General features: G+C 68.1%; 220 protein-coding genes, 5 tRNA genes, 1 other RNA gene and 1 pseudogene (2 of these 227 running past the window's edge). 116 read left to right on the top strand and 111 right to left on the bottom strand.

The window, feature by feature from the left end:
• From OYT95_RS17230 to OYT95_RS17185, 10 genes are all read left to right on the top strand, one after another.
• Positions 1-684, top strand: partial view of a 3-oxoacyl-ACP reductase family protein gene (locus tag OYT95_RS17230; RefSeq protein ID WP_268792023.1) — the 3' portion only. It extends 66 nt beyond the left edge of the window; 684 of the gene's 750 nt are visible here — the last part of the coding sequence; the start codon falls outside the window, past its left edge; it ends in the stop codon at positions 682-684.
• Between the two features lie 16 nt (positions 685-700).
• The gene (locus OYT95_RS17225; protein WP_268792022.1) at positions 701-1,483 is read left to right on the top strand and encodes an SDR family oxidoreductase; all 783 of its coding nucleotides are present in this window, start codon (positions 701-703) and stop codon (positions 1,481-1,483) included.
• Positions 1,476-3,125, top strand: coding sequence for a thiamine pyrophosphate-binding protein (locus OYT95_RS17220; protein ID WP_268792021.1), 1,650 nt, complete (start codon positions 1,476-1,478; stop codon positions 3,123-3,125). The genes OYT95_RS17225 and OYT95_RS17220 overlap by 8 nt, the downstream gene beginning before the upstream one ends.
• Positions 3,122-4,252: an FAD-dependent monooxygenase gene (locus tag OYT95_RS17215; protein WP_268792020.1), complete on the top strand. Its 1,131-nt coding sequence runs from the start codon at positions 3,122-3,124 to the stop codon at positions 4,250-4,252. The genes OYT95_RS17220 and OYT95_RS17215 overlap by 4 nt, the downstream gene beginning before the upstream one ends.
• Entirely contained in the window at positions 4,253-5,401 is a 1,149-nt protein-coding gene (locus OYT95_RS17210; RefSeq protein WP_268792019.1) for an MBL fold metallo-hydrolase, read from the top strand.
• A 79-nt stretch (positions 5,402-5,480) separates the two neighbouring features.
• Entirely contained in the window at positions 5,481-6,215 is a 735-nt protein-coding gene (locus OYT95_RS17205) for an MBL fold metallo-hydrolase (RefSeq protein WP_037228332.1), read from the top strand.
• A 110-nt stretch (positions 6,216-6,325) separates the two neighbouring features.
• The gene (locus OYT95_RS17200) at positions 6,326-7,285 is read left to right on the top strand and encodes a PDR/VanB family oxidoreductase (RefSeq protein WP_052032926.1); all 960 of its coding nucleotides are present in this window, start codon (positions 6,326-6,328) and stop codon (positions 7,283-7,285) included.
• A 12-nt stretch (positions 7,286-7,297) separates the two neighbouring features.
• The gene (locus OYT95_RS17195) at positions 7,298-7,510 is read left to right on the top strand and encodes a recombinase-like helix-turn-helix domain-containing protein (protein WP_005248918.1); all 213 of its coding nucleotides are present in this window, start codon (positions 7,298-7,300) and stop codon (positions 7,508-7,510) included.
• Between the two features lies 1 nt (position 7,511).
• Positions 7,512-8,543: an aromatic ring-hydroxylating oxygenase subunit alpha gene (locus tag OYT95_RS17190; RefSeq protein WP_037228329.1), complete on the top strand. Its 1,032-nt coding sequence runs from the start codon at positions 7,512-7,514 to the stop codon at positions 8,541-8,543.
• 20 nt (positions 8,544-8,563) lie between these two features.
• Positions 8,564-9,253, top strand: coding sequence for a TetR/AcrR family transcriptional regulator (locus tag OYT95_RS17185; protein WP_037228327.1), 690 nt, complete (start codon positions 8,564-8,566; stop codon positions 9,251-9,253).
• Positions 9,254-9,262: 9 nt separating this feature from the next.
• Here OYT95_RS17185 and OYT95_RS17180 read toward each other — a convergent pair whose 3' ends face one another.
• Both OYT95_RS17180 and OYT95_RS17175 read right to left on the bottom strand, forming a co-directional pair.
• A complete protein-coding gene (locus tag OYT95_RS17180; RefSeq protein WP_174233872.1) occupies positions 9,263-9,823 on the bottom strand; it encodes a MarR family winged helix-turn-helix transcriptional regulator in 561 nt (186 codons plus the stop codon).
• A gap of 108 nt (positions 9,824-9,931) precedes the next feature.
• Entirely contained in the window at positions 9,932-10,297 is a 366-nt protein-coding gene (locus OYT95_RS17175) for a RidA family protein (RefSeq protein WP_009477076.1), read from the bottom strand.
• A 236-nt stretch (positions 10,298-10,533) separates the two neighbouring features.
• On the opposite strand from OYT95_RS17175, the gene OYT95_RS17170 reads away from it, so the two are divergent.
• On the top strand, positions 10,534-11,463 hold the full coding sequence (locus tag OYT95_RS17170) for an NADP-dependent oxidoreductase (protein ID WP_037228323.1): 930 nt from the start codon (positions 10,534-10,536) through the stop codon (positions 11,461-11,463).
• Positions 11,464-11,511: 48 nt separating this feature from the next.
• On the opposite strand, the gene OYT95_RS17165 is transcribed toward OYT95_RS17170, so the two are convergent.
• The 6 genes from OYT95_RS17165 to OYT95_RS17140 form a co-directional block, all read right to left on the bottom strand.
• Positions 11,512-12,320 (bottom strand): IS5 family transposase gene (locus tag OYT95_RS17165; RefSeq protein ID WP_268792018.1). Its coding sequence is split into 2 segments (ribosomal slippage): positions 11,512-11,978 and positions 11,978-12,320, totalling 810 coding nucleotides; the frame shifts between segments, so codons are not numbered across the junction.
• Between the two features lie 62 nt (positions 12,321-12,382).
• Positions 12,383-13,321, bottom strand: a complete 939-nt coding sequence (locus OYT95_RS17160; protein ID WP_268792017.1) for a CopD family protein — start codon at positions 13,319-13,321, stop codon at positions 12,383-12,385.
• Between the two features lie 5 nt (positions 13,322-13,326).
• Positions 13,327-13,860, bottom strand: a complete 534-nt coding sequence (locus OYT95_RS17155; protein WP_112301550.1) for a copper resistance CopC family protein — start codon at positions 13,858-13,860, stop codon at positions 13,327-13,329.
• Positions 13,857-14,525 (bottom strand): YcnI family copper-binding membrane protein, encoded by a 669-nt coding sequence (locus tag OYT95_RS17150; protein WP_112301551.1) that lies wholly within the window; start codon positions 14,523-14,525, stop codon positions 13,857-13,859. The genes OYT95_RS17155 and OYT95_RS17150 overlap by 4 nt, the downstream gene beginning before the upstream one ends.
• 41 nt (positions 14,526-14,566) lie before the next feature.
• A complete protein-coding gene (locus OYT95_RS17145; protein WP_037228316.1) occupies positions 14,567-15,085 on the bottom strand; it encodes a hypothetical protein in 519 nt (172 codons plus the stop codon).
• Between the two features lie 17 nt (positions 15,086-15,102).
• The gene (locus OYT95_RS17140) at positions 15,103-15,756 is read right to left on the bottom strand and encodes a DUF6474 family protein (RefSeq protein WP_037228313.1); all 654 of its coding nucleotides are present in this window, start codon (positions 15,754-15,756) and stop codon (positions 15,103-15,105) included.
• A gap of 162 nt (positions 15,757-15,918) precedes the next feature.
• On the opposite strand from OYT95_RS17140, the gene OYT95_RS17135 reads away from it, so the two are divergent.
• The gene (locus OYT95_RS17135; protein WP_128640341.1) at positions 15,919-17,475 is read left to right on the top strand and encodes a TM0106 family RecB-like putative nuclease; all 1,557 of its coding nucleotides are present in this window, start codon (positions 15,919-15,921) and stop codon (positions 17,473-17,475) included.
• Between the two features lie 37 nt (positions 17,476-17,512).
• A complete protein-coding gene (locus tag OYT95_RS17130) occupies positions 17,513-18,187 on the top strand; it encodes a YoaK family protein (RefSeq protein WP_128640340.1) in 675 nt (224 codons plus the stop codon).
• A gap of 24 nt (positions 18,188-18,211) precedes the next feature.
• Here the strand turns inward: OYT95_RS17130 and OYT95_RS17125 are convergent, their stop codons facing one another.
• Positions 18,212-18,841, bottom strand: coding sequence for a class I SAM-dependent methyltransferase (locus OYT95_RS17125; RefSeq protein WP_268792016.1), 630 nt, complete (start codon positions 18,839-18,841; stop codon positions 18,212-18,214).
• A gap of 31 nt (positions 18,842-18,872) precedes the next feature.
• Complete coding sequence (locus OYT95_RS17120) at positions 18,873-19,640, bottom strand: SDR family NAD(P)-dependent oxidoreductase (protein WP_005562584.1); 768 nt, start codon at positions 19,638-19,640, stop codon at positions 18,873-18,875.
• A gap of 172 nt (positions 19,641-19,812) precedes the next feature.
• On the opposite strand from OYT95_RS17120, the gene OYT95_RS17115 reads away from it, so the two are divergent.
• Positions 19,813-20,178, top strand: coding sequence for a hypothetical protein (locus OYT95_RS17115; RefSeq protein ID WP_268792015.1), 366 nt, complete (start codon positions 19,813-19,815; stop codon positions 20,176-20,178).
• On the opposite strand, the gene OYT95_RS17110 is transcribed toward OYT95_RS17115, so the two are convergent.
• The 5 genes from OYT95_RS17110 to OYT95_RS17090 form a co-directional block, all read right to left on the bottom strand.
• Positions 20,172-20,519 (bottom strand): UBP-type zinc finger domain-containing protein, encoded by a 348-nt coding sequence (locus tag OYT95_RS17110; RefSeq protein WP_112301556.1) that lies wholly within the window; start codon positions 20,517-20,519, stop codon positions 20,172-20,174. The two genes, OYT95_RS17115 and OYT95_RS17110, sit on opposite strands and share 7 nt — an antisense overlap.
• Positions 20,512-21,960 (bottom strand): ATP-binding protein, encoded by a 1,449-nt coding sequence (locus tag OYT95_RS17105; RefSeq protein WP_268792014.1) that lies wholly within the window; start codon positions 21,958-21,960, stop codon positions 20,512-20,514. Before OYT95_RS17105 ends, OYT95_RS17110 begins: the two co-directional genes overlap by 8 nt.
• A gap of 13 nt (positions 21,961-21,973) precedes the next feature.
• Positions 21,974-23,650, bottom strand: a complete 1,677-nt coding sequence (locus OYT95_RS17100) for an FAD-dependent oxidoreductase (RefSeq protein ID WP_112301557.1) — start codon at positions 23,648-23,650, stop codon at positions 21,974-21,976.
• 82 nt (positions 23,651-23,732) lie between these two features.
• Positions 23,733-24,443, bottom strand: coding sequence for a TMEM165/GDT1 family protein (locus OYT95_RS17095; protein ID WP_081792233.1), 711 nt, complete (start codon positions 24,441-24,443; stop codon positions 23,733-23,735).
• A gap of 275 nt (positions 24,444-24,718) precedes the next feature.
• Complete coding sequence (locus OYT95_RS17090; RefSeq protein ID WP_005248897.1) at positions 24,719-25,246, bottom strand: hypothetical protein; 528 nt, start codon at positions 25,244-25,246, stop codon at positions 24,719-24,721.
• Between the two features lie 199 nt (positions 25,247-25,445).
• Here OYT95_RS17090 and OYT95_RS17085 point away from each other — a divergent pair, with 199 nt between their 5' ends.
• Complete coding sequence (locus OYT95_RS17085) at positions 25,446-26,795, top strand: hypothetical protein (protein ID WP_112301559.1); 1,350 nt, start codon at positions 25,446-25,448, stop codon at positions 26,793-26,795.
• A 3-nt stretch (positions 26,796-26,798) separates the two neighbouring features.
• Here OYT95_RS17085 and OYT95_RS17080 read toward each other — a convergent pair whose 3' ends face one another.
• Positions 26,799-28,238 (bottom strand): amidase, encoded by a 1,440-nt coding sequence (locus tag OYT95_RS17080; protein WP_037228296.1) that lies wholly within the window; start codon positions 28,236-28,238, stop codon positions 26,799-26,801.
• A 114-nt stretch (positions 28,239-28,352) separates the two neighbouring features.
• Positions 28,353-28,976: a superoxide dismutase gene (locus OYT95_RS17075; RefSeq protein ID WP_005248891.1), complete on the bottom strand. Its 624-nt coding sequence runs from the start codon at positions 28,974-28,976 to the stop codon at positions 28,353-28,355.
• Positions 28,977-29,233: 257 nt separating this feature from the next.
• On the opposite strand from OYT95_RS17075, the gene OYT95_RS17070 reads away from it, so the two are divergent.
• Together OYT95_RS17070 and msrA are read left to right on the top strand one after the other, a co-directional pair.
• The gene (locus OYT95_RS17070) at positions 29,234-30,427 is read left to right on the top strand and encodes an acyltransferase family protein (protein WP_268792013.1); all 1,194 of its coding nucleotides are present in this window, start codon (positions 29,234-29,236) and stop codon (positions 30,425-30,427) included.
• On the top strand, positions 30,387-31,097 hold the full coding sequence (msrA, locus tag OYT95_RS17065; protein WP_268792012.1) for a peptide-methionine (S)-S-oxide reductase MsrA: 711 nt from the start codon (positions 30,387-30,389) through the stop codon (positions 31,095-31,097). The genes OYT95_RS17070 and msrA overlap by 41 nt, the downstream gene beginning before the upstream one ends.
• 9 nt (positions 31,098-31,106) lie before the next feature.
• On the opposite strand, the gene OYT95_RS17060 is transcribed toward msrA, so the two are convergent.
• Both OYT95_RS17060 and OYT95_RS17055 read right to left on the bottom strand, forming a co-directional pair.
• Positions 31,107-31,574 (bottom strand): anthrone oxygenase family protein, encoded by a 468-nt coding sequence (locus OYT95_RS17060; RefSeq protein ID WP_037228292.1) that lies wholly within the window; start codon positions 31,572-31,574, stop codon positions 31,107-31,109.
• Between the two features lie 2 nt (positions 31,575-31,576).
• Positions 31,577-32,407 carry an NmrA family transcriptional regulator gene (locus OYT95_RS17055; RefSeq protein ID WP_128640333.1) on the bottom strand — a complete coding sequence of 277 codons (831 nt, stop codon included), beginning with the start codon at positions 32,405-32,407 and terminating at the stop codon, positions 31,577-31,579.
• Positions 32,408-32,488: 81 nt separating this feature from the next.
• Here OYT95_RS17055 and OYT95_RS17050 point away from each other — a divergent pair, with 81 nt between their 5' ends.
• Both OYT95_RS17050 and OYT95_RS17045 read left to right on the top strand, forming a co-directional pair.
• The gene (locus tag OYT95_RS17050; RefSeq protein ID WP_268792011.1) at positions 32,489-33,430 is read left to right on the top strand and encodes an AraC family transcriptional regulator; all 942 of its coding nucleotides are present in this window, start codon (positions 32,489-32,491) and stop codon (positions 33,428-33,430) included.
• 108 nt (positions 33,431-33,538) lie between these two features.
• On the top strand, positions 33,539-34,132 hold the full coding sequence (locus OYT95_RS17045; RefSeq protein WP_268792010.1) for an Rv1733c family protein: 594 nt from the start codon (positions 33,539-33,541) through the stop codon (positions 34,130-34,132).
• A gap of 6 nt (positions 34,133-34,138) precedes the next feature.
• Here the strand turns inward: OYT95_RS17045 and OYT95_RS17040 are convergent, their stop codons facing one another.
• Positions 34,139-34,450 (bottom strand): DUF3303 domain-containing protein, encoded by a 312-nt coding sequence (locus OYT95_RS17040; RefSeq protein ID WP_005248883.1) that lies wholly within the window; start codon positions 34,448-34,450, stop codon positions 34,139-34,141.
• A 26-nt stretch (positions 34,451-34,476) separates the two neighbouring features.
• Positions 34,477-34,890 (bottom strand): ester cyclase, encoded by a 414-nt coding sequence (locus OYT95_RS17035; RefSeq protein WP_268792009.1) that lies wholly within the window; start codon positions 34,888-34,890, stop codon positions 34,477-34,479.
• Positions 34,891-35,017: 127 nt separating this feature from the next.
• Between OYT95_RS17035 and OYT95_RS17030 the strand changes: the two genes are divergently transcribed.
• Positions 35,018-35,497, top strand: a complete 480-nt coding sequence (locus tag OYT95_RS17030; RefSeq protein WP_268792008.1) for a RidA family protein — start codon at positions 35,018-35,020, stop codon at positions 35,495-35,497.
• Here OYT95_RS17030 and OYT95_RS17025 read toward each other — a convergent pair.
• Positions 35,494-36,423, bottom strand: a complete 930-nt coding sequence (locus OYT95_RS17025; protein WP_268792007.1) for an LLM class F420-dependent oxidoreductase — start codon at positions 36,421-36,423, stop codon at positions 35,494-35,496. The genes OYT95_RS17030 and OYT95_RS17025 overlap by 4 nt on opposite strands.
• 41 nt (positions 36,424-36,464) lie before the next feature.
• Here OYT95_RS17025 and OYT95_RS17020 point away from each other — a divergent pair, with 41 nt between their 5' ends.
• Positions 36,465-37,331, top strand: coding sequence for a S49 family peptidase (locus OYT95_RS17020; protein WP_268792006.1), 867 nt, complete (start codon positions 36,465-36,467; stop codon positions 37,329-37,331).
• Here OYT95_RS17020 and OYT95_RS17015 read toward each other — a convergent pair whose 3' ends face one another.
• A complete protein-coding gene (locus OYT95_RS17015) occupies positions 37,332-39,113 on the bottom strand; it encodes a hypothetical protein (protein WP_268792005.1) in 1,782 nt (593 codons plus the stop codon). It abuts the gene before it with no gap.
• Positions 39,114-39,569: 456 nt separating this feature from the next.
• On the opposite strand from OYT95_RS17015, the gene OYT95_RS17010 reads away from it, so the two are divergent.
• The 4 genes from OYT95_RS17010 to OYT95_RS16995 all read left to right on the top strand — a co-directional run bounded on the left by OYT95_RS17010 (position 39,570) and on the right by OYT95_RS16995 (position 43,542).
• The gene (locus OYT95_RS17010; RefSeq protein WP_268792004.1) at positions 39,570-40,553 is read left to right on the top strand and encodes a DUF4328 domain-containing protein; all 984 of its coding nucleotides are present in this window, start codon (positions 39,570-39,572) and stop codon (positions 40,551-40,553) included.
• Positions 40,554-40,606: 53 nt separating this feature from the next.
• A complete protein-coding gene (locus tag OYT95_RS17005; RefSeq protein ID WP_268792249.1) occupies positions 40,607-41,314 on the top strand; it encodes a glycerophosphodiester phosphodiesterase family protein in 708 nt (235 codons plus the stop codon).
• A gap of 33 nt (positions 41,315-41,347) precedes the next feature.
• Positions 41,348-42,262 (top strand): DUF5926 family protein, encoded by a 915-nt coding sequence (locus OYT95_RS17000; RefSeq protein WP_005248874.1) that lies wholly within the window; start codon positions 41,348-41,350, stop codon positions 42,260-42,262.
• A gap of 143 nt (positions 42,263-42,405) precedes the next feature.
• Positions 42,406-43,542 (top strand): IS481 family transposase, encoded by a 1,137-nt coding sequence (locus OYT95_RS16995; protein WP_037246031.1) that lies wholly within the window; start codon positions 42,406-42,408, stop codon positions 43,540-43,542.
• A gap of 77 nt (positions 43,543-43,619) precedes the next feature.
• Here OYT95_RS16995 and OYT95_RS16990 read toward each other — a convergent pair whose 3' ends face one another.
• A complete protein-coding gene (locus tag OYT95_RS16990; RefSeq protein ID WP_037228262.1) occupies positions 43,620-44,165 on the bottom strand; it encodes a ferritin in 546 nt (181 codons plus the stop codon).
• Positions 44,166-44,393: 228 nt separating this feature from the next.
• Here OYT95_RS16990 and OYT95_RS16985 point away from each other — a divergent pair, with 228 nt between their 5' ends.
• Positions 44,394-45,584, top strand: a complete 1,191-nt coding sequence (locus OYT95_RS16985) for a lipase family protein (RefSeq protein ID WP_037228261.1) — start codon at positions 44,394-44,396, stop codon at positions 45,582-45,584.
• 10 nt (positions 45,585-45,594) lie between these two features.
• Here the strand turns inward: OYT95_RS16985 and OYT95_RS16980 are convergent, their stop codons facing one another.
• The 4 genes from OYT95_RS16980 to OYT95_RS16965 form a co-directional block, all read right to left on the bottom strand.
• Complete coding sequence (locus tag OYT95_RS16980) at positions 45,595-46,146, bottom strand: ferritin (RefSeq protein ID WP_037228259.1); 552 nt, start codon at positions 46,144-46,146, stop codon at positions 45,595-45,597.
• A gap of 23 nt (positions 46,147-46,169) precedes the next feature.
• Positions 46,170-47,381, bottom strand: coding sequence for an LCP family protein (locus tag OYT95_RS16975; RefSeq protein WP_268792003.1), 1,212 nt, complete (start codon positions 47,379-47,381; stop codon positions 46,170-46,172).
• 264 nt (positions 47,382-47,645) lie between these two features.
• Positions 47,646-48,464, bottom strand: a complete 819-nt coding sequence (locus OYT95_RS16970; RefSeq protein WP_037228257.1) for a CPBP family intramembrane glutamic endopeptidase — start codon at positions 48,462-48,464, stop codon at positions 47,646-47,648.
• Positions 48,465-48,501: 37 nt separating this feature from the next.
• The gene (locus tag OYT95_RS16965; RefSeq protein ID WP_007298301.1) at positions 48,502-49,266 is read right to left on the bottom strand and encodes a DUF2470 domain-containing protein; all 765 of its coding nucleotides are present in this window, start codon (positions 49,264-49,266) and stop codon (positions 48,502-48,504) included.
• Positions 49,267-49,382: 116 nt separating this feature from the next.
• Between OYT95_RS16965 and OYT95_RS16960 the strand changes: the two genes are divergently transcribed.
• The 4 genes from OYT95_RS16960 to OYT95_RS16945 are packed head-to-tail and all read left to right on the top strand — an operon-like array spanning position 49,383 to position 53,174.
• The gene (locus OYT95_RS16960; RefSeq protein WP_128640326.1) at positions 49,383-50,075 is read left to right on the top strand and encodes a hypothetical protein; all 693 of its coding nucleotides are present in this window, start codon (positions 49,383-49,385) and stop codon (positions 50,073-50,075) included.
• Positions 50,076-50,129: 54 nt separating this feature from the next.
• Entirely contained in the window at positions 50,130-51,047 is a 918-nt protein-coding gene (pheA, locus tag OYT95_RS16955) for a prephenate dehydratase (protein WP_128640325.1), read from the top strand.
• Positions 51,044-51,715, top strand: a complete 672-nt coding sequence (locus OYT95_RS16950; protein ID WP_112301575.1) for a histidine phosphatase family protein — start codon at positions 51,044-51,046, stop codon at positions 51,713-51,715. Before pheA ends, OYT95_RS16950 begins: the two co-directional genes overlap by 4 nt.
• 55 nt (positions 51,716-51,770) lie before the next feature.
• Positions 51,771-53,174 (top strand): lipase maturation factor family protein, encoded by a 1,404-nt coding sequence (locus OYT95_RS16945; protein WP_128640324.1) that lies wholly within the window; start codon positions 51,771-51,773, stop codon positions 53,172-53,174.
• Between the two features lies 1 nt (position 53,175).
• Here OYT95_RS16945 and OYT95_RS16940 read toward each other — a convergent pair whose 3' ends face one another.
• From OYT95_RS16940 to OYT95_RS16920, 5 genes are all read right to left on the bottom strand, one after another.
• Positions 53,176-53,970: an ESX secretion-associated protein EspG gene (locus OYT95_RS16940; protein WP_128640323.1), complete on the bottom strand. Its 795-nt coding sequence runs from the start codon at positions 53,968-53,970 to the stop codon at positions 53,176-53,178.
• Complete coding sequence (locus OYT95_RS16935) at positions 53,967-55,169, bottom strand: PPE family protein (protein WP_268792002.1); 1,203 nt, start codon at positions 55,167-55,169, stop codon at positions 53,967-53,969. The genes OYT95_RS16940 and OYT95_RS16935 overlap by 4 nt, the downstream gene beginning before the upstream one ends.
• 34 nt (positions 55,170-55,203) lie before the next feature.
• A complete protein-coding gene (locus OYT95_RS16930; protein WP_037228237.1) occupies positions 55,204-55,509 on the bottom strand; it encodes a PE family protein in 306 nt (101 codons plus the stop codon).
• A 149-nt stretch (positions 55,510-55,658) separates the two neighbouring features.
• Positions 55,659-56,009 (bottom strand): metallopeptidase family protein, encoded by a 351-nt coding sequence (locus OYT95_RS16925; protein WP_009477115.1) that lies wholly within the window; start codon positions 56,007-56,009, stop codon positions 55,659-55,661.
• 1 nt (position 56,010) lies between these two features.
• Positions 56,011-57,117, bottom strand: a complete 1,107-nt coding sequence (locus OYT95_RS16920) for a septum formation family protein (RefSeq protein ID WP_037228235.1) — start codon at positions 57,115-57,117, stop codon at positions 56,011-56,013.
• 81 nt (positions 57,118-57,198) lie between these two features.
• Between OYT95_RS16920 and OYT95_RS16915 the strand changes: the two genes are divergently transcribed.
• From OYT95_RS16915 to OYT95_RS16895, 5 genes are all read left to right on the top strand, one after another.
• Positions 57,199-57,618: an ankyrin repeat domain-containing protein gene (locus OYT95_RS16915; RefSeq protein ID WP_005248859.1), complete on the top strand. Its 420-nt coding sequence runs from the start codon at positions 57,199-57,201 to the stop codon at positions 57,616-57,618.
• Positions 57,619-57,651: 33 nt separating this feature from the next.
• On the top strand, positions 57,652-58,908 hold the full coding sequence (serS, locus tag OYT95_RS16910) for a serine--tRNA ligase (protein WP_268792001.1): 1,257 nt from the start codon (positions 57,652-57,654) through the stop codon (positions 58,906-58,908).
• Positions 58,909-59,001: 93 nt separating this feature from the next.
• Positions 59,002-59,178 (top strand): (2Fe-2S)-binding protein, encoded by a 177-nt coding sequence (locus tag OYT95_RS16905; RefSeq protein ID WP_037228231.1) that lies wholly within the window; start codon positions 59,002-59,004, stop codon positions 59,176-59,178.
• A gap of 90 nt (positions 59,179-59,268) precedes the next feature.
• A complete protein-coding gene (gene bfr / locus OYT95_RS16900; protein WP_005260453.1) occupies positions 59,269-59,754 on the top strand; it encodes a bacterioferritin in 486 nt (161 codons plus the stop codon).
• Positions 59,755-59,857: 103 nt separating this feature from the next.
• Entirely contained in the window at positions 59,858-61,045 is a 1,188-nt protein-coding gene (locus tag OYT95_RS16895) for an MFS transporter (RefSeq protein WP_268792000.1), read from the top strand.
• 52 nt (positions 61,046-61,097) lie between these two features.
• Here OYT95_RS16895 and OYT95_RS16890 read toward each other — a convergent pair whose 3' ends face one another.
• Both OYT95_RS16890 and OYT95_RS16885 read right to left on the bottom strand, forming a co-directional pair.
• On the bottom strand, positions 61,098-62,645 hold the full coding sequence (locus OYT95_RS16890) for a Rieske 2Fe-2S domain-containing protein (RefSeq protein WP_268791999.1): 1,548 nt from the start codon (positions 62,643-62,645) through the stop codon (positions 61,098-61,100).
• Positions 62,646-62,743: 98 nt separating this feature from the next.
• Positions 62,744-63,574 (bottom strand): hypothetical protein, encoded by an 831-nt coding sequence (locus OYT95_RS16885; RefSeq protein ID WP_268791998.1) that lies wholly within the window; start codon positions 63,572-63,574, stop codon positions 62,744-62,746.
• Positions 63,575-63,663: 89 nt separating this feature from the next.
• Between OYT95_RS16885 and OYT95_RS16880 the strand changes: the two genes are divergently transcribed.
• The 3 genes from OYT95_RS16880 to OYT95_RS16870 are packed head-to-tail and all read left to right on the top strand — an operon-like array spanning position 63,664 to position 66,026.
• Positions 63,664-64,419: a lysophospholipid acyltransferase family protein gene (locus tag OYT95_RS16880; RefSeq protein WP_037228224.1), complete on the top strand. Its 756-nt coding sequence runs from the start codon at positions 63,664-63,666 to the stop codon at positions 64,417-64,419.
• 9 nt (positions 64,420-64,428) lie between these two features.
• The gene (locus tag OYT95_RS16875) at positions 64,429-65,160 is read left to right on the top strand and encodes a lysophospholipid acyltransferase family protein (protein ID WP_112301582.1); all 732 of its coding nucleotides are present in this window, start codon (positions 64,429-64,431) and stop codon (positions 65,158-65,160) included.
• A gap of 44 nt (positions 65,161-65,204) precedes the next feature.
• Positions 65,205-66,026, top strand: coding sequence for a Cof-type HAD-IIB family hydrolase (locus OYT95_RS16870; RefSeq protein ID WP_037228221.1), 822 nt, complete (start codon positions 65,205-65,207; stop codon positions 66,024-66,026).
• Positions 66,027-66,057: 31 nt separating this feature from the next.
• On the opposite strand, the gene OYT95_RS16865 is transcribed toward OYT95_RS16870, so the two are convergent.
• Positions 66,058-68,202 (bottom strand): N-acetylmuramoyl-L-alanine amidase, encoded by a 2,145-nt coding sequence (locus OYT95_RS16865; RefSeq protein ID WP_268791997.1) that lies wholly within the window; start codon positions 68,200-68,202, stop codon positions 66,058-66,060.
• Positions 68,203-68,438: 236 nt separating this feature from the next.
• On the opposite strand from OYT95_RS16865, the gene OYT95_RS16860 reads away from it, so the two are divergent.
• On the top strand, positions 68,439-70,013 hold the full coding sequence (locus OYT95_RS16860) for a SpoIID/LytB domain-containing protein (RefSeq protein ID WP_268791996.1): 1,575 nt from the start codon (positions 68,439-68,441) through the stop codon (positions 70,011-70,013).
• On the opposite strand, the gene OYT95_RS16855 is transcribed toward OYT95_RS16860, so the two are convergent.
• Positions 70,010-71,134 carry a glycosyltransferase gene (locus OYT95_RS16855; protein WP_112301585.1) on the bottom strand — a complete coding sequence of 375 codons (1,125 nt, stop codon included), beginning with the start codon at positions 71,132-71,134 and terminating at the stop codon, positions 70,010-70,012. The genes OYT95_RS16860 and OYT95_RS16855 overlap by 4 nt on opposite strands.
• Positions 71,135-71,281: 147 nt before the next feature.
• Between OYT95_RS16855 and glf the strand changes: the two genes are divergently transcribed.
• The 14 genes from glf (at position 71,282) to OYT95_RS16785 (ending at position 93,918) form a co-directional block, all read left to right on the top strand.
• Positions 71,282-72,499 (top strand): UDP-galactopyranose mutase, encoded by a 1,218-nt coding sequence (gene glf / locus OYT95_RS16850; RefSeq protein ID WP_005248845.1) that lies wholly within the window; start codon positions 71,282-71,284, stop codon positions 72,497-72,499.
• Positions 72,496-74,412: a glycosyltransferase gene (locus OYT95_RS16845; RefSeq protein ID WP_011596559.1), complete on the top strand. Its 1,917-nt coding sequence runs from the start codon at positions 72,496-72,498 to the stop codon at positions 74,410-74,412. Before glf ends, OYT95_RS16845 begins: the two co-directional genes overlap by 4 nt.
• Positions 74,393-74,911 carry a phosphatase PAP2 family protein gene (locus OYT95_RS16840; protein WP_009477133.1) on the top strand — a complete coding sequence of 173 codons (519 nt, stop codon included), beginning with the start codon at positions 74,393-74,395 and terminating at the stop codon, positions 74,909-74,911. Before OYT95_RS16845 ends, OYT95_RS16840 begins: the two co-directional genes overlap by 20 nt.
• Positions 74,908-75,813, top strand: coding sequence for a decaprenyl-phosphate phosphoribosyltransferase (locus tag OYT95_RS16835; protein WP_005248842.1), 906 nt, complete (start codon positions 74,908-74,910; stop codon positions 75,811-75,813). Before OYT95_RS16840 ends, OYT95_RS16835 begins: the two co-directional genes overlap by 4 nt.
• A 1-nt stretch (position 75,814) precedes the next feature.
• Complete coding sequence (gene zomB / locus OYT95_RS16830) at positions 75,815-77,734, top strand: flagellar motor control protein ZomB (protein ID WP_112301587.1); 1,920 nt, start codon at positions 75,815-75,817, stop codon at positions 77,732-77,734.
• A gap of 338 nt (positions 77,735-78,072) precedes the next feature.
• Positions 78,073-79,083: an alpha/beta hydrolase gene (locus OYT95_RS16825; RefSeq protein WP_009477136.1), complete on the top strand. Its 1,011-nt coding sequence runs from the start codon at positions 78,073-78,075 to the stop codon at positions 79,081-79,083.
• Between the two features lie 283 nt (positions 79,084-79,366).
• Complete coding sequence (locus OYT95_RS16820) at positions 79,367-80,362, top strand: alpha/beta hydrolase (protein WP_081792230.1); 996 nt, start codon at positions 79,367-79,369, stop codon at positions 80,360-80,362.
• A 131-nt stretch (positions 80,363-80,493) separates the two neighbouring features.
• Positions 80,494-82,398 (top strand): alpha/beta hydrolase-fold protein, encoded by a 1,905-nt coding sequence (locus OYT95_RS16815; protein ID WP_037228432.1) that lies wholly within the window; start codon positions 80,494-80,496, stop codon positions 82,396-82,398.
• Between the two features lie 126 nt (positions 82,399-82,524).
• A complete protein-coding gene (locus OYT95_RS16810) occupies positions 82,525-83,100 on the top strand; it encodes a DUF732 domain-containing protein (protein WP_268791995.1) in 576 nt (191 codons plus the stop codon).
• A 6-nt stretch (positions 83,101-83,106) separates the two neighbouring features.
• Entirely contained in the window at positions 83,107-84,087 is a 981-nt protein-coding gene (locus OYT95_RS16805) for a cutinase family protein (protein ID WP_037228205.1), read from the top strand.
• Positions 84,088-84,281: 194 nt separating this feature from the next.
• Positions 84,282-85,271 (top strand): LLM class F420-dependent oxidoreductase, encoded by a 990-nt coding sequence (locus OYT95_RS16800; RefSeq protein WP_009477140.1) that lies wholly within the window; start codon positions 84,282-84,284, stop codon positions 85,269-85,271.
• Between the two features lie 187 nt (positions 85,272-85,458).
• Positions 85,459-87,354, top strand: a complete 1,896-nt coding sequence (gene fadD32, locus OYT95_RS16795) for a long-chain-fatty-acid--AMP ligase FadD32 (protein ID WP_029539691.1) — start codon at positions 85,459-85,461, stop codon at positions 87,352-87,354.
• A gap of 73 nt (positions 87,355-87,427) precedes the next feature.
• Positions 87,428-92,377, top strand: coding sequence for a polyketide synthase Pks13 (gene pks13 / locus OYT95_RS16790; RefSeq protein ID WP_328286561.1), 4,950 nt, complete (start codon positions 87,428-87,430; stop codon positions 92,375-92,377).
• Positions 92,374-93,918: an acyl-CoA carboxylase subunit beta gene (locus OYT95_RS16785; RefSeq protein WP_005248832.1), complete on the top strand. Its 1,545-nt coding sequence runs from the start codon at positions 92,374-92,376 to the stop codon at positions 93,916-93,918. The genes pks13 and OYT95_RS16785 overlap by 4 nt, the downstream gene beginning before the upstream one ends.
• Before the next feature lie 77 nt (positions 93,919-93,995).
• Here OYT95_RS16785 and OYT95_RS16780 read toward each other — a convergent pair whose 3' ends face one another.
• The 4 genes from OYT95_RS16780 to OYT95_RS16765 form a co-directional block, all read right to left on the bottom strand.
• Positions 93,996-94,970 carry a hypothetical protein gene (locus tag OYT95_RS16780; protein WP_268791993.1) on the bottom strand — a complete coding sequence of 325 codons (975 nt, stop codon included), beginning with the start codon at positions 94,968-94,970 and terminating at the stop codon, positions 93,996-93,998.
• 239 nt (positions 94,971-95,209) lie between these two features.
• Entirely contained in the window at positions 95,210-98,533 is a 3,324-nt protein-coding gene (locus tag OYT95_RS16775) for an arabinosyltransferase domain-containing protein (RefSeq protein ID WP_268791992.1), read from the bottom strand.
• A 66-nt stretch (positions 98,534-98,599) separates the two neighbouring features.
• Positions 98,600-101,836 carry an arabinosyltransferase domain-containing protein gene (locus OYT95_RS16770; protein ID WP_268791991.1) on the bottom strand — a complete coding sequence of 1,079 codons (3,237 nt, stop codon included), beginning with the start codon at positions 101,834-101,836 and terminating at the stop codon, positions 98,600-98,602.
• 59 nt (positions 101,837-101,895) lie between these two features.
• Positions 101,896-102,156, bottom strand: a complete 261-nt coding sequence (locus OYT95_RS16765) for a helix-turn-helix domain-containing protein (protein WP_005572349.1) — start codon at positions 102,154-102,156, stop codon at positions 101,896-101,898.
• 53 nt (positions 102,157-102,209) lie between these two features.
• On the opposite strand from OYT95_RS16765, the gene map reads away from it, so the two are divergent.
• Positions 102,210-102,974 (top strand): type I methionyl aminopeptidase, encoded by a 765-nt coding sequence (map, locus tag OYT95_RS16760; RefSeq protein ID WP_268791990.1) that lies wholly within the window; start codon positions 102,210-102,212, stop codon positions 102,972-102,974.
• 7 nt (positions 102,975-102,981) lie between these two features.
• On the opposite strand, the gene OYT95_RS16755 is transcribed toward map, so the two are convergent.
• Positions 102,982-104,772: a glycosyl transferase gene (locus tag OYT95_RS16755; protein WP_268791989.1), complete on the bottom strand. Its 1,791-nt coding sequence runs from the start codon at positions 104,770-104,772 to the stop codon at positions 102,982-102,984.
• Between the two features lie 214 nt (positions 104,773-104,986).
• Here OYT95_RS16755 and OYT95_RS16750 point away from each other — a divergent pair, with 214 nt between their 5' ends.
• Positions 104,987-105,688 carry an MspA family porin gene (locus OYT95_RS16750; protein WP_112301595.1) on the top strand — a complete coding sequence of 234 codons (702 nt, stop codon included), beginning with the start codon at positions 104,987-104,989 and terminating at the stop codon, positions 105,686-105,688.
• Here the strand turns inward: OYT95_RS16750 and OYT95_RS16745 are convergent.
• The 4 genes from OYT95_RS16745 to OYT95_RS16730 form a co-directional block, all read right to left on the bottom strand.
• Positions 105,685-105,960 carry a hypothetical protein gene (locus OYT95_RS16745; protein WP_037228185.1) on the bottom strand — a complete coding sequence of 92 codons (276 nt, stop codon included), beginning with the start codon at positions 105,958-105,960 and terminating at the stop codon, positions 105,685-105,687. The genes OYT95_RS16750 and OYT95_RS16745 overlap by 4 nt on opposite strands.
• Positions 105,961-106,072: 112 nt before the next feature.
• A complete protein-coding gene (locus OYT95_RS16740) occupies positions 106,073-107,965 on the bottom strand; it encodes a galactan 5-O-arabinofuranosyltransferase (protein ID WP_174233874.1) in 1,893 nt (630 codons plus the stop codon).
• 11 nt (positions 107,966-107,976) lie between these two features.
• Positions 107,977-108,738, bottom strand: a complete 762-nt coding sequence (locus OYT95_RS16735; protein WP_037228180.1) for a decaprenylphospho-beta-D-erythro-pentofuranosid-2-ulose 2-reductase — start codon at positions 108,736-108,738, stop codon at positions 107,977-107,979.
• On the bottom strand, positions 108,738-110,171 hold the full coding sequence (locus OYT95_RS16730; protein ID WP_005248821.1) for an FAD-binding oxidoreductase: 1,434 nt from the start codon (positions 110,169-110,171) through the stop codon (positions 108,738-108,740). The genes OYT95_RS16735 and OYT95_RS16730 overlap by 1 nt, the downstream gene beginning before the upstream one ends.
• 98 nt (positions 110,172-110,269) lie before the next feature.
• Here OYT95_RS16730 and OYT95_RS16725 point away from each other — a divergent pair, with 98 nt between their 5' ends.
• The 3 genes from OYT95_RS16725 (at position 110,270) to OYT95_RS16715 (ending at position 112,981) form a co-directional block, all read left to right on the top strand.
• Complete coding sequence (locus OYT95_RS16725; RefSeq protein ID WP_112301596.1) at positions 110,270-110,746, top strand: GtrA family protein; 477 nt, start codon at positions 110,270-110,272, stop codon at positions 110,744-110,746.
• 124 nt (positions 110,747-110,870) lie between these two features.
• Complete coding sequence (locus tag OYT95_RS16720; protein WP_037228178.1) at positions 110,871-111,773, top strand: PIN domain-containing protein; 903 nt, start codon at positions 110,871-110,873, stop codon at positions 111,771-111,773.
• A 170-nt stretch (positions 111,774-111,943) separates the two neighbouring features.
• A complete protein-coding gene (locus tag OYT95_RS16715) occupies positions 111,944-112,981 on the top strand; it encodes an alpha/beta hydrolase (protein WP_268791988.1) in 1,038 nt (345 codons plus the stop codon).
• Here the strand turns inward: OYT95_RS16715 and OYT95_RS16710 are convergent, their stop codons facing one another.
• Genes OYT95_RS16710 through OYT95_RS16700 form a run of 3 tightly spaced genes read right to left on the bottom strand, consistent with a single transcriptional unit; the run spans position 112,982 to position 115,574 of the window.
• A complete protein-coding gene (locus OYT95_RS16710; RefSeq protein WP_268791987.1) occupies positions 112,982-114,058 on the bottom strand; it encodes a S1C family serine protease in 1,077 nt (358 codons plus the stop codon).
• Positions 114,059-114,086: 28 nt separating this feature from the next.
• A complete protein-coding gene (locus tag OYT95_RS16705; RefSeq protein ID WP_037228172.1) occupies positions 114,087-114,494 on the bottom strand; it encodes a TIGR03618 family F420-dependent PPOX class oxidoreductase in 408 nt (135 codons plus the stop codon).
• A gap of 60 nt (positions 114,495-114,554) precedes the next feature.
• A complete protein-coding gene (locus OYT95_RS16700; protein ID WP_037228169.1) occupies positions 114,555-115,574 on the bottom strand; it encodes a LacI family DNA-binding transcriptional regulator in 1,020 nt (339 codons plus the stop codon).
• 292 nt (positions 115,575-115,866) lie between these two features.
• Here OYT95_RS16700 and OYT95_RS16695 point away from each other — a divergent pair, with 292 nt between their 5' ends.
• From OYT95_RS16695 to OYT95_RS16650, 10 genes are all read left to right on the top strand, one after another.
• Entirely contained in the window at positions 115,867-117,378 is a 1,512-nt protein-coding gene (locus tag OYT95_RS16695; protein ID WP_037228166.1) for a sugar ABC transporter ATP-binding protein, read from the top strand.
• Entirely contained in the window at positions 117,375-118,430 is a 1,056-nt protein-coding gene (locus tag OYT95_RS16690; RefSeq protein WP_112301601.1) for an ABC transporter permease, read from the top strand. Before OYT95_RS16695 ends, OYT95_RS16690 begins: the two co-directional genes overlap by 4 nt.
• Positions 118,420-118,710, top strand: a complete 291-nt coding sequence (locus OYT95_RS16685; protein WP_268791986.1) for a hypothetical protein — start codon at positions 118,420-118,422, stop codon at positions 118,708-118,710. Before OYT95_RS16690 ends, OYT95_RS16685 begins: the two co-directional genes overlap by 11 nt.
• Positions 118,689-119,468, top strand: a complete 780-nt coding sequence (locus OYT95_RS16680; RefSeq protein ID WP_268791985.1) for an ABC transporter permease — start codon at positions 118,689-118,691, stop codon at positions 119,466-119,468. Before OYT95_RS16685 ends, OYT95_RS16680 begins: the two co-directional genes overlap by 22 nt.
• Before the next feature lie 70 nt (positions 119,469-119,538).
• Entirely contained in the window at positions 119,539-120,615 is a 1,077-nt protein-coding gene (gene rhaS / locus OYT95_RS16675) for a rhamnose ABC transporter substrate-binding protein (protein ID WP_037228161.1), read from the top strand.
• Between the two features lie 8 nt (positions 120,616-120,623).
• Entirely contained in the window at positions 120,624-120,986 is a 363-nt protein-coding gene (locus OYT95_RS16670) for an L-rhamnose mutarotase (RefSeq protein ID WP_037228159.1), read from the top strand.
• 6 nt (positions 120,987-120,992) lie between these two features.
• On the top strand, positions 120,993-122,174 hold the full coding sequence (gene rhaI / locus OYT95_RS16665) for an L-rhamnose isomerase (protein ID WP_112301602.1): 1,182 nt from the start codon (positions 120,993-120,995) through the stop codon (positions 122,172-122,174).
• A complete protein-coding gene (locus OYT95_RS16660) occupies positions 122,171-123,619 on the top strand; it encodes an L-fucose/L-arabinose isomerase family protein (protein ID WP_268791984.1) in 1,449 nt (482 codons plus the stop codon). Before rhaI ends, OYT95_RS16660 begins: the two co-directional genes overlap by 4 nt.
• A 29-nt stretch (positions 123,620-123,648) precedes the next feature.
• The gene (locus OYT95_RS16655; RefSeq protein ID WP_268791983.1) at positions 123,649-125,688 is read left to right on the top strand and encodes a bifunctional aldolase/short-chain dehydrogenase; all 2,040 of its coding nucleotides are present in this window, start codon (positions 123,649-123,651) and stop codon (positions 125,686-125,688) included.
• Positions 125,688-127,145, top strand: coding sequence for a rhamnulokinase (locus OYT95_RS16650; protein ID WP_268791982.1), 1,458 nt, complete (start codon positions 125,688-125,690; stop codon positions 127,143-127,145). The genes OYT95_RS16655 and OYT95_RS16650 overlap by 1 nt, the downstream gene beginning before the upstream one ends.
• 6 nt (positions 127,146-127,151) lie before the next feature.
• On the opposite strand, the gene OYT95_RS16645 is transcribed toward OYT95_RS16650, so the two are convergent.
• Genes OYT95_RS16645 through rfbA form a run of 4 tightly spaced genes read right to left on the bottom strand, consistent with a single transcriptional unit; the run spans position 127,152 to position 130,012 of the window.
• The gene (locus OYT95_RS16645; protein ID WP_268791981.1) at positions 127,152-127,961 is read right to left on the bottom strand and encodes an enoyl-CoA hydratase; all 810 of its coding nucleotides are present in this window, start codon (positions 127,959-127,961) and stop codon (positions 127,152-127,154) included.
• A 22-nt stretch (positions 127,962-127,983) separates the two neighbouring features.
• Positions 127,984-128,490, bottom strand: a complete 507-nt coding sequence (locus OYT95_RS16640; protein ID WP_081792237.1) for a polyketide cyclase — start codon at positions 128,488-128,490, stop codon at positions 127,984-127,986.
• Between the two features lie 57 nt (positions 128,491-128,547).
• A complete protein-coding gene (locus tag OYT95_RS16635; RefSeq protein ID WP_268791980.1) occupies positions 128,548-129,135 on the bottom strand; it encodes a dTDP-4-dehydrorhamnose 3,5-epimerase family protein in 588 nt (195 codons plus the stop codon).
• Between the two features lies 1 nt (position 129,136).
• Positions 129,137-130,012 (bottom strand): glucose-1-phosphate thymidylyltransferase RfbA, encoded by an 876-nt coding sequence (gene rfbA / locus OYT95_RS16630; protein ID WP_268791979.1) that lies wholly within the window; start codon positions 130,010-130,012, stop codon positions 129,137-129,139.
• Positions 130,013-130,075: 63 nt separating this feature from the next.
• Here rfbA and rfbB point away from each other — a divergent pair, with 63 nt between their 5' ends.
• Positions 130,076-131,080 carry a dTDP-glucose 4,6-dehydratase gene (gene rfbB / locus OYT95_RS16625; protein WP_268791978.1) on the top strand — a complete coding sequence of 335 codons (1,005 nt, stop codon included), beginning with the start codon at positions 130,076-130,078 and terminating at the stop codon, positions 131,078-131,080.
• Here the strand turns inward: rfbB and OYT95_RS16620 are convergent.
• From OYT95_RS16620 to OYT95_RS16610, 3 genes are all read right to left on the bottom strand, one after another.
• The gene (locus OYT95_RS16620) at positions 131,070-131,861 is read right to left on the bottom strand and encodes a class I SAM-dependent methyltransferase (RefSeq protein ID WP_268791977.1); all 792 of its coding nucleotides are present in this window, start codon (positions 131,859-131,861) and stop codon (positions 131,070-131,072) included. The genes rfbB and OYT95_RS16620 overlap by 11 nt on opposite strands.
• 10 nt (positions 131,862-131,871) lie before the next feature.
• On the bottom strand, positions 131,872-132,864 hold the full coding sequence (locus OYT95_RS16615) for a lysylphosphatidylglycerol synthase transmembrane domain-containing protein (protein WP_037228140.1): 993 nt from the start codon (positions 132,862-132,864) through the stop codon (positions 131,872-131,874).
• A 69-nt stretch (positions 132,865-132,933) separates the two neighbouring features.
• Positions 132,934-133,653 (bottom strand): DapH/DapD/GlmU-related protein, encoded by a 720-nt coding sequence (locus tag OYT95_RS16610; protein ID WP_128640290.1) that lies wholly within the window; start codon positions 133,651-133,653, stop codon positions 132,934-132,936.
• A 104-nt stretch (positions 133,654-133,757) separates the two neighbouring features.
• Here OYT95_RS16610 and OYT95_RS16605 point away from each other — a divergent pair, with 104 nt between their 5' ends.
• Positions 133,758-134,858, top strand: a complete 1,101-nt coding sequence (locus OYT95_RS16605; protein ID WP_112301610.1) for a DegT/DnrJ/EryC1/StrS family aminotransferase — start codon at positions 133,758-133,760, stop codon at positions 134,856-134,858.
• The gene (locus OYT95_RS16600) at positions 134,858-135,823 is read left to right on the top strand and encodes a Gfo/Idh/MocA family protein (RefSeq protein WP_037228131.1); all 966 of its coding nucleotides are present in this window, start codon (positions 134,858-134,860) and stop codon (positions 135,821-135,823) included. The genes OYT95_RS16605 and OYT95_RS16600 overlap by 1 nt, the downstream gene beginning before the upstream one ends.
• Here OYT95_RS16600 and OYT95_RS16595 read toward each other — a convergent pair.
• Positions 135,813-136,769, bottom strand: a complete 957-nt coding sequence (locus OYT95_RS16595) for an NAD(P)/FAD-dependent oxidoreductase (RefSeq protein WP_128640289.1) — start codon at positions 136,767-136,769, stop codon at positions 135,813-135,815. The two genes, OYT95_RS16600 and OYT95_RS16595, sit on opposite strands and share 11 nt — an antisense overlap.
• A 94-nt stretch (positions 136,770-136,863) precedes the next feature.
• Between OYT95_RS16595 and OYT95_RS16590 the strand changes: the two genes are divergently transcribed.
• Both OYT95_RS16590 and OYT95_RS16585 read left to right on the top strand, forming a co-directional pair.
• The gene (locus OYT95_RS16590; protein ID WP_037228127.1) at positions 136,864-137,478 is read left to right on the top strand and encodes a helix-turn-helix domain-containing protein; all 615 of its coding nucleotides are present in this window, start codon (positions 136,864-136,866) and stop codon (positions 137,476-137,478) included.
• A 61-nt stretch (positions 137,479-137,539) separates the two neighbouring features.
• Positions 137,540-138,391 (top strand): SGNH/GDSL hydrolase family protein, encoded by an 852-nt coding sequence (locus OYT95_RS16585; RefSeq protein ID WP_112301612.1) that lies wholly within the window; start codon positions 137,540-137,542, stop codon positions 138,389-138,391.
• On the opposite strand, the gene OYT95_RS16580 is transcribed toward OYT95_RS16585, so the two are convergent.
• Positions 138,363-140,579 (bottom strand): hypothetical protein, encoded by a 2,217-nt coding sequence (locus OYT95_RS16580; protein WP_268791976.1) that lies wholly within the window; start codon positions 140,577-140,579, stop codon positions 138,363-138,365. The genes OYT95_RS16585 and OYT95_RS16580 overlap by 29 nt on opposite strands.
• A gap of 49 nt (positions 140,580-140,628) precedes the next feature.
• On the opposite strand from OYT95_RS16580, the gene OYT95_RS16575 reads away from it, so the two are divergent.
• The 3 genes from OYT95_RS16575 (at position 140,629) to OYT95_RS16565 (ending at position 144,923) form a co-directional block, all read left to right on the top strand.
• Complete coding sequence (locus OYT95_RS16575) at positions 140,629-141,432, top strand: glycosyltransferase (protein ID WP_268791975.1); 804 nt, start codon at positions 140,629-140,631, stop codon at positions 141,430-141,432.
• An 81-nt stretch (positions 141,433-141,513) separates the two neighbouring features.
• The gene (locus OYT95_RS16570) at positions 141,514-143,403 is read left to right on the top strand and encodes a glycosyltransferase (protein ID WP_268791974.1); all 1,890 of its coding nucleotides are present in this window, start codon (positions 141,514-141,516) and stop codon (positions 143,401-143,403) included.
• The gene (locus OYT95_RS16565) at positions 143,400-144,923 is read left to right on the top strand and encodes a glycosyltransferase family 39 protein (RefSeq protein WP_268791973.1); all 1,524 of its coding nucleotides are present in this window, start codon (positions 143,400-143,402) and stop codon (positions 144,921-144,923) included. The genes OYT95_RS16570 and OYT95_RS16565 overlap by 4 nt, the downstream gene beginning before the upstream one ends.
• Here OYT95_RS16565 and OYT95_RS16560 read toward each other — a convergent pair.
• The 6 genes from OYT95_RS16560 to OYT95_RS16535 all read right to left on the bottom strand — a co-directional run bounded on the left by OYT95_RS16560 (position 144,895) and on the right by OYT95_RS16535 (position 150,399).
• Positions 144,895-145,770, bottom strand: a complete 876-nt coding sequence (locus tag OYT95_RS16560) for a class I SAM-dependent methyltransferase (protein WP_128640286.1) — start codon at positions 145,768-145,770, stop codon at positions 144,895-144,897. The genes OYT95_RS16565 and OYT95_RS16560 overlap by 29 nt on opposite strands.
• Before the next feature lie 66 nt (positions 145,771-145,836).
• Positions 145,837-146,919 carry a ribosome small subunit-dependent GTPase A gene (gene rsgA, locus OYT95_RS16555; RefSeq protein WP_268791972.1) on the bottom strand — a complete coding sequence of 361 codons (1,083 nt, stop codon included), beginning with the start codon at positions 146,917-146,919 and terminating at the stop codon, positions 145,837-145,839.
• A 157-nt stretch (positions 146,920-147,076) separates the two neighbouring features.
• Positions 147,077-147,988, bottom strand: coding sequence for a galactofuranosyltransferase GlfT1 (glfT1, locus tag OYT95_RS16550; protein WP_268791971.1), 912 nt, complete (start codon positions 147,986-147,988; stop codon positions 147,077-147,079).
• Entirely contained in the window at positions 147,985-148,881 is an 897-nt protein-coding gene (gene wzt, locus OYT95_RS16545; RefSeq protein WP_268791970.1) for a galactan export ABC transporter ATP-binding subunit Wzt/RfbE, read from the bottom strand. The genes glfT1 and wzt overlap by 4 nt, the downstream gene beginning before the upstream one ends.
• A 12-nt stretch (positions 148,882-148,893) precedes the next feature.
• Positions 148,894-149,766, bottom strand: coding sequence for a galactan export ABC transporter permease subunit Wzm/RfbD (gene wzm / locus OYT95_RS16540; RefSeq protein ID WP_012691162.1), 873 nt, complete (start codon positions 149,764-149,766; stop codon positions 148,894-148,896).
• A 48-nt stretch (positions 149,767-149,814) separates the two neighbouring features.
• Positions 149,815-150,399 (bottom strand): bacterial proteasome activator family protein, encoded by a 585-nt coding sequence (locus OYT95_RS16535; RefSeq protein ID WP_037228106.1) that lies wholly within the window; start codon positions 150,397-150,399, stop codon positions 149,815-149,817.
• A 133-nt stretch (positions 150,400-150,532) separates the two neighbouring features.
• On the opposite strand from OYT95_RS16535, the gene OYT95_RS16530 reads away from it, so the two are divergent.
• On the top strand, positions 150,533-151,735 hold the full coding sequence (locus OYT95_RS16530; protein WP_025431672.1) for a cysteine desulfurase-like protein: 1,203 nt from the start codon (positions 150,533-150,535) through the stop codon (positions 151,733-151,735).
• A 113-nt stretch (positions 151,736-151,848) separates the two neighbouring features.
• On the opposite strand, the gene OYT95_RS16525 is transcribed toward OYT95_RS16530, so the two are convergent.
• Positions 151,849-152,844 carry an NAD(P)H-quinone oxidoreductase gene (locus tag OYT95_RS16525; RefSeq protein ID WP_095868386.1) on the bottom strand — a complete coding sequence of 332 codons (996 nt, stop codon included), beginning with the start codon at positions 152,842-152,844 and terminating at the stop codon, positions 151,849-151,851.
• 122 nt (positions 152,845-152,966) lie between these two features.
• Between OYT95_RS16525 and OYT95_RS16520 the strand changes: the two genes are divergently transcribed.
• Entirely contained in the window at positions 152,967-153,449 is a 483-nt protein-coding gene (locus OYT95_RS16520) for a MarR family winged helix-turn-helix transcriptional regulator (protein ID WP_005248780.1), read from the top strand.
• A gap of 42 nt (positions 153,450-153,491) precedes the next feature.
• A tRNA-Ser gene (locus tag OYT95_RS16515) sits at positions 153,492-153,579 on the top strand.
• A gap of 54 nt (positions 153,580-153,633) precedes the next feature.
• On the opposite strand, the gene OYT95_RS16510 is transcribed toward OYT95_RS16515, so the two are convergent.
• From OYT95_RS16510 to OYT95_RS16495, 4 genes are read right to left on the bottom strand one after another with little or no spacing between them, the layout of a single operon-like run.
• Positions 153,634-153,996, bottom strand: coding sequence for a TfoX/Sxy family protein (locus OYT95_RS16510; protein WP_037228104.1), 363 nt, complete (start codon positions 153,994-153,996; stop codon positions 153,634-153,636).
• Between the two features lie 3 nt (positions 153,997-153,999).
• Positions 154,000-154,791 (bottom strand): VOC family protein, encoded by a 792-nt coding sequence (locus OYT95_RS16505; protein ID WP_037228102.1) that lies wholly within the window; start codon positions 154,789-154,791, stop codon positions 154,000-154,002.
• Positions 154,792-154,815: 24 nt separating this feature from the next.
• Positions 154,816-155,799: a TIGR03086 family metal-binding protein gene (locus OYT95_RS16500; protein WP_268791969.1), complete on the bottom strand. Its 984-nt coding sequence runs from the start codon at positions 155,797-155,799 to the stop codon at positions 154,816-154,818.
• Positions 155,799-156,065, bottom strand: a complete 267-nt coding sequence (locus OYT95_RS16495) for an ArsR/SmtB family transcription factor (RefSeq protein ID WP_245973379.1) — start codon at positions 156,063-156,065, stop codon at positions 155,799-155,801. The genes OYT95_RS16500 and OYT95_RS16495 overlap by 1 nt, the downstream gene beginning before the upstream one ends.
• Before the next feature lie 142 nt (positions 156,066-156,207).
• Between OYT95_RS16495 and OYT95_RS16490 the strand changes: the two genes are divergently transcribed.
• Both OYT95_RS16490 and OYT95_RS16485 read left to right on the top strand, forming a co-directional pair.
• Positions 156,208-156,840, top strand: a complete 633-nt coding sequence (locus tag OYT95_RS16490) for a maleylpyruvate isomerase family mycothiol-dependent enzyme (RefSeq protein ID WP_037228094.1) — start codon at positions 156,208-156,210, stop codon at positions 156,838-156,840.
• 250 nt (positions 156,841-157,090) lie between these two features.
• Positions 157,091-158,092 (top strand): alpha/beta hydrolase, encoded by a 1,002-nt coding sequence (locus tag OYT95_RS16485; protein ID WP_037228092.1) that lies wholly within the window; start codon positions 157,091-157,093, stop codon positions 158,090-158,092.
• A gap of 8 nt (positions 158,093-158,100) precedes the next feature.
• On the opposite strand, the gene OYT95_RS16480 is transcribed toward OYT95_RS16485, so the two are convergent.
• Both OYT95_RS16480 and hisC read right to left on the bottom strand, forming a co-directional pair.
• Positions 158,101-159,801 carry a bifunctional metallophosphatase/5'-nucleotidase gene (locus tag OYT95_RS16480; protein WP_268791968.1) on the bottom strand — a complete coding sequence of 567 codons (1,701 nt, stop codon included), beginning with the start codon at positions 159,799-159,801 and terminating at the stop codon, positions 158,101-158,103.
• 89 nt (positions 159,802-159,890) lie between these two features.
• Entirely contained in the window at positions 159,891-160,967 is a 1,077-nt protein-coding gene (hisC, locus tag OYT95_RS16475) for a histidinol-phosphate transaminase (RefSeq protein WP_037228421.1), read from the bottom strand.
• A 61-nt stretch (positions 160,968-161,028) separates the two neighbouring features.
• Here hisC and OYT95_RS16470 point away from each other — a divergent pair, with 61 nt between their 5' ends.
• From OYT95_RS16470 to OYT95_RS16460, 3 genes are all read left to right on the top strand, one after another.
• On the top strand, positions 161,029-161,754 hold the full coding sequence (locus OYT95_RS16470) for a dienelactone hydrolase family protein (RefSeq protein WP_128640280.1): 726 nt from the start codon (positions 161,029-161,031) through the stop codon (positions 161,752-161,754).
• 99 nt (positions 161,755-161,853) lie between these two features.
• Positions 161,854-161,945, top strand: a tRNA-Ser gene (locus OYT95_RS16465).
• Positions 161,946-161,990: 45 nt separating this feature from the next.
• Positions 161,991-162,063, top strand: a tRNA-Arg gene (locus OYT95_RS16460).
• A 59-nt stretch (positions 162,064-162,122) separates the two neighbouring features.
• Here OYT95_RS16460 and OYT95_RS16455 read toward each other — a convergent pair.
• Positions 162,123-162,581 carry an ArsI/CadI family heavy metal resistance metalloenzyme gene (locus OYT95_RS16455; protein WP_268791967.1) on the bottom strand — a complete coding sequence of 153 codons (459 nt, stop codon included), beginning with the start codon at positions 162,579-162,581 and terminating at the stop codon, positions 162,123-162,125.
• Between the two features lie 93 nt (positions 162,582-162,674).
• Here OYT95_RS16455 and OYT95_RS16450 point away from each other — a divergent pair, with 93 nt between their 5' ends.
• Positions 162,675-163,034, top strand: coding sequence for an Rv2640c family ArsR-like transcriptional regulator (locus tag OYT95_RS16450; RefSeq protein ID WP_268791966.1), 360 nt, complete (start codon positions 162,675-162,677; stop codon positions 163,032-163,034).
• 16 nt (positions 163,035-163,050) lie between these two features.
• Here OYT95_RS16450 and OYT95_RS16445 read toward each other — a convergent pair whose 3' ends face one another.
• Complete coding sequence (locus OYT95_RS16445) at positions 163,051-163,524, bottom strand: hypothetical protein (protein ID WP_052032922.1); 474 nt, start codon at positions 163,522-163,524, stop codon at positions 163,051-163,053.
• Positions 163,525-163,610: 86 nt separating this feature from the next.
• Positions 163,611-163,976: a YybH family protein gene (locus tag OYT95_RS16440; protein WP_268791965.1), complete on the bottom strand. Its 366-nt coding sequence runs from the start codon at positions 163,974-163,976 to the stop codon at positions 163,611-163,613.
• A gap of 100 nt (positions 163,977-164,076) precedes the next feature.
• Between OYT95_RS16440 and OYT95_RS16435 the strand changes: the two genes are divergently transcribed.
• Positions 164,077-164,985: a LysR family transcriptional regulator gene (locus OYT95_RS16435; RefSeq protein ID WP_128640278.1), complete on the top strand. Its 909-nt coding sequence runs from the start codon at positions 164,077-164,079 to the stop codon at positions 164,983-164,985.
• A gap of 4 nt (positions 164,986-164,989) precedes the next feature.
• On the opposite strand, the pseudogene OYT95_RS16430 reads toward OYT95_RS16435, so the two are convergent.
• From OYT95_RS16430 to OYT95_RS16420, 3 genes and pseudogenes are all read right to left on the bottom strand, one after another.
• A pseudogene (locus OYT95_RS16430) lies at positions 164,990-165,758 on the bottom strand (SDR family oxidoreductase).
• A complete protein-coding gene (locus tag OYT95_RS16425; protein WP_128640277.1) occupies positions 165,755-166,495 on the bottom strand; it encodes a fumarylacetoacetate hydrolase family protein in 741 nt (246 codons plus the stop codon). The pseudogene OYT95_RS16430 and the gene OYT95_RS16425 overlap by 4 nt, the downstream one beginning before the upstream one ends.
• Positions 166,492-167,940, bottom strand: a complete 1,449-nt coding sequence (locus OYT95_RS16420) for an MFS transporter (protein WP_128640276.1) — start codon at positions 167,938-167,940, stop codon at positions 166,492-166,494. The genes OYT95_RS16425 and OYT95_RS16420 overlap by 4 nt, the downstream gene beginning before the upstream one ends.
• 207 nt (positions 167,941-168,147) lie before the next feature.
• On the opposite strand from OYT95_RS16420, the gene OYT95_RS16415 reads away from it, so the two are divergent.
• A complete protein-coding gene (locus OYT95_RS16415; RefSeq protein WP_268791964.1) occupies positions 168,148-169,221 on the top strand; it encodes a D-2-hydroxyacid dehydrogenase in 1,074 nt (357 codons plus the stop codon).
• Positions 169,222-169,241: 20 nt separating this feature from the next.
• On the opposite strand, the gene OYT95_RS16410 is transcribed toward OYT95_RS16415, so the two are convergent.
• Both OYT95_RS16410 and OYT95_RS16405 read right to left on the bottom strand, forming a co-directional pair.
• Positions 169,242-169,577, bottom strand: coding sequence for an SHOCT domain-containing protein (locus tag OYT95_RS16410; RefSeq protein WP_268791963.1), 336 nt, complete (start codon positions 169,575-169,577; stop codon positions 169,242-169,244).
• Between the two features lie 28 nt (positions 169,578-169,605).
• On the bottom strand, positions 169,606-170,034 hold the full coding sequence (locus OYT95_RS16405) for a DUF6325 family protein (RefSeq protein ID WP_112301723.1): 429 nt from the start codon (positions 170,032-170,034) through the stop codon (positions 169,606-169,608).
• Positions 170,035-170,182: 148 nt separating this feature from the next.
• Here OYT95_RS16405 and OYT95_RS16400 point away from each other — a divergent pair, with 148 nt between their 5' ends.
• From OYT95_RS16400 to OYT95_RS16385, 4 genes are all read left to right on the top strand, one after another.
• Complete coding sequence (locus OYT95_RS16400; RefSeq protein WP_037228059.1) at positions 170,183-171,421, top strand: cation:proton antiporter; 1,239 nt, start codon at positions 170,183-170,185, stop codon at positions 171,419-171,421.
• Positions 171,418-172,986: an MFS transporter gene (locus OYT95_RS16395; protein ID WP_268791962.1), complete on the top strand. Its 1,569-nt coding sequence runs from the start codon at positions 171,418-171,420 to the stop codon at positions 172,984-172,986. The genes OYT95_RS16400 and OYT95_RS16395 overlap by 4 nt, the downstream gene beginning before the upstream one ends.
• Before the next feature lie 113 nt (positions 172,987-173,099).
• Entirely contained in the window at positions 173,100-174,413 is a 1,314-nt protein-coding gene (locus OYT95_RS16390) for a serine hydrolase domain-containing protein (RefSeq protein WP_268791961.1), read from the top strand.
• Positions 174,414-174,501: 88 nt separating this feature from the next.
• Positions 174,502-175,305, top strand: a complete 804-nt coding sequence (locus tag OYT95_RS16385) for an NAD(P)H-binding protein (protein ID WP_037228054.1) — start codon at positions 174,502-174,504, stop codon at positions 175,303-175,305.
• A 25-nt stretch (positions 175,306-175,330) separates the two neighbouring features.
• On the opposite strand, the gene OYT95_RS16380 is transcribed toward OYT95_RS16385, so the two are convergent.
• From OYT95_RS16380 to OYT95_RS16360, 5 genes are all read right to left on the bottom strand, one after another.
• On the bottom strand, positions 175,331-175,762 hold the full coding sequence (locus OYT95_RS16380; protein ID WP_037228416.1) for a nitroreductase family deazaflavin-dependent oxidoreductase: 432 nt from the start codon (positions 175,760-175,762) through the stop codon (positions 175,331-175,333).
• 53 nt (positions 175,763-175,815) lie between these two features.
• Complete coding sequence (locus OYT95_RS16375; RefSeq protein ID WP_268791960.1) at positions 175,816-176,472, bottom strand: class I SAM-dependent methyltransferase; 657 nt, start codon at positions 176,470-176,472, stop codon at positions 175,816-175,818.
• Between the two features lie 61 nt (positions 176,473-176,533).
• Positions 176,534-176,803, bottom strand: a complete 270-nt coding sequence (locus OYT95_RS16370; RefSeq protein ID WP_037228052.1) for a hypothetical protein — start codon at positions 176,801-176,803, stop codon at positions 176,534-176,536.
• A 102-nt stretch (positions 176,804-176,905) separates the two neighbouring features.
• Positions 176,906-177,307, bottom strand: coding sequence for a very short patch repair endonuclease (locus tag OYT95_RS16365; protein WP_268791959.1), 402 nt, complete (start codon positions 177,305-177,307; stop codon positions 176,906-176,908).
• A 15-nt stretch (positions 177,308-177,322) separates the two neighbouring features.
• Entirely contained in the window at positions 177,323-178,468 is a 1,146-nt protein-coding gene (locus tag OYT95_RS16360) for a DNA cytosine methyltransferase (RefSeq protein WP_268792248.1), read from the bottom strand.
• A gap of 210 nt (positions 178,469-178,678) precedes the next feature.
• Here OYT95_RS16360 and OYT95_RS16355 point away from each other — a divergent pair, with 210 nt between their 5' ends.
• Genes OYT95_RS16355 through OYT95_RS16345 form a run of 3 tightly spaced genes read left to right on the top strand, consistent with a single transcriptional unit; the run spans position 178,679 to position 181,982 of the window.
• Complete coding sequence (locus OYT95_RS16355; RefSeq protein WP_037228043.1) at positions 178,679-180,259, top strand: cation:proton antiporter; 1,581 nt, start codon at positions 178,679-178,681, stop codon at positions 180,257-180,259.
• A gap of 41 nt (positions 180,260-180,300) precedes the next feature.
• Positions 180,301-181,398 (top strand): hypothetical protein, encoded by a 1,098-nt coding sequence (locus tag OYT95_RS16350; protein ID WP_037228041.1) that lies wholly within the window; start codon positions 180,301-180,303, stop codon positions 181,396-181,398.
• Complete coding sequence (locus tag OYT95_RS16345; RefSeq protein WP_005248751.1) at positions 181,395-181,982, top strand: putative glycolipid-binding domain-containing protein; 588 nt, start codon at positions 181,395-181,397, stop codon at positions 181,980-181,982. The genes OYT95_RS16350 and OYT95_RS16345 overlap by 4 nt, the downstream gene beginning before the upstream one ends.
• Before the next feature lie 51 nt (positions 181,983-182,033).
• Here OYT95_RS16345 and OYT95_RS16340 read toward each other — a convergent pair whose 3' ends face one another.
• A complete protein-coding gene (locus tag OYT95_RS16340; RefSeq protein WP_128640268.1) occupies positions 182,034-183,002 on the bottom strand; it encodes a prephenate dehydrogenase in 969 nt (322 codons plus the stop codon).
• Between the two features lie 49 nt (positions 183,003-183,051).
• On the opposite strand from OYT95_RS16340, the gene OYT95_RS16335 reads away from it, so the two are divergent.
• The 6 genes from OYT95_RS16335 (at position 183,052) to OYT95_RS16310 (ending at position 186,178) form a co-directional block, all read left to right on the top strand.
• Entirely contained in the window at positions 183,052-183,591 is a 540-nt protein-coding gene (locus OYT95_RS16335; protein WP_037228037.1) for a tRNA adenosine deaminase-associated protein, read from the top strand.
• Positions 183,592-183,602: 11 nt separating this feature from the next.
• On the top strand, positions 183,603-184,061 hold the full coding sequence (locus tag OYT95_RS16330; protein WP_005561213.1) for a nucleoside deaminase: 459 nt from the start codon (positions 183,603-183,605) through the stop codon (positions 184,059-184,061).
• A 138-nt stretch (positions 184,062-184,199) separates the two neighbouring features.
• Complete coding sequence (locus OYT95_RS16325) at positions 184,200-184,391, top strand: CsbD family protein (RefSeq protein WP_009477222.1); 192 nt, start codon at positions 184,200-184,202, stop codon at positions 184,389-184,391.
• Positions 184,392-184,446: 55 nt separating this feature from the next.
• Positions 184,447-184,537 (top strand) — tRNA-Ser (locus OYT95_RS16320).
• Between the two features lie 93 nt (positions 184,538-184,630).
• Positions 184,631-185,425 (top strand): SDR family NAD(P)-dependent oxidoreductase, encoded by a 795-nt coding sequence (locus OYT95_RS16315; RefSeq protein ID WP_128640267.1) that lies wholly within the window; start codon positions 184,631-184,633, stop codon positions 185,423-185,425.
• Positions 185,426-185,494: 69 nt separating this feature from the next.
• Positions 185,495-186,178, top strand: coding sequence for a YceI family protein (locus OYT95_RS16310; RefSeq protein ID WP_037228032.1), 684 nt, complete (start codon positions 185,495-185,497; stop codon positions 186,176-186,178).
• Here the strand turns inward: OYT95_RS16310 and OYT95_RS16305 are convergent.
• Positions 186,110-187,078 carry a sterol desaturase family protein gene (locus OYT95_RS16305; protein WP_037228031.1) on the bottom strand — a complete coding sequence of 323 codons (969 nt, stop codon included), beginning with the start codon at positions 187,076-187,078 and terminating at the stop codon, positions 186,110-186,112. The genes OYT95_RS16310 and OYT95_RS16305 overlap by 69 nt on opposite strands.
• 163 nt (positions 187,079-187,241) lie before the next feature.
• Between OYT95_RS16305 and OYT95_RS16300 the strand changes: the two genes are divergently transcribed.
• Entirely contained in the window at positions 187,242-187,658 is a 417-nt protein-coding gene (locus tag OYT95_RS16300) for a VOC family protein (RefSeq protein WP_268791958.1), read from the top strand.
• Between the two features lie 37 nt (positions 187,659-187,695).
• Positions 187,696-188,193: an RrF2 family transcriptional regulator gene (locus tag OYT95_RS16295; RefSeq protein WP_037228026.1), complete on the top strand. Its 498-nt coding sequence runs from the start codon at positions 187,696-187,698 to the stop codon at positions 188,191-188,193.
• On the opposite strand, the gene OYT95_RS16290 is transcribed toward OYT95_RS16295, so the two are convergent.
• The 5 genes from OYT95_RS16290 to OYT95_RS16270 form a co-directional block, all read right to left on the bottom strand.
• Positions 188,159-188,911, bottom strand: coding sequence for an IclR family transcriptional regulator (locus tag OYT95_RS16290; protein ID WP_037228023.1), 753 nt, complete (start codon positions 188,909-188,911; stop codon positions 188,159-188,161). The genes OYT95_RS16295 and OYT95_RS16290 overlap by 35 nt on opposite strands.
• Positions 188,912-188,926: 15 nt before the next feature.
• Positions 188,927-189,886 (bottom strand): PDR/VanB family oxidoreductase, encoded by a 960-nt coding sequence (locus tag OYT95_RS16285; RefSeq protein WP_037228021.1) that lies wholly within the window; start codon positions 189,884-189,886, stop codon positions 188,927-188,929.
• A 16-nt stretch (positions 189,887-189,902) separates the two neighbouring features.
• The gene (locus OYT95_RS16280; RefSeq protein WP_112301662.1) at positions 189,903-190,118 is read right to left on the bottom strand and encodes a hypothetical protein; all 216 of its coding nucleotides are present in this window, start codon (positions 190,116-190,118) and stop codon (positions 189,903-189,905) included.
• An 18-nt stretch (positions 190,119-190,136) separates the two neighbouring features.
• Positions 190,137-191,210, bottom strand: coding sequence for an aromatic ring-hydroxylating dioxygenase subunit alpha (locus OYT95_RS16275; protein WP_037228017.1), 1,074 nt, complete (start codon positions 191,208-191,210; stop codon positions 190,137-190,139).
• A gap of 136 nt (positions 191,211-191,346) precedes the next feature.
• Positions 191,347-192,162 (bottom strand): class I SAM-dependent methyltransferase, encoded by an 816-nt coding sequence (locus OYT95_RS16270; protein ID WP_037228012.1) that lies wholly within the window; start codon positions 192,160-192,162, stop codon positions 191,347-191,349.
• Between the two features lie 121 nt (positions 192,163-192,283).
• On the opposite strand from OYT95_RS16270, the gene OYT95_RS16265 reads away from it, so the two are divergent.
• The 4 genes from OYT95_RS16265 (at position 192,284) to OYT95_RS16250 (ending at position 199,101) form a co-directional block, all read left to right on the top strand.
• Complete coding sequence (locus OYT95_RS16265) at positions 192,284-192,886, top strand: TetR/AcrR family transcriptional regulator (protein ID WP_005253325.1); 603 nt, start codon at positions 192,284-192,286, stop codon at positions 192,884-192,886.
• A 49-nt stretch (positions 192,887-192,935) separates the two neighbouring features.
• Positions 192,936-195,290 carry an MMPL family transporter gene (locus OYT95_RS16260; RefSeq protein WP_268791957.1) on the top strand — a complete coding sequence of 785 codons (2,355 nt, stop codon included), beginning with the start codon at positions 192,936-192,938 and terminating at the stop codon, positions 195,288-195,290.
• Between the two features lie 125 nt (positions 195,291-195,415).
• Positions 195,416-197,149 (top strand): ABC transporter ATP-binding protein, encoded by a 1,734-nt coding sequence (locus OYT95_RS16255; RefSeq protein WP_268791956.1) that lies wholly within the window; start codon positions 195,416-195,418, stop codon positions 197,147-197,149.
• The gene (locus OYT95_RS16250) at positions 197,146-199,101 is read left to right on the top strand and encodes an ABC transporter ATP-binding protein (RefSeq protein WP_268791955.1); all 1,956 of its coding nucleotides are present in this window, start codon (positions 197,146-197,148) and stop codon (positions 199,099-199,101) included. Before OYT95_RS16255 ends, OYT95_RS16250 begins: the two co-directional genes overlap by 4 nt.
• Positions 199,102-199,143: 42 nt before the next feature.
• Here OYT95_RS16250 and OYT95_RS16245 read toward each other — a convergent pair whose 3' ends face one another.
• Both OYT95_RS16245 and OYT95_RS16240 read right to left on the bottom strand, forming a co-directional pair.
• Positions 199,144-200,385 (bottom strand): hypothetical protein, encoded by a 1,242-nt coding sequence (locus OYT95_RS16245; protein WP_037239535.1) that lies wholly within the window; start codon positions 200,383-200,385, stop codon positions 199,144-199,146.
• Positions 200,386-200,390: 5 nt separating this feature from the next.
• Positions 200,391-202,274 carry a sulfatase-like hydrolase/transferase gene (locus OYT95_RS16240; RefSeq protein ID WP_268791954.1) on the bottom strand — a complete coding sequence of 628 codons (1,884 nt, stop codon included), beginning with the start codon at positions 202,272-202,274 and terminating at the stop codon, positions 200,391-200,393.
• Positions 202,275-202,380: 106 nt separating this feature from the next.
• Between OYT95_RS16240 and tgt the strand changes: the two genes are divergently transcribed.
• Positions 202,381-203,625: a tRNA guanosine(34) transglycosylase Tgt gene (gene tgt / locus OYT95_RS16235; protein ID WP_065488723.1), complete on the top strand. Its 1,245-nt coding sequence runs from the start codon at positions 202,381-202,383 to the stop codon at positions 203,623-203,625.
• A gap of 45 nt (positions 203,626-203,670) precedes the next feature.
• On the opposite strand, the gene OYT95_RS16230 is transcribed toward tgt, so the two are convergent.
• The 3 genes from OYT95_RS16230 to OYT95_RS16220 form a co-directional block, all read right to left on the bottom strand.
• Complete coding sequence (locus OYT95_RS16230) at positions 203,671-204,399, bottom strand: queuosine precursor transporter (protein ID WP_112301667.1); 729 nt, start codon at positions 204,397-204,399, stop codon at positions 203,671-203,673.
• Between the two features lie 118 nt (positions 204,400-204,517).
• Complete coding sequence (locus tag OYT95_RS16225; protein ID WP_128640258.1) at positions 204,518-205,141, bottom strand: RDD family protein; 624 nt, start codon at positions 205,139-205,141, stop codon at positions 204,518-204,520.
• 158 nt (positions 205,142-205,299) lie between these two features.
• Positions 205,300-205,968 (bottom strand): hypothetical protein, encoded by a 669-nt coding sequence (locus tag OYT95_RS16220; protein WP_112301669.1) that lies wholly within the window; start codon positions 205,966-205,968, stop codon positions 205,300-205,302.
• 531 nt (positions 205,969-206,499) lie between these two features.
• On the opposite strand from OYT95_RS16220, the gene OYT95_RS16215 reads away from it, so the two are divergent.
• On the top strand, positions 206,500-207,069 hold the full coding sequence (locus OYT95_RS16215; RefSeq protein ID WP_037239546.1) for a DUF4190 domain-containing protein: 570 nt from the start codon (positions 206,500-206,502) through the stop codon (positions 207,067-207,069).
• Here the strand turns inward: OYT95_RS16215 and gluQRS are convergent.
• The 3 genes from gluQRS to OYT95_RS16200 form a co-directional block, all read right to left on the bottom strand.
• The gene (gene gluQRS, locus OYT95_RS16210) at positions 207,038-207,994 is read right to left on the bottom strand and encodes a tRNA glutamyl-Q(34) synthetase GluQRS (protein WP_037239554.1); all 957 of its coding nucleotides are present in this window, start codon (positions 207,992-207,994) and stop codon (positions 207,038-207,040) included. The two genes, OYT95_RS16215 and gluQRS, sit on opposite strands and share 32 nt — an antisense overlap.
• 11 nt (positions 207,995-208,005) lie before the next feature.
• Positions 208,006-208,614, bottom strand: coding sequence for a TetR/AcrR family transcriptional regulator (locus OYT95_RS16205; protein ID WP_037239557.1), 609 nt, complete (start codon positions 208,612-208,614; stop codon positions 208,006-208,008).
• Positions 208,615-208,693: 79 nt separating this feature from the next.
• A complete protein-coding gene (locus tag OYT95_RS16200; protein WP_268791953.1) occupies positions 208,694-209,272 on the bottom strand; it encodes a dihydrofolate reductase family protein in 579 nt (192 codons plus the stop codon).
• An 83-nt stretch (positions 209,273-209,355) separates the two neighbouring features.
• On the opposite strand from OYT95_RS16200, the gene OYT95_RS16195 reads away from it, so the two are divergent.
• A complete protein-coding gene (locus OYT95_RS16195; protein ID WP_268791952.1) occupies positions 209,356-209,937 on the top strand; it encodes a TetR/AcrR family transcriptional regulator in 582 nt (193 codons plus the stop codon).
• Here OYT95_RS16195 and OYT95_RS16190 read toward each other — a convergent pair.
• Entirely contained in the window at positions 209,921-210,589 is a 669-nt protein-coding gene (locus OYT95_RS16190; RefSeq protein WP_128640254.1) for a lysophospholipid acyltransferase family protein, read from the bottom strand. The genes OYT95_RS16195 and OYT95_RS16190 overlap by 17 nt on opposite strands.
• 54 nt (positions 210,590-210,643) lie before the next feature.
• On the opposite strand from OYT95_RS16190, the gene OYT95_RS16185 reads away from it, so the two are divergent.
• Entirely contained in the window at positions 210,644-211,231 is a 588-nt protein-coding gene (locus OYT95_RS16185; RefSeq protein ID WP_112301672.1) for a TetR/AcrR family transcriptional regulator, read from the top strand.
• Here OYT95_RS16185 and OYT95_RS16180 read toward each other — a convergent pair.
• From OYT95_RS16180 to OYT95_RS16170, 3 genes are read right to left on the bottom strand one after another with little or no spacing between them, the layout of a single operon-like run.
• A complete protein-coding gene (locus OYT95_RS16180; protein WP_268791951.1) occupies positions 211,215-212,753 on the bottom strand; it encodes a metallophosphoesterase in 1,539 nt (512 codons plus the stop codon). The genes OYT95_RS16185 and OYT95_RS16180 overlap by 17 nt on opposite strands.
• 38 nt (positions 212,754-212,791) lie before the next feature.
• Positions 212,792-213,352 (bottom strand): TIGR03086 family metal-binding protein, encoded by a 561-nt coding sequence (locus OYT95_RS16175; protein WP_268791950.1) that lies wholly within the window; start codon positions 213,350-213,352, stop codon positions 212,792-212,794.
• A complete protein-coding gene (locus OYT95_RS16170) occupies positions 213,349-214,158 on the bottom strand; it encodes a helix-turn-helix domain-containing protein (protein WP_268791949.1) in 810 nt (269 codons plus the stop codon). Before OYT95_RS16170 ends, OYT95_RS16175 begins: the two co-directional genes overlap by 4 nt.
• A 155-nt stretch (positions 214,159-214,313) precedes the next feature.
• Here OYT95_RS16170 and OYT95_RS16165 point away from each other — a divergent pair, with 155 nt between their 5' ends.
• Positions 214,314-214,829, top strand: coding sequence for a COG4315 family predicted lipoprotein (locus OYT95_RS16165; protein WP_037239586.1), 516 nt, complete (start codon positions 214,314-214,316; stop codon positions 214,827-214,829).
• Here the strand turns inward: OYT95_RS16165 and OYT95_RS16160 are convergent.
• The 4 genes from OYT95_RS16160 to OYT95_RS16145 all read right to left on the bottom strand — a co-directional run bounded on the left by OYT95_RS16160 (position 214,804) and on the right by OYT95_RS16145 (position 217,331).
• The gene (locus OYT95_RS16160) at positions 214,804-215,487 is read right to left on the bottom strand and encodes a YoaK family protein (RefSeq protein ID WP_112301675.1); all 684 of its coding nucleotides are present in this window, start codon (positions 215,485-215,487) and stop codon (positions 214,804-214,806) included. The genes OYT95_RS16165 and OYT95_RS16160 overlap by 26 nt on opposite strands.
• A 65-nt stretch (positions 215,488-215,552) precedes the next feature.
• Positions 215,553-216,512: an alpha/beta hydrolase gene (locus OYT95_RS16155; protein ID WP_037239592.1), complete on the bottom strand. Its 960-nt coding sequence runs from the start codon at positions 216,510-216,512 to the stop codon at positions 215,553-215,555.
• A 177-nt stretch (positions 216,513-216,689) separates the two neighbouring features.
• A tRNA-Ser gene (locus OYT95_RS16150) sits at positions 216,690-216,777 on the bottom strand.
• A 59-nt stretch (positions 216,778-216,836) separates the two neighbouring features.
• Positions 216,837-217,331 (bottom strand): hypothetical protein, encoded by a 495-nt coding sequence (locus OYT95_RS16145; protein ID WP_037239595.1) that lies wholly within the window; start codon positions 217,329-217,331, stop codon positions 216,837-216,839.
• Between the two features lie 125 nt (positions 217,332-217,456).
• Between OYT95_RS16145 and ffs the strand changes: the two genes are divergently transcribed.
• Together ffs and OYT95_RS16135 are read left to right on the top strand one after the other, a co-directional pair.
• Positions 217,457-217,551, top strand: an RNA gene (ffs, locus tag OYT95_RS16140) — signal recognition particle sRNA small type.
• A 43-nt stretch (positions 217,552-217,594) separates the two neighbouring features.
• Positions 217,595-218,893 carry an aminotransferase class I/II-fold pyridoxal phosphate-dependent enzyme gene (locus OYT95_RS16135; protein ID WP_268791948.1) on the top strand — a complete coding sequence of 433 codons (1,299 nt, stop codon included), beginning with the start codon at positions 217,595-217,597 and terminating at the stop codon, positions 218,891-218,893.
• A 53-nt stretch (positions 218,894-218,946) separates the two neighbouring features.
• Here the strand turns inward: OYT95_RS16135 and OYT95_RS16130 are convergent, their stop codons facing one another.
• Together OYT95_RS16130 and fepB are read right to left on the bottom strand one after the other, a co-directional pair.
• A complete protein-coding gene (locus OYT95_RS16130) occupies positions 218,947-219,783 on the bottom strand; it encodes a DUF1206 domain-containing protein (RefSeq protein ID WP_037239601.1) in 837 nt (278 codons plus the stop codon).
• 87 nt (positions 219,784-219,870) lie between these two features.
• Positions 219,871-220,881, bottom strand: coding sequence for a Fe2+-enterobactin ABC transporter substrate-binding protein (gene fepB / locus OYT95_RS16125; RefSeq protein ID WP_268791947.1), 1,011 nt, complete (start codon positions 220,879-220,881; stop codon positions 219,871-219,873).
• A gap of 73 nt (positions 220,882-220,954) precedes the next feature.
• Here fepB and fes point away from each other — a divergent pair, with 73 nt between their 5' ends.
• The gene (gene fes, locus OYT95_RS16120; protein WP_268791946.1) at positions 220,955-222,178 is read left to right on the top strand and encodes an enterochelin esterase; all 1,224 of its coding nucleotides are present in this window, start codon (positions 220,955-220,957) and stop codon (positions 222,176-222,178) included.
• A gap of 30 nt (positions 222,179-222,208) precedes the next feature.
• On the opposite strand, the gene OYT95_RS16115 is transcribed toward fes, so the two are convergent.
• Both OYT95_RS16115 and OYT95_RS16110 read right to left on the bottom strand, forming a co-directional pair.
• A complete protein-coding gene (locus tag OYT95_RS16115; RefSeq protein WP_128640248.1) occupies positions 222,209-223,543 on the bottom strand; it encodes an MFS transporter in 1,335 nt (444 codons plus the stop codon).
• Between the two features lie 55 nt (positions 223,544-223,598).
• The gene (locus tag OYT95_RS16110; RefSeq protein ID WP_128640247.1) at positions 223,599-224,777 is read right to left on the bottom strand and encodes a CaiB/BaiF CoA transferase family protein; all 1,179 of its coding nucleotides are present in this window, start codon (positions 224,775-224,777) and stop codon (positions 223,599-223,601) included.
• A 150-nt stretch (positions 224,778-224,927) separates the two neighbouring features.
• Here OYT95_RS16110 and OYT95_RS16105 point away from each other — a divergent pair, with 150 nt between their 5' ends.
• Entirely contained in the window at positions 224,928-226,130 is a 1,203-nt protein-coding gene (locus OYT95_RS16105) for a PucR family transcriptional regulator (protein WP_255221703.1), read from the top strand.
• Positions 226,131-226,289: 159 nt separating this feature from the next.
• Positions 226,290-226,413, top strand: the start of a protein-coding gene (locus OYT95_RS16100) for an alkyl sulfatase dimerization domain-containing protein (protein WP_037239614.1). It continues 1,196 nt past the right edge of the window; the window shows 124 of its 1,320 coding nt (coding positions 1-124); it begins with the start codon at positions 226,290-226,292; its stop codon lies off the right edge, out of view.

The raw sequence follows: 226,413 nt of genomic DNA, 5'->3' as shown, positions 1-226,413 counted from the left end.
CGCCGGCTCGGCGAGGACGGCGCCTCCCTGTGGCTCGCCGACATCCGCGAGGACTGGGGCGAGGACGCGGCGGAGAGCCTGCGCGCCGACGGCGTCAAGGCACAGTTCGTCCGGGTCGATCTCCGCGACGCGGAGTCCGTCGACGCGATGGCGGCCACCGTCACCTCCGGCGGCCCGCTGTACGGCCTCGTCAACAACGCGGCCCTCGCGGACGGCGTGGGCGGCAAACCGATTCACGAACTCGGCATCGACGAGTGGGACCGTGTGCTGGGCGTCAACCTGCGCGGCACGTTCCTCGTGAGCAGGGCGATCGTTCCCTCCATCATCGGGAACGGAGGCGGACGAGTCGTCACCATCGGCTCGGACGCCGCCCTGTACGGTTCGCCACGCCTCGCGCACTACATCGCTTCCAAGGGTGGGGTGGCCGCGCTGACCCGCGCCATGTCCCGCGACCTCGGCCCGCACGGCATCACCGTCAACACCGTCTCGCCCGGTCTGACCGAAAGCGAATCGGCGCAGCAGGTTCCGGAGCACCGGCACGAGCTGTACCGCCTCAACCGGGCGCTCGAACGGCCGCAGCAACCGTCGGATCTCGTCGGCGCGGTCGCGTTCCTGATGGGACCCGAGGCGTCGTACATCACCGGTCAGCAACTCGTCGTCAACGGCGGATTCGTCCTGAACTAGAGAAGGGGACCACGTCGTGGACCTGCAACTGAAAGACCGCACCCACCTGGTGACCGGCGGAAGCTCGGGGGTCGGGCTCGCCACTGTCGCGATGCTGCTCGAGGAGGGTGCCAACGTCGTCACCTGCGCGCGCGACCGCGACCGGCTCGACTCCGTGATCGCGCCGCTGCCCGGCAGCGACCGCGTCCTCACCGCGTCCTGCGACGTCCGGGACCCGGCCGCGGTCGCTGCGCTGGTCGACGCCGGTGTCGCCCGATTCGGCGGCCTCGACGGTCTGGTCAACAACGCAGGCAAGTCCCGCATGGTCCCGCGCGGCGAGGCGACCCTCGACGACTGGCGCGACGAACTCGACCTCAAGTTCTCCAGCGTCCTCAACACGGTCGAGGCCGCCCTGCCGGCGCTGCGCAAGTCCGACGCCGCGGCCATCGTCAACATCTCGGCGGTGCTCGCACGTCAGCCCGAGCCGCGGCTGGTCACCACCAGCGCCGCCCGGGCCGGGCTGCTGAACCTCAGCAAGTCGCTGTCACTCGAACTCGCCGCCGACGGCATCCGCGTCAACTCGGTGTCGCTCGGACTGGTCGACACCGGCCAGTGGCGGCGCCGCTACGAGGAATCCGGCACCGACGCCTCATTCGCCGAATGGGAGGCGGAGATCGCCCAGGACCGCGGCATCGGCCTCGGCCGGTTCGGCCGCGCCGACGAGGTGGCCGCCATGATCGTGACCCTGCTGTCCCCCCGCTCGTCCTATGTGACGGGCACCAGCCTCGACGTCTGCGGAGGCGTCGCGCGCTATGTCTGAGAGGAACACCATGTCTGTGGGTAATGGGGGCGACCTGCTCGTCCAGGTGCTGCGCGAGGCCGGGGTCGACACCGTCTTCGGCATCGTGAGCGTCCACAACCAGCCCCTGGTGCAGGCGGTCAGCAAGCACCTGCGGTTCGTGCCGGTCCGGCACGAGGCCACCGCCGTCAGCGCGGCCGACGGGTACGCCCGGGCCACCGGCGGACTCGGCTGCGCTCTCACGAGCACCGGAACCGGTGCCGGCAACGCCGCCGGGTCGCTGATCGAATCGCTCAGCGCGGGAACGTCGGTGCTGCACGTGACGGGCAACGTCGAGAGCCGGTACCTCGGCTCGGGTCGCGGATTCATTCACGAGACCAAGGATCAGCTGGGGATGCTGACGGCGACGTCGAAGCATGCCGCCACCATCCTCGACACCGACAGCGCCGGAAAGGTGTTGCGGGAAGGCGTCGCTGCCGCCCTCGCCGCGCCCGGCGGGCCGTCGAGCATCGAATGGCCGATCGACCTCCAGTACGCGGAGCACGTCATCGACGTGGTCGAGCCGGTGTCGGAGTCGCCGCGCACGCCGGACGCCGACGAGCTGGCCGTCGCCTTCGCCCTGCTGCGGTCGGCGGAACGCCCGGTGATCTGGGCGGGCGGCGGTGTCGCGACAGCCGGTGCCGAGCTGACCGAACTGGTGGAGCAGTGGGGAGTCCCGTTGCTCACCAGCAACTCCGGCCGCGGCGCCGTGCCCGAGGACCATCCGCTGTGCATCGGCAACTACGGCAACACCCCGGTCGGGCGTGAGCTCCTCCAGGATGCCGACGTGCTGCTGTCGCTGGGCACCCACTTCCGGTCCAACGAGACCGGCGACTACTCCATGCCCGTCCCCGCCGTGCACGTGCAGGTCGATATCGATGCGGCCGCGGTCGGACGCGTCTACCCGGCGCAGGCCGGGATCACCGCCGACATCACCACGTTCCTCCGTCAACTGTCGGGCCTGGCGCCCGTCGACGCCGCCTGGACCGAACGTGCCCGCACCACCCGTGAACTCGTCCGCAGCAAGCAGCGCGCCGGACTCGGCGACCACGCGGTGCTGTGCGACGCCGTGCGTGCCGCGTTCCCGCAGGATTCCGTGATCGCCCGCGACGTCACCATCGCGTCGAGTTCCTGGGGCAACCGACTGCTGCCGATGTTCGACCCCAAGTCCAACGTCTTCCCCCGCGGCGGCGGCATCGGACAGGGCCTCGGCATGGCCATCGGTTCCGCACTGGCCGACGAGACCCGGCCCACCCTCGCGCTCGTCGGCGACGGCGGCCTGGCCGTCCACTTCGGCGAGATCCTGACCATGGCGCAGGAGAAGCCGTGGCTGGTGCTGCTCGTGTTCAACGACGGCGGCTACGGCGTGCTGCGCAACATGCAGAAGGGCGGCGGCGAAGACACCTACGCCGTCGACCTCGTCACCCCCGACTTCCCGTTGCTGGCGCAGTCCATCGGCGTGCCGTACCTGCGGATCGGTGGCGCCGCCGAGGCCCACGAGGTGTTCGCCGACGCCGTGTCGCGGCAGGCGCCGGTGATCGTCGAGGTCGATCTCGCCGCCTACGGCGACATGCCGGCACCGTTCACCCCGCCCGTCACGGTGCCCGGAAAGGGTGCGCAGTGACCACGGTCGCCGTCTGCGGCGGCGGCATCGGCGGACTCGCCACGGCGATCGCCCTCCGCAAGTTCGGTCTCGACGTCACGGTCTACGAGCAGACGAGGCAGTTCGCCCGCGTCGGCGCCGACATCAACCTCACCCCCAACGCGGTCCGGGCTCTCGACGGACTCGGCATCGGGCCGGCGATCCGCGAATCCGCGGCCCGGCCGCAGTTCCGGATCAGCCGCACGTGGGACACGGGTGCCGAAACGTCCCGGCTGCCGATGGGGGACAGCGCGGAACAGCAGTACGGTGCACCGCAGTTGACCATGCACCGGGGCGACCTCATGACCGCGCTCGAGAACCGGTTGCCGTCGGGTGTCGTCGAAATGGGTCGCCGGGTCAGCGACGCTGCGGACGGCCGCATCGAGTTCACCGACGGCAGTGCGGCTTCCGCCGACGTGATCGTCGGTGCCGACGGGATCCACTCCGCGGTCCGGACCTCGCTGCTCGGGCGCGAACAGCCGACGTTCACAGGGGTCGTGGCGTTCCGCGCTGTCGTCCCCACCGAACGCGTCGGCGAGTTGCCGAACCTGGACTGCTTCACCAAGTGGTGGGGGCCGAATCCGTCGACGCAGATCGTGACGTTCCCCCTCAACCAGGGCAAGGACATCTTCGTCTTCGCCACCTGCGCGCAGCAGGAATGGACCGAGGAATCGTGGACCACACCCGGTTCCGTCACCGAACTGCGTGAGCTGTACCGCGACTTCCACCCCGAGGCACGAGCCTTGCTCGACGCGTGCGACGACGTCCTGAAATCGGCTCTCTACGTTCGAGACCCGCTGGCATCGTGGACCGACGGGCGCGCCGTGCTCCTCGGCGACGCGGCACATCCGATGATGCCGTTCATGGCGCAGGGCGCCGGCATGGCCATCGAAGACGCCGTCGTCCTGTCCCGCTGCCTGAGCCTGTTCGACGACCCCGCAGTCGCGCTGCAGACCTACCAGGACACGCGACTGCAGCGGACCTCGCGCATCCAGCGCGGCTCACGGTCCAACGAATGGCTGAAGGTCGCAGGCAACGGCGACTGGGTCTACGAATACGACGCCTGGCACGTGCCGTTGGAGTTGGCCGCGGCCCGAGCGGGCGCATAGATGGAACCTGTCGGACGACAAGGGCTGTCGAGGCGAAGGGCGCTGGCGCTGCTGGGGTCTGCGGCCACCGCCGTCGCCGCGACGAGCTGCGCGTCGCACACCTCGGACGCGCAGCCGAGCGGCGCCACGCCACCGGACGCCTACGAGTTGTCCGGTGACGTCGAAGGCTACGCGACGACGCTGATTCTGCTCGGCACGGCGGCCGGACCCATCGCCGTGCCGGGGCGGAGCGGCACGTCCAGTGTGCTCGTCGTCGGCGACAGACCGTACCTGATCGACGCGGGTCCGTGGTCGAGCCGCAAGCTGATCCAGGCCGGTATCGCCGCGGATTCGCTCGGTGGCGTCTTCGTCACGCACATGCACAGCGATCACATCGCCGACCTGTTCAACGTCTTCTGGCTGCCGGGCGGGACCCCGTCCTACACGTTCCGCGACGTGGTGCCCGTGTACGGCCCCGGCTCGGCGGGCCGACTGTCGGCACCGCGCGGCGGACAGAGTATTCCGATCCAGAGTCCGGCATCGCCGACACCCGGACTCACCGATCTGTTCGCGGGCGTCCTCGACGCATTCGCCTACGACATCAACATTCGCAACGTCGAAAAGGGCGCCCAGTCCGACTACGGACAGCGGTTGTCGCTGCACGACGTACTGCCGCCGGAGTCGGCGGGCGCGTCCGCCGACAACACCGCCCCGGAGATGGAACCCTTCCCGGTCTTCGAAGACGACCGCGTCCGGGTCACCGCGACGCTCGTTCCACACGGCCCGGTCTACCCGTCGCTGGCGTACCGGTTCGACACGGAGGACGGTGCCGTCACGTTCTCCGGCGACACCGCGAAATCGCCGAACGTGGTTCGGCTCGCTCAGGGATCGGACATCCTCGTCCACGAGGTCATCGACGTCGACTTCTACGCCGCGACTTCAGGTCCCGCACTGGTCGAGCACATGATTCAGGCGCACACCACCGCGCAGGACGTCGGGTGCGTCGCCACGGACGCCGGTGTCCGCCAGGTGGTTCTCTCCGACATCGGACCGGGCGACCCTCGGCAGGTCACCGACGACCAGTGGGAACGCGGTGTGAAGTCCACGTTCGCCGGCACCGTGACCGTCGGGCACGACCTGGTCCGGATCGGCGTCGGGCAACGACGGTAGCGCCATCGCGGATCTTGCGCGCCGCCGCTGTCCCGAGAAGGCTGGATCTCACGACACCGTGACGTGATCGGAGCCAGGGATGGACACCACGATTACCGAGATCGCTCCCGACATCTACCGGCTGTCCACGTATCTGGACGAGCCGAACCTGATCATGAACCAGTTCCTCGTCGACGGTGAGGAACCGCTGCTGTTCCACACCGGTCAGCGTGCGCTGTTCCCGTCCGTGTCCGAGGCGGTCGGCCGGCTGATTCCTCTCGACAGGCTGCGGTGGATCACGTTCGGGCACGTCGAGGCCGACGAGTGCGGCGCGATGAACTCGTGGCTGGCGGCCGCGCCGAACGCCGAGGTCGCGCACGGGGCGTTGGGGTGCTTCGTACAGGTCAACGACCTCGCCGATCGGATGCCGCGTCCCCTGCAGTACGGCGACGTGATGGAGACGGGCACCAGACGGGTCCGTCACCTCGACACTCCGCACGTTCCGCACGGGTGGGACGCCGGGCTGGTTTTCGAGGAGACGACGCAGACACTGTTCTGTGGCGACCTGTTCACCGCGTTCGGTCATCACCCGCCTGCCACGGAGGAGGAGATCGTCGGCCCGGCGATCGCGGCCGAGGACATGGGGAACGCGACGTGCCTGACGCCGGCGCTCGGGCCCACGATCCGGGGACTCGCCGATCTCGAGCCCCTGCTGCTGGCGCCGATGCACGCGCCGGTGTTCACCGGTGACTGCGTGCAGGCTCTGCACGACCTCGCGCAGGCGTACGAGGAGCGGCTCGCGGCCGAGACCGTGCGGTACCGCGAAGCGGAGTAGCCCGGCCTGTACTCGACGAATTTCCCCTCAACTGTGGCGCACGATACATCTTAGTGCTAAATTATTGAGCACTAAGGAACTACGCCTTCGGTTGAGCCTGGGAGTGAGCGATGACAACAGACGCAGACACCGTCCCCATGATGGTGCGTCAGATGCGGGTCGAGTCCTCGGGTGTGGTCTCGCTCCGCCTCGAACGACAAGACGGCGGCGCGGTCGACCGGTGGACGCCGGGCGCCCACCTGGACCTGCACCTGAACCGCGGGACCATCCGCCAGTACTCCCTCTGCGGAGACCCTGACGACAAGACCGGGTACCGCGTCGCGATCCTCCACGAGGTGACCGGCCGAGGCGGCTCCCGGCACGTCCACGAGACGCTGCGGCCGGGCGACAGCCTGTCGGTGAGCGCGCCCCGCAACAACTTCGAACTCCTGCCCTCGCCGCGCTACGTGTTCATCGCCGGCGGCATCGGCATCACGCCGATCCTCGCGATGATCGGGGAAGCCGAACGCATGGGTGCCGAATGGGAACTGCACTACGGCGGCCGTGCCCGCGCGTCGATGGCGTTCCTCGACGAACTGTCCGCATACGGCGACCGCGTGCACGTCGTCACCGAGGAGGCCGACGGCATCCTCGATCTGGCCGCCATCCTCGGCGCCGCCCGCGCGGAGACACTCGTCTACGCCTGCGGCCCCGAGGGCCTGCTCGGCGCGGTCGAGGGATACACCGGCTCCTGGCCGGACGGCGCGATCCGGCTCGAGCGGTTCAAGGCGAAGGAGATCCCCGCCGACACCCTCGCCGGCGACCGTCCCGTCCGCGTGATCTGCGAACGATCCGGCATCTCGGCCACCGTCGCCCCCGACCGGACCATCCTCGACACCCTCGAGGAATCCGGCGTCGACGTCCCCAACTCCTGCCGCGAAGGCATCTGCGGAACGTGCGAAACCCGCGTCCTCGCCGGCACCCCCGACCACCGCGACTCCCTGCTCTCCAGCTCCGAGCAGGAGTCCGGCACCACCATCATGATCTGCGTTTCCCGCGCCCGCTCCGACGAGCTCGTGCTGGATCTCTAGAAGGGAAGAACCATGAGCCTGTATCTGCAACCACGCCAGTCCGGCACGGCACCCACCCCGTACGAACGGAAGCTGGCCGGTGCGATCGAAGAGGTCTTCGGCACCGGTGTGCACCACCTCGAAGGCCTGGTGAAGGGTTTGAACGCCCTCGGCATCCACAGTCCCGGCGGCGACGCCTGGACCACCGACACTTTCACGGACGAGATCCGACGGATGGGGGCCTGACATGGTGAACCGACTGCGCAAGGCGGCACTGACCGGCGACGAGATCTTCGCGACCGGGATGCGCGACCAGTGGCACGCGGTGTGCCCATCCGACTTCGTCGCGCGCGGCGACATGAAGAAGGTGCGGCGCCTCGGCGAGGACTGGCTGCTGTTCCGTCAGTCCGACGGCACCCTCCGCATGCTCGCCGACCGCTGCCCGCACCGCGGCGCCCCGCTGTCGCAGGGCCAGCACCTCGGTGATCGGGTCGCCTGCCAGTACCACGGCGTGCAGGTGGACGGCGGCGGCACCGTCGTCTCCGTCCCCGGAATGCCCGGCTGCAACCTCGAGGGCAAACGGCTGGTGACCAGCCTCCCCGTGCAGGAAGTGGCCGGCGCCGTGCTCGCCTGGTTCGGCACCGACCCCGACGCCGAACCCGCGCCCCTGGAACTGCCCGAGCGCCTCACGGACGACGGCATCTCACACTTCCTCTGCTACGCGGAGTGGAAGGCGCCGTGGCGGTTCACGCTGGAGAACCTGCTCGACCCGATGCACGGAGCGTTCCTGCACCGCGAATCGCACTCGATGTTCGGCGGCGAGACGTCCGCGAAGTTCCGGATCCGCGAAACCGATCGCGGGTTCTTCTTCGAGAAGACCGACCAGCGGGGTGTGAACTTCGACTGGGTCGAGTTCTGCCGTACCGGCATCGACTGGGTGGATCTCGAGATCCCGTACCCGCCGACCGCCGGCCCGGGTGGCTCGTTCGGCATCGTCGGCATGGGAACGCCGATCGACGCCGAGACCACCGCGGTGTTCTTCTGGCGCTACCGCCGCGTCGAGGGCTGGGAACGCGACGTCTGGCGGTTCCTGTACCGCACCAAGCTCGAGGAGCGGCACTGGGTGGTGCTCGAGCAGGACCGCACCATGCTCGAGGCGATGGCATCCGACGCGGACCAGGCGGAGAACCTGTACCAGCACGACCTCGGCGTCATCCGGCTCCGCCGGCTCTACCGGGCGCAGGCCGAGGCCCAGGCGAAGGCACTTCAGGAGGCGTAGGGTCGCGCGGGTTGACGTGAATGAAATGTCAACTAAGAATGTGTGACGGCCGACACGTCGGGCGCCGGCCGGGGTACGAGGAGGCGCGAGCGGTGCTTACGAACGGTGACGATCGAGGTCGGCTCGCGTTGGTCGAGGCGGCGGGGCGGTGCTTCGCCGAGCTGGGATACGAGCGCACCTCCGAGGCGGTCATCGCCGCTGCCGCCGGGGTGTCGCAGGCCGAATTCTCCGCCCGGTTCGCATCCCGGGACGACGCCTTCCGTGCCGTCGCCGCCGCGGTGTTCGACACGTTCGTCGAGGCTCAGCGCATCCCGGTCCCGCCGGACGCGGACCCGCGCAGCGTCCTGCGGGCGGCCACCGCGGCGTTCATCGAGACCGTCTACAGCAGCGGACGCCTGTTCACGATGATCGAGGACCGCGCCGCCGTCGACCCCGTGATCGGGGAACAGCTCGAGGCGGCACACAACCGGATCCTCGGCCGGTACATCCGATTCATCGAACGGCTCAACCAGGCCGGGATCGCGACGCCGTGCGCCGAACCCGCCCAGCTCGCCCGCAAACTGTCCGAGGCGCAGTGGACGGGTGCGGCGCGCCTGATCGGTGCGTCGCAGGACGAGCAGCGACGGTTCATCGTGGAGATGACGGCGGCGTCCGAACGGTTCATCGGATTCGGTGAGGTCGCCGACCTGACCGTCCGCGCGGCCAGCTGACTTTTCCGGTCAGGCGGTGGGGGCCTGGTTCTCGACGATCGAGTGCTCGAGCTTGCGGAGCAGTTCGGCCAGCGCCGCCTGATCGTCCGTCGACATCCCGCTGAGGATCTGCGACTCGTTGGCGAAGTGGGCCTCCGCGACCTTCTCGATCACCCGCAGGCCCTCGTCGGTGAGTTGGGCGTGCACGATCCGCCGGTCCTCGGCGTCGCGCTCCCGCTGCACGAGTCCCGCCTTCTCCAGGCGGTCGACGCGCAGCGTGACTCCACCGGTGGTGACGAGGGCGGATTCCGCCAACTGTCCGGACGTCATCCGGTACGGCGGACCCGAACGTCGGAGGGCGGCCAGAACGTCGAACGACGCCATGTTGATGCCGTGCTCCTCGAACACGGCGGCGAGGGACGTCTGGTAGCGCAGATACGAACGGTGCAGGCGGCCCAGCACTTTCAGCGGGCTCACATCCAGTTCGGGCCACTGGTGGGCCCACTGGTCGACGATGTCGTCGACGGCATCGCGATCTGGAACGGGGCGTTGCGTCACCGGGCGCACCTCCTGGATCCTCGAGGGTCTCATCTGTTTAGTACCAAGATATCTAACGAAGCATAAGTGACGGCGACGCGCCGCGGGTCCCCGCCGATTCCTCGGAACGGGGACCCGCGGCGCTGCCGGGCAGGTGCGGTGTCAGCGTCCCTCGACCGCCGCGACGGCGTCGATCTCGGCGATGGCGCCGTAGGGGAGGCTGCTGACCTCGAGGAACGTGCGCGCGGGACGCGGCTCGTCGAAGATGCGCTCGAACTGGCGGTTCGCCTCCTCGCGCAGCGACAGGTCGGTGACGTAGTAGGTGAGCTTGACGACGTCCTTCAGCTGTCCGCCGACGGTGGCGAGGCGATCGACCATGCGGTCGACGGCGGCGTCGAGTGCCTCGGTGCGGCCCGGGACGGCGGTGCCCTCGGCATCGACGGACAGTGCGCCGGAGACGAACGCGAGTCCGCCCGCGACCACGGCCGGGCTGTAGGGGTGGTGGGCGGTGACTTCGGTGAGGGACATGGAGGCTCGCTTTCTCGGTGGGCTTCTCCGGTGATTATATCTTAGCGCTAAACTAATTGACAGGGAGAAGCCGAATCGCACCGAGAGCGTCGCATGCAGGCCGTGGCTGATCGCCGAACTGGCGGCCCTGCAGCCCGACGTCGATCCGGACGTCTTCGCGATGATCCACCCGTCCGCCGCACGATCCACCAGCCGAATCTCTGGCGCGACGGACCGCCGAGGACGAGATTGTTGGCATGACGAATTCCAACCCGAAGCAGACCATGAAGGCAGTCTCCTACTCGTCCTACGGTGGTCCCGAGGTGCTCGAGACCCACGACGTGCCGGTGCCCGAGCCCACCGGCAACCAGGTACGCCTCGTCATCCGGGCCGCCGGGGTGAACCCGATCGACTGGAAGCTGCGGTCGGGGTCGATGGCCGAGGTGATGTCGGTGCAGTTCCCGAAGGTCCCGGGCAGCGAAGTGGCCGGCGTGGTCGACGCGGTCGGTCCGGACGCGACCGGTGTGGTGGTCGGCGACGAGGTGTTCGGCTGGTCCGACACCGGTGGCTACGCCGAGTACGCGCTCGCGTCGATCGTCGTGCCGAAGCCGAAAGGGTTGAGCTGGACGGACGCCGCCACCATCCCCGTCGCAGGCGAGGCCGCCACTCGTGGACTGCGGCTCCTGAAGCTGACGTCCGGTGAGACGTTGCTGGTGAACGGCGCGTCCGGGGCGGTGGGAACCATTGCGGCGCAACTGGCGCTGGATTCGGGTGTCACCGTGATCGGCACCGCGAGCGAGAAACACCACGACGCGTTGCGGGAGCTGGGCGTGACCCCCACGACGTACGGCGAGGGACTGGCGGCCCGGGTCCGCGAACTCGCCCCGAACGGTGTGGACGCCGTCCTCGACGCCGGCTTCGGCGGACTCGAGGCGGCGATGGAACTGCGTGGAGGCACCGACCGGATCGTGACGCTGTCGGACGGTGCCGCGTTCGGGCTGGGAATCACGTTCTCGTCCGGCAACGCCGGCGATCGGAACGCGGAGACACTGCGCCGGCTGGGCGCCCTCGCCGCGGCCGGGAAGCTGGCCCTCCCGCCGGCCCGCACATTCCCGCTGACCGATGCGGCCGACGCGCAGCGCGCCGGCGAGAAGGGCGGCAGCCGCGGGAAGATCCTCTTGCGCTGACGCACCCGTGAGTACTTATTAACCGCCGGACGTTAATAAGAGCGTGTCTCATGTGGGGAGCTTCTTGAAGCAGGTGAGTGCGGCGGCGAGGTGAAGGAAGCCGGCGAAGTGTTCGCCGTGGCGCTCGTAGCGGATGGTCATGCGCCGGTAGCCGGTGAGCCAGGCGATGGTGCGTTCGATCTTCCATCGGTACCGGCCGAGGCGATCGTTTCGCTCGATGCCGCGGCGGGCGATCCGCGGGACGATGCCTCGTTCGCGCAGCCACCGTCGGTGAATGTCGTAGTCGTAGCCCTTGTCGGCGCGAAGCTTTCCCGGCTTGCGTCGGCGCGGTCCGCGCCGAGACTTCACGCCCGGAATCGCTGCCACCAATGGTTGCAGCATCGTGCTGTCATGGGTGTTCGCCCCGGTCACGCCCACGACCAGTGGAATTCCATTCGTTTCGGACAGGACGTGGATCTTCGATCCCTTCTTACCGCGGTCGACCGGGCTGGGACCCGTCAGTGAGCCCCCCTTTTCGCCCGCACGCTTGCCGCGTCCAGGATCGCTGCCGTCCAGTCGAGTTCGCCCGCGCTACCGAGTCGATCGAGAACCTCGCGATGGAGTTTCTCGAACACCCCATCCCGCACCCAGGCACTGAACCGTCGATGCGCGGTCGGCACGGTCACCCCGAACGAGGGCGGCAGGTGCCGCCACGCACATCCGCTGGTGAGCACGTACACGATCGCGGTGAACACCGCCCGGTCATCGGCCGGCGCACTGCCACCTCCCTGCGGCCGGGGGACAAAAGGAGGAATCAACGGTTCGACTATCTCCCACAACGCATCCGGAACCAACCTCAGTGACAACTCATCTACCACGCGTCACATTATGTCCCACAGGTCACTTCATCCACATGAGACACCCTCTAAGTGCTCACGGGTCAGGCGGTGGTGGCCAGGGCGGCGGCGAGACCGAACGGAACGGCCATCACCACCACCTCCACGATCGCGCGCCGCAGGGACCCTTCGGCGCTGATCCGGTGCGCGGCCGCCTGCCCGACCCACGTACGCCGCCACCACCAGCCGAGCCCGAGGAGCGCCGCCAACGCCACCGCCTTGGCGAGGACGATGCGGCCGTAACCGGTGTCGAACAGCGGCGTCACCCCACCCAGCCGGACCGCGGCGTCGACGACACCGGTCGCGGTCAGCAACCACACGCACCGCCACGCGACGACGGAATACCGCGGCAACCACGACGACCAGTCCCCGCGCGACCGGAGCATCAGACCGAGAGCGGCGAGGAGCCCGAACCACACGGCGGCGGCCAGGGCATGGACGACGTCGAGAACCGAGCCGAGAACCTGCTGCGACATGTGGCCGGTGATCGGCCGGGCCACCAGGGCGAGCGCCGCGAGCACCAGCACCGGGACGGGGAGCCGGGCGTCGCTGCGGCGGAACGCGACCGCCGACCACGCGGTGGCCGCGGCCGTGCACACGAGAACGGCGAGGTCGACGCGTCCCGCGCTGATCTCGGTCACGTACGTCCCGAACCGTCCGACCGACAGTTCCGACAACGCCAGGGCGTCGGCCTCCGCCGCCGTCATCGACAGCAGCACGGCCTCGGCGAGCATCCACGCACCGGCGACCGCGGTCGACAACCGCCACAGCCGTTCGTCCCGCACGAGGGGACGGCTGTCCGCGCGACTCCACCAGCCCAGCGCTGCGAGTCCGAGCACCGCCGAACCGAGCACCAGGCACAGCGCGCGGACGGCGCTCGACGGTGAGGGGTCTTCCGGTTGCGCGAGCGCCCAACCACAGGCGACTCCGACGAGCGATGTGGGTACGGCGAACAGCAGCCAGGACTGTCGCGCCGTACCCACCGTGCTCAGTTCTCGCCGCGCGGCTTGCGGAGCGCGAACCACAGCCCGCCGCCGAACACGAGCACACCGGCAACGATGAACGGCCACAACGGAACACCGCCGCTGCCGGATTCACCAGAGCTGTCCGCTGCGGCGCCGGGCGTGCCCGACCCCTCCTCGGTGAGGGTGAACGTGCGGGTTCCGCTCACCGGATGCCCGTCGGCGGACGTGACGCGGAACGCGACGGTGTACACGCCGGCCGGTCCCAGCTCGCCGAGTTCGGCACTGACCGTGGGTCCCTCGACGGCCGGGTCGCCCTTGGTCCACAGGTTGCCGTCCGGCCCCACCACGGTGAGGGACGCGAACGATTCCTGCAGCGCCTCGTTGAACGTGACGCTCACCCGTTCCGGGCCGGCCGCGATCTCCGCGCCGTTCTCGGGGGTCGAGCTGATCACGACGGAATGGGCGACCGCGGTGCCGGCCCCGAGCATGCTCGCGAGCATGGTCAGCAGCCCGACCGCGATCACCTTCACCGACGTGAAGGTGGTGCGTCTTCTCATGAGCGACGGCTCCGGACCATGGCGCCGAGGCCGAGGGCCGCACCGAGCGCGCCGAGGACCAGGCCGATGCCGCCCAGCCAGCGGGCGGTGTCGTCGGTGCCGGACGCCGTCGTCTCGGTCTCCTCGGACGTCGTGGCGCCGCCCGCGTCGTGGCTGTGGTCTTCACCGCTCGCCGCGGCCAGCGTGAGGGTGGGTGCCGGCTTGTCGGGCTCCGCGCCGTCGGCGCCGACCGCCTGATCCCAGTTGACGACCTCGCCGTCGCTGTACGTCTGGGCGGCCGGGAACGACACCTCGTCCTGCTCCGGCAACGGTCCGGCGGACAGTTCGAACTGCTGGAACTGGCCGGGTGCGACACCGACACCGGGGTCGGCGGTCCAGGTCACGGACTTCGCCAGCTTGGACGTCGGGTCCTTCTCGACGACGGACGTCCACCCCGGCAGCGGGGTGGTGCGGGCCGACTTCAGGTCGGGGAGCGTGACGGTCAGCTTGGTGGTGGATGCCGTCTCGGACTCGGTGGGAACACGGAACGTCAGTACGGAGTAGCCGCCCTGTTCGGCGCCCGGGGCGACAACCGTCACGTGGGCGGCGGCGACACCGGCCGCGAGCAGCATGGCGCCGCCGGCCGCACCGGCCGTGAAAAGGGCACGGGAAACGAGGGAATTCATGGAAGGTCCTTTGAGGGTCTGAAGGGAGAAAGAGGTGAGAGTCAGACCAGGACCGGGGGACCGCGACGCGAAATGCTCGCGCGCAGCAGGGCGTCCACGGGGTTCGCGGGACGCGCCGGGACGTGCGTCGTCGTCACCACCGAAATGCGCTGCGGTGCGCCGCGGAGCACCACCCGCCAGACGTGGACGAGGGGGCCGTACAGCCGCTCGGCGTTCGCGATCAGCAGCGCGCAGATCACGGTGGCGGCGGCGTGCGCGGCCAGCATCGGCACGGCGGGGACCGCCGAGTGCACGTGCGAGGTGAGCGTGAGCGCGAAGTGTCCGGCCACCTGGCCGACACCGAGGACACCGGCGAGCGCGAGCGGTCCGTGGACACGGGCGGGCAGCTGCGCGGTGACCGCGCCGACACCGCTGCACGTGACGAACAGCAGGGTCAGGGCCGCGGATTCGGGGAGGCCGCCCCCACCGATGCCGTGCGCGGCGACCGCGAGAGCGGCCACGAGCGCGCCGACCGCCGAGCCCCGAAGGGTGGCGGTCGCGGCGGGGCGGGCGGGGGACATTGCGGTGGGTCGGTCGTTCAGCGCACGCCGAGGCGGGCGAGGAGATCGGCTTCGACTCCGTCGAGTTCGGACGAGATGGCGTGATGGGCGGCCTTGCGGCGGGCCTGCGGCATCTGCTCGGCCGCGCGGACGGCGGTGCTGAGATCACCGAGGCGGTCGCGGATGGCGGCGGCGAACTTCTGCGTCTCCGCGTCGTCCGGCTTCTGCCCGAGGATCTCCGTGGTGGAGCTTTCGGCGCCGGCGATGCGGGCGCTGAGCTTGGCGCCGTGCCCGGTGAAGTTGGCGAGCTGGTCGATGTCGACGCCCATCCGGTCGGCACGGCGGGCATCGATCTGCCCGCGCACGACCGTGGCGGCGCGGTAGGCGATCGGCAGCAGCACCGGCGTCAGCAGGCGTGCGACACCGAGGTACTTGCGGACGGCGGCGACCGTGAAACCCTTCTGGGCTGCGGCCTTCTCCTCGGCCTTCAACGCAGCGATCTGAGCCTTCTCGACCTTCTTCAGCGACTTCAGCTCGGCAGCCTCGAGCTTGCGGCCGGCCTTGGCGGCCTGCTTGTCGCGCTTCCGTTCGTTTCGCGCGCTCAGCTTCGCCTCCACTCCGGCCTTGTGCCTGAGTGCCTTGGCTTCCGCCTTGCGGGTGGCTCGGGACTTACGTTTCTTCAACAACCCCATCGAAAAGACCCCTTTTCCTGGTGTTTCAGCGCAGCCCACGCTACCAACTGCATCCGGTGCTTCGGGATCAGCCTAGGGGAGCACATAATCTTCGTCATCGTGTGTTCCCATATCGGTCAGCAATCAGAACCCGACGCCTCTCCCGGAAAGGCGTCGGGGACGGTGATCGATGCCAGCGCACTGACGCGGTGCCGCCACCGGGTGCACCTCGATGCGGCGTTCCCCGAACAACTCGCGGCCGCACCCGAGGACCCGGGGGTCCGCCAGCGTCAGGATGCCGCCGCCGCCAAGCGCGAAGACGTCCGCCGGATCCTCACCGATCATGCGCCGGAACGGTGGGTGCAGATCGACACCGAGCAGAGCCTGCGCCTGCGGGCCGAGGACACCCTGGCCGCGTGCGAGGCGGGCGCGGACCGGATCTGGGGAGCCGTGCTCCCACTCGACCGGGTCGCCGGCCGGCGGGCGCGCTGCGAGATCCTCATCCGTGACGAGGACCACGGCGGGTACATCCCGGTGATCGTCGTCAACCACAAGGTCACCGACCCCGGCCGCGGCGCGGTGACATCGGACATGTTCGAGTGGAAGCCGCGGGAGGACGCGGCGCGGAAGCCGCGCAGCCAGGTCCGCGACCAGATGCGCGTCGCGCAGGTGTACCGGATGCTCGAGCGGCACGGGTACGCGAGTCCGGCCCTCGTGGCAGGCGCGATCGGCTACGGCTCCGACGTCATTTTCGTGCACGACCTCACCACCATCCTCGACGACTACGACGAACGCTTCGCCGACCGGCTCGCCGTCGCCCGCGGGGAATCGGCGACCGTGCCGTCGAGGATCGGCGAATGCCGTTCCTGCCCGTGGTGGCCCGGCTGCGAGGAGCAGCTGACCCAGACACACGACGTGAGCCTGGTGGCCACCGGTTCGCGCGCCGACATGCTGCGCGACGCGGGCTGCCACACCATCGACGACCTCGCGGCGTGGGACCGCGAACCGCTCGAGGACTGGCCGCACGGCGCGTTCGAGGACGCCGTCGTCACCGCGAAGGCGTGGCTCGCCGGAGCGCCGCTGGTGCGGCGGTTCCCGGAGATCCGGGTGACCCGTGCCGACGTCGAGGTCGACGTCGACATGGAGAGCTACCAGGAACACGGCGCCTACCTGTGGGGCACGCTCCTCAACGTGGACGGGGTGTCGGCGTACCGGCCGTTCGTCAGCTGGGATCCGGTGCCGACGCAGGACGAGGCACGGTCGTTCGCGGAATTCTGGACGTGGCTGATGGCCGAGCGGGAAGCGGCGGCGCTGAGCGGCAGGACCTTCGCCGCGTACTGCTATTCGCGGTCCGCGGAGGACAAGTGGCTGCTGGACTCCGCCCGCCGGTTCGCCGGGGCGCCCGGCATCCCCACCGAGGCCGAGATCCGCGAATTCATCGACAGCCCACAATGGGTCGACATCTACCAGGCCGTCAGCGACCAGTTCATCTGCCCGGGCGGCAAGGGTCTCAAGAAGATCGCCCCGGTCGCCGGATTCCGGTGGCGCGATGCCGACGCCGGCGGTGAAGCGTCGATGAGCTGGTACCGCGAAGCCGTCGGCTACGACGGCGAACCCGACCTCACCCAGCGCGAACGACTGCTGCAATACAACGAGGACGACGTCATCGCCACGAAAGTACTGCGCGAATGGATGTCGGATCGGGCCGAGAAGGAGATCCCGCTCGCATCCGACCTCTAGGCTGCAAGACAGGGCCCGATTCGGTAGGGGTGGTCAGGTGGAGGTGCCGAAGACATCCACGACGCTGCGGTTCGCTCTGCTCCTCACCGCCGCGGGCGGCTTCCTCGACGCCTACACCTACATCAGCCGCGGCGGGGTCTTCGCGAACGCCCAGACCGGCAACGTCATCCTCATGGCCATCGACCTGTCGGAGCGGCACTTCCACGCCGCCCGGGCACACCTGTGGCCGATCCTCGCGTTCATCGTCGGTGTCGCGTTCGCGCACCTGCTCAAGGGCGAACTCGCCCACAGCGTCTTCGACCACCCGATCCGGATCGCCATGGGCGCGCAGGTCGTCGTCCTCGTCGCGGTCGCGTTCGTTCCCCCGGACGTCCCCAACGCGCTGGTCACCGTTCCCATCGCTTTCGTCGCCGCCATGCAGTTCGGCCTGTTCCGCACCATCGGGTCGCTGTCGTACATCGCCGTCGCCACCACCGGCAACCTCATGCGCTTCACCGAGTCGGCGTACGCCGCATTCATCGAGAAGGTCCCCGAATCGCGTCAGCACACCCGGGTGTACGCCGCCATCGTCAGCAGCTTCGCCGGTGGGGCCGTCGTCGGAGCGTTCGCCACCCGCTACTTCGGCGGATCCGCCGCCTGGATCCCCGCCGCCCTCCTGTGCGGAGCCCTCGTGCTGTTCTACATCGACGACAGGCGGCGCCGCCGCCTGTGAGCGGTTGACGAGTCCCTGGACTCTTCAGGCACGCACGGGCGGCGAAGCCGCAACTCCGAGGGAATAGGCGCCGACGATCTTCGGCGTAGATGTCTCGTAGAACCGGTCGAGGTCTGTCACCTCGAATCCGGCGTTAGTCACCAGGGTGGGAATGTCGCGGGTGAGGTGGCACCCACCGGCCACCGTCTTCTGGATCGGTTCGAGCCGGCGCTGCCACCGCTGGACGTTCTCGTCCGGGGCGAGACCGTGCTCGACGAAATGCAGTGTGCCGCCCGGTTTCAGGACACGCCGGACCTCCCGGAGCGCGGCGTCGACGTCCGGGATGGTGCACATCGTCCACGTCGACAGTGCGGTGTCGAAACTGTTGTCCGGGAAGGGGAGCGACTGGCCGTCCAGGCCGGACCGTTCGACCGTGGTCGTCGACGCGTCCAGGCGCTTGCCCGCCAGCTTCCAGCCGAGGTCGGCGGGTTCGACGGCGCTCACCGAATCGACGGCGGCCGGGTAGAACGGGACGTTGAGGCCCGACCCGAATCCGATCTCCACCACGCGCCCGTGCAGACCGGCGCAGACGCGTCGCCGCGTCGGCTCCGTGAACTTCATCCCGCAACTGATGTCGACGAGTCGCGGAACGATCCGGTCCGAGTAGAAACCCATGCTCACCTCCCAGCGAAGGGCGCGGATCCGCCTACCGCGGCGCCATGCGCAGAGCGCCGTCCATACGAATGGTCTCACCGTTGAGGTAATCGTGTTCGACGATCATCTGGGCGAGCTGTGCGTATTCGGCGGGCTGACCGAGGCGGGAGGGGAACGGGACACCGGCTTCGAGGCCCTTGCGGTATTCGTCGGTGACACCGGCGAGCATCGGGGTGTCGATGATGCCGGGGGCGATGGTGTTGACGCGGATGCCGAACTGCGCGAGGTCGCGGGCGGCGGGGACGGTCATGCCGTGCACGCCGCCCTTGGATGCGGAGTAGGCGATCTGGCCGATCTGGCCCTCGAACGCGGCGACGGACGCGGTGTTGATGATGACGCCGCGCTGCCCGGACTCGTCGACGGTGTCGGTCTTGGCGATGGCGTCGGCGGCGAGGCGCATCACGTTGAACGTGCCGAGGAGGTTGACGGTGATGACGGTGCGGAACAGTTCGAGGTCGTGCGGGCCCTTCTTCGACAGGATGCGGCCGGCCCAGCCGACGCCGGCGCAGTTGACGACGATGCGCAGCGGCAGACCCGATTCGACGATCTTCTCGATCGCGGCCTGGACCTCGTCGCCGCTGGTGACATCGGTGGCGAGGAGGGTCACGCCGTCGGGGACGTTGTCGCCGGCGCGCTCGATGGACTGCTGCAGGTCGAGTCCGAACACGGTGGCTCCTGCGTCGGCGAGACGCTTGGCGGTGGCGGCGCCGAGGCCCGAGGCCGCTCCGGTGACCAGTGCGGCGGTTCCCTGAATTTCCACAGTTCGCATCCTTACGTTCCCGGCGACCTCCGTTGGCCGACCCTGGTGACCTGCACCATAACGCCCGCTCGGTGTGACGGCAGAGGCGAGGGAAACCTCGTGGGCGCGGGGAGCGGGTATTTTGTCTTCTCGCGCGGATCAGGGGACGCGCACGACGACCGTAGGGGGACGGATGACCGAGGATCGGCTCGAAGTGGACCGCGATGCGTTGGTGCGGTGCATCGCCGCGTGCGACGTGTTGGCGGCCGACATGCAGGATCTCCGAGAGCGCGCGCACCGCGAACTCGCGCCCGAGAGCTTCGGTCTCGGCGAAACCCATCTGCGGTCGGCGGCGGAACTGGCTGCGCGGTTCCGGGCGACGGCGATCGGCGGCCCGGGCGTCGCCGTCGAGAACTCGGCGGCCGGGACGTTCGCGGCGCACGAGCGTTACGCGCTGGACCTGAAGGCGACGTTCGAAGCGGCGCTGGCCCGGTACGACGAACAGGACGCGGCGACGGCACACCGCCTCGCGCAACTCCGACCACACGCGAGTCAGTGAATGAAGGCCTGCCAGTTCGGCGGAACCCGGGAGCCGGGACCGGGGATGGTCTGGTCGATCGGATGATGTTGCGGCGGGGCGAGTTCGGGGCCCTCGAAGGCCGTCTCGGTGGCGTAGTTCCAAAACCAGTTCTCGCCCGGTTCGAAGCTGCGCACGACGGGGTGGCCGGTGTCGGCGGCGTGCTTGGTGGCGTGCTGTTCCGGTGAGGAGTCACAGCACCCGATGTGGCCGCACTGCGCACAGCGGCGCAGATGCACCCACCACCCGCCGTCGCTGTCGCATTCGGCGCATCCGTCTCCGCTCGGCGGCACGCTCGGGTCGATTCCCTCCAGCTCACCCATCTGAGGCTCCTTCTGCTTCTGCGACTTCGGGTTCGATCGGAATGCGGACCTGGAACCGGGTGTCGCCTGGTTCGGACTCGACGCGCAGGTCACCGCGATGCTTTTTCACGACGATGCGCCAGGAGATGTCGAGGCCGAGCCCGGTTCCCTCGCCCACGGGTTTCGTGGTGAAGAACGGCTCGAAGATGCGTGACCGGATCTCTTCGGGCACACCCGGTCCGGTGTCGCCGATCTCGATGAGCGCCATCTCGCCGTCGCGGCGGGTGCGGACGGTGAGGGTGCCGTGGCCGTCCATGGCGGCGACGGCGTTGTCGATGAGGTTCGTCCACACCTGGTTGAGTTCCGCGGCGTACGCGGGGATCTGCGGCAGTGTCGGGTCGTACTCCTTCACTACCGTGACGGAGTCGCCGATCTTGCGGCCGAGCATCACCAGCGAACTGTCGAGCAGTTCCCGCAGATCGACGCGCTGGTACGGGGCACGGTCCATCTGCGAATACTGCTTCGCGGCGTTCACGAGCGTGGAGACCCTGGCTGTCGAGTCGGCGATCTCGTTCATCAGCAGTTCGGTCTCGATGGTGTAGTTGAGCCAGCGGATCGCGCTCTCGACCATCGATTCGTCGTCGACGCTGGCGACGATCCGCTCGAGCCACGGCACGTCGAGACCCGCCTGCACGAACGTGGGCGCCAGGTCCCAGCCCCCGGAGACACCGTGGTCGTCGAACCAGTCGCCGAGTTCGTCCTCGCGGTCGGAGGCTTCGAGCGGGGTCAGCGTCGGCGCCTTCGCCACCAGTTCGGCGGCCTCCTCCTGCAACCGGATCAACGTGGCCAGCGCCTGACTGTCGTATACGCCCGAGGCGATCACGCTCAGCTTCTGCCGCATGTGCGACACCCGGTCGCGGAGCGACGCCGTCGCCCGGACCGCGGCCGCCGCCGGGTTGTTGAGCTCGTGCGTGAGCCCCGCCGACAGCGACCCCAGCGCGAGGAGGCGTTCCCGCTGATCGACGACCTGCTTCGCGCTCTGTTTACCGAAGAACAGCCCCTCCAGCAGGTGCACGGCCATCGGGAACCACTCGCGCATCAGCTGCCCGAAACGGTCGGCGTCGAGGACGAAGAACCTCGACGGGGCGGTGACGCGCATCGACGCGGTGTACGTCTGGGGTGCGCGGTCACCGAGGTACGACTGCCAGGCCCCGGCGTACACGCCGCGCTGCGATGTCCGGTTGAACTCGATCTCCTCGCCACCCGACAGCTTGCTCAGCACGAGCTCGCCTTCGATCAGCACGTAGAAGCACGTCGCGACCTCACCCTCCGCGTACACCGGGCCGGGTTCGATCAGCTCGACGTGCCCTTTCTCGCACAGCTGCTCGAGCTGGTGGTTGGTGAGCTTCTCGAAGAGGAACAACGTCCTCAGCTCGGGGGGATTGCACGAAAGTTGGGTCATGGTCTGCCCCCGGTCACGGTTGGCCGATGTAGCGGTGGACGAGCATCACGGCCATGGCGCCTTCCCCGACCGCCGACGCCACCCGCTTCGCCGATTCGGAGCGCACGTCACCGGCCGCGAAGATCCCCGGGACGCTCGTCTCGAGGTGATGCGGAAGACGGTCGAGGGGCCAGCCGCTCGGTGGTTTCCCGTCGACGACGAGGTCTGGTCCGGACACGACGAACCCGTTCTCGTCCCGCGCGACGACGCCCTCGAGCCATTCGGTCCGCGGGGCGGCGCCGATGAACAGGAACAGGAACCCGGCGTCGACGGTCTCCTCGTCGCCGGTCGCGTTGTTGCGCAGCCGGATCTTCTCGAGGTGCCCCTCGCCCTCGACGCCGATCACCTCGGTGCACGGCCGGACGCGGATGCGCGGGTTCCGGTCGATCTGCTGGACGAGGTAGTACGACATCGACTCCTCGAGCGACTGCGCCCGCACGACGATGGTGACCGAGCGGGCGCCCCGCGACAGGTAGACCGCCGCCTGTCCGGCGGAGTTGGCCCCGCCGACGATGTAGACGTCCTGGTCGGTGCAGCGGGCGGCCTCGGTGACGGCGGAGCCGTAGTAGACGCCGCGGCCGGTGAGGTCGTCGACTCCGGGCGCGGGATGACGTCGGTAGGAGACGCCGGTCGCCAGGATCACCGTGTGCGCGTCGAGGGTGTCGCCGTCCGCGAACCGGACGGTCCGTGCCGATCCGTTGACCTCGAGCGCCACGACGTCGCGGGTGGTGATCAGTTCGGCCCCGAATCGGGTGGCCTGCCTGCGGGCCCGTTCGGCGAGTTGCGCGCCGGACACGCCGTCGGGGAAACCGAGGTAGTTCTCGATGCGTGAGCTCTGACCCGCCTGCCCACCGGTCGCGGTCCGTTCGATCAGGGCGGTGCGCAGACCTTCCGAGGCGCCGTAGACGGCGGCGCCCAGACCGGCCGGTCCGCCGCCGACGACGACGAGGTCGTAGAAGTTCTCCGACGGGTCGGTCCGGAGTCCGAGATGCCGTCCCAGTTCGGTGTCCGACGGCTCCACCAGGCATTCGCCGTCCGAGCAGATCACCACGGGCAGGCGCCGGCCGTCCTCGCCGGCGGCATCGAGCAGCCGCCCGCCCTCCGGCTCGTCCGACATGTACCAGCGGTACGACAGCTGGTTGCGGGCCAGGAACTCGCGCACTTCCGAGGACCGCGGTGCCCAGCGATGACCCACGACCTTCGTCTCTTCGGCGGGGTGCTGATCCGACGACGCCCACGCCTCGAGCAGGGCGTCGACCACCGGGTACAGCTTCTCTTCGGGCGGGTCCCACGGCTTGAGCAGGTAGTGGTCGAGGTCGATGACGTTGATCGCCTCGATGGCCGCGTCGGTGTCGGCGTAGGCCGTGAGCAGCACTCGCCGCGCGACCGGATACAGGTCCATGGCCTTCTCGAGGAATTCGATCCCGCTCATCGACGGCATCCGGTAGTCCGCCAGGATCGCCGCGACGGGATCCCCGCGCAGTTTCATCTGCTTCATCGCGTCGAGTGCGGACTCGCCGGATTCGGCGCGGATGATCCGGTACTTCTCGCCGTACCGGCGCCGGAGATCGCGGGCGACGGCGCGCGATACTCCGGGATCGTCGTCGACGGTGAGAATCGCAGGCTTGCCGCTTGCTACGGGATGGTTCACACACGCCCTCTCGTCCGTGAGAACTGCGAGGTACTCCAAGGCTTCCGAGTATTGCCCCAGGGCGCGTCTTTGTCGACCGGGTTCAGTCCTGGTGCTGCATCTGTTCGGGCTCTGCCGAAGCACCGCGGCGGCGCCGTGACCACACTGCGCGACCGGCAGCACCGGCCAGCGCCAGAACGACGACGGCGACGCCGGCGATCGGGCCGGCCGCGTTGCCGGGAAGCAGACCCTCGAGCAGCAACCAGATGCCGAACGCGAAGAACAGAACCGCCGCACCGATGCGGATGACACTCTCGGGCAGATGCTTACCCAGCACGGCGCCGACGACGATGGCCAGGGCGTCGGCCGCGACCATGCCGACGGTCGAGCCGATCCACACGCCGACCGTGTCGTGGTCGGTGGCGAGCGTGATGGTGGCGAGCATGGTCTTGTCGCCGAGTTCGGCGAGGAAGAACGCGGACGTGACGGCCAGGAACGCCGAACGGGTGGCCCGCCCGGCCTTGAGTTGCTCGTCCTCGCTGAGGTCGTCGCCGCGCAGCGTCCACGCACCGAAGATCAGGAAGGCGGCACCGCCGACGATGCTGATGGCCGCGGTCGGGATGGCAACACCGAGGTAGTGGCCGACGGCGACGGACACCAGGTGGACCACGGTGGTCGCGACGGTGATGCCGGCGATCACGACCCACCAGCGGTAGCGCAGCGCGAACGTCATCGCCATCAGCTGGGATTTGTCTCCCAGTTCTGCGACGAAGATCACGCCGAAACTCAGCAGTGCGGCGGTCAGCACGGGCATCCTCCTCCAGTAGTCGGTCGGAGGATGACAGGTGGATTCCTCCGGCCTGGCAGACGCGGGTACGTCTGTCCGGCCGAAGGTCTCGCCCACCGGCGCCGGGTGATCCGGCGACGGTTCGCCAGGCCGGGTCCGGTGCGGTGAAGCAACGAGCCAGTATGTCGACGCAGGCGATTGGGGGCTACTCCCCTTCGATGTCCGTAACGTTAGCGTGACTTATCCGAAAGGCAAAGGCGGCAATAAGTTTGGGGCACCGACCGCAGAAACTTCGGGTTCCCTCACGAGGCCAGTAGCATGGCCAAAACGGCAGTGTCGGGATCGCTGATCGGGTCGATGCCCACCCGGCTGACCATGGACGTCACCGTCCCGTCCGCCTCTGCTTCCACCCACGCCGCCCGGTGTTCCAACCCCAGGTGGGGGAGACCGGGAAGCAGAACACAGCCCGAAGCGGCGCCCGCGCACTCCGGGAGCGACGGCGTGGTCTCGGACGGCGGGTGCAGCATCATCAGCGCCGGCGGCTGATGATCCGCGAAGCGACCGGGAGCGAGCGCGAACTCCCCGAGAACGGTGCCCTCGGCCACCACGAGGCCGACGGTCTCGGGCTCGGGCTCCTCGGGCAGGTCCTCGTGCGCGCCGAAGACGGTCGTGGTGTGGAGCAGCCCCGGAACGCACGCCACCCGCACGGCGAGCGCGAGCAACTGGGCCCATTCCTTGGTGGTGTCGGGCCAGCGCCCGGAAATGACGAATCCCCGCAAGGTACCCGCGGCCTGGAAGGGCGAGATGCCGATGTAGCCGTCCCTGTTCATCTCTGCCTCCTCGGTGTGATGACACGCTGCGAACACGACTGGTTCTGCACACCTCGTTGGGTACTTGAAGAATGCGCCCGACAGTGCCTGGCACACAAGAGCAGGGGAGTGCTAACCGGTCTTCGGGCGGGCAGACATCTCAGAGAATCCTCAGAATCGTCACAATGTGCCGCTACGAAGGCCACCTATCCTCACCGGAATGACCTCTGAGCGCGCACGGAATCCCGCGAATCACGCCCGAACCGAGTCGACGCGAAAGGTCCTCACTTCGCGGCGCGTCGCCGCGGCCGCCATGGCCGGCCTGGTCCTGGCGTCCGCGGGGGGACTCGGGTACGTGTTCCTCGGTGGCAGCGCGGCAGACAGTCGGACCGTGGCGATCGTCAACACGGACGCAGGCGCGACCGTGGACGGAAAACCGGTGCGTGCGAGCGACACCCTGATCGAGAAGCTCGAGGCGAACGAGGCCTTCGACTGGCAGGTGGTCGACGCGGACGCGGCGGCGGGCGGCGACTGGTTCGCCACGGTGACCGTGCCCGAGGACTTCAGCGAGGCGGTGTCCTCGGTGTGGGGCGCGAAGCCGCGGCAGGCGACCCTCGACCTCGACGTCGCGGGTTCCGACACCGGTGCGTCCGAGGAACTCTCCGGAGTGGTGTCCTCCCAGATCGGCGCGGACGGCATCACGGATCTGCTGGCGGACATGTCCTCGTCGCGGACGCGGTTCCAGCAGGCGGGAATGACGGCCGGGTTCCTCGCGGCCGGCACGGCCGCGGCGGACGATGCGGCACAACAGCTCACGGAGGGCGCCGACACGCTGCTCCCGTATCTCGAGACGGCACGGTCGGGCTCGGTGCAACTGCTGGGCGTCGCCGACCAGGTGGCGGGCGTCGTCGACCAGACGTCGGGAACGGCCGACGACCTCGCGGACCGGTTGAGTGCGCTGGGCCTGACGCTGGGCGAGGCGAACGACAGCGCCACCCGGATGCGTACCAGACTCGACGAGGCGATCCGCGTTCTCGACGCCACTCCCGTTGCCTCGGACGTGGTCCCGTCGCTCCGTCAGGTCAGTGCCGACCTCGGTCTGTTCTCCTCACAGCTGGGTTCGGTGCCCGGTCTGCTGGGCGGCGGGGTCGGCCCCGACACGGACCTGGGCGAACTCGTGCGCGTCGCGATGGGCCAGCTGACCGACGCCAGCAATCAGCTGAGCAGCGGGGCGCGGCAGCTGAACGACGGCATCGTCCCGATCGCCGATCAGGCACCGGAGATGCTCGAAGGCGCCACCTCGCAGATCGTCGACGGGTTCGCGAAGCTGAAGACGTTGTCCGGGCAGCTGTCCACCGACCTCAACAACGGTGTCGCGGCGATGCCGGTGCGCACGGCGGCACAGCAGAACCAGTTGGCGACGGTGCTCGCCGAACCGGTCGCGGTGACCCGCACACTCTCCGCGCCGTCACCGATCCTCACCGCCGAGCACCTCGCCGCCGGCTTCGGGGTCACCACCGTGCTGCTGGCGGGTGCCGTCGTGTGGATGGCCGTGCGGCGCAGGGCCTGACCGTCAGCGGGCGTCCTGGATGCGACGCCACGGCGTGGCCTGCTCGAGCTCGAACGCCAACTCGAGCAGCGTCCGCTCGTCGCCGTGGTCGGCGGAGAAGTGCGATGCCAGCGGCAGGCCGCGGGACGTCTCGTGCATCGGCAGCGAGATGGCCGGTCCGCCCGAAGCGTTGTTCAGCGGCGTGAACGCCGTATAGGCGATCAGCTTGTCGAAGAGCTCCTCGAAACTCTGTGTCGGCGAAAGGTATCCGAGCTCCGGCGTCGTGTGCGCGAGGGTGGGCGACAGGATCACGTCGTACTTCTGGAAGATCTGCGCGTAGTCACGGTACGTGCGACGCAACCGGTAGAGCACGCGTGGAGTCTTCGTGATGTTCTTGCGGTACATCGCGGCGAGTCCGCGCGTCAGGTTGTCCGTGGCGTCGCGGTCGAAGTCCGGTCCGAGCATCCGCTTGCCGTTGCTGGAGATGACGAAAGACAGGAACCCCCAGTAGATGCAGAAGTCCTCGACGAACGAGGAGTTCACCGGCATCGGGCACTCCTCGACGTGGTGCCCGAGGTCCGCCAGCAGATCGGCGGTGGCGTGGACCGACTTGCGGGTCTCGTCGTCCGTGCGGGACACGGTGACCGAGTCGACCACCACCCCGACCCTCAGCCGGGTGCTGCTCGGCCCCTCGACCAACCGGATGGGTGGCAGTGCCGGATTGCGGTAGTGGCGTTCGGCGGCCGCCATCCACCGTGCGGTGTCCCGCACCGAGCGGGTGACGGCGCCCTGCGCGATGATCCGGATCGGCAGCGTCTTGTCCATGGCGTCGGGGACCGTCCGCCCGCGGGACGGTTTCAGGCCGACGAGCCCACACGCGGCCGCGGGAATGCGGATGGATCCGCCACCGTCGTTGGCGTGCGCGATGGGTACCACCCCCGAAGCGACGAGTGCGGCCGAACCGCCCGAGGACGCTCCCGGCGAGAACGCGAGATTCCACGGATTGTGCACGGCCTCGGCGTCCATGAACTCGGTGGATGCGCTGAACCCGAACTCGGGCAGCCGACTCTTCCCCAGCGAGAGCACACCTGTGGACAGGTACTGCGTGACGAAGTCGCTGTCGACCCGGGCGGGCTGCGCCGCGAAGGCGACGCTGCCGTGCTGCGTGGGCAGGCCGGCGACGTCGACGTTGTCCTTGACGACGGTCGGCACTCCTGCGAAGACACCCTCGTGCGGTCGGTCCGCCTCCGTCAGCGCACGGTCGAAGTCGGCGAACGCCAGGGCGTTCAAGGCGGGCCCGACCGACTCGGCGCGCGCGATCGCCGCCTCCGTCACCTCGCGGATCGTCACCTCCCCGGACGCGATCCGTGCCGCGAGGCCGGTGGCGTCGAGGTCGCCGAGCGCGTCGTCGCGGAATGCGTGGACGAGGGCGTCGTCCCGGGCGGGGTTGCTGAACTCGGTCACTTCCGAAGCCTATTGGACGCTCGGCCTGCTCGGAAGGACTTCCGGTGCCGAAACGAGCACGGGCGCACGGACACACCCGAGAGTGGTCCGTGCGCCCGTGGCCGCGAAGAGGAACTAGACGATCAGGCCCGCGGTCTGCGTGCGTGCCTTCTCGAATCGAGCGGCGACGTCCGCCCAGTTCACGATGTTCCAGAATGCCTTGACGTAGTCGCCCTTGACGTTCTGGTAGTCGAGGTAGAAGGCGTGCTCCCACATGTCGAGGAGCAGCAGCGGCGTGAGGCCGATCGGGATGTTGCCCTGCTGGTCGTACAGCTGGACGATGAGCAGGCGCTGGCCGATGGAGTCCCAGGCCAGGATGGACCAGCCGGAGCCCTGGATGGCGTTGGCGTTGGCCGAGAAGTGGTTGCGGAACGCGTCGAAGCCGCCGAACTGGTCGTCGATCGCGGCCGCGAGCTCACCGGTCGGCTTGTCGCCACCGTCGGGCGAGAGGTTGTTCCAGAAGACGGAGTGGTTGGTGTGGCCGCCCAAGTGGAAGGCGAGGTTCTTCTCGTGCAGGTTGACCACGGCGGGCAGGGTGTCCGACTCGCGGAGCTCGGCCAGCTTGTCGAGGGCCGTGTTGGCACCGGTCACGTACGCGGCGTGATGCTTGTCGTGGTGCAGTTCCATGATCTTGCCGGAGATGTGCGGCTCGAGAGCTGCGTAGTCGTACGGGAGTTCCGGCAGCGTGTAAACAGACACGAGGGTCCCTTCATCTATGGGCTGTGAGCCCTTGTGTTTCCGGGTGCCGACGACACGTGGGCACGCGTCTGACACCCGCCTTTGGCGAATCGTTCTCGGGTATATACCCAATCTCATTGGTACACCCTGCGCAACAGTTGGGGTCACCGAGCGATTCCCTCACAGGAAAGTTCGGGCACCCGAAAAAAGGCTGGCGCGGTGACACTGGATGTCGTGAGAATTCGTCCGACCGGTGAACGGAACCTTAAGCTGACGCGATGCCTTCGCTGATACCTGTTGCAGATTCGCATGCGGCCGCGCCGCGTGTGGAGCTCACGGGCGCGAACCTGCTGCGCTTCTTCGCAGTTCTGGCCGTGATTTACTCGCACATCTCGTTCTATCTGATCGACGACCTCGGAACCGGATGGTGGTTCATCGACGTCGTCTATCAAATCTTCATCGAGCGGGGCGGTCTCAACCAGCATCTGTCCTTTCTCGGGGTCGCCGTCTTCATGATGCTGACCGGGGTGTTGATCACCCGTTCGGCCATTCGTCACGAGCCCGGGCAATTTCTGGTCAACCGGCTCGGACGCATCCTGCCCGCATTCTGGGTGGCCGTTCTCGCCGCGATCGTGCTGGTCCGCCTCGGCATCAACGGCATGTTCAGCGGCCAGGACGGGGTGTCGAACGTCGACGCGGCCCTGAGTTTCGTGCTCGGCGGATTCTTCCTCAAACCCGAGGTGGCGGTTCTCGGGGTCACCTGGACCCTCGCCGTGCAGATCTTCTTCTACCTCGCCTGTGTGGCCGCGCGCCCCGTTCTGCGCACCCTGCCCATCGCGATGCCGATGGCGGGTGCCGCGCTCTGCGCGCTGATCCTGCTCTACAACCTGTACGCGCCACAGCCGTACACGGTCCCGATGATGTCGAAGATCGCCGCGACGCTGCCTGCCGTGTTCCTGGGGCAGATCATCTACCTCGGCTGGGCGCGGCTCGCGGACTGCCGGTGGATCGTCGTCGCCGGGCTGGCCCAGGTCGAGGTCATCCGCCTCGCCACCGATTTCCGGGTGTACTGGGCGGGCGATCACTACCTCTGGACGTTCGCCGTCGTCACCGCGTGCGTCGTGCTGGTGGGCCGATACGACGGGCCGGCGGCGCACTGGGCCGTCGTGCGCTGGACCGCGTCGCGCAGTTACGCGATCTACCTCGTCCACACGCTGATCCTCTACCGCGTGTACGAGCACACGGTCGGCTCGTTCGGCGAGACCGGGGCGGTGATCGCATTTCTCGTGGTGACGGCACTGGTGTCAGAGGCGCTGTACCGGTGGGTGGAGGTCCCCGCCACGGGGTGGGTGACCGCGCGCGTCGAGCGGATGCGGGCGCAGTCGGCGCTCGCCCAGGAGACCACCGCGGCACCGCGCGTAGCATCGAATCATGTCTTGGTACGACGAGCTTCTGGGTCGAGCAGCCGCTAAGTCCGTGATGGTCACCGCCGAGGATGCCCTCCCGGGACGTAGCCAGCCGATTCCCGTTCCGGCGACGCACTTCGTCAACGGTCACCCCCTGCAGCCCCCGTTCCCCGAGGGCATGCAGACCGCGGTGCTGGGCATGGGATGTTTCTGGGGCGCCGAGAAGGAGTTCTGGCAACTCGACGGCGTCTACACCACCGCGGTGGGATACGCCGGCGGCTACACCCCCAACCCCACCTACGAGGAGACGTGCTCCGGCCGCACCGGGCACACCGAGGTGGTGCTCGTGGTCTTCGATCCGAAGGTGATCTCGTACGCCGAGATCCTCAAGGAGTTCTGGGAGAACCACGACCCCACGCAGGGCATGCGGCAGGGCAACGACCAGGGAACGCAGTACCGTTCGGCCGTCTACACGATCGACGAACAGCAGGTGGAGATCGCCGAGGCCACCGGTGAGGCCTTCGAGAAGAGGCTCGCCGAAGCCGGATACGGGGCGATCACCACGGAGATCGCCCCGCTCACGCAGTTCTACTACGCCGAGGACTACCACCAGCAGTACCTCGCGAAGAACCCCGGCGGTTACTGCCCCGTGCACGCCACCGGCGTCAGCTGCCCGGTCGGGCTGCTGAAGCAGGACGAGGTCCCGGCGCAGACCGACATCCTGCCGCCCTCGTAGACCCCGGTCTCACCCGCGGGTCGCGGACCACGTGAGCACCGCGGACGCCGCGATGGCGCTGACGGTGCGCACGTGGTTCCACCCGGTCCAGCCCGACACGTAGTCGCGCCAGTACGCCGCCGAGTCGGCCGCGGTGGGATCGATTGCGTCCAGCGCGTTGTTGTGCGGCACGTGGTAGACGATGGTCAGGACGATCCCCACGAGATACAGCGCGCAGGCAATCACCGCGTAGACGGCCGAATCGTCGTGCCGCACCACACTGACGACCGCGAGGGCGATCGACGTCAGTGCGGTGCCGAACAACGCCGTCATGAACCAGAAGTTCGGCGCCTCGCGGTTGATCGCCTGCATCGCCGAGATGCCCTGAGCCGGCTCCAGGCGTCCGAGCCCGCTCATGATGAACGTGGAGAACGCGAACATCACGCCGCCCACCACGCCGGCGCCCACCGCCGTGACGATCGTCAGATAACGCTCCATGGTCAGACCCTCCAGACACCGGCCGCTGCTGCGGCGCGGACGTAGTCGGTGAAGTCGCGGGGCGCGCGCCCCAGTGCGCGTTCCACCCCGTCGGTGAGTGATGCGTTGCGCCCGTCCAGCACTTCGTCGAACAGATAGGTGAGCAGGCCGATCGCGTCGGACGGTACCCCCTGCCCGGCCAGCGCCGTCGAATACTCTTCCGAAGTGACTGGGGTGTACCGGATCTCGCGACCCGTTGCCTCCGAGATCTCGGCGACGGCGTCGCCGAACGACAACAACCGCGGCCCGGTCAGTTCGTACAGTTCGCCGGCGTGGCCGTCCCCGGTCAGTGCGGCGACGGCGATCTCGGCGAGATCGTCCGCGTCGACGAAGGGTTCGAGCACGCGCCCTTCGACGGGCAGTGCGAGGTCGCCGGCAAGCAGTGAGTCGAGCATGAAGCTTTCGCTGAAGTTCTGGCTGAACCAACTGGACCGGAGGATCGTCCACTCGGCTCCCGCCTTGCGGATCGCCAGTTCGCTGCGCTCGGCCTCGGTTTCGCCGCGACCGGAGAGGAGGACGAGTCGGCGGGCGCCGTTCGCGACAGCCAGGCCGGCGAACTCCTCGACGACCTCCGCCGCTCCCGGCACCGCGAGATCCGGGTAGTAGGCGATGTACACCGAGGTGATTCCCTCGAGTGCGGGCCGCCACGTGTCCCTGTTCTCCCAGTCGAACGGGGGACGGCCGGTGCGGGAGCCGCCCCGAGCGGGTACTTCCGCGGCGGCGAGCCGGGCGAGGACGCGGCTGCCGACCTTGCCGGTGGCGGTGAGGACGAGTGTGTGCGGTGTCGTTGTCATGTGTTTCAGTCAAGGCGGCAACGCCGAGACTTTCCATGGTTGAAACGCGCTGATCCATACGCGAGCGTCTACGCTGGATGTGTGGATCCCCTCGCCGGTCTCATCAGTGGTCCCCGTGCCGCAGGCGCATTCGTGCTCCGCTCGATCATGGAACCGCCGTGGTCGCTACAGATCGACGACCACGCGCCGCTCAGCCTTGTCGCGATGGGCCGCGGCGAAGCGTGGATCCTTCCGCACACCGGCGAGCCGGTGCAGCTCACCGAGGGTGACGTCGCGATCGTCCGCGGACCCGAGCGATACGTCGTCGCCGACCATCCGGACACCCCGCCGCACGTGATCATCAACCCCGACCAGAGTTGCACGACGCTCCGCGGGGAACCGCTCGCCGAGGCGATGGACCTCGGCGTGCGCACCTGGGGAAACAGTGCGGACGGCCGCACGGTGATGCTCACCGGGACGTACCAGACTCCCGGCGAGATCAGCATGCGACTGCTGACCGCGCTCCCGGAACTCGTCGTGCAGCGCCGCGCCGACTGGGACTCGCGGCTCGTCACCCTCATGCACGACGAGGTGGTGCGAGACGAACCCGGGCAGGAAGCCGTCCTCGACCGTCTGCTCGACCTGCTCCTGATCGCGGTGCTACGCGCCTGGTTCGCGCGACCGGCGGCGGAGGCGCCGTCGTGGGTGCGGGCGCAGAGCGACCCGGTGGTGGGCAAGGCGATGCGCATCCTGCAGAACAACCCCTCCCGCCAGTGGACCGTGGAGTCGCTCGCCGCGGAAACCGGCATGTCGCGGGCTGCCCTCGCACGACGGTTCACGGACCTCGTCGGCGAACCGCCCATGACTTTCCTCGCCGGCTGGCGGCTGTCCCTGGCCGCGGATCTGCTCCGCGAACCCGACGCCACGGTCGCGTCCGTGGCCCAGCGCGTGGGGTACGGGAGCGGATTCGCGCTGAGTGCGGCGTTCAAACGCGTGCGCGGAGTGAGCCCCAAGGAGCATCGTGAGATGGCGGGGAGCAGATGAGTGTATTACGGCACAGTGCCCAAAGACACACCGGATTGACTTGATCTTGTTTGCCTTGCGTACGACCCTGGATGGTAGGGAATTGTCGGCGAGAGGACCGGATCCGGAATGTGGAACAACTCTCAAGCACGGGGACTGCGTAAGCGGTCGGCCCGTCAGCGGCACAACCCGCTACTCCGGCGCTCGGACCGGATCGAGAACATGCTCACCCTCGCGGTCGTGGTGCTCGCGTTCGCGATGCTCCCGCTGGCCATCCTCGTGGGTGCCCGGACCATCGACAGTCAGCTGACGCTGGCGGAGAAGCAGGTCGCGGACTACCGCACCCTCTCCGCCACCACGCTCGCCGACTCCACCGGCGTGTCCGTCACCTCCGACGTCGCGCCGTCGGGCGTCGACACCGCCCCCGCCAAGTGGACGTGGGGCAACGAGACCCGCCACGCCGACATCACCGTCGACCCGGCCACTCCTTCGGGAACGAAGGAAGACATCTGGGTCAACGCCGACGGCAACCTCACCACCGAACCGATGTCGCCGTCGGCGGCACGAGTGGCCGGCGTGATCGCCGGGCTGTTCACCTGGTTCGCGGTGATGATGATCGCGCTGTCCGGCTTCCTCATCTGCCGCGCCTCCCTGAACCGCGCTCGCGACGCGCAGTGGGACCGCGACCTCCGCCAGTTCCTGGATTCGACCACTCGGCACTGAGCCCGCTCAGCTGATCGAGCCTCTGAACTCGACCGCCTGCTGCGCAGCCTGCGTGGTGACGGCGATGTCGGCGACCGGGTAGACGTGGAACTCGAAGAAAGGGCCGAATTTCGTCGGGCCGTCCAAGACGTCGTTCGGGTCATCCGCCTCGACGAAGGCGAATCCCCCGGTTCCGTCCAGGCGACCGAGGAAATGATGGAAGGTCGCCCCTTCCGCCGGCGTCCATCGTGCGAACACTTCCAGGCTCCGCCGCGCAGCTTCCTCGTTCTCGGCGGCGGACCCACCGTTACGCAGCGTCCAGGTAATCACGTACTTCATCGCACCCTCCCGAGGGTGTGGCGGGTTCAGCTCGCGGGGACCGCGCCGAGCTGCTGAAGGAATCCGAGCGTGTCCCACACCTGCCAGGTCTCGGCGATCTTGCCGTCGGCCAGCCGGTGGATCGAGATCGCGTCCACTCGGATCTTGTTTCCGGTCGGCGGAATCCCGTTCATCTCACCGACGTGCGTACCCGTGCCCGTCCAGCGCACGACGACGCGGTCACCGGCCGAGAACATCTCCTCGATTGTCCAGTGCCCGTCCACTCCGTCCTGGTAGGCCGCGATCGCCGCGGCCATCCCCGCGGGACCCGGCCCACCCGGGACCTGGGGATCATGCATCTCGTGGTCGCTGCTGAACAGCTCCTCCGCTATCTCGTTCTTCCGATTGTTGTTCATCTCCTCGTAGAATCGACGCACTACCGCTTCTTCCGCAGAACCCATGACAACCTCCGGCGCACTCGAGTCACACGGCCGTTCCGGTCGTACTTCGAGCATTCCACCGGCGGAAAGGGAACGGAATGTTGCTGAGCACGCCGAATGACCCGGGCAGTCGTCGAGCGGAGTTGTGATGGGTGCGGAGTCCCGACTACGTGATCTGGGGCTGGTGCTGCCCCGCGCCGTCCAATTGCCGCCGGGGATGGAGTTGCCGTTCAGCTGGGTACGCGTGCACGGCCGCAGAGTGCTGGTGTCCGGTCACGGGCCGCTCTCCGCAGACGGCACACCCGCCGGACCGTTCGGGTCCGTTCCCACCGACGTGTCGGCCGCCGATGCCACGCACTCCGCCCGGCTCACCGCCCTCGCGGTGCTGGCGGGAGTCCGTCGCGCGGTGGGCGACCTCGACCGCATCGGTGCGTGGCTCACCGTCACGGGGTTCGTCAACGCCGAGCCGGGCTACGACCGGACGACCGCGGTGCTCAACGGGTTCTCCGAGTTGGTGCTCGACGTATTCGGCCCGGACGTCGGCGACCACGCCCGGACGGCGATCGGGGTGGCCGCGCTGCCCCTGAATCTTCCGGTCGTCGTGGCCGCCGAACTCGAGCTCGCCTAGCCCAGCTGCGGAACGACCTCGCTGGCGACCAGTTCGAGGTGGTCGAGGTCGCTGAGATCGAGGGTCTGCAGGTAGATCCGCTGCGATCCCGCCTCGGCGTAGCGGCCGATCTTGTCGACGAGCTCGGCGGGCGACCCGGCGAGTCCGTTCTCCCGCAGCTCGCGCACCTCGCGTCCGATACTCGTGGCGCGTTTCGCGATCTCCTCCTCGGTGCGCCCGCAGCACAGGACGAGCGCGTTGGAGTACACCAGCTCCGTCGGGTCGCGGTCGATAGCCTTGCACGCGAGCCGGACCCGTTCGATCACGTCCCGCGTCTCGTCGACGGACTGGAACGGGACGTTGAACTCGTCCGCATACTTCGCGGCCAGCGCGGGGGTCTTCTTCTTGCCGGTGCCGCCGATCAGGACGGGCGGACCCTGCGGCTGCCGCGGCTTCGGGAGTGCGGGCGAATCCTTGACCGTCAGATGCGTCCCGTCATAGGAGAACGTCTCGCCGAGCGGAGTGCGCCACAGCCCCGTGATGACGGCGAGGGACTCCTCGAGCCGTTCGAACCGCTCCTTCAGCGGCGGGAACGGGATGCCGTACGCCTGGTGCTCCTCCTCGTACCAGCCGGCGCCGATGCCGAGGTCGACGCGGCCACCGCTCATCTGATCGACCTGCGCCACCGAGATTGCCAGCGGTCCGGGATACCGGAACGTCGCGGACGTGACGAGGGTGCCGAGACGGATCGTGGACGTCTCCCGGGCGAGACCCGCCAGCGTGATCCACGCATCGGTGGGCCCGGGAAGCCCCTCGGTGTTCATGGCGAGGTAGTGATCCGACCGGAAGAACGCGCCGTATCCGAAACGTTCGGCGGCCTGCGCCACCGCAAGAAGATCGTCGTAGGTGGCACCCTGCTGGGGTTCGGTAAAGATTCGCAACTCCATGTGAACCACTCTGCCCGATCCGTGATCGGTACGCTGATTTCATGGCCAAGATCCCACTGAACCTGCCGAAACCGCTGGCCGACAAGCTGCCCGACGCGTTCGGAGGCTCCCGCGCCGGCGTGGTGCCGGTGGTGCGGCTGCAGGGGATGATCGCGTCCGGCGGAGCGGGTTTCGGGCGGGTGCTGAGCGCGGAATCCGTCGAGGAACCGTTGCGGCGGGCGTTCACCACGCATGGTGCGAAAGCGGTGGCGTTGCTGATCAACAGTCCCGGTGGGTCGCCGACGCAGAGTGAATACATCGCTGCCCGCATCCGTCAGCTCGCCACCGAACACGAACTGCCCGTGCTCGCGTTCTGCGAGGACGTCGTCGCGTCCGGCGGCTACTGGCTGGCCTGCGCGGCGGACGAGATCTACGCGACCGCCACGTCGGTGGTCGGCTCCGTCGGTGTCATCTCGGCGGGCTTCGGGTTCTCCGAACTGATCGACCGGCTGGGCATCGAACGGCGGCTCCACTCGGCGGGCGAGGCGAAGGCCCGCCTCGATCCGTTCTTCGCGGAGAAGTCCGAGGACGTGCAGTGGCTCGAACAGATCCAGGAGGGTATCCACGACGAATTCCGTGACTGGGTGGTCGGCCGCCGCGGGGACAAGCTGAGGGCGGACGGGGCCGAGCTGTTCAACGGCGACGTCTGGCTGGGACGCCGCGCCGTCGAACTCGGCATCATCGACGGGATCGGCACACTGCGCGAGGTGGTGGAGAAGCGGTTCCCCGACGCCACCCTCGAGATGACCGGGCCGCGCCGCTCGTTGTTCGCGAAGCTCGGGCTGCCCGCAGCCGGCTGGGACGAGGTGGCCGCCGCGATCGTCGGGGCGGCCAGTGCCCGCGTCGCGTGGTCGCGGTACGGGCGGTAACTATTTCGGCACCACGACCCCGACCGGGCCCGCGCCGATGCACAGCGACAGGTCCGGGGTCAGGGTGCTCACCCGCACGCTCTGACCGCCACCGGTGAGCCGCACGAACACCGAGTTCGGGCCGCGGTGCACCGGCACCCGTACCGGGCTGCCGACTTCCATCGCGACGGCGATCTCACCGTCCGCGGTGGCCATGTAGTTGAGCTGCGCAGTCCACTCCCAGCCGGTCAGCGGTCCGTCGAGGGGGAGGGACACGAAACTGCGCTGGTCCACCAGGTTCCCGCAGTCCGGGACGGGTCCGGGCTCGATCGCGCGCACCCAGGTGACCTGGGCGTCGACCACCGAACCCGCGTCGTCGATCATCCGGAGGTCGGGGGTGCTGTCGGAGAACTCGGGGCGGTCGCGCAGCGGGGCGAAGACCCGGCTCACCAGGTTGTTCGGGTACGCCACCGGCAACAGGACCCAGATGGACGCGGGCTGCTGGAGGATCGGCGCGTCGTCCCGTTCGGCGAGCGACGCACGCGCGGTCGCGAGGTAGGCGGTGGTCGGGTTCTCCTCCCAGCTGCGGGTGAACGTGTACGTCGACCACAGGCTGCTCGCGACGAACACGGCCACGGCGGTGACGGCCACCAGCGGCCGCACCCGGACGGGGTCGGCGCGTCGTCGGGGTGCGCGGGCGATCACCGCGACGGCGATCGCGAGGATCACCGCGGTGTCCGTGAAGTAGCGCAAGGTCTGTGCGAGTTCGTAGGTGGTGTCGGCGCCCCAGCGGGTGACGACCATCGCGGTCACCGACAGCAGGAAGTACGCGGCCGTGAGTATCCACACCCAGCCGATGCGGCGCTTCAGCCGGACCGTCGTGACGACCGCCGCGACGAGGACGACCCAGCCGACCACTTCCAGTGCCGTCGACGGGGAGGCCCACGGGGGACTGGGAATCCACCGGTCCCACGTCCACGGCCCACCCACGAACGTGGGCAGCAGCCCGAGCGACGTGCCGTGGTGGAACAGTTCGAACGCCCGCGACGCACCCGCCCATTCCCACTGCGACGCGACGGTGGAGAAGTAGAACGCCGCCCACACCGCGAGCACCGCCGCCGACGGGATCCAGAGGGCCGCGCCTCGCCGCAGCGTCGACCGCACCGGCCGCTCCCGCTCGCCGACGTGCGCGAGCAGGGCCACGGTCGCGAACGCGACGAACGGGACCACGACGGACTTCTCGAAGAACAGCAGCGACGCGATCAGCACGAGCGTGCCCGAGACCGCGTATCGCCGCCGTCCGGTGCGGCACAGCTCGAGGGCGTCGCGCGCCACCCACGCCAGTGCGATCTGCAGGGGCAGGGCATTGAGCGCCGCCGCCCACCAGGCGAACGCAGGCACGGTCAGCGGGGAGAACAGATAGATCGCCAGCGGAACCAGCAGGACGGGGCGTGGCCCGAGAAGCGTGCGAAGTAACCGGAAAACCGCATACGACGCCACCGCCTGCAGCGCGAGCATCGTCAGCATCGGCAGGATCCACTCGTACGGCGCCACCCGCGTCGCGATACCCGCCACCAGGAAAGCCCCGGGCATGAGGTGACCGTCGTGGTCGTAGAGCAGGAGGTCGGCGGAGAGCAGCGGGAGGCTTCCGCCGCGTCCGGCGAGGATCAGATCGTCCCAGTAGAAGTCGCTGTTCGCGGCCACCCACGTCCGCACGAGAAGTTGCACCACGACGAGGGCGGCGGCCACCTGGAGGACACGGGCGGGCCCGAGGTGCCACCGCGATCCGACGTCGTCCGTCATCGTTTTCCGAGATTACAGATCAGGTGGAACCAAACCGCGCCGGGCTGCGTCAGATCAAGTGTCGGGGCATTTTCGCCCGGCACAGGTGGGGGAGACGACGGCCGGTCCGGAGTTCTCGGGTCGCTTCGCGGGCGATCCGAACTGGAGGGGTAATTCCGGGCCGAGCCGTCGGTCACCGAGTCCGATTGTTCACCGAGCTGCGATGTCAAGTTCATCCACCGTTGTGGACCGTTCATCCGAAGCTGTCAACAATCACGGATTCGCATGCGCTCTGACCTGTGTATGAGCACCACTCACACTGTCCATAACTGTGTATGAACCTGTGGAAACTGTGGATAACTCGGCATTTCTCGTGGTGTAGCTCACACATTCTCCCCAAAAAGGACGATTCGGTCGTGGGCTGCCCGCATTCGCGGGTCGTGACAGAATCGGCAATGTGAAGTGGGTGCGGAGGGCATGAGCGTCGTCGTTCAGGTGTGCGCGCGATGCGCGGCTCGGTGGCCGGTCCTCGGCTCCCCGACGCAGTGGTGCCCGCGCTGCCACGGTGTGCTGCTCGCCCCCGTCCGCACCGACCAGCACCCACCACCCGCAAGCCGGGGGTTCCGCTGGATCGCGCGATCCCCGCTCCGCAGGAGCGGTCTCGCGGCCGAACCGCCGACGGCCGGTCCCACCCCCCGCTACACCGAGATCCCCCGCTGGGGACTGCACGATCACGTCGAATCACCCTCCGCGCGCCGCGACTGGCCGGAACTGCTCGCCGGCAAGGCGGCCTTCTTCCTCACCCTCACCGCCGGTCTGTACGCGTTCGCCGTGATCGCCGAACTGGGCCGGTACGCCGTCCTCCTCCGCAACAGGACCCGGCTGATCGATCCCACCCTGCTCGCCGTGTCCGACATCGCGGTGTTCCTCGGCCAGGCAGGCGGGATGCTCCTCGCGCTGCTGTCGGGGATCGGCGGAGTGTGCTGGCTGCTGCGGATGCGTCGTCGTACGTTCGCCCGCGCCAAGACGTCCGACCCGCGCACCCCCACCGAGGTGATCGTCGGTTGCGCGGTGCCGGGCCTGAACCTGGTGATGCCGGGTGTGTACCTGCTCGAGGTGATTCGCCGCGACCCCCGCGCGGTCCTGCTGGTCCGAGCCTGGTGGAGCCTGTGGGTCTTCGGCGCTGTGCTCGTCGTGTTCAACTGGTTCTGGCGGTCCAGGCCGGGACTGCAGGCCATGGCGGACGGTGTCCTGCTGGCCGCGTTCACGGCGCTGGTCGCCGCCGCGACCGCGGTACTCGCACTGATGGTGCTCCGACGGCTCGAAGGCAGGACGCTGAAGGGGGCGAAGGAACCCGTCACCCGCTGGGTGATCGCCACCGGTCCGCCGCCGCAGAAGGAAGCGGAGAAGTCCGCAGAGACGACGCCCGACGGCAGCGACCGGGAAGTCGTCGCGTCGTGAGCCCCGACCGGCGCGGACCGCTGGTGGTGGCGCACCGCGGCGCATCCGCGGCGATGCCCGAACACACGCTCGCCGCGTACGAGCTGGCGCTGGAAGAGGGCGCGGACGGACTCGAATGCGACGTGCGGCTCACCCGGGACGGCCACCTCGTGTGCGTCCACGACCGCACCGTCGACCGGACGTCCACCGGGACCGGCGTCGTCAGCGAGATGACCCTCGAGGAGCTGGCGGAGTTCAATTACGGCACCGAAGACGAGCCGGCCGAACTCCTCGAGCTGAGCGCGCTCATCGCCCTCGCCCTGGACTGGTCGGCGCGCCCGGTGAAACTCTTCATCGAAACCAAGCACCCCGTCCGGTTCGGCGGCCTCGTCGAGAGCAAGGTGCTCGCCGAACTGCAACGCTTCGGCATCGCCGCACCACCGTCCGCCGACCACTCCCGCGCCGTCGTGATGTCGTTCTCCGCCGGAGCGGTGTGGCGGATCCGGCGGTCCGCGCCGATGCTCCCGACCGTGTTGCTCGGCGAATCCGCCCGCTACCTCGGCGGGGGCGCCGCGACCACCGTCGGCGCCACCGCGGTCGGTCCCTCGGTGAAGACGCTGCACGAACACCCGGACATCGTCGACAAGGCCGCCGCCGCGGGGCGAGCCACCTACTGCTGGACCGTCGACAACCGCAGCGACGTCGAACTGTGCCGCGAACTCGGGGTCAGCTGGGTGGCCACCAACCACCCCGGCCGCACCAAGAAGTGGCTGGCGTCCTGACCGGACCGGCGCCGGCGTGTAGGTTTTGGCGTCGTGGCAAAGAAGAGCAAGAGAAACAGTGGTCCGAAGCCCGGTAGTGCCCGCGCCGAGAAGCTCGCGCAGCGGCAGGCGGAACGGGAGAGCGCCGCAGCGGCCGTGACCCGGCCGTTCGAAGGCCTCGCCGCCGAATGCGATCTGGTGGCGCTTCGCGAGTTCGTCCCGTCGGCGACCGCCCCGCTCCCCGTCAAGGATTCGTCCCGTCCGGTGACCCTCGCGACCGTGCTGCCCGGTGCCGTCGCGGCGCTGGTCCGCGACGAAGGTGACAGTGCCACCGGGTTCGTCGGTGTGCAGGTCCAGGCGCATTCTGCGGATCTCGGCGCCGATCTGGCCGCGTCCGTCGCCTGGGTCCGTGACGCCGCGGCCGGCGAATCGCTGGCCTCCGCCAACCCCGGATCCGAGACCCCGGCACTGGCCGACGTGATCGACGCGGACGCACCGCTCGACATCACCGTGCACCAGGATTTCAACTGGTGGATTCCCGAAGGCGTGGAGCCGGCCCCCGAGGTCGCGACCACCGTGCAGCACGCGAATGCGGCGATCATGCCGTCCGCGCGAGTCGAGGCCGAGGGCGTCGTCGCGGCGTGGTGGGTCGATGCGGGCGAGAAGGCGCACATCCGCTGGGTGCGCCCGGAGAATGAGGACGATCTGATGCTGGCCCTGGCACGCGTGCACGCGACCGGCGGTCTGCACCTCGGTGAGGGTTCGCGCTACGCCGGGTCGTTCCGGACGCACGGGCTGCTGGTCCCGGTGTTCGACCTGGACCGCGAGAAGCATGCGAACGAGTGGGCCGCTGCCACCGTCGAACTCGGTCAGCGACTGGCCGAGGCGCTCGCCGTCGACGCGCCGCTCACCACCGAGGAGCGACGCGCCCGCGACGGACTGCGTGGCCGCCAGGTCACGTTGCGATAGGCCCTTCGGGCCCGTGAGTGGTTGAGGAGTGCAGAGACTCGTGTCTGAGTTCAGGACATGCAGGACAGTTGATGTCTCAGGACATCGAGGACACTGACGACCCGTGCCCGTGACAATCGGGCATGGGTGGAAAAGGGTTTTCGATGAATCCGGACATCGTGGCCACGGTCTCGGCGGTCGCAGGCGGGGCACGGGTGAACGTGTCCCGCCTGTGCCGAGAGCAGGGCATCTCCCGCAATACCTTCTACGTCCTGGTGGGCAGGTTCCGCACCGAGGGCGCCGCAGCGTTCACCACCCGCTCGACCCGGCCACACCACAGCCCGACCCGTACCGGACCCGAGGTGTGTGAGGCCATCGTCCGTGCCCGCAAGGAACTCGACGACGAGGGCTTCGACAACGGCCCGATCTCGATCGTGTGGCGCCTCGAGGCCCAGGGACTCGACCCGACCCCGTCGCGCTCAACGGTGTACCGGGTACTGAGGGAGTGCGGACAGATCGTTCCTCAGCCACGCAAGAAACCCCGTTCACGCCGCAGTTTCGAGTACTCCGCCCCCAACGGGTGCTGGCAGATCGACGGCCTCGAGCATTATCTCGCCGACGGCACCGTGGTGTGCATCCTGCAGATTCTCGACGACCACTCGCGTCTGGACGTGTGCTCGTATGCCGCCCGGGCCGAAACCTCCGCCGACGCGTGGGCGGCACTGCAACGGGCGATGGACGGGCACGGGGTGCCGGTACACCTACTCTCCGACAACGGGCTCGCCTTCTCCGGGAAACGCCGGGGCGGGATGTCCGAGGTCGAACGCAACCTCGCCGCCCTCGGGACCGTGACGATCGCGTCCTCGGTCCGGCACCCGCAGACCTGCGGCAAGAACGAACGCGCCCATCAGACCTTGCGGAAATGGTTGGCCAAGCAGCCACCGGCGGCGACCCTGACCGAGCTGCAGTCCCAACTCGACACCTACCGGCAGCTCTACAACAACAGGCGCCACCAGGGCATCGACGGTATGACCCCGAACCAACGCTGGGACGCAACACATCCGGCCCAGCCGACGCCCGGGCCGGCGGCACGATCGGGATGCACCACCCGCCCCGTCTCGACTACCGGCGTGATCCAGTTCGACGGACTCTCGATCATCCTCGGCCGCCGACACAAGAACACCACCGCGACCGTCTACTGGCAGGGCGATCGTGTCGTCGTGATGATCGGCGACACGACCGTCCGCACACTTACACTCGACAGGACCACGCGTTACCAGAAACTGTCCTCAAAGTCCTGAGACAGATCTGTCCTCCAAGTCCTGAGACATGACAGGAGTGCAGAGACTCGTCAACCACTCACGGGTGGCGGAGCCGCCTAGATGGAACCGCCGGCTGCGTGCGGTGCGCCGGACGTGTCTGCGACGCCGCTCATCTCGCGTGCGACGAACTCCTCGAGGTCGAACAGGTTGCTGCCCGCGCGGTCGGCGATGGTCAGCAGTGTCGTCATGCTCGCGACCTCCTCGACCTGCTCTTTGAGGAACCACTGCATGAACTGCTCGCCGAGGTAGTCGCCCTCCTCGCGGGCGGTGCTCGCCAGCTGCACGATCTGCTCGGTGACCGTCTTCTCCTGCGTCAGGGCGAGGGCGATCGGCTCACGTGCGTTCTCGAACTGGCCCTTCGCCGCGTCGACACCCGACAGTTCCACGGAGATGTCGCGGTCGAGGAAGTACTGGACGATCATCATGGCGTGGTTGCGCTCTTCGACGGCCTGCTTGTAGAAGTGCTTGGCCAACTGCGGCAGGTCCGCATTGTCGAAATAGATGGCAGTCGCGATGTACTGGTGTGACGCGTTGAATTCGTTGCGAATCTGGTCGTGAAGCAGAGCGTGGAATTTCGTCTTGTGCGCGTCAGTCGAAGTCATGAAATGGATAATATCGCTGGTCAGGGCGGGTGTCATCCAAGTTGAACCTAATTTTGGGAAGCTTGCCCAAACTAAAGTCAACCTAATTTCGGGACCATTTTGATGTCATTTTCCTAACCTGAACTGGCGACGGATCTCCGACGGGAACGGGGCAATCGGCGTCGGCGGGGCCTCGCCCGTGTATAAAATTCACAGCGTTCTGACGGCGCGGCCCGGAGGGGCAGGCACATGTTGAGACGATCCGGTACGTGGCTAGCGTTGATCCTCGGTGCCCTTTTTCTGGGGGCGACCATTCCCGCCCCGGCGCAGGCCGAACCGCTGTATCCCTGGCCGGATCCCGACCCCTTCTATCTCGCTCCGCCGGACCTCGGGGTCCTTCGTCCCGGCGACGTCGTGCGGACGCGGCGCATCGACACCTGGATGTACGCGAATTCGGATGGGTGGCAGGTCGCGTTCCGGTCGACGAACTCGACGGGACATCCGATCCTGGCGGTGACCACGGTTCTGCTTCCCCGCGGCGTCGCGAATCCTCCGCTGGTGTCGTATCAGGCCATCGTGAATTCGCTCGGAACCAAATGTGCTCCGTCGCGGTCGTTGTTCAATCTGGAGCTGCAGGAGTCGCCGGGCTTGTATCTGGGTCTGCAACGCGGCTGGGCGGTCTCGGTGCCCGACCATCTCGGCCCGACCGGCGCCTACGGTGCCGCGAAACTCGGCGGCATGATCACCCTCGACAGCGTCCGGGCGGTGCAGCGGGTGGCCGAACTGGGGTTGTCGCACAGCCCCGTAGCGCTGGCCGGGTATTCGGGTGGGGGAATGGCCAGCGCGTGGGCGGCGGCGCTGGCCCCGAGTTATGCGCCGGAGCTGAAACTCGACGCGGTGGTGGCGGGCGGGATTCCCGCGGACCTCGAGCAGATGGCCCAGGGCCTGGGATTCAATCCGCATCCGGGGTTCGGGCTCGCGTTCGCTGCCGCGATCGGCTTGGAACGCGAATACCCGGACCAGCTACCGATTTCGTCGCAGCTGAACGCGACCGGACTGTGGCTGCGCGAGTGGATGTCGAACGAATGCCGCCGGTTCCTCCTGTTTCACGGCGCCTTCCGCAGCGCCGGACAGCTGGCCGCCTCGACCAGCCTGATGGCGAGTTCGGGTGCGCACCAGGTGTTGCGTGACAACAGTCTGCGGTACTTCGAGGGTGTCCCGACCGCGCCCCTCTACCTGTGGCACGGCACCCTGGACGGGTTGACACCGTTCGATTCGGTTGCCGAGACCGCGCACCGCTACTGCGCCGCGGGCGCCAGACTGACGTTCGTCCCGTACGAGATATCCGAGCACATGACGACGGCAGTGGTGGGCTTTCCGGACGCGTACGAGTACGTGGCTGCGCGGTTCCGCGGCGAACCGGCGCCCACCCGCTGCTGACCCGAAAGGGTCAGACGCCGCCGCCCGCCCTCTTCGGCGCACCCGGCCGGATCGGCGAGTTCCCGCTCATCTCGCGGGCGATGAAATCCTCGATGTCGAACAGGTTGTCGCCGGCGCGTTCGACGATCGTGAGCAGGGTGTGCATGCTCGCGACCTCCTCGACCTGTTCTTCGAGGAACCACTGGATGAACCGCTCGCCGAGGTAGTCACCGGTGTCGCGGGCCGTCCGGGCGAGCTTGGTGATCTGTTCCGTGACGACGCGTTCCCGTTCCACGGCCAGGGCGACGGGGGCGCGCACCGAATCGAAATCGGTGACCACGTCGTCGATGCCGGGGACTGTCACTCGGAGGTTGTTGTCGATGAGGTACTGGATCATCATCAGCGCGTGGCCACGCTCCTCGGCGGCCTGCGAATAGAACCGGCGAGCCAGTTGCGGGAGATCGTGCGAGTCGAAATAGACGGCCACCGCGATGTACTGCTGGGATGCGGTGAACTCGTTGCGGATCTGCTGCAGCAGGAGGGCATGGAACTCGCTGGGGGTCTTCGTCGCCGATTGAGACATGGGTGTCAGTTTACGGCCGTGCGTCACGGTCCGGTGGTGACCAGTTCGGCCGGGACCTGACGGTCGTTCGCCAGCGCGTCGAAGAACTGCGACGCCCGGTCGTGATCCCAGAGCAGCACGTTCCCGGCACCGTCGACGTCCTCGAAACCGCCCACGGGAACGGTGGTGGTGATCATGTCGCCGCGTACCGCCCATGCGAGCGCGGCGAGGTGCCAGATGTGGTCGCTCTCGTCGACACGCAGCGACGCGGCGGTGTCGGTGACGAGAGGCCAGACGCGGAACGGGTTGAGCCACGTCGCGGGACTGGTGGCCTTCGACATCAACGCCGCCATGAACATCCGCTGATGGTTCATCCGGTCGATGTCGGCGAGCGCGGTCGCGCGGCTGCGGACGAAGCCGAGGGCCTGCGCCCCCGACAGTTCCTGGCAGCCGGGCCCGAGGTTGATCCCCGCGAGCGGGTCGTCGATGGCGGTGTCCAGGCACATGTCGACGCCGCCGATCGCGTCGACGATGCCGGCGAAACCACCGAACCCGATCTCCGCGTAGTGGTCGATGTGCAGACCGGACGCCTCCTCGACCGTCTGGGTCAGCAGTTGCGGACCACCGAACGCGAACGACGCGTTGATCTTGTCCTCGCCGTAGCCGGGGATCGACACGTACGAGTCGCGCGGGATGCTCACCATCGTCGCCGGGCCGCCCCCGCTGGGGACGTGCACCACGATGATGGTGTCGGTGCGGTCGGGGCCGCTGTTGCCGCCGGTCGACAGTTGATGTTCCTGCTCGGGGGTCAGCCCGGTCCGGCTGTCCGAACCGACGAGCAGCCAGTTCGTGCCGGGGGTGTCGTCGATCCGGCCGGGGTAGTCGGCCAGCGCGTCGATCCGGTTCAGCGAACTGTCGAGGTAGTACGTCATGCCCGCGAGCGCCAGAACCAGCACCAGGAACAGGATGCCGATGCGCCGGCCCCAGTTCCGCGTGCGCTTGGGACGTCGCTGCCCCGGGGGCTCCGGGGTCCGCGGCGGTGCGAGCGGCGGGGGTGGCGGTGGCGTGCGAGGGGGACGCCGGTCGGGCACCCGAGGCGGCGGTGGCGGCGCGTCACGGTAGGGCTGCGGCGTCTGGGTGGGCGCGTAGCCGCGCGGACCCTGCGGCGGCGCCGACCGGGACAACTGCGGTTCGGGGGCCTGCGACCACGCCTGCTGGGGCGGCGGCGGGGCGCCGCGTCCGTCGCGGCGGATCACCTGGGTGCCCTCCGGCGGCGGCGCCGGGGGACCCTGCCGGGGAGCGGGATGTCGCGGGCGGGGCGCAGGAGGTCCCTGTTGCGGGGGACCCTGCGGTGGCACCCGCCGCGTCTGCGGAGGAACCCGCTGGTCAGGAGGCGGCATTCGGCGGTTCGGGGGCGGCGGCACCTGCTGCCCGCCCTGCGTCCGCCGGGGCGGACGGGGTGGCAGCGGAGGATAGGGGGCGTCGCCGGTCACCCGCACGACTTTACTGGTCCGGCCGGATTACGGAATCCAGCCGACGTGCCCGCGCAGTGCGGCGTAGCCGACGAACGCGACCGAATCGATGGTGGCGTGGGCGATCACGAGAGGCCACAACCGTCCAGTCTTCTGCCAGTACCGGCCGAACACCAGACCCATGGCGACGTTGCCCAGCCCGCCGCCGAAACCCTGGTAGAGGTGGTACGTCCCCCGGAGCACCGCCGACGCGAGTAGTGACGAGTTCTCGCTCCACCCGAGCTGCCGCAGCCGGGTGATCAGATACGCGACGACGAGCACTTCCTCCGCGCCGGAGTTCGCGATCGCCCACAGGATCAGGGCCGGCAGTCGCCACCAGTGATCGCCGATCGTGCTGGGCACCACGGTGAGGTTGGCGCCGATGGCGCGGGCCAGCAGGTAGAAGCCGAGCCCGGGCAGACCGATCAGGGCGGCGAGCCCGACCCCCTGCGTCCCGTCGGGACGCCACCGGAATCGGCCGAGCCCGACGTCGCGCGGGCCGAGGCCGCTGCGCCACAGGAGATACAGACCCAGCGCGCCCCAGGCGAGGAGTTTCACGACGCCGAGCAATTGCCGGGCGACATCGATGATCTGGTTCTCCGCGCGCGAGACGTTGAGGGCGACGGCCTGATCGGCGAGGTTGCCCGGGGTCAGTAGCGATTCGGACAGCGACAGCAGTCCCGACAGTCCGCTCGTCCCGAACGTGACGAGCAGGACGATCGTGATCTCGATCCACAGGGCCCGCCGCTCGGTCCCGGTGGCCGGCGGAGCGGCCGGTTCGGGTGAGGCGGGCCGTATCCAGGAGGCGAGCGTTGCACGCGAGATCACGCGGCACACGCTAGCGCGCGCCGAACCGGAATGGCGATCAGCCGCGCGCGCGGAGTCCGTTCACGAACGGGCATCCCACCAGCAGCCGGATCGCCCTGCTCAGCGCGACGGCGTCGTCGACCGGCGCGGAGAACGGCATCCAGATGTCGCGGTCGCCGTGATCGTTCTCGACGCGCAGTCGCAGTCCGTACCGGTCGATGCCCAGGGGGCGGACGCGTCCGCGTCGCATGTGGGGCGGCAGTTTGCGGGACAGCATGTCGATGAGGTCGCGGTGGTCCTCGTCGAGATGCTGGAGCCAGGCGGTCTCCATTTCCCAGAACGGGTCGGGCCGGGCCGCGAGCAGGTCGTCGAGGGCGACGGGTTCGGCGCCACTCGAATCGGCGACCACCGCCGATTCGAGGCGGAGCTGCAGCAGCGTCGCATCGTGCCCGACGTCGAGAAGTCCGGGGTGCGGGTATTCGGATGCCACCTCGTCGGCCAGCGTGCGGGTGTGTGCCTCGCAGAGGGCGTGGAGGTTGCCGCGCAGCCAGACGAGTGACCGCACGGGCTCACGCAGCGCGAGCGGTGAGTTGTCGGTCAGCTCCAGCACGGCGGGGATCCCGCCGCCACCGGCGAGCCAGGACAGGGTGGCGGCCGCTGATTCGGTGGGCACGGCGACCACGACGTCGCCGCTGGACCGCAGGTGGTGTACCGACGTGACGGTCGGTGCGCTGCCTTCGACGGCGAGTACCGCGTCCTGGGTCCGTGCGCACGAGCTACGCACACGCTCGGCGGTGGACGGACCGGTGGTCGTGACGGGCATGGAGCCTCCTTCAGGATTCCGCGATACTAAGGTAACCCTAACCTAATGTCGGCGAGTCGGCGATGGCAAGACCCCGAGACGAATCCGGTCCGCGAGGTGGGCATTACGGTGGGGAGGTGGCTATACCTCTCTCCCTCGGTGTCCCGCGCTCCCGCGGGCCGCAGTCGTTGCTCGCCGAACTTCTCAGTGGATCCCAGGACACGGGCCCGGCCGCAGGCGGCGCACTCGGACCGCGGGTGGTTCCGGCGTCCGCACTGCTCGACGCCGCCGGGACCGACGCCGGCCGCATCATCGTGGGTCTCGACGTCGACCCCGCCGCTCTCCGCACCAGCGAGCAGGCCTCCTACGAGGCGGTCCGGTTCCACCTCGACTGCCCTGCGGGCCACCTCGGCGACGCGGTGGCACTCCGGCTGCCGTCTCCGCTCGCGGTGTTCGTCACCGCAGACGGCAGCGACGACCCCGGTCTCGCCGAGACGGCGCAGCAACTCGCGGACGCCGGCCGCATCCCGGGCCTCGCGAGCGGACACTCCGTCGGCGACGTCGCCGACTTCCTGGCCGTCCTCGCGCACGCGGACGTCGGATACGTGGCGAGGGCGCGTGACACGGCCGACGTGCTCGCGCTGCTGTCCGGGACGGTTGCGTCCCTTCGCGGCGACGACGTGCGGGCAGCGCTCGCGGCACCGGATCCGGCGAGGCTCACCTCGCTGATCCCCGAGGCCGCGGAGGCCGTCCGCGAGGTCCTGCTGGGGGTCGAGGTGCACGACCCGGCGCTCGTCGCCCGTGAGCTGGCGGACGCGGGTCTGCGGTAAACATTCACCGTCAATGCGCCGGACCGTCAACGCTCGGTGCGTAATCTCGTAGGCGTGCCAAAGATCGCGTATTTCGGACCGTCGGGAACCTTCACGGAGATGGCGCTCGCCCAGCTCGAGGCCGCGGGTGCCTTCGACGGGCAGGTCGAGCGGGTCGCCGCGACCAGTCCGCCCGCCACCCTGGCCAAGGTGCGCGACGGCGTCGTCGACGGTGCCGTCGTTCCCATCGAGAGCTCCGTCGAGGGGGCCGTGGTGCCCACCCTCGACTCGCTCGCGCTGGGCGACCGCCTGCAGATCGTGGCCGAGACCGAGCTCGACGTGGCGTTCACGATCCTCGGCGGGGCCGGCATCGAGCGGCTCGATCAGGTGCGCACCGTGCGGGCGTACCCGGTGGCGGCCGGTCAGGTGCGAATCTGGCTGGAGGAGAACTGCCCCGGCGCCGAACTCCAGACGGCGTCCTCCAACGCGGGCGCCGCCGAGGACGTGGCGAACGGCCTCGCCGACGCCGCCGTGTCCACCGCCCTCGCCGGCGAACGACTCGGGCTGCGCAGCCTCGCCGACGGGGTGGCGGACGAGAAGAGCGCCCGCACCCGATTCGTTCTCGTCACCGCCCCGACCCAGGTGCCCGCACGCACCGGCGGCGACCGCACGTCGGCCGTGCTCGAACCCCACAACACCCCCGGCTCCCTCGTCGGTGTGCTCTCCGAGTTCGCTACCCGCGGAATCGATCTCATCCGGATCGAATCGCGCCCGGTGCGCACCACCCCCGGCCTGTACCGATTCTTCGTCGACTGCATCGGGCACATCGACGACCCGCTCGTCGCCGAGGCGTTCCGTGCGCTGCACCGCAAGTCGCACGTGCGGTTCCTCGGGTCCTGGCCCGCGGCGAACCCCAGCGGCCCGCCACCGCCGTCCGACGGAGACGCAGCGGACTGGATCGAACGAATCCGTCAGGGAGAGAGGGAATCGTGAGCGGCAAGCTGATCCTGGTCCGGCACGGGCAGACCGAGGCCAACGTCGAGCGCAGGCTCGACACCCGGCTGCCCGGTGCCCGGCTGACACCCGAAGGGCTCTCCCAGGCGGAACGGCTGGGCACCGACCTCGCCGCGAAGGCGACGACGGCAGCCCTCGTGTCCTCGCAGGCACTGCGCGCCCGGCAGACGGCGCGCTTCGTCGAACTCGCGTCGGGCATCGCCGTCCAGGTGCGGGAGGGCCTGCACGAGGCCCAGGCCGGTGAACTCGAGGACCGCACCGACGAGGAGTCGCACAAGCTGTTCATGAAGACGTTCCACCTGTGGCACACCGGCGAGCTGGACGCCCGGGTTCCCGGCGGGGAATCCGCCCACGACATCCTCGAACGGTATGTGCCGGTCGTGGACTCCCTCCGTGAGCAATACCTCGACGACCCGGCGGACTCGGGGGACGTCGTGCTGGTCAGCCACGGCGCCGCGATCCGGCTCGTGGCAGCGCAACTCGCCGGGGTGCCCGGGCTGTTCGCCTCCAATAATCATCTGGCCAACACGCAGTCCGTGGAGCTGACGCCGCTCGCGGGCGGCGGCTGGGAGTGCGTGCGCTGGGGAACCGTCGAGCCACCGTTCGAGCACCGGGTGATCCCCGGCGCCGACGACCCGATGGGGTGACGTCGTTGCGCGCACCCTGGGGTTGCGCGACGATGGAGGAAACCGTCCTCGAGGAGTGACGGCGGTGGATTGGTTCGTTGGCGATGACTATTCGCTCGGTCGGCTGCTCGTCACCGAGGGGCTCGCCGCGATCTATCTCGTCGCGTTCGTGGCCGCGAGAAACCAGTTCAGGCCGCTCGTCGGAAGCAACGGGATGCTGCCCATCCCGCGCTTTCTCCGCGCCGTCACGTTCGGTCGTTCACCGAGCATCTTCCATTTCCACTACTCGGACAGATTCTTCGAGGCGATCTGCTGGACCGGCGCCGGACTGTCACTGGCCGCGCTGCTCGGTCTGACGCAGGTCATCCCGCTCGCCGCGTGCATGCTCGTGTGGTTCGCCCTGTGGGTGCTCTATCTCTCGATCGTCAATGTCTCCCAGATCTGGTACAGCTTCGGCTGGGAGTCGTTGCTGCTCGAAGCGGGTTTCCTCGCGATCTTCCTGGGCAACGCCTCGGTCGGTCCGCCGATACTGGTGCTGCTCGTGCTGAGGTGGTTGCTGTTCCGCCTCGAATTCGGGGCCGGGCTGATCAAGATGCGCGGCGACCGATGCTGGAAGGACCTCACCTGCCTGTACTACCACCACGAAACCCAGCCGATGCCCGGACCGCTCAGCTGGTACTTCCATCGGCTGCCGAAGCCGCTGCACAAGGTGGAGGTGCTCGGCAACCACTTCGCTCAGCTGGTGGTGCCGTTCGGGCTGTTCGCGCCGCAACCCGTCGCCGCCGTCGCCGCGACGATCATGATCGTCACCCAGCTGTGGCTGGTGGCGAGCGGTAACTTCTCGTGGCTGAACTGGACGACCATCGTGCTGGGACTGTCCGTGATCCCGGACAGTGTGTACGAGAAGGTGCTGCCCTTCGACGTCCCGGCCGCCGACGACTCGGCGCCGATGCCCTTCGTCGTGCTGGTGATCGCGGTGACGGCGCTCGTGGTCGTGTTGAGCTACTGGCCGATCCGCAACATGGTCTCCCACGGGCAGCGCATGAATGCGTCGTTCAACAAATGGCACTTCGTCAACACGTACGGCGCGTTCGGCAGCATCACCCGGGTGCGTTACGAGGTGATCGTGGAGGGCACGTCCGACGCGCACGCGAGTGTGCACGCCGTGTGGAAGGAGTACGGCTTCAAGGGAAAACCGGGTGACGTCAACCGGCGGCCGCGCCAGTTCGCGCCGTATCACCTGAGGCTCGACTGGTTGTTCTGGTTCACGGCGATCTCTCCCGGCTACGCCGAACCGTGGTTCCGGGGTTTCGTCGAGCGGTTGCTGCGGAACGACCGTGACACACTGAAGCTGTTGCAGTACAACCCGTTTCCTGAGGATCCGCCGAAACACGTGCGTGCGCGCATGTATCGGTACGAATTCACCACCTGGAAGGAGCGCCGCGAGACCGGTGCATGGTGGAAGCGGCAACCGGTGTAGGTCAGCGGAGCCGGTCGGCCAGCGACTCCAGCGCCTGCCGCAGACGCTGTGGGGTGCCGGGGCTGAGCGACGACCACGCCACCCCGTGCGCGGACACACTGGACGTGCCGACGATGCGTCCCGCTGACGTGTCGAAGACCGTGACGGGGCCGCCCACGGGATCGTATCGACCGTCGCCGTAGACGATTCCGACGATCTCGGCGTAGGTGGTGCAGCCGGCCATCGCGTTGCCGAGGGCGGTCGCGTCGACCGCGGTCACCCCGAGTGCGGTGAGGGCGGCGGCGAGCGACTTGCCGTCCCCACCCTGGTCGAAGGCTTCGCCGAGCTGGACCGTGGGTGCGTTGACGACGCCGACGCTCATCGGCTCCACGTCCCCCAGCGCTCCGATGACGGGGGCGAAGAGGTCGGCGCCCGCGTCCTGTACGACGTACGTGTCGCCGGCGCGCAGGGCGAGCACCGAGAGGGCGTCCCCCTGGGAGATGCACAGTCTCGAGATGCTGCCGTCGACGCACCAGCGCAGGGCGATCTCCCACAGCGGTCGGGCGAGTACCCGCAGGCGGTCGGCGAGTTCGGGGTGAACCCTGCCGCCCGGGAGCAGGTCCCGGGCGGCGAGGGTGTCGACGGCGCCGCGGAACGCTGCGTCCCTGGCGTCGTACGTGTCGTACCGGGGGGTGGCGTCGAGCACCACCGGCAGCACGTCGAGTGCGAGCGTGTCGACGAGATAATCCATTTCGTCGAGGCTCAGGGTCACCGCCGGGAGGGTCGGTACGCCCGGCTGGGTGCCCAGATCGATCACCGTCCGGACTCCCGGTGGTCGGGGTTCGCGCCGATGACCGACGGAATGACGGTGCGCCCGTCGGAGAAGTGCTCGAAGTTCTTCAGGTAGTCGGGGGTCTCCCGCTCGTCCTCGTCCTGCGAACCGGCCCCGGCCGCGCCCGCTCCCCGCCCGACCGTCATCGGTCCGCTACCGGTGGCGCCGCGCCCCGCCGCAGCCGGGTTCACGTCGGCGCGAACGTCTCCGATCACCCCGCCGGGTGCGGTTGCCGGTGCGCCGGGCCGTGCGCCCTGGCCGCCGTCCGGCTTGCCCCAGCCCTCGGGCAGGGTCGCCCCGCCTGCGGCGCCCGCACCGATCGCACCGACCGAGGTGCGCGCTGCCGCAGCGCTCGTCGACGCGGAGCCGCCGCCGTACGCGCCGCCGGACATCATCGGCGCGCCGCCCACCATCGGGCTGACACCGCCACCGGTGACCGCGGACAACGCCGCGCCACCGATGTTGCTCGCCGCCGACGTGGCGGTGGAGACCGTGGTGCCCGCGATGCTGCCGACCTGCGACGCGGCCGTGGTGACCGCCGGGTTCTGGCCGGCGGCCATCAGCGCGGCAGCCGCGGCACGGGTCGGATCGAACTCACCGTCGGACGGGATTTCGTCGAACGTCCCGACCTCCTTCGAATCGGCCTTCGTGACGATTCGAGGGGGCTGCCGGTACGTGCGTTCGAGCGCCAGGATGTTCGACGCGGCCTCGTACCCCTCCATCACGAGCCCGGCGCGAATGTCCATCGCGCGGTCCGCGGCTTCCGCGGCCGCGGCGGTGCCGTTGAGCGCCCCACCCGTCGAATACGCCGTGGCCTTCGCGGTCTTCACTGCGACGATCTCGGGGATGCTGGGCATGATGAGCGCGGCGGTGGTGTAGGCGCCCGCCTCGAGTCCCGCCTTCGCTGCCGTGTCCGCGGCGAGTTCGGCGCATTCGGCGGTCCACACCGTGAACGGCGTGATCTTCGCGAGCGCCGCGACCGCGGACACCCCCTGCCAGCCGGCCGCGAGTTCGGCCATCACGCGGACCAGTGTGAGGTTGGCGTCGACGAAGCTCGTGGACAACGCCGTCCACGCCGCGCTCGCGACGCTCAGCGGCACCGGGCCCGCGCCTGCGATGAGGGTGGTCGAGTTGACGGTCGCCCCTCGGGGCAACCAGATGACACCTGTCAGTCCCATGGTCATGTCTGATCTCCTGGTGGTCTCGAGGCGCCGGCCGTCACATGCCCGCCGCGAGGGTCGCGCCGAGCGCGACGTCCTCGGCGACGTACAGCGCGGCCTGGGTGCGGAGCGTGTTCGCGGTCTCGCGCATCTCGAGAATGCCCTGGGCGACAGCAGGAGTGAACGTGGTGGCAACCGTGTTGAAGTAACCGGCCGCGTGCAGAGAGACCTCTTCGCTCCCGGACGGGAGCACGCGGATGGCCGCGGAGTTGAGAGCGACCGCGGTCTCGAGACGCGCAGCGAGTGCGTCGAGTTCCACGGCGGCGGCGACAAGAGCTTCAGGTGCGACGTGCAGAGCTGGCATTGCGTCGAACTCCTTCTTGACCTAGGCAGGCGGAAGGCAGTTGCCCCCCGGCAAACGAACTGCATGTGCAGCTGTCCCTACACACTTGGACGCTGCAACGCGCTCTTCGGTTCCCCCCGATCCCGAGAAATTCTTCTCGGGAAAACCGTTCATCCCCAGCCGAGCTCGTGCAAGCGATCTTCTTCTATCCCGAAGTAGTGCGCAACCTCGTGTATCACGGTGACGGCCACCTCGTGGACGACTTCCTCCTCCGAACTGCAGATTTCGAGGAGGGCGTCGCGATAGACGGTAATCGTATCGGGCAGCGATCCGCCGTAATGGCTGTCCCGTTCCGTCAGCGCGATCCCGTGGTAGAGGCCCAGAAGATACGGATCCTCGTCGTTGCGGTCGTCGACGAGGACGACGACGTTGTCGATCGCGGCCGCGAGCTGGGGTGGGATCAGATCGAGTGCGTCGCCCACCAATTCCTCGAATCGGTCCGGCGTCATGCTCACCGCCACATCAGTTCCCGGGAACCGGAACTGCGCCGGGAAGCGGCGTCGGAACAGACCTACCCTCCGGGACCGGCGGCGGCGGCACGGGTGCCGCACCGTTGATGAGGATCTCGCCCTTCGCCGAACCGGTGATGGTCGAGAAGCCGCCGGCGTCGGTCTCCTTGCCCACCGAGCAGTTCACCCGCCTGCTGCCCGCGAGCCAGCTGTCGAGTTCCAGGTTGTCCCAGAACAGCGTGAGCGTCTTGTTCCGCAGTGCGTCGGCGGAACCGAGGTACTCGTTGGCGGCCTGCGTGCACACGCCTTCGAGATACTTGTCCTGGTCTTCGACGGACGGCATCGAGGACGGGAACTGGGTGGCCAGGTCGACGACGGAGATCACTTCGAACGCGTGGGGCTGCGCGCAGTCGACGGGATCGGTGGGCACGTTCTGGTTGATTCCGATGCAGGTACCCGGATCCCAGATGTTGGATTGGTCCTGCTCGGCCACCTTGCCGGTGAACGGGAGCAACGTCCCTGCGGTGCTGGAGAATTGGAGGCCGCACCGCAGGGTGCGCTCGCCCGCCGCCCAACCGGACTCGCTGGGGAACATCAGACCCACGCTGAACTTGCCGTACGGATCGAACTTCGCGCCGAGGTAGGTGTCGACGGCGGGCACGCAGTGTTCGTCGCGCAGCGCGGCGAACCGCAGCGCACCCGGGTAACGCGAACCCGGACCGAATTCGGCGCCCGGATACACGCTGAGGTCCAGCGGCGCCGCCACCTCGAACCGGTGTTCCTCCGAGCAGTCGACCTTCGCGACGTCCTTCCGGTCTTCCTGCGGATCGTTCGACGGCGTCCAGTCGAGACAGTCGCCCGCCGCCGCCGAAGCGAACGCGTCGCCGTCCACCGAACCCGTCGCCTGCGGTCCGGAACCGGTCGAGTGTGCGGGGAGGTTCTCGCTGCGGTTGAAACCGCCTGCGATCGCGAACGTGGCGATCGCTGCCACCACGGCACCGGCCGCGACGGCCGCGAGCGCGCGACGCGTCGTGGTCGCGGACATGCTGCGGGGAGCCTTCTCCGGTTGCCCGGCATTCTTCGGCTGGGGGTCGGCACCGTTCGACTGATCTGAGGACATCGATTTCCATAATGCCCGTTCCGATCGTGGAAGCAGAACAACTCCCGCAATCGGCCCGAACCTGGCGTAACTTCGACGACCATGAGTGACGATCCTCAGCACTCCGCCGAGCCGGTGGATCCTGAACTGCAAGAGCTCGCCGGGCGTGTGTTCGACACGGCACGATCCGGCGACGCCGTGTCGTTGGCCACGTACCTCGACGCGGGCGTCCCGGTGAACCTGGCCAATCAGAACGGCGACACCCTGGTGATGCTGGCCGCATACCACGGTCACGCCGTGGCTGTTCAGGTCCTGATCGACCGTGGCGCCGACGTCGACCGGCTCAACGACAAGGGCCAGTCCCCGCTGGCAGGGGCGCTGTTCAAGGGCGAGGACGCCGTCGTGCGGACGCTCGTCGCCGGTGGCGCCGATGCCACGGCCGGCCACCCGACCGCTGTCGACGCCGCCCGCATGTTCGGCCGCGAGGACCTTCTGAGCTTGCTGGAACCGAAACCGGAGTGAGCCGCTCTGCGGCGCCCGGTAGGGTTTGAAGCCGTGATTGACCTGAAGTTCCTCCGCGAGAACCCCGACGCCGTCCGCGAGTCGCAGCGCACCCGTGGCGAAGATCCCGCCCTGGTCGACGCATTGCTCGAGGCCGACGCGTCCCGGCGCGCCGCCGTTCTCGCCGGCGACAACCTGCGTGCCGAGCAGAAGGCGTTCGGCAAGAAGGTCGGGCAGGCGTCCCCGGAGGAGCGTCCGGCGCTGCTCGAGGGGTCCAAGGAACTCGCGGCCAAGGTCAAGCAGGCCGAGGCCGAGCAGCACGAGGCGCAGGCCGCGCTCGACGCCGCGCACCGGGCGATTTCCAACGTCGTCCAGGAGGGCGCCCCCGCGGGCGGCGAGGACGACTTCGTCACCCTCGAGACGGTCGGCGGCATTCCCACGTTCGACTTCGAACCCAAGGACCACCTCGAGCTGGGTGAGTCGCTGGGGCTGATCGACATGGAGCGCGGCGCGAAGGTCTCCGGCGCCCGCTTCTACTTCCTCACCGGCTTCGGCGCGATGCTGCAGCTGGGAATGCTGCAGCTGGCCGCGCAGAAGGCGATGGCCAACGGCTTCCAGATGATGATCCCGCCGGTGCTGGTGCGACCGGAGATCATGGCGGGTACCGGGTTCCTCGGCGCCCACGCAGACGAGATCTACCACCTCGCCGACGACGACCTGTACCTCGTCGGCACGTCCGAGGTCCCGCTGGCCGGGTACCACTCGGGCGAGATCCTCGACCTCACCGACGGCCCCAAGCGGTACGCAGGCTGGTCGACGTGCTTCCGCCGCGAGGCCGGCAGCTACGGCAAGGACACCCGCGGGATCATCCGAGTCCACCAGTTCGACAAGGTGGAGATGTTCACCTACTGCAAGCCCGAGGACGCCGACGCCGAACACCAGCGCCTGCTCGCGTGGGAGCGCGACATGCTCGCCGCCATCGACGTGCCGTACCGCGTGATCGACGTGGCAGGCGGCGACCTGGGGTCGTCGGCCGCCCGCAAGTTCGACTGCGAGGCCTGGGTGCCCACGCAGCAGGCGTACCGCGAGCTCACCTCGACGTCCAACTGCACGACGTTCCAGGCGCGTCGTCTCGGTGTCCGGTACCGCGACGAGAACGGGAAGCCTCAGACCGCCGCGACCCTCAACGGCACCCTCGCCACCACCCGGTGGATCGTCGCCATCCTGGAGAACCACCAGCAGTCCGACGGCACCGTGCGGGTGCCCGACGCGCTCGTGCCGTTCGTCGGGACGGATGTCCTGAAGCCATAAAAGCAGGCCCAGGATTTTGGGAAGGCTACCCTTGCGCGAACGCGAAAATGATGTAACCCTTACCTAATCGAGTTGGTTGGTAAGGAGCTCCACATGTTCGTGTGCATCTGCAAGGCAGTGACGGAAGACGAAGTGCACGAGCACTGCGCCGACGGAGCTGACAGCGCGGATGCCATCGGTGAGCGTTGCGGCGCCGGATGGGGATGTGGGACCTGCGTCGATCGGTTGAAGGAGATTCTGGAGCGGTCGGCCGTGAGCACGGCCGCGTGACGAAACCGCAGCACAACTGAACCCCGCGATCCGCAACATCGCGGTACTCCCAGTGGTACGTTCGCCTCAACCGGGGCGAACGGAGGAGTCATGCGCGGCGACGACGAGGTTATTGCTCTTCTCAACGAACAGTTGACCAGTGAGCTGACCGCGATCAACCAGTACTTTCTGCACTCCAAGATGCAAGCCAATTGGGGCTTCACCAAACTGGCGGACAAGACTCGGGCCGAGTCCATCGAGGAGATGAACCACGCCGAGATCCTCACCGACCGAATCCTGTTCCTCGAGGCGCTTCCGAACTATCAGAAGCTGCTGCCGCTGCGTATCGGGCAGGACCTGCGCGAGCAATTCCATTCCGACCTCTCCATCGAAGTCGAGGTCGTCGAGCGTTTGCGTCCGGGAATCCAGATGTGCCGCGACAAGGGCGATGCCACGTCGGCGAAACTGCTCGAGACGATCCTCAAGGAAGAAGAGGATCACATCGACTACCTGGAGACGCAGATCGAACTGATGGACAAGATGGGTGACCAGCTCTACATGGCCCAGCTCGTCGATCAGCCGCCGACCGTCGGATAGGTCGAAACGGGGTGACACCCCCGGCTCGGAGTGCGAAACTGGGCGCGTGAGATATCCCGCCGCCCAGCCTTGACCCCGTTCGCAGCGTTCTCTCGCCGTCCGCGTGGTCGGCTATGTGTCCACGCGCGACCTCATCCCCCTCTACGGTCTGTACGACCTGCTGTTCGCCGACCACGGTGTGAGTGTCGGTCAGATCTCGTCCCTGTTCGTCATCTGGTCGGTCGTGTCCTTCGTCGCCGAGGTGCCGTCCGGCGCGTGGGCCGACACCGTGTCTCGACGTGGCCTCCTGGTATTCGCATCCGTGCTGTACACGGCCGGATTCACCGTGTGGATCCTGGTGCCGTCGTACGCGGGATTCGCGGCGGGATTCGTGTTGTGGGGCATCAGCGGCGCCATCCAGTCGGGAACGTTCGAGGCGTTGCTGTACGACGAACTCGTCGCGCGAGCCGCTACCGGTGACTTCGCGAGGGTGCTCGGCTACGCCAACTCCGGCGCCATGGTGTGCAACCTTCTCGCGACCCTGACGGCGGCGCCGCTCTACGTTCTCGGCGGATATCCGCTGGTCGGGTGGGTGAGCGTCGGTGCGACCGTGGTCCACGGCTGCTTCGCCCTGCTGCTGCCCGCGGCACCCAAGGTCGAGGAGGCGGACGAGACCCTCGACGTCGCCCGCGAACAACGGGGACTCGCGGTCCGGTACGCCACGATGCTGCGGGCCGGCCTCGGCGAGGTCACGCGGGGGGCGGTGGTCCGGCGCGGAGTGATGCTGTCGGCGGTGCTGATCGCGTTCCTGGCGTTCGACGAGTACTTCGGGCTGCTCGCGCGCGACGGTGGAACAGCGACGGCGTCCGTACCGCTGCTCGTCGCGATCACGGTGAGCGGGCAGGTGGTCGGCACAGCCCTCGCCGGACGCACGGCGTCGATGCGCGCCGTGACGATGGGCCGGGCCGTCGCCGTCGCCGCGATCCTGCTCGGCGGGGGAGCGCTGCTCGGCGGCGTCCCCGGATTCCTCGCGATCGGCGTCGGCTACGGCATCCTCGGGAACGCGATGATCGTGTCGGAAGCGCGCGTGCAGGATGCGATCACCGGTCCCGCGCGCGCCACCGTCACGTCGGTGGCAGGCCTGTTCGGTGAGGTGGCCGCGGTGCTGATCTACGCGGGCTTCGCCGTCGGGTCCCTGTGGCTGTCGGTCACGACGCTCGTCGCGGCACTGGCCGTTCCGGTACTGCTGTCGGCGGTCCTGGTGCGACGGTGGCTGCCGCCGGTCCGCGCCGACGCCCCCTCTGCCGGGTGAACGTACCCTTCGACGCCTCAGGTGCGCCGAAGGGTACGTTCGCCCGCCGGGGTCAGAGCTTCGCGGACCGCAGTTCGTGTCCCTTGGACGTCTTGCAGCGCCCCGATTCGAGGTCCCACTGCCAGCCGTGCAGGTTGCAGGTGAGGTTGGTGCCGTCGACGACGCCGAACTTCGACAGGTCGGCCTTCAGGTGCGGGCAGCGACGCTGGATCTCGTACCCGCCGAGCTCGATAGACGCGGAGTCGTCGTGGGCCTCGGCGAACCAGCCGTCGGCGTACGCGATGCGTTCGTCGGTGAGGCACTTGAAGAACGTGTAGAGGAATTCGTTGTATCCGCCGACGCGCCACGCCTCGAAGCGGGTGGACAGGAAGATGGTGTTCACCCAGTCGGGCTCGTCGTCGCGCAGCACCGTGCGAACCAGCTCGGGGGCGATGCGGAAGCCGTAGCGGTACTTGCCGTCCTTCTCGCCGCGCGGACGGACGGTGCGCTGCGGGAAGTCGAGGACGACGGTCTCGTCGCCCATCACCAGGCCGACGGGGTAGCCGATGCCGTCGCAGATCAGGTCGGACTGCTTCATGATCGGCTCGAACTTCGCCTTCAGTGCCTCGAGCAGCGGCTCACCCTCGGCGGGGGCCCACGTGGCCTTCTCGGCGGCCAGGACCGGCGCCATGCGCTTCGCCATGTCCTCGATGTACGCGGCCTTCTCGGAGAAGATCTTGTCGACCTCGGCGTCCGGGATCGGGTGCGTGAGCGTCAGCTCGCCGCCCTTCAGGTCCGCGGTGGACCCCGGGATCATCAGGATGCCGCCGTCGTTGCCGTGGATCCGCATCTGCTCGAGGAACGTGATCTGGTCGGGGAAGATGTTGCCCTCGTCGCCCCGGTCGTCGTTCAGGTAACGCAGTGCGTCGTCGAGGAACACCGGCGGTCCGGCGGACGGCACCACCCAGGTGGCCGCGACCTGCTCGATGTAGCTGCGGCAGCGGTCCATGCCGCGCTGACGCTTCTGCTTGCCGAAGTTGGCCTTCGTCTTGGTGGGGATGTCGTAGACCATCGGGTACCAGATGGCGCCCGAGTACTGGAGCAGGTGGATGTCGATCTTGCCGAACTCGTCGTGCAGGACGTCCATGTCGACGGGTCGCGCGTCGTTCATGTTGAAACATTTGGTCTCGCCGTCGGACACCACGAGACCCGAGTCGCCGATCGGACCGTCCGCGGGGGCGCGCAGGGCGATGATCATGATGTCGAGGTCACCCTTGGGGCCGGTGACCTTGTGTTTGACCGAGTCCTCGGTCTCGAAGAACTTGTGGAAGCCCAGCGCCTCGAGTTCACGCTTGAGGTCCGGCACCGGGTAGTCGGGGAGCAGCACCGTCGCGTCCTTGTTGACGTGCTTGCTGAGGTTCTCCGGGTCGAAGTGGTCCTTGTGCAGGTGCGACACGTACAGGTAGTCGCAGTTGCCCAGGGCGTCCCAGTCGAGCTGGGTGTTGTCCGGGAACGGGAACCAGGATCCGAAGTACGCGGGGTTCACCCAGGGGTCGCACAGGATCGAGCCTGCCTCGGTCTGGATGTGGAATCCGGCGTGTCCGACGCTGGTGACCTGCACTGGTATGCCTCCTGGGAGCTGAGCGACTGTTCCAGAGTAGGCGTTCCCCCCAGGTGAGTGACAATGCGCGCTCCAGCACATATCGCCACTCACGTGCGTCAGTTCACTTCGCCCAGGCAGTAGCCGTCGGGGCCGATGGACAGCGTGACCTGCCTGGTGTTCGTCACACCGGACACGTCGGTGACCGGAACGGACACTTCCAGGTAGTCGCCGCGGACCGGCGTGGCGGTCATCGCGTCGGTCGCGAACGCCGTGGTCCCGGCCAGGACGTCGGGGTCGAGCCGGAGCGGCGGCCGGCCTCCGTTGCCGGTGCCGGACGGATCCCAGGGGCTGAAGCCGGGGCAGATCAACGGGTAGGCGGTCTCGGTATCCGCCCCGTTGACCGGCGCGCCCGACTCCCGCGACAGGAATCGGGTGACGGCGTACTCGGCGTCGGCGGGGGTGTAGAAGTCGAGGGTCCCGGCGGGGTGGACGTGCGGGCAGGCGTAGCCGGAGGCGATCTCGCTGCGTTTGACGGACACCGTGGTGCCGCCGCCGGTCCACGACACCGCGAATTGTCCGTCGACGCCGGGTTGCGCGAGCGCCCCGAGGATCGCGGACGTGTCGGCGTACTGGTCGGCGGCCTGGGCGGGCGGCAGCGTCCAGCATTTCGCGGGGACGGTGCCGGGCCGGGTGACCAGGTCGGTGGCCCAGGCGCGGACGGCGTCGACCGCTGCGGGGTTGCCGGGCACCTCGCCGACGACCACCTGCGGCACCGGGGCGGGCGGCACGGTGGTCGTGGGCTCGGCCGCGGCGGGAGCGGGCGCGGAAACGGTGTCGGACGGGGGCTCCTCCGTCGGGATTCCGGACTGCGAATCGCACGCCACCCCGGCGCCGAGAATCACCGCGACGACCGGCGCGATGAGCGCCCTCCTGCCCCTGCCACCCATCTCCAGCGCGCCCTTTCTCTCGACTCCCCACCGAATGTCCGTCCCCGACGGCGGGCCAGATCGCGGATACCCGGCTACGCTAGCCGATTGTGGAACCCGTCTACCGAACCGTCATCGGCATCGCCCGCACCGTATTCGCCCTCGAGGGGCTGAAGTTCACGGTCAAGGGCGATCAGCACATTCCGTCGACGGGTGGGGCGGTGATCGCGATCAATCACACCGGCTACATGGACTTCACCTACGCTGGACTTCCGGCCCGCAGGGTGAAGCGGTACGTCCGCTTCATGGCGAAGAAGGAAGTGTTCGACAACAAGATCTCGGGCCCGATCATGCGCGCGCTCAAGCACATTCCGGTCGACCGGGCCGCCGGCGCGGATTCGTACAAGGCGGCCGTCGACTTCCTGCGCCGCGGCGAACTGGTGGGCGTCTACCCGGAGGCCACCATCAGCCGGAGCTTCGAGATCAAGGAATTCAAGTCGGGTGCCGCGCGCATGGCGATCGAGGCGAATGTGCCGATCATCCCGGTGGTCATCTGGGGCGCGCAGCGGGTGTGGACCAAGGGGTTCCCGAAGCGGCTGGGCCGCACGAACACTCCCATCTCGATCGCCGTCGGTGAGCCGATCCAGCCGTTCGAGCCCGCGTCCGAGCTGACCGCGAAGCTGCACGCCACGATGACGACGATGCTTGCCGACCTTCAGCAGGGCTACGACCACCCGGCAGGCGAGTACTGGGTGCCCGCGCGCCTCGGGGGCAGTGCGCCGACGCTCGACGAAGCGAACAAGATGGACGCCGCCGACGCCGAGGCGAAGGCGCAGTCCCGTCGGGCCCGGGAGACCGGTAGCTAGAAGGTGGCGGTGGAGCCTGTCTACACGGCTGTCGAGTCGACGGCCAAGGCGTTGTCCCTGTTCCAGGGGTTGCGGATGACGCGAGTCGGCCTCGACAACATCCCTACCGAGGGCGGCGCGGTGCTCGCGGTCAATCACACCGGCTACCTGGACTTCGTCCAGCTGGCGCTGGCGGTCGGTGCGGTGGACCGCAGACTGCGGCTCATGGCCAAGGCCGAACTCGCGAACAACAGGGTGATGGCGTTCCTGATGCGCGGCTGCGGGGTCATCCCGGTCGACCGGACCGCCGGCGCGGGCGCGTACCTCGCTGCGGTGGATCGGCTGCGCGAAGGCGAACTGGTGGGGGTGTACCCGGAGGCGACCATCAGCCGGAGCTTCGAGATCAAGGAACTGAAGTCGGGTGCGGCGCGCATGGCGATCGACGCCCGGGTGCCGCTCGTGCCGGTCATCGTGTGGGGTGCTCAACGGATCGCCACCAAGGGTCAGCCGAGACAGCTTGGGCGGCATCGGTTCCCGGTGACCGTCGAGGTCGGCCGGCCGATCGAGCCGCGGGAACCGGCGGAGGCCCTGACCGAGACCCTGCACGCGGAGATGGACGCGATCCTGCGCCGGGTTCAGGACGGATTCGACCATCCGGCGGGCGCGTACTGGGTGCCCCGGCGACTCGGTGGCAGTGCACCCACCATCGAGGAGGCCACCGAGATGGACCGCCGCGAAGCCGAGGAACGCCGGTCCCGGTAACAGCCCCCCGGCGGCGCCGCGGACCCGGCAGGCAGAATGGCTGGGTGAGCCCAGACCGACCGAGCCTTGTAGCGTCCGATGTCGACGGCACCCTGATCGGGGAGGACGAGCGCATCAGCGCCCGCACCCGCGACGCCGTCGCGTCGGTGGTCGCGTCGGGAACTCCCTTCGTGCTGGCCACCGGCCGGCCCCCGCGCTGGATCCATCCCGTGGTCGAGGGCCTCGGGTACGCGCCGCTCGCCGTCTGCGCGAACGGCGCCGTCATCTACGACAGCGACAGCGACCGCGTGCTCAGCGCCGCGACGCTCGACGTCGACACCCTCACCTGGCTGTCGGAGATCGCGCTCCGGGTGCTGCCCGGCGCCGGGCTCGCGGCCGAGCGTGTCGGGGCCAGCGCCCACGACGCCGCGACACCGCAGTTCGTGAGCTCACCCGGCTACCAGCACGCCTGGCTCAACCCTGACAACACCGAGATGTCCGAGAACGAGGTCGTTGCGGCCCCCGCGGTGAAGCTGCTGATCCGGGTGCCGGAAATGTCGAGTCAGGCGATGGTCGACGCGCTGGCGCCGCACATCGGTCGCCGGGCGGACGTCACGTTTTCCACCGACAACGGGCTGATCGAACTGTCGGCGTCGGGAATCACGAAGGCGTCGGGTCTCGCGCTGGTGGCGGAACGGCTCGGCGTCACGGCGTCGCGGATCGTGGCCTTCGGTGACATGCCCAACGACATTCCGATGCTGAACCTCGCGGGCCGGGGTGTCGCCGTCGAGAACGCGCACCCCGACGCCAAGGCCGCCGCCGACGAGGTGACCGCCACCAACTGGGACGACGGGGTCGCGAAAGTACTCGAGCGCTGGTGGTCCTGAGACCACCAGCGCCCGAGAGGGTGAAACCCGATCAGCCGGCCGGAATCGGTGCCGGTTCGACGGGAGCGGGCGCGGGAGCCGGTTCGGGTGCCGGAGCCGGAGCGGGCTCGGCCGGAGCGGGCGGAACCTGTGCCGGATCCGCGGGCGGTGCGACGGGGGCCGCGGCATCGACGGGGGCACCGTTCTTGTAGGCCTCCGCGTAGGTGTCGTTGTAGGTCTTCAACACCTTGGTGACGATGCCGGTGATCTCGTTGAAGATCAGCGAACCGTTCTCGAAGTCGGTGCGCAGACCGCCCGGGATCGCGTACTCGTCACTGGTCGGCAGACCCAGTTCGCCGTTGTCGGCGCCGAGGTTCTGCCACGTCTTGAAGATCTGCCCGAGGACCGCCCACACACCGCCGTTGGGCGAGGTGAAGATGGCGCCGTTGGCGAACTCAGCGCCCGAGTTCCCGGCCTTGGCCTGCAGCAGTCCGGTGATGGCCTGGCCGAGCCGACCGGTGTCGCCGCCTTCCGCCACCCACTTCTGGGCGACCGGCGACGGGTCGGTGAGCCGCAGCAGTTCGTTGACCAGGGCGGGGATTCCGGCGCCGAGGCTGGAGCTGGCGTCCGTGCCGGGACCGCCGGACGGTGCCGGAGCCTCACCGGCGGGTGCGTCCGAGGCCAGCGAGGCGTTGCCGCCACCGAGATTGGCGGCCGCGATCTGCCGGATCTCGTCCATGTGTGAGTACGCCGCATCGCCCGGGCAGGACGTGTTGCCGACGTCGCGGTGCGCGAAGATCACCGGAAGGTCGACGGCCTCACCCTCCGCATAGGGAGTGAATTCGGTGCCCTCGGAGTACATCGTCGTCTCCCCGAGTGGATCGAGTCCGGCCTTGCCGAGCTTCCAGCCCAGGAACTTGCCGACGGCGTCGAGGGTCGCCTGCGGCGGATCCTCGGAGGAGAAGTCGCCCATCATCGCGACGCCGGTGGTGTTCTCGTTGAACCCGCCGGCATGCGCGCCCTGCACCGGACGGTCGAGACCGCCCGCGCGTCCCTCGAAGATCTGGCCGTACTTGTCGACCAGTGCGTTGTACCCGATGTCGCACCAGCCGAGCGTCTGCGCGTGGTAGGCGTAGATCGCGCGGACGATCTCGGCCGATTCGGCCTTCGAGTAGTCGTTGGCTCCCGCGGTGTGGTGCACGGTGGCACCGCCGATGAAGTCGTCGTAGTCGGGGTCCTGGCACCGGATGGATTCGTCGGCACCCCACTGCTGGCGGCTGATCACCTTGGGGCCGCCGCTGTCGAGGGGGCTGGCGATGTCGGCGAGCGTCGCGTCGCCGGGACCGCTGCCCGGTTCGATGAGGACGGCCGTGACGTCGTCGGCGCCTGCGCGTGCCGGCTGCTGCCGCAACGGCGTGTTGACGGCGGCGGGGGTGTATCCGAGCGGTGCGGCACCGTCGGCCGCGGGAGCCGGTGCAGGAGCCGGTGCGGGAGCGGGGGCTTCGGGTGCCGGTGCGGGAACTGCAGCGGGTGCACCGGCCGGTGCGGGCGTCGAGGTGGGGGTCAGGATCTGGATCGCCTTCGTCAGCCCGACGTAGACGGGTTCGGTGGCGACCTTGCCGTCCGACGCGGTCTTGTCCGTGCGACGCGTGTCGATCATGTCGGGGGAGACCCACTGTCCCCACGTTCCGTCGGCCTGCAGCGCACGGACCTTCGACTCCGCGGACGCGAGGGTCTCGGAGGTGAGCGCCACCATGCTGAACGGGGTGTCGCGGGACAGTTCCTTGACGATCGCGCCGGGCTGCTGATCGGCCGGGGGCAGGATCGCGGGGTCGGAGACGTCGCCCGGGGCGGGGAGCTTCAACGGGATCTGCAGGCTCGGGATCTGGATTCCGCCGGGAAGCTGCACATTGCTGGGGATGTGGAGGTACGGCGGGATCTTCAGGTTCCGCAGGTCGCCGATGTTGACGTCGGGCAGGTTCAGCCCGGTCAGTTCCTTCAGCGGAATCACGATGTCGGGAATCTGCGACAGCACGACCTGCGCGATCTCGGTGGACACTGCGGAGTTGGAGGTTTCGTTCGTGGATTTGACGTCGGAGGGTGCGCTACTGATGCCGTAGACCGCAACGGGACTTGCGACAGCCAGAGCGGCGACAGCCCCGAGGACAATCGAGGGCTTCGGTCGACGGTGCGGCAAGGGGGACTCTCCTCAGTTGTAGTTTCCTGCGAGCGACCTCGCGTGTCTGCAACTCGTGATGCTCATGTGACTGAAGAGACTGTTGTTGCTAACTCCAACCACTCTTGCCACACTAGTCACACAGGTCCATAACGCTCAACCTTACATTGAGACTTTATCCCGAATTTCTCGGACCCGCTGAGACGAGGTGCACGCCCCGTCTCAGCGCTCGTTGTTCAGCGATGAGGAGTGCAGTGATGGCGAAGACCGAATTCGGGGTTCGTGCAGGTAGGCCTGCCTGGACCCGCAGGAGGCGGTACATCGCGGGCCCTCCCGCCCCGCGCGGGTTCACGGCCAAACTTCTGCGCGCGTCGGCACTCGGCATCGCACCCGTCCTCGTCCTCGGTGCCGTCACCGGCGTCGTCGTGCATCTGCGCTCCTCCGGCCAGGACATCCGGGAAACCGTCGCCTCCGACACGCCGTTCACGCTTTCCGGGCACGGCAACGGCCACGGCCGCGGGATGGGCCAGTGGGGCGCCTACGGATACGCGAAGGATCAGGGATGGGCGGCCGAGCGCATCCTCGGTCACTATTACGGCGGCACCACACTCGGCACCCTCGCCGATGCACAGATCAGCGTCCGGCTGCAGGCGCGCGACGATCAGCCGCTCGACGTCTACTCCGACGCCGGCGCCGTCGTCGCCGGCAAGCCCGTCGGACCGGGGGAGGCCGTCCACCTGACGCCGACCGCCGACGGCGGCGCCAACGTCGTGGTCACCCGGGGATGTGCCGGTGAGGTCCTGTGGCAGGACGCCACCGACCACCCGTGGGTGGACCCGATCGACCTGGCCCCGGACCGTCCCGCGAACGAGCACCTCAAGCTGTGCGCCGGTGACACCCCCTACCGCGGCGCGCTCGGGGTCGCGCTCGACGGCGCGGCCGTGCGCACCGTCAACGTCCTCGACATGGACGACTACCTCCTGGGCGTCGTGCCCGCCGAGGCGAAAGCCGCCTGGGCCGACACCGGTGGGGCCGAGGCGCTTCGGGCGCAGGCCGTCGCGGCCCGCTCCTACGCCGCCGCCGAGAACCGGGAAGAGTACGCGAAGACCTGCGACACCCAGAGCTGCCAGGTGTACGGGGGTTCCGCGAAGGAAGACCCGCGGACCACCGACGCCGTCCGTTCCACCAAGGGCATGATCCTGACCAAGGACAACAAGCCCGTCGCCGCCGAATTCTCCTCGTCCACAGGCGGATACACCGCGGGCGGCGAGTTCCCGGCCGTCGAGGACCAGGGCGACACCGTGTCCCCGAACCACGACTGGACGGTGACGCTCACCGCGGGCGACATCGCGTCCGCGTTCAACGTCGGAGACCTCGAATCGTTCGAGGTGATCACCCGCAACAACTTCGGCGTCGACGGCGGACGCGTCACCGGTGTGAAGGTGGTCGGATCGTCGGGCACCGCCGAGGCGACGGGCGCCGAGGCGCGGTCGAAGCTGAAGCTCAAGTCCGACTGGTTCACGGTCGGTGACGGACTCGGCGTCCCCGCGCCGCCGGCCGCCCCCGAACCCGACTCCACGCTCGCGTCCGCGGGTGAGGACGAGGACACCGTCGGCACCACCGAGGGTTCGCCGATCGCCGAGAAGTACAAGGAACTCGGCGGCGTCAACAGCACACTCGGTGCGCCGATCGGTCCCGAGATGATGCTGCCGTCGGAGGCGGGGAAGTTCCGGATGTACACCAACGGAACGATCATCTGGACGAAGAAGCTCGGCGCGCAGGTGATCGACGCCAGCGTGCTGCGCGAGTGGTTACCGACGGGCGGCAGCTAGGCGGAGCAGAGCGGACCGGTTCCCTCGAGCACGGCGAGCATCCCGTCGACGGACTCGCCCCAGCCGAAGTCCTCGGCCCGCCGCCGGGCCGACGCCCGGCGCGTGCGTGAGGGGATCGCGAGGATGCCGCTCACCGCTTCGGCGAACGCGGGACCCCGGTCCCGGGCCAGGGCACCGCAGCCGGGTGTGATGATCTCGGCGAGCGCCGACGACTGTGACGCGACCACCGGGGTGCCCGCCGCCAGCGACTCGAGCGCCGACAGGCAGAACGTCTCGTGCGGTCCGGGCGCCAGCGATACGTCCGCCGACGCGAACAGCGACGCCAGGCGCCCCTTGTCGCTGATGAACCCGGTGAAGTGCACGGGGAGCCCGCGGGCCCGGTACTGCAGCGCCTCACGCCGCGGGCCGTCCCCGGCGATGACCAGCCGGGCGTCGTGACCCTGCCGCCGCAACAGCCGGACGGCGTCGATGCTGCGTTCCACCTGCTTCTCCACCGACAGCCGGCCACAGTGCAGGAGGAAACGCTGCGCCGGGTCGGCGAAGGAGTCGCGCATCACCTGGTCGTGTTTGCCGGGGTGGAACATCGTGAGGTCCACCCCGAGCGGGACCCGGTGCAGGTTGGGGGCCCCGATGCGGGTGAACTCCTCGCTCGCGAAGTCCGTCGTGCAGACGACGGCGTCGTAGTTGCGGGCCATCCGGCGGTTCGCGACATCGGCCCAGCCACGGGCCACGCGGCGCGGAGCGAGTTGGCCGATCAGCCGGTCGAGGCGTTCGTGTGACACGACCACACTGCGCACCCCGCGGGCGCGCGCCCAGCCCCCGAAACCGCGCAGGGTGAGCCGGTCGGACACCTCCAGGACGTCGGGTCGCAGACCGCTGACCACGTCGGCGACCCGCCGCGGATTGACGACGCGGTAACCACCGGTCGCGGGGATGGTGGGAGCCGACCGGGTGATCCGCAGGACCCCGCTCGGCAGCAGCTCTTCGCAGTCGCGCTGACCTGGGACGACGAGGATCACCTCGTGTCCGCGTTCGACGTACCCCTGACCCCAGTTGTGGAGGGCGGTGCGGAGCCCACCCGACCGCGGTCCGTAGAAGTTCGCCAGCTGGACGATGCGCACCCGCTCATCAAGCGCGATCGCCGCGTCGGCGGGAACAACGAGGTCTGCAGAACCGGTGAATACAGCGAGAACTCCTCGTGCGTGCCGAGGGGGTGCTTGCCCCCCTTGGCCGCGCACGGGCGGCGGAGTCGCTTACCCTGGTTCATCGTGACCGCTGCAACCCCAGAGACAACCGCCCCTGGCCGGTACGACCTCATCGTCGTCGGCTCCGGATTTTTCGGACTGACCGTCGCCGAGCGTGCAGCAACACAGCTGGGTAAGCGTGTGCTGGTGCTCGACCGTCGTCATCACCTGGGCGGAAACGCCTATTCGGAGGCCGAGCCCGAGACCGGCATCGAGATCCACAAGTACGGTGCGCACCTGTTCCACACCTCGAACAAGAGGGTGTGGGACTACGTCACCCAGTTCACCGAATTCACGAACTACCAGCACCGCGTGTTCGCGCTGCACAAGGGGCAGGCGTACCAGTTCCCGATGGGGCTGGGCCTGGTGTCGCAGTTCTTCGGGCGCTACTTCACCCCGGACGAGGCGCGGAAGCTGATCGCCGAGCAGTCCAGCGAGATCGACTCGGCGTCCGCGTCCAACCTGGAGGAGAAGGCGATCTCCCTGATCGGGCGGCCGCTGTACGAGGCGTTCGTGCGCGACTACACCGCCAAGCAGTGGCAGACCGACCCCAAGAACCTGCCCGCGGGAAACATCACCCGCCTGCCGGTGCGATACACGTTCGACAACCGCTACTTCAACGACACGTACGAGGGCCTGCCCGTAGACGGCTACACCGCGTGGCTCGAGAACATGGCGAAGGACCCGAAGATCGAGGTCCGGCTCGAAACCGACTGGTTCGACGTCCGCGACGACCTGCGCGCCGAGAGCCCCGACGCCCCCGTCGTCTACACCGGCCCCCTCGACCGCTACTTCGACTACTCCGAGGGCGAGCTGGGCTGGCGCACCCTCGACTTCGAGACCGAGGTGCTGGAGACCGGTGACTTCCAGGGAACCCCGGTCATGAACTACAACGACGCCGACGTGCCCTTCACCCGGATCCACGAGTTCCGCCACTTCCACCCGGAGCGGGACTACCCGAAGGACAAGACGGTCATCATGCGGGAGTTCTCGCGGTTCGCGGAGAGCAAGGACGAGCCGTACTACCCGATCAACACCCCCGACGACCGCGCGATGCTCGCCGCCTACCGCGACCGCGCGAAGGAGGAGATGGCGTCGAACAAGGTCCTGTTCGGCGGCCGTCTCGGCACCTACCAATACCTGGACATGCACATGGCGATCGCCAGCGCGCTGTCGATGTTCGACAACTCCCTGCGTCCGCACTTCGAATCCGGTGCGGCCCTCGTGGGGGATGCCGAATGAGCGCCCGACATCTGCTCGAATCCGAGAAGGTCACCGAGGACGCACCGTTACTCGGCAAGTCGCTGCTGCAGCGGGTGATCCTGCCGCGCGCAGGCGAGCCGCTCGACGTCCGCACCCTCTACCTGGAGGAGGCGAAGACCAACAGCCGCCGCGCGCATTCGCTGTCGCGCACCTCGCTGTCGGTCGGCGCCGAGGCGGAGGCGTCGTTCTGCACCTACTTCAACGCGTTCCCGGCCAGCTACTGGCGCCGGTGGAGCACCCTGAACTCCGTGGTGCTCCGTCTCGAGCTGTCGGGGCACTGCCGCATCGACGTGTACCGCTCGAAGGCCGACTCGTCGCGCATCCACGTCGAGGGCCGCGAGTTCCAGGACGGTGACGCCGCGCTGGAGTTCGAGATCGAGCTCGCCCCGTTCGAGGACGGCGGCTGGATCTGGTTCGACATCACCACCGACACCGAGGTCGTGCTGGAGAGCGCCGGCTGGTACGCGCCGGTCGACGCCCCCGGTGAGGCCACCGTCGCCGTCGGCATCCCCACGTTCAACCGGCCGACCGACTGCGTCAAGGCGCTGACCGCGCTGGCGTCCGACGAACTCGTCATGGACGTCGTCAAGGCCGTCATCATCCCGGATCAGGGCACCCGCAAGGTCAAGGACGAGCCCGGCTTCACCGAGGCCGCCGAAGCGCTCGGCGACCGGCTGGCCATCCACGACCAGGCGAACCTCGGCGGGTCCGGCGGCTACAGCCGGATCATGTACGAGGCGCTGAAGACCACCGACTGCCAGCACATCCTGTTCATGGACGACGACATCGAGATCGAGCCCGACTCGATCCTGCGCGCGCTGGCGATGTCGCGGTTCGCGAAGACTCCGATGCTCGTCGGCGGGCAGATGCTGAACCTCCAGGAGCGCAGTCACCTGCACTCGATGGGCGAGGTCGTCGACCGGTCCATCTTCATGTGGACGGCCGCACCGAACGTCGAGTACGACCACGACTTCTCCCGCTACCCGCTGAGCGACCGCGAGAACTCGCGTCTGCTGCACCGCCGGATCGACGTCGACTACAACGGCTGGTGGATGTGCATGATCCCGCGGCAGGCCGCCGAGGAACTCGGTCAGCCGCTGCCGCTGTTCATCAAATGGGACGACGCCGAATACGGCCTGCGTGCCCGGGACGCCGGCTACCCGACCGTCACCATGCCCGGTGCCGCGATCTGGCACATGGCGTGGAGTGACAAGGACGACGCCATCGACTGGCAGGCGTACTTCCACCTGCGGAACCGGCTCGTCGTCGCGTCCCTGCACATGCCGGGCAACGGCCGCGGCCTCGTGATCAACACCGTCAAGGCCACGATCAAGCACCTGCTGTGCCTCGAATACTCGACCGTCGCGATCCAGAACCAGGCCATCGCCGACTTCCTGCAGGGTCCCGAGCACATCTTCGAACTGCTCCCCACCGCGCTCGGCAACGTCCACGCGATGCGTAAGGAGTACCCGGACGCGGTCGTCCTGCCGTCGTCGACGAGCCTGCCGCTGCCCTCCGGTGAGGAAGTCGGCGCGGTCGGCCTGCCCACGAACCCGCTCGCGAAGATCGTGCGCCTCGGCAAGGGCCTGATCCACAACGTCAAGCCCGCGCACGAGCAGCACCACGAGCGTCCCCAGCTCAACGTGCCCACCATCGACGCGCGGTGGTTCCTGTTGTCCCAGGTGGACGGCGTCACCGTCACCACCGCGGACGGGCGCGGAGTCGTCTACCGCAAGCGCAACCCCAAGCTGGCGCTCGCGCTGCTGAAGGAAGCGATCCGGCTGCGCCGCGAACTGGCCCAGCGGTTCCCCGAACTCAAGCGCGAGTACCAGGACGCCGTTCCTGCCCTGACCAGCAAGGAGAGGTGGGAACGTGTCTTCGGCATCAAGTGAGGTCCAGATCCTGCAGGCCGTCCAGTCGACGATCGCGAGCCGTCCCGGCGTCGTCTCGACCGCACGGGGGATGTCCCACTTCGGTGAGCACGCCCTCGGGTGGGTGGCCGTCGCCGGCATCGGCGCGGCACTCGACAAGCCTCGTCGCCGGCAGTGGGCGGGAGTCGCGGTCGGTGCCGTCGGCGCCCACGCGGCATCGATCGTGATCAAACGCATCGTCCGCCGCCCCCGGCCGAACGACCCGTCGATCCAGGTCAACGTGTCGACGCCCAGCAAATTGAGCTTCCCCTCGTCGCACGCGACGTCCACGACAGCGGCTGCCGTGCTGCTCGGCCGCCTCACCGGGCTACCCTTGCCTGCGTTGTTGGTACCGCCGATGCTGCTCTCCCGGCTCGTTCTGGGAGTGCACTACCCGACCGATGTGCTCGCCGGATCTGCCCTGGGGGCCGCCTCTGCGGTCGCGGTGCTGAAGGCCGAGCAGAAGTTTGGAGAGAAATGAGCGAGGAACCGGCCGTCGTCACCGGACCCCCGACATCCCTGGCGGCGGGCATCGTCAAGGCCGTTCGCCCGCGTCAGTGGGTCAAGAACGTCTTGGTCCTCGCAGCTCCCGTCGCCGCGGGCACGGCGACGGAATCCGACGTCCTGCTTCCCGTCGCACTCGCCTTCGTGGTGTTCTGCATGGCAGCGTCCGGCATCTACCTCGTCAACGACGCGATGGACGTCGAGGCGGACCGCGCGCACCCCACCAAGCGATTCCGCCCCATCGCAGCCGGTGTGCTGCCCGTCAACCTGGCGTTCGGGATGGCGGTCGTGCTGCTCGGCGGGTCGATCGCCCTGTCGTTCCTCGCCAACTGGCAGCTGGCGGTCGTGATGGCCGTCTACATCGGCATCCAGCTGGCCTACTGCTTCGGTCTCAAACACCAGGCCGTCCTCGACATCTGCATCGTCTCGTCCGGGTTCCTGCTGCGCGCCATCGCCGGTGGTGTGGCCGCCGAGATCGCACTGTCGCAGTGGTTCCTGCTGGTCATGGCATTCGGTTCGCTGTTCATGGCGGCCGGTAAGCGATACGCCGAACTGCAGCTCGCCGAGCGCACCGGCGCGAAGATCCGCAAGTCCCTCGAGAACTACACCACGACGTACCTGCGTTTCGTCTGGACACTCAGCGCCACCGCGGTCGTGCTCTGCTACGGACTGTGGGCGTTCCAGCAGGACGACCTGAAGGCCACCAACTGGTACGCCATCTCCATGGTGCCGTTCACCATCGCGATCCTGCGTTACGCCGTGGACGTCGACGGCGGCGAGGCGGGGGAGCCCGAGGAGATTGCGCTGGGCGACCGCGTGCTCCAACTCCTCGCGATTGCCTGGATCGGAGTGGTGGGTGTCGCTGTCTACCTCGTCTGACTTGGTAGGAGGCGCCGAGGACTCGGACGCCGCCGCGGAGCGGACCACCGAACGCCACCGGAAGGCCATCCTCGCGAGGGTGGTCTTCCTCGGGGGTGTGGCCGTCTCGGCTCTCCTGATGTTCTGGGGTGCCTGGGAACGGCGATGGATTGCCGACGACGGCCTGATCGTGCTGCGCACGGTCCGAAACCTCCTCGCAGGCAACGGTCCCGTCTTCAACTCGGGCGAGCGTGTCGAGGCCAACACCAGTACCGCGTGGACGTACATCGTCTACGCGTTCAGCTGGCTCTCCCAGGCCCGGCTCGAATACGTCGTCCTGACGATCGCGCTGATCCTGTCCACGGCGGCGATCGTGCTCGCCATGTTCGGCACCGCGCGCCTGTACCGCGGTGGGTCCTTCGCCGGCGGCGGCACCCTCTTCCTGATGCCCGCCGGTGTGCTCGTCTACATCGCGGTGCCCCCGGCCCGGGACTTCGCGACGTCGGGTCTCGAAAGCTGCCTCGTCATCTTCTGGATCGCGCTGCTCTGGCTGCTGCTGGTCCGATGGAGTCAGGCCACCACCCCGTCCACCACCTCGGTGCTCGTGCTGTCGTTCTTCGCGGGCATGGGGCCCCTCGTGCGCCCCGAGCTGGCGATCCTGGGTGTGCTGTCGCTGGCCATGATCTTCCTCGCGCCCGGTCTCACCTGGGTGGTGCGCGTGGCGATGGTGTTCGTCGCCGGCATCGTTCCGGTGGGCTACCAGATCTGGCGCATGGGCTACTACGCCCTCCCGTACCCCAACACCGCGGTGTCGAAGGACGCGGGCGGCGCCAAGTGGTCGCAGGGTTTCGCCTACCTCTGGAATCTGCTCGGCCCGTACCTGCTGTGGCTGCCGCTGGTCTTCCTTTTCGTCGGCGCCGTGATCGCCTGGCGCGGCCGGGACAAGTCCATCGAGGATGGTGTTCGTCACACCGAGGGGAATCTGCTCACCCGCCTGCGCGGAGGGCTGCGGACGCAGAATGCCGTCGTCGTCTTCATTCTCGCGAGCGGGTTGATCCTCGGTCTGTACTCGTTGCGCGTCGGCGGCGACTTCATGCACGGCCGCGTTCTTCTCCCCGTTCTGTTCTGTTTCATCGTTCCCGTCGCCGTAATTCCGGTGCGAATTCCGGACCGGGCGGCGTGGGGGCGTAATAGGGAATCGTCGACTTTCCTCGCAATGGCTTTCCTGTGGGTCGGCACCGTCGTCTGGGCATTTTTCGCGTCGAACACGACGGGAATGCCGGAGGGTGTCGTTATCGGGCGTTCCGGAATTGTCGACGAACGAGCCTTCTACGTTCTCAACACCGGTCATGCGCACCCGATTCGCGCGGACGACTATCTGGACTACCCGCGGATGCGCGCCATGGTCCAGACCATCTCGGACACCCCCGACGGCGGTCTGCTCATCCCGTCCGCCGACTACACGTACTGGTTCGTCGTTCCTCCGCCCCTTCCGATCCCGGAGGACGGCGCAGGCCACACCGTGTACTTCCTGAACCTCGGCATGACGAGCATGAACGTCGGCCTCGACGTGCGGGTGCTGGACCAGATGGGTCTCGCCTACCCGCTTGCGGCGCACACGGAGCGGTTGGACGACGGCCGTATCGGGCACGACAAGAACCTCTACCCCGACTGGGTCGTGGTGGACACGGGAATGATCGACAAGCACCCGTGGATGCCCGGATTCCTCGACGAGGAATGGGTGACCGAGGCGCGGGTCGCGCTCACGTGCCCCGAGACCCAGGACCTGCTGACGTCGTACCGGTCGGAACTGACGTGGCCGCGATTCAAGCAGAATTTCAAGGATGCGCTGCATTTCGCGAGTTATCGATTCGAGCGAGTGCCCGCTTATGAAATTCAGCGGTGCAATCTCGAGCCGCCGTTCCCGGAACCGGCCAAATAGGGCGAACCGGGCGAGGCGTGTGTCACCGGGGCGTCCCGGGCAGATCTCGATGTCGGAACATCAGATCTCGTTTGTGTAACGCTGGAACTGTCGGCGACGATGTACGTCGATGATGAGTCATCGGTGACGGTGGTCTGGAAGTTCCCCGAAAAGCGCTCCGTGAGCGTTTGTCAGGGAAGTTCGTGTGACATACAGTCCACCAAGCGCAGTGTGACTTGGAAGAGGTCCGCTGCCGACCCGGCTTCAACGCCCGGGCCGGCAGGTCGCCTGTTCCCCGACGGAATCCGCCGGAGCCGCCCAGTGGCGGAGTCCGCAGACGAAGAGAGTGAGCAGTATTCATGCGTTTTGCCAGACCGAGGTTGTCTCAGCGCCTCAAGCAGCGTGCGATGGCCATCGGTGCCGTCGCACTGGTACTGCCTGTGGGCGCAGGAATCGCTGGTGGAGCCGTCGCCGCAGCAGCACCGACGCACGCGGGTCCCGCCAAGACCGCGCCGGCAGGTGGCTACGAGGAACTGTGGGTTCCCTCTTCCATGGGACCGATCAAGGTCCAGGTCCAGTGGGCAGCCCGCGGCGGTAGCGCTGCGCTGTACCTGCTCGACGGACTGCGTGCCCGCAACGACCGCAACGCCTGGAGCTTCGAGACCAACGCGTTCGACCAGTACCGCAACGACAACGTGACCCTGGTCATGCCCGTCGGCGGCGAGTCCAGCTTCTACTCCGACTGGTATTCGGCGAGCAACTTCAACGGTCAGCCCGTCACGTACAAGTGGGAGACGTTCCTGACGAAGGAACTGCCCGACTTCCTGGCCAACTACGGTGTCTCGCGCACCAACAACGCCGTCCTCGGCCTGTCGATGGGTGGTAGTGCCGCCCTGACCCTCGCCGCGTACCACCGCGACCAGTTCAAGTTCGCCGGTTCGCTGTCCGGATACCTGAACATCTCGGCTCCCGGCATGCGTGAGGCCATCCGCGTCGCGATGATCGACGCCGGCCGCTACAACGTGGACGCGATGTGGGGCCCGCCGTGGAACCCGGCGTGGCTGCGTAACGACCCGTTCGTGTTCGCCCCGCGTCTGAACGGTCTGTCGATGTTCATCTCGGCTGCCAGCGGTCTGCCCGGCGAGTTCGACCACCCGCGCGCCCCGATCGACTACTACAACACCGCCAACGGCATGGGCCTCGAGGCTCTCGCCCTGGCCAACACCCGCGCCTTCCAGGTGCGTCTGGCCACCCTCGGTGTCCCGGCCACCTTCGACTTCCCCGCCAACGGCACGCACTCGTGGCCGTACTGGGGTGCCGAGCTGTGGAAGGCCCGCGGCCAGATCCTGGACACACTGGGCGCCTGGTGATCTGACACCCCCGTGACGAACGCCGCCCCGCCGATCCGGCGGGGCGGCACTCGCGCGCTCCGGGGTACCAGCGCCCCGACCGGGGGCGTGAGGGAAAACCCAGGATTCCCTTCCCCCGGGAGTGCACAACGGAACGTTTTGTCAGTAAGGTGATCCCGTCGAGACGCCACCCGCGCAGCGATCGCTGCGCGGGTGGCGTCTGTACGTGAGATTTTCACGAGAGTTATCGAGAGGTTGCCGCGGCCGCGGCGCGAGACGCATCAAGCGGAGGGAAGACGAGTTCATGCGAGTTGGGGGTTCGACGAGAACAAGCGGCTGGGCCAGGCGTACCGCCGCCGCAATTGCTCTGGCGGTCGCACTGCCACTGGGCGTGACCATGGTGGGCGGCGGTGCAACGGCATCCGCAGCCTTCGATCCCGCGGCGCAGGACTTCTGGGTCGATTCCGCCATGGGACCGATCAAGAGCCGCATCTGGCGTGCCGCCGACGGCAACACCAACCGGGTCGTCTACCTGCTCGACGGTCTGCGCGCGCAGGACGACCTGAGCGGCTGGGAGGTCAACACCGACGCGGGCCCGTTCCTCGCCTCGCAGAACATCAACGTCGTCCAGCCGGTCGGCGGGCAGTCCAGCTTCTACTCCGACTGGATTTCGAACTCGAACCTCAACGGCCAGAAGACCCCGTACAAGTGGGAGACGTTCCTCACGCAGGAACTTCGCGACGCACTGGCGAACCGCCTCGGGTTCCAGTCCACCCGTAACGGCGTCATCGGCCTGTCGATGGGTGGCAGCGCCGCCCTGACCCTCGCCGCCTACCACCCCGATCAGTTCAACTACGCGGGCTCGCTGTCCGGATACCTGAACATTTCGGCTCCCGGCATGCGTGAGGCCATCCGCATCGCGATGCTCGATGCCGGCCGCTACAACGTCGACGCGATGTGGGGCCCGCCGTGGAACCCGGCGTGGCTGCGCAACGACCCGTTCGTGTTCGCGAACAAGCTTCGCGACAACAACACCCGCCTGTGGGTGTCGGCCGCCAACGGCATCCCCGCCCCCGGCGGAGCCGCACCGACCGGATTCATGGACGTCTTCAACGCGAGCACCGGTGCGAGCCTCGAGGCACTGTCGCTGGCGAACACCCGTGCGTTCCAGGTGAAGATGGCGACCCTCGGCGCGAAGAACGTCACCTACAGCTTCCCGCCCCGCGGCATCCACACGTGGCGTTACTGGCAGCAGCAGATCCACGATCTGGCCGGCGACCTCGGCAACACGATCGGGTAGCTCGGAAGTAACAATTGCACCAGCTGTAACAGCGCGGCACTCCCACTCATCTGTCGTTTGCGTGTAGAAAGAACCGGAACGCGAGGCCGTGCTCCGTGTTGGCCTCGACGCGCAGAGAGAGAGTGAACGTCATGCGAGTAGGCCTGTTCAAGGCAGAACGTCAGCGTTCGTCGGCCGGAAATGTTCGAAGGCGGACGCTGGCCTCGCTTGCCGCTGTGCTCGTGGTGCCGGTGGCGGTCGGGTTCACCCAGACCGCCACCGTCTCGGCTGCGCCGGTCGCCCATGCGGCGCCCGCCGCCGCGCAGGCTCCGGTGGCCACACAGGTCCCGGGTGGCGCGACGATCCATCACGTCGACTGGCTCACCGACCGTCGCGTGGCGATCTGGATCAACTCTCCGTCGATGGGCGTGCCGATCCAGGTGCAGATGCTGCTGGCACGCGACTGGAACTCGAAGCCCACCGAGAAGTTCCCGTCCGTCTACATGCTCGACGGTCTCCGCGCGCAGGACAACGAGAACGGCTGGACGCTCGAGACCGACGCCGAATCGTTCTTCGCCGACAAGAACATCAACGTCGTCCTCCCGGTCGGCGGCCAGTCCAGCTTCTACTCCGACTGGGTGGCCCAGGACAACGGTCAGAACTACCAGTGGGAGACGTTCCTCACCAAGGAACTGCCCCCGATCCTCGAAAGCGATTGGCGCACCACGCAGACACGCGGCGTCATCGGGCTTTCGATGGGCGGCACGTCCGCGATGTTCCTCGCGGCCCGCAACCAGGGATTCTTCAAGTTCGCCGCGTCGCTGTCGGGCATGCTCACCACCACCGCGCTCGGCATGCCGCAGGCCGTCGCGTACGCGATGAGCGACGCGGGCGGATTCGACGCGGACGCGATGTGGGGTCCCCCGACCAGCTCGGCGTGGGAGGAGCACGACCCCTACCTGCTGGCCGACAAGCTCAAGGGCGTCAGTCTGTACATCTCCAGCGGTAGCGGAACGACGGGCCCGTACGACCAGCCGTCCGGAATCCCCGGCGTCAGCACCAATTACGCGGGCATGGGCCTCGAGATCCTGTCGCGGCTCACGTCCCAGACCTTCGCGACCAAGCTCAACAAGCTGGGCATCCCGGCCCAGGTCAACTACCGGCCGTCCGGCACGCACTCGTGGCCGTACTGGCAGTTCGAGCTCCACCAGCTGTGGCCGCAGCTCGCCAGCGCCGTCGACGTCGAACCCGACAAGCCGGTATGCGCCACAGGCGGTTCCATCGCCGGGGTCGCCGGCGCGAACCCGTGGATCGGCGACTGCCTCACCCCCGAGTACAGCCTCGCGGGCGGAACGGTCCAGGACTTCCGCAACGGCCGGATCTTCGCCAAGTCCGACACCGGCGCGCAGCCGGTGGCCGGCGCCATCGGCGGCGTCTACCAGGCGACCGGTGGTCCGGGTGGGCCGCTCGGCTACCCGACGACGCCCGAACTGGCCACCCCCGACGGTCGCGGCCGCTTCAACCACTTCGAGCACGGGTCCGTGTACTGGTCGCCGCAGACCGGCGCGCACGCCGTCCGCGGCGCGATCCGCGACGAGTGGGCACGTCAGGGCTGGGAGGGCGGACCGCTCGGATACCCGGTGGCCGAGGAAGTTCCCACGCCCGGCAAGGACGGCGCGGTGCAGGGCTTCGAGATCGGCGCCATGTACTTCAGTCCCGCGAACGGCACCCACCGCGTGCAGGGAATGATCATGGGCAAGTACGCCGAACTCGGTTACGAGGGCGGGTGGCTCGGTTTCCCGAAGACCAGCGAGATCGCGGTCAAGGACGGCGGCCGGTTCAACCAGTTCGAGGGCGGCAACATCTATTGGAGCCCGCTGTCGGGTGCCTGGGCCGTGGAGAACGGACCGATCTTCGACGCCTGGAAGAGCGCCGGCTACGAGGGTGGCCGACTCGGCTTCCCGATCAGCGACAAATTCGCCATCCCCGGCGGAGTTCAGCAGAACTTCCAGACCGGTTACGTCACAGTGATCGACAACAAGGCGGAGATTCACTGATGGCCGCATCGCAGTAGAAATCTCACGCGCAGCGGGCGGGGCCGGGTCCGGCGGACCAGGCTTCCGCCCGATCTGCGTCTGTACCCTGTCGAGAGACAACGACTTGGAAAGCAAGGACGGAAATAGATGCCGCAGCACTCACGTATCAGCACCACCTTCCGACGGGCGATCGCCGTAGGCGCGCTCGCCGTCGCAGCAAGCGGATTGTTGGTCGGGTGCGGCAGCGACGATTCCACGGCGACGTCGAACCCGTCCACCAGCGCCACGACGTCGGCTGCGGCGTCCAGTTCCGCCGAGAGCTCGGCGTCCGCCGCGCCCAGCGCGAGCGTCTCGGCTTCGGCCTCCGCGCCGGTGACGAGCCCGGGTGAGGCGGCGACGGCGCCGCCGGAGCAGCCCGAGGAAGTTCCGGGCGATTTCCCCGGCCCCGCCGAGGTCCCGGTCAGCGCCGAAGGCCAGAAGTTCCTCGACGCGCTGAAGAGCAAGGGCATCGAGCCGGCCGCCGACGGCACCATGGCCGTGAGCACCGCCGACTTCATCTGCCAGGCCAAGGCCGAAGGCAAGAGCGACGCCGAAGCGATGGTGTTCGTCACAGCGATGGTCGGCACCGAGGCGTCGGCTGCAGGTCAGGAACTGACCCAGGAGCAGGCGACGGCCAATGCCCAGACCTACATGGATGTCGCCCACGCGACCTACTGCAAGTAGACGCCGATGTCGTTGACCGGGCGCGGAACGCGGAAGAAGAAGAGCAGCCTCCTGCGCAAGCTGATGGTGCTGATCGTGATCCTGCTGGTGATTCTCGTCGCAGTGATCGCGCTCTGGTATCTCCTCGCAGGGCGGCTGCCGAAGCCGATCCCGACCCCGCCCGGTCCCGAGCGTCCCAGCGCCCAGCCGGCCAGCTGTCCCGACGTCCAGGTGGTGGTCGTCCCGGGCACGTGGGAGTCCAGCCCGACGGACGACCCGTACAACCCGTCGGCCAACCCGGCGTCGCTGATGCTCAACGTGTCGCGGCCTCTGCAGGAGCAGTTCGAGCCGTCGCGCGCCGACGTGTACACGGTTCCGTACGTCGCGCAGTTCTCCAACCCGGTCGCCTTCCCGCCGGACGGGCAGCAGTCGTACAACAACAGCCGCGGCGCGGGCACGGCCGCCACCAACGACATCCTGATCCGTCGTCACGCCGAGTGCCCGCTGACCAGCTTCCTGCTCACCGGTTTCTCCCAGGGCGCGGTCATCGCCGGCGACGTCGCGTCGAGTATCGGCGCAGGTGACGGTCCTGTTCCGGCGGATCTCGTACTGGGTGTCGGGCTCATCGCCGACGGTCGCCGCGACCCGGCCGCCGCCACGAATGTCGGCCAGCCGGTCGCCGGTGTCGGAGCCGAACTGTCGCTGGCGGGTCTGCAGATCCCGGGAATCACGATGACCGGTCCCCGCCCCGGCGGTTTCGGGGATCTCACCGACCGGGCGGTCGAGATCTGCGCCCCGTCCGACGGAATCTGTGACGCCCCGGCGCAGGCGTTGAAACCGAGCAACTGGATCGGAAGCGGTCTGCGTCTGCTCGAGTACAACAACAACCCCGTCCACGCGATGTACAACTCGTACGTCGTCGACGACTCCGGCACGACGGCCACGCAGTGGATCGCCGGATGGGCGGCCGAGAAGATCGAGGCCGCCCCGGCCCCGGCACACAGTTGATTTTGTGGCGGATGGGTTCACCGTGGTCGGTGAGCCGTGAAACGTCCCAAACAGATAGGCGAGACGCGTACTGGCCGGTAGTGTGCGTTTCTCGGCACCGGTAGAGTGCTGCACTGTTGCGGCATCACCGGTGCCCGACCCCACCGATGTTCACGTCCTGAAACGCGGGCGTTTCACCACAGGAGAAGCTATTCATGAGTTCCGACGCCAGCTCGTTGCGTAAGTTCCGATTCGCGGCAGGCGGAGAGGGCAACGCGGACGAGGGCGGCGCGCGTCGGTTCGTCAAGCTCGCGCAGAAGGCCGAGGAACTCGGATTCGACAGCTTCATGATCCCCGACCACCTGGGTAACCAGGTGGGACCGATCGCCGCCCTCGGTGCACTCGCGATCGCCACGGACAAGATCCGGCTCGGCACCGCCGTCCTCGCCAACGGCTTCCGGCACCCGGCGATTCTCGCGAAGGACGCCGCCACCATCGACGTCCTGTCGGGTGGCCGCCTCGAACTCGGCATCGGCGCCGGCTGGATGAAAGAAGAGTTCGACAAGGGCGGCATCGACTACGAGCGCCCGGGCGTCCGGATCGCCAAGCTCGAGGAGACCCTGCAGATCCTGGACGTGCTGCTGCGCGGCCAGGAGTGCAACTTCGACGGCAAGTACTACCAGATCAAGGGCCTGACCGGCAGCCCGCGACCGCGGCAGGGCCCGCGTCCCCCGATCGCTGTCGGCGGCGGCGGCCCCAAGATGCTGGCGCTCGCGGCGAAGTACGCCGACATCATCTCCGTGGCGACGCCGACCAGCAAGGAAGGCAAGCTTCTGCTCTCGGGTGTCACGCTCGAGAAGACGATGGAGCGCGTCGACCGGATCCGGGAAGCTGCCGGTGACCGATTCGACGACATCGAACTGAACTGGACGATCACCACCATCGTCATCACCGACGACCGTGAGCAGACCGCCGAGATGGCGCTCGCTGCACTCGATCAGGGCTTCCCGCCCAACATCGAGGTCGACACCAAGCTGTCCGTCGAAGACATCCTGAGCTCGCCGTATCTCGCGATCGGAAGCTTCGAGGAGATCGCCGATCAGATACGTATGGTGCGAGAAAAGACGACAATGTCTTACGTCGGTGTGTTCCCCACACAGATGGATGCGTTCGCGCCGATCATCTCGCAACTGAAGGGCGAGTAGACGCAGCGTACCGAGGGCGGCGATGCCAATCTGTAACATATCGATGGTTTGGAATCGATGAACTTATTCGGGTGAGTGGCGTGTTACGTCATTCCCCACGAGTTGTACAAGATCCGATTCGGCGAAGGAAGTCTGGGGCGCAGTCATGCCGGTGGCATGCCTGTGTGATCGCTTCGGAGGAGATGGAATGAACGCGAAGTTCGATGATTTTATCGACGAGAAGGGCCATATCAGGCTCGACTCGGGAAGCACGCTGGTCGACTACGTCCAGCGGCACACCCGGGAGAACTCGGACGAGCTGGCATACCGCTACATCGACTATTCGCGGGACAGAGACGGCGAAGCACAGGAGCTGACCTGGGAACAGTTCGGCCACCGCCTGCGCGCCGTCGCGGCTCGCCTCCAGCAGGTCACCAAGCCCGGCGACCGTGTCGCAGTCCTGGCGCCGCAGGGTCTCGACTACGTCATCTCCTTCTTCGCCGCCATCCACGCCGGAACGATCTCGGTGCCGCTGTTCGACCCCGACGAACCCGGCCACACCGACCGTCTGCACGCCGTCCTCGGTGACTGCACGCCTGCCGCCATCCTCACGGCCACCTCCTCCGCCGCGGGTGTTCGACAGTTCTTCCGGTCCCTCCCCGCCGCCCAGCGCCCCCGCATCATCGCCGTCGACGCCATCCCCGACAGCGTCGGCGAGTCCTGGGTGCGCCCCGAGATCGATCTCGACGACATCGCGTACCTGCAGTACACGTCCGGTTCCACCCGTGTGCCTGCCGGTGTGGAGATCACGCACCGCGCTGTCGGCACGAACGCGCTGCAGATGGTCGACTCCATCGAGCTCAACGAGAACTCGCGCGGCGTCACGTGGCTGCCGCTGTTCCACGACATGGGCCTGCTGACCGTCATCCTGCCCGCCCTGGGCGGCAAGTACATCACCATCATGAGCCCGCGCGCGTTCGTGCAGCGGCCGTACCGGTGGATCAAGGAACTGGCAGCGGTCTCCGACGGTGCGGGCACGTTCGCGGCCGCACCCAACTTCGCGTTCGAGCACGCGGCCGCCCGTGGTCTGCCGAAGAACGGTGAGAGCCTCGATCTGAGCAACGTGATCGGTCTCATCAACGGCAGCGAGCCGGTCACCACGTCGTCGATGCGCAAGTTCAACGAGGCGTTCGCGCCGTACGGCCTGCCCAAGACGGCGATCAAGCCCTCGTACGGCATGGCCGAGGCCACCCTGTTCGTGTCCTCGACTCGGCACTCGGACGAGGCCCGCGTCATCTACGTCGATCGCGACGAGCTCAACGCGGGTCGTGTCGTGAAGGTGGACCAGGACGCCGAGAACGCCATCCCGCAGGTGTCCTGCGGCTACGTCGCGCGCAGCCAGTGGGCCGCCATCGTCGACCCGGAGTCGCGCATCGAGCAGCCCGACGACCGGGTCGGAGAGATCTGGCTGCACGGTGAGAACATCGGCATCGGTTACTGGGGTCGCACCGACGAGACCGCCGAGACGTTCCACAACAAGCTGACCAACCGGCTCGCCGAGGGCAGCCACGCGGAGGGCACACCCGAGGACGCCAACTGGATGCGGACCGGCGACTACGGCGTCTACATCGACGGCGAGCTGTTCATCACGGGTCGCGTCAAGGACCTCGTGATCGTCGACGGCCGCAATCACTACCCGCAGGACCTCGAGTACTCGGCGCAGGAGGCGAGCACCGCGCTCCGCCCCGGCTTCGTCGCCGCGTTCGCGGTCCCGGCCAACCAGCTGCCCGCCGTTGTGTTCGAGAACACGCACTCGGGTCTGAATTACGACGCGGGCGACTCCTCCGAGCAGCTCGTCATCGTGGCCGAGCGCGCACCGGGTGCGGGCAAGGCCGACCCCCAGCCGATCGCCGACACGGTGCGGGCGGCGTTGTCGAGCAGGCATGGGGTCACCGCGCGCGACATCCTGCTGGTGCCCGCGGGCTCGATTCCTCGGACGTCGAGCGGCAAGATCGCCCGCCGCGCGTGCAAGGCGAGCTACATCGAAGGCACCCTGCGCGGCGGATACACGCAGACGGCCTTCCCCGATAGCGTTTCCGAATAGTCCACTTCCTGACGGGTAGCTTGGTGAGTTGATGGCTGAAAAAGATGATGACCGGACCAGCAGCACAGGTGACATGACGGTCGCGCAGCTGCGCGAGTGGCTGCGCAACTGGATTGCCGACGCAACCGGGCAACCGGTCGGTCAGATCACCGACGACCGCCCGATGGAAGAGTTCGGTCTGTCGTCTCGCGACGCCGTCGCTCTCAGTGGCGAGATCGAGGAACTGGTCGGCGTCACGCTGACCGCCACGGTCGCCTACCAGCACCCCACCATCGCGTCGCTGGCCACCCGCATCATCGAGGGCGAACCCGAGCAGCCCGACGACTCGGCGGACGCCGCGTACTACGCGTCGGTGCCGACGTCGGACGCGCACGACGTCGCGATCGTGGGCCTGGCTTCGCGCTTCCCCGGCGCGGGTAAGACTCCTGCCGAGATGTGGCAGATGCTGGCGGAGGGCCGCGACGGCATCTCCGACCTGCCGGAGGGCCGCTGGGAGGAGTTCACCTCCGACCCGCAGATCAAGGCGGCCGTCGAGAAGGCCAACACGCAGGGCGGCTACCTCGACGACGTGAAGACGTTCGACGCGGAGTTCTTCGCGATGTCTCCGCTGGAGGTCGCGAACGTCGACCCGCAGCAGCGGCTCGCGATGGAACTGACGTGGGAGGCCCTCGAGCACGCCCGCATCCCGGCCAGCGACCTCAAGGGCGAGCAGGTCGGTGTGTTCATCGGCAGTTCCGCCAACGACTATCAGCTGCTCGCGGTCAGCGACCCCGTCCATGCGCACCCGTATGCGCTGACCGGTACGTCGACGTCCATCGTCGCCAACCGGGTGTCCTACTTCTACGACTTCCGCGGACCGTCCATCGCCCTCGACACGGCGTGCTCGTCGTCGCTCGTCGCGGTGCACCAGGCGGTGCGCTCGCTGCGGTCCGGTGAGTCGGATCTCGCGCTCGCCGGCGGCGTCAACATGCTCGTCGCGCCGCCCGCCACGCTGGGCTTCGACCAGCTGGGTGTGATGGCGCCCAACGGTCGCATCAAGGCGTTCTCCTCCGACGCAGACGGCATGATCCGCGCCGAGGGCGGCGGCCTCGTCGTCCTCAAGCGTCTCGAGGACGCCGAGCGTGACGGCGACGAGATCCTCGCCGTCATCGCCGGTAGCGCGGTCAACCAGGACGGCCGCTCCAACGGTCTCGCGGCCCCGAACCCGGATGCGCAGGCCGACGTCCTGCGCCACGCCTACCGGGACGCGGGCATCAACCCGGCCGGCGTCGACTACATCGAGGCGCACGGCACCGGCACCATCCTCGGCGATCCCATCGAGGCCGACGCGCTCGGTCGCGTCGTCGGTCGTGGACGCGCCGACGACAAGCCGGCGCTGCTCGGCTCGGCCAAGACCAACTTCGGTCACCTCGAGGCCGCCGCGGGCGCCGCCGGCCTGATCAAGGTCGTGCTGTCGATGCGGGAAGACACGCTTCCGCCGACGCTGAACTTCGCCGGACCCAACCCGTACATCGCGTTCGACAAGGCGCACCTGCAGGTCATTCCCGAGGGTGCGGCGTGGCCGCGCTACACGGGCACGGCCGTCGCCGGTGTGTCCGGATTCGGTTTCGGTGGCACCAACGCGCACGTCGTCGTGCGTGAATACACCGGGCCTGCCGTGGACGACGCCGTCGAGGGCGTCGAGCCCGTTGTTCCCGTCGAGGAAACGGTGTCGGAGGCCGTCGAGTCGACGGTCGTGCTCGCGGTGTCGGGTGCGCTCCCGTCGCGTCGCCGCCGGGCCGCCGCCGATCTGGCCGATTGGCTGGAGACCGAAGAGGGCAGCACCACTCCACTTGCCGATGTCGCGCGCGCTCTCGCCCGCCGTAACCACGGCCGCTCGCGTGCCGCCGTTCTGGCGAAGACTCGCGCCGAGGCCGTCACCGGGCTGCGCGCCATCGCCGCCGGGAAGCCCGGGCAGGGTGTGTTCTCCGCGGATTCGCCGTCGTCGAAGGGCGCCGTCTGGGTCCTGTCGGGCTTCGGTTCGCAGCACCGCAAGATGGCCAAGCAGCTCTACCTGGAGAATCCGGTCTTCGCCGCCGCCGTCGACGAGGTCGACGCGCTGATCGAGGACGAGGCCGGCTACTCCATGAAGGAGAAGTTCCTCGACGACGCGATCGACTACGACGTCGAGACCTCCCAGGTCGGTATCTTCACGATCCAGATCGGTCTGGCGGCTCTGCTGCGTCACCACGGCGCCGAGCCCGAGGCCGTGGTCGGACACTCGATGGGTGAGGCTGCCGCCGCGTACATTTCGGGTGGTCTGCCGCTCGAGGACGCGGTGCGGGTGATCTGCGCCCGGTCCCGCCTCATGGGTGAGGCCGAGGCCACGCTCGAGGGTGACGACATCCGACTGATGGCGCTCGTCGAGTACAGCGCGTCCGAGATCGAGACCGTTCTCACCGACTTCCCGCACCTCGAGGTCTGCGTGTACGCGGCCCCGACGCACACCGTGATCGGTGGCCCCGAGCCCGAGGTCAACGCCATCGTCGCGCGCGCCGAGGGCGAGGAGAAGATGGCCCGCGTCCTCAAGACGAAGGGCGCCAGCCACACCTCCCAGGTCGACCCGCTGCTGGGCGAGCTGGCTGCGGAACTGGCGGGCATCGAGCCGACCAAGCTGAAGCTGGGCGTGTACTCGTCGGTCGACCAGGACACGTACTACCGCGCCGGCCACGAGCCGATCCACCGCGAGGAGTACTGGACCAAGGGCCTGCGGCACAGCGTGTACTTCACCAACGCCGTCCGCCTCGCCGTGGGCAGCGGGCACACCACGTTCGTGGAGTTGGCGCCCAACCCGGTGGCCCTGATGTCCGTCGCCGCCACCGCGTTCGACGCCGGTCTGCACGACATGCAGCTCATCCAGACGCTCAAGCGCAAGGAGGACGAGCCGCTCGGCGTCCTTGCCGCGCTCGCGCAGCTGTACGTGCACGGGCACGCCGTCGACCTGTCGTCGCTGCTCCCCGAGGGCGACTTCGCGTCCGTTCCGCGCACCGCGTGGATCCGCAAGCCGTACTGGGTGGAAACCCGCATCGATTCCAGCGGCAACACCCGTGTCCCGGGTGCGCACGTGTCGCTCCCCGACGGCCGCCACGTGTGGGAGGTCCAGGCCGGCGCGGTCACCGACCTGCCGGCACTGGTCACCGCTGCCGCGTCGCAGGTGCTGTCGGATGTGACACTCGCCGCGTCCGTCCTGCACGCCCACGCTCCCGCCGAGGGAACACTCACCACCACGCTCAATCCGCACCCGGGTGGCGCGTCGCTGCAGGTGCACGCGAAGAGCGGCGCGAGTTTCACGCTGCTGTTCGACGCCGCCGTCACGTCCGGTGAGGCCCTGCCCGAACCCGTCGTCGCGGTCCCGGTGCAGTCGACCTCCCCGGTCGAGGAGCTGCCGGAGGTCGTCGAGGACATCGGCGAGAAGTGGGACCCGAACGGTTCGCAGACCCTCGAAGACCGTCTCGCGCTGATCGTCGCAGAGTCCATGGGCTACGCCCCGGAAGACCTGCCCGCCGAGATCCCGCTCATCGAGCTGGGCCTCGATTCGCTGATGGCCGTCCGCATCAAGAACCGTGTCGAGTACGAGTTCGACATCCCGCAGCTGCAGCTGCAGGCCGTCAAGGATGCGAACCTCATGGAGGTCGCCAAGTACCTGCGCTACGCGGTCGAGAACCGCGAAGAGGTGCAGGCGCTGGCTGACAAGCAGAAGGCCGAGAAGGAAGCGGAGGAGGCCGCGGAGGCCGCTCGTGACTCGGAGGCTTCCGGCTCCCCGCTCGACGCCGAGGACACGTCCGTGGAGGCCGAAGCCGAGGCGATTCTCGCGGCCACCCCGGTCCCGGAGACGGCCGCTGCTCCCGAGGCAGCCGTCGTGGACAACACGGAAGCGTTCGCCGACGCGACCGGTTCCGACGTTCCGCCGCGCGACGCCGCCGAGCGTCTGACGTTCGCCACGTGGGCCGTCGTCACCGGCGAGTCCGCCAAGGGCATCTTCAACACGCTGCCGATCCTGAACGACGAGACGGCCGAGAAGCTGGCGGCCCGGTTGTCGGAACGCGCGAACGGTGAGATCACGTTCGACGACGTCCTCGACTCCACCACCATCGAGGAACTCGCCAACGTGGTGCGCGGATTCCTCGAGGATTCCGGCAAGATCGACGGGCTGGTCCGCGCACTGCGGCCTCGCCCGGAAGGATCCGACGCCGTCCCCGTGTTCGTGTTCCACCCGGCCGGTGGTTCGACCGTCGCGTACGAGCCGCTGCTCAAGCGTCTGCCCGAGGGCACGCCGATGTACGGGTTCGAGCGCACCGAGGGTCCGATCGAGGTCCGGGCGGCCGAGTACCTGCCGCTGATCCGTGAGATCCAGGGTGACGGACCGTACGTGCTGTACGGCTGGTCGCTCGGCGGTGTGCTGGCCTACGCGGTGGCGAAGCTGCTGCGCGAATCGGGCGCGGACGTCCGGATCGTCGGCCTGATCGACACGGTCATGGCCGGTGAGAAGGTCGAGGACACCCCCGACGAGATCCGTAAGCGCTGGCAGCGGTACGCCGCGTTCGCGAAGAAGACGTACAACGTGGACTACCCGCTGCCGTACGACAAGCTCGCCGCGGCGGAGAGCGACGAAGAGCAGATCAAGATCCTGACGGAACTGCTCAAGCTGAGTGGCACGAAGATTCCGGGCGGAATCATCGAGCACCAGCGCACGTCGTGGCTCGACAACCGGGCCATCCAGACCGCCGAGCTCGAGCAGTACGACGGCGACGTCGTCCTGTACATGGCCGACCGCTACCACGACGACGTGATGAACCTGGAGCCCGCGTTCAAGACCCGGAAGCCGGACGGCGGCTGGGGCGACGCGGTGAAGAACCTGGAGATCATCCACGTGGGCGGCGATCACATCCAGATCGTCGACGAGCCGTACATCGCGAAGGTCGGTGCCGACCTCACCAAGAAGCTGGCGGCGATCCAGGCCGCCGGAACCGGAGCACATCAGTGACCACCACGACCGCAGAGAAGCTTGCCGAACTGCGCGAAAAGCTCGAAACGGCAAAGGAACCCGCGGGCGAACAGGCGATCGCCAAGCGCGCGAAGAAGGGTATTCCCAGCGCGCGCGAACGCATCGACATGCTGCTCGACCCGGGAAGTTTCATCGAGGTCGGCGGCCTGATGCGCCAGCCCGGTGATCCCAATGCCCTGTACAGCGACGGCGTCGTCACCGGTCACGGGACCGTCGAAGGACGCCCGGTCGCGGTGTTCTCGCACGATCAGACCGTGTTCGGCGGTTCCGTCGGCGAGATGTTCGGCCGCAAGGTCGCCGCGATCATGGAGTTCGCCGCCAAGATCGGCTGCCCCTGCGTCGGCATCAACGACTCCGGTGGTGCCCGGGTGCAGGACGCGGTGACGTCGCTGGCCTGGTACGCGGAGCTCGGCCGTCGGCAGGAACCGCTGTCGGGGATGTGCCCGCAGATCTCGATGATCCTCGGCAAGTGCGCGGGCGGCGCGGTGTACGCGCCGATCAACACCGACGTCCTGGTGGCGACCGAGGAGTCGTACATGTTCGTCACCGGACCCGACGTGGTCCGGAAGATCACCGGTGAGGACGTCAGCCTCGAAGAACTCGGTGGCGCCCGGAACCAGGCCCAGTACGGCAACCTGCACCATGTGGCGGCCGACGAGAAGGCCGCGTTCGAGTGGGTGCGCAAGTACCTCAGCTTCCTGCCGTCGAGTTGCATGGAGAAGCCGCCGGTGGTCAACCCGGGTCTCGAACCCGAGATCACGGACTCCGACCGCGACCTCGACACGTTCATCCCGGACGCCGACAACGCCGGCTACGACATGCACGACATCCTGCTACGGATCTTCGACGACGGTGAGTTCCACGAGATCGGTGGGCAGGTGGCGCTGAACATCATCACCGGCTTCGCCCGCGTGGACGGACGCACTGTCGGGGTGATCGCGAACCAGCCGCTGGTCGCGGCGGGCGCGCTGGACGCCCAGGCCTCGGACAAGGCCGCACATTTCATCCGTATCTGCGACGCCTTCGACATCCCGCTGGTGTTCGCCGTCGACACGCCCGGGTTTCTTCCGGGCCTCGAGCAGGAGCGGATCGGCGTCATCAAGCGCGGTGGCCGGTTCATCTTCGCGTTCGTGACGGCGACCGTCCCGAAGGTGACCGTCGTGATCCGCAAGGCGTACGGCGGCGCGTACGCCGTCATGGGCTCGAAGCAGCTGGGCGCCGACATCAACTTCGCGTGGCCGACCGCCCGCATCGCGGTGATGGGCGCGGAGGGTGCTGTCGACCTCATCGGGCGTAGGCAGATCGAGGCCGCGGGCGAGAACGCTCCCGCCGTCCGCAGGCAGCTGATCAACTTCTACAACGAGAACATCGCGACGCCGTACATCGCGGCGGAGCGTGGCTACATCGACGCCGTCATCGAGCCCGCCACCACCCGGCTCGAGATCCGCAAGGCGCTGACGATGCTGCGCGACAAGAAGGTGCAGCGCAACCCGCGCAAGCACGACCTGATGCCTCTCTGATTCGTCGCCGCCCGCTCGCCCGATGTCGCACCGGTCCAGTCTGAGTGCACCACTGTGACATTGGGTGCGGCGGTGACTCATGCCGACCGCAGCTTCGGCTCGGTGTGGACGAACACCGGCGGCCTGGGGCGCGACGCAGCCAGCGTGTGCGCCGCGCGGAGATCCGCGAGCACCGTTGCCGGGTCGTCCTGAATCTGCTTCGGCAGGTGCGTCACGACGATGATGCCCTCGCGCTGCATCCGCGCCCGCCGCATCGTCGTCGCCTGGTGGAGTTCGGGCGAGAAGTGGTACTTCAGCGAGTCGATCTCCCAGGCGACGGCGACGTCGTCCAGCCAGCCGTCGGGACGGGCGATCCACAGCCCGGCGGCGGACAGCACGTCCACGTTGTGCCGCATCGGCGGAAGACCGCTCGTCGCATACAGCTTCTGCGCGTGGACCTCGGCGACGGAATGCGCGTCGTCGCTCAGTTCACGCAGGACCGCCCGGGGTAGGCGGCTACCGCGGTCGCTGCCCTGCGCGAGTTCGCGCACCAGTTCGTCGACTGTCACGTCGCCGCGCTGGATGCCGCCGGCGAGGAGCGCCCGGCAGCTGTCCGCCTGGAGTGTGCGACGTCCGGCGTCCAGGAGGCTGCGCGCCGGGGGAGCGAGACGCAGGAGCCCCCGCTGGACCGGTGCGGGCATCCGCCACGTCCGTTCGACTTTCACGTACGCCCAGTCTCGGCGGTGCCGGGTGGACGGGATGAGCAGCAGCACGTCGTTCCGGGACGCCGATGCGGTGTAGCCGAACGCGGCCAGCGCGGCGTGACCCGACAGGACTGCGTCCGGACCGCCGTATTCGAGTGCTGCCAGATTGCGCTGCAGCGTCGTCGGCGGCCCGTTGTGCAGGAGGACGACGCCGGGCAGGATCCGCTGCCAGGGTCCGCCGTCGGTGCAGCGTGAGGAGATGGTGCCTTTCGCGACACCCAGCCGTTCCAGGGTGGCCGCGCGGATCACACCGTCGCGGCTGACGGCGGTTATCGCAGTGAGATCGTCGGCCCAGGTTCCTCGTCGCATGAGTCAGAGCATGCCGCGGGCGAATCGGACCGTCGCCGGAAAGCCCACGTCGGAAATTGCCCTGTGGATGAACGGAAGGTTGTGGACAACTCCGCGGCCGGTGGAGCTGTTTCGCCGTGTCGGGCCGCCCGGCGCGGCGCCCGATGTGACATTCGTTCAGTCAGAGTGAACGCGTGTGACATCGGGCGACGCAAGCGGGGCAGGCGCAAGCGGGGCAGGCGCAAGCAGGGCGGGCAGGTCTACGGGCTGCTGTACACCCGCAGGGTGCCCGGCTTCCACAGTCCGGATCGGGTCTCGGTCTCGGTGTCGACCGTGGCCGCGGTGGCGTCCGGGAAGTACCGGTCGAAGCGCTCGAGGGAGCCCCAGTCGCGGCCCCAGTCGTCCCGCATGTAGGTGGGGATGGAGGTGGCGCTGGCGAGCAGTTCGGTGAAGCCGAGGGGCCCACCGTTCTCCGGGGACTGCCAGGTGTCGGTGGAGCTGACGGCCAGCGGGCGGTCGGGGAGGATGCGGTAGTTCGGCATCTCCGCGACACCGTACTGGTGGTCGAACGGGCGCTGGCACGGGAACTGCAGTCCGACGGCCCAGTCCAGCAGCACCGGTTGCGAGCTGCCGATCGTCGAGTTGAGGGTCTCGAGCTTCGGAACCCGCGGCGGGGTGAAGGCCAGCCACTGGTCGCCGGTGAGGTTGGGGTCGTTGGCGACGATCCGCACGGAGTCGGCGTCGGGGGACAGTTCGCTGATCGGGACGCGCAGGTTGCGCCACGACGGTGCGGGACCGATGTCCTTGGGCAGGTAGGTGCCCTGGGCCTGCACGGTGCCGTCGGGCTGACGCTTGCCGTATTCGAGGAGCAGCGACTGACCGTAGGTGAGGGCGCCGGTCGAGTCGACCGACCAGATGCGGCCCGCGGCGGACATGACGATCAGCGGGGCGTCGTCGCTGCGTTCGGGGAGTGCGTACCAGCTGGACGACAGTGTCGCCGGTTCCTGCACGCCTTCCTGGTAGCTGCCCATGACGGGTGTGGTGGCGGGGTCGAGTCCGAACGGCAGCTTGGCGGTGCTGCCGTTGACGCCGACGTTTCCGGTGCCGCCGCTGGTTCCGGCGCTCGATCCGGTCTCGAAGCTGGGCCCGACGCTCTGGTTGTCGGTGTTGCCCATGCCCTGCTTGACCTCGACGTAGTCGGCGGTCAGGTCGGACGGCACCCCGTTGGGGGAGAAGCCGACGGGATCGGCTCCGCCGAGCGGGTCGGCGGGGTTCGCCAGCGGCTGCGCGGGATCGTTGAGGGGCGTGAGGTTTCCGCCGTTGGTGTCGCCTTCGACGAGGACGTCCTCGGCGAGTCCGCACGTCTGCCCGGTGAGGGAGTCGAGGTTCGACCGTGCCAGCGAGTACGCCGGGTACTGGGAGACGGCGCCCTTGAGGAGTGAGAGGACTTCGAACAGCACCATGATGCCGGCGATGACGGTGAGCGGGGCGGCCGCGAATTTCCTGATCCGCCTGCCCTTCTCGGTGTTGGCGCGGGCAGGTGGTGCGGCGAATCCCTCACGTAGGTACTGCCAGGCGGCCAGTGCGACGGCCAGCCCGAACAGGACGAGGAAGAACGTGTTGGACTGGCGGCCGCCGATGGAGACGGTCTTGTCGAACCACGGCACGCCGTAGCTCGAGACGTACCAGTATCCGTTGATGCCCGCGAACGTCAGGGCCAGCATGAGGAGCAGGCCGGCGAGGAAGATCGTGCGGTTGCGGCGCGACCGCAGCGCGGACGCCGACACGGCGACGGCGGTGAGTGCGGCCAGGGAGCCGGCGATGCCCGCGTACGCCCCGAAGTGGTGGGTCCACTTGGTGGGGTTGAACATCATGAAGAAGATCGTGCCGAACACGACACCGAGCAGACGCCACGACGGTCCGGTGGCGGCGCCGGGAATCCGCTTGCGGCGCAACAGGATGAACAGCGTCGTCAGCAGGCACAGGATCATCGTCAGGAACGCGAAGCGGCGAGCCACGGAACCGTCGACGGTGGGGACGAAGAGGTAGTAGTAGCGCAGGAAGTCCTTGTACCACTCGAGGTTCGGGCCGATCAGGGTGCGGACCCGGGTGGCTTCCATCACCGCGGCGACGGTCTGGTCGGCGAACACGACCACCAGGACGATCGTGCCGGCGGCCGCGATCGGAGCCAGCAGCGGCAGCGTCCCCACCTGGCGGTGGCGCTTGACGACGATCCGGACGAGCGGACGGGCGCCGGCGAGCAGGGCGGCCACACACATCAGTCCCGTCGGGGCGGCCGCGAGCGTGAACGCGCCGATCAGGACGGCGACCGCCGCGGGGAGGAGACGTCCGGTCGCGATGGACCGCTCGATGGAGCACCACGTGAGCAGGGCGCCGAGCGCGACGATGGGCTCGGGCCGCAGGCCGTTGTTGTAGGGCAGCCAGAAAGCGAGGAAGACGAGCCCGCCGGTCCACAGCGCGACCTTGTTGCGGCGGACGGAGCGGCCGAGGCGCGGAGCGACCTCCCGGCTGATCACCATCCAGCACAGGATGCCGGCGATCAGGGCGGGCAGTCGCATGAACGGGCTCGCCGTCGAGATCTTGGCCATCGCGGCCAGGACGTCGTAGTACCAGCCGAACGGCGCCTCGGGGACACCGAACCAGCGGAAGTAGTTGGCCATGTAGCCGGCGTGGTCGGAGACCCGGGCCATGGTGAGGAGGTAGCCGTCGTCGGACGTGTTGGCGCCGATGAAGTGCCACAGCACCAGCGTGCCCACGACGATCGTGTCGAGTCCGGTGAACTTCCACCAGTGCGACGGCAGGAAGTTGCGGTGCCCGCGCCCGTCCGTGCCGTCGAGGCGGCCGAGGGCGACCAGGGCAATGGCCGTGGCGAGGAGGGCCACGATCATGGCGACGAGCTTGATCAGCGTGGGGCTCGACGAGAACCGGGAGTCCACGTTCATCGTGAACGACAGGCCTGCCGGTGCTGCCCCGTCGCGGAGGTCGCTGAACACGCCCACCACCTGCGGGCGGAGGTCGCCGGTGAGGGAACCGGCGATCGGGTCACCGGTCGGAGTGGTCAGACCCACGAACTCGGCGGACGTCGCGTCGATGTTCGATGTGATGCGGATCTCGGTGCAGGCGCCCGACTGCACCTGTTCGCGCGGCGCCGTCGCGATCGTGACGTTGCGGTCGAGCACGTCCACGGACTTGTCCGACACCCGCACGAACATCGCATTCAGTGCCGCACCCTCGCCCTGTGCGGGGGCCGTGGCCAGCAGGATTCCGCCCTGCGGAGGGAGCCCGGCCACGGCGGAACACGGGATCGCCGCCGACAGATCGACCGGGACCTGCGACATCAGCGGTGCTTCGAGATCGCCGACGACGCCGTTCTCCGGCCAGTTCACCGCTGCGGTGGTCTGCTGCACCGGCATGAACGGAGTGGCCACTGCCAGCACGAACCCGAGGAGTCCGGTGACGATGGCGATCAGACGAGCGGTCCGGTACTCACTCCGCCGGTCCTGGCGAGCAGGTGGCGAAGTGGATTCGGCGTCGGAGACGGAAGTTGTCAGAGCGTCGGGCACGGTTGTCGATGGTATGTCAGGAACCTGAGTAGGCATATTGCCGCCTACCAGAGGGTAGGGACACTTCTAGTAGTAACGCACCGGTCCGGCCGACCAGGTGCCCGACCTGGTCACCTGTTCGGATTCGACCTGCGCGGGCGTCGCCGACTCGTCGAGCGGTGTGTACCGCTCGAGCGAGCCCCAGTCGCGGTCCCAGTCGTTCGACAGGTACGTGGCCAGGGTGCTCGCCGACAGCAGCTGGTCGGTCCAGCCCAGCGGGCCGCCGCCGAACTTGTCCTGCCAGGCATTGGTGGACTCGGCGCCGATGCGGTCGGGGAGGACACGCCACTGCGGGACCTCGGCGACGCCGTAGCGGTGGTCGAAGGGCCGCTGGCAGGGGAACGCGAGCCCGACGGCCCAGTCGAGGAGCACGGGGTCGCTGGAGCCGACGACGGTCTGCAGCGTCTGCATCGTCGGCACCCGGGGAGGAGTGACCGCGAGCCACTGGCCGGGGTCGGTGTCCGGGTCGTCCGCGACGAGCCGGACCGTGTTCGCCTCGGCGGGCAGCTGGTCGAGCGGCACGCGCAGGTTGCGCCACGACGGGGACGGTCCGATGTCGATCGGGTCGACGGTGCCGAGCGCGGTGACGGACCCGTCGGGGCCCGTGACCCCGTACTCGACCTTCAGGCTCTGTCCGGGGGTGACGACGCCGTCCGCGTCGACCGACCGGATGCGTCCGGCGGCCGAGATGGTGAGGATCGGTGCGTCGTCGCTGCGGTCGGGCAGCCCGTACCAGCCGGTGGTGAGGGAGGCGGGCTTCTGTTCCCCGCCCGGCTGGTAGCTGCCGAGTACCGGGGTTCGGGCGGGGTCGAGGCCGAACGGCAGCGTCACGGTGCTGCCGTTGACTCCGGCGGTGGCCTCGGTGCCGCCGCCGGTGCCGGAGCTCGTGCCCGTCGTCGTCTCGTCGGTCTCGGTGTCGACGGTGTTCGCGCCGCCGGTGGCGATCTTCTCGGAGTCGGCGGTGAGGTCGTCGGCGATGCCGTTGGGGGTGAAGCCCTCCGCGGCGGTCGTGCCGAATGCGCCTGCGCCGTTCGGGTCGGTGACCGGGGTGAGCGGCTGCAGCATGGCGGCGGTGGGGTCGGTCTCGACGAGGACCTCGTCGGCGAGCGCGCACGAGTTGCCGGTCACCGATTCGATGTTGGCCTTCGCGATGGAGTAGCCGGGGTACTGCGCGACGGCCCCCTTCAGCAACGACAGCACCTCGAACAGGACGACGGCACCGGCCGCGACGGTCAACGGGGACGGTGCCAGCATCCGGGCACGCTTGCCGTTGGGCTTCTTGCCGTTCTCGTACGGTTCGCGGACGTGGTACCAGGCGGCGAGGAGCAGCGTGAGCACGGTGAGGCCCAGGAACAGTGTGGAGAAGCCCTTGCCCGCGATCATCGGCGGCTTGTCCCACCACGGGACGCCGTAGCTGGACACGTACCACCAGCCGTTGGAGCTGGTGAACGCGACCGCGAGGATGAACAGGACACCCGCGGCGAACAGGGTGCGGTTCCGTTTGGAGCGGATGCTCGCGGCCCCCACCCCGACCGCGGCGAGCACCGCGACGGAGCCGGCGAGACCCGCGTACACACCGAAGTGGTGGGTCCATTTGGTGGGCGTGAACATCATCAGCAGCAGAGACGCGAACACGATGCCGAGGATGCGGCGGGACGGTCCGATCGCGGTCCCGGGCACCTTCCCCTTGCGCAGGATCAGCATCACGCAGACCACGACGCACAGCAGCATCACGAACACGCCGAACCGGCGGGCCAGCGAGCCGTCCGGCGAGATCCCCATGAGCGAATCCCAGCGCAGCCGCTCGTCGAACCAGGCCACGTTGGGGCCGAGAGCCGTGCGGACGCGCGTCGACTCGAGCACCGTCGCCAGTGTCTGATCCGCGAAGACGGCCACCATCACGACGGTTCCCGCGGCGAGGATCGGCAGGATCTGGGACGCGAAACCCACCCGGTGGCCCCGTGCGATGACGATCTGCAGGATCGGCCGCGCGCCGGCGATCAGGGCGGCGATGCAGATCAAGCCGGACGGTCCGGCCGCGAGGGAGAACGCGGCGATCAGCACGGCGACGGCACCGGGGAGTAGTCGTCCGGTGGCGATGGCGCGCTCGATGGAACACCACGTGAGCAGGGCGCCGAGCGCGATGACCGGTTCGGGGCGCAGCCCGTTGTCGTACGGCAACCAGAACGCCAGGAAGACCAGTCCGCCGGTCCAGAGGGCAGTTCTGTTGCGGCGCACCGCCACACCGAGGCGGGGAATGACCTCGCGGCTGATCACCATCCAGCAGAGGAGGGCGGCGAGCAGCGTCGGCAGTCGCATCCACATGCTCGCGGTGCTCACCTTCGCCAGCGCCGCGAGGAGTTCGTACGACCACCCGAACGGCGCCTCGGGGACGCCGAACCAACGGAAGTAGTTGGCCATGTAGCCGGAATGCTCCGACACGCGTGCCATGCCGAGGAGGTAGCCGTCGTCGGAGGTGTTGGCGCCGACCACGTGCCACAGCAGCAGCGTCCCGATCACGACGGCGTCGACACCGGTGAACTTCCACCAGTGCGCGGGCAGGAAGCGGCGGGCGCGGCGTCCGTCGATGCCGTCCACGCGGTGCAACGCGTACAGCGACGTCAGCGTCGCGAGGACGCACACGATCATCGCCAGCAGTTTGAGCAGGGTGGGGCTGGACGAGAATCGGGAGTCGGGGTGGACGTGCACGTTCAAACCTGCAGGCGCCGCCCCTTGCAGGTCGGTGAACAGGCCGACCATCTGCGGGCGCTGATCGCCCTCGACGGAACCGGCGAGGGGTTCGGCGGTGCCCGTGATCTCGGCGGACGTCCGCTGGTGGTCGGACGTGACGGTGAGGGCGGTGCAGCCCTGGAGGTCCGCGGCGTCGGCCGAGATCAGGGAGATGCCGCGAATCGTGACGTCGACAGTGCCGCCGGCGCCGCCCTTCACGACGAGGCCGTTCTTCTCGAAGTCGGGGGCCCGATTCGGGAGGGTGGAGACGACGGTGCCGCCGTCGGGCCCGAGTTGTGTGAACACCGAGCAGGGCACGGTCACCTGCATGTCCAGCGGTGTGTACGAGACGAGTGGCGCCTCGACGCTGTTCAGGGTGCCGTCCTGCGGCCAGTCGATCGACGCGGCATCCTGCTTCACCGGGAGGAACGGAGTGGCCAGCGCGAGCACGAACCCGATCAGGCCGGTGACGATCGCGATGAGCCGGGAAGTGCGGATGCTTCGAACGTCAGGCAGCGGGGGTTGGGACGGCACAGAACGATGTTAGGCGATTGTGGCTCCGCCACCCGTGAGTACTTGTTAACGCCCGGCGGTTAAGAAGTACTCACGGGACCGAAGGTCACGACCGCGGCGACGTCGTCGAGGGAGAGGTCGAGAACCCGGGCGACCGCGGCGATCGTGAAGAACGCGGGTGTCGCGATGCGTCCGGTCTCGATCTTGCGCAGGGTTTCGACGGAGATGCCGGCGTCGAGTGCGACCGTGACCATGCTCATGTCTCCCCGCGCGGATCGCAGCAGCTCACCCAGCCGCTGCCCGCGTTCGAGTTCCTCTGCTGTCAACGGCACACGCACCATGTGTCATATAGTAATACCGGTATAGAAATTGGATTCGGTGTGGAGGGCGAGTTGTGGTCGAGTTGAAGACGGCAGCCGAGGTGCAGGCGATGCGCGCGGCCGGCCGGGTGGTGGCCGACGCTCTGGCCGCCGTGCGTGAGGCGGCCGCGATCGGGGTGACGCTTCAGGGCCTCGATGCGGTGGCCGCCGCAGTGATCCGGGACGCGGGGGCCGAGCCCGTGTTCCTGAACTATCACCCGAACTGGGCGCCCAGCCCGTTCCCCGGGGTGATCTGCGCGAGCGTGAACGACGCGGTGGTGCACGGCATTCCCGGCGGCTATCGACTCCGGGACGGTGACCTCGTCAGCATCGACTGCGGCGCCAGGCTGGCCGGCTGGTGCGGGGACGCCGCCGTGAGTTTCGTCGTGGGCACGGCGGACCCGGCCGACGTGGCACTCGTCGAGGCCACCGAAGCCGCTCTCGCGCACGGCATTGCGGCCGCGCGTCCGGGAAACCGGTTGGGGGACATCGGTGCCGCCATCGGACTGTACGCGCGCGGGGCGGGGTACGGCATGCTCGCCGACCACGGCGGGCACGGCATCGGCAGGCAGATGCACGAAGATCCGCACGTGCCCAACGAGGGACGCGTCGGGAAGGGAATGCTGCTGCGTCCGGGGATGGTGATCGCGATCGAACCCATGCTCATCGCCGACGGCACCGACGACTACCGGCACGAGGCCGACGGCTGGACGCTCCGCACGGCGACGGGAGCCCGTGCCGCGCACAGCGAGCACACCGTCGCCATCGGTGAGGACGGGCCGGAAGTGTTGACGCGGTAGGACTTTCCTACGTCAGTGCTCGCACGTCCCACACCCACACGCCGTCGACCGGCTTCGCGGGCGCCCCGACGAGCTGCTGGACCGTCTCGCGCAGAACGCGATCGTTCTGGGTGTGCGGCAGGACCAGGACGTCGGCGTTCCAGAACTTCAGGTCCGTCAGTGCCTGGGCTTTCGTCGCCTCGTCGATGACAGGCACCTGGCCGGACGACTGTGCGGACGCGAGCAGTAGTGCGGTGGGGCGGTCGTCGGGCCCGTACTTGCCCCGGTCCTCGCTGCCGGCCGGGCCGACGAAATATCCACCGGCGATGGGGAATGCGAGATCCTGCTCGGTCTGCCAGCGCAGCATCCTCGCGTTCTCCGGGGAGGGGAGCGGCACCGTGACGACGGAGCCGTCGGTGACGTACTCCCGCCACGTGCCGTCGGCGAAGAAACTCGGTGCGGTGTCGCGCTGCACCACGGCGAGCGGCGTGGGCGCCAGCGGAAGCAGCGCCACCGCGAGCCAGCCCACCCACAGCAGGGTGGTGGTCCGCTGGCCCTCGCGGGCGGACGCCAGGGCGCGGTCGGTGCCCAGCGCGAGCAGCAGGGCGGCGGCGGGCAGGCAGCCCATCGCGAATCGCGATTCGAGTACGGATTCGAGGAGCGGCAGGTGTGAGATCAGCTTCCACGGCAGGGGAATTCCGGTGTCCCAGCCGCCGATCGTCAGCGATGTCCCGAGCGACAGGACGCCCATCACGGCGACGGTCGCGGCCGCGGCGCGAGCGAGCGGCATGCGCCACAGCCACAGGGCCGACAGGCCGAGGAGGATCAGCAGGGGCCAGCCGAAGTACGCGTTCTCCTCGGTGGCGTTCATGCTGAACTCGGCGGACCCGGGCTCGCCTGCCAGCGAGGACGTCGGAAAGCTGGTGAACGCTTCGGTGTCGTTGCCGACCGGGCCGTGTTCGATCGCCCGGTAGCTGTCGGGTCCGAAGAACTGCCACCACAGCGGCACGGCGGCGATGGCCAGCGCGAGGCCGCCCGCGATCGCGAAACCCTTGATGCTGCGCTTGGCCGCCGCGAATGCGGCACGCGGACGCGACACTGCGTAGGCGGCACCGAAGACGGCGAACGCCAGCGCGTAGATCAGCAGGGGTTCTTCGCCGAGGAAGATCTGATAGGCGATCAGCAGGCCCAGTGCGATGCCGTCGCGCACCGGGCGCGCCCCACTGCCCAGCCTGATGACGGCCAGCGCGATGAAGGGCAGCAGGAACAGGGCGACGAAGTTGGGGTGCCCGTTGGTGTGCGAGATCAGCGCGGGAGCGAAACCGCACAGACCACCGCCGACGGCGGCCGCGAGTCGTGACGACACGACGTGCCGCGAAAACACCCAGTACCAGGCAATTGCGGTGCCCGACAGGCCAAGTGTGAGAGCGAGAGTGAAGGTGACGTTCGGTCCGAACAGCAGCGTGACGGGCGCCAGCGGAATGCTGATGCCGAACATCGCCGTGTTGCCCATGAGATTGACGCCCAGCGGGTAGTTCTGCAGGTCGCTGGAGAGGGGATTCTCCAGATGGACCAGTGAGCGTGCGGCGACCGCGAAGAACCACTCCCACATCGTCTGGTCCTGGCCGCTGCGCACCAGATAGCCGGTCCCGAGGTGTTTCCACTGGCGGGCCAACACGAATGCCGCGAGGCCGACATAGAAGACGACCGCTGCGACATCGGCCGGGTGCGGCCGGAGACGGGAGCGGAGAGGGCGAGTAGTGGTGCTGGTGCTCTCGGCCTGCCGAGTGGTCTCGACCTGGGTGAGTATCTCAGTCACGCAGCTGCGCCTCCGGTTCTCGGGTCGATGTCAATCGACCGAGGGTACCGGAGGTCGCTGAGAGCTTCCTGGGTTGCGATCGCGTGATTGTTGCGTGTATCACATCAAGTTGATTTGTGAACTTCTGATCAATACAGGGATATTCTCCTGCCCCACTGGTTACGCTCAGCATGCTTTTTCGTATCGGTTGCAGTGCACTCTGAATGGGGTCGGCATGACGGACATCAGCACATCTCGATTTGGGTACAAACGGTTTACACGCTCGGTGGCAGTCGCAGGCATCGCCGCGCTCGCCATGGTCATGGGCAACGGCACCGCGTCGGCCGGCGTGGACAATTCCAGCTCCGTGATCGACGCACGAGGAAATCGCATCGAAGTCGTGCAGGGCGACACGGTGTATCAGACGGTACCGCCGCTGGACGGCGTACCCACCAGCGTGGAGTTCTTCCACAACGGTTACGCGGGGGTCGCGATCACCGGGCCGAATTCGGAGGAGTTCGAGGGAACTCAGCTCACCGTCGGTTATCAGATCGGTTACCCGGTCGCCCTGGCCGGAGCGACGATCGTTCTGAACACGCCCGGACTCGGGTTCGCGATCGGGTCGAGCAACGGAATCGACCTGGGCCTCGTTCCGGACTTCACACTGGGTCTGAATGCGGGGACGAACGTCGAACTCGCCGGTGACATCATTCCGTCGCAGGAACTCGACATCGACCTGGAGCCCGGTGGAATCACCACCGTCCCGATCCTCGAGGGTCAGGAGTTCGACGGATCGGCCGCTGTGGTCAGGATGCAGGGAGTTCATGGCTCCATCTCCGGTGCTATCGGGCCGGTCACCATCCGTCCGTACGCAATGGCCGTGACGGAGAACGGTGACACCGTGATGACTTACGGTGTGCCGCAGAAGCTCAACTAGGCAGCCCGCCCGACAGGGTGCCTGACAGGGGTCGCCGGACTGATGTCCGGCGACCTCTGTCGACTGACAAGGACGACGACGTCGCCTGTGATCCACACGGCGGCGCCGAGTAGGGCGATCACGAAAAGCACCCAGTGCCCGACGTAGACACCGACGATCGCTCCGATCGTCGCGGCGAGTCCGGCATGCACGACCACCTCACCGCCGGCGGTGCCGAGTAGATAGTCTTCGGCACCGCTACCGGCACGTCGAGGCTCCACTGCATCCGGCATGACCGCTCCTCGCGACGACCCGACAATTCCCCTCGGGGCGCGGAAAATACCCGCCTCCCTGATTGGGTGCGGGGTTCCCGCGGGTAAGGCGAGGTAAACGTGAACAGACCGATCAGTTTCTTGTGACGACCACGAACGGTCCGGTCTCCGACACCGTGAATCGCGGGTCGTCGAACAGTTCCTTCGGGAACGTGACGGTGTAGCGGCGCACGTTGGGATCGTTGGGATATACGTCCTCGGCGAGCCGCAGCGTGTACCCGTCGGGGCCCTGGCGGAACACGAACGCGTCGGGGGCGCGCCATGGCGCCGTGTCGAGTGCGGCCACCAACTGGTCGGGGGTCTCGAACTCGCTCCACTCCGCGATGGTGTGGGCGCGTCCGGCGAAGTCCGCCAGGGGATTCGAGTAGTGCGACGTCAGCGCCTGGAACCCGAGGTAGGGGTAGAAGCTGAGGAAGCTGGTGTCGGCGGTCAGCACTACGGTGTCGTCGCGGTCGCGGGGGACCTGCGCCTGGATCAGCTCGTCGACTGCCGCGTAATGGGCGGCGGCGCCGGGTGGGCGCTGGTCGGCGCGTTCGCCGTTGCCGTCGGTGTCGGTGTAGGCGACGGCGATGTCGGAGTCGAGGAACTTGGGGATGTTCTGGACGAACGACAGCGCGCCCAGCACGCCGATCACCAGGACCGCCCCCTTGACCCGCGGGTTGTCGCTCGTCGCGAGCACGAGCCATCCTGCGAATTCGACGAATCCGAAGACGCCTGCCGCGCCGAGCAGGACGATCAGCACAGGCTCGAGCCGGAACGAGAGGAGGGTGCTGCCGAGCACGGTGAACGCCATCGACAGCAGCGACCACAGGTAGATGGCCACCACTCCGACGCCGAGTGCCTGCGCACGCCGCGACGTCGACGCGCGGGCGACGAGCCAGACGGTGCCGAGCAGGCACAGTGCCCCGGTGAGGGAGAAGTGGATCATCGGCAGCGGCAGATGCGCGCCTGCCTCGGGCAGATAGTGCAGCGCTGTTCCCGACGCGGCGGGCGAACCGCCCACGACCTTCAGCAGATACGGCAGCCAGACGGTCAGCGCGAGAAGGCCGGACACGGCGGCGATCACGATCAGCCGGACCAGCGGATCGAGCGCCGCCCGCCACGACTTCCGGGCACGTATCCGCAAGGTCGCGGCCAGCAGCGCGAGCAGGGTGATCGCGAAGGCGGCGAGTCCGAGATACAGCGTGTAGAACGTGGCGGCGAGGCCGAGGAACAGTCCGGTGCCGATCACGGCACCCCAGCCGCCGCGCCCGTCGACACGATTCAGCCCGCCCCAGGCGAGGACGAGCGCGGGACCGATCAGCAGGGTGATGACGGCGCCGTACGGTTCTGGTGACCCGTAGGCCAGGACGAGCGCCGCGGTCGCGAGGGACACGACGATGGCCAGGTCGTGGCGGATCAGGTTGCTCCACAACACCAGTGCCACGACGGCGGCGACGGCGAGCGAGGCGATGGCGTACGGCTTGAACGCTTCCCAGCCGCTCGTGCCGAGGAGGTTGGCGACGCGCCCGCCCACCCAGAACCAGCCGGCCGGGTAGTACGGCGGAAGGTCGGCATACGTCATGTCGCGCAGCGCCGCCGAATCGGTCAGCCGCGTGAGGTACTCGGTGCGGAACTCCTGGTCGACGGAGACGCCGTGCAGGTACAGCTTGGTGGCCGCGAGGGGCAGGCCGAGGGTGACGGTCACGAAACCCGACAGGCTCGCCCACGACAGCAGCCGGGCGAACCGTGGAGCTCGGTGCAGTCGGACGAGCAGCACCGACACCGCGATACCCGCGATGGCGACGACCTGGCCGACCGTGGTGACGGCCTGGGTCACGTTGGACGAGTTGAAAGCCGGCCACTGCACGCGCGCGAACGCGAACAGTCCGACCGCCGCCACCACTGCGGCCACGACGGCCCCCAGCAGCATTTCGACAGCTGTCGACAGGGACCGTCGGGCCGGTGCTACGTCTGCTTCCGTCACGAGGGCGAAGCTTAGATGGGCAGCTTCTTGAAGATCGGTCGCGGGATGTGCCGCAGGATCATCATCACGTAGCGGAAGGCGCCGGGCGCCCACACGAGTTCCTTGCCCTTTTCCGCCGACGTGACGGCGAGCTTGGCCACGTCTTCCTTGTTCACGGTGAGCGGGGCTTCCTTCACGTCCGCGGACATGCGGGTGCGGACCTGGCCGGGACGGATGACGAGGACGCGCGGACCGAACTCACGCAGCGCCTCACCGAGTCCGAGGTAGAAACCGTCGAGTCCGGCCTTGGTGGATCCGTACACGAAGTTGGAGCGGCGCACGCGCTCGCCCGCGGCCGACGACATGGCAATGATCTGGCCGAAGCCCTGTGCCTTCATCTTCTCGCCCACGAGCACGCCCACCGACACCGCGGCCGTGTAGTTGACCTCGGCGATCTGGACGGCCTTGCGCTGGTTCTGCCACAGTTCCTCGGCGTCGCCGAGCAGGCCGAACGCGACGATGGCGACGTCGACGTCGCTCTTGGCCCACGCCTCGTCGATCACCTTCGGGTGGCTCTCGGTGTCGACGGCGTCGAAGTCGATGACGTCGACGGCGTTGGCGCCGGCCGCCTTCAGCTGGGCGACGGCGGCATCGCGACCGGGATCACCCGGCAGCGCGGCGAGGATCACCCGCATCGGCGCCTTCTTCAGGTACTCCTCGCAGATCGCGAGACCGATCTCGGAGGTGCCTCCGAGCAGCAGGAGAGTCTGGGGGTTCCCGACAGCGTTGATCACTAGAGTTCCAACCTTCTGGACATATCGGAGGCGAAGACATTGGTGGGGTCGTACTTGCGGCGGGTGGCGATCCACTCGTCGATCCGCGGGTACATGGCGTGGAAGGTCTCGGCGGTGGTGCGCGAGTCCTTGGCCGTGTAGAGACGGCCGCCGAACTTCAGGACCCGCTTGTCGAGTTCGGTGACGAACTCGTTCAGGCCGGGCTTGATGCGGAAGTCGACGCAGATGTTCCAGCCCGGGATCGGGAAGCTCAGCGGGGCCTGGTTGCCCTCGCCGAACAGCTTGAACACGTTGAGGAACGAGTAGTGCCCCGACTTCTGGATGTCGCGGATGATGGCCTTGAACTCCTCGACCGCGGTGGTCGGCACCACGAACTGGTACTGCAGGAATCCGTTCGATCCGTAGGCGCGGTTCCACTCACCGAACATGTCGAGCGGGTGGTAGAACTGCGTCAAGTTCTGAACCTTGTCGCGGTAGGTGCCGGATTTCCGGAACCACAGCTCGCCGATCATCGAGAAGTTGAACTTGTTCGCGAGACCGTTCGGGAAGACGTCCGGGAACGTCAGCAGCTGCGGGGCGTCGAACGCGAGGGGGTTCTTCTGCAGCTTGGCCGGCAACTGGTCGAGCTTCGCGAGCGAACCACGGGAGATCGCGGCGCGACCCAGCTTCGGCGGCGCCGCGATGGCGTCGAACCAGGCGCTCGAGTACTCGTAGTTGGATTCGCTGCCGTCGCTGTGCAGCGCGATGGTCTCGTCGAGCGTCTGGGTGACGTCGCCGTCGGCGATGAAGTACGCCGTCTCGGTGGGCGTCATCTTGATGGTGGCCTTGAGGATGATGCCCGTCAGGCCCATGCCGCCGATCGTCGCCCAGAACAGTGCGCCCTTGGGGTCGTTTCGGCCGCCCTTCGGCGTGAGCGTGCGCACCTTGCCGTCGGCGGTGAGCAGGTCCAGCGACACCACGTGGTTGCCGAAGCTGCCGGCGCTGTGGTGGTTCTTGCCGTGGATGTCGGAGCCGATGGCGCCACCGATGGTGACCTGCCGGGTGCCCGGCAGCACCGGAACCCACAGGCCGAACGGCAGGGCCGCCTTCATCAGCTGGTCCAGGTTGACGCCGGCATCGACCTCCACCAGGTGGGTGTCGCGGTCGATGCGGTGGATCTGGTTCAGCGCATTCATGTCGATGACCAGGCCACCGGCGTTCTGCGCCGGGTCGCCGTAGGAGCGGCCGAGGCCACGGGCGATCACCCCACGCTGCAGGTGAGCGGGCTTCGACTCGTTCTGCTCCGCGACCTGGGCGACCGCTCGCGCGATCACTTCCACGTCGGGAGTGGACAGCACCTGCGCGGTGGTGGGCGCGGTGCGTCCCCAGCCGGTGAGGGTGCGGGTCTGTGTGGGGAGCGCCTGGGTGGGCGTCTCTTCTGCTGTCGTGGACATCGAGGTAGAGGGTACCCGGAGGCCGGCCCCGCGGGCCCGTGCGTGCTTATCCACCGCGGGCGGTCGACAAGTGCTCATGGGGCGCTAGCCTCGTCGTCGTGTCAGAAACCCAGCCGAGTCACGAGCACGAACCTCACGTTCCGCTCCCCGTCGAGATCCCCGTCACCGAGAACATCGCGGACGACGCACTGGACCTGAAGACGCAGATCATCCGTTTCGTCCTGACCGGTGGATTGTCGGCGATCGTCGACTTCGGCCTGTACTTTCTGCTGTTCGAGGTGGTCGGGCTCCCCGTGAACGTGGCGAAGTCGATCAGCTTCATCGCGGGCACCACCACCGCGTACCTGATCAACCGCCGGTGGACGTTCAAGGCCGAACCCAGCCGTGCCCGCTTCGTCGCCGTCGTCATCCTCTACGCGGTCACGTTCGCCGTCCAGGTCGGCCTCAACTGGGTGATGTACCACGCGTTCCCCGACGAATGGTGGCGTCTGCCGCTCGCGTTCGTCATCGCCCAGGGCACGGCGACGGTCATCAACTTCGTCGTGCAGCGCGCGGTGATCTTCAAGATCCACTAGGGCCGCTGCCGGGCAACCACACGGCAATGCCCCGACGGGTGCTGTGATGACCCGGATCCGGGTGTTTCGGTAACGACTCAGCAACTTCTCTGGCGCGGCAGGCGTGTTCGGTGAGAATCGATCAATGCTGATTGTTCTCGACACCTCGGCCGTCACACGAGACGCGCGCTTCGAGACGTTCGTCCGTGATGTCCTCGACCAGGGCAGCCGGGTACTCGTTCCGCGCCTCGTCCTCGTCGAGGTCGCGCACCGGTACCAGCGGGAATCGGTCGCGATGATCGACGCCCTCACCGTCCAGGCGCGGATGTACGACCGGCTCGGGCTCCGGGAGGACCTGTCGGTGTTCGTGGAGGCCGCCCGGGCCAAGGCCGACGGGTACGTGGACTCGCTCGCCCGACAGCTGGAGGCGATGGGCTGCGACGTGATCGAGCCGGCGCACACGTCGCACCTCGAGATCGCCGGGCGCGAGTTGCAGCGTCGTCGCCCGTACGTGGACAGGAAACGGCACGGCTACACCGCCACGGTGAACTGGCTGACGGTCCTGGACATCGCCGATCGCCGCCCGTCCGAGGACGTGGTGTGGGTCAGTGCGAATTCGCGGGCGTTCGGTAGCGGCGAGCCGTCGACGTGGCACGACGAGATCTGGGCCGAGCTGCAGGAACGTGGTCTCGCGCACCGGGTGCGGTGGGTGGTCGAGCTCGACGACGTGGACCTCCGGGACACGGACGTGCCTCGCCGCGAGCGGACCTTCGACCCGATCCCGGCCCCACCCGCCGTGTTCGCAGCCGCGGTGCCGGCTCCCCTCCCGCCCCGGCCGCCCGTAGCGGCTCCCGACTCCGTGGAACCCCCTGCCCCGGCCGCGACGCTGCCTCCCGTGCACGTGGCACGACCCCGGGTGGCGCCGCAGCGGATCCTGCCCTCGGGCAACGCGGACACCGGCGGACGCCGCGGCATCGGCAGGATGATGGGCGGACGAAAGCGCAAGGTCACCGTGGTGGATGAGCTCGACGAACTCGATTTCGGCTGATTCACGCACAATGTCCCCGCCCGCCATGCCCGCGATAACGATTTCGGGCAACGGGCATAACGACTTGGGGCCGAAGCCACCATGAGTGATACACGACCGTGGCGGGTACTCCAAGGTTGAAGTTACGTATCCGTCAACGGCGACGGGTATCGGCGACCAGGGGAGAAGGCATGAAATCTGTGCCGAACGACCGCAAGCCGTCCGCGCAGCAGCGGAGCGGGACACCGATCGTCCAATACCGTTCGGGGGCGAGGCTCGCGGGGCCGAGTATCGAATCCCAGGTTCTCTACCAGGCGTGCAGGTGGTTTCTCCGGCCTGTGGTGCGGATTGCCCCGATCAACGAATCGGCGATTCGCCGGGCCGCGTTCCTGGACATGGCTGCGGGGATTCGTCCGGCTTCCGGTATTCGCCGCCAGAAGGTGCGACTGCCCGGATTCGATGCGGAAATCGTGCGCGCGCCGGGGGTGTCACCGGATCTGAGTGACGGCGTCGTCCTCTATCTGCACGGCGGGGGATTCCTGTGCTGCGGGCTGAACACGCATCGGCCGGTGGTCGCGACGATCGCGAAGCTGACCCGGTTGCCGGTGATGCACGTCGGCTACCGGCAACTGCCCGACACGAACATCAGCGGTTCGGTGGACGACTGCCTGACGGCGTACAAGTGGTTGCTGGAGAACGGAGCCCGCGCGGGCGGGACGGTGTTCGCCGGTGACTCGGCGGGTGGATTCCTCGTCTTCGCGACCGCGCTGAAGGCCCGCGAGGAGGGCGTCGATCTGCCCGCCGGCCTGGTCGGACTGTCGCCGCTGCTGGACTTGGACTGCGCCGACAAACTGGTGCATGCCAACGCTGCCCGCGACGTGTTCGCGCCCGTGGAGGCGCTCGTCACCATCGGCAAGCTCGGTGGCGAGGTGGACGGCGTGCTCGACCCCGCGCTGTCGCCCGTGAACGGGGCTCTCGAGGGTCTGCCGCCTGCGCTGCTGGTCGCTGCGGAAGGTGAGGTTCTGCGGTCGGATTCGGAGCTGATGGCGTATCGACTGAGTGCTGCGGGTGTTCCGACGACGCTGCAGATCTGGGACGGCCAGGTGCACGCGTTCCCGGCGTTGTGGCCCGGTCTGCCGGAAAGTCGTGCGGTGCTTCGGCGTATCGCGCGTTTCGTCGCGACGCGTGTGCGGCCGGAGGACGGTGTCGCCCGGGACAAGACCGCCTGACTACCGCGGCGGGCCCTTCTCGAGCACGATCGTCGTCGATCGCTGTTGGCCGCTTTCGTCGAACCAGCGCACCGCGACCTCGTCGCCGGGGTGCCGTGCGATCATGCGTTCGCTGAGATCGTCGGAGGACCGGACGGGTGTGCCGTCGAATTCGGTGATGACGTCGCCGATCTCGATACCCGCGGCGTCGGCGGGGGTGCCGATGCTGACCCAGAGCACCTCGGCGCCCCGAGCGTCGTCGGTGACGCTGATCCCGAGAAGAGGGGTGTCGCCGACGTGCACGGTGGCGGACGGGGTTCCGGCGCGGACCTGATCGACGATCGTCATCGCGGTATCGATGGGCACCGCATACGATCTCGGCTGGGTGGGAGCCGGTTTCGTGGGGTCGGAGTCGGCGTTGCCCGCGGTGTTGACGCCGACGACCGTGGCGGTGGCGTCGACGAGGGGGCCGCCGGAGTCGCCGGGACGTACCGCCGCGTCGATCTGGATCAGCCCGTTCAGCCGGTTCCGGGAGCCGTCGGTGGAACTGCGGGCGGTGATCGTCTGCCCGACGTCGGTCACGAACCCCCGGGCCGCCACCGGAACTCCGCCTCCCTCCGCGTTACCCACCGCGGTCACCGGGTCACCGATGCCGACGGTGGTGTCCTTCGCGAGGGTCGCCACCGGGAGGTCGCCCGCGCCCTGGAGCCGGAGTACCGCGACATCGCGCGAGCTGTCGTACCCGAGGACGTCCGCGACGTACTCCGCACCGTTGCCGAGGCTCACCGCGCTGATGTCGAGGGCGCCGTCGATCACGTGGTGGTTGGTGAGGACGACGCCGTCGGGGGTGAGCACTATCCCCGTGCCCGCGGTTTCGACGAGACCCGAATCCGCGACGAGCGTGACGATCGCCAGGATCACCCTGGCCTCGACCTCCTCCGGCGTCAGGACCACCGGCGGCGGCGGAGGAGGCGCGGCGGGCTGGGCGACCGTCGCCGCGGGCGGTCCCGGTTCGCGGACCGGTGGTGCGCTCAGCAGCAGGCTGCCGATCACCGCCGTGGCCACGGCGAGGACCGTTGCGGCGCGGGGCGTCGTCATGCCCGGATGTCGTCGTCGCGGAGTCGGTTCAGGACTGTTTCAGCGACCCCCAGCCGTGCCAGGTGTCGATCTCGATCCAGGCGCTGACCCGTTTCCGGTCGCGGACGGGGTACGGCTTGCCGGTGTAATGCGTGGCGAGGCGGTCGATGTCGGCGAGTTCGCTGTCGTCGACGAATTCGGTCACCCGGCCCTGGACGCTGACGTGGGTGATCCAGTCGTCGGGGTCCATCGCGGTGAGACTGACGCGGGGGTCGCCGCGCAGGTAGTCCAGGCGTCGACGCTCGGCGTCCATGTTGACCAGCACCCTGCCGTCCTCGAACAGGTACCAGGTGGCCACGGACACGGGCTGGCCGTCGGGTCGGACGCAGGCGATGGTGGCGTAATTGGGCCGAGCGAACATCTCGGCGGCTTTCGGTGTCAGAGGTGGCTTCGACATGTCCGAAAGATACTCCTGAGGCCTCCCGGCCTGTGCGTGGTTGACGAGTCCGGGCGCTCGTCAACCACGCGCGGGGCAGGCGGCCGTGGACTCGCGGACGACGAGGGTCGGGGTGAACGAGAGCTGCTGGTGCCGGTGGGTGTCGGGATTGTTGACCTGATCGAGCAGAAGCTCGGCCGCCGCTCGTCCCAGTTCGTTCCGCGGCTGGGCGACGGAGGTCAGCGGCACGGCAGCGCCGGCGGCGTAGTCGATGTCGTCGTACCCGACGATCGCGAGGTCTTCGGGCACGCGCTTGCCGTGCTGGATGAACTCCTGGAGCACACCGAGTGCGAGCAGGTCGTTGGCGCAGAACGCCGCCGTGGGCCGCTCGTCACCCGACATCGCCAGGATCTCGCGGGCCGCCTGGGCGCCCGCCTCGATGCTGAGGGACCGGGTGGCGACGGTGCGCATGCGTGTGTTCGCCGATTCCGCGACAGCGCTGAGCGCCCCGTCCCGGCGGTCGCGGACCTGCCTGATGGTGTCGGGTCCGCCGACGAACGCGAGGTTCCGGTGCCCCTGCTCCATGAGGTGGCGGGCGGCGATCCGTCCGCCGTGGACGTCGTCGACGGCGACGGAGGATCGGCCGGGTGTGCGGGACCCGCGGTCGAGCAGGACCACGGGTGTGCCCTGACGGTCGAGGTTGGCGAGCATGGGGGTGCTCTCGCCGGTGGGGCAGAGCAGGATTCCGTGGACGCGTTGTTCCATGAGCTGGCCGAGTTGCCGGTTCTCGCGTTCTTCCGATTCGCCGGTGCTGACCATGACCATCAGCAGTTCGTTCGCCTCGGCGACTTCCTCGGCGCCCGACGCGACGTCGACGAAGAAGGGGTTGCGCGCGTCGAGGACGACGACGGCGAGCATCCGCGACTGGCCGGCGCGGAGTTGGCGGGCGGCGTCGTTGCGGACGAAGCCGAGCTGGGTGATGGCCGCGTGCACTCGCTGACGGGTCGCCTCGGACACCAGTTCGGGGTGATTGAGCACGTTGCTGATCGTTCCCATCGAGACGCCCGCGAGTGCGGCGACCTCGCGCATCGACGCTGCCATTCGATTCCCCCTTCAGCCGGCTCGTTCGACAGCGCACATTGTCGCGTCGGCCGGTGTCCGAGAACAATCCGGCGTTCTTGAATCGCTTCAGACTCAGTATCGCCGTCCGCGCGGGCGGAATCAACACCGGCTGCCAGGCGAGACGATGTGAAGCGGCCAGTAATGGACCTGGCGTGCTTTTATAACGATAAGGTCACGGCGGCGACCGGCTTTGCCGAACCTCTTGACTTGTGGCGCCTATCACTTCTAGCTTCATGAACAAGAAATGAACCGTTTCAATCGGAGGTGCTGAATGAGCGTCCCCCCTGCGGTGCCGTTGCTGGAAGTGCGGGACGTCACCAAGTCCTTCGGCAACGTCGCTGCTGTTCAGGGTGTGTCGTTTCCGCTCTACGGCGGCGAGGCACACGCCCTCGTCGGAGAGAACGGTGCAGGCAAGTCGACCATCGTGAAGATGCTCGCCGGCGTGCACGGCCCCGACACCGGATCGCTCCTCGTCGGCGGCGAGGAAGTGTCGCTCGGGTCGCCCTCGGACGCCAAGGCCCGGGGCATCGCGGTCATCTACCAGGAGCCGACGCTGTTCCCCGACCTCACCATCGCGGAGAACATCTTCATCGGCACCCAGCCGCGGGCCCGGTTCGGAATGATCGACCGCGGCGCGATGAACACCGCCGCCCGCGCGCTGTTCGACCGTCTCGGTGTCCCGATGGACCCGGACCGGCTGGCCAGCGGACTCTCGATCGCCGACCAGCAGCTCGTCGAGATCGCGAAGGCGCTCTCCACCGACGCCAACGTCATCGTCATGGACGAGCCGACCGCTGCGCTGTCCGGCAACGAGGTGGAGCGGCTGTTCAAGGTCGCCCGGTCCCTCTGCGCGTCCGGCGCGGCGGTCATGTTCATCTCGCACCGCTTCGAGGAGATCTTCGCGCTGTGCCAGCGGGTCACCGTCATGCGCGACGGACGGCACATCGCCACCTCGGAGCTGGCGGGACTGACGGTCGACGACCTCGTCCGCAGCATGGTCGGCCGCGACCTGGGTGCGCTGTTCCCGAAGATCGACGTGGAGCCGGGAGCCGTCGTCCTCGAGATCGAGAACCTGTCGCGTGCAGGGGTGTTCTCCGACATCAGTTTCCAGGTCCGGGCCGGTGAGATCGTGGCGCTGTCCGGGCTGGTCGGTGCCGGCCGGTCCGAGGTCATGCAATCGGCGTTCGGTGTGGACCCCCGCGACAGCGGAGACGTCCGGGTGCGCGGCAAGAGCCTGCACAAGGGCAACCCGAAGGCCGCGATGCGCGCGGGAATGGCGCTCGTCCCGGAGGACCGTCGCCAGCAGGGCCTGATCCTCGACATGTCCATCGAGCGCAACGCCACGTTGACGCGGTCGTCCGCTCTCGCGCGGTTCGGCTTCCTCGTCGGGGGACGGGAGCGCCGGTCGGCATACGAGTGGACGAAGAAACTGCAGACCAAGTACGCGCGCATCACCGACCCCGTCGGGGTGCTGTCGGGTGGCAATCAGCAGAAGGTCGTGCTCGCCAAGTGGATGGCCACCGCGCCGAGCGTCCTGATCGTGGACGAACCCACCCGCGGAATCGACGTCGGCACCAAAGCCGAAGTGCACCGGATCATCTCGACGCTCGCCAGTGAAGGCGTCGCTGTCGTGATGATCTCCTCCGAACTGCCGGAGGTGCTCGGAATGGCCGATCGCGTCCTTGTGATGAGGGAAGGACGAATCGTGTCGGAACTGAGCAGGTCCGAGGCCGACGAGGAGAAGATCATGTTCGCTGCAACGGGTTCGGAGGCCGCCGCATGAGCGCACCCACCCGCGTCGCGCCATCAGGCGCCGCGAAGCCGTCGGTGAAGTCGGACGCGGGGCCGTCCCTGATCGAGAAGGTGCTGCAGGTCCGTTCGCTCGGCATCCTCGCCGCGCTGATCGTGCTGGTCGTGGTCACCACGATGCAGAACAGCAATTTCCTGTCCTCCCAGAGTATTCGCGACATCCTGCTGGCGGCATCGATCGTCGGAGTTCTGGTGGTCGGGCAAACCGTCGTCATGATCACCAAGAACATCGACCTCTCGGTCGGCTCGGTTCTCGGCCTGTCGGCGTTCGCCGCGGGCAGTGTCATGAAGGGCGCCGACGGGGCGCCGATCGTGGTGGGGATTGTCGCGGGTATCGCGGTCGGCGCGATCTGCGGACTCGCCAACGCGCTGCTGGTGCGGTTCGGCGGCGTTCCCGCACTGGTCGTCACGCTCGGCACGATGTACATCTTCCGGGGCATCGCCTACCTGTGGGCGGGCGGCGAGCAGATCACCGCCGACGAGATGCCGTCGAACTTCCTGAAGCTCGGTACTGCAACACTTCTCGGTGTCCCCGTGCTCGTCGTCGTCGCGATGGTGGCGGTCGTCCTCGCCGGGGTGTACCTCCGCCGGTACCGCAGCGGCCGCGACCTCTACGCCATCGGGTCGAACGGCCACGCCGCCGAACTCGCGGGCATCGCCGTCGGCAAGCGCATCCTGCTCGCGTTCGTCTTCTCCGGGGCCATGGCCGGAATCGCCGGGGTCATGTTCGCGGCGCGCTTCGGGACCGTCGACGCCGCCGCCGGATCCGGCTACGAGCTCAACGTGATCGCGGCCGCTGTCGTGGGCGGTGTGGCCGTGGTCGGTGGCGTCGGCACCGTCTGGGGAGCCGCGCTCGGCGCGCTGCTCCTGACCACCATCAACAGTTCGCTGCCGGTTCTCCAGATCAACCAGTTCTGGCAGCAGGCCATCGTCGGTGCGCTGATTCTCATCGCCATCGCGGCCGATCGGCTGCTCGCGGTGCGTGCCGCACAGCAACTTCGGAAGAGGAGCGCTCATGTCGACTGACACCATCGAGCCGGCGGCGACCGCACAGCCGGACACCGCGGGTCGGACGTCGACGGTCAGCCGCGTCCGCGAGTTGCTCGCCGGCTGGGATTCGGCGATCATCGCCATCACGGTCGTCGTGCTGGTGGCCGCCTCGGTCACCAACCCCGACTTCGGGAGCAGCCGGAACTTCACGTTCCTCGTCCTCGATCTGGCGCCGATCTTCCTGATCGCACTGCCGATGACGTCATCATCATCACCGGGGAGATCGACCTGTCGGTGGCGAGCGTCCTGGGGCTGAGCGGCGCCGCGATGGGCTGGATGTGGAACAACGGCTTCGCCATCGAGATGATCATCCCGATGTGCATCCTGCTCGGCTGCGTCCTCGGTGCCCTCAACGGTTTCCTCGTCGCCAAGCTGGGGCTGCCGTCCCTGGCCGTCACGATCGGTACCCTCGCCCTCTTCCGTGGGCTCGCGTTCGTCCTCCTCGGTGACCAGGCGGTGTCCAACTTCCCGCGTGCGTACACGTCCTGGGTGACGGGAACCGTCGGGGGCACGTCCATCCCCAATCTCGCCATTCCGCTGGTCGTGGCGGCTGTCGTGTTCGCGGTGATCCTCCAGGCCACCCCGCTGGGCCGCGACATCTACGCCACCGGCGCCAGTGACACGGCCGCACGCTTTGCGGGAATCGACGGGGCGCGGCTGAAGTTCTGGCTCTACGTGGTGTGCGGGGCGGTCGCCGCCCTCGCCGGAGTGCTGTGGAGTCTGCGGTACTCGAGCGCCCGGGCCGACAACGGATCCGGTCTCGAACTGGCCGTGGTCGCCGCTGTGCTCCTCGGCGGGGTGTCGATCTTCGGCGGCAAAGGCCGACTGGCCGGCGTGCTCGCCGCGGTGGTGCTGCTCGCCACGCTGCAGAACGCGCTGCGCCTCGAAGACATCTCGAACGAGGCGCTCACCATCGTCACCGGCGTTCTCCTGATCGTGGCCGTTCTGCTCCCGAACCTGCTGAAGACCGTGCGGGCATCCGCGCAGCGTCGAAAGCTGCAGAACGCCTCCTGAATTCCCCTGCTCCACAGCTCTTTCTCACTTCAGCGTTCGCAGTGACGCGAACACGAGGAAAGGATCCACCATGACCCGATTCCGCCGGACCTTCGTTCCCCTGGCGGGGATCGTCGCAGTCTCGATCGGACTGACGGCCTGCGGCGGCACCACCCAGGATTCGGCGTCGAACTCGGGCGGTGGCGACCGCGCCACCGGTACCGCGAACCCCGACGCGCCGATCCAGGACGGTCTGCAGGTCGCGTTCCTCCCCAAGCAGCTCAACAACCCGTACTCCGACATCGAGGTCGGGGGCGGCAAGACCGCAGTGGAGGAGTTCGGCGGCGAGTACAAGCTCGTCGGCCCCAACGATGCGAGCGCGTCCTCGCAGGTGTCCTACATCAACACGCTGATCCAGCAGGGCCAGAACGTGATCAACATCGCGGCCAACGATCCCAACGCCGTGTGCCCGTCGCTGAACCAGGCCCGCGACGCCGGCATCAAGGTCGTGACGTTCGATTCGGACGCGGCCGAGGACTGCCGCGACCTGTTCATCAACCAGGCCACCACCCAGGGTGTCGGTGAGACGCTCGCGAAGATGACCAGCGAGCAGATCGGCGGCACCGGCAAGATCGCGGTACTGTCCGCCACCCCCAACGCCACCAACCAGAACGCCTGGATCGAGGTGCTGAAGGCCGAGCTCGCGAGCAAGCCGGAGTACCGGAACATCGAGCTGGTGGCCACGGTGTACGGCAACGACGACGACCAGAAGTCGTTCCAGGAAACGCAGGGCCTCCTGCAGACGTACCCCGACCTGAAGGCGATCGTGTCGCCCACGACGGTCGGCATCGCCGCGGCGGCGCGCTACATCTCGTCGTCGAGCTACAAGGGCAACATCGTGCTCACCGGACTCGGCACCCCGAACCAGATGCGGGAGTACGTGAAGAACGGCACCGTCAAGGAGTTCGCCCTCTGGGACCCGACCAACATCGGCTACCTCTCCGCCTACGCCGGTGCCGCGCTGGCGTCCGGTCAGATCACCGGCGCCGAGGGGCAGAAGTTCACGGCAGGCAAGCTCGGCGAGTACACGATCGGCGCAGGCGGCGAGGTCGTGCTCGGCCCGCCCACCGTGTTCGACGCGAACACCATCGACCAGTACAACTTCTGAACCGTCCGATGAACAAGTACTGCTTCACCCTGCAACTCCGGCCGGACCGGATCGACGAGTACGTTCGCCGTCACGCCCAGGTCTGGCCGGAGATGCTCGAGGCCCTGAAAGCCAGCGGGTGGCACAACTATTCGCTGCACATCCGGCCGGACGGGCTGATCGTCGGCTACGTCGAGTCGGCCGATCTCGAACAGGCACAGGCGGCGATGGCGCGCACCGACGTCAACCGGCGTTGGCAACACGACATGGCGCCGTTCTTCGCGCTCGACGGTGTGGCCCCCGACGAGGGATTCACGCTCCTCACCGAGATCTTCGACCTGGACGCCCAGCTTCACACCCATCTCGACCACACGATCTCCACCGAAGGATGATTCACCATGACGGCAACTGACACTCGGCGCACGGCCGGCGACATCTCCGCCCTCGCCGACTTCGGAATCGAAGTGCCCAGTTGGGCATACGGGAATTCCGGGACCCGATTCAAGGTGTTCGCCACGGCAGGCGTCCCGCGCGACCCGTACGAGAAGATCGAGGACGCCGCACAGGTGCACCGGGTGACCGGGGCGGCGCCGAGGGTGTCGCTGCACATCCCGTGGGACCGTGTCGACGACTTCGGCAAGCTCGCCGCGTTCGCCGCCGATCAGGGGGTGTCGCTGGGGGCGATCAACTCCAACGTCTTCCAGGACGACGACTACAAGCTGGGGTCGCTCACCAACGCCGACCCGAAGATCCGGGCGAAGGCGGTCGCCCACCACGTCGAGTGCATCGACGTCATGCGGGCCACGGGCTCGAAGGATCTGAAGCTGTGGCTGCCCGACGGCACCAACTACGCCGGCCAGGATTCGATCCGCGCCCGGCAGGATCGGCTCGCCGATTCGCTGCAGAAGATCTACGCCGAACTCGACGACGATCACCGCCTGCTGATCGAGTACAAATTCTTCGAGCCGTACTTCTACACCACCGACATACCCGATTGGGGAACGTCGCTGCTGCACTGCCTGGCGCTGGGCGAGAAGGCACAGGTCGTCCTGGACACCGGTCATCACGCGCCGGGGACGAACATCGAATTCATCGTCGCCCAGCTGATCCGGCAGGGACGGCTCGGCGCCTTCGATTTCAACTCCCGCTTCTACGCCGACGACGACCTGATCGTCGGATCCGCGGACCCGTTCCAGCTGTTCCGGATCATGCACGAGATCGTCCGGGCGGGCGCGCATCTCCCGGACTCCGGGGTGAACTTCATGCTCGATCAGTGCCACAACATCGAGCCGAAGATCCCCGGCCAGATCCGGTCCATCATGAACGTCCAGGAAGCCACGGCCAAGGCTCTGCTCGTGGACGGGGACGCACTCGAGGCGGCCCAGCAGTCGGGTGACGTGCTCGGTGCCCACGCGGTGCTGATGGACGGGTACAACACCGACGTCCGGCCGCTGCTGGCCGAACTGCGCGAATCGCAGGGCAGGGACGCCGACCCGATCGGCGCATTCGCGCGCTCCGGATACCTGGAGCGGATCGAGCGCGAGCGGGTCGGCGGAAACCAGGCGAGCTGGGGCGCATGACGACCGCGACGACGGCACACACCGTGCCCGCCCGCCTCGACCGCGTGCGTCCCCGGAAGACCCGGCTGGGACTGGTGTCGGGTGGGCTCGGCGCCTACTGGCCGCAGTTCCCCGGCCTCCGGGGCGTCCTGCAGGAGTCCGCCCGGTACGTGACGGGCCGATTCGAGGAGCAGGACTGCAAGGTCGTCGATGCCGGCTTCGTCTCGGACCCGCAGGAATCCGCCGTCGCGGCCGAGACGCTGAGGCAGGCCGACTGCGACCTGGTGGTGATCTTCCTGACCACCTACCTGACGTCGTCGATGGTGCTGCCGATCGCGCAGCGGACCAACGTACCGGTGCTGCTGATCGATCTGCAGCCGACCGAGGCGATGGATCACGCGAACACCGACACGGGGACGTGGCTGGCCTACTGCGGGCAGTGCCCGCTGCCGGAGGTCGCGAACGTGTTCCGGCGCAGCGGCATCGACTTCCGGTCGGTGTCCGGGTACCTGCACGACGAGAACGCCTGGCGGCGCATCGGCGCCTGGGTGAGCGCCGCCTCGGCACGGGCCGCCCTGCGGCACGGCCGGCTCGGACTCATGGGTCACCTGTACCCCGGGATGCTCGACATCTCGACCGACATGACCCTGTTGTCGTCCCAGTTCGGCGCGCACGTGGAGGTGCTCGAATTCGACGACCTCCGGGTGCGGGTCGACGCGGTCACCGATCGTGAGACGGCCGACCGCGTCGCGCTCGCGAAAGAGATTTTCGCGCTCGACGGTTCGGTGGATCCGGACGATCTCGCCTGGGGAGCCAGGGTGTCCGTCGGGCTCGACCGCCTCGTCGCGGACTTCGCGCTCGACGCGATGGCGTACTACCACCGCGGGCTCGACGGTGAACTGCACGAACAGCTCGGCGCCGGAATGATTCTCGGAGCGTCGCTGCTCACCGCCCGCGGTATTCCGCTGGCCGGTGAGTACGACATTCGCACCGCGGTCGCGATGCTGGTCTCGGATCGGATGGGCGCCGGTGGATCGTTCACGGAACTGCAGGCACTGAACTTCCGCGACGGCGTCGTCGAAATGGGTCACGACGGGCCGGCCCATCTGCAGATCTCGTCCGCCGAACCGCTGCTCCGCGGTCTCGGTATCTACCACGGCAAGCGGGGGTACGGCGTCAGCGTCGAGTTCGACGTGACCCAAGGGCCCGTCACGACCTTCGCGGTCGGGCAGAACCGCGACGGCTCGTACTCGTTCATCGCGTCCGAGGGCGAAGTGGTTCCCGGACCACTCCTGGCCATCGGCAACACCACGTCCCGGGTCGACTTCGGCCGGGATCCGGGGGAGTGGACGGACGAGTGGAGCGCCACCGGAACCGGTCACCACTGGGCGTTGTGCGTCGGGCACCGTGCCGGCGCGATCAAGGCCGCAGCAGAGTTGCTCGGCATCGAATTCATCCGGGTCTGAAGTCAAGAATCTCGAGGGAGAAACACGAAGTGAACGCCACGAGCACCATCGCCGAACTGATCGCACGGTCCAACAGACTGGGCGCCGACGCTCGGAACACCAACTACGCGGGCGGCAACACCTCCGCCAAGGGCACCGACATCGACCCCGTGACCGGCGCCGAGGTGGAACTGGTCTGGGTGAAGGGTTCCGGCGGAGACCTCGGCACGCTGAAGCCCGCCGGTCTCGCCGCGCTGCGCCTCGACCGGGTCCGCGCCCTGACCGACGTCTACCCGGGCCTCGACGCCGAGGACGACATGGTTGCCGCGTTCGACTACTGCCTGCACGGCAAGGGCGGCGCCGCGCCGTCGATCGACACCGCCATGCACGGTCTGGTGAACGCGCCGCACGTCGACCACCTGCACCCCGATTCCGGCATCGCGTTCGCGACCGCCGCGGACGGTGAGGAACTGACCCGCAAGTGCTTCGGCGACCGCGTGGTGTGGGTGCCGTGGCGCCGCCCCGGTTTCCAGTTGGGCCTCGACATCTCGGCCATCGCGGAGGCGAACCCGCAGGCGATCGGCTGCATCCTGGGCGGTCACGGCATCACGGCGTGGGGGTCGACGAGCGAGGAGTGCGAGCAGCGTTCGCTCGAGATCATCCGCACCGCCGAGCAGTTCATCGCCGACAACGGCCGCGAGGAGCCGTTCGGCCCCGCGGTCGCGGGCTACGAGGCACTGCCCGCCGAGGAGCGCCGCCGCCGCGCCGCCGCACTGTTCCCGCTGCTGCGTGGACTGGCCTCCACCGATCGCCCGCAGGTGGGGCACTTCACCGACAGTGAGGAGGTGCTGAACTTCCTCGCGGCGCAGGAGCATCCGCGTCTCGCGGCGCTGGGCACGTCGTGCCCGGATCACTTCCTCCGCACCAAGGTCCGGCCGATGGTCCTCGACCTGCCGCCGACCGCGTCGCTCGCGGACGTCACCGCGCGACTGGGTGAACTGCACACGTCCTACCGCGAGGACTACGCCCGGTACTACACCGAGTACGCGGAACCGGACAGCCCGGCGATGCGCGGCGCCGACCCGGCCATCGTCCTGGTCCCCGGCGTCGGGATGTTCTCGTTCGGCGCGAACAAGCAGACCGCGCGGGTGGCCGGCGAGTTCTACGTCAACGCGATCAACGTGATGCGCGGCGCCGAGGCCATCTCCACGTACCAGCCGATCGACGAGCGGGAGAAGTTCCGCATCGAGTACTGGGCCCTCGAGGAGGCGAAGCTGGCTCGCATGCCGAAGCCGGCACCGCTCGCCACCCGCGTCGCCCTGGTCACCGGTTCGGCGTCGGGAATCGGCAAGGCGATCGCACAGCGCCTCGCCGCGGAGGGTGCGTGCGTCGTCATCGCCGACCTCGACCAGGCGAAAGCGGCCGAGGCCGCCGCCGAGATCGGTGGCAGCGACGTCGCCGTCGGCGTGGCAGCGGACGTGACCAGCGCCGACCAGGTCGCCGCGGCGTTCGAGACCGCGGTCCTGGCGTTCGGCGGAGTCGATCTCGTCGTCAACAATGCCGGATTGTCCATCTCCAAGCCGCTGCTCGAGACCACCGAGAAGGATTGGGACCTGCAGCACGACGTGATGGCGAAGGGCTCGTTCCTGGTGTCGCGGGAGGCGGCGCGGGTGATGACCGCCCAGGCGATGGGCGGCGACATCGTCTACATCTCCTCGAAGAACTCGGTGTTCGCCGGCCCCAACAACATCGCGTACTCGGCGACGAAGGCCGACCAGGCGCATCAGGTGCGTCTGCTCGCGGCGGAACTCGGCGAGTACGGCATCCGCGTCAACGGCATCAACCCGGACGGCGTGGTGCGGGGTTCGGGCATCTTCGCCGGCGGCTGGGGTGCCAAGCGGGCCGCCGTGTACGGCGTCGAGGAGGAGAAGCTGGGCGAGTACTACGCACAGCGCACCCTGCTCAAGCGAGAGGTGCTGCCCGAACATGTCGCCAACGCGGTGTTCGCGCTCACCGGCGGCGACCTCACACACACGACCGGACTGCACATCCCGGTGGATGCCGGTGTCGCTGCGGCGTTCCTGCGCTGATGGACGCGTTCGCGGCGATCGACCTGGGCGCGTCCAGCGGGCGGGTGATGCTGGGCCGCGTCGCCGACGGTGTGATCACCCTCGACGAGGTCGCGCGCTTCCCCAACCGCCCGGTGCGGCTGGGCGGATCGTTGCACTGGGATCTGGCCGGACTCTACCGGGGTGTGCTGGACGGGCTGCGGGCCGCGGCAACGGAGGCCGAGGCCCGCGGTGACGTCCTCGTGTCGATCGGAATCGACACGTGGGCGGTGGATTACGGGCTCCTCGGCGGTGACGGTTCCCTCCTCGGGATGCCGTACCACTACCGCGACCAGCGGACGTGGGGAGTCGCGGCCGATGTGCGATCATCGATACCGGACCGGGAGTTGTTCGAGCGCAACGGCATCGCGCAACTGCCGTTCAACACGGTGTACCAGCTGCTGGCGGAGCGGGAGAGCGGCGCGCAGCGGCTCGACGTCGCCGAGCAGATGCTGATGATCCCCGACCTTCTGGCCTACTGGCTCAGCGGGGTTCGCGTCGGCGAGGTGACCAACGCGTCCACCACCGGTCTGCTCGATCCGGTGAGCCGCGACTGGGACCGGGCGCTGGTCACCCGGCTCGGCCTCGACGACCGCGTGCTGCCACCGTTGGCGGACCCCGGTGCGGCGATCGGACCCGTCCGGCCCGACGTCGCCGAAGAGATCGGCGCCAAGGACCGCCCCCCGACGGTGGTGGCCGTCGGCAGCCACGACACGGCGTCGGCCGTCGTCGCGGTCCCCGCCGCGAGCACGCGGTTCGCGTACATCGCGTCGGGGACGTGGTCGCTGGTGGGAACGGAACTGCCGGGTCCCGTCAGGACCGAGGACGTGCAGGCGGCGGGGTTCACCAACGAGGCCGGCGTCGACGGCACCACCCGGTTGCTGCGGAACGTGATGGGCATGTGGCTGGTGCAGGAGTCGATGCGGCAGTGGCAGGCCGACGGGCTCGAGGTGTCGTTGCCGGACCTGCTGGAGGACGCCGAAGCGCTGACCGACCTCGGCTCCGTCGTCGACCCGGACCTGCCGGTGTTCCTGCCGCCGGGCGACATGCCTGCCCGCATCGCCGCCGAATGCGCCCGGACGGGTCAGCGCGTGCCGGACGGTCCGGCCGAGGTGATCCGGTGTGTCATGGACAGTCTCGCGGACGCGTACCGGCGGTCGGTGCAGTCGCTCGTCGAACTCACCGGCACACCGATCGACGTGGTGCACGTCGTCGGCGGCGGATCCCAGAACGCCCTGCTGTGCCAGCTGACGGCGGATGCCACCGGGCTGCCCGTCGTCGCCGGACCCGTCGAGGGTTCCGCCCTCGGCAACGTCCTGGTGCAGGCGCGCGCGGCCGGTGTGCTGTCCGGTGGCCTCGCCGAACTGCGTGCGGTCGTGTCGAATTCGTTCACCCTGCGCGAGTTCGCGCCGTCGGCGGCGTCGCTGTCCCGGGCCTAGGGAGCTCTAACGCCGGTCCCGGAACTGCGGTTCGCGCTTGTCCTTCCGCGCCGCGGTGGCCTCCTCGAAGTTGTCGGTCAGCAGCCGCACCAGCAGCTGTCCGAGCCCCTCCTGGTGAATGTGGGCTTCGAGGGAGGCGGCGTCGAGGCCGGACCACAGCGTGCGCTTCGTCAGTTCCAGGCCCGGCCGGGAGAACCGCGACATGCGCTCGGCGAGGTCTAAGCACTCGTCGAGGAGGTCCTCGCCGGGCACGCACCGCGACACGAGCCCGATCCGCTCGGCCTCGTCGGCGTGCACGTCCCGCCCGGACAGCATGATCTCGAACGCCCGGGACGAACCGATCGCCCGCGGCAGCAGGTAGCTCAGGCCCAGCTCGCTCGCGGTCAGCCCGTTGTTGATGCCCGCCGCCCGGAAGTAGGCGTCCTCCGCCGCGATCCGGATGTCGGAGGCGAGCGCCAGGCACAGACCGCCTCCGATGGCCGCCCCGTTGACGGCGCTGATCACCGGCTGGTGCATCCGGCGCAGCGAGAGCACCACGTTGTCGAGCATCTCCATGGCCCGCAGGGCGACGGTCGGCGGGGTGAGGCCGTCGACGTGGGGGAGCGTGCCCGCGGACCGCTGGTCGGCACCGGAGCAGAAGCCGCGGCCCGCGCCGGTAATCACCACCGCGCGCACCGAGTTGTCGTTGCTGATCTCCTCCAGCGCGTCGCGGAACGGGATCATCACGTCGAACGCCATCGCATTCATGCGTTCCGGACGGTTCAGCGTCACCAGGGCGATGCCCGGCCGGGGGTGGTCGACGACGACGAAGTTCACGCCCTCGATACTAGAACACGTTTCAATTCTGTGGATCGATTTGCGGTCGCGGACGCCCGGGGGCGACCGTGCGCGCGAGGATGCCGAGCGTCGCGCGCAACGCGTTCTCGGAAATCACCGGGAAGATCCCGGCCTCGCGCCAGAACGGGTCGATGGAAGACCAGTCGTAGAACGACGTCACCATCGTCCCCTCGTCGATCGGCTCGAGCCGGTAGCCGTACACGTGCCCGATCTGAGGCCGGATCTGACCGAGGACCTTCCAGGAGATCTCCCGGTCGGGCACGAACGTCTCGATCGTCACCGTCACGTCGTAGAGACCGAGGTCGAAGTCGTTCAACGCGTCGCGGTCCATGTGCACGACGAACGTGTCGCCCGCCGCCGTGACGCGGTCGCCTTCCGCGGACATCAGCATCCCGGAGCTGTCGATCGCCACATGTCCCTCGGGATCGCAGAGGAGGCCGAAGATCGTCGCAGGGTCCGCGGCGACGGCCCGCCGGACTTCCAGCCGCTCGCTGATGTCAGTCGTCATGTTCGCATCCTGCCACCCCATGTGAGTGGCATCGTGTGCTCGGGGACGCGATGCCACTCACATGGGGAAGGCGGGCAGTACTCCGGCGTCCATGGCCTGCTTCAGAGACGGCGCGGCCGAATCCTTCTCGGACAGCTGGAACGTCAGCGGGCTGCCGTCCCGGCCCACCGTGGGCCAGTCGATTCCCAGTTCGGGATCGAGTGGATGGAGGTCGTGGTCGAGGGCCGGGGTGTACTCGATCGAGCACAGGTACATCACGGTCGACGCGTCCTCGAGGGACAGGATCGCATGGCCGACACCGGCCGGAAGGTAGACGGCGCGGCGGTCGGCGTCGTCGATGAGCACCGAATCCCACTGCCCGAACATCGGCGACCCGACCCGCAGGTCGACGATGACGTCGAGGAACGCACCCTTGACGCAGGTGACGTATTTCGCCTGCCCGGGCGGGTTGTCGGTGAAATGGATGCCGCGCAGGACGCCGGCGGCGGACACCGAGCAGTTGGCCTGCGCGAGTTCGAGGCTGTGCCCGACGGCGGCCTCGAACTCCGAGCCCTTGAACCATTCGAGGAACACGCCGCGGTCGTCGCCGAACTGCCGCGGAGTGATCTCCCAGGCGCCCGGAACCTTCAGTTCCCGATATTCCACGTCACCAGTCCTTGCCGCGCTCGAGCAGTTCGAGGAGATAGTCGCCGTACCCCGACTTGCCGAGAGTTTCGGCGCGGGCACACAATTCGGCGTCGGTGATGAACCCGCGGCGCCACGCGACCTCTTCCGGGACGCCGATCTTCAGCCCCTGCCGATGTTCGAGCGTGCGCACGAAGTTCGACGCCTCGAGCAGTGAATCCACGGTGCCGGTGTCGAGCCACGCGGTTCCGCGGGGAAGCACCTCGACCTGCAGCCGTCCGGCCTGCAGGTACGCCTGGTTGACGTCGGTGATCTCGTACTCGCCGCGGTCCGACGGCTTCAGGTCGCGCGCGATCGAGACGACGTTGTTGTCGTAGAAGTACAGCCCGGGGATCGAGAAGTTCGACTTCGGGGTGGCGGGCTTCTCCTCGATCGACATGGCTCGGCCCGTGTCGTCGAATTCGACCACACCGTAGGAGCTGGGATCGGACACCCAGTAGGCGAACACGGCGCCGCCGTCGATGTTCTCGAAGCGGTTCAGCCGGGAACCGAGGCCGGGGCCGTAGAAGATGTTGTCGCCGAGCACGAGGGACACGGACTCGCCGCCGATGTGGTCGGCGCCGAGCACGAACGCCTGCGCCAGGCCGTTCGGTTCCTCCTGCACCTTGTACGTGAGGTTCACCCCGAACTGGGAGCCGTCGCCGAGGAGCCGTCGGAACTGCTCGGCGTCATGCGGGGTGGTGATGACGAGGATGTCCCGGATGTTGGCCAGCATCAGGGTGGAGAGCGGGTAGTAGATCATCGGCTTGTCGTAGACCGGGACCAGTTGCTTGCTCACTCCGAGAGTGATCGGGTGCAACCGGGACCCGGTGCCGCCTGCCAGGATGATTCCGCGCATGTGCGCAGTGTTCCAGTGTTCGCGTCGGATAGAAACTCGGGAGCGCCACTAGGGTGGGTGCACATGAGGCTTCTCGTGACAGGCGGCGCCGGGTTCATCGGTGCGAACTTCGTGCACCAGACGGTGGCCGAGCGGCCGGACGTGCAGGTGACGGTGCTCGACGCGCTGACGTACGCCGGCAACTTGCGGTCGCTCGACCCGGTGGCCGACCGCATCGAGTTCGTGCACGGCGACGTGGCGGATTTCGCGCTGGTGGATCGTCTGGTCGCGGACTCGGACGCGGTCGTCCACTTCGCCGCCGAATCGCACAACGACAATTCGCTGGCCGACCCGACGCCGTTCGTGCAGACGAACGTGATGGGCACGTTCTCGTTGTTGCAGGCCGTCCGCGCCCACGACGTCCGGTATCACCACATCTCCACCGACGAGGTGTACGGCGACCTCGAACTGGACGACCCCGAGCGCTTCACCGAGTCGACCCCGTACAACCCGTCGAGCCCGTACTCGGCCACCAAGGCGTCCAGCGACCTGCTGGTGCGGGCGTGGGCGCGGTCGTTCGGGGTGCGGGCCACCCTGTCGAACTGTTCCAACAACTACGGCCCGTACCAGCACGTCGAGAAGTTCATTCCGCGCCAGATCACCAACCTGATCGACGGGGTGCGCCCCCGCCTGTACGGCAGCGGGAAGAACGTGCGCGACTGGATCCACGTCGACGACCACAACGCGGCCGTCTGGACGATCCTGGAGAAGGGGAGTCTCGGTCAGACGTATCTGATCGGCGCGGACGGCGAGGTCGACAACCGGACCGTCGTCGGTACGTTGCTCGAGCTGTTCGGCCGCGACCCCGGCGACCTCGACTTCGTCACCGACCGCCCGGGCCACGACCTGCGCTACGCGATCGATTCGACGCGGCTGCGCACCGAACTGGGCTGGGCGCCGCAGTACAAGGATTTCCGCACCGGGCTCGAGGCCACGGTGCGGTGGTACCGCGACAACGAATCGTGGTGGCGGGCGCAGAAGGAATCCGCGGAGAAGGCGTACGCGGCCACGGAATCCGTCATCGGCTGACGGTTCCGCGGAACGCCCACGCTCTCGCCGTCAGCGCGATGCGGCCTGCCTCGTCGCGGCCCAGTCGGGCATCGAGCAGGTCCCGGAGCTCGTCCCGGCGCCCGGCGGGCAGGGACGTGCAGTATCCGGGCGCGGGCCCTTGGCCGCCCAGAAACGGCCGCCAGAAATCGTCGAAGTCGGCGAACACGGTGGGAACGTCGAGAGGGTGCACCTCCACCCCGGTCAGCCCCGCCGTGGACAGTGCATCGCGGAGTGGCTGCGGCCGGCAGAGCGGGAAGCGGACGCCCTCGTCGAGGTCCGCGGCGGCCTCGTCGAGTTCGCGCGCGGCGTCCCAGAACGCGCGAATCATCTGCATTCCGTCGGCGTAGTCCCACACGTACCCGGCGACCGTCCCGCCGGCCCGCGTGACTCGGCGCATCTCGGCGAGCCCCTGGTGCGGCCGGGGAACGAAATTGAGAACCAGCCCGGACACCACCCGGTCGAATTCGCCGTCCTCGGCGGGGACGGATTCGGCGGTGCCCGACCGGACCTCGAAACGCGGATCGTCCGTCGCGGCGCGAGCCGACGCCGCGAAGGGCTGCGACGGTTCGACTCCGACCACCCGGGCCGGATCCGCCGTGCGGAGAACGGTGTGGGCGAGGGCGCCGGTCCCGCAACCCACGTCGCACCACGCACAGCCCGGGCCGGCGGCCAGCCACCGCAGGAACTGCGACGCGACCAGCCGGCTCCAGCGGCCGATGTAGAGCTCGTACGCGGGATCGATCTCCCAGGCGTCCGTCATCGCGGTCTCCTCAGGACGGCTGCGGTACCCGCGAATCCTCGTGGACGAGGGCGTTGCGCAGCGAACGCGAACCGGCGATCGCGGCGACGAAGCCGGCGAGCACCTCGCACAGCGTGAACACCAGGCGTGACGCCAGAGCCAGCCCCAGCGCGACCCCGCTGTCCATGAACGGGGACAGCGCCGCGACGACGACGGCCTCGCGGACCCCGATGCCGGACGGCGCGACGACCACCAGCACACCGGCGCACATGCCGAGGGCGATCGCGCCGATGCACTGCACCAGGGTGCCCGCCTCGAATCCCGCCGAGCTCGACGCGAGGAACCAGAGATGCACGCCGTAGAGGACCCAGCTGACGGCGCACCAGCCGAGGGCCCGCCCGATCTTGTGCATGGTCAGTTGCCGCTGCAGCGGGGCGCGCCGCAGGATCCGCAGGGCCAGGTTCACCAGCCGGGTGAGGACCGGTGGATAGCAGCAGACGAGAGCGATCGGGACGAGAACGATCACCGCGACCGCCGCGACCGTGCTGATGTGGAACAGGGCCGGCAGCGCCAGCAGCCCGACGACCAGCGCCGATGTGATGCTCAGCCCGACGGTGACGAGGACGGCGACGAATCCGTTGGCCCGCGACACCCCGGCCCGGCGCACGAGCTCGGTCTGGAGGACGAACGCCCACACGCTGCCCGGCAGATACTTGCCGAGCTGACCGACCAGGTAGCAGCGGGCGGCGTCGAAGGCGGGAATCGGGTGTTCGAGGGCCCCGAGCGCGTGCTGCCACGCGCGCACCGCCGCGCCCATGCCGAGGAAGACGAATACCGCGGAGACGGCGAGCGCCCACCAGTCCAGCTGGGTGATCGTGTCCCTGACCTCGGCCCACTGCGATTTCACGGCGAACACGATGGCGACGACGATCGCGAGGGTGACGAGGATCCGCAGCGCGTTCATCAGGACGGCGCGACCGCCACGGTCCGGGACGATCTCGGGATCGGCGTCCACGAGAGCCACCCCCTCACCGGCAGTGCGCTGCGGCGGTGCAGCGTTCGTTTCCGACGATAGCAATCGGAGGGCGCCGGATCAGGAAACGAGCGGTTTCGCCGCCAGTTCCCGCCACCAGGCGAACGCGTCGGCGAGCGAGTTCGGGAGTTCCGCGTCGGCGTCGAGCCGCCCCGAGGCGTACAGCGCCGCCACGGCCGCGATGTCGCGGTCGGCGATCCCGGCGCGGCTCATGCCCACCCGGTTGGTGCCGCGCAGGGCGGCGGGGTTGCCGAACACCGTGGCGAACGGCGGAATGTCCTTGGCGACGACCGATCCCATCCCGACCATTGCACGCGCACCGATCACCCGCCGCTGATGCACCACCGCGCTCATACCGAGATTGACACCGTCGCCGAGGGTCACGTGGCCGCCGAGAGTGCTGGACGGCGAGAGGACGCAGTCTTCGCCGATCCGGACGTCGTGCTCGACGGACGTGTGGTTCATGACGAATCCGCCGCGCCCGATGGTCGTCGGCCGCTCCGCGCCCTGCTGGACGGCGCTCATCTCCCGGATCACGGTGCCCGCGCCGATCACGACACCCTGATGCGGGCTGACCTCCGTCCACGTGCGGGGATGCGTCTTCCCGATCCACTCCGGCGGCGCCCCGAGCGTCGCGTGGGCGCCGATCCAGCAGTCGTCGCCGATGTCGAGCGGGCCGGTGAGGACGGCATACGGTCCGATGCTCACCCGGTCCCCGACGGTGACGCCGTCGCCTATCACGACGGTCGGATGGATCTCGCAGTTTTCACCGATGGTCATGAAAGTTGGCGATTCCTTCCAGGAGCCGTGCAGACCGTGGGAACCTTCAAGTGGGTGCAATCTGTGAAGACGGTGTGAACGCACGTCAATCTATCGGAGGAACCGTGATCGCGATCTCGAGTATCTCTTTCGGAGAGGACGTCGAGCGCGAGGTTCTCGACACCCTGCGATCCGGGATGGTCGCGCAGGGACCGAAGGTCGCGAGGTTCGAGGAGGGGTTCGCCGAACTCGTCGGCACCCGGCACGCCGTGGCCGTCAACAGTGGCACCACCGCGCTGATCGCGGCGCTGCGGGTGCTGGATCTCCGGCCGGGCGACGAGGTGCTCACCACCCCCTTCACGTTCGTGGCCACGCTCAACGCGATCCTCGACTCCGGCGCGACGGCACGATTCGCGGACATCGGGGAGGCCGATTTCGCGCTCGACCCCGACGTCGTGGCGCAGTGCGTGAACGACCGCACCCGGGTGCTGATGCCGGTGCATCTGTACGGGCAGACCGCGGACATGGGTGCGCTGATGCCGCTGGCCGAGTCCCGGGGACTGGCCGTCGTCGAGGACGCCGCGCAGGCGCACGGTGCCACGTTCGACGGCAAGGGTGCGGGCAGTTTCGGGCTCGGCTGCTTCTCGTTCTATGCCACCAAGAATCTCACCACCGCCGAGGGCGGCATGGTCACGACGGACGACGACGCGGTGGCCGATCGGTTGCGGGTGCTGCGGAATCAGGGCATGCGACGCCGCTACGAGTACGAGATGGCGGGCCAGAATTTCCGGATGACGGATCTGCAGGCCAGTCTCGGGTTGCCGCAGCTGGGTTCCTATCTGCAACAGGTGGAGTCGCGCCGGCGCAATGCCGAGGCGCTGCGGACCGGTCTGAAGGACGTCGAAGGTCTAGTTCTGCCTTCGGAACTCGCGGGCCGCGGGCACGTGTGGCACCAGTTCACCGTGATCCTCGCACCCGATGCGCCGATCGACCGCGACACCCTCGCGCAGCGTCTGGGCGATCGGGAAGTCGGCAGCGGTGTCTACTACCCGAGAACCGTCTACGACTACGACTGCTACCGCGAGCATCCCCGGGTGATCGCGTCGCCGACGCCCGTCGCGACATCCGTGGCCCGCCGGTGCCTGAGCATTCCCGTCCATGCCGCGCTCTCCACCGACGACGTCGACCGGATCGTCGCCGCGGTCCGCGAGGCGATGGAGGCGTGATGACGTCCACGCGACCGCGGATCGCGCTCGTCGGATCCGGCCGGATGGGTTCGCTGCACGCCCGCGTTCTCGCGCAGTCGCCGCTGTGTGACCTCGCCCTGCTCGTGGAACCGCGTGAGGAACACGGGCGGGAGGTCGCCGCACGGTTCGACACCGCATGGGCTGCGGATTTCGACGAGTTGGACGGCATCGACGCCGCCGTCGTCGCGGCGGCGACACCCGCCCACTACGAGTTGGCCGGCCGCGTCCTCGACCTCGGCAAGCCGCTGCTCGTCGAAAAGCCGCTCGCCGCAACGTACGAGGAGAGCACGGATCTGGTGAAACGCGCCGCCGCGACGGGTGTCCCGCTGATGTGCGGCCTGCTCGAGCGGTTCAACCCGGCGGTCCGGACGGCACGTGAATTCGCCGGTGACGTGTGGCAGGTCAACGGAATCCGGCACTCGCCGTTCGTCTCCCGCATCCCCACCGGCGTCGCGACCGACCTGCTGATCCACGACGTCGACCTCGCGATCGGTTTCGTCGGATCACCGCCGGTCGGTGTGAAGGCCGAGTTCGGGTACTTCCACGACAGTTCGCGGCGGAACGAGGCCGAGGACTGTGCGGAGGCGGTGTTGCGATTCGAATCCGGTGCGGTGGCCACCATCTCGGCCAGCCGGGTGAGTCAGCGGAAGGTCCGGCAGTTGTCGCTGCTGGAGCCGGACCGCCTGATCGAGATCGATCTCCTGCGCCGTGACATCACCATCTACCGGCACATCGACGACGACCTGCCCGCCGACCGCGACGGCTACAAGCAGCAGACGGTGATCGAGATCCCCACCCTCCGCTACAGCGACGAACCCCTCGCCGCCCAGCTCGCGCATTACGTCGGGCTGATCGGCGGCGAGGGGGACGCCGACGCGGAGCGTGACTCGATCCTGCCCGCGCATCGCGTGGTCCACGAGGCGACGGTGTCGGCTACCGGCTGAGCGCTCCGGCGACCGCCAGGCGGGTGTCTTCCGCGATGAGGTCGGCGTTGAGGGCTGCCGCAGCGCTCAGGCCGGCTCCGGCGGCGACGATCACCTGCGCTTTCGGGTCGGCGACGTTACCGGCCACCCACACCCCCGGAACCGCGGTGGCGCCGGTCGCGTCGGAGGCGACGGCGGTGCCGATCACGTGTCCGGCCATCTCCATCTCGGTGGTGTCCAGGCCGAGGCTCGTGAGGAAGTCGGCGCGGGCCCTGAACAGGGGCGGGACCACCACGGCGGTGAGGGGGAAGACCTGACCTGTGCGCAGCCGCACACCGGTCAGCCGGTCACCCTGCACCTCCAGTCCGGCCACACCGCCGTCGATCACGGCGATCCCGCGTGCGGCGAGCTGCTCGTACTCCTCGCCGGTGGGTTCGTTCGCGTCGTCGAGGAACAACGTCACGTCCTCGGTCCACTGACGCCACATCAGCGCCTGGTGCACCGCCGGCGGACTGCCGACCAGGACGCCGACCGGCTGGTCGCGAACCTCCCAGCCGTGGCAGTACGGGCAGTGCAGGACGTCGCGTCCCCATCGCTCGGCCACCCCGGGGATGTCGGGGAGCACGTCGACGAGGCCGGTGGTCACCAGCAGTCTCCGCGCCCGTACGGTCGCGCCGTCGGCGAGCGTCACCCGGAATTCGCCGTCCCCGGCCTTGTCGGCGGACGTGACGGTGCCGGTCACGATCTCGCCGCCGTACCCGGCGACCTCCTCACGTCCGATGGCCAGTAGTTCACCGGGAGGGGTGCCCTCGCGGCCGAGGTAGTTGTGAATGTGCCCGGCCGGCGCGTTGCGCGGGGAGCCGGCGTCGATCACGAGCACCGATCGCCGTGCTCGCGACAGGGCCAGTGCCCCGCCGAGTCCGGCTGCGCCACCGCCGACGACCACCACGTCGTAACTGTCTTTCATCGCGTTCTCCTTCGCTCGTCGATCTCGTGATGTCCACTGTCCGGGGAGACCGCGAAACTGGCAAGTATGTTTGCCGCTGTGGCAACATGGTGGTGTGAACGACGACGTACCCGATCTGGACGGCGTCCTCGATGCCGTGGGACCGCGGTTGAAAGCTCTCCGACAAGAGCGCGGGGCGACCCTCGCCCAGCTCTCCGAGTCCACCGGGATCTCGGTGAGCACCCTGTCGCGGCTCGAGTCCGGCCAGCGCAAACCCACGCTCGAGCTGATGCTCCTCCTGGCCCGCGCCCATCAGCTGCCCCTCGACGAACTCGTCGACGCACCCGCCACCGGCGACCCCCGCGTTCATCTGCGGCCCCTCGAGCGCAACGGCACGACGATCATCCCGCTGACCCGCAGGCCCGGCGGGATCCAGGCGTTCAAGCACGTGATCCCGCCGGGTGACCCCAACGTCGTCCCGAACCTGCAGGTCCACGAGGGCTACGAATGGCTGTACGTGCTGTCCGGCCGGCTGCGACTGCTGCTCGGCGAACACGATGTGATCCTGACGCCGGGGGAGGTCGCGGAGTTCGACACCCACGTCCCGCACTGGTTCGGCAACCCCGGACCGCAACCGGTGGAGATCCTCAGCCTGTTCGGTCCTCAGGGCGAGCGGGCGCACGTCCGCACGGTCCCGCGGGGAACGGCAGCCGAGCGCGACCGTCGGTAGAATTCGTCCGGACCGGTGACGAGCGCTCCCTCCGAGGCGCAGGACGTGATGGGGAGGCCCCGTGCGACGCTGGATTCTCGGTGTTCCCGTAGCGGTCGTGATTCCGCTCCTCGCCGGGTGTTCCGCGACTGTGGCACCGCCCGTGGCGCAACCGCAGCCACAATCGCCGCCCGCAGGCGCGACTCTCGTGGGCCTGGGGGATTCCATCCCGGCCGGTGACGGATGCCCCGGCTGCACGCCGTTCGTGGAACTGTTCGGCGATCAGCTGTCCGGCGACGACGCGCTGCCCGTCCAGGTCGCCAACCTGGGTGTCGGGGGCTGGACCAGCACCGACCTGCTCGACTCCCTCGAACCCGGCGCATACGACGCCGACGCCGTGCGCGACGCCGACCTCGTCACCGTCACGATCGGCGCCAACGACTTCTACGCCGAACTCGACGACTACCTGGACGGCGACTGCGGTGGCGACGACGGGCTCGGCTGCTTCGAGCCGGTGCTCCCGGAGCTGCAGACCACGCTGACGTCCGTGCTCGACCGCATCGCCGAACTGCGGGCCGGACAGCCGACCGCGGTGCTGGTCACCGGGTACTGGGACGTCTTCCCGGACGGCGACGTGGCCCGCGAGCTGTACGGACCGCAGTTCCTCCGGGACAGTGCCGCGCTGACGCTGCGCGCCAACGACGTCATCTCGGAGGTCGCGGGCGCGGAGGGCGCCACGTACGTCGACCTGTTCAGCACGTTCAAGGGAACGTGGGGCGACGGCGACCCCACCGGATTGCTGGCCGACGACGGCGACCACCCCAACCAGATCGGCCACCAGCTGATCGCCGACGCGTTGTCGTCCGCGGCGGTCGCGGGATCCGGCTCCACCGAGGCGTCGGCGTTCACGTCGTCCGAGTGGTCGCCGCGCTGAGCTTCCGCCTGCGCACCACCGCATCGACGACGGACAGGATCAGCACCACGACCGTCGCGGCACCGAACGCCGCGACGGACAGGTTCTGCCGCGGCGGCCGGAACGTGACGACCAGTTCGTGGTCACCCGGCGGCACCGACACCTCGAGCAGGCCGTGCCACCCCGCGGTCGCGTCCACCGGCTCGCCGTCGACGGTGGCCGAGTAGCCGGGCCACGCGAGGCGCGCGAACGAGACGGTCCCGCCGCTGCCCGCCACCCGCACGGTCTCCGTCGCCGCGCTCGTATCGGACGCGAGCACCCGGACACCCTCGGACGCGAACGACACGCGTCCGGGCAGGGGCAGCGGCCGGTGACGCTGCAACACCGTCCGGGAGTCGCTGCGTTCGGTGACGTGCCAGCCGGGCGGGGGCGGCGCCGTCGCGACCCCGGGCACGAGCCCGTGCTCCACCACGAGCGTCGACACCCGGAGGTAGTCGATCAGCGGGATCGGGATGTCCGCGTTCACCGGCTGCCAGAGCGCCCCGTACACCCCGGGGCAGACGGCGCCGCGGTAGTCCATGCACAGGGCTTCCTGGAACTCGGTGAACCCGATGCCGGTGTAGGCATTGACGCTGCCCTCCGCGGACGACGCCATGATCTCGTTGCCGAACAGGATCCGGCCCGCGGTGACGTCCTCGTGGGACGTGTCGTCCAGGTCGGCGAGTTGCAGCACGGTGCCCTGGTAGCGGTCCGTCTGCGCGGACAGCACCGTCGTACTCGCCGGGTCGACACGGCTGCCGCGCTCGACGTCGCGGGTGAGGGACCACACCTGTGCGGCGGTCACCACCACGGTCCCCAGGACCAGGGCGGCGACGAGAGCATTCGGGCCCCGAGTGCGCCAGGCGGTGTACGCCAGCATGCACAGCGCCGCGACGAGCAGCGCGAACAGTGTGTGCCGCAGAGTCAGGGCCGGTGAGGACGCGAACGCCAGGTAGAAGCCCAGCGCGATCAGCACCGCCGACGCCGTCGCCCGGTGACGCACCCGGTCGCGGGCGATCCCCAGCGACAGCGCGAGCGACAAACCGATCACCACGCACAGGTACAGGTATTCGACCAGCCGGATCGGCCACCGGAACATCCCGACGTTCGACGGTCCGAACGTGAAGAGGAAGTAGACGACCGCGATCACGACCAGGCTGATCAGCGGCCGCCCGTGCGCGCGACGGAACCCCGCGGACGCGAACAGCGCGCGGATGCGGCCCCACGGCAGCCACGGCAGCAGCGGCAGCACGAACCACGCGAGGTAGAGCGACGGGATCACCTCGACGGGACCCCCGAACGTCATGATCACGGGGAGGTACGACGGGCTGCTCATTCCCGCGGGACCGCCGATCTGCGGCTGCAGGAAGGTGTCGTTGAAGATGCCGGTGCTGCCGGCGCGGGTGGTGACGTCGACGCTGAGGAACAGCGGCAGATACGTCACCAGCGCGGCGGTGCCTGCGCATGCGCCGGTGATCACCAGCACGAGCAACCGGAAGAACTGCCGCGCGACGAGCAGGCCGATTCCGATGCCCAGGAGAACGACCACGGCGCCCAGCGCGGCGTACGGGTTGCCCATGCTCACCGTCAGTGCACCGATCACGAACGTGACCATCGGATTCGTGCGACCGCGGGAGAGGCGGAGCGCCGACCACCAGAACAGCGTCACCCACGCGACGGCCATCATCCCGGACGGCCAGCCCGCCGCCTCGTAGAACAGGGTGAAACCGCTGAACGGAATCGTCAGTCCGGCGAGGATCGCGGGACCACGCCGGGCACCGTATTCGCGGCACAGCAGGTACGTGGCGAGGGCGAACAGTGCGAGGAACTCGGCCATGACCACGAACGCCGCGACGGACAGGTTCTCGAATGTCGCGGCCAGGATGTAGTTGGCCAGGTTGACGGGGTTGTAGAGACCGTACGCGGCCTCGCCCGCGTAATTTCCGCCGATCCAGGCGTCGGGATTGACGGTGAGCCACCGCCCGGCCAGGAGTTCCGTGCCGATCCGGTGCCAGGACGGCACGAACGATTCCAGCATGTCGCCGCCGTAGTAGAAGCGGTCGTACACGATCCGGGGAACCGTCGCGATGGCCGCGGCAGTCACCGCGACCGCGAGTGCCACCACCCACTCGGGGACCCCGCGTATCGATCGGGTGAACGTCGAAGACACGGACGCGGAGGGTGCCACGGACTCCGAGCCTACGAGTTAGGCTGCGCCCGTGCGCCTTTTCGGTTGTTCCCACGACCAGAAAGACGCACGTGCGCCGAAGGCGCTGTCCGTCGTCATCCCGGCCTACAATTCCGCCGCCGTCATCGAGCACACCGTGCACCGGGTGGCCGAACGACTGGCCTGCCACGACGTCGAGATCATCGTCGTGGAGAACGGATCCACCGACGGCACCATGGACATCTGCACCCGACTCGCCGCGGACTGGACGCCCGGACCCGTGTCGCTCACCGTCCTGCGGAGCGAGAAGGGAATGGGCAATGCGTTGCGGACGGGAGCGGCGGCGAGTCGCGGCGCGCACGTGCTGCTGACCGCCGACGACCTGCCGTTCGGGTTCGACGATCTCGACGGCGCCGAGAAGCTCGCCGCCGGCCACGACGGCCGGCTGCCCGAAGTCGTGATCGGTTCGAAGGCCCACCCCGACTCGCAGGTGCGGCGCGGCGCCCTCCGGGGAACCCTGACGTGGGGTTTCGCCGCGCTGCGCCGCGTGATTCTCGGGATGCGCACCGGCGACCCCCAGGGCACCGTCCTGATGGACGGCGACCTGATGCGGGGACTGGTTCCCGGCCTCGTCGAGCCCGGGTTCCTGTTCACCACCGAACTCGTCTACCTCGCGGAGCGGGCGGGCATCGTGCCGGTGGAGGTCCCGGTGCGTCTGAGCGACGATCACGACAGCCACGAAACCCGCATATCCAGGGCCGATGTGCTCGCCATGGGGATGGGACTGTTCCGGCTGCGGGCTCGTCACCGGGACGGAGGTCGCCTCGCATGGTCAGGGAGCGCGTCGCGAGGTTGATACCCTGCGAACCGAGAAGAGGATCGTGCCGTCGCCGTGGCGCGGTCCAGCCCACCTCTCGCGGGGAACAGTAGGAGCACTATGAACGAGTCTGCGTCGGTAGCACCTGTGGACGGGAGCACGGCCGCGGTACGGAGTGCTCTCACCGAGCATCGCGCACCCGACCGCCTCGTGGTGGCGCGAGGTCTCTTCACGGGACCGACCACCCGGGTCAAGGACGATTTGTACGCCAGGATCGTCAAGGGCCGCGCCCACCGCGAGCGCTACGTCGTGCACCTCGAAAAGGGCGCGATGGTCGACACCGACACCTACTTCGGCCGGTTCGCGGCCAGCTACTACCAGCGCTGGACCACGGTCACCGACGTGACCGTCGGGTTCCACCACGAGGCCGACGGTCGCGCCGTGGTGGCGCTGCGCGGCTCCGATTCAGGCGGCAACTCCCGCATCCTCGCGACGACGGAGATCGACGGCTCGGGCACGGCGACGCTGTCCGCGAAGCTCGACGCCTACCTGGACGGCGGCTCCCTGTGGGTGGAGTTCACCGCCGTCGACGGCCCCCTCGCGGTGACCGACCTGGAGTGGACCGTCGCCGCGCCGTCGGTGATCCGTCCCGCCGCGATCGCGATCTGCACGTTCAACCGCGCCGACGACTGCGCCGAGACCGTCGCCGCCATCGCGAACGACCCGACGATGGCGTCCGGCATCGACGCCGTGTACGTGGTCGACCAGGGCAGCGACCACGTGTCGGACCGGGAGAGGTTCACCGAGGTCGCCGAGATCCTGGGCGACAAACTCGTCTATCTGCGACAGCCGAACCTCGGCGGGGCCGGCGGATTCACCCGCGGCATGTACGAGGTGTCGGGCATCAACGAGCACGCCAACCTGATCCTGATGGACGACGACATCCTGTGCGAGCCGGAGTCGATCCTGCGGATGAACGCCTTCGCCAACGTCACCACCGAGCCGACACTGGTCGGCGCGCAGATGCTGTACCTGATGAACCCGGAGCACCTGCACGTCAGCGCCGAGGAAGCGGACTTGTCGAAGCTGAAGGCGGGCCGCTGGGCGGCCGGGTCGCGGCACGACATCAACCTGCTCAAGAAGAAGCAGCACAAGCGCGTCGACGCCGGCTACAACGCGTGGTGGTCGTGCCTGATCCCCGCGGAGGTCGTCGCGCAGATCGGGCTCCCGCTGCCGATGTTCTTCCAGTGGGACGACATCGAGTACGGCATCCGCGCCCGCGCCGCCGGATTCGTCACGGTCACCCTGCCCAACGCCGGTGTGTGGCATGCGGACTTCCACTGGAAGGACCGCGACGACTGGGCCAAGTACTTCAGCATCCGCAACTCGCTGATCGCCGCCGCGCTGCACAGTGACTTCGACGCCAAGTCGCTGAGCAAGATGATGACGCGGGAGATCACCCAGTACCTGGTGTCGATGCAGTACGGGTTGGCGTACACCATGATCCGCGGTATCGAGGACTTCCTCGAGGGCCCGAAGGTGCTCGAGGACGGCGGACAGGCCGTGCTGGCGTCGATCCGGGAGGAGCGCAAGCGGTTCCCCGAAACCGTCAAGCACCCCGCGTCGAACATTCCCGGTGTGCGTAACTCCGACCTCGTCACCCGGTACGCCGGTTTCGAGCCGGACAAGAGCAAGATCGACCTCGTCCTCGCCAAGCGGGCCGCGTACCAGTGGCTCGGCCGCACGCAGCACGGGGTCGCGAGTATTCCTGTGGCCGAGGCGCACTGGTGGCACGTGTCGCTGTTCGACACCGCCGTCATCACCGACGCCTCCCAGTCCGGGGTGCGGGTACGCCGCCGCGACAAGGAGACGGCCCGTGAGCTCACCGCCCGGACCGCGAAGCTGATGAAGCGGTTCCGCGACGACGCGGCGTCGACGCAGCGTCAGTACCGGGACGCGTTGCCGCAGCTCACCAGCCGGGAGAACTGGGCTCGCCTGTACGGGAAGTGACGTCGGCCGGACCGGTGCAGGCCCGTGATGTGCGTGGGCTGCTCCGGGATTCGTTCCTCGTCTTCGCTGTCGGTGTGGTGCTCGGCGCGGCGTGGAGTTGGCGTCCGTCGTTCTGGTACGACGAGGTCGCGACGCTGTATTCGAGTCAGCGATCCCGGCCCGACCTGTCGAATCTGCTCGGCCACATCGACGCCGTGCACGGGCTGTACTACGTCGGGATGCACTACTGGTTCGCGACGTTCGGTGCCTCGGAGTTCTCGGCGCGGTTCCCGAGCGCCCTGGCCGCGGGTGCGGCGGGCGCAGGGGTGGTGGTGCTCGGTGCGCTGATCTCGACCCGGCGGGTGGCGGTGCTGTCCGGGATCCTGTTCGTGATCCTGCCCAGCGTCACGTGGGCTGCCGCGGAGGCCCGCGGGTATGCGGCCACGGCGGCGGCCGCGGTCTGGCTGACCGTGATTCTCCTTGCGGCACTGAGGTTCCGGCGCTGGTGGCTGTGGGCGCTGTACGCCGCCGGCCTGGCGGTGTCGATCGTGTTGTTCGTCTACCTGATCACCCTCGTTCCCGCGCACCTGCTGACGATCCTGCTGCTGCGCGATGCCCGGCGGTCCTGGCTCGGGTGGGCGTCGGCCACGGCGGCGGGGACGGTGGCCGCGGCGCCGTTCGTGGCGCTGGTGCGCCGGGAATCGGTCCAGGTGGCGTGGATCCCGCCGCTCGACGGCCACCTGCCGCGGGCCGTCGCCGAGTACCAGTGGTTCGTCGGCGCACCGTGGTTCGCGGCGCTGTTCGCCCTCCTGGTGGTGGCCGGGTTCGTGGCGCTGCTGCGCGGTCACCGCCTGCCCCCGGTGCTGTCCGTCGCGCTGCCGTGGATCGCGGTGCCGATGGCGGCGCTGCTCGCCTATTCGCTGCTGCGCAGCCCGGTGTATCTCCCGCGGTACTTCACGTTCACGACGCCGGCGGTGGCTCTCGTCGGCGGACTCTGCCTGGCCGCCCTGGCCCGGCAGTGGTGGCAGTCCGCGGCGGTGCTGGCGGTGTTCGCGGTGGCCGCGTCGCCGAGTTACCTCGAACAGCGCGAGCAGTGGGCGAAACCCAGCGGCATGGACTTCAGCACCGTCAACGGTTTCGCCGGGGAGCACCTTCGCCCCGGCGACTGCGTGCTGTTCGACAAGCCGGCCTGGAACCCCACGTCGCTGCGGCTCGTGAAGAACGTGCGGCCGGAGGCATTCGACGGCACCCGCGACATCGGGCTCGGGACCACGGCCGCGAGCCGGGGGTCGCTGTGGGACGACGAACTCGCCGTCCCGGACCTCGCGGGCGCGCTCGAATCGTGCACCGTGGTCTGGTTCTTCACCGACTACGAACGCGACACCGAGCGCGTCATCCGGCACACGTCCAACGAGGTGTGGACGCTGCCGCCGTACCACTTCGAGGACACCGAGGCGTTCGCCGCGCTCGCGCGGTCCGGACTGCGGATCGACGAACGCGCGACGTTCAACGTCACGCAGGCGGTGAAGCTGGTGCGGTGATCCGCACGACCACCTGCTCGTGGTTCGCGGTGTAGCTCAGGTACTCGAAGCCGACGCCGGTGCGGTCGACGAATTCCGTCCACGCCCGGTACTCGTGCTCCTGCCAGCCCGGGAAGTTGAAGAACTCGTCGAACACGATCACCGTGCCCGCGATCAGCCGGCGTTCGAGCCGGTCGAGCACCGCCTTCGTCGACGAGTACAGGTCGGCATCGAGGTGCACGAACGACACCGGTCCCGGGTGCGTCTCGAGGAAGCCCGACAGTGTGTCCTCGAAGAGTCCGGGCACCAACTGCGCGCCCCGCACCTGCGGCAGTTTCTCCTGCGCGAACTCCCCGGCGGGGAATCCGGTGCGCCACGTCTGCGGCAGACCGGAGAACACGTCGAACCCGAACACCTCGTGCTCGGCGTCCTTCAACTGTTCGACGATGATCCGGAGCGTGGTGCCCGACGCCACCCCGAACTCGAGAGCCAGCCCGTCGACCTCCACCTGCGACAGGCCGTAGCGCAGCGTGTCCTGCGGATTCCAGAACACGGGCGCCTTCGGCATGTGTTCGAGCACGAACGCCGCGGCCTCGTTCGTGGCCCGCACGTCCAGCGCCTGCGTGATGTCGCGGCGGGCCTGCTGCTCGAGTTCGCCGAGCCGCTGCTGGACGTCGGAGATCTCCATGCGGGCATCGGACAGCTCGGACAGCACCCGGGCGAGTTCCTGATTGGTCGCGCTGAGCTCCGCCAGGGTCTGGTCGTGCTGGTTCTCGGTGAGCTCGCGGGACCGGCGGTCCGATTCGGACACCACCTCGGACACGGCACGTTGAAGCTTGAGACGGGCCTTTCTCCGAAGATCGAACATATACCCATGTTGCCAGTCCGCATCCCGGCTCACCGCTCGAACCGGGATGCGGGTCGCACGCCCGTGTCAGTGACCGCGGCTGCGGTACATCTGCCGTTGCCAGCGGGCGATGCTCTTCCACTCGCGTTCGCGCTCGGCTCGCAGCCTCGCGTCGGTGCGCGACGCGATCCACCCGTTCTCGCGAATCAGCTTGCGGTAGCTCGCAAGTCTGCGCTCGGGCAGTTCGCCGCGCTCCACCGCGTCGAGCACCGCGCAGCCGGGTTCCGTCCCGTGCGAGCAGTCCGCGAACCGGCACTGCGCCGCGAGTTCCTCGATCTCGGGAAACGTCTTGTCGATGCCGTCGGCGGCGTCCCACATGCCGACACCCCGCAGTCCCGGCGTGTCGATCAGGGCGCCTCCGTGGGGCAGCGGCAGGAGTTCACGGTGCGCCGTCGTGTGGCGTCCCTTGTGATCGCCCTCGCGGACGCGTCCGGTGGCGAGCACGTCTTCGCCGAGCAGCGCGTTCGCGAGCGTCGACTTGCCCGCGCCGGACGGTCCGATCAGGGCGACCGTCCCGTCGATCACGGCGGTGAGGACGTCGATGCCGTCGCCGGTGTCGGCGCTCACCGCGAGCACGGTCGCACCCGGCGCCACCGCCGCCACTTCCGTGGTCGCGTGGGAAATATCTTGCACGGTATCGGATTTGGTGAGTGCGACCACCGGCTGGGCGCCGCTCTCCCACGCCAGGGCCAGCAGGCGTTCGATGCGTCCGAGATCGAGGGCGGTGTCGAGTGCGGCGGCGATCACCACCGTGTCGACGTTGGCCGCGAGGAGCTGGCCCTCCGACCGGCCGGACGCGGACGACCGGACGATCGCGCTGCGCCGGGGGAGCAGGTCGGCGACGGCGATCTCGTCGCCGTGACGGTGGAGCGTCACCCAGTCGCCGGTGCAGAGCGTGTGCTCGCCTGCGAGTGCGCGGACGACGCCGGCGGGCGCGGCGACGTCGCAGCGACCGCGGTCCACGCGGATCACCCGCCCGGGCTCGCGACCGTCGGCCGGGTAGTTGTCGAAGGTATCGGAAAGTGTGTCGTTCCAGCCGTAGGGCAGGAGTAGTCCAGGGTCGAACATGGTGGGTGTGATCCTCGGGTCGATGAGCGCCGACCGGACCACTGCGCGGGTTCGGTCAGGCGAGGGGGAAGGGGGAGTGGACGCACACGGCGTCGACCGACGAGACAGTCATCGGACACTCACTCCTTCGCGACACATCGAGATTCTCAGACCGGAACCCCACGATGCTCCCACCGGGCGGAACCCGGGCGCAACCGAGTTACGGGCGCTCGAACCGCTCCTGACGGCCCAGCTTCCGCAACCGCATCCACTCCCGCAGACCCTGCGGATCACGTCGCGTGAAGAGAAAATACCAGCCGAACCGCACCCACTCCTGCGGCAGCAGCTTCCGCATGCCCGGCTGGGACAGCAGATAGCCGCGGTTGCGGTACGTGAAGAACCGTTTCGTCTCGTTGTCCGGGTACTGCGTGTGCATCCGGCCGCCGAGGATCGGCTTGAACTCCTCCGCGCCGTTCGGGTGTACGTACGCCGTCTGCAGGCAGGTGCCGAACGGCAGCCCCGACCGCACCAGCCGGCGATGCACCTCCACCTCGTCGCCGCGGACGAACAGACGCAGGTCGGGAACGCCGACCGTGTCGATCGCCGACGCGCGGAACAGTGCGCCGTTGAACAGCGACGCGATGCCCGGCAGCAGGTCGGCCGAGTCGTCGCCGTCGGCGAACAGCTCGGAGCGCAGCCGTCGCCACTCCACACCGCGGCGCAGCGGGAACGCGAGACGGTCGGGGTCGTCGATGTCGCAGACCACCGGGGAGATCTCGGCCAGCCCGTGCCGCTGCGCGCAGTCGAGCAGCGTCTCCAGGACCTTCGGTCCCTCGGGGCGGCCGTCGTCGTCGGCGAGCCACACCCAGTCGGCGCCGAGCGAGAGGGCGTACAGGATCCCCAGCGCGAAGCCGCCGGCCCCGCCCAGATTGTGCTGCGAACCGAGGTAGCTGGTGGGGATCCCGGACGATTCGACGAGTTCACGCACGTCGTCCTCGGCGGCGTTGTCCACGACCACCAGGTGGTCCAGCGGACGCGTCTGCGAGCCGAGGACCTTCAGCGATTCCGCCAGCAGTTCGCGGCGCTTGTGGGTGACGACGACACCGACGATCCGCTCGGCAGCAGCGCTCACGCGGACTCCGCCTCGGCTTCCGCGGCCGTGCGAACGGGACGCTCGTTCGATCTGTCGCTACGGGCGTCCCGTTCGGCCGAAGCGGTGAGCTTGGACTTCTCCCGGTCCAACTCGTAGATGACGTGGCGGACGTGGTCGGCGGCGTCGTCACCCTCGTACGCGCGGACGACGTCCTCGATGCCGCCCTGCTGCCGGATCCGACCGTGGTCGATCCACATGGCCGTGTCGCAGAGCTGGGCGAGGAACTCGTTGGAGTGGCTGGCGAACACCAGGATGCCGGACCGCTCCACCAGCGCCTGCAGACGCACGCGCGCCTTCTTCATGAACTCCGCGTCGACGGCACCGATGCCTTCGTCGAGCAGCAGGATCTCCGGGTCGATGCTGGTGACCACGCCCATCGCGACGCGCACGCGCATACCGGTGGAGTACGTGCGCAGCGGCATCGACAGGTACTCGCCCAGCTCGGTGAACTCGGCGATCTCGTCCATCTTCGCGAGCATCTGCTTGCGGGTCTGCCCGAGGAACAGTCCGCGGATGATGATGTTCTCGTAGCCGGAGATCTCGGGGTCCATGCCCACACCGAGGTCGAAGACCGGGGCCACGCGGCCGCGGATGCTCGCGCTGCCGCGGGTCGGTTCGTAGATGCCGGACAGCAGCCGCAGCAGCGTCGACTTGCCGGCGCCGTTGTGGCCGACCAGGCCGATCCGGTCGCCTTCCTTCAGCGACAGGTTGATGTCGCGCAGGGCCTCGACGACCACGACGTCCGAGTTGTTGCGCCCGATCGACCCGCCGGCCTTGCCGAGGAACGCCTTCTTCAGCGACCGGGATTTGGCGTCGAAGATCGGGAAGTCGACGCAGGCATCCCGCGTCTCGATACTCACATGTTCTGTCATTGCTTCAGACCCCTAAACCCAGTAGGGCACACGGGCCCGGTACTTGCGAAGCGCGAGGATGGCGGCGGCCCACCCGACGACGGTGATGGCCAGCACGATGTACCAGTGGTACGCCTGCTGGTCCTGCCCGATCATGGGCGCGCGCACGATGTCGAGGTAGTGGAACAGCGGGTTCAGCTCGGCGAGTTTGACGCGCTCGGCGGCCTGTCCGCCCTGCGCCTCGAGGCTCTGCGTCGTCCACATGATCGGTGTGAGCACGAACAGCAGCAGCGTCATGCTGCCGAGGATCGGCGCGATGTCCCGGTACCGGGTGGAGAAGATGCCGAACATGATCGACACCCACGCCGCGTTGACGACGATCAGCGCGATCGCGGGGATCGCGGCCAGCGACATCCAGGTCAGGTGCCGCCACACCCCGAACGCGAACAGCATGATCACGTAGATCACCAGGTTGTGGGCGAACAGCAGCAGCTGCCGCCACACCAGCCGGTAGACGTGGACGCTCAGCGCCGACGGCAGCTGTTTGATCAGCCCCTCGTTGGCGATGAACACCTCGGAGCCCTCGAGGATGCTCGCGCTGATCAGGTTCCAGACGATCAGACCCACGGTGACGTACGGCAGGAACTCGTCCAGCGGGATGTCGAGCAGGGCGGAGTACAGGATGCCCATCGCCGCGGCCTGCACGCCGGTCGCGATCGTGATCCAGAACGGGCCGATCACCGACCGCCGGTAACGCTGCTTGATGTCCTGCCAGCCGAGGCTCAGCCACAGCTCGCGCTGAGCGAAGCCGTCCCTGAGGTCCTTGAACGCGCGACGGAAGGTCTGCGAATCGGACGCCGGGAGCGGGCCGCCTGCGGCCTCGGTTTCGATAGCGGATGCTGACACGGGCACCGAGCCTACCGGGAGTCGAGTTCCATGCTGTTTCGCCCGTTGCTACAGGTACTGGCCGGTACCACTCGATTGCGACCCCGGATCGTGATTGTGCGCCCCGTGCGGGTTGCCCATGCTGATGCCCGGAGGCAGTGCTCCCTGACGCATCTGCTCGAGCTGGGAGCGGGCCGCCATCTGCTGGGCGAACAGGGCCGTCTGGATGCCGTGGAACAGTCCTTCGAGCCACCCCACCAGCTGCGCCTGCGCGATGCGGAGTTCGGCGTCGGTCGGGACGGTGTCGTCGGTGAAGGGCAAGGTGAGGCGCTCGAGTTCGTCGCGCAGCTCGGGGGCGAGGCCCTGTTCGAGCTCGTGGATCGACGACTTGTGGATCTCCTTCAACCGGTTGCGGCTGGCATCGTCGAGCGGTGCCGCGCGCACCTCCTCGAGGAGCTGCTTGATCATGGTTCCGATGCGCATGACCTTGGCCGGCTGCTCCACCATGTCGGCCACCGACTCCGTGCCGTTCCCGATCCCGTCCCCGCCGGCTTCGGGGCCCTCGGGCTTGCTCGCGGCCTCGGCGACGGGGATGGCCATGGGCTGACCGTCGGGGCCGATCACGACGACGTGTTCATTCTCCGAGTTCGTCATGCCTCCATCTTGTCTGTTCCCGCTCGGCAGTGCGAAGGTGCGTCCGATTTGAGCCGTTTCCATCTTTGTTGCACTTCGCAACAATCGATGGCTGGCTTCGACCGTATTGACTTGGGGTCTTAGAGTGTCGGGCATGGCTTACGACGTTGCCCGCGTTCGGGGACTCATCCCCTCACTCGGCGACGGTTGGATCCATCTCGATCCGCAGGCCGGCATGCAGATTCCGGACGCGGTGTCGCGCACTGTCTCCACGGCCTTCCGGGCGTCTGCCTCTTCGTCGACCGGGCGACATGTGTCCAGCCGGCGCAGTGCGGCGGTACTCGATGCGGCCCGAGCAGCCGTCGCCGACCTGGTCGGAGGCGATCCCGCCGGGGTCGTCCTCGGACCCGACCGATCCGTTCTCCTCGCCTGGCTGGCGGAGTCGCTGAGCACGCGACTCGGCCTCGGAACCGGGCTGGTGCTCTCCCGCCTCGACGAGGAAGCGAACGTCGCGCCCTGGCTCAGAGTCGCCAGCCGCTACGGCGCACAGGTGCGGTGGGCGGAGGTCGAGATCGAGACGTGTGAACTCCCCAGCTGGCAGTTCCAGGACCTCATCACCACCACGACGCGTCTCGTCGCACTCACCGCCGCATCCCCGATCGTCGGCTCGGCGCCCGACGTCCGCGTCGCCTCGGACCGCGTCCACGAAGTCGGTGGTCTGATGGTCGTCGACGCGATCGGCGCCGCCCCCTACGCGCACGTCGACATCAACGAACTCGGAGCGGACGTCGTCGCTGTGGGAGCCACCTCCTGGGGCGGGCCGCAGGTCGGGGCACTCGTCTTCCGCGACCCCACCCTCCTCGACCGCATCCCCGCCGTCTCGCTCAACCCGTATGCGCGGGGTGTCGAACGTCTCGAGGTCGGGGTACACCAGTTCGCGCTCCTCGCCGGCCTCACCACGTCGATCGACTTCCTCGCGAACCTCGACGAGTCGGCCACCGGTTCCCGCCGCCAGAAGCTCGAGGCGTCCATCAGTTCGCTGCAGAACTACCAGGACACCCTGTTCGACCACCTCATGTCGTCGCTGAAGCGGCTACCGCAGGTCATGGTCATCGGGCGCTCGCCCAGCCGGGTTCCGACGCTCAGCTTCACCGTCGCCGGAGTCTCGGCCGACAAGGTCGCGTCGCATCTCGCCGACAAGCGCATCGCCACCGTCAGCGGCGTCCACGGCGGCTCCCGGCTGCTCGACGCACTCGGCGTCAACGACGAGGGCGGCGCCGTCACCATCGGTCTCGCGCCGTACACCACCCGGTACGAGATCGACCAGCTCGTGAACGAGCTCGCCACCCTGGGCTGACCCGCCGCCTGCTTTTGCCCGCTGTGCCCGCCGCCCTGCGGCGCCCAATGTGACATTCGTTTCGTTGGAGCGGACGAATGTCACATCGGGCGACGACGGCAGCAGGCAGACCGTCAGTTCCGCGGGATCGTCAGGATCACCTTGCCGACGGTGTCCGCCGAGTCCAGCAGTTCGTGCCCGCGCGGCGCCTCGGTGATGGGCAGTTCCGCCGAGACGATGGGATGGACCGCGCCCTCGGCGATCAGCGGCCACAGCCGCTTGCGGACGTCGGCGACGATGTCGGCCTTGCCCTCGTGTCCCGACTCGGCCCGCCCCCGCAGTCCGGCCGCCGTCACGTGGCCGCGCTTGGACAGCAACTTGCCGAGGTCCAGTTCGCCCTTCCGCCCGCCCTGCATGCCGATGACGACGAGCCGGCCGTCGGCGGCGAGCACGTCGACGTTGCGGTCGAGGTACGAGCCACCCATGTTGTCGAGAATCACGTCGGCGCCGTGTCCGTCGGTCGCCTTGCGGATCTCGTCGACGAAATCGGCCTCGCGGTAGTTGACGAGGATGTCGGCGCCGAGTTCGCGGCAGCGCGCCAGCTTCTCCTCGGAGCCGGCGGTGACGGCCACCCGGGCCCCCAGCGCGACGCCCACCTGGATGGCGTGCGTGCCGATGCCGCCGCCACCGCCGTGCACCAGCAGCACGTCGCCGCGGGACAAGCCGGCGCCCATCACGACGTTCGACCACACCGTGCACGCGACCTCCGGCAGTGACGCGGCGACGAGCAGGTCGACCCCTTCGGGGAGTGGGAGAAGCTGCGACGCGGGGACGGCCACCTTCTCCGCGTATCCGCCGCCGGCCAACAGCGCGCACACCTGGTCGCCGACGGACCACCCCGACACTCCCTCGCCGAGTTCGGCGATCGTGCCGGAACATTCGAGCCCGAGGACGTCGCTGGCTCCGGGCGGCGGGGGATAGAACCCCTGACGCTGCAACAGGTCGGCGCGGTTGACGGCCGTCGCGGCGACGTCGAGGAGGACGTGACCGGGTGGGAGTTCCGGGTCCGGCTGCTCCGCCCATTTCATGACTTCGGGGCCGCCCGGTTGATCGATCGTGATCGCATACATGGGGACGACGCTAGCGAAATGCGTCGTCGCCCGGTGGCGGTGACCGATCACAGCGGCGCGCTCGGCGTTCCGGGGACCGCACGCTACTGGAAAGTAATGTCGCACTACTAGACTGTGAACCTGTGACAGCAGAAACCTCCGACGCCGAAGCCGCGACCAATTGGTTGACCCCGGCCGAGATGCGCGCCTGGCGCGGGTACATGGACGGCAACCAGCGGCTGATGGACGTCCTCAACCGGGATCTGCAGGAGAAACACGATCTGTCCCTGGCGGATTACCGCATTCTGGTGCTGCTGTCCGAGTCGCCGGACGGTTCGCTGCGCATGAGTGATCTCGCGGACGGCGTCCTGTCCTCCCGCAGCCGCCTCACCCACCAGATCCGGCGGATGGAAGCGCAGGGCATGGTCACCCGCGACACGTGCCTCGAGGACGGCCGCGGCGTGCTCGCCGTCATCACCGACGAAGGTCGCGCCCGGCTGGCCGAAGCGGCCCCCACCCATGTGGCCGGGGTGCGCAGCAACCTCGTCGATCTGCTCACCAAGTCTCAGCTGAAGGTTCTCGCCGAGGTGTTCGAACGCGTCGACAAGGCCATCGGCGACCGCTGACCGGTTGTCCGCCGGCGCCTGGGTACCGATAAGATCGCCCACGGAAGCGTGGCAGAGCGGCCGAATGCACTCGCCTTGAAAGCGAGCGTCGTGAAAGCGACCGGGGGTTCAAATCCCTCCGCTTCCGCCAACGACCGGCGGCCCTGATCTGGTTTCTCTCCAGGTCAGGGCTGCCGTCGTTTGTTCACTTCTTCCGGGATTTCGGCTGCTTTGGCGGCAGTGCGGCGATCTCGGCTATCGCGCGTTCCACCCACGGTGTGGCGCGGTCCGGGGTGCCGCGCCACCGGTCCGGCAGGGCCAGGTACTCGCGCATCGGCTTTTCGCCCGGACCGAACGGGCCGGCGCCGTCGGACGACGCCAGCTCGTCCCTCGCCTGCTCGGTGAGCAGCCGGACCCCGACTTTCGGTCCGAGGAGCCCGGCGAACATGTTGCCGTTGACGAACGCGCCCAGGTTGCCGAACATCGGCTTCACCTCGACGCCGGGGACGTCGGGGATCAAGGACCGGAAGAACTGTTTGTCCTCCTCGGAGGGTTTCGGCATCTTCACTGTCTAGGATTCCTGACGTTCCTCGGGCGTCATGATGCTGAAGATCGCGCCCTGCGGGTCGGTGACGGCGGCCATGCGGCCGACGGTGGGGATGTCCATCGCTTCTTCGACGATCGTGCCGCCGAGTTCGACGACCTTCGCAGCGCTGGCGTCGACGTCGTCGACGGCGAAGTACACCCGCCAGTGGTTCGGTGTGCCGGGCTTCATCGGCTCACCGCATCCGCCGACCTGGTCGTCGCCCACCTCCAACAGCGTGTAGGTGTACTCCGGTCCCATCGACATCTTCGACGAGGTGATCCCGAAGACGCTGTTGTAGAACGCGAGCGCCTTCTCCACGTCGCCGGTGTTCAGTTCGTTCCACAGGCAGGCGCCCGGGTCGCCGACGAGGGTGGCGCCGATGTGCTTGTTCGCCTGCCACAATCCGACGGCCGCCCCGGTGGGGTCGGTGACGAAGGACATGCGGCCCGCTTCCCCCACGTCGAACGCCGGCATCAGAACCTGGCCGCCTGCGCCGGGGACCTTCGCGAGCGTCGCGTCGACGTCGTCGACTGCGATGTAGGTGTTCCAGTTCGCAGGCGCCCCGGCCGCGGCCGCGTCGGGTTGTAGTGGCGCAATGGCGGCGACGTTCTCGCCGCGCACGGTGGCCATCGAGTAGACGGGGCCTTCGGGCATCGGCCGGTCGTCGTACTCCCAGCCGAGCAGTTCCGCATAGAACTCCTTGGCGGCGTCCTGATCGCTGGTTTGGAGGTCTACCCAGTCCGGTGTTCCCTGGGCGTATTCCGACTTGATGGGCATGACTGGACCTTTCCGTGTGAGGTGTCAGACCGCCGGGACGGGGTGGCGGCCGGTGTAGGCGATGAGCCGGGTGACCGCGTCGCTGGTGTGTGGGGCGGGTACGGGGTCGTCGAACCCGACGGCCTTCCTGCCTTCGGGCGTGATGATCTTGTGGGTCAGCGACAGCACGTATTCGGCGAGAGGCTCGGACACGGCGACCTCGCCTCCGATCGCTGCCGCGAAATCCCAGGCGTGAACGAGGAATTCGATGGAGAGGATCCCGGTGGCGACAGTGGCGGGGATGTCGTTCGGCCCGATCGTCACCGTGCCGTCCAGGCCGCGACTGCGCCACGCCTCCAGCGCGGGTTGGGCGAGGTCGGCGATTCTGGCCTCGACGGGTTTGCCGGGGTCGTCGTCGAACGTCGCGCCCGCCGCGCCGCCGAGGGCGGTGATCGAACCGACGAGATGATCGGCGAGCTGCGAGACGGTGAACTCGGTGCACGCCGTCTGCTTGGACATGTCGTCGGCCGTGACGTCGCGCAGGACACGTTGCACGACGGCCAATGTCGCCTCGGCGCTGGACAGTTCGTCGAGCGGATCCGGAACGGCCGCCCAGTCGTCGGGCCCGGCGTCGCTCCTCTGCGCGGCGACGACGAGACGGTCGAGGTAATGGTTCCAGCCCTCCGCGTGGCGGACAGCCTGTTCTTCGGTGAGCCCGTCGTGCACGAGTCGCACCTCGGTCCCGCCGGCGGTGGGGGTGAGAGTCACCGTCACGGTGGACGATCCCGGTGGGAGTTCGTCGTCGCCTTCCCATCCCCACGTGTACACCACCCGCTTGCCGGGGACGATCTCACGGAAAGTGCCCGCGGCCGAATGCCCGGGAACGACGGTCCACCGGTACTCGCCGCCTGCCTGCAGGTCGACGCGGGCCGCGACGGTCTGCCATCGCCGCAATCGTTCCGGTCGGGTGACGAGGTCGAACGTGGCGTCCGGGTCCAGCGGGACGACGACGGTCTTGTCGAATGGCATCAGCTGTCTCCTTCGGAAGCTGCTTCCTCGGTGGCGTCCGCGACGAGGCGGTCGAGTTCGTCGATCCAGAAGGAGTCGAACAACGTGCGAAGTTGCGCGAGTCCCTGCGGGTCGAGCCGGTAGTACCTGAAGCGTCCGTCCTTACGCGCAGTGACCAGTCCGGCCTCGGTGAGCACCCGGAGATGTTGCGAGATCGCCGACCGGCTCGCGGGGAAGTGTGCGGCGAGGTTGTTGACGGTCTGTTCACCTGATGTCAGCAGTTGCATGAGGCGTCTCCGGGTGGGCTCAGCTGCGACTTCCAACTGATCGAGCACGATCAATACGTTAGTCGTGACTAACACGTTGTGCAATGGGTCTCGCCGCAGCGGTCGTGAGGTGGGAGAATTCAAGGCGACGAGGGAGTGAGAAATGACAACGTCAAGCCCCTGGCCCACGATTCACGACGAACGCCGCGCACTGGTGGACGACCTCGAACCGCTGACCGATACACAGTGGTCGACGCCGTCGCTCTGCGAGCGGTGGACCGTGCGGGACGTGTTCGCGCACATGACGGCGACGGAGAAGATGACGCCGCCGAAGTTCGTCGGAAAACTCGTCGGGTCGGGATTCCGGATCAACACCATGTTCGAGAAGGACATCGCACACGAGGAGGAAGGAACACCGGCGGAGTCGCTCGACGAGTTCCGGGCGCACATGGGTGACTCCACGCATCCGCCCGGCCCGATCGACGCCATGCTGGGCGAGATGATCGTCCACGGCGAGGACATCCGCCGACCGCTCGGCATCGCACACGAGTACCCGATGGACGCAGTCGTCCGCGTCGCCGACTTCTACAAGAACTCGAACCTGCTGATCGGGTCGAAATCCCGGGTCGCGGGACTGACGTTGCGGGCAACCGACACCGACTGGTCCACCGGATCGGGTCCCGAGGTGTCCGGCCCGATGCTGGCGCTCGTGCTGGCGATGACGGGTCGCCGCGCCGCCCTCGACGAACTCGGCGGCGACGGTCTCGACCAGCTGAAGTCCGCCCTGCCCAAGTAACGGCCCGGCATCCACACGCACCCCTTCTGCCTAGCCGCACCCGTATCAGCCCCAGAAGGGGTGCGGCTGCGTGAAACGGGTGCGTCTGTCGAGGCGGATGAGCCGGGACGACCGGCCGCGGACCGTGATGACTACAACGTGATCACGCTGGGGCACACAGCTGTCACAAAACCTCTAAGCTCTTGTTGACCGGACGCATTTTGTACTGTGCAATCGGGGTCCACACAGTCCGGGGAAGAGGGATTTCTTTATGCGTCGCGAAGCATTGGCTGCCGTCGGTCTGGCAGTGTCACTGACCCTCATGGGGCCGGCGTTCACTGCGGTGGCCGATCCGGTGCCTGCTCCGGTCGCGCCTCCGGGAAGTGGCGTCGCGAGAGTCGACAAGATCGTCCCGCTCACCGACACCCGTAGTGCCGTGTTCATCAATTCCCCCGCCATGGGCCGCGTCGTGCAGGTGCAGGTGCTGCATCCCGCCGGTGGCGGGTCGAGGCCGTCGCTGTACCTGCTCGACGGGGTCAGCGCCGGCGCCGAGTCGGACTTCCGGGAGAGCACCTGGACGCAGAAGACGGACGTGGTCCAGTTCTTCGCCGACAAGAAAGTCAACGTGGTGCTCCCGGTGGGCGGCACCGCCAGCTACTACACCGACTGGCAGCAGCCCGACCCCACGCTGGGTGTCAACAAGTGGGAGACGTTCCTGGCCAACGAACTCCCGCCGATCATCGACAAGAACTTCAGCGGCAACGGCGTCAACGCCGTCGCGGGTGTGTCGATGGGCGCGATGGGCGCCGCCAACCTCGTCACCCGGCATCCGCAGCTCTACCGCGGACTCGCCGCCTACAGCGGATGCCTCGACAACTCCCAGCCCAGCTCGCGGGACTCGGTGCGGGGCACGGTGGCGTTCAAGGGCGGAAACCCGGCCAACATGTGGGGTCCCGACACCGATCCGGCTTGGACCGCGCACGACCCCTCGGTGAACGCCGAAGCCCTGCGGGGCAAGCAGATCTACATCTCGACAGGCAACGGGCTCCCCGGACCGTACGAGATCAGCGGAGACATCGCGTCCACGATCGCGGTGGGCGGCCCCCTCGAGGCGGCGGCGAACGTCTGCACGCAGACGTTCCAGCAGCGGATGTCCCAGCTCGCGATCCCGGCGACGTTCGTCTACCGCAACGTCGGCACCCATTCGTGGCCGTACTGGCAGGACGAACTGCGCACCTCGTGGCCCGTCCTGAAGAGTGCGCTCGGCGTCTGACGGCGTTCCTATCCGACCACCGTGATCCGGTCGGTGTTCGGCGGCGGCACCGGTGAATTCGTCCCCAGGTAGGCCGTGAAGGCGTCGAGGTCGCAGCCCGCGTGCACGGCCTCGGCGCGGGTGCGGAAGGCGTCGAAGCCGTCGCCGCCATCGGCGAGGAACTTGTTGACGGCCACCCGGTAGGTGCCGTCGGGGACGACGGCGCCGCCGTTCACGCGAATGTCCGAGATGCGTTCGCCGACAGTCGCCGAACGGTTCATGGCGTACGTCAACGAACTCGACGGGGCGAGGATCCGCTCCGTGATCGTGCCGTCTCCCCGCGGCTGGAACTGCTGCTCCAGCGCAGTTTTCAGAGTCGCGCCGGTGACCGCCAGGACCTCGAGGGTGTTGCCGAAGGGTTGAGCGGCGTAGGTCTGCCCGTAGGTGACGGCGCCCTCCGGGCCCCGCAGCAGATCCTCGCGGAGCCCGCCGGGGTTGGTGAGTGCCACCTGGGCGCCGTGCCCGGACCCCGCCGCAAGCTGGGCGTCGGCGACGACGTTGCCGAGGGTGGACTCGCCGCTGCCGGTCTCGTCGCGGGTGAGGTCGCCCGTCAACGACGCCACACGCGCCGCACCGATCTCGGCGGCCTGAGCGGCGGCACCGTCGGCGAGCGCCTGGATGCCGGGGTCCGACGGGATGTCGTGGGTGACCACCTGGTTGAACGCCGACGCGCGGTCGCGCAGGACGTCGCGGGTGGTGCGGTCGATCGACACGTCGACCACCGAGACGATGCGGCCGTGCGACGCGCCCTGCATCATGACGCGCGGGTTGCCCATCGGGTCGGGAAACGAGCAGTTGTATTGCTGGTGGCTGTCGGCCGTGAAGATGACGTCGACCTTCGGGGATGCCCGCAGCGCGAGGTCGCGTGCGGGTCCGGATGTCACCTCGCACGAGTTGGGGCCGTTGTCGGCGACGGGTTCGGCTCCCTTGTGCATCAGCAGCACGATGGCCCGCACGCCGAAGAAGTCGAGGAGGTCCGCGGTCCGGTCGACGGCGGCGAGTTCGTCCGTGAAGCGCAGCCCGCCGACCCCCTCCGTGGTCACCATTGTTGCGGTGTCGGCGGGCATGGTCGCGATGACCCCGACCGGGATTCCCTCGACGTAGTCGACGGTGAACGGCAGGGTCGCGGGCGCGCCGTCGTCGAACTCCATGTTCGCCGCGAGGAGCGGGAAGTTCGCGCCCTCGAACGTGTTTCCGAACCGGCAGCCGTCGGCGGGATGGCAGCCACCGGTCTGCATGCGCCGGAACTCCGGGTAGCCCTCGTCGAGTTCGTGATTGCCGATCGCGGATGCGTCGACGCCCATCCTGTTGAGCAGGTGCACGGTCGGTTCGTCGTGGAACATCGCGGATTCGAGCGCCGACGACCCCCAGTTGTCACCCACCGAATACAGCAGTGAATGGGTCGCCTGGCCGCGCAGCTGGTCGACGTATGCGGCGAGGTAGGCGGCGCCGCCGGCCGGGACCAGCGAGCCGTCGGCGTGCTTCACCTGACTGCGGACGCCGGGCGGCGGCTCGAGGCTGCCATGGAGGTCGTTGAAGGCGAGGAGCCGGACGGAGACCGGAGCGTCCTGCGCCTGCGCCGCGGACAGACCCGACGTCACCGAGATCGCCAGCGCCATCGCGAGTCCGGCAGCAGGCACAGCTGTGCGGAGCGCGGCGCGGCGACGCATGTAGGGGCTCCCTTCGGCAAAACCTCACTGAGTCTGCCAACAGGGAGTCACGGGCGTTATACCCGTGGGTAACGTTTACGTCTCGAGCGTTACGCCCGGACCGCGACGTTCGCGATCGAGCGTGCCTCGGTGCTCGTCGCGAAGGCGAGAAACGCGTCGTTCTCCTCGGGGTCGCCGATCGTGATCCGCACCCCGTCGTCGCCGTACGGGCGCAGCAGCACACCGGCCTCGGCGCTGGCGGCGGCGAACGCCCCGGAGTGGGCGCCCAACGGGAGATAGACGAAGTTGGCGGCCGATTCGGGCACCTCGTACCCGGCGGCGAGCAGGGCGTCGCGCACCCGGCCCCGCTCGGCGACGACGCCGTCCGTGCGTGCCAGAAGTTCTCCGGACGCGGCCAGCGACGCGATGGCGGCGGCCTGCGCGACGGCATTGACCGCGAACGCGATGTGCACCTTGGTCAGCGCGGTGACGACCGCGGGATCGGCGACCGCGTACCCCACGCGGATGCCGGCGAGGCCGTACGCCTTGGAGAACGTGCGTAGCACCACCACGTTGGGACGTCCGCGGAACAGTTCGATGCCGTCGGCGTCGGACCGGCTGTACTCGAAGTAAGCCTCGTCGAGGGCCACCAGGACGTCGGCGGGCACGGCGTCGAGGAACCGCTCGAGTTCGGCCTTCGTCAGTGCGTTGCCGGTGGGGTTGTTCGGGTTGCAGACGAAGATCAGCCGGGTGCGGTCCGTGATCGCGGCCAGCATCGCGTCGAGGTCGTGACCGTGGTCGGCGGTCAAGGGAACCTTGACGGGTGTTGCCCCGGCCACCTGCGTGACCACGGGGTAGGCCTCGAACGACCGCCACGCGAAGATGACCTCGTCACCGTCGTTGCACGTGGCCTGCACCAACTCCTGGCACAGGCTCACCGAACCGCAACCCGCGGCGATGTTCTCGGTGGCCACCCCGAGGTGGTCGGCGAGTGCCGCGATCAGGGCGACATGGCCGTTGTCCGGGTAGCGGTTGGCGTTGGCGGCGGCGTCCGCGATGGCGTCGCGCACACTCGGCAACGGGCCCAGCGTGGTCTCGTTGCTCGCCAGCTTGATCGCGCCCGGAAAGTTCTTGCCGGGGATGTAAGCCGGGATCGTGTCGAGGTCTGCCCTGGTTCGCGGAGTCACCAGGCGATTATGCGCCTCCCGATCCACTGCGCCGACGCCCCCTTCGTGCCAAGGTAGGGACATGTCGGGATTCTTCAGGGACAGTGCAGCCCTGCGGACGTCCGGAGACGCGCCGGAAAACCCTCAGTTGCGTGTTCCGCTCACCGCGGTGGAGCCGGACGGTCCGGCGCGGGGCGGGATCGTGGTCCTGCACGAGTCGCGTACCTTCAGCGAACCTCTCCTCGATCTGATGCGCTCGTTCGCGATGGAGGGGTGGGTGACGGTGGCGCCGCACCTCTTCCACCGGGAACCGGCGCCGAGCGATGTCGAGGTGTTCGGCGACGCCCTGTTCGCCGACTTCGACGCCACCTTCGACTGGCTGATCGCGCGGGGCATCTACGCCGACTGCGTCGGGGTGCTGGGTTTCGACGACGCCGGGACCGCCGCCCTGCTCGTCGCGACGACGCGTCCCGTCGGCGCCGCCGTGAGTGTTGCCGCCCGCGGGATCGTCGAGCCGTTGTCGGATGACGCGCCTGCGCTGGTGCACGCCGCCCCCGACCTGAAGGCCCCGTGGCTCGGTCTGTACGGGGAGGACGATCCGTCCACGCCGCCCGATCAGGTCGAGTTGCTGCGCGACGCCACCGCCAAGTCCGACGTCGCGGGGCTCGTCGTGAGTTACGCCGGTCTTGCCCACCGTGCCGACGAACCCCCTCAGGTGCCCGACGGCAGGGACGACGATCCGGGTGCCCAGGCCATCGTCGACGCGCAGCGGCGGATCTTCGACTGGTTCGACAGCCACCTGCGATAAAGCGGCCATCCTTACGCTCTGACCAGCCGTTTTGCCTTTGTGGTGGAAAGGTGTGTAATCTTTCGCACCGGCGGTCCGAAGGGATCGGAACCACCCCAGGGAGGCGTGCCAGAGCGGCCGAATGGGACTCACTGCTAATGAGTTGTCCCTTTTACGAGGGACCGGAGGTTCAAATCCTCTCGCCTCCGCCACACCGGGCCTAGTCGGCCGGTGCAAGCTAGACAACTGAAGAACATGCGCCCGTAGCTCAACGGATAGAGCACTTGACTACGGATCAAGAGGTTAGGGGTTCGAATCCCTTCGGGCGCACAAAGAAACCCCGTCAACTGCAGCGATGCAGGTGGCGGGGTTTCTCTTTGCCGGTCCGGCTAGCAGCAGGACGTGCCCGCTGTGGCCTTCTCCCCGTCCGCGGTGGCCCCCTCGGCGTCGGTGTCGAGGTGCCCGGGGCTCGACCCGAACGTCTCGGAGTCGGCGAGGACGGTGTAGACCTCCCACTTCTCGCCTGCGGGGCCGGTGACCCACACCTTGTCCTGGGTCGCGAAACAACAGGTGGTGCCGATCTCCTCGTCGGTGAACAGGCCTTCCCCGGTCAGCCGCGCGATCTCCTCGTGGACCTGGGCGCTCGATTCGACCTCGACCCCGAGGTGGTTGATGGTGCCGCCCGCGCCGGGGTTCTCGAGCAGCACCAGCTTGAGGGGTGGCTGCGCGATGGCGAAGTTCGCGTATCCCGGCTTCAGTTTCGCCGGTGGGGTAGCGAACAGTTTCGAGTAGAACGTGACTGCTTCCTCCAGATTGTCGACATTGAGGGCGAGTTGGGCGCGGGACATGACAACCTCCACCTGTGTGACATATATCGAATTACTTGTCTTCACAGAATCCCACCTTTTTGACATATGTCAAGGAGCTGGGAGGATGGGCTCATGCCCAAGACGTTGCCGGTCGTAGATGTCTCCGCACCGATCTGCTGCGCGCCCGTCTCGGCCGCCCCGATGACCGACGAGGCCGCTCTGCACCTGGCGCTGCGCCTCAAGGCGCTGGCCGACCCGGTCCGCATCAAGCTGATGTCGATCCTGCTGACCGCGAGCGACGGCGAGGTGTGCACGTGCGATCTCGCGACCGGCGTGGGCCTGTCCGAATCGACCGTCAGTCACCACCTCGGCCAGCTCAAGAAGGCGGGAATGGTCCAGTCCGTCCGCCGCGGCATGAACGTCTTCTACAGTGCGCGGACGGACGCCCTCGACGCGCTGCGGGTGGTCCTCGACCCCCACTGCTGCGCCTGAGGCCGACCGGGACCGGTCAGGACGTTCGCGTGCTCGATTCGAGACCGATCGTGGTGGTTGTCGAACCGAGACCGATCCGTGGCCAGCCGGCGGTGACCGCGATGAACCCCGATGTGGGTATCGCGTCCAGCCAGTAGTTCGGCTCGGTCCGGTACTCGGGCGGCCCGCTCCGGCACGGCTTCGCCGCCGCCGCCGGATGGTAGGGGTCGGCCTCGCCTTCGATGTCGTCGACGCGCGCCCGCACCGAGAGATAGGACCACCGCGTCGAGGGATCGTCGGGGTCGGACAGCGAGCGGGTCTCGTACTGCGCCAACTCCGCGGGCCTGCCCGTCGCCGTCAGGGCCATCCGGAGGTGGAGGCCGTCCGGGAATGCCACGACCTCGAACAGCTCGAGCGTGAGGTGGTCTTCACTCGTGAGGAGCAGGGGGCCGTGCACCCGGTGTCCTCCGGTGGTGGGTGGTGCTACTGCCGGCCAACGCGGTCTGCGCATGACCCCTATCGTCCCACCGATACGAATGCAGATGCAATGGTGGACAACGAAGTTCATGCCGTGTAGGGGCCGGTGCAGCCGTGACCTCAGCTGGCGGGCGGGACGAACTCCGGCTGGTCGAGGAGTCGGAGCCAGGTTCCGTCCGGTTGCCTGCGGACGACCTGCGCCCGCGCGCCGGATCCGTCCTTGGGTGGGGTGGACGTGAGTGCGATGTCGTCACTGATCAGCGTGGGGAGCGGCGTTTCCGGTTCGAAGTGCGGCGCGTTCGCGAGTACCGACTCCCACAGTTTCTGGATGGCTGCCCGGCCGACCGTCCGGCTGCCGGGCGGATATGCCATGACGGCGTCCTCCTCGTACAGGGCGGCGACTCCGGCCGCGTCGCCGGCATTGCTGCGCTCGACGAACAGCCGGGTGAGGTCTTCGGGGTTCAGGGCCTTCTCGTAGTCGGACACGGGAATCCTTTCGTGGGTGAACTGCTGTCACTTCCCAGGATGGTGTCGACGCAACCGGAAGTCCAACAGATAGTTCTGCTGAGAACTAGAATTACTGCTTATGGAACTGAGGCAGCTCGAGTACTTCGTCGCGGTCGCCGAGGAAGCGAACTTCACCCGCGCCGCGGAACGCGTCCACATCAGCCAGTCGGGGATCAGCGCGCAGATCCGGCAGCTCGAGCACGACCTCGGCGCGACGCTCATCGACCGGTCGAGCCGGACCGCGACGCTCACGTCCGCGGGGGAAGCGGCGCTCGTGCACGCGCGTGCCGCACTCGCCTCGGCCGACGCGATGCGGCAGGCCGTGGACGACGTGAACCAGCTGATCCGGGGCCGGCTCGTCGTCGGGATGGTCACCGCCTGCACGGTGAAACCGCTGTTCGACGCACTGTCCGCGTTCCACGTCGCGCACCCCGGGATCGAGATCACGCTGACCGAGGACAGTTCCGACCGCCTCGTCGAACGGGTCCGCGCCGGTGCGATCGATCTCGCTCTCGTCGGCACCGCGACGGCCCCGCCGGAAGGGTTGGACGCCTTCCCGATCATCAGCGAGGGGCTGGTCGCGGCGGTGCCGCCCGGGCACCCGCTGGCCGGGCGTTCGCGCGTCACCCTGGCCGAACTCGGCGACCATGCGATCGTATGTATGCCGACCGGAACGGGGATCCGGACAGTATTCGACCAGGCGTGTGCGGCGGCCGGCCTCCGCCCGGACATCGCCCTGCAGGCGAGTGCGCCGGACGCCGTCGCCGACCTCGCGATCCGCGGACTGGGAGTCGCCGTCCTCAGCGAGTCGATGGCGACGGATTACCGAGGCCGGTTGACGGCGGTCGCCCTGGACGACGTCGACATCCCGGCCGTGCTCGCGCTGGTCTGGAAGAGTCCCGCGGGTCCCGCGCTCCGCGAACTCGTCCAGCACACCCGCCGCTCCTTCGGGGACGTGCAGACCGCACCGGCCGCGGTCGGCGGGTGAACCCTCACACCACCGACGTCATCCCGCCGTCGACGAAGATCACCTGACCGTTGACGTACCGGGATCCGTCCGACGCCAGCCACACCGCGGGACCGACGAGATCGTCCGGCGTGCCCCACCGGCCTGCCGGCGCGCGGCCGCGGAGCCACGCGTCGAACTCGGTGTCGTCGACGAGGGCCTGCGTCATCTCGGTGTGGATGTAGCCGGGGCGCGAGGCCGTTGATCTGCAGCCCGGACGACGCCCATTCGGCCGTCATCGCGCGGGTCAGATTCCGCAGTCCGCCCTTCGCGGCGGTGTACGGCGCGATGGTGGGCCGGGCCAGGTCGCTCTGCACCGAGCAGACGTTGATGATCTTCCCGCTCCCGCGGGCGATCTGAAACCGTGCGACCGCACGGCCGACGAGGAACGCGCTGGTGAGGTCGGTCGTGAGCACCCGGTTCCAATCCTCGAGGGAGACGTCGAGCAGCGGCTGACGGTGTTGCAGCGCAGCGTTGTTCACCAGGATCTCGATCGGCCCGACCTCCGACTCGATCCGCTCGACGGCGCCGGTCACCCGATCGGGATCCGTGACGTCGAACGCGTACGCGTGGACGCGGGCCTCGCCGAACTCCTCACGGAGGCGCTCACGTGCCTGTGCGAGACGGTCGGCCGACACCCCGTTGAGGACGATCGTGGCGCCCGCCTCGGCCAGGCCCCGCGCCAGTGCATAGCCGATTCCCCGGCTCGAACCGGTGACCAGGGCGATGCGCCCCGACAGATCGAACAGGTTCACAGCGCACGCACCGAGTTGCTCAGCGTGCCGATTCCGTCGAGCGTGATCTCGGCACGGTCACCCGATTTGACGGGGCTGAACGTGAACGGACAACCCGTGAGCACGACGTCTCCCGGCCCGAGGGTCAGATACCGGGTGAGGTGGACCAGTTGCTCGGACACGTTCCACGCGAGCTGCCGGGTGGACGCCTCCGCCACGGTCACGCCGTCGACGCGCACGGTGATCGGAACGTCCCCCGGGTCGAGATCCGTCTCGATCCACGGCCCCAGCGGGGTGAACCCGTCGCCGTGCTTCGCCTGGGTGAGCTTGTCGTCCAACGCTATCTGCTCGACGGCGGTGACGTCGTTGCCGATCGTGTATCCGAGGATCGCGGACGGGACGTCCTCCGGGCGAAGCCTGCGGCACGTGCGGCGGATGACGACGGCCAGCTCGCCCTCCACGTTGACCTGCCCCAGCCCTTCGTCGACGACGATCGGATCCTCGGGGCCGATCACCGTGCGCGTCGACTTCATGAACGCCTGCAGCGGCAGGTCGCGATCTCCGGGTGCGCCGTTGTGGGCCATCCCGAGCAGGACCCGCGGTTCGGCGGGCGCGAGCAACCGTGCGCCGTCGAGGTCGTGTGCGGGTCCGGTGAACGTCAGGGTATCGGCGTACGGATCCGCCACCTCGTGCCAGCGACCGTCGTGCAGGCACACCTGCCGCGGTCCCGAATCGGTGGCGATGCGGGCCAGCCTCATGCGTCGACCCGATCCTTCGACTCGAAGGCGACGGCCTCCGGTCCGTGGACCGGGTCGGCCATCGCGTCCCAGGCGAGCCCGAGGTCGCGGCCACGGGTTTCGGGCGTCACGAACGTGGTGGCGAACGTGATGACGCTGAGGACCAGAACGTAGATCGCGAGCGGCACCCACGAGTTGTTCAGCAACGACAGCAGCAGTGCGCCGACGAAGGGGGCGATACCGCCGGCGAGGATGGCGCTCGTTTCCCGGGCGACCGCGACGCCGATGTAGCGGTGCCGATTTCCGAACAGCTCGGGCAGGGCGGCGCACTGCGCACCGAGCATCACGTTGACGCCGATCCCGTAGCTGACCGCGAGCGTCGCCACCACGAGATACGGGTTGCCGAGCGAGAGCAGCCACCACGACGGGACCGCGAGGACGAGCTGCAGCGCCGCACCGAACCGGTACACCCGCATCCGGCCGAAGCGGTCCGACAGCGCGCCCGAGAACGGGATGACGAGCATGCCGATGGCGGCGCCGCAGGCGATGGCGAGCGGTCCGATCGACTTGCTGACACCGACCACCGTCGTGACGTAGCTGATGCCGAGGGTCTGGAAGATGTACGAGCCGCCGTTCTCGGCCATCCGCAGGCCGATGCCGCGGAGCACACTGGGCATCGAGCTGCCGATCAGTTCCCGGAACGGGCTCTCGCTGATCTGATCCTGCTTCTCCAGCTTGATGAACGTGGGGCTCTCCTGCATGCGGAGCCGGATGAACACGGCGACTGCGATGAGGAAGATCGACGCCAGGAACGGCACCCGCCACACCCAGTCGAGGAGGAGGTCGCGATCGATCTGGCCGAGGATCGCGAAGACCCCGGACGCCATCAGGGTGCCCACCATGATCCCGACGAAGGGGAGTGCGGAGAAGAATCCGCGGCGCTGGGTGGGCGAGTACTCTGCCATCAGCGTCGTGGCACCGGCCTGCTCGGCTCCGGCGCCGAAGCCCTGCAGCAGTCGCAGCGCGACCAGCATGATCGGGGCCCAGATACCCACCTGCGCGCCGGTCGGCAGGACGCCGATCAGCGTGCTCGCGCCGCCCATGATCGCGATCGTGATCATCAGGACGGCCTTGCGTCCGAGGCGGTCGCCGAGGGCGCCGAAGAACAGGCCGCCGACGGGCCGGGCGAGGAAGCCGACGGCGTACGTGCCGAAACTGGCCATCAATGCGGCCGACGCACCCATGGCGGGGAAGAACAGCTGGCCGAATATCAGGGCCGACGCCAGGCCGTACAGGGCGAAGTCGTAGTACTCGAGTGCGCTGCCGATGGAACTGGCGAGCGTCGCGCGTTTGAGATTCGCGGCGTAGTCCGGGTCGTCGGAGGCACGCGCCGGTGGGGTGGAGCGGCTGGGGCCTTCCGGCGTCTTCGAGTCTGCGCCTACGTGAATCTTCGATTCTGGGGACATCTTCTGCTCCGTTGTGGGACGGGACCACGTCGAGCGCGGTCACAAACAGGTCGGTGTAGTGACCCAGGTCACTGGCATGCGGAGGACGATACCGCTCGCGGAGCTATTTGTCATACGTAAATAGAAGTGTTGACTGAATCACATGGTTAGTGCAGAGTTTTTACTCTGAACATATGGTCAACAACGGCCCGTACGAAGGAATCTGCAGTGAGCGCACACGACTCGAAGCCACTCGACGGGCGACTCCGCGTAGTCGCCGCGACCCCCGTGAGCGAGGAGCTCATCAGTCTCGTCACCCGAGCGGAACCGCGCATCGACTTCATCCGCGAGCAGGATCTGCTGCCGCCCTCCCGATTCCCGGGTGATCACTCCGGCGATCCGACGTTCTCCCGGACCGCGGAGCAGCAGCAAGCCTTCGACGACCTGGTCGATTCGGCGCAAGCCCTGTACGGCGTGCCCGACGAGAATCCCTTGGCACTGACGAGGACGGCGGGCGTCAACCCCGAACTCCGCTGGGTGCACACGATGCCCGCCGGTGGCGGGGCCCAGGTGAAGGCGGCCGGCCTCACCGACGAGCAACTCGCCCGCATCGCCTTCAGCACCTCCGCCGGTGTGCACGCCGAACCGTTGGCGGAGTTCGCCGTCTTCGGCCTGCTGGCCGGCGCCAAGACCCTCCCGCGCCTCCTCGCCCAGCAGCGCGACAAGGTGTGGAGCGGCCGGTGGGCCATGGGAACCGTGTCCGGGCAGCGCATCGTCATCGTCGGACTGGGCAGCATCGGCCGCGCGACGGCGCTGAAACTGAAGGCCCTCGGCGCCACCGTGGTGGGAACGAGGAGGCGCGACACCGCGGTCGAGGGCGTCGACGAGATCGTCCACCCCGACCGGCTGGCCGATGTGGTCGGGGACGCGGACGGCATCGTCGTGACGCTTCCCGGAACCAGCGCCACCGAAGGCCTCGTCAGCGCAAAGGTATTCGGCGCGGTCAAGCCCGGAGTCACGGTGGTGAGCGTGGGCCGGGGAACCGTCGTCGACGAGGAAGCCATGACCGCCGCGATCGAGGACGGGCGGGTCGGGTTCGCCGCGCTCGACGTGTTCGCGTCCGAGCCCCTGGCATCGGACAGTCCGCTGTGGGCTCATCCGAACGTGCTGGTCAGCCCGCACACTGCAGCGTTGAACCCCGCGGAGGATCGCCTCATCGCGGAACTGTTCACGCGCAATGCCACCCGGTTCCTCGACGGCGAGGAGCTCATCAACCGCGTCGACACCGTCGAGTTCTACTGACGATTCGGCTCACCGCATCTTCAGGACTGGAGTAGTTTCGCCTTCGCCGCGGTGAACTCCTCGTCCGTGAGCACGCCGGCCTCCTTCAGGCGGGCGAGTTCCTGGATGCGGGACACCAGATCGTCGCCCGCGGGTGCCGGTGGCGGCGGAGGCGCCTGCTGTTGCGCTGCTTGCTGTTCCGCATACTGTTGCTGGGCGGCCTGGTCGATCCGCTCCTGCTCCTCCGCCTGCTTGTTGGCGGCGTGCCGGTTCATCGCGTTCGACGTCGCCCGCGCGGTGCCGGTGATGACCGCCGTCCGGGCCACCGTGCCGAGCAGCCCGGGACGTCCCATGCGGCGTGGACCCCTGAAAACCATGATGTGCTCCGTTTCTGTGGGTGACGAGTCAGACCGCGGCGGCGATGGCCGCCTCGACCACCTCGCGCGGGATGTGCACGTGGAGGGCTACCTCGCCACCGGCCTGCCGGGAGGCGGCCGCGACCTTCCGCGCCCACGTCTGCTCGTACACGATCGCCACCGCGGACGTGCCCGGCTCCAGTGATTCGCGCACCACCTCGAGGTCCTCCTCGCTGATCAGGGCCTTGGCTTCGAGGGACAGGGCGGCGAGACCGATGCTGTCGAGGTCCTCGTCCACCTCCACCTGGCGCAGCGTGCCGTCGGCTCCCTTGGAGATGAACACGAGATCGAGAATGGTGACCACTCCCTGGGCGACGACGTCGCGGAACGTGTCGATCACCTGGGGATCGGCCCGCTCTCCCGGAAAGGTGAGGAAAAGGAACGCGACCGGACCGACATCTTCAGCTGTATTCGACATCATCTCTCCCTGCGCTGGGTGCCCTGTGTCGATGATCGCCATCGGCCGGGAATTGCGCATCATCCACGACGGGTGATGTCCAGTGGTCCGGGCTCTGTGAGGCTCGAACGCAGAGCTGTGTCCGATGGTTCGAGAGACGAGGTGATGCATGCCGTCCGTGGGAGCCTCACTCTTCTGGATCGTGGCGTGCGCCGTGATCGCCCCGCTGCTCGCCGGGCTGTTCCCCCGGAAGCTGGTGCCCGAGGTGGTGCTACTCCTCGTCGCCGGGATCGTCATCGGCCCGCACGTCTTCGACCTGGCGATCGAGGGTAGCGAGATCGAGCTACTGCGCGACCTGGGGCTGGGCCTGCTCTTCCTGCTGGCCGGATACGAGATCGACACGGCCGAGATCACCGGTCGCGGCGGCAGACGGGCCCTGCTGACATGGCTGGTCTCGCTGGCCCTGGCATTCGCGGTGGTATCGCTGCTGAGCCTCGTCCACGTGGTCGACGCCGGAACCGCGGTGGCCATTGCCATGACGTCGACAGCCCTCGGCACACTGCTCCCGATCCTTCGTGACGCGGGCGCCCTCGACACCCGGCTGGGCCGGACGATCCTCAATCACGGCGCCTTCGGCGAACTCGGACCGGTCGTCGCCATGGCGGTCCTGCTCGGCTCCCGCGGGTCGGTGGCGTCCATCGTGGTCCTCGGGCTGTTCACGGCCGCGGCGGTGCTGGTCGCGTTCATACCCGCCCGCGTGCGGCGGGAGGGTTCCCGGATCACCGCGATCATCCGGTCGGGCTCGGAGACGACGTCGCAGACCACGGTCCGGCTGACGATGCTGCTCCTCGTCGCACTCACCGTGCTCGCGGCGTCGTTCGGGCTCGACACCATTCTCGGTGCCTTCGCGGCCGGATTCATCCTGCGGCGGGCCACACCCGAGGGCGACGAAACGCTCGAAACGAAGCTCGACGGCCTGGCGTTCGGGTTCCTGATCCCCATCTTCTTCGTGACGTCCGGGATGGCCATCGACGTCGCCGCGGTGGCGTCCGAACCCGGTGTCCTCGTCGCGTTCGTCGTGCTGATCCTGCTGGTGCGGGCAGGCCCGGTCTACGTCGCCGGGAGGTTCGATCGGGGCACCGACGGCACGGATCCACCCTTCACCGCCCGTGAACGCACCCAGCTGGCGCTGTACGCGGGAACCGGTCTGCCGCTGATCGTGGCCGTCACGGGAGTGGCCGTCGACTCCGGGGACATGACGTCCGCGAACGCCTCGGTGCTCGTCGCGGCAGGCGCGATCACAGTCCTCCTCTTCCCGCTCGCCGCGTCGCTGCTCGCGTCGAGCCCCGAACCGGCGGCCGACGCGGCACGCCCACGAGGAGACCAGAACCCCGGGAGCGGACAGTGACTCGAACCGAAACGACGCAGGCGCCGACCCGAGCGACGCTGATCCTCGCGACCCTCATCCTCGTCGCCGCCGTCGCCAACCTGAACCTGTCCGTCGCGAACGTCGCGCTCCCCGACATCGGCCGGGCCTTCGACGCGAGTCAGACGCAGCTGAACCTCGTCGCCGTGGCGTACTCCCTCGGGCTCGCCGCCTCCGTCCTCTACCTCGGGGCGCTCGGCGACCGCTACGGGCGCAAGCAGATGCTGGTGCTCGGCATGGCGCTGTCGCTGCCGGCGTCGGCGATCGCGGGATTTGCCGGGAACTTCGAAATACTTTTCCTCGCACGTGTTCTCGGCGGTGTGTCCGCCGGTCTCGCGTTCCCCACCACGCTCGCGATCATCACCGCGCTGTGGTCGGGACCGCCCCGGACCAAGGCGATCGCACTGTGGTCGGCCCTCGGTGGCGCGATCTCCTCGCTCGGGCCGATCGTGTCGGGTGCGTTGCTCGAGCACTTCCATTGGGGCTCGGTGTTCCTCGTGACCCTTCCGCTCGCGGGTCTCGCCCTCGTCGCCGCCATCCTGTGGGTGCCCGCCCACGTCAACGAGACGACCGATCCCGTCGACAATCTCGGCGGCATCATCTCCGTCGTCTTCATCGCCGCCCTCATCCTCGCGATCAATTTCGCACCGGTGGACGGCGCCGGTGCGGCGGCTCTCGGCCTCGGGGTGATCGCCCTCGCCGCGGGAGCCGCGTTCTTCCTGCAGCAACGGCGGGCGGCGCACCCGCTGTTCGATCTGCACGTCGCCGCCCGCCCGACGTTCTGGGTGGCCGCCGTCGGCGGGGTGATCGTGTTCGGCGCGTTGATGGGTGCGATGTTCATCGGGCAGCAGTTCCTGCAGAACGTGCTCGGGTACTCCACGCTCGCCGCCGGATCGGCGATCATCCCGGCCGCCGTCGCGATGGTCATCGTCGCACCGCGCTCCGCGAAACTCGTCGAATCGCACGGGGCCCGGTTCACACTGCTGCTCGGCTACCTGTTCGTCGTCCTCGGACTGGTTGTCGCGCTGGTGTGGTGGGATGAGAACGCGACCTTCTGGTGGGTGGCGCTCGCCTACGCGTTCGTGGGCATCGGAGTCGGGTTCGCCGGGACCCCGGCGTCGCGGTCGCTCACCGGTTCGGTGCCGGTGTCGCGGGCGGGCATGGCGTCCGGCACGTCCGACCTGCAACGCGACCTCGGCGGCGCGATCATGCAGTCGATCCTCGGCGCGGTGCTCACCGCCGGTTACGCGAAGTCGCTGTCGGCGACGATCGCCTCGTCGCCGGACTCGAGCCAGATCACCCCGGAAACTCAAGCCGCGCTGACGAAGTCGTATTCCAGCGCCGAGGTGCTCGCGGAACGCTACCCGCAATACGCCGAGCAGATCATCGCCGCCGCCCGCAGCGCCTTCCTCGACGGCGACGATCGCGCGTACCTCGCCGCGATCCTGGTGGTGTGCGCGGGGGCCGTGGTGGTGTTCTTCTTCTACCCGCACCGGGAGAAGGAGAAGCGGCTGCTGGCCGAATACGCGACCGAGAGAGCGCAGTAGGGCGGCAGCAGGGCGAATGTATCGCCGGTCGCCTCAGAAGCGCCGAAAGGTACATTCGCCCGGCGGTCGCGGAGTAAGTTCCCGAGAGGGGCACCTCGACGACGGGACGCACGATGACAGCTCAGGTCGTGACCAGGACGAATCGGCGACGAGGCCTCGCGGCGGCCGCAGCGGCACTGCTGCTGGTAGTGCCTGCGGCGTGCTCCGACGACTCGTCCTCCACAGGCACCTCCGCTACCTCCACGACGACGCACACGGGATCACCGAACGCCGGGGCCGACGCGCAGATCGACCCCGGTGTCGCGGACCGACTCGACGAGGCGATCGAGAAGACGATGTCGATGGCGGCGATTCCCGGCGCGATAGTGGGCGTGTGGGGGCCCGACGGCAACTACGTGAAGGCGTTCGGTGTCGCCGACAAGACGACGGGCGCGCCGATGGAGACCGACTTCTACCACCGAATCGGCAGTGTGACAAAGACGTTCACGGTCACGGGTGTGCTGCAACTGGTCGACGAAGACAAGGTCGCGCTCGACGACCCGATCTCGAAGTACGTGGAGGGCGTGCCGCTGGGTGATCAGATCACGCTGCGCCAGCTCGCCCGGATGCAGAGCGGGCTGGCCAACTACTCGGCCAACGAGGACTTCCAGAAGGCGTTGCTCAGCGACCCGCAGGCCGCGTTCACCCCGCAACAACTGCTGGGTTACGCGTTCGCGCAGCCCGCGACGTTCCCGCCCGGACAGGGATTCGAGTACTCCAACACGAACACGACCCTGCTGGGACTTGTCATCGAGAAGGTCAGCGGACTGCCGCTCCCGGAGTACGTGACGCAGAAGATCGTCCAGCCGCTGAAGATGGCGGGCACGAGCTTTCCGACCACCAACGCGTTCCCCGAACCGCACGCGCAGGGCTACACCGAGCAGACCTTGGACGACAAGGAAGCCGTGGCCACCAACTGGAATCCGTCCTGGGGATGGGCGGCGGGCGCGATGATTTCGACCCTCGACGACCTGCACATCTGGGCGCCCGCCCTCGCCACCGGCACCCTGCTGCAGCCGGCCACACAGGCGCAACGGCTCGAGACGGTGAACGCACCGGGTCTGGCATCCGACGTCGGCTACGGACTGGGCATCTTCGACGTCGCCGGCTGGATCGGGCACAACGGCAGCCTCCCCGGGTATCAGACGGTCTGCGTCTACCTCCCCGAGCAGGAGACCACCCTCGCGATCATGATCAACACCGACGTCCCCTACCAGGGCAGCGAACCCAGCACGGCGCTGGCGGGGGCCGTCACGGAGATCATCTCGCCGGAACACATCTACAAGCTCAGCGCCGGAGTGCAGAATCCGGACGCGTCGTCCCCGGCCACGCCGACGCCCTCGGAGACCCCGGCGACGTCCACGACCTCCGCCCCGCCGACCAGCTGACCCCATGTGAGTGGCAAAGCGTGCGCGAGCACACTTTGCCACTCACATGCCTTGCCGCGGCGTGACCCGGCTCAGTAGCGTGCAGGGCATGACGATTCTGGTGACGGGGGCAACCGGGAACATCGGCAGAATGCTCGTCGACCACCTGCTCGCGCGGGGTGCGACGGACGTCCGGGCCCTCACGAATCATCCTGACAAGGCGCAACTTCCGGGCTCGGTCACCGTCGTCGAGGGATACCTCCGCAGGCTCGACAGCCTGCCCGCGGCGTTCGAGGGCGTCGATTCCCTCTACCTCGCACCGACTCCCGACACCGCCCCGGACGCACTCGCCCTGGCGAAGCAAGCCGGCGTCCGGCACGTCGTCGACCTGTCCGGTCCCCACGACGGCCACTGGGGTGACGTCGCACGGGCCGTCGAGGCGTCCGGCATCGAGTGGACGCACCTGTGGCCCGGCGAGTTCATGGAGAACGCGGGAATCCTGGCACCGCAGATCGCCGCGGGAGACACCGTGCGCGAGCCTTACCCGACGGCGGCGAACGCGCCGATCGCCATGGACGACATCGCCGAGGTCGCGGCCGTCGCTCTCCTCGCGGACGGGCACATCGGCGCGTCGTACGAACTCACCGGACCCGAGACGATCACCCGCGCCGACCTCGTCCGGGAACTCGGCGCCGCCCTCGGCCGGAACATCGAGTACCGGCAGGTGTCGCTGGACGAGGCCGTCGACGTCCTGACGCCGGCGATGGGGGAGTACGCCCGCTGGTACCTGGAAGGGATGGCAAGCCTGGTCGACGCTCCCCAGCAGGCGAACCGGCTCGTCGAGCAACTCACCGGACGCCCGGCGACCACGTTCGCGCAGTGGGCGTCGGCGCACGTCGACGAGTTCCGCTGACGTCGTACCGGGGCGCTCGACCGAGTCAGCGGTTCGGGGTGAGCGCGATGACGGGAATCGGCCGGTCCGTCTTCTTCTGGTAGTCGCGGTACCGGCCGTGGTTGATCTCGTTCATCGTCGCCCACATCCGGTCGTAATCCGGGTCGCCCGGCAGAACCTTCCGCGCCACCACGGTGATGTGGTCGCGGCCCACCTGGATCTCGCAGGTCGGCGCAGCCAGCACGTTGTGCATCCACGCGGGCGACGTGGGCGCACCGCCCTTCGACGCGACGACCAGAAACCGTGCGCCGTCGCGGCCGTACGTCAACGCGGACGTGCGCGACTGCCCGGACTTCCGGCCGACGCTGTGCAGCAACAGGGTCGGCATCCCGAACAGCAACCGATGCCCCACCCAACCGCCGCTGCGTTCGTAGACGAACTGATGCAGCTGAAGGGCTTTCACGAACAGGTCGGCCACGGCGTCCTCGTCTCGGCACTCGGAACAGATCGTGCCCACACAGTAGACCGTCGTCAGGCCCGGCGAACCGCGTGCAGAACGGTGTCGTGAACGGTGACGGGCCGGCCCTCGGGGTCGCGCGCGTCACGCGAGGGCGTCGCCGACACCAGAATCTCCCACTCCCCGGCGTCCAGGACGGCAGCGACCTGGTCGGGTGTGAACAGCATGTCGGGAACATTGGGCCGCCCGGCCGACGTCTCCAGATCGGAAGGATGATGTCCGACGACGAGAAGCCGCCCGCCGGGGCGGACCGCTCCCGCCAGGCGACGGTGCAGGGCCTCGCGGGCAGGTCCCGGCAGATGCATGAAATGCGCCGACACCAGGTCGAATCGGCGGGCCGGCGGCTCCCACGACAGGATGTCGGCCTGCTGCCACGTCGTCCGGTCCGCGATGCCGGCACCGGCTTCGGCGGCCCGTTCGGCAGCGCGTTCCACTGCCACCGCCGACACGTCCACTCCGGTGACGCTCCACCCGCGGGCCGCCATCCAGATCGCGTCGGCGCCCTCGCCGCTGCCCACGTCCAGGGCACTGCCCGGAGTCACGTCCGCGACCTCCTCGACGAGGTGCGGGTTGGGGTCGCCGCTCCACACCGCGGTAGTCGAGCGATAGCGCTCGTCCCAGAACTCCTGGCTGAAGAAATCGGTCATGTCCGGTGCCTGCTCGTGGGTCATGCTCCCACTGTGGCCGCCGGAGCCGTCGAACCGGGAATCCCGTTGCCGGAACGGCAACCGGCTACGGGCTGGGGAACGTGTAGATGCGGCAACCGCTCATGTTCGCGGCCGACACGACCCCGTCGGCACGCGCAAAATCGCCCTTCGAGGCGAGGTTGTTGGCGAGGGCGGCCTGGTCGTCGCAGAAACTCTGGTCCGTCGGCTTGGCTGGGGGGTTGCTGATGTAGGTGTCGCCCGGTGCAGCCACCGCAAACGGTGCCGGACCGACGAGTGGGACGGCCGCTGCTGCAAACGCAATGGAGGCCGCCGCGACGATTCGGCGGATCATCATGCCCCTCCGAAGGTGGTCCGAATGGTTGCTGTGACACCATCCTGCACCGATCCGCCGTCGGCGACCAGACCCCTAGGGGTGGAAAATGCAACACCTTCGTCGTCAGCGATGCAGAGCTTCCTGAACCCTGTCCGCGGCGACCGCCGGATTCTCGTGCTCCCAGATCCGCACCACCGTCCACCCGGCGTCGGCCAGCCTCGTGTCGGTGTCCCGGTCGCGGGTGACGTTCCCGGCGAGCTTCTCGGCCCACCACTGTGCGTTGCTCTTCGGGAACGTGGCGTGCTGCGGGCAGCTGTGCCAGAAGCACCCGTCCACGTACACGGCCACTTTCCGGCGCGGAAACACCAGGTCGGCGCGCCGCCGGATGCCCTTCATCGGCGCCCGGTCCACGTAGTACCGGACCCCGCGCCGGTGCAGTTCCCGGCGAAGCGCGAGTTCGGGTGCTGTGTCGCGGCGCCGCTGCGCCCGCATCCGGGCGCTGGTCGCGGGATCGGTGGCGGGCATCGCGGGTCCGTCCGCCTACGCGGCGGCCTCGGGAAAGCCGCCCATGCGGTCGAGGTGGCTCTCGACGTCGTCGATGAAACCGGGAACGAAACGCAGATTGCCCATCCGCGTCCGCTTCAGGAAGCCGGCGGTCGCGCGCGCCGACAGCAAGCGGGTGTCCTCCAGGAATCCGCTGAGATCCTCGTACGGCTCCTGCACCGGCCACGTCGAGGTGTGCACGCGGAACGCCTGACGATTGCTGCCCCACGCCGCCACCGGCCACGCGTCGCCGGGCTTCATCGGCGTCTCGATGCCCCGCTCGTAGTCCGCCGACTCGAGCAGACGCCGACCGACCCACGACGCCATCCGCACACTGACGGCGTTGCCGACGAGCTTCCACCGATGACTGTTCCGCAGACCGGGGACCAGCGCGGCGGGCGCCGTCCAGTCGGGGTCGAAACCCTGCAGGCGTTCGGCGTCGATCAGTCCGGGGGTCACGATCTCACCCGACGGCAGTCGCACGGCGGGTGGGCTCGCGATACCGACGGACGACCCGCCCTTCAGCGTGGGGACCGCGTTGACCGCCCAGCCGAGGCCGCGGGTGCCCTCGGTCCAGTAGAAACCGCACGGGAAGTCGGCGTAGTCGTCGACGGGGCGTTCCCCGGCGTCCTCACCGAACAGCACCGCGCGGGGGTCCTCGGTGCGCGAGGCGAGCATCAGGACCCGCTGACGGCGCTGGGGGAGCCCGAACGCGCGCGCATCGACCACGCGGTACGCCCACGTGTAGCCGAGGTCCTCGAGGGCGTCCGTGATATGCCTCATAGCCGCCCCGCGACCCAGCTGCAGCATGAACGGCACGTTCTCGATCAGGAGCCAGCGTGGACCCTTCTTCCGCTTCACCAACCGGAACACCTCGTCGACGAGGCCGGAACGCGAACCCGTGATTCCGGCGGTCCGGCCGGCCTGCGAGAGGTCCTGGCACGGGAAGCCGGCGGCGACGAGTTCGATGTCCTGGGGGAGGGAACGCAGCTTGGTGACGTCGGAATGCACAGGGACGTCCGTGAATCGGGTACGCAGAACCGCCTGGGCGCCCGGGTCGATCTCACAGAGCAGTTCGGTGTTCCAGCCGTGCTCTCTCAGACCCAACTCGAGCCCGCCGATACCGGCGAACAGGCCCACCATGCTCCCGGTTGACGTCACGGCACCCTTCCTCACGAACCAGTCACCCGAGAACGTTACTCGAGATCTGTGCTCCCTTTGACCAACGACCCGTGAGTACTTATCAACGGCGGGCGGTTAATAAGTACTCACGGGTGGCGAAGCCACATATGGCAGGCTGCTTCGCGGGCAAACGACCGGGTAGAAGAATTGAGCCGAGGAGGCGTCCCCAGCGTGGATCAGCTGATCGTGGTGATCGGGCTCATGCTCGTCACAGTCCTGATCGTCGGCCTCGGTGACCGATTCCACGCACCTTGGCCGGTATTGCTCACGATTGTCACCGCCGGTGCCGCGTTCGTGCCCGGCATCCCGCACGTCGAACTCGAACCCGAACTGATCCTGCCGCTGTTCCTGCCGCCACTGCTGTGGGCGCTGGCCCGCCGGACGTCGTGGGCGATGTTCGTCGATCGCTGGAAGACCATCGTCGTCCACTCCGTCGGCCTGGTCATCGTCACGACAGCTGCGGTCGCGTGGACGGCCTGGGCGCTCGTGCCCGGCATCACCCTGGCGGCGGCGATCGCGATAGGTGCGATGACCGCCCCACCCGACCCGGTGGCCGTCGAGGCCGTCGCCGAACCCGTCGGGATTCCGCGTCGACTCGTCGGCGTCCTGCAGACGGAGGGCCTGTTCAACGACGCCGCCGCGCTGGTCGCGTTCCAGGCGGCGCTCGCCGCGACGATCGCCGGTGAAGACCTGCACTTCGGTTTCGAGGTGCTGCACTTCCTGTACACCGCGGTCGCGGCGGTGCTGATCGGTCTCGCATCCGGCTGGGTGGGGTCGTGGCTGGTCGTGCGGATCGTGGACGTCCCGGGCCGCAGCGGACTGACCCTGGTCATCCCGTTCGTCGTGTACCTGCTGGCCGAGGAGATCCACGCGTCCGGAGTCATCGCCGTCGTGGTGGCCGCGGTGCAGATGAGCGCCGCCGACTCCGAGGTCGACGCCGAGGACCGCCTGGCGAGTGCCTCGTTCTGGCACGTCGCCGAATTGCTGGTCACCGGCATCGCGTTCGGGTTGATGGGTCTCGAATTCCGTCAGATCGTCGACGACGCGGGCAGCGATCTGTGGACGATGGTGCTGCACGGCGTCGTCATCGGAGTGGTGCTGGTGGTGGTCCGCGCCCTCTGGATGGGCGTCACGTGGCTGTACATCCGCGGGTACGAGGACAACGCCTCCTCCGCGCCCCGCACCCCCGCCGAAGCCGTGGTCATGACGTGGTGCGGGATGCGCGGCCTCGTCACCCTGGCGTTGGCGCTGAGCCTCCCGGTCGACGATTTCCCGTGGCGTTCCGAAGCCGTCGTCATCGCGGCGGTGGTGCTGGTGATGAGCATGGTCATTCCGGGATTCACCCTGCCGTGGCTGGTGAAGGCACTCGGCGTCGCCGGTGTCGCCGACGCGGAGGATGCCGAGGAGCGGGCACTGGTCGAGCGGGCCCGGCACGCCGCGCTCGAGGTCGTGACGTCCGCGCCGACCAACCTGCCGCCCGAATCGGTGGCCCGGCTCAAGGCGCTCTACGACCGGCTCGAAGAGGACTCCGCGCCCGGCACCCACTCGCCGGAGTACTCGCAGCGCATCGAACAGCTCAAGACCCGCCGCGACGAACTGCGGGCGCTCCAGCACCGGGCGCTGGTCGCGGCGCAGGCCGAAGTGTTGCGGGCCCGCAACGAAAAGGGGCAGGACCCGCACGTCGTCGACCGCGTCCTCGAGCGTCTCGACCGCCTCTCCACCGCGAGCAACACGCAGACTTTCCACCACTGAGAGTCCTAGACTTCCTGTAGGTGGGAGCACAGGGAGGCGCCATGATCTCGGGTTTCCGGAACCGGCCGCACCTCCTGCGCGACGCCCAGGGCAGCGGCCTCGTCGAAGCGTTCGTCATCATCGGGATCGTCACGATCCTGCTCACCCGCGCCTACCTTCACCTCACCGGTTATCCGCAGGTCGGGGGTTCCTCGCTGCACATCGCGCATGTCCTGTGGGGCGGACTCGGCATGGTCGTGGCCCTGGTGACCGTGTTCTCGTTCCTCGGGATGAAGCCGCGCGTCCTCGGCGTCGTGATCGGCGGCGTCGGGTTCGGGTTGTTCCTCGACGAGATCGGCAAGTTCGTCACCAAGACCAACGACTACTTCTACCGGCCGTCCATCGCGATCATGTACGTGGTGATCGTCGTGTTGCTGCTGGTCAACCGGTCGCTGCACGACGTCCGGCCGCCGACCCCGACGGAGGACGTCGCCAACGCCGCCGCCATCGCCCTCGGCGGACTGGACCGTGGGCTGGACCGTGCACGCCGGGAGCAGGCGCTGGCGCAATTGCGCCGGGCGGCCGCCGCCGGCGCGGACGAGGCGACCCTGATTTCGGTCCGGGATCTGCTCGCCCACTGCCCGGACCGGAACGGCCGGACCGTGCCCACGGCCCGGGAGCTGGCCCGGCGCGCGACCCCCGCGTTCGCCAGGGGTCCGGGCATGCTCTGGACCGCGGCGGTCCTCCTCACCCTGTTCTCCACCCTGGGACTGCTCAGCGCCGTGATCACGCTCGACGACGACCTCCGCGGCGACGAGGGAACCGACATCACGACGGTCGGCCAGCTCACCGGGTCCGCGATCGCGTTCGTCCTGTGCTGGTCGGGCATCGTGCGACTGCGGAACGGGAAGCTGTGGCCGTTGCAGTTCCTGCGGGCCGCGGCCCTGGTCACGGTGCTGCTCACCGAGGTGTTCGACTTCGTTGCCCAGGAGTTCGGGGCGCTGCTGAACGTGGCGGTCGGACTCGGCGCCCTCGTCGTCTTCTCGTCGCGCATCGCGGTCACGGAACGAGCCCGGGCACTGACTCTCGACAACTCTGCTGCAACGAAACTCGGCCCGTTGCCACCCCGGGAGCCGTCGTCGCTTACCGTAGACAGGTGAGCATCCAAGCCTCCGGTGCCTCGACCTGGCCCGCAGTACTGACGTGGCGGGCGGACAACGCACCCCGAATGGAATCGGTGCGCGTCCAGCTCAACGGCGACCGCATCAAGGCAGCAGGCCGGATCATCGGCGGCGAGTGCCCCGAGCATCCCGCGTTCAGCGCGTCCTACGACCTCGTCACCGACGAAAGCGGCGTCACCCGCCGGCTGTCGCTGCGGACGTCCGTCGCGGCCGGTGAACGGCAGATGTCGATCAGCCGGGACGAAGAGGGCACGTGGATGGTGGAGCACGGCGCCAACCACCAGCGGTCCACGTTCGACGGCGCCCTCGACGTCGACATGGTGCTCAGCCCCTTCTTCAACGCCCTGCCCATCCGGCGGTACGGACTGCACCTCGGGTCCGAGGACGTCGAGGTCCCCGTCGTCTACGTGAACCTCCTGGACCTGCGGGTCGAGGGCGCGATCCTCACCTACAGCAGCGGTCCGGACGGCATCCACGTGCTGTCGCCGGTGTCGAGTTCCTCGGTGACCGTCGACCGCGACGGGTTCATCATCGACTACCCGGGCCTGGCCGAACGGATATAGGCGGCGCAGCCGACCGTGCGTGGTTAACGAGTCTCTGGACTCGTCGAGCACTCACAGGCGGCGGAGCCGCCCTCCCCGCCGACCCGCATCACGCATGTCGTCGATCCAGCCTTCGCGGCCGGGAACGATGCCGGTGATCTCCCACGTCTCCTGGTTGTCGTACGTCAGGCGCGCGGTGTGACCGGCCTCGACGAGGGTCGCCGTCGACGACTGTTCCGCCAGTTCGGTCCGCGCGTCCTGCAGCAGCACCAGCGCCTCGTCCAGGGCGATCAGCAGGGCGTCCCGATTGCCTTCGCACATGGCCCGGACGAGTCCGGGCGCGCTGCCTGCCACACGGGTGCCGTCGCGGAACGAGCCGGCCGCCAGGCCGAGCGCCAGCGGCCCGCCGCGGGCTCCGGTGATCGCGAGGGTCTCGGCCAGTAGGTGCGGCAGGTGCGAGATGCGCGCGACCGCCCGGTCGTGTTCGGCGGATTCGGCGGGCACGACGACGGACCCGCAGTCCAACGCGAGCTGCGCGACCTGCGTCCAGATGGCGGGGTCGACGCCGTCGTCGGTGCCGACCACCCACACGGCCTCCCGGAACAGGTCGGCGCTGCCGACGCTCCACCCGGACGCCGACGTTCCGGCCATCGGGTGCCCGCCCACGTAGCGGTCGGCGAGTCCCTGGCGGGCTGCCGCCGCCGCGACCTCGGCCTTGACGCTGACGACGTCGGTGATCGAGCAGTTCGGTGCGTACAGGGCGATCGCGGTGAGGGTGGCGGCGACGGCGGGCACGGGGACCGCGATCACGATCAGCGCCGACGCGGCCGACGCACGCTGGAGCACCGCGACCAGATCGGTGTCGGCGTCGAATCCGTCCGCCCGGGCGGCGTCGACGGACGGCGCGGATCGGTTGTGACCCCACGCGTCGCGGCCCGCCCGGACCGCCGCACGTAGCAGTGAACCGCCGATCAAGCCCAGGCCGAGCACGCACACGGGAGGTGCGGAAGGGGTATCAGACACCCGAACAGGTTGGCACATTCGAGTGCGGACTTCATTTACCGGCACCCCGCGGGCTACCGTTGCGCTCATGGGTGCACAGCGCGCGGAAAACAACAGCGCCTCCTCGGATCGGGCAGAGGATCTGGAGGGCTTCGGTGTCGCGGTAGTACACGAGGACGGCCGGTGGAAGGTCAAGGCCCTCACTTCGGCTGCTCTGACCAGTCTCAGCGTCGCGGAGGAGGAGCTTCGGGCCCTCCGTAGCGCGGGCGCGTTCTTCGGTCTGCTGGACGTGGACGACGAATTCTTCGTCGTGCTCCGGCCGGCGCCGTCGGGAACGCGTCTGCTGCTGTCCGACGCCACCGCGGCCATCGACTACGACATCGCCGCGGACGTCCTCGAGGCGCTCAACGTCGAGGTCCCGGACATCGACCCGGACGAACTCGACGACATCGAGCCGTGGGAGGAAGGCGACCTGTCGCTGCTCGCCGACCTCGGTCTGCCCGAACCCGTTCTGGCTGTGATCACGTCCGAGACGGACCTCTATCCCGACGAGCAGCTCGGGATGATCGCGCAGCGGCTCGGGTTCACCACGGAGCTGGCCGGGGTTCTCGACAAGCTTCCCCGGTAGTTTCACGCGCCGTGACTCTTCAGGACGACGAGCGGATGATCCGCGCGGCGATCGAGGCGGCCCGTGCCGCCACCGACGCCGACGTGCCCGTGGGTGCGGTGGTGTTCGACGCCGACGGTGTCGAGGTGTCGCGGGCGGTGAACTCGCGGGAGGCGATGTCGGATCCGACGGCTCACGCGGAGATCATCGCGTTGCGGGCCGCCGCCCGGGTGTACGGCGACGGGTGGCGCCTCGAGGGGGCGACGCTCGCGGTGACGCTGGAGCCGTGCACGATGTGCGCGGGCGCGCTCGTGCTGGCCCGGATCTCCCGGGTGGTGTTCGGGGCGTGGGAGCCGAAGACGGGTGCTGTCGGTTCACTGTGGGATGTGGTCCGCGACCGCCGTCTCACGCACCGCCCGCAGGTCAGGGGCGGTGTTCTGGAGGACGAATGCGCAGGCATCCTCGAAGACTTCTTCCGTGAACGGCGCTGACCGGTTTCAAACTCTTTCGTGGGGTACTCGACACAATGTGGCCGGGTCCGCATGACCCGTGCTTCTCTGGAGACAGGCGCCGACGAGGCGCCGCCGGACCCGTCCCCGGGTTCGAAATCGGATTCACGGAGGTATCTCGTGGGAATCGCAGACAAAGCTTCGAACAAGGCGGAAGACCTCAAGGGCCAGGCGAAGGAAGCCACCGGTAAAGCTACGGGCGATCCGGACCTGCGCGACGAGGGCAAGGCCGACCAGGCGTCCTCGGCGGTGAAGGATGCCGGCGAGAAGGTCAAGGACGCCGCCAAGAACCTCAAGGACAAGCTGACTTAAACGGCTTCACCTGGCGATTTCGGGCTCGGGCGCCACATCCGGTAAAGTCACCGGCGGTGGCGTGTCCGAGCGGCCTAAGGAGCACGCCTCGAAAGCGTGTGACGGGTAACCCCCGTCCGAGGGTTCAAATCCCTCCGCCACCGCCAAAGCTCCCCACCTGCACACGCAGGTGGGGAGTTTTTTTGTGCATCCGTGCCGGGAATGTTCGTTAGCGTGTCCTGGAGGGAAGGGGCACAGACATGCGCATCGACTCGACGGGCAGGACGGCGCTGGTCACCGGATCGACGCAGGGCATCGGTGCCGCGATCGCCGCGGGCCTCGCCCGCTCCGGCGCGCGGGTGGCGATCAACGGCCGCACCGAGAAGTCCGTGGGTGCGGCGATCGAACGATTGCGGGCCGAGGTCCCGGACGGCGAATTCGTTCCGGCGGCCGCCGACGTCACGACGGACGAGGGCGCGCGCCGGGTCCTGGAGATCGTTCCGAGCGTCGACATCCTCGTCAACAACCTCGGGATCTTCGGCTCCCAGCCGGCCCTGGACATCGACGACGACGAGTGGCGCCGCTACTTCGAGGTGAACGTGCTGTCCGCGATCCGGCTGACCCGCCTGGTCCTGCCCGGCATGGTCGAACGGTCCTGGGGCCGGGTCCTCGACATCGCCAGTGACTCCGCGATCGTCATTCCCGCGGAGATGATCCATTACGGGATGTCGAAGACGGCGCTGCTGGCGGTCTCGCGTGGCTTCGCGAAAGAGGCGGCGGGGACGGGCGTCACGGTCAATTCGGTTCTCGCCGGTCCCACTCACACGGGAGGTGTGGAGGATTTCGTCTACAGCCTGGTCGACAAGGACCTGCCGTGGGACGAGGCGCAGCGCGAGTTCATGAAGAAGTACCGGCCGCAGTCGTTGCTGCAGCGCCTCATCGAGCCGGAGGAGATCGCGAACATGGTTGTCTACCTCAGTTCGGCGCAGGCGTCGGCGACCACCGGCGCCGCGGTGCGGGTCGACGGCGGCTACATCGATTCCATCGTCCCGTGACCATCGCTCACAGCGCTCTCCCAGGTCGTACCGAGTGACATCCATTGAAGCTGCAACTAGCCTGATCTCATGAAAAAGCTGTGGTGGTTGGTCGGCGCAGTCGTCATCGTCGTGATCGCGGTGCTGGTGGGCCCGTGGTTCTACGGCCAATTCATCGCAGAGGACGACGCACCGGCGGCCTCGGTGTCGACCGAGGGCGCGGAGGCGGCCACCGGATCGGTCGACGGACAGTGGACCGTCACGCCGGGGCAGGGCTCCAACCAGACGGCCGCGGGGTACACCGTTCACGAGATCCTCAACGGCGCGAGCGTCACAGTGGTCGGATCGACCGGCGACGTGACCGGCACCGCAACTGTCGAGGGCGAGAAACTCACCGCGGGTGAGGTGACCGTGCAGGTGGCGACCATCGCGACCGATCAGTCCCGCCGCGACAACCAGTTCCGCGGCAACGTGATGGACACCGGCACGTTCCCGACCGGCACGTTCACGGTCGATTCCCCGGTCGATCTGTCGGGGCTGCCTGCGGACGGTTCCGTGGGGACGGTCTCCGCCCAGGGCACGCTGACGCTCAAGGGGCAGTCGCGTCCGGTGACCGTCGACATCGACGTGCTCCGTTCCGGCGACGACCTGATCGCGTCGGGCAGCATCCCGGTCACCTGGACGGACTTCGGTGTGACGCCGCCGTCACTGGGCTTCGTGACCGTGGACGGCAACGGCACGGTCGACTTCCTGGTCAGCTTCGCGCGTTCCTGACGGCGCCCAGCCGGGCGGCCCGAACACGTAGCCGAGCTTGTCGCGCCACGACGACGCCCGGCGCCAGTCCCGGACGATGGCCCCGTATTCGTGGGTCTGCAGTTTCCAGATGTTGTAGGTGCCCACGGGTTTGGTGAGTCCGTAGGTGGGGCGGTGGGTTTCGGGCTGGAACGTGCCGAACATCCGGTCCCACACGATGAGGATGCCGGCGTAGTTGCGGTCGAGGTATTCGGGGTCGCAGCCGTGGTGGACGCGGTGGTGTGAGGGAGTGTTGAACACGAACTCGACGGGCCGGGGCAGCTTGTCGATGCGCTCGGTGTGGACGAAGAACTGGTAGACGAGGTTCACGGAGAATCCGATGAACACCATCCACGGCGGAATGCCGATCAGCGGCAAGGGAATCCACATCAGGATTTCGGCGCCGTTGTTCCACTTCTGGCGGAGGGCGGTGGAGAAGTTGAAGTATTCACTCGAATGGTGCGCCTGGTGGGTGGCCCAGATGAGGCGGATGCGGTGCGCCATCCGGTGGTACGCGTAGAACAGCGCGTCGACGCCGAGGACGAGGATCACCCACGTGTACCAGGCGTCCGGGGGAAGGTGCCACGGCGCGAGGTACACCCAGATGGCGGAGTACCCGATCAGGGCCAGCAGCTTCCAGAACGTGGTCGTCAGGATGGACACGGCGCCCATCGACACACTCGCGCGCGCGTCGCGGCGCTCGTAACCTCCGCGCACCGGGCGGGACCGTCCGTCGGGGTCGAACGTCGCGTCCTCGAGGTGCCGGGCCGCGAACCATTCGATGGCGAGGAACAGCACGAACGCCGGGATGGCCAGCGTGACCGGTTCGTGCAGAGGCGTCAGCAGCGCCGAATTCCACGCCGACGTCACGGTCTCCCACATGCTGCTTCCTCCATACAAGACGATCGTCCAGTTCAATGTACCTCGGAGTGACACGCATCACTATCGGCCCGAAACGCGGCGACGAAAAGTGCTCATTGGGTGCGCACTTTGCCGCGGAGAATGAATCCCGTCAGCAAGATCGGATCAGTCGAAAGGACTCGTCATGTTGCGAGGACTCACCACCATCAGTCTCTTCGCCGACGACATCGCGGCAGCCCGCGAGTGGTACAGCGCGCTGCTCGGCATCGCTCCCTACTTCGAACGCCCCGACTCCGAGAACCCGGCATACATCGAGTACCGGATCGGCGACTACCAGCACGAGCTCGGCATCATCGACCGTCGATACGCCCCGCACGCAGCCGCGGACGGTCCGTCCGGCGTGGTGGTGTTCTGGCACGTCGACGACGTGACCGCCGCCGTCGAGAAGCTGCTGTCGATGGGTGCGAAGGAGCATGAGCCGCGCACCGAACGTGAGTCGGGGTTCGTCACCGCGTCCGTTGTCGACCCGTTCGGCAACATCCTCGGCGTCATGTACAACCCGCACTACCTGGACGTTCTGGATGCGCGCGGCGAAGCGTGAGTTGCCGGTTTTCATACTGGGATGGTAGGAATTCGGTGTGCACATCACCGCAAAGGTGGACTACGCCGTGCGGACGCTGATCGAACTGGCCGCTGCCGGGCCGTCCCCGTCCAAAGCCGAGTTCCTGGCACAGTCGCAGACCATTCCGCACAAGTTCCTCGAGGCCGTCCTCGCCGACCTTCGCCGCGGGGGACTGGTCAACAGCAGACGTGGACCGGACGGCGGGTACTGGCTGGCCCGTCCCGCCGAGGACATCACGATCGCCGACGTGATCCGGACCGTCGAGGGTCCGCTGGCGTCGGTGCGGGGTGAACGCCCCGAGGACGTCGACTACTGCGGGCCGGCCGCCAAATTGCAGGACGTGTGGATCGCGGTGCGGGTGAACCTGCGGGCCGTGCTCGAGAACGTGAGTCTCGCGGACGTCGCGAACGAGCAGCTGCCGGGTTTCCTCACCACGCTGACGTCCGACCCGGGGGCTTGGGAGCGTCGTACCCGACCGGTCACGACGGCTGACGAGGGCGCAGCGCGCGGCTGATCGTCCGGCCGGCCGCACGCACCAACGGGACCAGTGCGTTCAGCGACGCATTCTCCGCCGACACCACCAGCGACACCGCCGCGATCGCCGTTCCGGGACGCTCGAAAATCGGTGCCGCGACGGAGACGGCGTCCATGGTCACCTGACGATCACTGATCGCGACCTCGGATCGGCGGATCTCGGCAAGCGTCCGCCGCAGTACGACGGGGTCGGTGACGGTGCGGTCGGTGAACTTCTCGATCGGCCCGCTCAGCACCTGCTCCTGCACGTCGGCGGGCATGTACGCGAGCAGGGCCAGGCCGATACCGGACGCCGTCAGCGGGAACCTACCGCCGACGCGGGTCTGGACGGGCACGGCCTTCTGTCCGGCGATGCGTTCGACGAACACGACCTCGGTGCCCTCGGCGATGCCGAGCTGGACGTTCTCCCGCGTGATCTGCGACAGGTCCTCCATCACCGGCATCGCCAGTTCGCGCAGCATCGTGCCGCGCGGCGCGAGCGACGCGATCTCCCACAGCTTGAGCCCGACGGTGAAGCGGCCGCTGCTGTCACGTTCGAGGGCGCCCCATTCGATGAGGTCGCTGGTCAGCCGGTGCACGGTGCTCAGCGGATACCCGGACTTCCGCGACAGATCGCTGAGGGTCAGCCGCGGCGCCGAGGGGGTGAAGAGCTCGAGGAGCCGCAACGAGCGAATGGTCACCGATCCGGTGATCGCCATTGCTCGTTCTCCGTCTCACAGTTCCAGCGTCAGACGTGGACAGCTCGCACGCGAGACGCAGATCATCATGGTGTCGCCCTCGGCCTGCTCGTCCGCTGTGAGCAGGGAATCCCGGTGATCGACAGTACCGCCGAGCACGGCCGTCTCGCAGGTTCCGCAGGTCCCTTCCTCGCAGGACGACAGCACCTGGACGCCGGCGGCGGTGACGGCCTGCAGGATCGACTGCTCGGGTGCGACGGTCACGGTCTTGCCGCTCAGTGTCAGCTCCACCTCGAACCCCTCGGCCCGGACCGGCTCCTCGAGATCCTTGGCCGCGAAGCGTTCGGTGCGCAGCGCGCCGGACGGCCAGCTGTCGCAGTGACCGGTGACGGCGTCGAGCAACGGCGCGGGCCCGCAGCAGTAGACGAGGGTGTTCTCCCGGACGTCGCCGAGCAGCCCCGGTAGGTCGATGAGGCCGTGCTCGTCCTCGGGGTGGATCACCACCCGGTCGCCGAACTTCTCGGCGAGTGCGTCGGCGAACGCCATCGAACCGCGGCTGCGTCCGCCGTAGACGAGGGTCCAGTCGGCGCCGGCGTTCTCCGCGGCGTGCGCCATGGTGAGGATCGGCGTGATCCCGATGCCGCCCGCGACGAACACGTACTGCGGTGACGGCTCGAGCTCGAAATGGTTGCGTGGTCCCCGGACCGTGACGCGGTCGCCCTCGCTCAGCTTGTCGTGCACGAACTGCGAACCCCCGCGGCCCATCGCCTCCCGCAGCACGGCGACGCGCCAGATCCCGGTGTCGGCCGGGTCGCCGCACAGCGAGTACTGGCGGGTGAGCTCCGGAGTCAGCACCAGATCGATGTGCGCACCCGGCGTCCACGTGGGCAGGTCGGCGCCGGACGGGTCGCGGAACTCCAGGACGACGACGCCGTCGGCGCCGGTGGTCCTCGTGGTCAGCTCCAGCTCGAGTACGGGTTCGGGTGGGATAGGCATGGCGGTCTCTCCGGGGTCAGACGGGAACGGGAGCGGATTCCGGCGCGGCGGGCAGCGGCGTGGCGGTCACCGGCGGATCGACGGGGTGGTGCCCCTCTGGGTGGGCGAGCAACCATTCCCAGAGGGCGGCGGGTTCTTCCGCGACGTGGCGTGCGCCGCAGTGGCACTCGCCCTCGAGCAGGTCCGACCCGGGAAGCCAGACGATGCGCATCACGTTGGCGCCGCGGAGCATCCTGGTCGGCTCCACGGTTCAGCCCACCGCCGCGGCGGTGACGGCCTGCGGCGCGTCGACCAGCTTCTTCAGGATCCGGCGTGCGCCGAGGCCGCCGGCGTCGATGTTGATCGACAGTTCCTGGTAGCCGTCCTTCTCCGTGTCGAGCGCCTTCTGCAGAATGTTCAGCGCTACGACGTCCTGCATCACGACGGTCCGGTTGTTCTCGGCGAGGAACGTCGTGACGGCGTCGTCGCCGAGTGCGAAGTCGCGGGCCACGGCCCAGAAGTCGAGGGTGGAATTCTCCGTCGACGGGGTGATCGCGTAGACGATCTCGCTGTGGAACGCGTGCGGGTCGGTGCCGTCGTCGCCGGGCAGGGGTGCGCCGATCGGGGCGATGCGGCTGTGCAGCAGGTACAGGCACGGCGGCGTGTACTCGATGTCCTGCCAGCGGGTGATGCGGCCCTCGATGCCGGTGGACTTGGAGTAGAACGGCGGGCACTCGGCGTCGTCCATGTGCCGGGACACGTAGATGACGTTCCGGTCCTCGTCGATCTCCGTGGTGATCGGGGTTTCCGCCACCTCGGGGGTGCCGATGTAGCCGCCGTGCAGGTACGTCTCGTGCGACAGGTCCATCAGGTTGTCGACGAGCAGACCGTAGTTGCAGTCGATCGGTTCCATGCCGCTGACCACGGTGTAGTCGGGGGAGTCCATCCACGGTGCGCGGGGGATGCGGGTCGGGTCGCCCTGTTCGGGGTTCTGCGGGTCGGCGATCCAGACCCACACGAACGAGTCCTGCTCGACCACCTGGTACTGCTTCAGCCGGGCGGTGCGGGGAACGCGCTTCTGGCCGGGGACGAACACGCAGCCGCCGTCACTGCCGTAGGTGAAACCGTGATAGCCGCAGACCACCGTGTCGCCGTCGAGCCGGCTCGGCGCCTCGGACAGCGGGTAGCGGCGGTGCACGCAGCGGTCGCTCATCGCGACTGCCTCGCCGGCCTCGGTTCGCCAGAACAGAATCGGCTCCTCGCAGATGGTGCGCGAGAACAGTTCGCGTCCGACCTCACGGCCGTAGGCTGCGACGTACCACTGGTTGCGGGCGATCGTGGACATGAGGGCCTCCGGAATATGCTGGGCTGCTGCGTTGTTCGTGACGCCGGACTCGGTGGGGCATCAGCGTCGTCCCCACCACTGTGCGGCACCGGAGGTGATCCACCACACTCGGTTTCCGAATGTCGGAAGGGTTTCGTCAGGGCTGGCGGACGAGGTAGGCGAACATCGTCACCGACATGTGGAAGTCGCCGCGGCGGGCGGCGGCGTTCAGCTGGTCCAGCAGTTCGGCGCTCTGCACGTCGGTGATCGCACCCTCGGCGATCGCCGCGGCGGTCATCATCTGGACGAGTGGGCCGGTCACGTCGCCCGGATCCTGGATCAACGCCTCCGTGCCGATGTCCTCGACGACGAGCCCGGCGGAGGTGAGCTGCCCCGGGAGCAGCCGTCCGGAGTGTGGGTTCGCGGTGTGCGAGAGCATCACGTCCATGATCTTCTGCAGGACCAGGGGATCGCCGGGGTGCATGATCGCCGTGCCCCAGTCGCTGTCGACGATCACGCCGCGCCCGCCCGGCCGCAGAACGCGGGCCACTTCCGCCGCCGCGCGGTCCGGTTCGCTCAGGTGCTGGAACACCCGCTCGCACCGCACGACGTCGAGGCGGTCGTCGGGGAACGGCAGCGAGTAGGCATCGCCGATCACGAACTGCGCGGTCGAGCCCTCCTCCTCGGTCCGCTCCCGGGCGAGGAGGGCCATGCCGGGATTGGGATCGAGTCCGATCGCGCGGCCCGACGGGGTGACCGCGGCGGCGAGGGCACGCGTCTCCGACCCGGTGCCCGAGCCGATGTCGAGGGCGCTCTCACCCGGCTGCACCTGCAGGGCCGCAAGCGACCACTCGCGCAGTCGCCGGATTCCCGGGCGCGCGGCCTGCAGGTCGAGGACGGCGGCGAGTTGGTCCAGGGCGGCGCGGTCGATCTCGTCCGCCCGGAACGACAGCGGCGCCGTCGGATCGGACATGTTTCCACCGTAACGCCGTGGTGACTCCCGACACAGTGCCGCGCGGACTGTGGGCAAGAACATAAAAGTTGCACTGTCACGCAAATTTGCAGAGCTCTGCAAGTTCTGTACCGTCGGAGTAGTGATTTCGGAAATCGGACTGCGGGACCGCAAGAAGGCCGCCACGCGCGCAGCCCTCAGCGGCGCCGCCGCACGCCTGGCCCGCGCGCTGGGCATCGAATGCGTCACCGCCGACGCCATCGCGTCCGAGGCGGGAGTCTCGACTCGGACGTTCCACAACTACTTCTCCAGCAAGGAGGAGGCGGTACTCGCGCACTTCGAGCAGTCCGTCCACGACTGGGTCGACCTGCTCCGCGCCCGTCCCGAGGACGAGCCGATCTGGGATTCCCTCGAGCACGTGGTGGTCCAGATCGTCACCGATCCGGCGAAACCGCTCGAAGAGACCGCGGTGATGATGGAACTCGTCGAGACCAGCCCCGCGCTGCTCGCGAAGAAACTCGAAGTGCACCTGCGCGTCACCCGTCTGGTCGGTGAGGTGATCGCCGAACGCACGGGCACGAACATCGACACCGACCTCTACCCCAACCTGCTGCACCTGGCGGTCGGATCGGCGTGCAAGGCGTCGCTCGACCTGTGGATGAGCGGCAAGTCCGGTGCCAGCGGGCCCGAAGAACTGGTCCGCGACGCCATGCGTCAACTCCGTCAGGGAATCCCGCAGCCGTAGCCGGCTGCCCGAATCAATCTTCGTTCCACCGACTCAGAAGGAGTCTCTCGTGGCCACCTATCTCTATCGGATCGGCAGATTCGCCTACCGGCGAAAAGGCGCGGTCCTCAGCGTCTGGTTGGTGATCCTGGTCCTCATGGGCGTCGGCGCGGCAACGCTGTCCGGGCCCACGAAGGACTCGTTCTCCATCCCGGGCACCCCCGCGCAGCAGGCGCAGGACCTGATGGCCGAACGGTTCCCCGAGGCCGCGGGCAGCGACCCGATGAACGCCGTCAGCGCGCGCTATGTGTTCGCCGCACCCGAGGGGCAGACCCTCGAGAGCGAGCAGAGCCAGCAGGCGATGGACGCGGTGCTCGCCAAGGTGCGCGGCATCGAACAGGTCCAGGACGCCGCCAAGGTCGATCCCGCCACCGCCTCGGGCGCCGACGCCGCGAAGGCGCTGGTCAACCCCGTCACCGCGAACGAGCAGCTCGTCGAGATGGCGAAGTCGTCCGCGGCCGACAAGGGAATCAGTGAAGACGCCGCCGTCGCGAACGCGCAGGCGCTGTCCCCGCTCAACGCCGACAAGACCGTCGGCTACGTCGAGGTGCCGTTCAAGGGCGGCATGGGCGACGTCGACCAGGCTCTGCGCGACCACATCTCGGCCGCAGCCGACGCCGGCCGCAACGCCGGACTGACCGTCGAGATCAGCGGTTCGGCCGCCAACGAAGCCGAACCGCCCGGCGGCGCCACCGAACTCGTCGGTATCGGCGTGGCCGCTGTCGTGCTCGCGCTGACGTTCGGTTCTCTGGTCGCCGCGGGTCTGCCGTTGATCACCGCGATCATCGGCATCATGATCGGCAGCCTCGGCATCACCGTCGCCACCGGCTTCACCGACCTCAGCTCGATGACACCCACGCTGGCCATCATGATCGGCCTGGCCGTCGCCATCGACTACTCGCTGTTCATCGTGTCCCGGTTCCGGCACGAACTCTCCCTCACGGACGACCGCTCGGAAGCGGCCGGACGTGCCGTCGGCACCGCCGGTTCCGCCGTGGTGTTCGCCGGTCTCACGGTGATCATCGCCCTGATCGCGCTGCGCGTCGTCGGGATCCCGTTCCTCTCCGACATGGGCGCAGCCGCCGCGTTCACGGTGTTCATCGCCGTCTCGATCGCGTTGACGCTCCTGCCCGCGATCCTCGGGCTGTTCGGGAAGAAGGCGTTCGCAGGCAAGATCCCGTTCCTCAGCAGTCGTGACCTCGAGGACGACGAGGGCAAGCCGAGCCTCGCCCTGCGATACATCAGCGCCGTGGTCCGCAGGCCCGCGATTCCGCTGATCGCCGGAGTCGTGGTGCTCGGGGCGCTCGCCATCCCCGCGACCGGCCTGAGCCTGGCCCTGCCCAGTGAGGGCACCGGCGACCCCGCCACCAGCTCGCGGCAGGCCTACGACCTCGTGAGCGAAGGCTTCGGCCCCGGCAAGAACGGTCCGCTGCTCGTCGTCGTCGACGCCAAGGACGTCACCACCGGCACGCCGTCGGAGGCGTTCGGTGAGGTGGTGAAGACCATTACCGCACAGGACGACGTGTCCAACGCTCAGGTCGTCGGCGTGAACAAGGCCGGTGACACCGCGCAGATCCTGGTGACGCCGAGCAGTGCCCCCAGCGATCCGGCGACGATGGATCTGGTGAACAACATCCGCGGTGCGGAGACAGATCTGCACGACTCGATCGGCGTCAACTACGGCGTCACCGGGCAGACCGCGCTCGAAGGCGACGTGTCCGAGACGCTCCAGGACGCGCTGATCCCGTACCTCGCGGTGGTCGTGGGCCTCGCGTTCCTCCTGCTGCTCCTGGTGTTCCGTTCGGTGCTCGTGCCGCTGACCGCCACGCTCGGCTTCCTCCTCAGCGTCGCGGCCACGTTCGGTGCCACGGTCGCCGTGTTCCAGGAGGGCTGGGGCGGCATCATCTCCAACCCGCAGCCGATCGTCAGCTTCATGCCGATCTTCCTCATCGGCGTCGTGTTCGGTCTCGCGATGGACTACCAGGTGTTCCTGGTGACCCGGATGCGGGAAGAGTACGTCCACGGCGCGACCGCGAAGCAGGCCGTCACCGTCGGCTTCAACCACGGTGCCCGGGTGGTCAGCGCCGCCGCGGTCATCATGATCTCGGTGTTCGCGGCCTTCATCGCCGAGCCGAACTCGTTCATCAAGTCGATCGGCTTCGCCCTGGCGGCGGCCGTGTTCTTCGACGCCTTCGTCGTGCGCATGGTGATCATCCCGTCCGTGATGGCACTGCTCGGCGACAAGGCGTGGTGGCTGCCGAAGTGGCTGGACAAGATCCTGCCCAACGTCGACATCGAAGGCGAGAAGCTGAAGAAGGTCCTGCACGACGCGGACGAATCGCTAGTAGGCGCTTCGCGCCCGTGAGTGGTTGACGAGTCTCTGGACTCGTCAACCACTCACGGGGCCGCAGGCCCCGAAAATCCGCGGGCCTGCGGTCGTTTCTGTTGGTAACCTTCGGACATAATGATGACCCGCCAGGATCGCTGCCCATGTTGAATGCCCTGCTCACCACGTACCTCCGCCCGTACAAGCGGGAGCTCACGGCGGTCGTCCTGTTCCAGCTCGTCGCGACCGCGGCAGCCCTGTACCTGCCCAGCCTGAACGCCGATCTCATCGACAACGGCGTCACCAAGGGCGACACCGCGTACATCCTGTCCACGGGCGTCATGATGCTGCTCGTCACCGTCGTGCAGATCATCTGCTCGATCGGTTCGGTGTTCTTCGGCGCCCGTGCCGCAATGGGTTTCGGGCGCGACGTGCGCCGCGCCGTGATGCATCAGGTCGGGAGCTTCTCGTCCCGTGAATTCGGCCGTTTCGGCGCGCCGTCCCTGATCACCCGCAACACGAACGACGTGCAGCAGGTGCAGATGCTGGTCGTGATGAGCTGCACGATCCTGGTGATGGCGCCGATCATGTGCGTCGGCGGTGTCGTGATGTCGATCCGTGAGGACGCCGGGCTCGCCTGGATCCTGGCGGTCACCGTGCCGGTACTCGCGCTGTCCATGGGTTTCGTGATCTCGCGGATGGTGCCCGCGTTCCGGGAGATGCAGACCCGCATCGACGGGGTGAACCGGGTGCTGCGTGAGCAGATCACCGGCATCCGGGTGGTGCGGGCGTTCGTCCGCGAGCGCTCCGAGATGCAGCGGTTCGGCGACGCGAACGAGCAGCTCACCCAGACCGCCCTGCGGGTCGGCAGGCTGACCGCGGTGATGTTCCCCCTCGTGATGGTCATCGCGAACATCACCAGCGTCGCCGTCATCTGGTTCGGCGGTCACGAGATCAACAGCGGCACCATGCAGGTCGGCTCGCTGACCGCGATGCTCAGCTACATCATGCAGATCCTGATGTCGGTGATGATGGCGTCCTTCATCGCGATGATGGCGCCCCGCGCCACCGTCTGCGCCGAACGCATCGGCGAGGTGCTCGCCACCGATTCCACCGTCGTGCCGCCGGTCGATGCGGTCACCGTGCTGGAAAGCCCCGGTGTAGTGGAACTGCGCGACGCCCAGTTCAAGTTCCCCGGCGCCGACGAACCCGTGTTGCGCGACATCAGCTTCCGCGCCGAACCGGGCAAGACCACGGCGATCATCGGCGGCACGGGTTCGGGTAAGACGACGCTGCTGTCGCTGATCCCACGCCTCATCGACGCCACGTCGGGTGCGGTCACCGTGTCCGACACGGATGTGCGTCGCATCGACTTGGACGTCCTGCGGTCCGGCATCGGACTCGTTCCGCAGCGGCCGTACCTGTTCTCCGGCACCGTCGCCACCAACCTCCGGTACGGCAAACCCGACGCCACCGACGAGGAACTGTGGCGGGCGCTGGAGATCGCGCAGGCCGCCGATTTCGTGCGCGCCATGCCCGAGGGTCTCGACACCCCGATCGCGCAGGGCGGCACGACCGTCTCCGGCGGTCAGCGGCAGCGGCTCGCCATCGCGCGGGCACTGGTCCGTCGTCCGTCGATCTACCTGTTCGACGACTCCTTCTCGGCCCTCGACCTCACCACCGACGCGCGGCTGCGTGCGGCGCTCAAACCCGAGACGTCGGACGCGTGTGTCATCGTCGTCGCCCAACGCGTCTCGACGATCGTGGAGGCCGAGCAGATCGTGGTCCTCGAGGACGGCGCCGTCGTCGGAATCGGCACGCACGACCAACTGCTCGAGACGTGTCCGTGTTACGTCGAGATCGTGGAATCCCAACGATCGGTCCAGGAAGCACTATGAGCGATCGCGCAACCACCACCACCGCCGACAGGCCCGCCGGCCCGCGTATACCGGGACCGGTCGCTCCGGGTGCCCCGGGGTCCAAGCCGAACGACCTGTGGCCGTCCACCAAGCGGCTGCTGCGGCGGCTGCGTCCCCACCGGATCGCCGTCGGCGTCGTGCTCCTGGTCGCTGCCGTGTCGGTGGTGCTCACCTCGATCGCGCCGCGCATGCTCGGTCAGGGCACGAACCTGATCTTCGACGGCATCATCGGCGCGCAGTTGCCCGCCGGGATGTCGAAGGACCAGGCCGTCGCCGCGCTGCGGGCCGACGGTCAGAACACGTTCGCCGACATGGTGTCCGGCATGGCCGTCGTACCCGGTGTCGGTATCGACTTCAGCGCGCTCGGCCGGGTGTTGGCGATCGTGCTGGCCCTGTACCTGGGGTCGTCGGTGTTCATGTGGCTGTCGGGTTTCCTGCTGAACATCATCGTGCAGGGCGTCGTGAAGAATCTGCGCGCCGAGGTCGAACGGAAGATCCACCGACTTCCGCTGCGCTACTTCGACTCCCACTCCCGCGGCGACCTGCTCAGCCGCGTCACCAACGACATCGACAACGTCTCCCAGTCGTTGCAGCAGACGATGAGTCAGCTGATCGTGTCGGCGATGACGGTGATCGGCATCCTCGTGATGATGATCGTCATCTCCCCGCTGCTCGCGTTGATCGCGGTGCTGACGGTGCCGCTGTCGATCCTGGTGACCGCGCAGATCGCGAAACGGTCCAAGACCCACTTCGTGTCGCAGTGGAAGTCGACCGGAGCACTCAACTCTCACGTGGAAGAGGCGTACACGGGCCACGAACTGGTCACCGTGTTCGGCCGTAGCCGTGAGGTGGAGGCCCGCTTCGAGGAGCAGAACGAAGCGCTCTACCAGGCCAGCTACCGGGCCCAGTTCATCTCGGGCCTGATCATGCCGGCGATCATGTTCCTCGGAAACCTCAACTTCGTGGCCATCGCCGTGCTCGGCGGCATGCGGGTGGCGTCCGGCACGATGAGCCTCGGCGACGTGCAGGCGTTCATTCAGTACTCGCGCCAGTTCACCCAGCCCCTCACCCAGATCGGGGCCATGGTCAACCTCATGCAGTCGGGTGTGGCGTCCGCCGAGCGGGTCTTCGCCATCCTCGACGAGGACGAAGAGCAGCCCGACCTCACCGAAGCTCCGACGCCGGCCGAACCACTGGGCCGGGTGGAGTTCTCGGACGTGTCGTTCAGCTACTCGCCGGAGAAGCCGCTGATCGAGAAACTGTCGCTGGTGGCGGAACCCGGTCAGATGGTCGCCATCGTCGGACCCACCGGGGCCGGCAAGACCACACTCGTCAACCTGATCCTGCGGTTCTACGAACTGGACGGCGGCAAGATCCTCCTCGACGGCGTCGACATCGCCGAGATGTCGCGCGACGACCTGCGGTCCCGCATCGGCATGGTGCTGCAGGACGCGTGGCTGTTCGGCGGCACCATCCGCGACAACATCGCGTACGGACGTCCCGACGCCACGGAGGAGGAGATCCAGGCGGCCGCCCGGATCAGCTACGTCGACCGGTTCGTCCACTCGCTGCCCGACGGTTACGACACCGTCATCGACGAAGAGGGCAGCAACATCAGCGCGGGTGAGAAGCAGCTGATCACCATCGCCCGCGCGTTCATCTCGCAGCCGTCCATCCTGATCCTCGACGAGGCGACCAGTTCCGTCGACACCCGCACCGAGCTGCTGGTGCAGCACGCGACGGCGGTTCTGCGCAGTGATCGCACGAGTTTCGTGATCGCGCACCGCTTGTCGACCATCCGCGACGCCGACCTCATCGTCGTCATGGAGGACGGCCGCATCGTCGAGCAGGGCAGCCACGACGACCTGCTCCTCACCCGCGGAGCGTACTACCGCCTCTACAACAGCCAGTTCGTCGGCGCCGATGTCTGACGACTTGTGAGTACTTATCAACCCCCCGCGGTTGACAAGTACTCACAGGCAGGCGGCGGCGCCTCCGGATTCGAAGGTGGCGGTGTCGCAGTAGGCGGAGCGCGGATAGTACGGACCCATCGTGGTGGCGGGGTCGGTGTGATTGCTCTGCGAGGCCTGCACCGACTGTGGGTAGAAGGCGTCGGACGGCAGCATGTACCGCAGGAACAGCACCTTCTTCGCGACGTCGGTGGAACCCCAGGGGATGACGGTGACGGTCGGGTCGGATGCGGCGCGAGCGGGGACGTCCTGCGGTGCGGCGACGACGTAGGTGTAGTTGCCGTCGCCGTCGGTGCGGGTTTGGAAGTCGGCGGCGCATGCGACGACCGGATAGGGCGTCACCTGATCGTTCTGGCACATCGACCAGTACCGCACCTGGCGGCCGGGTGCCGTGACGGGTTGGCCGGCACGGGTGTCGGGGAACGTCGGCGCCCGGCCCTGCACGACGACGATGCGTCCGGGCTGATACGTCAGCCCCGCCCCGACATACTTGTTGTCGCCGTTGGGAAACAGGCCCGACGTGCTCGCGGGGTTCACGAACGTCGCCTCGGGCACGTTGCCGGGGAACGCGCCGGACGCGGCGCCGGCGATGACCTGATCGAATCCGGCCTCCGCGACCTGCCCGAGTGGGCCGTCGTCGTAGGCGGAGGGATCGAATGCGGATCCGCAGGTCGGCACGGGCGACGTGCGGCCCCCGGATGTCAGCGTCACGTCGGGAAGGGGAACGCCGCCCGTGGGCGATGCCGGGTCGTCGGGCACGTACACCCGGATGATGAGGAATCCGACGGGTACCGACTGCGCGTTCGCACCGGTGGGCAGGGCCTGAATCTGGTTGCGCGAGTGATCGGCCGGACCGGTCACGACCGTCGCGTGCCAGCGCTTCTGCGCGGAGGGCAGGGAGCCGGCGGCAGCGTCGGCGAACGGGTTTCCGCTGCCGGGGTCGGGTCCGATCTGGTTGTCGCGCAACGTGTCGACGGTGTCGAAGTTCGTCCCGTACGTGTTGAGCGAGAAGTAGCGGGCGGCCGGATATGTGCCGCTCAGTTCGATGGTGTCGCCCGGCCCCAGCGCGTAGGGCAGAACCCAGTACGTCGCGTTGGCGTCGGGGAAGGCGACGTCGAGCACGGTCGAGTCGGACATGAACTGCCACGCGCACTGCGTCGTCGGGGCGGGCTGCGCGTACGCGAGGGATGCTCCGCCGGACCACAGCAGCAGAACCAGCACGGCGGCAACGACTTTCCCGGCCATGGCCGTCAGAACACCTCCCCGAACGCGGTCAGCTTGTCGATGCCCTCGCGGTCGATCTCGCCGGGTGTGTACCGGTTGATCAGCTGGATGTAGGCGAGGTACCGGGCCATCGCGTCGGCACCCTGCTGGGCGAACGCCGGGGGGAGCGGCGCGGCGAGCTGAGTCGGCAGGTACTGGGTCATCAGCTGGGCGGCCATGGCCGGACCGCGCGGGTCGTGATCGAAGGTGTTGTCGAGTTCCGCCCGACCGCGTTCGGTGGCGTAGTCGTAGAACTCGTACTGGAACGACGCCGGGTCGACGTAGGCGGTGGGCCCCAACCACTTCGAGTACACCGCGACCTTCGCCTCCGGGGTGCGCAGCACGTAGATGTGGGTGGGGGAGTTGTTCCAGTTGACCCCCTGCGGTGCGTGCTCGTTGGTGGCGAGGACGACGTGGTCGCGCCCGGCCGCGGCGTTGCTCCGCAGCAGCGGCACGAGGTCGACGCGTTCGGCGTACGTCGCGAACAGGTCCCCGGCCATCCAGTTCCGGTCGCCGTGCCCGAGCGTCGCGAGCAGCGGCACCACGTCGACGCTCGATGTGAGCTGCCCGCGCGGGGTGTCGGTGTCTCCGGTGAATCGCCCGGTCGGGTCGGCGACGATCAGCGGGATGTGGAAGGCCTCGTCGTAGGCGGTGGACAGTTTGCCGGCGACGAAGCCGTGCGCCCCGGCGTATTCGCCGTGATCGGACGTCATGATGAAGACGGTGTTCGCCGCGACGTCTTCCGGCAGCGAGTTGATCACCGTGCCGATGTGGTGATCGACCATCGACAGCACGTTGGTGTAACTGTCCAGGGCCCGCTCCCAGTACGTGTACGGCGCGAACGCGATGTGACGGTCGGGATCGGTGCCCTGACCGTAGGGCTGGAGGTAATAGTTCGACAGATTCTGGATGTCGTCGGTGACGCCGCCCCACACGAGGGCCTGGAATTCCCGCGCGAACACCTGGGTGCTCGGTTTCGACTGCAGTGCCTTCTCGGGTTCCCAGTTGGGCGGCACGGACGGATAACCCAGCCGCGGAGGGTCGCCCTCGCCGGTGGTCACCGACCAGGCCCGGGCGGGACTGAGCGGGGGAACGTTGTTCGCGTACAGCGACTGATACCGTTCCGCTTCCGTTCCGGCCCAGAAGAACTGCTGGTCGTGGGGATTGACGAAGCTCGCCGTGAGGCAGAACGGGCCGTCGCCGGGTTTACGTGTCGACAACCACGCCGCGGCCTGGTCGGCGATGTGCCCGTCGAATTCGAATCCCTCACCGTTCAATCCGATGATGTCGGGCATGGTCAGTCCGTCGAACCCGTACTCCTCGAGATAGCCGGGGGCGAGTCCCGAGTCCTCGTCGGGGGACGGCGACAGATGCCACTTGCCGACGTACGGCGTGACGTAGCCCGCCTGCCGCAGCAGCTTGCCGTACGTCGGAAAGTCCCTGCCCATCGCGGGCGACGGGACAGGGGAGGCTCGATTACCGGTCCGCGTCTGCAGCATCCAGTTCTGCAATGGATACAGCCCGGTGACGAAACACGCACGGCCGGGGCTGCAGGCCACCCCGGCCGTGTAGTGCTGCGTGAACTTCACCCCGGGCGCCCACAGCGTGTAGAGGTTGGGCATGAACCGCTGCAGGAACTGGTCGGCAGTGGTGATTCCGGCCGGAAAGACCTGGGGAAACCGCATCTCGTCGACGACGATGAACACGATGTTGGGCTGCACGTAATTGCTGGGCTGACGCCGCAGCGGCTTCTCCGACGCGTCCGCTCGACGATCGAACAGGCCCGACATCACGGTCACCCCGCCCGCCGCTGCCGCACCCGAGAGAAACGTTCGCCTGTCGATCCGATGGCCGGCCTTCTCGTCGCTCATGGCGGTTCCTCCGGTCGAAGGGATGGGATCGTCTCACTCTCTGTACCCACTTTCGAACGAAGTAGTGATGTGTCGCCGGAAATGTCGCCCGTGATTGGATACACCGGTGAATGCTGTAGTCCCGACCCCGCCCGATCCGTTCTTCACCGTCGGCACCCGACTCGACGGGCAGCTGGGCCGAACCGGAACCATTCACACCCCGCACGGCGACATCGCGACGCCGTCGTTCGTCGCCGTCGGCACCAAGGCCACCGTCAAGGCGGTGCTGCCGGAGAGCATGAAGGAGCTGGGCGCGCAGTCGCTGCTCGCCAACGCGTACCACCTGTACCTGCAGCCCGGGCCGGACATCGTCGACGAGGCCGGCGGTCTGGGCAAGTTCATGAACTGGGACGGCCCGACGTTCACCGACAGCGGCGGATTCCAGGTCATGTCGCTGGGCGTGGGGTTCAAGAAGGTCCTCGCGATGGAAGCCGTCGGGGTGCGTTCCGACGACGTCATCGCGAAGGGCAAGGAACGCCTCGCGACCGTCGACGACGACGGCGTCACGTTCAAATCGCACCTGGACGGGTCGCGGCACCGGTTCACGCCCGAGGTGTCGATGCAGATCCAGCACCAGCTCGGCGCCGACATCATGTTCGCGTTCGACGAGCTCACGACGCTGCTGAACACCCGCGGGTACCAGGAGCAGTCGGTGGAGCGGACGCAGGCGTGGGCGGTGCGCTGCATCGCCGAGCACGAGAAGCTCACCGCGGAGCGTTCACATCGCCCGTACCAGGCGCTGTTCGGGGTCGTGCAGGGCGCGCAGTACGAGGACCTGCGGAGGCAGGCGTGCCGGGGGCTCGAGTCGATCACGGGGGAGAGTGGCCGCGGCTTCGACGGGTACGGCATCGGCGGGGCACTCGAGAAGCAGAACCTGGGCACCATCGTCCGCTGGTGCAACGAGGAGCTTCCCGAGCACAAGCCGCGGCACATGCTCGGCATCAGCGAGCCGGACGACTTCTTCGTGGCCATCGAGAACGGCGCCGACACGTTCGACTGCGTGAACCCGTCTCGGGTCGCGCGCAACGCCGCGATCTACCACCCGGACGGCCGGTTCAACATCAACACCAGTCGCTTCCGTCGTGATTTCACGCCCATCGACGAGAACTGCGATTGCTACACCTGTGCGAATTACACCAGCGCCTACATTCACCATTTGTTCAAGGCGAAGGAAATGCTGGCGTCCACGTTGTGCACCATCCACAACGAACGCTTCACCGTCCGGTTGGTCGATCAGATCCGCGCCAGCATCGAAGGCGGCTACTTCGACGAGTTCAAAGCCGACACCCTGGGCCGCTTCTACCGCACGTGAGTGGGAAAGCGTCCTCGGGCACGCATTCCCACTCACGTGGGCGGGTCAGAGCTGGTAGGTGGGTTCGCGCTTCTTCACGTAGGCGATGACCCGGTACGTGATCGGCATGACCAGCACCTCCACGAGGGTCTTCCACAGGAAGCCGACGATCACGTAGTTGACGAAATCGCTCCACGTGCTGATGCCGATCGCGCCTGCGGCGATGGAGCAGAAGATCAGGGTGTCGGCGAACTCACCGACGATGGTGGAACCGATCAGCCGCGCCCACAGGTGCTTCTCCTTGGTGCGCTCCTTGATCAGGACCAGTGTCACCGAGTTCAGCATCTGCCCGACGAGGTACCCGGCCAGCCCGGCGAGCAGCAGTCGCGGGTAGACGCCGACGACGGACCGCAGCGCTTCCTGGTTCTCGTAGAAGTCGGCGGACGGCAGTTCGATGAGGAGCCAGAAGCAGAACGCGGCCAGGATCAGGGCGCCGAAGCCCAGGTAGATCGCGCGACGCGTCGACTTGAACCCGTACACCTCGCTGAGCACGTCGCCGAGAATGTAGGCCAGCGGGAACAGGAAGAAGCCGCCGTCGGTGATGATCGGCAGGATCTGCAGCGGCCCGACAGTCAGCGACGAATCGGCGAAGAATGCGACGCCCTTCGTCGCGCAGATATTCGAGATCAGCAGCGTCGCGGTGAAGAGGGCGACGAACGTGGGGTAGTACCCCCGGCTGACGTGCGCGAACGTCGCGTGGTCGTCTGGTTTGGTCTGCTGGTCTGAGGCTGTCACGCCGCAATCCAAGCACCTGCACGGGGAAGGGCGCGAATCAGGAACGGGTGAACGTACCTTTTGTCCGATCTGACGCGACGAAAGGTACGTTCACCCGCACGATAGGAGGTGGCTCGGACTAGCCCTGGACGACCCGCGTGCCGCCGGCCAGTTCGTCGTGCTTGCCCTGCTTGGTGGGGCTGCCGTTGATGGTCACGCCGATGACGACGGCGGCGACGACGCCGAGCAGTCCGAACAGGAACCCGAGGAACGGAAACCCGCCGAGCGCGGAGAGGACGTAGAAGCCGTTCCTGGTCAGCGACTGTTGCTGGGTGGGGCGTCCGCCGTTCGGACCCTCGACGCGCAGGCCAAGAATCTGCTTGCCCAGGGTCTGCCCCCTCGTCGTCTCGAGGAACACGAAGTAGCCGACGGCGGCGGCCGCGGTGAGGATCGCGCCGAGGACGCTGCCCAGGAAATTGCCCAGCACCAGCGCGAGAACGGTGCTGACCACAGCCATCGGGATGCCGACGATCAAGCCGTCGATCACCCGTGCGCCCAGGCGGGGAAGAAGTTCACCGGGGCGGGACGGGTCGAACCCGAAGTCCGGCTGGGCGAACGGCTGGGTGCCGAACGGCTGCGCCGAATCGAACTGCGGCGGTGCGCCGAACTGCTGTCCGTACTGCTGCTGCCCCGCCCCGTTGTGGTGCGGTTGCCCGCCGAACGGCTGTTGTCCCTGGCCTGGATCGAATCCACCGGTAGTCATGTGTTCCCCCTCGAATCTCGAGTCCTTAATGTCTCGGATGACGCCTGAGCACCTTACGCAAGGGGTGGGAGTGACTCGAGTGACGGGAGTAGCAAAACGGGTGAGCGTCCTTTCCGTCCCGAGGGACGGAAAGGACGCTCACCCGTGGGAGCGAGCAGTCAGGCCGCGACGTAACGGCCGGTGAGCACGCGGTACGCGTAGGTCGACGCGATGATCGTGATCGGGATCGAGACGAGAAGTCCGACGCCGCAGAGGATTGCACCGACGATGTTGATGCCGACGAGAGCGAGGGCCAGCAGCAGCACCGGGCCGACGTTCTGCGAGATCACGCGGAAACTCGACTTGATGCCGGTGATTGCGTCCTCGTTCTGATCGATGACGAACTGCAGCGTCCACCAGGTCAGGAAGATGACGATGAGGCCGGGGATGATGAGCAGGACGAAACCGATGGTGGCGGCCACACCGATGATCACGCTGGCGATGATGATCGCCGCGACGTTGGTGAACTGGAAGAACGAACCGAACGCCGGCTTGTTCCCGTCCACCTCGTGCAGTGCGCCCCGCACGAGAGCCGCATTGATCAGATAGCCGACGATGGTCGTGACGATCGTGCCGATGATGCGCCACACCGAGAACGCCGCGCTCATGTCGGACGACGTGCTGAAGCCGCCGAAGACGAGGTTCAGCACCACCTGGATGATGGCAGCGATCAGCAGGATGCCGATCCAGATGAGCGCGTTGTCCTTGAACTTGTTCCAGCCGTAGCCGATCGCGTCGCCCACGGAGAACTGCCCCGGCGTCTGCCCGGGCGTGCCGTAATCCGACATCGGAGGGGGCGGCGGATATCCGCCGGGCGGCGGTCCCTGCGGCGGCGGCGGGTAATTGCCCTGCGGCGGCGGGTAATTTCCGCCGGGCGGCGGCGGGTAATTACCGGGGGGCGGTGGATAGTTTCCGCCGGGCGGAGGCGGGTAGTTTCCGCCGGGCGGCGGTGGCGGATATCCGCCGGGCGGCGGTCCCTGCGGCGGCGGCGGGTAATTCCCCGGGGGCGGCGGATAACCACCGGGCGGCGGTGGAGGATTGCCCTGCGGGGGGTATCCGCCCTGGTCACCACCTTCAGGTTTGTCGTTAGGGTCGTGTCCACCAGTCGTCATGTGATCCCCTCAGCAAGAGTTGAATGCTCGCGCGTGACAGTGCGAATAAACACTACGTGGACAATCCTTTACTCGCCTCCCTTTGGTCTGCTTCTTCTCCTGCGGTTTTGATGCTTTACGCTGGTTATCGTGACTAATTCTGGGGGATCGGACGATTCGAATCCGTACAACGGGCAAACACCACCCACTTACGGTGAGGTTCCCGGCTTGCCGCGCGACGGATACGGGGTCGACGAATCCGGTTATCCCACCTATTCGGCGCCCACCGAGAAGTACCCCGACTATCAGCAGCCGGGCGCGTACGGGACTTCTCCGAATCCGTATGCCGCGCCCAATCAGAATCAGTACGGCGGCGACCAGTACGGGGCTCCGAACCAGCAGTACGGGACGCCCAACCCGTATGCCGCCCCGAATCAGTACAGCGCCCCCAACCAGTACGGCGGCGCGCCCAATCAGTACGGGGCTTCGGGCCAATACGGGGGTCCCGCCCCGCAGTACGGCCCACCGAACCCGTACGGCGCGCCCTACCAGCGGCCGCTGGGGACGAACGGTCTCGCGATCGCGTCGCTGATCACGTCGATCGTCGGCGGATGCTTCTACGGCCTCGGCTCCATCGTCGGCATCATCCTCGGCATCATTGCGCTGGGCCAGATCAAGCAGTCCGGGCAGGAGGGCCGGGGACTCGCGATCGCCGGAATCGCCATCGGCGGTGCCTACGTCGTCGGCTGGATCCTGTTCTTCCTGATCATGGTGATTGCGGCGGCGTCGGGAGCCTGACCACCCACGGTTCGCGGTGCAGGCGGGCGGGGTCGAACCGGTCGAGGAGTGTCCCGAGATCCACGACCTCACCCGGTTCCGCGAGCCGGAGTGACGTCGCCAGCACCCCGAGGACGTCGCTCGGGGTGCGTCCCAACGCTTTCTGGTCGGCGAGGGTGACGGCGCCGTCGCGTTTCGCGAGCCGGTTGCCGTCCTCGTTGAGCGCGAGGGCCACGTGCGCGTAGGTGGGGGCGGTCAAACCGAGCAGCCCCGCGAGGTAGGCCTGGCGGGGCGCGGACGAGAGCAGGTCGTCGCCGCGCACCACCTGATCGATTCCCTGGGCGGCGTCGTCGACGACCACCGCGAGGTTGTAGGCGGGTGTTCCGTCGCCGCGCCGCAGCACGAGATCGTCCACCATGCCGGAATAACTGCCGTGCAGGATGTCGTCGATGGTGAACGACGTGACGCCTGCGCGCAGACGCAGCGCGGGTGGTCGTCCGCCGGCGAGCCGGTCTGCGCGTTCGTCCGGTGTCAGGTTGCGGCAGGTCCCCGGGTACGCGCCCTGCGGCGCGTGCGGCGCCGACGCGGCTTTCAGGATTTCTCTTCTCGTGCAGAAGCACTCGTACGTGAGGCCGGCGGCGTGGAGTTCGGCAATGGCGGCGTCGTACCGCGACAGTCGGTGCGACTGCGACACGACGTCGCCGTCCCAGTCGAGGCCGAGTTCCGCGAGGTCGGCCAGTTGCCGGTCCCGGGCGCCCTCGCGGACGCGGTCGAGGTCTTCGACGCGCAGGAGGAACTTCCGGCCGGTGGACCGGGCGAACAGCCACGCCAGCACGGCGGTCCGCAGGTTGCCGAGGTGCAGGTCGCCGGACGGGCTGGGCGCGAACCGTCCCGCGCCCTCCGCCCGAGGTGACAGCGGTTCACTCTGACGAGACGGGTGTGACATCGGCCGAGGGGTCAGCTGGCGAGTTCGATCGACGATGACACGACGTCGGCACCCTGCAGAATCATGCCGATCTGGGTGTCGAGGGCGTGCTCGAGGTACTCGGGCGGGTACAGCGCCGGACTGCCGATCGCATCGAGGGCGAGGCCGTCGACGGTGGCGAGGAGAAGCGCCGCACGGGTTTCCGCCTCCGGGGTGCCGATCCCGATGAGCACGGCGGACAGTCCGGTGCGGATGGTGAACAGGGTCTTGCGCCGGATCTCGGCGAGCGACGGGGAGGTGGCGGCCCGGACGGCGAATGCCGCCATGACATGCGCCTCTCGCGACCGCGCCTCGTCGAGCGGCAGCAACTGGGACATCGCGGCGAACAGGGCCCGGGCGGGATCGCCGCCGCGCTCGACCTCCGACAGTCGGGTGAGCAGTGTGTCGACGAGGGTTCGCAGGGCGAACGCGAACATCTCGTCCTTCGTGGAGAAGTGGTGCTGCACGGCTCCGATGGACACACCCGCCCTCTTGGCGACCTCGCGCACGCTGGCGCCCTCGAGACCCGACTCGGCCGCGACGTCGAACAGGGCTGCGGCCAGGCGTTCGGGGCTGGTGGACGAGTATCGGCGTTCGCGCATGCCTCGAACATTACTGACGTATTGAATCAATACACGCGTCAGGTGCCCGTGTTGCCGCGAGTGGCGGGTGTGACTTCGGTTATCGGCGGACGTACGTCAGGAAGATCATCCCGCTCTCGAAGGCGCGGCTCGCGGCCAGCCGGAACCGCTGAGGGCCGAATTCGCCGTCGAACAGCGGAATGCCGGTGCCGATCGCGACGGGGTTGAGCTTGATCCGGAGCTCGTCGATCTCGGGTTGCACCGCGGCGGCGAGCTTGCCGCCGCCGCACAGCCAGATGTGCTTGCCGTCCTCCCGCTTGAGTTCGCGCACCTTCTCGATCGGATCGCCCGAGACGATCTCGACGTCCGGGTCGGGCGACTCGGTGATCGTGGTCGAGAAGACGTACTGCCGCAGATGCGCGTACGGGCTGGTCACGCCGAGGTCGAGGCCGGGCTGATAACTGGCACGGCCCATGAGCAGTGTGTCGAAATGTTTGTTGGGGGCATCGATTCCCAGCGGTGCCCGCATGTGGGTGGGGACCGTCTCGGGGTACTCGGCGATCATCACGGGCATGTGATCGCCCTCGATCTCGAAGATGGTGCCGGTGGGGTCCGAGCCGTCGGCGCCGGCGATGAATCCGTCGATGGTGGCGGCGGCGTAGTAGACGAGCTTTCGCATGTGAGTCCTCCCATGGTCGGTAACTACTCCATTTGTAGTACTATGACTGCAGTGGTTGCAAGTCCTTTTGTCGAGGAGTGTCGATGGCGCAGAATCCGGAACGACGTGCGGCTCTCGTGAACGCCGCGATCGAAGTGCTTGCGCGCGAGGGTGCGCGCGGCCTCACCTTCCGCGCCGTCGACGTCGAGGCGAACGTCCCCAAGGGGACCGCGTCCAACTACTTCGCCAGCCGCGATGACCTGTTCGATCAGGTCGGTAAGCGGATTCACGAACGCATGGGCCCCGACCCCTCGGTGATCGAAGAAAGCGGGCGCAAGCCGCAGAATCTCGCGCTCGCCATCGAGTACATGCAGGGCCTGTTCGGCAGGGTCACCCGCGACCGCACCGGCTATCTCGCGTTGCAGGAATTGCGACTCGAAGCGGTCCGGCGTCCCGAGCTGCGGACCACGCTGACGCGCACGATCTCCGAGAACCTGGAGCGCGACATCGGGTTCCATCTCGACTCGGGACTGCCCGGTGATCGCAGCACCGTGCTGATGCTCTACCTCGCGATGAATGCGCTCATCGTCGAGCACCTGACGTTGCCCGGTGTGCTCGAGGGGATCGACACGGAGCGGCTCGTCGCCGATCTCGTGACACGTGCCGTCGCTACGCCGGACGCCTGAGCGCGTAGTCGTCCACGTACTCCTGGCCCGACAGCGTCATGAGGGCGTGCATCAACTCGTCCGTCGCGGCCCGGACGACGTGCCGGTTGTCGCGTAGCTCGGAGAATCGGGAGAAGTCGAGCGGTTCGCCGACGGTCACCGTCACCTTGCCCAACCGCCACATCCTCGATCCGACGGGGTTGACCTGCCGGGTGCCGTGCATGGCGACGGGCACGACCGGGGCGCCCGTCGCGAGCGCGACCCGGGCGATTCCGGTCTTGCCCTTGTGGAGTCGGCCGTCGGGCGACCGGGTGCCCTCGGGGTAGATTCCCCAGACCTTGCCGTCGTCCAGGATCTTCCGGGCGGTGTTCAGTGCGGATTCGGCCGCGGAGGCCCCGGATCGGTCGATCGGCACCTGACCGGCAGCGGTGAAGAACCAGCGTTTCGCCCGGCCCTTCGCGCCGCTCTCGGTGAAGTACTCGCTCTTCGCCACGAACGTGATGCGCCTGCGCACCATCAGGACGAGGAAGAACGAGTCGACGACGGTGAGGTGATTGCTCGCCAGGATCACCGGACCCGACGCCGGGATGTGGTGTGCACCGTCGATGGTGGGGCGCCCGACGATGCGCAGCACCGGTCCGATCAGCAGGTATTTGAAGACCCAGTACCACACGGTGAACTCCTCACTCGGGTGCCGAAGCGTGCGTAGACATTGTCTACTCCGCCCATGATAGACACTGTCTACATGAATGGAGAAGTGCAACCCCTGCGGGTGCGGCTGCTCGACAGTGGCCGCGAATTGCTGGACCAGGGCGGCATCGACGCCGTCGGGCTGCGCGCCGTCGCCCGGCACGCGGGTGTCTCGCACGGCGCGCCGCGGCGGTACTTTCCCACCCACAAGGCGCTGCTCGCGGCGATCGCCGCATCGGGATTCGCCGAGCTGTCCGAAGAACTCCGGTCGGCGATCGCGTCCGAGACGGACCCCCACGCGCGGTTGCGGCGGACGGCACGGCAGTACCTCTCCTTCGCCGACACCCACCGCACCCTGTTCGAGTTGATGTTCCGGCACGACCTGCTCGAGGGGTCGGGAGAAGACCTGCGGCAACACTCGAAACCCCTGTTCGAGACGGTCGTCGCACTCGTCGCGGACGCCGGCGCCGAGGACCCGCACGTGGTCGCGTTGAACCTGTGGACCCAGCTGCACGGCGTGGCGACCCTCCGCGCCACCCGCAGCATCGAGGTGATCGTCGGCGACTTCGACGTGGAAAGTTTCGTCGCGCAGCTGATCGACCTACATCTCAGGGCGCGGGCATGACGGCGCGCGGCAGATCGGCCCGCAACTCCACATCGGTGACGAAGTCACCGTCACCGGGCTGATAGCGACGCTGCTGATCGAAGTCCTCCACCCGGAAGCTGTCCAGCGTGGGGGAGTGCGTCGTGACGGCGAGCGTTCCGCCGTCGAGATCGAACTGCAGGAGTCGCTGGAACCCGGTCTCCCGGCGGCTGTCCACCGTGAAGTACTGGTAGTCGGCGAGCAACTCCACGACCTTCCGGTCCGTGTCGCCCACCTTCCGGTCGGTGACCGTCGTCTGCCCGTCGACATGTCCCGCGAGTACCAGGAACACCGTGTCGAACGGAACGACGAGCCGGTTCCAGATCTGCTGTCCCGCACTGCTACCGATGTCGCCGAACCCGCTCATCCGCAGCGAGCCGTCCTCGTCCAGGTAGTAGTGACTGCCGATCACCACGTTGCGGTCCGGGTGCTCGGCGAGCACGCCCTCGGCCCACTGCAGCACGTGTTCGGGCGGGTTGTAGCCGATGTAGAGCATCAGGAATTTCGCGCCGGCGATGTCGAGCAGGTCGTAGTGTGCCGAATTGTCCGTGTCCGTGACGGATTCGCCCCAGTACGGCCGGTCGCGGTACCGCCACGGCCCGAAGAACTCGTTGTAGAGCGCGTGATTCTTCTCGTGCTCGCCGGGAATGAGCCGCCCGCCGACGTTCCACAGGTTGTCGTGGTTGCCGGGCAGGACACCGTAGGGAATGCCGGCCTCTTCGAGCGTCGCCATCGCCTTGTCCGCCACCTCGAACTCGGGCCGGGCGCGGGACTCGGGCGCTCCCGGACGAATCCAACTCTGGACGAGATCTCCGGTGTGCATGGAATAGGCGATCTTGCGTTCGGCGGCGTTCTCGGCCGTCCAGCGGGTCATGTCGAAGTACACCTCCGGCCGGTCCCGCGACACGTACTGGGTGTCGCTGATGTGCTGCAGCGCGAAGTCGTACGCGTTCGGATCGGCGAACTGCTGATCGGCCGTCGCGTTGGCCTCGCGGAAACTCCGGTCCCGTCGCGGACCGTCGATGACGAGGATCTGCGCGGAGTCCTCACCCTCGATCCGAGTGGTCAGGGTGACCGGACCGCCCGGTTCGGACGGCTGCGCCGTCGCGACCGGCTCACCCCAGCTCTGCTCCTCCTCGTCCCACACGTGCATCGCGAGGTCGTCGAGATTCACCGAACGCCCGTGCCAGGTCACGTCCGTGCCTGCGGAGTCCGGACCGAACCGGACCTCGTACCGCACGTACGGGTACTCGTCGAAGCGGTGGCTGGTGGCCGGCATACCGTCCGACTCCTCACCCGGAACCCGCTGAGAGGGAGCCTTCTCGCCGGTGGTCCCGGTGAACATGACCGCGGATGCGAGGGGCGCCGAGGTGACGAGGCCACGCGCCGGCAGACCGGACGCGCCCAAGGTTTCGGGATCGGCCACCGCGACCACGTCACCGCCGAGCAGCGCCGCGGCCAGTGACACCGCCGTCAGCGCGGCAATCCTGCCCGGCACGCTCATGACCCGAGGTTACAAGCGCGACCGGGCGGGCGCTCGGGTCAGGCCTTGCGGCCGAGGAAGGCCAGGACCCTGGTCTGCTCGTCGGCGTCCGCGGGGACGTCCACTGCGGGGCCGCACACCCCGGCGGTGCGGATGTTGTCGCCCAGCCCCTCGGCGACGCCGCCGACCCAGGTCAGGTCGTCGGCGGGGATGGTCTCGTCGAGGCCGGTGGCCCGGGCCAGGTCCCAGCCGTGGATCACCAGGTCGAAGCAGTAGAAGCTGTCGACCGTCTTACCGAGGTCGGTGCGGCCGAAGTGCCCGTCGTACTCGCGGCTCACGAGAGCCGGATCGTCCAGGATCGCCTGCATGCCGTCGCGTGTGGCCGCCCAGGCGGCAACCGGGTCTTCGTCGACGGACGGCGGCTCCGGCAGTTCCAGGTCGACGACGGTGACGATGTAGCGCTGCGTGTCGATCACGTGCCGCACGACGTCGCGGGCCGTCCAGCCGTCACACGGGGACGCGTCGTCCCAGCGGTCGGCGGGCACGGATTCGACGCGCTTCGTGAACTTCGCGGCGAGGTCGCGGTAATGGGCTGCGGGGGTTTCGGTTATCGAGGTCATGCTGCCGATTCTTCTCCCGTTCGGCGCCCGAGGGCTTGAACATTTCCGACATCGACGACGGATTCCGTCCCGTGCCAGTCGGGGGCCTCACTGGCGAGGAGGCCGGACGGGGTGAGCGAGGAGATCCGGCGGCATTCCCGCGACAGATGCGCCTGGTCGCTGTAGCCGGCGGTGGCCGCGAGTTCGGCGAGTCCGGTCCGCGTCCCCGACTGCGCCAGCGCCATGAACCGTTGCAGCCGCAGGATTCCGCGGAGGGTCGCGGGCCCGTATCCGAACGCGTCGTTGCATCGCCGCTGCAGTTGCCGCTCGGTGACCGAGGCGGCGTCGGCGAGCGCGCCCACGTTCCACGAGTGCCGGGCGAGGGCCTGCCGGACGGCGCCGATCAGCGGGTCGGCTTCCGGTCCGCGGGTTCGCCACGCGCGCACGGCGTTCTCGAACAGGGCGATTCGTTCCGCGTCGGCGGGCGCATTGTCGAGCCGGTCGGTCAGTTTCCGTTCCCACGTGGACCCGAGCACGTCCCCGAGACCGACCCGGATGTTGCGGATCTCGGCCGCCGACGTCCCGAGCAGATGAGAGGCGGCGCCGGGGCGGAAACGGACGCCGACGGATTCGGTGCCCGGCGGCAGCGCGAAAGACCACGCCGTGGTTTCGGGACCGCACACGCGGATTCCCACACCCCGGATCCACAGAATGTCCATGCACGCGTCCGGCACCAGCAGGTGCTCGCCCTGCGTGCGCGCGGTCCACCCGCACACCAGGGTGTCGGCGAGGTCGGGCGACGGTGAGGTCGGCGAGTACCAGCCCATGCACAGGAGCGTAATCACGGATACCGACACGTGCGGGCCGGTCACATCGCCCGAAGTGCCCGCACCGGCACGCAACTCGAGGTGAACTGTATGCACGGGTCCGCAGAGGTTCCCCGAAGGCCCGCCACTTCGCCGTCACAGAGAACGAGGACTCCATGAGACGAACATGGGCGCTGGCCGCGATCGCCGCCGTCAGCCTGACATTCTCGAGTTGCGCCTACGACAGCACCGATTCCGGCGACACGGGCGGCAACGCCCCGGTATCGCCGACGCCGACGTCTCCGCCCGCCGCACCCGGAACACCCATCCTGAAGATGGGACCGACGACGCTCGGCGAGGTGATGGTCGACGACGGTGGCATGACTGTCTACGTGTACGACAACGACGAGGTCGGCTCCGGCGCCAGTTCATGCCGGGACACGTGCCTGCAGTCGTGGCCGCCGGTCACCTCCGTCACGGAGAACCCGACGGTTCAGGGGTTGCAGGAAGTCGTCATCGACACCATCCCGGCGCCGGACGGCACCCATCAGCTCACCGTGAACGGCCGCCCCGTGTACCGCTACAAGGACGACAACGAACCCGGTGACGCATTCGGGCAGGCGGTCGGCAGCGTGTGGTGGACCCTCGACTCCGCCGGCAACCCGGTCACGACAACTGCGGGCGGCGAGTAGCCCGGTCGATCCCCAGGTGGACGGTGACGGTCAGCGCTGTCGACAGCACGGCAGCGAACCACAGGGCGTCCAGCCCGATCCAGTGGTGCGCGAGAGCGCCCGTCACCGCTCCCACCACCAGGCCGGCCCACAACGCGAAGTGTCGTAGCCACGCCCACCGCGGCCCGCCGAACAGTGCCCCGGCCAGCCGATGTCCCATCTTCACGAGCGCGCCCGTCATGTAGGTGAGACCGATGGTCACCTCACCGTCGCGCTGGAAGAAGGAGTTCTCGGCGCCCATCGCGAGCAACATCGCGCCGACGGCCACGGTGCTCGCCCCGAGAGTCGCGGCCACCGCGCCGACGATCAGCAGTCCCGACACGACTGCGAGCACCGTCGTCCGGATGGGCAGGCGCCGACGATCGGACAGGTGCACGACCACGGCGCCCAGGGCGCAGCCGAGGACGAACATGCCGATCACCGCGGCAGCAGTCGCCGCGTGCGCCCACGCGGCGTCCGCGAACCCGACACTGAACCGGGTGAGGTTGCCGCTCATGAACGCGACGAAGAACCCGCCGAGCGTGATGAATCCCAGGGCGTCGACGTAACCGGCCAGCGTGGACAGCACCACCGCCAGCGCGAGCATCCGCCTGCTGTCGTCGATCGGCACACCCCACATCAAACACCGCAGTCGACGACAGTGGCCCCCGATCCGGAGATCGGGGGCCACTGTGGGGTAATTGCTCAGGCGGTGCCGAGGGCGGGCGCGAGAGTGCTGGCCCAGGACTCGTGCAGCCGGTCCTGCCAGTAGTTCCACGTGTGGAGGCCCTCGTCGGCGATGTGCGTCTGCACGTTGGCGCCTGCTGCCTTCGCCGCGGGGACGAAGGTCCTACTGCTCAGGCCGGAGGCGGTCTCGAGGGGAACCGTCTGCGAGAACTTCACCGGGTCGAACGAGTCGCTGTCCGGGTCGACGGTCGGATCGCCCGCCGCCGCACCCGCACCGGACGAGATGTAGACGGACTTGCCGCGCAGTGCGCCGACGTTGAGCAGCGGATCGTTGCGAAGCCACGCAGCCGACGGCCAGAAGCCCCACATGTTCAGCGCGTTGCCGCCCATCTGGGCGACGGACACCTGGATACCCTGCGCGAAGCCGGGCGAGCTGGCCGTCGGGTAGCCGCTGTAGGACGCGACGGCCTTGTAGAAGTCGGGGCGGTGAGTGGCCAGGTTCAACGCGGACGTTCCGCTCATCGACAGACCTGCGACCGCGTTGTTCACCCCGTCGCTGCCGAACTGGGAAGCCATCACCGGGGGCAGTTCCTTGGTCAGGAAGGTCTCCCACTTGACCCGGCCGAGCTTCGGGTCGTCGCGCAGCCAGTCGGAGTAGAAGGTGCCGCCGCCGCCGAACGGGATGACCACGTTGACGTGCTTGCCCGCGAAGAAGTTCTCCACGTCGGTCTCGATCAGCCAGCCGTTGTTGTCGTCCGGTGCCCGCAGTCCGTCGAGCAGGTACAGGGTCGGCGCGGGACCGCCGCCCGCGGCCTTGAGCACCTTGACGGGAATGTCCTTGTCCATCGACGGTGAATACACCGAGATCAGGGCGGAGTCGGCGTGGGCGACGCCGGTTCCCGCCAATACGGACACGAGGCCCGATGCCAATACTGCGACCAGGCCCACGATCAGTGCGCGGGTGCGACGAATCGCCATACGAATGTCCTTTTATCTCGAATCGACACACAGCACAGCGAACGCTGCACCGCAGACGATAACAGGGAGATAACGGATTGCGCCCGCTGTGGCCAGGACTTTCTTCGCCGGTCGGTGTTTGCGGACACAAAAAGGAACCCCTGTGAACCGCTTTTCAGCAGTTCACAGGGGTTCCTGTGGCGGAGGATAGGGGATTTGAACCCCTGAGGGCGTTAACCCAACCCGCGTTCCAGGCGAGCGCCATAGGCCACTAGGCGAATCCTCCGTGGAGGAGCATACCCAACGACGGCGGCTCACCGTTAAACGACCAGGTAGCCGCCCGTTCTATGCCCACTTCAGCTGGGTGAGGGCATGCTCGGCGAGGGGGACGGACCGGTCGCAGGACGTGTCCGGGTTCGCGGTGGCGTCGAGACCGAATTTGGTCTCGATCGACAGGGTTCCCGCATCGGTGGTGACCTCGAGGATGCACTGGTACTTGCTCTCGGCGAGTGCGCGCCCCTCGAGCCCGCCGACGTCGATCGTGCGCAGGGGGTCGACCGGTTCCGGCGCGCTCGTAGTGGTGATCGTCACAGTGTTCAGGGCCTCGGGCTTGCCCCACGTGCAGGCGCGACGTTCGGGACTGTCGGTGGCGGTGCCCTCGCCGGCGCCTGCCGTGAGAAGCGGTGCGAGCGTCGCATCGTCCGCGAGCGTGCACGGCTCGGCCGCGTCCCAGCCCACCGCGTCCGACGTGGCTGCGTCGTCGCTGCCTCCGCCGCACGCCGACAGTGCTGCCACGACGGCGGCGAGTGTCACCGCGTGTGCTGTCCTTCTGAGTTTCATCCCGATCCTTTGCCGAAGGTGGCCGAATGCGGGGGCGACGGTAGCACTGGCCGTGGTCAGAGGTGCGGCGTCGGGCCCGGGCCGGGGTGGATCCCGACCACGGCTCGGGGCCGTCTACACTCTGTGGTGGATCCCGCGCGGCGCGCATCCTGTGAACTCCCCCAGGGCCGGAAGGCAGCAAGGGTCAACGGGCTCTGCCGGGTGCGCGGGGTCCCCTATCTTTCGCATACCCGACCCACGATGTCGGTGAGAGGCCGCTCCTGATGACCAACCAGACCCAGATCGGGTTGATGAGCCATGAGGAACTAGTTTCGGAGCACGAGCGCCAGACTGCGAGTTACGCGCAGCTGAAGACCGAGAAGCTCACGCTCGACCTCACTCGCGGCAAGCCCTCGCCCGAGCAGCTCGATCTGTCGGCGGCGCTGCTGACACTGCCCGGCGACGGCGACTTCCGCGACGGCAACGGCACCGACACCCGCAACTACGGCGGGCTCACCGGCCTGCCGGAGCTGCGCGCCATCTTCGGTGAACTGCTCGGCATCCCCGTCGAGAACCTGCTCGCCGGCAACAACGCCAGCCTCGAGATCATGCACGACAATCTCGTGTTCGCCCTGCTGCACGGCACCCCCGACTCCCCGCGCCCGTGGTCGCAGGAGGAGAAGGTCAAGTTCCTGTGCCCGGCGCCCGGTTACGACCGCCACTTCGGGATCACCGAGACCTACGGCATCGAGATGATCCCGGTGCCGATGCGCCCGGACGGCCCCGACGTCGGCGTCATCTCCGAGCTGGTGGCCAACGATCCGCAGATCAAGGGTCTGTGGGCCGTACCCAACTACTCCAACCCGACGGGCGCGGTGTACTCGGAAGAGGTCACCCGGGCGCTGGCGTCGATGCCGACCGCCGCCCCCGACTTCCGGCTGTTCTGGGACAACGCCTACGCCGTCCACCCGCTCGTCGGCGAGACGGCGCCGTCGCTGGACATCCTCGGGATGGCCGCGGAGGCCGGTAACCCGAACCGGCCGCTCGTGTTCGCGTCGACGTCGAAGATCACGTTCGCCGGTGCGGGCGTCAGCTTCTTCGGTTCCTCGACAGCGAACCTGGCCTGGTACCAGCAGTACCTCGGTAAGAAGAGCATCGGTCCCGACAAGCTGAACCAGCTGCGGCACCTGCGGTTCTTCGGCGACGCCGAGGGCGTCCGCGCTCACATGGAGAAGCACCGCGAGATCCTGGCGCCGAAGTTCGCGCTCGTCCTGAAGATCCTCGAGGATCGTCTCGGGGCGTCGAAGGTGGCGTCGTGGACGGAGCCGAAGGGCGGCTACTTCATCAGCCTCGACGTCGTCGAGGGCACCGCGAAGCGTGTCATCGCTCTGGCGAAGGACGCGGGGATCGCGCTCACCGCCGCCGGATCGGCGTTCCCGTACGGCGTCGACCCCGAGGACAAGAACATCCGGCTCGCGCCGAGCTTCCCCTCGATGGAGGATCTGGACAAGTCGATGAACGGTGTCGCGACGTGCGTGCTGCTCGCCGCCACCGAATCACGCCTGGACCTGCCGAAGTCCTAGTAGTACACGACGTCCGGCCGTTCACCCTCGCAGGTGAGCGGCCGGACGTGTCTCTACATCCTGGCGTAGCGCGCCATCACGAAGCTGTACACCCCGTACGCGGCGATGCCCAGTGCCGCGAGGATCAGCAGGAACTGCCCGAACGGCGCCGAACCCAGGGTTTTGACCGCGCCGTCGAGTCCGGTGGCCTTGGACGGGTCGGCGTTGAAGACCGCCACGATCACCAGCACGCCCGCGCCCGCGATGACGAGGCCCTTGGCTACGTAGCCGACCAGTCCGAGGGGCTCGACGAGCTTCGACGGGGTGCCCTTCAGGTCGTCCAGGAAGTTCTTCGACGCCCCCTTGTAGATGTGGTAGCCGCCGATCGCGATGGCGACCAGACCCACCACCACGAGAAGAATCTTGCCTCCCCCGGACTCCATGAGGCGTGCACTCATTCCGGCGTTCTGCTGACCACTCGATTTCCCGCCGCCGCTCGCGAACTGGTATGCCGAGAAGGCGAACGCGAAGTAGACGACGGCCAGGCCGAACGCCTTCGCGCGGTCCAGCAGGGACGTCTCGTCGCCGTCGCCCCCGGAATTCTCGGTCGCGTGGGGTCCGAGGACGGTCTCGGCGAGCCGCCACAGTGCCATCGCGATGAACGCGACCATCGCCACCCACAGCACTAACCGGCCACCGGGTTTGGCGGCCAGGGCGCCGAGGGCCCCGGACTGATCGGCGTTGCCGCCGGTGCCGAACGCCAGCTGAACGATGATGTACGCGATCAGCAGGTGGACGAAACCGCTCATCACGTGGCCCGCGCGCGCGACGCGTTCGAAAGTGTTGCTGTCGGTTGCCCTGTCGACGGCGCGGCTCATCCCGTTGGCTCGATTCGTTTCGTTCTGGGCCATCGGGTGTCCTTCGGGGTTGAGTGAACGGACCGGAGTCCCTGTGACGTAGAGGTACCCGATATAGGCCGCGCCGACACGGGGCGAGCGTTATCGCACTGCGTTCGTGACCCGGTCGATCAGGTTGGACGCGCTGTAGTAGTCGAGGCGGAAGCTGTCCTTCCCGAGCCCGATCACCTGCTTCTTCTCCGCGGACGGGGTCTGCTGCAGCGTCGGATCCGCAAGGAACCTGTCGGCGTCCGCTGCTTCACCGATCACGATGAACGTGGTGTTGCCGGGCACCGCTCGCGGCAGGTTCTCCTGCCCGGCAGGCACGACGTCCTTGCGGCCGGCCATGATGCCCTTGTCGGCGGCGGTGAGGTCGGACGGCAGCTCGGCGAGCGAGAATCCGAGGCGTTCCAGCAGGATGCCCTGCGCCGATTCGGCAGTGAAGATCCGCGACTCCTCCGGCGAGTTGTACGCGAGCACATTCACCGGGTTCGCCGCGGCGACCTTGCCGCCCAGCGCCGACTTGGCGTCGTCGAGTTGCCGGTCGAACTTCGCGACGAGGGCGTCGGCCTTCTCCTCGGCCCCGATGGCCGCGGCGATTTGTCCGCTGAGGTCCTGCCACGACTTGTCGTCGTACCGCAGCACCACGACGGGTGCGATCTGCTCGAGCGTGTCCACCTGATCGAGTGCCGAGTCGCCGCCCGTGGCGGACACGAAGATGAGGTCGGGATCGGCGGCGGTGATCTTCTCGACGTTGGGCTCCCCCTGGTACAGCGTTTCGACGCCGCGCTCGGCGGCGATGTCCGCCCACTGGGTGAACAGACCGTGCTCGTCGGTGACGTCGCTGGCTCGCTGCGCGCCGGTACCGATCAGGGGGGCGTCGAGGGCGAGCAGTGAGCCGGTGAGGGTGACGCTGGTGGACACGATCCGCTCGGGCTTCCGGTCGATCGTGATGCTGCCGGTCTCGTCGGTGACGGTGCGGGGCCAGCTCTGGTCGGACGCGGCCGGGGTTCCGGCGGTCGCGGCGTCGGAATCGGGATCGGACGAGCACGCGGCAGCGCCGATCCCGACGGCGAGGACAGCGACGGCTGCCAGTGAGCGACGAAGTTTCACGGTAAGACTCTCTTTCGCACGGGTAAGAAAACTAATTTAGGCTAGCGTTACCTACATTCGAAGGGGGAAGTGGATGCTGCAACGAGTGCCGGGGCCCGAGCGTCGCGTCGTGCGGGCACGGTGGATCGACGACCTGACGCGTGACGGCGTCCCCGCGTTCTGGGACCGTCTCGCCGCCGCGGGCAGTCCGCTGATCGAGCCGGACGGGGCAGACCCCGGCTGCGTGATCGCGACGTTCTGCTGGCGCGATCCGGACGGCGACGAGCGCACCTCGCGCACGCGGCACGTCTACCTCGACGCCAACGGAATCACCGACCGCTCCCGTCCGGAACGGGCCGCGCTGTCGCGGCTACCCGGCACCGACCTGTGGTCCCTGTCGGTCGAGGTCCCCGAGAAGTGGCGGGGCGCTTACCGTTTCATCCCCCGCGCGGGAGCATTGACGGTTCCCGGCGACACCCCGGGCTGGCAGTGGTGGCGAAGCGTGCTCGCCGACGCGCAGTCCGACCCGTTCAACCCGCTGCCGACGCGGGTGGTGCAGACCGGCGACAGTTCCGAGGCGGTGATGCCCGCGGCACCCGCGCAGCGCTGGTGGACGGAGCGGCCCGGCCGCGGCGCACTCCACGAGACGACGTTCACGCTGTCGGGCACGCGGCGGTCGGTGTGGGTCTACGAACCGCGCGGACTCGCTGCTCGTAATCGTCCGGTCGTGGTGATGCTGGACGGCCGGACGTGGGCGATCGACCTGCCGATCGCGGGGGCCGTCGATGCGCTCGGACGTGCGGGGCACCGGGTTCCGCTCGTCGTGATGGTCGACAGTGTCGGGCCCGAACTGAGATCCGAAGAGTTGGGCTGCAGCCCCGCGTTCGCCGCCGGTCTCGCCGGCGAACTGCTGCCCTGGCTGCGGCGCGAATGGGGCGTCACCGACGACCCTGCGTCGACGATCGTGGCCGGCTGCAGCCTGGGCGGACTGACGGCGTGCCACCTCGCATTGACGGCACCGCAGGTGTTCGGCTGCGCCGTCAGCCTGTCCGGATCCTTCTGGTGGCCCGGCTCCGGGCCGGGGGTCTCATTCCAGGACCGCGTCCGCGCCACGCCCCCGTCGAACAGCCGGCTCAGCGTGGAGGTCGGGACACTCGAATGGATGCTCGTCGAACCCAATCGCGAGGTGCGCGACCTGTTGGCCGGCACCGGCCACGACGTCCGGTACCGAGAGTTCTGCGGGGGCCACGACGTCCTGCACTGGCGCGACGGTCTGATCGCCGGCGTGGCCTCGATGCTGGGGCGTACCGACCGGTAATGCAGTGATGTGGATAACTCTGTGGATATGTCAGTCCGCGTCCGGCCGATAGCCGGCAATCACCTCGGCGTCTCGTTCCGGATGCACCAGGAGGACTGCAGCGAGCGCCCCGACCAGCATGATGATGCCGACGATCACGAATCCGCGGCCGTAACCGGCAGCGGTTCCGGCGGATCCTGCTACGAGGGAACCGATGAGCAGCGGTGCCGCGACGCCGCCGATGCTGTAGATCGCGACTGTGATGCTCATGACCGAACCACGCTGTTTCCGGGGCACCACATCGGACAGCAGTGAGAATGCCAAGCCCCACGCCGCGGTATTGAGGGAGAACGCGAGGGTGATGAGAACCATCTGCACCGTCCCGACCGGAAGGACGGTGAAGCCCACCATGCAGGCGCCGCCGGCGGCCAGCAGGAACGCGGAGAACAGGCCGCGGGCGGTTCGCGACGAGACGCCGTTCAGCGAGAGGCGAGTGGAGATCATTCCGGCAAGGAAGGTCAGGGCCACGGCCGACGCGAACGGTAGCGTGATCAGAAGTCCTGTGACCCCGGGGCTGTAGTCGAGGCCCTCGCGGAGATACAGCGGTAGCCAGCTCACCTTCAGTGCGGTCGCCCAATAGGAGCAGAACGAGAAGAGGGCGACGCCGATGACGGTGGGTCGGCCCCAGAGAACCCGCAGGGGAGCGGTGTCGGGGAGGGCCACAGCTTTCTCGCCGGCACCGGCGCCGGCATTTCCGGCGGGACCCTCGCCGCCCACGAACAACCACGCGACCAACCACACCACTCCCACCACCATCAAGATGAGGAAGGCCGCGTGCCAGCTGTGGCGCTGAATGATCCAGGTCAGAACCGGCGCCGCGATGAGGGGGCCGAGGGAGGCGCCCATGATGACGACCGAAGCGGGCAGGGAACGCCGTTTGGGAGCGAACCAGGTGTGGACGATCTGCTGCGACAACGCTCCCGCAGGTCCTTCCGCGAATCCGAGCAACATGCGGCACGCGAGGAACACCCCGAACCCCACCGTGGTGGTCATCGGCGCAAGGCTGAGCACCCACAGCCCGACCAGGCCGGCGAGTAGCCACCGTGCGGGCACCCTGCCGCCCAGTGATCCGAGCGCCACCGCCCCCACCGCGAACAGCCAGAAGAATGCGCTCTGCGCGGTGCCGAACTGCTGATCGCTCAGCCCGAGATCGGCCTTGATCTCGACGCCCGCGAGACTGACGACGATCTTGTCGGCGAAATTGATCAGCATGAACGCCATCAGCATCAGGGTGATGATCCATCCGCGGCGTCGAATACCCGGCTTGTCCAGCTCGTCGGAAGGTTCGTCTGCCTCGAGCGGGGTGAGTGGATTGTGAAGGGACATGGGTGCTCCTGGAACGGTGGTCGACGCAGGGGAGACGAGCGGTACCGAACTGTCGTCAATGGACAGTGGCGTGATCGACGAGGCCGTACCGGCTCAGAACTTCCCCGGTGTGTTCTCCGAGTTCGGGGACAGCGCCGGCGCCACGATTGCGTGGCGTGCTCTGCGAGCGGTACGGCAGACCGGGAATGTCATACTGGGCGCCTTCCACACTGCTCGCCGTCGCGAAGATGCCACTGGCGATCACATCGGCCGCTGTCAGTACCTGGTCGTACGAACGGACCGCCCCTGCAACGATTCCGGCCGAGGTGAGCTGCTGCAGGGCCGTTTCGGTGTCGAGTTCGGAGAAGAACGGCGACAATGCGTCGAGAAGTTCGGCGCGATGGGCGACCCTGGCCGGATTGTCTGCGAAGCGTGGATCTTTCGGCAGCTCCGGGCAGTTCGCGATCGCACACAGTTGCTCGAACCTGGCCGCCGTGTACGCCGACACCACGATCGAACCGTCTGCTGTGCGGAAGATGTCTGCCGCAGGTGCGGCGGTGGGCTGGCCATTGCCGCTCCGGCGTGGAACCACGCCGGTGATGCCGTACTCACCCCAGTTCACGCACTGCAGATCGACTGCAACGTCGAGAAGTGATACCTCGATCTCGTCGCCGAGTCCCGTTCGCTCTCTTCGATACAGCGCAGCGAGGATCGCTTGAGCCACCACGTACGACGTCGCATGATCGACGAGGGGAAATCCGACACGCTGCGGATCGCCGTCCGCTTCTCCGGTCGCCGACATCATGCCGGTTTCCGCCTGCGCCGCGATGTCGAGACCCGGCCGAGCGCGGGAGGGGCCGTGGGTGCCGAACCCCGAAACGGAAGCGAGCACGACCGTCGGATTCAGTTCGCGGATGGCAGCTGCCGAAAGTCCCAGCCTGTCCATGACTCCCGGCCGCAGATTGTGCACGACCACGTCGGCGTGGCGGATCAGTGAGCGGGCGTTGCCGAGGTCCACGTCGTTCTTGAGGTCGAGGACGATCGACTTCTTGCGCCGGTTGTAGGCCCGCATGATCGCTTCGCCGTACACGCCGATTCCACGCGCCTGGTCACCCTCGGGGCTCTCGACTTTGATCACGTCCGCGCCGAGGTCGGCAAGCGTCTGCGCCGCGCCCGGGGCAGCGATGTACTGGCCGAGGTCGACGACCACGATTCCGGCAAGGGGAAGGTCCGGTGCGTTCTCGGTCTGTGTCATGGGGTCCTCATTCCTTCGCCGGTGCATCAGGAGTCCTGTGGAGGTCTCGTCAGTGCATCAGCGTGCCGACCCGGTGACTGTCGTACCATCGGCGGCGGTCACACTCTTGCTGGGTAACCTGTGTGATCCATCACAGTGAGGAGTCGACCGATGCGGGCTGCATCCGAGACAGATCTGCGGCGTTCGATCGCACGGATGCGGCGCTCGATCCCTCGCCTGGCCAGGACCACCATCGACCGTTACATCCAGGCCACCCCGCTCTACGAGGGGACCGGAGTCCCCGACCACCTCCACCGCGAGAGTGCCCACACCGTCCGGTCGATGCTCGATGTCTGTCTCCGTTCGGTCGTCGAGGACTCGATCGACATCGCCGAGACCATGCGGGAAAGCATCGAACGAGGCACCGAGCGGGTATCCGAGGGTTTGCCGCTCCGGGAATACATGCGCTGCTGGCAGACGGCCTTCGACGTGCTCGCCGAAGCGCTGGAGTCCGAATGGGGCCGCGACCACGAGACGTTCTGGTTCGTGCTCGGCCGGGCCCGCCGGACCAACGACCGTATTCTTCGAGACGTGGCTTCCGCGTACGAGATCCACGCGCGCGAGCTGGTCGCGGCCCAGGATCACAACCACGCGCCGATCATCGACGCGGTCCTGCGCGGCGACGACTGGATCTTCGACGACCCCGAACTCGTTCCCGCGCAACCGGTCGTCCTGTTCCTCGACATCGGGGACGTCCCCGGCGAAAAGTCGGGTGACGCCCACGCCCGGTCGGTCGCGGTGAAGCGGAAAGTGCGCCGTCTCCGCGCCCAGCTGGCACGGGAACTGCCGGGTCTGTGGTTGACCGACATCCGTCCGAACTCCGGACGGCTGCTGATGCATCCGCCGTCGATCGACCTGGATTCACTCGTCGCGGACCTCGAGAAGGCCAGCGGGGCTCGCGTGACGGCGGGTATCGACGAGGCGGCCGGAGTCGGAGATCTTCCGCGTGCGGGACGGACCGCGCGAGAGGTGCTCGAAGTGGGTCTGCGGTGCGGGCTCACCGGTAGAGCGATCCGAATCGACGATGTGGCTCTGGAACACCATTTCGCTCACGCGAGCGCGTCATTGGGCGTCCTGATGGACCGGTGTAGCGGGCTGCGAAACCGCCCGGAGCTGGTGCAGACGCTGCGGGTCTACCTTGCGTGCAACCAGGACCGGCGCGGCACCGCGGACACGCTGTTCGTGCACCCGAACACGGTGGACAACCGCTTGAATCGGGTGCGCGAGCTGACCGGTCTCGACGTCCATGTCACGAACGATCTCCTCACGCTCGCCGTCGCGGTGAACTCCGGAATCGCACCGCCGGAGGCCTGAGTAGCCGGCGGACGATTGTCCCGACCTGTGACATCTCACAGGTCGGCGCGTCGGCGGGTGTGTGAGAACTCCATTGTCGGCGGAGCCCGCGGAACACAGAATTGGCCACAGCGGACAGCCGATCCGGCCGGACGAGTGCCGACACCCGAGGAGAGCGATATGACCGACATCATCGAATACGCCGACAAGGTGTGGCGGGGCGAGGCGAGCCAGCAGCTGTATCACCGCGGCGACCTCCGCAGGGAGGGGATGCATCGCGTCGCGGACGGTGCCTACATGTGGC

This window comes from Rhodococcus sp. JS3073 (genome assembly GCF_026810085.1).
Lineage (GTDB): Bacteria > Actinomycetota > Actinomycetes > Mycobacteriales > Mycobacteriaceae > Rhodococcus_F > Rhodococcus_F wratislaviensis.
This window is presented reverse-complemented; position numbering and strand designations above follow the sequence as displayed.

Coding starts and splice junctions, on each gene's coding strand:
- OYT95_RS17220 (WP_268792021.1), top strand. CDS start 1,476: ATGTCTGAGAGGAACACCATGTCTGTGGGTAATGGGGGCGACCTGCTC.
- OYT95_RS17210 (WP_268792019.1), top strand. CDS start 4,253: ATGGAACCTGTCGGACGACAAGGGCTGTCGAGGCGAAGGGCGCTGGCG.
- OYT95_RS17205 (WP_037228332.1), top strand. CDS start 5,481: ATGGACACCACGATTACCGAGATCGCTCCCGACATCTACCGGCTGTCC.
- OYT95_RS17200 (WP_052032926.1), top strand. CDS start 6,326: ATGACAACAGACGCAGACACCGTCCCCATGATGGTGCGTCAGATGCGG.
- OYT95_RS17195 (WP_005248918.1), top strand. CDS start 7,298: ATGAGCCTGTATCTGCAACCACGCCAGTCCGGCACGGCACCCACCCCG.
- OYT95_RS17190 (WP_037228329.1), top strand. CDS start 7,512: ATGGTGAACCGACTGCGCAAGGCGGCACTGACCGGCGACGAGATCTTC.
- OYT95_RS17185 (WP_037228327.1), top strand. CDS start 8,564: ATGAAATGTCAACTAAGAATGTGTGACGGCCGACACGTCGGGCGCCGG.
- OYT95_RS17180 (WP_174233872.1), bottom strand. CDS start 9,823: ATGAGACCCTCGAGGATCCAGGAGGTGCGCCCGGTGACGCAACGCCCC.
- OYT95_RS17175 (WP_009477076.1), bottom strand. CDS start 10,297: ATGTCCCTCACCGAAGTCACCGCCCACCACCCCTACAGCCCGGCCGTG.
- OYT95_RS17170 (WP_037228323.1), top strand. CDS start 10,534: ATGACGAATTCCAACCCGAAGCAGACCATGAAGGCAGTCTCCTACTCG.
- OYT95_RS17155 (WP_112301550.1), bottom strand. CDS start 13,860: ATGAGAAGACGCACCACCTTCACGTCGGTGAAGGTGATCGCGGTCGGG.
- OYT95_RS17150 (WP_112301551.1), bottom strand. CDS start 14,525: ATGAATTCCCTCGTTTCCCGTGCCCTTTTCACGGCCGGTGCGGCCGGC.
- OYT95_RS17145 (WP_037228316.1), bottom strand. CDS start 15,085: ATGTCCCCCGCCCGCCCCGCCGCGACCGCCACCCTTCGGGGCTCGGCG.
- OYT95_RS17140 (WP_037228313.1), bottom strand. CDS start 15,756: ATGGGGTTGTTGAAGAAACGTAAGTCCCGAGCCACCCGCAAGGCGGAA.
- OYT95_RS17125 (WP_268792016.1), bottom strand. CDS start 18,841: ATGGGTTTCTACTCGGACCGGATCGTTCCGCGACTCGTCGACATCAGT.
- OYT95_RS17115 (WP_268792015.1), top strand. CDS start 19,813: ATGACCGAGGATCGGCTCGAAGTGGACCGCGATGCGTTGGTGCGGTGC.
- OYT95_RS17110 (WP_112301556.1), bottom strand. CDS start 20,519: ATGGGTGAGCTGGAGGGAATCGACCCGAGCGTGCCGCCGAGCGGAGAC.
- OYT95_RS17105 (WP_268792014.1), bottom strand. CDS start 21,960: ATGACCCAACTTTCGTGCAATCCCCCCGAGCTGAGGACGTTGTTCCTC.
- OYT95_RS17095 (WP_081792233.1), bottom strand. CDS start 24,443: ATGCCCGTGCTGACCGCCGCACTGCTGAGTTTCGGCGTGATCTTCGTC.
- OYT95_RS17090 (WP_005248897.1), bottom strand. CDS start 25,246: ATGAACAGGGACGGCTACATCGGCATCTCGCCCTTCCAGGCCGCGGGT.
- OYT95_RS17085 (WP_112301559.1), top strand. CDS start 25,446: ATGACCTCTGAGCGCGCACGGAATCCCGCGAATCACGCCCGAACCGAG.
- OYT95_RS17070 (WP_268792013.1), top strand. CDS start 29,234: ATGCCTTCGCTGATACCTGTTGCAGATTCGCATGCGGCCGCGCCGCGT.
- msrA (WP_268792012.1), top strand. CDS start 30,387: ATGTCTTGGTACGACGAGCTTCTGGGTCGAGCAGCCGCTAAGTCCGTG.
- OYT95_RS17060 (WP_037228292.1), bottom strand. CDS start 31,574: ATGGAGCGTTATCTGACGATCGTCACGGCGGTGGGCGCCGGCGTGGTG.
- OYT95_RS17055 (WP_128640333.1), bottom strand. CDS start 32,407: ATGACAACGACACCGCACACACTCGTCCTCACCGCCACCGGCAAGGTC.
- OYT95_RS17045 (WP_268792010.1), top strand. CDS start 33,539: ATGTGGAACAACTCTCAAGCACGGGGACTGCGTAAGCGGTCGGCCCGT.
- OYT95_RS17040 (WP_005248883.1), bottom strand. CDS start 34,450: ATGAAGTACGTGATTACCTGGACGCTGCGTAACGGTGGGTCCGCCGCC.
- OYT95_RS17035 (WP_268792009.1), bottom strand. CDS start 34,890: ATGGGTTCTGCGGAAGAAGCGGTAGTGCGTCGATTCTACGAGGAGATG.
- OYT95_RS17030 (WP_268792008.1), top strand. CDS start 35,018: ATGGGTGCGGAGTCCCGACTACGTGATCTGGGGCTGGTGCTGCCCCGC.
- OYT95_RS17025 (WP_268792007.1), bottom strand. CDS start 36,423: ATGGAGTTGCGAATCTTTACCGAACCCCAGCAGGGTGCCACCTACGAC.
- OYT95_RS17020 (WP_268792006.1), top strand. CDS start 36,465: ATGGCCAAGATCCCACTGAACCTGCCGAAACCGCTGGCCGACAAGCTG.
- OYT95_RS17015 (WP_268792005.1), bottom strand. CDS start 39,113: ATGACGGACGACGTCGGATCGCGGTGGCACCTCGGGCCCGCCCGTGTC.
- OYT95_RS17010 (WP_268792004.1), top strand. CDS start 39,570: ATGAGCGTCGTCGTTCAGGTGTGCGCGCGATGCGCGGCTCGGTGGCCG.
- OYT95_RS17005 (WP_268792249.1), top strand. CDS start 40,607: ATGCCCGAACACACGCTCGCCGCGTACGAGCTGGCGCTGGAAGAGGGC.
- OYT95_RS16995 (WP_037246031.1), top strand. CDS start 42,406: ATGAATCCGGACATCGTGGCCACGGTCTCGGCGGTCGCAGGCGGGGCA.
- OYT95_RS16990 (WP_037228262.1), bottom strand. CDS start 44,165: ATGACTTCGACTGACGCGCACAAGACGAAATTCCACGCTCTGCTTCAC.
- OYT95_RS16985 (WP_037228261.1), top strand. CDS start 44,394: ATGTTGAGACGATCCGGTACGTGGCTAGCGTTGATCCTCGGTGCCCTT.
- OYT95_RS16980 (WP_037228259.1), bottom strand. CDS start 46,146: ATGTCTCAATCGGCGACGAAGACCCCCAGCGAGTTCCATGCCCTCCTG.
- OYT95_RS16965 (WP_007298301.1), bottom strand. CDS start 49,266: ATGCCCGTCACGACCACCGGTCCGTCCACCGCCGAGCGTGTGCGTAGC.
- OYT95_RS16935 (WP_268792002.1), bottom strand. CDS start 55,169: ATGACCATGGGACTGACAGGTGTCATCTGGTTGCCCCGAGGGGCGACC.
- OYT95_RS16930 (WP_037228237.1), bottom strand. CDS start 55,509: ATGCCAGCTCTGCACGTCGCACCTGAAGCTCTTGTCGCCGCCGCCGTG.
- OYT95_RS16920 (WP_037228235.1), bottom strand. CDS start 57,117: ATGTCCTCAGATCAGTCGAACGGTGCCGACCCCCAGCCGAAGAATGCC.
- OYT95_RS16915 (WP_005248859.1), top strand. CDS start 57,199: ATGAGTGACGATCCTCAGCACTCCGCCGAGCCGGTGGATCCTGAACTG.
- OYT95_RS16905 (WP_037228231.1), top strand. CDS start 59,002: ATGTTCGTGTGCATCTGCAAGGCAGTGACGGAAGACGAAGTGCACGAG.
- bfr (WP_005260453.1), top strand. CDS start 59,269: ATGCGCGGCGACGACGAGGTTATTGCTCTTCTCAACGAACAGTTGACC.
- OYT95_RS16885 (WP_268791998.1), bottom strand. CDS start 63,574: ATGGGTGGCAGGGGCAGGAGGGCGCTCATCGCGCCGGTCGTCGCGGTG.
- OYT95_RS16860 (WP_268791996.1), top strand. CDS start 68,439: ATGGCGAAGACCGAATTCGGGGTTCGTGCAGGTAGGCCTGCCTGGACC.
- OYT95_RS16845 (WP_011596559.1), top strand. CDS start 72,496: ATGAGCGCCCGACATCTGCTCGAATCCGAGAAGGTCACCGAGGACGCA.
- OYT95_RS16835 (WP_005248842.1), top strand. CDS start 74,908: ATGAGCGAGGAACCGGCCGTCGTCACCGGACCCCCGACATCCCTGGCG.
- OYT95_RS16825 (WP_009477136.1), top strand. CDS start 78,073: ATGCGTTTTGCCAGACCGAGGTTGTCTCAGCGCCTCAAGCAGCGTGCG.
- OYT95_RS16820 (WP_081792230.1), top strand. CDS start 79,367: ATGCGAGTTGGGGGTTCGACGAGAACAAGCGGCTGGGCCAGGCGTACC.
- OYT95_RS16815 (WP_037228432.1), top strand. CDS start 80,494: ATGCGAGTAGGCCTGTTCAAGGCAGAACGTCAGCGTTCGTCGGCCGGA.
- OYT95_RS16810 (WP_268791995.1), top strand. CDS start 82,525: ATGCCGCAGCACTCACGTATCAGCACCACCTTCCGACGGGCGATCGCC.
- OYT95_RS16805 (WP_037228205.1), top strand. CDS start 83,107: ATGTCGTTGACCGGGCGCGGAACGCGGAAGAAGAAGAGCAGCCTCCTG.
- OYT95_RS16800 (WP_009477140.1), top strand. CDS start 84,282: ATGAGTTCCGACGCCAGCTCGTTGCGTAAGTTCCGATTCGCGGCAGGC.
- fadD32 (WP_029539691.1), top strand. CDS start 85,459: ATGAACGCGAAGTTCGATGATTTTATCGACGAGAAGGGCCATATCAGG.
- pks13 (WP_328286561.1), top strand. CDS start 87,428: ATGACGGTCGCGCAGCTGCGCGAGTGGCTGCGCAACTGGATTGCCGAC.
- OYT95_RS16780 (WP_268791993.1), bottom strand. CDS start 94,970: ATGCGACGAGGAACCTGGGCCGACGATCTCACTGCGATAACCGCCGTC.
- OYT95_RS16765 (WP_005572349.1), bottom strand. CDS start 102,156: ATGGTGCGTGTGCCGTTGACAGCAGAGGAACTCGAACGCGGGCAGCGG.
- OYT95_RS16750 (WP_112301595.1), top strand. CDS start 104,987: ATGACGGACATCAGCACATCTCGATTTGGGTACAAACGGTTTACACGC.
- OYT95_RS16745 (WP_037228185.1), bottom strand. CDS start 105,960: ATGCCGGATGCAGTGGAGCCTCGACGTGCCGGTAGCGGTGCCGAAGAC.
- OYT95_RS16730 (WP_005248821.1), bottom strand. CDS start 110,171: ATGTCCACGACAGCAGAAGAGACGCCCACCCAGGCGCTCCCCACACAG.
- OYT95_RS16720 (WP_037228178.1), top strand. CDS start 110,871: ATGCTGATTGTTCTCGACACCTCGGCCGTCACACGAGACGCGCGCTTC.
- OYT95_RS16715 (WP_268791988.1), top strand. CDS start 111,944: ATGAAATCTGTGCCGAACGACCGCAAGCCGTCCGCGCAGCAGCGGAGC.
- OYT95_RS16710 (WP_268791987.1), bottom strand. CDS start 114,058: ATGACGACGCCCCGCGCCGCAACGGTCCTCGCCGTGGCCACGGCGGTG.
- OYT95_RS16705 (WP_037228172.1), bottom strand. CDS start 114,494: ATGTCGAAGCCACCTCTGACACCGAAAGCCGCCGAGATGTTCGCTCGG.
- OYT95_RS16700 (WP_037228169.1), bottom strand. CDS start 115,574: ATGGCAGCGTCGATGCGCGAGGTCGCCGCACTCGCGGGCGTCTCGATG.
- OYT95_RS16695 (WP_037228166.1), top strand. CDS start 115,867: ATGAGCGTCCCCCCTGCGGTGCCGTTGCTGGAAGTGCGGGACGTCACC.
- OYT95_RS16690 (WP_112301601.1), top strand. CDS start 117,375: ATGAGCGCACCCACCCGCGTCGCGCCATCAGGCGCCGCGAAGCCGTCG.
- OYT95_RS16685 (WP_268791986.1), top strand. CDS start 118,420: ATGTCGACTGACACCATCGAGCCGGCGGCGACCGCACAGCCGGACACC.
- rhaS (WP_037228161.1), top strand. CDS start 119,539: ATGACCCGATTCCGCCGGACCTTCGTTCCCCTGGCGGGGATCGTCGCA.
- OYT95_RS16670 (WP_037228159.1), top strand. CDS start 120,624: ATGAACAAGTACTGCTTCACCCTGCAACTCCGGCCGGACCGGATCGAC.
- rhaI (WP_112301602.1), top strand. CDS start 120,993: ATGACGGCAACTGACACTCGGCGCACGGCCGGCGACATCTCCGCCCTC.
- OYT95_RS16660 (WP_268791984.1), top strand. CDS start 122,171: ATGACGACCGCGACGACGGCACACACCGTGCCCGCCCGCCTCGACCGC.
- OYT95_RS16650 (WP_268791982.1), top strand. CDS start 125,688: ATGGACGCGTTCGCGGCGATCGACCTGGGCGCGTCCAGCGGGCGGGTG.
- OYT95_RS16640 (WP_081792237.1), bottom strand. CDS start 128,490: ATGACGACTGACATCAGCGAGCGGCTGGAAGTCCGGCGGGCCGTCGCC.
- rfbA (WP_268791979.1), bottom strand. CDS start 130,012: ATGCGCGGAATCATCCTGGCAGGCGGCACCGGGTCCCGGTTGCACCCG.
- rfbB (WP_268791978.1), top strand. CDS start 130,076: ATGAGGCTTCTCGTGACAGGCGGCGCCGGGTTCATCGGTGCGAACTTC.
- OYT95_RS16620 (WP_268791977.1), bottom strand. CDS start 131,861: ATGACGGACGCCTGGGAGATCGATCCCGCGTACGAGCTCTACATCGGC.
- OYT95_RS16610 (WP_128640290.1), bottom strand. CDS start 133,653: ATGACCATCGGTGAAAACTGCGAGATCCATCCGACCGTCGTGATAGGC.
- OYT95_RS16600 (WP_037228131.1), top strand. CDS start 134,858: ATGACGTCCACGCGACCGCGGATCGCGCTCGTCGGATCCGGCCGGATG.
- OYT95_RS16595 (WP_128640289.1), bottom strand. CDS start 136,769: ATGAAAGACAGTTACGACGTGGTGGTCGTCGGCGGTGGCGCAGCCGGA.
- OYT95_RS16570 (WP_268791974.1), top strand. CDS start 141,514: ATGAACGAGTCTGCGTCGGTAGCACCTGTGGACGGGAGCACGGCCGCG.
- OYT95_RS16560 (WP_128640286.1), bottom strand. CDS start 145,770: ATGTTCGATCTTCGGAGAAAGGCCCGTCTCAAGCTTCAACGTGCCGTG.
- wzt (WP_268791970.1), bottom strand. CDS start 148,881: ATGACAGAACATGTGAGTATCGAGACGCGGGATGCCTGCGTCGACTTC.
- OYT95_RS16535 (WP_037228106.1), bottom strand. CDS start 150,399: ATGACGAACTCGGAGAATGAACACGTCGTCGTGATCGGCCCCGACGGT.
- OYT95_RS16530 (WP_025431672.1), top strand. CDS start 150,533: ATGGCTTACGACGTTGCCCGCGTTCGGGGACTCATCCCCTCACTCGGC.
- OYT95_RS16525 (WP_095868386.1), bottom strand. CDS start 152,844: ATGTATGCGATCACGATCGATCAACCGGGCGGCCCCGAAGTCATGAAA.
- OYT95_RS16505 (WP_037228102.1), bottom strand. CDS start 154,791: ATGCCCATCAAGTCGGAATACGCCCAGGGAACACCGGACTGGGTAGAC.
- OYT95_RS16500 (WP_268791969.1), bottom strand. CDS start 155,799: ATGCCATTCGACAAGACCGTCGTCGTCCCGCTGGACCCGGACGCCACG.
- OYT95_RS16495 (WP_245973379.1), bottom strand. CDS start 156,065: ATGCAACTGCTGACATCAGGTGAACAGACCGTCAACAACCTCGCCGCA.
- OYT95_RS16490 (WP_037228094.1), top strand. CDS start 156,208: ATGACAACGTCAAGCCCCTGGCCCACGATTCACGACGAACGCCGCGCA.
- OYT95_RS16485 (WP_037228092.1), top strand. CDS start 157,091: ATGCGTCGCGAAGCATTGGCTGCCGTCGGTCTGGCAGTGTCACTGACC.
- OYT95_RS16480 (WP_268791968.1), bottom strand. CDS start 159,801: ATGCGTCGCCGCGCCGCGCTCCGCACAGCTGTGCCTGCTGCCGGACTC.
- OYT95_RS16470 (WP_128640280.1), top strand. CDS start 161,029: ATGTCGGGATTCTTCAGGGACAGTGCAGCCCTGCGGACGTCCGGAGAC.
- OYT95_RS16455 (WP_268791967.1), bottom strand. CDS start 162,581: ATGTCCCGCGCCCAACTCGCCCTCAATGTCGACAATCTGGAGGAAGCA.
- OYT95_RS16450 (WP_268791966.1), top strand. CDS start 162,675: ATGCCCAAGACGTTGCCGGTCGTAGATGTCTCCGCACCGATCTGCTGC.
- OYT95_RS16445 (WP_052032922.1), bottom strand. CDS start 163,524: ATGCGCAGACCGCGTTGGCCGGCAGTAGCACCACCCACCACCGGAGGA.
- OYT95_RS16435 (WP_128640278.1), top strand. CDS start 164,077: ATGGAACTGAGGCAGCTCGAGTACTTCGTCGCGGTCGCCGAGGAAGCG.
- OYT95_RS16425 (WP_128640277.1), bottom strand. CDS start 166,495: ATGAGGCTGGCCCGCATCGCCACCGATTCGGGACCGCGGCAGGTGTGC.
- OYT95_RS16420 (WP_128640276.1), bottom strand. CDS start 167,940: ATGTCCCCAGAATCGAAGATTCACGTAGGCGCAGACTCGAAGACGCCG.
- OYT95_RS16410 (WP_268791963.1), bottom strand. CDS start 169,577: ATGGTTTTCAGGGGTCCACGCCGCATGGGACGTCCCGGGCTGCTCGGC.
- OYT95_RS16405 (WP_112301723.1), bottom strand. CDS start 170,034: ATGTCGAATACAGCTGAAGATGTCGGTCCGGTCGCGTTCCTTTTCCTC.
- OYT95_RS16400 (WP_037228059.1), top strand. CDS start 170,183: ATGCCGTCCGTGGGAGCCTCACTCTTCTGGATCGTGGCGTGCGCCGTG.
- OYT95_RS16390 (WP_268791961.1), top strand. CDS start 173,100: ATGACAGCTCAGGTCGTGACCAGGACGAATCGGCGACGAGGCCTCGCG.
- OYT95_RS16385 (WP_037228054.1), top strand. CDS start 174,502: ATGACGATTCTGGTGACGGGGGCAACCGGGAACATCGGCAGAATGCTC.
- OYT95_RS16375 (WP_268791960.1), bottom strand. CDS start 176,472: ATGACCCACGAGCAGGCACCGGACATGACCGATTTCTTCAGCCAGGAG.
- OYT95_RS16370 (WP_037228052.1), bottom strand. CDS start 176,803: ATGATGATCCGCCGAATCGTCGCGGCGGCCTCCATTGCGTTTGCAGCA.
- OYT95_RS16365 (WP_268791959.1), bottom strand. CDS start 177,307: ATGCCCGCCACCGATCCCGCGACCAGCGCCCGGATGCGGGCGCAGCGG.
- OYT95_RS16360 (WP_268792248.1), bottom strand. CDS start 178,468: ATGGTGGGCCTGTTCGCCGGTATCGGCGGGCTCGAGTTGGGTCTGAGA.
- OYT95_RS16350 (WP_037228041.1), top strand. CDS start 180,301: ATGATCTCGGGTTTCCGGAACCGGCCGCACCTCCTGCGCGACGCCCAG.
- OYT95_RS16340 (WP_128640268.1), bottom strand. CDS start 183,002: ATGTGCCAACCTGTTCGGGTGTCTGATACCCCTTCCGCACCTCCCGTG.
- OYT95_RS16335 (WP_037228037.1), top strand. CDS start 183,052: ATGGGTGCACAGCGCGCGGAAAACAACAGCGCCTCCTCGGATCGGGCA.
- OYT95_RS16315 (WP_128640267.1), top strand. CDS start 184,631: ATGCGCATCGACTCGACGGGCAGGACGGCGCTGGTCACCGGATCGACG.
- OYT95_RS16310 (WP_037228032.1), top strand. CDS start 185,495: ATGAAAAAGCTGTGGTGGTTGGTCGGCGCAGTCGTCATCGTCGTGATC.
- OYT95_RS16305 (WP_037228031.1), bottom strand. CDS start 187,078: ATGTGGGAGACCGTGACGTCGGCGTGGAATTCGGCGCTGCTGACGCCT.
- OYT95_RS16300 (WP_268791958.1), top strand. CDS start 187,242: ATGTTGCGAGGACTCACCACCATCAGTCTCTTCGCCGACGACATCGCG.
- OYT95_RS16290 (WP_037228023.1), bottom strand. CDS start 188,911: ATGGCGATCACCGGATCGGTGACCATTCGCTCGTTGCGGCTCCTCGAG.
- OYT95_RS16285 (WP_037228021.1), bottom strand. CDS start 189,886: ATGCCTATCCCACCCGAACCCGTACTCGAGCTGGAGCTGACCACGAGG.
- OYT95_RS16280 (WP_112301662.1), bottom strand. CDS start 190,118: ATGCTCCGCGGCGCCAACGTGATGCGCATCGTCTGGCTTCCCGGGTCG.
- OYT95_RS16275 (WP_037228017.1), bottom strand. CDS start 191,210: ATGTCCACGATCGCCCGCAACCAGTGGTACGTCGCAGCCTACGGCCGT.
- OYT95_RS16270 (WP_037228012.1), bottom strand. CDS start 192,162: ATGTCCGATCCGACGGCGCCGCTGTCGTTCCGGGCGGACGAGATCGAC.
- OYT95_RS16255 (WP_268791956.1), top strand. CDS start 195,416: ATGTTGAATGCCCTGCTCACCACGTACCTCCGCCCGTACAAGCGGGAG.
- OYT95_RS16250 (WP_268791955.1), top strand. CDS start 197,146: ATGAGCGATCGCGCAACCACCACCACCGCCGACAGGCCCGCCGGCCCG.
- OYT95_RS16245 (WP_037239535.1), bottom strand. CDS start 200,385: ATGGCCGGGAAAGTCGTTGCCGCCGTGCTGGTTCTGCTGCTGTGGTCC.
- OYT95_RS16240 (WP_268791954.1), bottom strand. CDS start 202,274: ATGAGCGACGAGAAGGCCGGCCATCGGATCGACAGGCGAACGTTTCTC.
- OYT95_RS16225 (WP_128640258.1), bottom strand. CDS start 205,141: ATGACTACCGGTGGATTCGATCCAGGCCAGGGACAACAGCCGTTCGGC.
- OYT95_RS16220 (WP_112301669.1), bottom strand. CDS start 205,968: ATGTCGGATTACGGCACGCCCGGGCAGACGCCGGGGCAGTTCTCCGTG.
- gluQRS (WP_037239554.1), bottom strand. CDS start 207,994: ATGTCACACCCGTCTCGTCAGAGTGAACCGCTGTCACCTCGGGCGGAG.
- OYT95_RS16205 (WP_037239557.1), bottom strand. CDS start 208,614: ATGCGCGAACGCCGATACTCGTCCACCAGCCCCGAACGCCTGGCCGCA.
- OYT95_RS16200 (WP_268791953.1), bottom strand. CDS start 209,272: ATGCGAAAGCTCGTCTACTACGCCGCCGCCACCATCGACGGATTCATC.
- OYT95_RS16195 (WP_268791952.1), top strand. CDS start 209,356: ATGGCGCAGAATCCGGAACGACGTGCGGCTCTCGTGAACGCCGCGATC.
- OYT95_RS16185 (WP_112301672.1), top strand. CDS start 210,644: ATGATAGACACTGTCTACATGAATGGAGAAGTGCAACCCCTGCGGGTG.
- OYT95_RS16180 (WP_268791951.1), bottom strand. CDS start 212,753: ATGAGCGTGCCGGGCAGGATTGCCGCGCTGACGGCGGTGTCACTGGCC.
- OYT95_RS16175 (WP_268791950.1), bottom strand. CDS start 213,352: ATGACCTCGATAACCGAAACCCCCGCAGCCCATTACCGCGACCTCGCC.
- OYT95_RS16170 (WP_268791949.1), bottom strand. CDS start 214,158: ATGGGCTGGTACTCGCCGACCTCACCGTCGCCCGACCTCGCCGACACC.
- OYT95_RS16165 (WP_037239586.1), top strand. CDS start 214,314: ATGAGACGAACATGGGCGCTGGCCGCGATCGCCGCCGTCAGCCTGACA.
- OYT95_RS16160 (WP_112301675.1), bottom strand. CDS start 215,487: ATGTGGGGTGTGCCGATCGACGACAGCAGGCGGATGCTCGCGCTGGCG.
- OYT95_RS16155 (WP_037239592.1), bottom strand. CDS start 216,512: ATGGCGATTCGTCGCACCCGCGCACTGATCGTGGGCCTGGTCGCAGTA.
- OYT95_RS16145 (WP_037239595.1), bottom strand. CDS start 217,331: ATGAAACTCAGAAGGACAGCACACGCGGTGACACTCGCCGCCGTCGTG.
- OYT95_RS16135 (WP_268791948.1), top strand. CDS start 217,595: ATGACCAACCAGACCCAGATCGGGTTGATGAGCCATGAGGAACTAGTT.
- OYT95_RS16130 (WP_037239601.1), bottom strand. CDS start 219,783: ATGGCCCAGAACGAAACGAATCGAGCCAACGGGATGAGCCGCGCCGTC.
- fes (WP_268791946.1), top strand. CDS start 220,955: ATGCTGCAACGAGTGCCGGGGCCCGAGCGTCGCGTCGTGCGGGCACGG.
- OYT95_RS16115 (WP_128640248.1), bottom strand. CDS start 223,543: ATGTCCCTTCACAATCCACTCACCCCGCTCGAGGCAGACGAACCTTCC.
- OYT95_RS16110 (WP_128640247.1), bottom strand. CDS start 224,777: ATGACACAGACCGAGAACGCACCGGACCTTCCCCTTGCCGGAATCGTG.
- OYT95_RS16105 (WP_255221703.1), top strand. CDS start 224,928: ATGCGGGCTGCATCCGAGACAGATCTGCGGCGTTCGATCGCACGGATG.